This window comes from Rhodococcus sp. NPDC058521 (assembly GCF_042719695.1).
Lineage (GTDB): Bacteria > Actinomycetota > Actinomycetes > Mycobacteriales > Mycobacteriaceae > Rhodococcus_F.
The window spans coordinates 1-227,730 of record NZ_JBHXNL010000002.1; the positions used below are offsets into that span (position 1 = coordinate 1).

Annotated in this window: 224 protein-coding genes and 10 pseudogenes (1 of these 234 only partly in view); 131 read left to right on the forward strand and 103 right to left on the reverse strand. The window is 64.0% G+C overall.

Annotated elements, in window-relative coordinates; translation table 11 throughout:
* Positions 1-95: 95 nt before the first annotated feature.
* Positions 96-293: a hypothetical protein gene (locus ACFWO3_RS04090; protein WP_378574081.1), complete on the reverse strand. Its 198-nt coding sequence runs from the start codon at positions 291-293 to the stop codon at positions 96-98.
* A gap of 276 nt (positions 294-569) precedes the next feature.
* On the opposite strand from ACFWO3_RS04090, the gene ACFWO3_RS04095 reads away from it, so the two are divergent.
* The 3 genes from ACFWO3_RS04095 (at position 570) to ACFWO3_RS04105 (ending at position 3,419) form a co-directional block, all read left to right on the forward strand.
* Positions 570-2,045: an MFS transporter gene (locus ACFWO3_RS04095; protein ID WP_378574084.1), complete on the forward strand. Its 1,476-nt coding sequence runs from the start codon at positions 570-572 to the stop codon at positions 2,043-2,045.
* A gap of 8 nt (positions 2,046-2,053) precedes the next feature.
* A complete protein-coding gene (locus tag ACFWO3_RS04100) occupies positions 2,054-2,680 on the forward strand; it encodes a TetR/AcrR family transcriptional regulator (RefSeq protein ID WP_378574086.1) in 627 nt (208 codons plus the stop codon).
* A gap of 469 nt (positions 2,681-3,149) precedes the next feature.
* A complete protein-coding gene (locus ACFWO3_RS04105; RefSeq protein WP_378574088.1) occupies positions 3,150-3,419 on the forward strand; it encodes a hypothetical protein in 270 nt (89 codons plus the stop codon).
* 174 nt (positions 3,420-3,593) lie between these two features.
* Here ACFWO3_RS04105 and ACFWO3_RS04110 read toward each other — a convergent pair whose 3' ends face one another.
* Positions 3,594-4,523, reverse strand: a complete 930-nt coding sequence (locus tag ACFWO3_RS04110; RefSeq protein ID WP_378574090.1) for an SDR family oxidoreductase — start codon at positions 4,521-4,523, stop codon at positions 3,594-3,596.
* On the reverse strand, positions 4,520-5,197 hold the full coding sequence (locus ACFWO3_RS04115) for a TetR/AcrR family transcriptional regulator (protein ID WP_378574092.1): 678 nt from the start codon (positions 5,195-5,197) through the stop codon (positions 4,520-4,522). Before ACFWO3_RS04115 ends, ACFWO3_RS04110 begins: the two co-directional genes overlap by 4 nt.
* A gap of 71 nt (positions 5,198-5,268) precedes the next feature.
* Between ACFWO3_RS04115 and ACFWO3_RS04120 the strand changes: the two genes are divergently transcribed.
* Both ACFWO3_RS04120 and ACFWO3_RS04125 read left to right on the forward strand, forming a co-directional pair.
* Positions 5,269-6,150, forward strand: a complete 882-nt coding sequence (locus ACFWO3_RS04120; RefSeq protein WP_378574094.1) for an alpha/beta fold hydrolase — start codon at positions 5,269-5,271, stop codon at positions 6,148-6,150.
* A 98-nt stretch (positions 6,151-6,248) separates the two neighbouring features.
* Positions 6,249-6,572, forward strand: a pseudogene (locus ACFWO3_RS04125) (hypothetical protein); the annotation flags it as partial.
* 127 nt (positions 6,573-6,699) lie between these two features.
* On the opposite strand, the gene ACFWO3_RS04130 reads toward ACFWO3_RS04125, so the two are convergent.
* Both ACFWO3_RS04130 and ACFWO3_RS04135 read right to left on the reverse strand, forming a co-directional pair.
* A complete protein-coding gene (locus ACFWO3_RS04130; RefSeq protein ID WP_378575036.1) occupies positions 6,700-6,939 on the reverse strand; it encodes a hypothetical protein in 240 nt (79 codons plus the stop codon).
* A 141-nt stretch (positions 6,940-7,080) separates the two neighbouring features.
* A pseudogene (locus ACFWO3_RS04135) lies at positions 7,081-7,266 on the reverse strand (oxidoreductase); the annotation flags it as partial.
* Positions 7,267-7,430: 164 nt separating this feature from the next.
* On the opposite strand from ACFWO3_RS04135, the gene ACFWO3_RS04140 reads away from it, so the two are divergent.
* Together ACFWO3_RS04140 and ACFWO3_RS04145 are read left to right on the forward strand one after the other, a co-directional pair.
* Positions 7,431-8,210, forward strand: coding sequence for an alpha/beta fold hydrolase (locus ACFWO3_RS04140; RefSeq protein WP_378574096.1), 780 nt, complete (start codon positions 7,431-7,433; stop codon positions 8,208-8,210).
* Between the two features lie 429 nt (positions 8,211-8,639).
* On the forward strand, positions 8,640-9,530 hold the full coding sequence (locus tag ACFWO3_RS04145; RefSeq protein ID WP_378574098.1) for an SGNH/GDSL hydrolase family protein: 891 nt from the start codon (positions 8,640-8,642) through the stop codon (positions 9,528-9,530).
* Between the two features lie 22 nt (positions 9,531-9,552).
* Here ACFWO3_RS04145 and ACFWO3_RS04150 read toward each other — a convergent pair whose 3' ends face one another.
* The 3 genes from ACFWO3_RS04150 to ACFWO3_RS04160 are packed head-to-tail and all read right to left on the reverse strand — an operon-like array spanning position 9,553 to position 14,659.
* Positions 9,553-11,316, reverse strand: coding sequence for an ABC transporter ATP-binding protein (locus tag ACFWO3_RS04150; RefSeq protein WP_378574100.1), 1,764 nt, complete (start codon positions 11,314-11,316; stop codon positions 9,553-9,555).
* On the reverse strand, positions 11,313-13,949 hold the full coding sequence (locus ACFWO3_RS04155; protein WP_378574102.1) for an ABC transporter ATP-binding protein/permease: 2,637 nt from the start codon (positions 13,947-13,949) through the stop codon (positions 11,313-11,315). Before ACFWO3_RS04155 ends, ACFWO3_RS04150 begins: the two co-directional genes overlap by 4 nt.
* Positions 13,949-14,659 carry a TetR/AcrR family transcriptional regulator gene (locus tag ACFWO3_RS04160; protein WP_378574104.1) on the reverse strand — a complete coding sequence of 237 codons (711 nt, stop codon included), beginning with the start codon at positions 14,657-14,659 and terminating at the stop codon, positions 13,949-13,951. Before ACFWO3_RS04160 ends, ACFWO3_RS04155 begins: the two co-directional genes overlap by 1 nt.
* Before the next feature lie 428 nt (positions 14,660-15,087).
* On the opposite strand from ACFWO3_RS04160, the gene ACFWO3_RS04165 reads away from it, so the two are divergent.
* A complete protein-coding gene (locus tag ACFWO3_RS04165; protein ID WP_378574106.1) occupies positions 15,088-16,278 on the forward strand; it encodes an acyl-CoA dehydrogenase family protein in 1,191 nt (396 codons plus the stop codon).
* Here ACFWO3_RS04165 and ACFWO3_RS04170 read toward each other — a convergent pair.
* Positions 16,230-16,595, reverse strand: coding sequence for a hypothetical protein (locus ACFWO3_RS04170; RefSeq protein WP_378574108.1), 366 nt, complete (start codon positions 16,593-16,595; stop codon positions 16,230-16,232). The two genes, ACFWO3_RS04165 and ACFWO3_RS04170, sit on opposite strands and share 49 nt — an antisense overlap.
* Positions 16,596-16,804: 209 nt before the next feature.
* Here ACFWO3_RS04170 and ACFWO3_RS04175 point away from each other — a divergent pair, with 209 nt between their 5' ends.
* Together ACFWO3_RS04175 and ACFWO3_RS04180 are read left to right on the forward strand one after the other, a co-directional pair.
* Positions 16,805-17,416: a hypothetical protein gene (locus ACFWO3_RS04175; protein ID WP_378574110.1), complete on the forward strand. Its 612-nt coding sequence runs from the start codon at positions 16,805-16,807 to the stop codon at positions 17,414-17,416.
* 5 nt (positions 17,417-17,421) lie between these two features.
* Entirely contained in the window at positions 17,422-18,072 is a 651-nt protein-coding gene (locus tag ACFWO3_RS04180; protein WP_378574112.1) for an RES family NAD+ phosphorylase, read from the forward strand.
* A gap of 238 nt (positions 18,073-18,310) precedes the next feature.
* Here ACFWO3_RS04180 and ACFWO3_RS04185 read toward each other — a convergent pair whose 3' ends face one another.
* Positions 18,311-18,901 (reverse strand): TetR/AcrR family transcriptional regulator, encoded by a 591-nt coding sequence (locus ACFWO3_RS04185; RefSeq protein WP_378574114.1) that lies wholly within the window; start codon positions 18,899-18,901, stop codon positions 18,311-18,313.
* 59 nt (positions 18,902-18,960) lie between these two features.
* Between ACFWO3_RS04185 and ACFWO3_RS04190 the strand changes: the two genes are divergently transcribed.
* Entirely contained in the window at positions 18,961-20,514 is a 1,554-nt protein-coding gene (locus ACFWO3_RS04190; RefSeq protein ID WP_378574116.1) for an MFS transporter, read from the forward strand.
* 11 nt (positions 20,515-20,525) lie between these two features.
* On the opposite strand, the gene ACFWO3_RS04195 is transcribed toward ACFWO3_RS04190, so the two are convergent.
* The 3 genes and pseudogenes from ACFWO3_RS04195 to ACFWO3_RS04205 all read right to left on the reverse strand — a co-directional run.
* Entirely contained in the window at positions 20,526-20,744 is a 219-nt protein-coding gene (locus ACFWO3_RS04195) for an alpha/beta hydrolase (protein WP_378574118.1), read from the reverse strand.
* A gap of 48 nt (positions 20,745-20,792) precedes the next feature.
* Entirely contained in the window at positions 20,793-21,086 is a 294-nt protein-coding gene (locus ACFWO3_RS04200) for a hypothetical protein (protein WP_378575039.1), read from the reverse strand.
* Between the two features lie 13 nt (positions 21,087-21,099).
* A pseudogene (locus ACFWO3_RS04205) lies at positions 21,100-21,615 on the reverse strand (alpha/beta fold hydrolase); the annotation flags it as partial.
* 48 nt (positions 21,616-21,663) lie between these two features.
* On the opposite strand from ACFWO3_RS04205, the gene ACFWO3_RS04210 reads away from it, so the two are divergent.
* From ACFWO3_RS04210 to ACFWO3_RS04220, 3 genes are all read left to right on the forward strand, one after another.
* Entirely contained in the window at positions 21,664-22,059 is a 396-nt protein-coding gene (locus tag ACFWO3_RS04210; RefSeq protein ID WP_378574120.1) for a hypothetical protein, read from the forward strand.
* A gap of 427 nt (positions 22,060-22,486) precedes the next feature.
* Complete coding sequence (locus ACFWO3_RS04215) at positions 22,487-22,795, forward strand: RES family NAD+ phosphorylase (protein WP_378574122.1); 309 nt, start codon at positions 22,487-22,489, stop codon at positions 22,793-22,795.
* Positions 22,796-23,097: 302 nt separating this feature from the next.
* Positions 23,098-23,409, forward strand: coding sequence for an MGMT family protein (locus ACFWO3_RS04220; RefSeq protein WP_378574124.1), 312 nt, complete (start codon positions 23,098-23,100; stop codon positions 23,407-23,409).
* A 17-nt stretch (positions 23,410-23,426) separates the two neighbouring features.
* Here ACFWO3_RS04220 and ACFWO3_RS04225 read toward each other — a convergent pair whose 3' ends face one another.
* Positions 23,427-23,648 carry a DUF2945 domain-containing protein gene (locus tag ACFWO3_RS04225; protein WP_378574126.1) on the reverse strand — a complete coding sequence of 74 codons (222 nt, stop codon included), beginning with the start codon at positions 23,646-23,648 and terminating at the stop codon, positions 23,427-23,429.
* 573 nt (positions 23,649-24,221) lie between these two features.
* Here ACFWO3_RS04225 and ACFWO3_RS04230 point away from each other — a divergent pair.
* A pseudogene (locus tag ACFWO3_RS04230) lies at positions 24,222-25,101 on the forward strand (acyl-CoA dehydrogenase family protein).
* Between the two features lie 64 nt (positions 25,102-25,165).
* Here ACFWO3_RS04230 and ACFWO3_RS04235 read toward each other — a convergent pair.
* Both ACFWO3_RS04235 and ACFWO3_RS04240 read right to left on the reverse strand, forming a co-directional pair.
* Complete coding sequence (locus ACFWO3_RS04235) at positions 25,166-27,106, reverse strand: YhgE/Pip family protein (RefSeq protein ID WP_378574128.1); 1,941 nt, start codon at positions 27,104-27,106, stop codon at positions 25,166-25,168.
* On the reverse strand, positions 27,103-27,795 hold the full coding sequence (locus ACFWO3_RS04240) for an ATP-binding cassette domain-containing protein (protein ID WP_378574130.1): 693 nt from the start codon (positions 27,793-27,795) through the stop codon (positions 27,103-27,105). The genes ACFWO3_RS04235 and ACFWO3_RS04240 overlap by 4 nt, the downstream gene beginning before the upstream one ends.
* A gap of 253 nt (positions 27,796-28,048) precedes the next feature.
* On the opposite strand from ACFWO3_RS04240, the gene ACFWO3_RS04245 reads away from it, so the two are divergent.
* Positions 28,049-28,630 (forward strand): TetR/AcrR family transcriptional regulator, encoded by a 582-nt coding sequence (locus tag ACFWO3_RS04245; RefSeq protein ID WP_378574132.1) that lies wholly within the window; start codon positions 28,049-28,051, stop codon positions 28,628-28,630.
* A complete protein-coding gene (locus ACFWO3_RS04250; RefSeq protein ID WP_378574134.1) occupies positions 28,627-29,688 on the forward strand; it encodes an SDR family oxidoreductase in 1,062 nt (353 codons plus the stop codon). Before ACFWO3_RS04245 ends, ACFWO3_RS04250 begins: the two co-directional genes overlap by 4 nt.
* A 91-nt stretch (positions 29,689-29,779) precedes the next feature.
* Here the strand turns inward: ACFWO3_RS04250 and ACFWO3_RS04255 are convergent, their stop codons facing one another.
* A complete protein-coding gene (locus tag ACFWO3_RS04255; protein WP_378574136.1) occupies positions 29,780-30,136 on the reverse strand; it encodes a cupin domain-containing protein in 357 nt (118 codons plus the stop codon).
* A 616-nt stretch (positions 30,137-30,752) separates the two neighbouring features.
* Between ACFWO3_RS04255 and ACFWO3_RS04260 the strand changes: the two genes are divergently transcribed.
* Positions 30,753-30,923, forward strand: coding sequence for a hypothetical protein (locus ACFWO3_RS04260; RefSeq protein ID WP_378574138.1), 171 nt, complete (start codon positions 30,753-30,755; stop codon positions 30,921-30,923).
* A gap of 226 nt (positions 30,924-31,149) precedes the next feature.
* On the opposite strand, the gene ACFWO3_RS04265 is transcribed toward ACFWO3_RS04260, so the two are convergent.
* Entirely contained in the window at positions 31,150-31,806 is a 657-nt protein-coding gene (locus ACFWO3_RS04265) for a response regulator (RefSeq protein WP_378574959.1), read from the reverse strand.
* Between the two features lie 17 nt (positions 31,807-31,823).
* Positions 31,824-33,026 carry a sensor histidine kinase gene (locus tag ACFWO3_RS04270; RefSeq protein ID WP_378574140.1) on the reverse strand — a complete coding sequence of 401 codons (1,203 nt, stop codon included), beginning with the start codon at positions 33,024-33,026 and terminating at the stop codon, positions 31,824-31,826.
* A gap of 163 nt (positions 33,027-33,189) precedes the next feature.
* Here ACFWO3_RS04270 and ACFWO3_RS04275 point away from each other — a divergent pair, with 163 nt between their 5' ends.
* The 8 genes from ACFWO3_RS04275 (at position 33,190) to yidC (ending at position 40,628) form a co-directional block, all read left to right on the forward strand.
* Positions 33,190-33,579 carry a hypothetical protein gene (locus tag ACFWO3_RS04275; RefSeq protein WP_378574142.1) on the forward strand — a complete coding sequence of 130 codons (390 nt, stop codon included), beginning with the start codon at positions 33,190-33,192 and terminating at the stop codon, positions 33,577-33,579.
* The gene (locus ACFWO3_RS04280) at positions 33,576-34,289 is read left to right on the forward strand and encodes an ABC transporter ATP-binding protein (protein WP_378574144.1); all 714 of its coding nucleotides are present in this window, start codon (positions 33,576-33,578) and stop codon (positions 34,287-34,289) included. The genes ACFWO3_RS04275 and ACFWO3_RS04280 overlap by 4 nt, the downstream gene beginning before the upstream one ends.
* Positions 34,286-36,778, forward strand: a complete 2,493-nt coding sequence (locus ACFWO3_RS04285; RefSeq protein WP_378574146.1) for an ABC transporter permease — start codon at positions 34,286-34,288, stop codon at positions 36,776-36,778. Before ACFWO3_RS04280 ends, ACFWO3_RS04285 begins: the two co-directional genes overlap by 4 nt.
* A 173-nt stretch (positions 36,779-36,951) precedes the next feature.
* Entirely contained in the window at positions 36,952-38,193 is a 1,242-nt protein-coding gene (locus tag ACFWO3_RS04290) for a hypothetical protein (protein WP_378574148.1), read from the forward strand.
* 374 nt (positions 38,194-38,567) lie between these two features.
* Positions 38,568-38,726, forward strand: a complete 159-nt coding sequence (locus ACFWO3_RS04295; RefSeq protein WP_378574962.1) for a hypothetical protein — start codon at positions 38,568-38,570, stop codon at positions 38,724-38,726.
* 82 nt (positions 38,727-38,808) lie between these two features.
* Positions 38,809-39,063: a hypothetical protein gene (locus tag ACFWO3_RS04300; protein ID WP_378574150.1), complete on the forward strand. Its 255-nt coding sequence runs from the start codon at positions 38,809-38,811 to the stop codon at positions 39,061-39,063.
* Between the two features lie 171 nt (positions 39,064-39,234).
* Complete coding sequence (locus ACFWO3_RS04305) at positions 39,235-39,558, forward strand: DUF6412 domain-containing protein (protein ID WP_378574152.1); 324 nt, start codon at positions 39,235-39,237, stop codon at positions 39,556-39,558.
* Positions 39,559-39,692: 134 nt separating this feature from the next.
* Positions 39,693-40,628, forward strand: coding sequence for a membrane protein insertase YidC (gene yidC, locus ACFWO3_RS04310; protein WP_378574154.1), 936 nt, complete (start codon positions 39,693-39,695; stop codon positions 40,626-40,628).
* 600 nt (positions 40,629-41,228) lie between these two features.
* On the opposite strand, the gene ACFWO3_RS04315 is transcribed toward yidC, so the two are convergent.
* A complete protein-coding gene (locus tag ACFWO3_RS04315; protein WP_378574156.1) occupies positions 41,229-41,648 on the reverse strand; it encodes a pyridoxamine 5'-phosphate oxidase family protein in 420 nt (139 codons plus the stop codon).
* Positions 41,649-42,373: 725 nt separating this feature from the next.
* Between ACFWO3_RS04315 and ACFWO3_RS04320 the strand changes: the two genes are divergently transcribed.
* The gene (locus tag ACFWO3_RS04320; RefSeq protein WP_378574158.1) at positions 42,374-43,360 is read left to right on the forward strand and encodes an alpha/beta fold hydrolase; all 987 of its coding nucleotides are present in this window, start codon (positions 42,374-42,376) and stop codon (positions 43,358-43,360) included.
* A gap of 83 nt (positions 43,361-43,443) precedes the next feature.
* On the opposite strand, the gene ACFWO3_RS04325 is transcribed toward ACFWO3_RS04320, so the two are convergent.
* Positions 43,444-44,346, reverse strand: a complete 903-nt coding sequence (locus tag ACFWO3_RS04325; protein WP_378574160.1) for a hypothetical protein — start codon at positions 44,344-44,346, stop codon at positions 43,444-43,446.
* Positions 44,347-44,597: 251 nt separating this feature from the next.
* Between ACFWO3_RS04325 and ACFWO3_RS04330 the strand changes: the two genes are divergently transcribed.
* Complete coding sequence (locus tag ACFWO3_RS04330; RefSeq protein ID WP_378574162.1) at positions 44,598-45,638, forward strand: beta-ketoacyl-ACP synthase III; 1,041 nt, start codon at positions 44,598-44,600, stop codon at positions 45,636-45,638.
* Here the strand turns inward: ACFWO3_RS04330 and ppk2 are convergent.
* From ppk2 to ACFWO3_RS04345, 3 genes and pseudogenes are all read right to left on the reverse strand, one after another.
* A complete protein-coding gene (gene ppk2, locus ACFWO3_RS04335) occupies positions 45,635-46,630 on the reverse strand; it encodes a polyphosphate kinase 2 (protein ID WP_378574164.1) in 996 nt (331 codons plus the stop codon). The two genes, ACFWO3_RS04330 and ppk2, sit on opposite strands and share 4 nt — an antisense overlap.
* A gap of 214 nt (positions 46,631-46,844) precedes the next feature.
* Positions 46,845-47,230 (reverse strand): annotated as a pseudogene (locus ACFWO3_RS04340) (VOC family protein).
* On the reverse strand, positions 47,227-47,514 hold the full coding sequence (locus ACFWO3_RS04345) for an ArsR/SmtB family transcription factor (protein ID WP_378574166.1): 288 nt from the start codon (positions 47,512-47,514) through the stop codon (positions 47,227-47,229). The pseudogene ACFWO3_RS04340 and the gene ACFWO3_RS04345 overlap by 4 nt, the downstream one beginning before the upstream one ends.
* 81 nt (positions 47,515-47,595) lie before the next feature.
* On the opposite strand from ACFWO3_RS04345, the gene ACFWO3_RS04350 reads away from it, so the two are divergent.
* The 6 genes from ACFWO3_RS04350 (at position 47,596) to ACFWO3_RS04375 (ending at position 51,957) form a co-directional block, all read left to right on the forward strand.
* Complete coding sequence (locus ACFWO3_RS04350; protein WP_378574168.1) at positions 47,596-48,204, forward strand: TetR/AcrR family transcriptional regulator; 609 nt, start codon at positions 47,596-47,598, stop codon at positions 48,202-48,204.
* On the forward strand, positions 48,201-48,899 hold the full coding sequence (locus ACFWO3_RS04355) for a hypothetical protein (RefSeq protein ID WP_378574170.1): 699 nt from the start codon (positions 48,201-48,203) through the stop codon (positions 48,897-48,899). Before ACFWO3_RS04350 ends, ACFWO3_RS04355 begins: the two co-directional genes overlap by 4 nt.
* 117 nt (positions 48,900-49,016) lie before the next feature.
* Complete coding sequence (locus ACFWO3_RS04360) at positions 49,017-50,204, forward strand: hypothetical protein (RefSeq protein WP_378574172.1); 1,188 nt, start codon at positions 49,017-49,019, stop codon at positions 50,202-50,204.
* Positions 50,201-50,959, forward strand: coding sequence for an ESX secretion-associated protein EspG (locus tag ACFWO3_RS04365; protein WP_378574174.1), 759 nt, complete (start codon positions 50,201-50,203; stop codon positions 50,957-50,959). The genes ACFWO3_RS04360 and ACFWO3_RS04365 overlap by 4 nt, the downstream gene beginning before the upstream one ends.
* 21 nt (positions 50,960-50,980) lie before the next feature.
* On the forward strand, positions 50,981-51,421 hold the full coding sequence (locus ACFWO3_RS04370; protein WP_378574176.1) for a hypothetical protein: 441 nt from the start codon (positions 50,981-50,983) through the stop codon (positions 51,419-51,421).
* A complete protein-coding gene (locus tag ACFWO3_RS04375) occupies positions 51,421-51,957 on the forward strand; it encodes a DUF3558 family protein (RefSeq protein WP_378574178.1) in 537 nt (178 codons plus the stop codon). Before ACFWO3_RS04370 ends, ACFWO3_RS04375 begins: the two co-directional genes overlap by 1 nt.
* 12 nt (positions 51,958-51,969) lie before the next feature.
* On the opposite strand, the gene ACFWO3_RS04380 is transcribed toward ACFWO3_RS04375, so the two are convergent.
* A complete protein-coding gene (locus ACFWO3_RS04380) occupies positions 51,970-52,764 on the reverse strand; it encodes an alpha/beta fold hydrolase (RefSeq protein ID WP_378574180.1) in 795 nt (264 codons plus the stop codon).
* An 11-nt stretch (positions 52,765-52,775) separates the two neighbouring features.
* Positions 52,776-53,234: a hypothetical protein gene (locus ACFWO3_RS04385; RefSeq protein WP_378574182.1), complete on the reverse strand. Its 459-nt coding sequence runs from the start codon at positions 53,232-53,234 to the stop codon at positions 52,776-52,778.
* Positions 53,235-53,365: 131 nt separating this feature from the next.
* On the opposite strand from ACFWO3_RS04385, the gene ACFWO3_RS04390 reads away from it, so the two are divergent.
* The gene (locus ACFWO3_RS04390; RefSeq protein WP_378574184.1) at positions 53,366-55,117 is read left to right on the forward strand and encodes a cytochrome c biogenesis protein DipZ; all 1,752 of its coding nucleotides are present in this window, start codon (positions 53,366-53,368) and stop codon (positions 55,115-55,117) included.
* Between the two features lie 10 nt (positions 55,118-55,127).
* Here the strand turns inward: ACFWO3_RS04390 and ACFWO3_RS04395 are convergent, their stop codons facing one another.
* The 4 genes from ACFWO3_RS04395 to ACFWO3_RS04410 all read right to left on the reverse strand — a co-directional run bounded on the left by ACFWO3_RS04395 (position 55,128) and on the right by ACFWO3_RS04410 (position 58,929).
* Entirely contained in the window at positions 55,128-55,592 is a 465-nt protein-coding gene (locus ACFWO3_RS04395; RefSeq protein WP_378574186.1) for a siderophore-interacting protein, read from the reverse strand.
* A gap of 147 nt (positions 55,593-55,739) precedes the next feature.
* Positions 55,740-56,198: an alternative ribosome rescue aminoacyl-tRNA hydrolase ArfB gene (arfB, locus tag ACFWO3_RS04400; protein ID WP_378574188.1), complete on the reverse strand. Its 459-nt coding sequence runs from the start codon at positions 56,196-56,198 to the stop codon at positions 55,740-55,742.
* Positions 56,195-57,700: an NAD-dependent epimerase/dehydratase family protein gene (locus tag ACFWO3_RS04405; protein ID WP_378574191.1), complete on the reverse strand. Its 1,506-nt coding sequence runs from the start codon at positions 57,698-57,700 to the stop codon at positions 56,195-56,197. Before ACFWO3_RS04405 ends, arfB begins: the two co-directional genes overlap by 4 nt.
* Positions 57,697-58,929: an aminotransferase class I/II-fold pyridoxal phosphate-dependent enzyme gene (locus ACFWO3_RS04410; protein WP_378574193.1), complete on the reverse strand. Its 1,233-nt coding sequence runs from the start codon at positions 58,927-58,929 to the stop codon at positions 57,697-57,699. The genes ACFWO3_RS04405 and ACFWO3_RS04410 overlap by 4 nt, the downstream gene beginning before the upstream one ends.
* 175 nt (positions 58,930-59,104) lie before the next feature.
* Between ACFWO3_RS04410 and ACFWO3_RS04415 the strand changes: the two genes are divergently transcribed.
* On the forward strand, positions 59,105-60,220 hold the full coding sequence (locus ACFWO3_RS04415) for an acyl-CoA dehydrogenase (RefSeq protein ID WP_378574196.1): 1,116 nt from the start codon (positions 59,105-59,107) through the stop codon (positions 60,218-60,220).
* Between the two features lie 19 nt (positions 60,221-60,239).
* Here the strand turns inward: ACFWO3_RS04415 and ACFWO3_RS04420 are convergent, their stop codons facing one another.
* Both ACFWO3_RS04420 and ACFWO3_RS04425 read right to left on the reverse strand, forming a co-directional pair.
* The gene (locus ACFWO3_RS04420) at positions 60,240-61,586 is read right to left on the reverse strand and encodes a TIGR01777 family oxidoreductase (RefSeq protein WP_378574965.1); all 1,347 of its coding nucleotides are present in this window, start codon (positions 61,584-61,586) and stop codon (positions 60,240-60,242) included.
* Between the two features lie 2 nt (positions 61,587-61,588).
* Complete coding sequence (locus ACFWO3_RS04425; RefSeq protein ID WP_378574198.1) at positions 61,589-61,828, reverse strand: hypothetical protein; 240 nt, start codon at positions 61,826-61,828, stop codon at positions 61,589-61,591.
* A gap of 140 nt (positions 61,829-61,968) precedes the next feature.
* Here ACFWO3_RS04425 and ACFWO3_RS04430 point away from each other — a divergent pair, with 140 nt between their 5' ends.
* The 9 genes from ACFWO3_RS04430 to ACFWO3_RS04470 all read left to right on the forward strand — a co-directional run bounded on the left by ACFWO3_RS04430 (position 61,969) and on the right by ACFWO3_RS04470 (position 70,441).
* The gene (locus ACFWO3_RS04430; protein ID WP_378574200.1) at positions 61,969-62,634 is read left to right on the forward strand and encodes a fasciclin domain-containing protein; all 666 of its coding nucleotides are present in this window, start codon (positions 61,969-61,971) and stop codon (positions 62,632-62,634) included.
* Between the two features lie 146 nt (positions 62,635-62,780).
* Positions 62,781-64,127: an NAD(P)/FAD-dependent oxidoreductase gene (locus tag ACFWO3_RS04435; RefSeq protein WP_378574967.1), complete on the forward strand. Its 1,347-nt coding sequence runs from the start codon at positions 62,781-62,783 to the stop codon at positions 64,125-64,127.
* Positions 64,124-64,867 (forward strand): DUF1365 domain-containing protein, encoded by a 744-nt coding sequence (locus tag ACFWO3_RS04440; protein ID WP_378574202.1) that lies wholly within the window; start codon positions 64,124-64,126, stop codon positions 64,865-64,867. Before ACFWO3_RS04435 ends, ACFWO3_RS04440 begins: the two co-directional genes overlap by 4 nt.
* Entirely contained in the window at positions 64,864-66,207 is a 1,344-nt protein-coding gene (locus tag ACFWO3_RS04445; RefSeq protein ID WP_378574204.1) for a class I SAM-dependent methyltransferase, read from the forward strand. Before ACFWO3_RS04440 ends, ACFWO3_RS04445 begins: the two co-directional genes overlap by 4 nt.
* Positions 66,204-67,487, forward strand: a complete 1,284-nt coding sequence (locus tag ACFWO3_RS04450; protein WP_378574206.1) for a class I SAM-dependent methyltransferase — start codon at positions 66,204-66,206, stop codon at positions 67,485-67,487. Before ACFWO3_RS04445 ends, ACFWO3_RS04450 begins: the two co-directional genes overlap by 4 nt.
* Positions 67,484-68,320, forward strand: a complete 837-nt coding sequence (locus ACFWO3_RS04455) for a DUF1295 domain-containing protein (RefSeq protein ID WP_378574208.1) — start codon at positions 67,484-67,486, stop codon at positions 68,318-68,320. The genes ACFWO3_RS04450 and ACFWO3_RS04455 overlap by 4 nt, the downstream gene beginning before the upstream one ends.
* A 92-nt stretch (positions 68,321-68,412) precedes the next feature.
* Positions 68,413-68,991, forward strand: coding sequence for a sigma-70 family RNA polymerase sigma factor (locus ACFWO3_RS04460; RefSeq protein ID WP_378574210.1), 579 nt, complete (start codon positions 68,413-68,415; stop codon positions 68,989-68,991).
* Entirely contained in the window at positions 68,984-69,727 is a 744-nt protein-coding gene (locus ACFWO3_RS04465) for an anti-sigma factor domain-containing protein (RefSeq protein WP_378574212.1), read from the forward strand. The genes ACFWO3_RS04460 and ACFWO3_RS04465 overlap by 8 nt, the downstream gene beginning before the upstream one ends.
* Before the next feature lie 12 nt (positions 69,728-69,739).
* The gene (locus tag ACFWO3_RS04470; RefSeq protein ID WP_378574215.1) at positions 69,740-70,441 is read left to right on the forward strand and encodes a GNAT family N-acetyltransferase; all 702 of its coding nucleotides are present in this window, start codon (positions 69,740-69,742) and stop codon (positions 70,439-70,441) included.
* Here the strand turns inward: ACFWO3_RS04470 and ACFWO3_RS04475 are convergent.
* The gene (locus ACFWO3_RS04475; protein ID WP_378574217.1) at positions 70,431-72,491 is read right to left on the reverse strand and encodes a M13 family metallopeptidase; all 2,061 of its coding nucleotides are present in this window, start codon (positions 72,489-72,491) and stop codon (positions 70,431-70,433) included. The genes ACFWO3_RS04470 and ACFWO3_RS04475 overlap by 11 nt on opposite strands.
* 90 nt (positions 72,492-72,581) lie before the next feature.
* Between ACFWO3_RS04475 and ligD the strand changes: the two genes are divergently transcribed.
* From ligD to ACFWO3_RS04490, 3 genes are all read left to right on the forward strand, one after another.
* Positions 72,582-73,517, forward strand: coding sequence for a non-homologous end-joining DNA ligase (ligD, locus tag ACFWO3_RS04480; RefSeq protein WP_378574219.1), 936 nt, complete (start codon positions 72,582-72,584; stop codon positions 73,515-73,517).
* A gap of 117 nt (positions 73,518-73,634) precedes the next feature.
* Positions 73,635-74,681, forward strand: a complete 1,047-nt coding sequence (locus ACFWO3_RS04485; protein ID WP_378574222.1) for a DUF1524 domain-containing protein — start codon at positions 73,635-73,637, stop codon at positions 74,679-74,681.
* 59 nt (positions 74,682-74,740) lie between these two features.
* Complete coding sequence (locus ACFWO3_RS04490) at positions 74,741-76,930, forward strand: MMPL family transporter (protein WP_378574224.1); 2,190 nt, start codon at positions 74,741-74,743, stop codon at positions 76,928-76,930.
* A gap of 204 nt (positions 76,931-77,134) precedes the next feature.
* Here the strand turns inward: ACFWO3_RS04490 and ACFWO3_RS04495 are convergent, their stop codons facing one another.
* From ACFWO3_RS04495 to ACFWO3_RS04505, 3 genes are all read right to left on the reverse strand, one after another.
* Positions 77,135-77,587, reverse strand: coding sequence for a PaaI family thioesterase (locus tag ACFWO3_RS04495; RefSeq protein WP_378574226.1), 453 nt, complete (start codon positions 77,585-77,587; stop codon positions 77,135-77,137).
* A gap of 171 nt (positions 77,588-77,758) precedes the next feature.
* Positions 77,759-79,036, reverse strand: coding sequence for an alpha-hydroxy-acid oxidizing protein (locus tag ACFWO3_RS04500; RefSeq protein WP_378574229.1), 1,278 nt, complete (start codon positions 79,034-79,036; stop codon positions 77,759-77,761).
* Between the two features lie 7 nt (positions 79,037-79,043).
* Entirely contained in the window at positions 79,044-79,949 is a 906-nt protein-coding gene (locus tag ACFWO3_RS04505) for an alpha/beta fold hydrolase (RefSeq protein WP_378574232.1), read from the reverse strand.
* Between the two features lie 89 nt (positions 79,950-80,038).
* On the opposite strand from ACFWO3_RS04505, the gene ACFWO3_RS04510 reads away from it, so the two are divergent.
* A complete protein-coding gene (locus ACFWO3_RS04510; RefSeq protein ID WP_378574234.1) occupies positions 80,039-81,184 on the forward strand; it encodes an alkaline phosphatase family protein in 1,146 nt (381 codons plus the stop codon).
* Here ACFWO3_RS04510 and ACFWO3_RS04515 read toward each other — a convergent pair.
* A complete protein-coding gene (locus ACFWO3_RS04515) occupies positions 81,181-81,807 on the reverse strand; it encodes a DUF3060 domain-containing protein (protein WP_378574236.1) in 627 nt (208 codons plus the stop codon). The two genes, ACFWO3_RS04510 and ACFWO3_RS04515, sit on opposite strands and share 4 nt — an antisense overlap.
* Before the next feature lie 366 nt (positions 81,808-82,173).
* On the opposite strand from ACFWO3_RS04515, the gene ACFWO3_RS04520 reads away from it, so the two are divergent.
* From ACFWO3_RS04520 to ACFWO3_RS04545, 6 genes and pseudogenes are all read left to right on the forward strand, one after another.
* Complete coding sequence (locus ACFWO3_RS04520; protein WP_378574238.1) at positions 82,174-83,277, forward strand: DUF4185 domain-containing protein; 1,104 nt, start codon at positions 82,174-82,176, stop codon at positions 83,275-83,277.
* 52 nt (positions 83,278-83,329) lie between these two features.
* Positions 83,330-83,953 (forward strand): class I SAM-dependent methyltransferase, encoded by a 624-nt coding sequence (locus ACFWO3_RS04525; protein ID WP_378574240.1) that lies wholly within the window; start codon positions 83,330-83,332, stop codon positions 83,951-83,953.
* A gap of 85 nt (positions 83,954-84,038) precedes the next feature.
* The gene (locus tag ACFWO3_RS04530; protein ID WP_378574242.1) at positions 84,039-85,871 is read left to right on the forward strand and encodes an acyl-CoA dehydrogenase; all 1,833 of its coding nucleotides are present in this window, start codon (positions 84,039-84,041) and stop codon (positions 85,869-85,871) included.
* 309 nt (positions 85,872-86,180) lie between these two features.
* A pseudogene (locus ACFWO3_RS04535) lies at positions 86,181-87,552 on the forward strand (ISL3 family transposase).
* 161 nt (positions 87,553-87,713) lie between these two features.
* A complete protein-coding gene (locus tag ACFWO3_RS04540; RefSeq protein ID WP_378574244.1) occupies positions 87,714-88,568 on the forward strand; it encodes a DNA adenine methylase in 855 nt (284 codons plus the stop codon).
* Positions 88,565-90,862 carry a DGQHR domain-containing protein gene (locus ACFWO3_RS04545; protein WP_378574246.1) on the forward strand — a complete coding sequence of 766 codons (2,298 nt, stop codon included), beginning with the start codon at positions 88,565-88,567 and terminating at the stop codon, positions 90,860-90,862. Before ACFWO3_RS04540 ends, ACFWO3_RS04545 begins: the two co-directional genes overlap by 4 nt.
* A 44-nt stretch (positions 90,863-90,906) precedes the next feature.
* On the opposite strand, the gene ACFWO3_RS04550 is transcribed toward ACFWO3_RS04545, so the two are convergent.
* Complete coding sequence (locus ACFWO3_RS04550; RefSeq protein WP_378574970.1) at positions 90,907-92,613, reverse strand: VanW family protein; 1,707 nt, start codon at positions 92,611-92,613, stop codon at positions 90,907-90,909.
* Positions 92,614-93,405: 792 nt separating this feature from the next.
* A complete protein-coding gene (locus tag ACFWO3_RS04555; RefSeq protein ID WP_378574249.1) occupies positions 93,406-94,740 on the reverse strand; it encodes an acetyl-CoA C-acetyltransferase in 1,335 nt (444 codons plus the stop codon).
* A 129-nt stretch (positions 94,741-94,869) separates the two neighbouring features.
* Between ACFWO3_RS04555 and ACFWO3_RS04560 the strand changes: the two genes are divergently transcribed.
* Both ACFWO3_RS04560 and ACFWO3_RS04565 read left to right on the forward strand, forming a co-directional pair.
* Positions 94,870-96,216 carry a 3-oxoacyl-ACP reductase gene (locus tag ACFWO3_RS04560; RefSeq protein WP_378574252.1) on the forward strand — a complete coding sequence of 449 codons (1,347 nt, stop codon included), beginning with the start codon at positions 94,870-94,872 and terminating at the stop codon, positions 96,214-96,216.
* A complete protein-coding gene (locus ACFWO3_RS04565; protein ID WP_378574254.1) occupies positions 96,213-97,082 on the forward strand; it encodes a MaoC/PaaZ C-terminal domain-containing protein in 870 nt (289 codons plus the stop codon). Before ACFWO3_RS04560 ends, ACFWO3_RS04565 begins: the two co-directional genes overlap by 4 nt.
* A 96-nt stretch (positions 97,083-97,178) precedes the next feature.
* Here the strand turns inward: ACFWO3_RS04565 and ACFWO3_RS04570 are convergent, their stop codons facing one another.
* From ACFWO3_RS04570 to ACFWO3_RS04580, 3 genes are all read right to left on the reverse strand, one after another.
* The gene (locus tag ACFWO3_RS04570) at positions 97,179-97,766 is read right to left on the reverse strand and encodes a TetR/AcrR family transcriptional regulator (protein ID WP_378574256.1); all 588 of its coding nucleotides are present in this window, start codon (positions 97,764-97,766) and stop codon (positions 97,179-97,181) included.
* A gap of 85 nt (positions 97,767-97,851) precedes the next feature.
* Positions 97,852-98,124, reverse strand: coding sequence for a hypothetical protein (locus tag ACFWO3_RS04575; RefSeq protein ID WP_378574258.1), 273 nt, complete (start codon positions 98,122-98,124; stop codon positions 97,852-97,854).
* A 56-nt stretch (positions 98,125-98,180) separates the two neighbouring features.
* Entirely contained in the window at positions 98,181-99,350 is a 1,170-nt protein-coding gene (locus ACFWO3_RS04580) for a glycoside hydrolase family 3 N-terminal domain-containing protein (RefSeq protein ID WP_378574260.1), read from the reverse strand.
* Between the two features lie 107 nt (positions 99,351-99,457).
* Here ACFWO3_RS04580 and ACFWO3_RS04585 point away from each other — a divergent pair, with 107 nt between their 5' ends.
* From ACFWO3_RS04585 to ACFWO3_RS04595, 3 genes are all read left to right on the forward strand, one after another.
* A complete protein-coding gene (locus ACFWO3_RS04585; protein WP_378574262.1) occupies positions 99,458-99,925 on the forward strand; it encodes a universal stress protein in 468 nt (155 codons plus the stop codon).
* 126 nt (positions 99,926-100,051) lie between these two features.
* Complete coding sequence (locus tag ACFWO3_RS04590) at positions 100,052-100,225, forward strand: DUF2613 domain-containing protein (RefSeq protein WP_378574264.1); 174 nt, start codon at positions 100,052-100,054, stop codon at positions 100,223-100,225.
* Positions 100,206-104,522 carry an alpha-(1->3)-arabinofuranosyltransferase gene (locus ACFWO3_RS04595; protein ID WP_378574266.1) on the forward strand — a complete coding sequence of 1,439 codons (4,317 nt, stop codon included), beginning with the start codon at positions 100,206-100,208 and terminating at the stop codon, positions 104,520-104,522. Before ACFWO3_RS04590 ends, ACFWO3_RS04595 begins: the two co-directional genes overlap by 20 nt.
* Before the next feature lie 20 nt (positions 104,523-104,542).
* On the opposite strand, the pseudogene ACFWO3_RS04600 reads toward ACFWO3_RS04595, so the two are convergent.
* Positions 104,543-105,604 (reverse strand): annotated as a pseudogene (locus ACFWO3_RS04600) (acyltransferase family protein); the annotation flags it as partial.
* Between the two features lie 179 nt (positions 105,605-105,783).
* Here ACFWO3_RS04600 and ACFWO3_RS04605 point away from each other — a divergent pair.
* The 3 genes from ACFWO3_RS04605 to ACFWO3_RS04615 all read left to right on the forward strand — a co-directional run bounded on the left by ACFWO3_RS04605 (position 105,784) and on the right by ACFWO3_RS04615 (position 108,102).
* Positions 105,784-106,968 carry a DUF3068 domain-containing protein gene (locus ACFWO3_RS04605; protein ID WP_378574268.1) on the forward strand — a complete coding sequence of 395 codons (1,185 nt, stop codon included), beginning with the start codon at positions 105,784-105,786 and terminating at the stop codon, positions 106,966-106,968.
* Positions 106,969-107,071: 103 nt separating this feature from the next.
* Positions 107,072-107,509: a nuclear transport factor 2 family protein gene (locus ACFWO3_RS04610; protein WP_378574270.1), complete on the forward strand. Its 438-nt coding sequence runs from the start codon at positions 107,072-107,074 to the stop codon at positions 107,507-107,509.
* Positions 107,506-108,102: a TetR/AcrR family transcriptional regulator gene (locus ACFWO3_RS04615; protein ID WP_378574272.1), complete on the forward strand. Its 597-nt coding sequence runs from the start codon at positions 107,506-107,508 to the stop codon at positions 108,100-108,102. Before ACFWO3_RS04610 ends, ACFWO3_RS04615 begins: the two co-directional genes overlap by 4 nt.
* Positions 108,103-108,117: 15 nt before the next feature.
* Here ACFWO3_RS04615 and ACFWO3_RS04620 read toward each other — a convergent pair whose 3' ends face one another.
* Positions 108,118-109,323 (reverse strand): lipopolysaccharide biosynthesis protein, encoded by a 1,206-nt coding sequence (locus ACFWO3_RS04620; RefSeq protein ID WP_378574274.1) that lies wholly within the window; start codon positions 109,321-109,323, stop codon positions 108,118-108,120.
* Positions 109,324-109,356: 33 nt separating this feature from the next.
* Between ACFWO3_RS04620 and ACFWO3_RS04625 the strand changes: the two genes are divergently transcribed.
* Positions 109,357-111,147 carry a hypothetical protein gene (locus ACFWO3_RS04625; RefSeq protein WP_378574276.1) on the forward strand — a complete coding sequence of 597 codons (1,791 nt, stop codon included), beginning with the start codon at positions 109,357-109,359 and terminating at the stop codon, positions 111,145-111,147.
* Here the strand turns inward: ACFWO3_RS04625 and ACFWO3_RS04630 are convergent.
* A complete protein-coding gene (locus ACFWO3_RS04630) occupies positions 111,088-112,308 on the reverse strand; it encodes a glycosyltransferase family 4 protein (protein ID WP_378574278.1) in 1,221 nt (406 codons plus the stop codon). The two genes, ACFWO3_RS04625 and ACFWO3_RS04630, sit on opposite strands and share 60 nt — an antisense overlap.
* A gap of 154 nt (positions 112,309-112,462) precedes the next feature.
* On the opposite strand from ACFWO3_RS04630, the gene ACFWO3_RS04635 reads away from it, so the two are divergent.
* From ACFWO3_RS04635 to ACFWO3_RS04655, 5 genes are all read left to right on the forward strand, one after another.
* Positions 112,463-113,218, forward strand: a complete 756-nt coding sequence (locus ACFWO3_RS04635; RefSeq protein WP_378574973.1) for a class I SAM-dependent methyltransferase — start codon at positions 112,463-112,465, stop codon at positions 113,216-113,218.
* Positions 113,219-113,227: 9 nt separating this feature from the next.
* Positions 113,228-114,142 (forward strand): ROK family protein, encoded by a 915-nt coding sequence (locus ACFWO3_RS04640; protein ID WP_378574280.1) that lies wholly within the window; start codon positions 113,228-113,230, stop codon positions 114,140-114,142.
* Between the two features lie 118 nt (positions 114,143-114,260).
* On the forward strand, positions 114,261-114,605 hold the full coding sequence (locus ACFWO3_RS04645) for a hypothetical protein (RefSeq protein ID WP_378574282.1): 345 nt from the start codon (positions 114,261-114,263) through the stop codon (positions 114,603-114,605).
* Positions 114,606-114,607: 2 nt separating this feature from the next.
* A complete protein-coding gene (locus tag ACFWO3_RS04650; protein ID WP_378574284.1) occupies positions 114,608-115,111 on the forward strand; it encodes a phosphotransferase in 504 nt (167 codons plus the stop codon).
* Positions 115,112-115,144: 33 nt separating this feature from the next.
* On the forward strand, positions 115,145-116,593 hold the full coding sequence (locus tag ACFWO3_RS04655) for an aldehyde dehydrogenase (RefSeq protein ID WP_378574286.1): 1,449 nt from the start codon (positions 115,145-115,147) through the stop codon (positions 116,591-116,593).
* A gap of 73 nt (positions 116,594-116,666) precedes the next feature.
* Here the strand turns inward: ACFWO3_RS04655 and ACFWO3_RS04660 are convergent, their stop codons facing one another.
* Positions 116,667-117,158, reverse strand: a complete 492-nt coding sequence (locus tag ACFWO3_RS04660; protein ID WP_378574288.1) for a hypothetical protein — start codon at positions 117,156-117,158, stop codon at positions 116,667-116,669.
* Positions 117,159-117,408: 250 nt separating this feature from the next.
* Here ACFWO3_RS04660 and ACFWO3_RS04665 point away from each other — a divergent pair, with 250 nt between their 5' ends.
* Entirely contained in the window at positions 117,409-117,744 is a 336-nt protein-coding gene (locus ACFWO3_RS04665) for a hypothetical protein (protein WP_378574290.1), read from the forward strand.
* A gap of 10 nt (positions 117,745-117,754) precedes the next feature.
* On the opposite strand, the gene ACFWO3_RS04670 is transcribed toward ACFWO3_RS04665, so the two are convergent.
* The 3 genes from ACFWO3_RS04670 to ACFWO3_RS04680 form a co-directional block, all read right to left on the reverse strand.
* Positions 117,755-118,690 carry an ABC transporter substrate-binding protein gene (locus ACFWO3_RS04670; protein WP_378574292.1) on the reverse strand — a complete coding sequence of 312 codons (936 nt, stop codon included), beginning with the start codon at positions 118,688-118,690 and terminating at the stop codon, positions 117,755-117,757.
* A 122-nt stretch (positions 118,691-118,812) separates the two neighbouring features.
* Complete coding sequence (locus ACFWO3_RS04675; RefSeq protein ID WP_378574294.1) at positions 118,813-119,202, reverse strand: VOC family protein; 390 nt, start codon at positions 119,200-119,202, stop codon at positions 118,813-118,815.
* A gap of 31 nt (positions 119,203-119,233) precedes the next feature.
* On the reverse strand, positions 119,234-119,380 hold the full coding sequence (locus tag ACFWO3_RS04680) for a hypothetical protein (protein WP_378574296.1): 147 nt from the start codon (positions 119,378-119,380) through the stop codon (positions 119,234-119,236).
* A gap of 108 nt (positions 119,381-119,488) precedes the next feature.
* Here ACFWO3_RS04680 and ACFWO3_RS04685 point away from each other — a divergent pair, with 108 nt between their 5' ends.
* Positions 119,489-120,130: a TetR/AcrR family transcriptional regulator gene (locus tag ACFWO3_RS04685; RefSeq protein WP_378574299.1), complete on the forward strand. Its 642-nt coding sequence runs from the start codon at positions 119,489-119,491 to the stop codon at positions 120,128-120,130.
* Positions 120,131-120,228: 98 nt separating this feature from the next.
* On the opposite strand, the gene ACFWO3_RS04690 is transcribed toward ACFWO3_RS04685, so the two are convergent.
* From ACFWO3_RS04690 to ACFWO3_RS04705, 4 genes are all read right to left on the reverse strand, one after another.
* Entirely contained in the window at positions 120,229-122,061 is a 1,833-nt protein-coding gene (locus ACFWO3_RS04690; RefSeq protein WP_378574302.1) for a phosphoenolpyruvate carboxykinase (GTP), read from the reverse strand.
* A gap of 244 nt (positions 122,062-122,305) precedes the next feature.
* Positions 122,306-122,647 (reverse strand): DUF6802 family protein, encoded by a 342-nt coding sequence (locus tag ACFWO3_RS04695; RefSeq protein WP_378574304.1) that lies wholly within the window; start codon positions 122,645-122,647, stop codon positions 122,306-122,308.
* Positions 122,648-122,741: 94 nt separating this feature from the next.
* A complete protein-coding gene (locus ACFWO3_RS04700) occupies positions 122,742-124,202 on the reverse strand; it encodes a hypothetical protein (RefSeq protein ID WP_378574306.1) in 1,461 nt (486 codons plus the stop codon).
* Positions 124,202-125,053, reverse strand: a complete 852-nt coding sequence (locus tag ACFWO3_RS04705; protein ID WP_378574308.1) for a hypothetical protein — start codon at positions 125,051-125,053, stop codon at positions 124,202-124,204. The genes ACFWO3_RS04700 and ACFWO3_RS04705 overlap by 1 nt, the downstream gene beginning before the upstream one ends.
* Before the next feature lie 208 nt (positions 125,054-125,261).
* On the opposite strand from ACFWO3_RS04705, the gene trmB reads away from it, so the two are divergent.
* The 3 genes from trmB to ACFWO3_RS04720 are packed head-to-tail and all read left to right on the forward strand — an operon-like array spanning position 125,262 to position 129,731.
* Complete coding sequence (gene trmB, locus ACFWO3_RS04710) at positions 125,262-126,038, forward strand: tRNA (guanosine(46)-N7)-methyltransferase TrmB (protein WP_378574310.1); 777 nt, start codon at positions 125,262-125,264, stop codon at positions 126,036-126,038.
* Positions 126,035-126,751 carry an NYN domain-containing protein gene (locus ACFWO3_RS04715; protein WP_378574312.1) on the forward strand — a complete coding sequence of 239 codons (717 nt, stop codon included), beginning with the start codon at positions 126,035-126,037 and terminating at the stop codon, positions 126,749-126,751. The genes trmB and ACFWO3_RS04715 overlap by 4 nt, the downstream gene beginning before the upstream one ends.
* 10 nt (positions 126,752-126,761) lie before the next feature.
* Complete coding sequence (locus ACFWO3_RS04720) at positions 126,762-129,731, forward strand: MMPL family transporter (RefSeq protein WP_378574314.1); 2,970 nt, start codon at positions 126,762-126,764, stop codon at positions 129,729-129,731.
* Here the strand turns inward: ACFWO3_RS04720 and ACFWO3_RS04725 are convergent.
* From ACFWO3_RS04725 to ACFWO3_RS04745, 5 genes are all read right to left on the reverse strand, one after another.
* Complete coding sequence (locus ACFWO3_RS04725) at positions 129,706-131,490, reverse strand: DUF2339 domain-containing protein (protein WP_378574316.1); 1,785 nt, start codon at positions 131,488-131,490, stop codon at positions 129,706-129,708. The genes ACFWO3_RS04720 and ACFWO3_RS04725 overlap by 26 nt on opposite strands.
* 63 nt (positions 131,491-131,553) lie before the next feature.
* Entirely contained in the window at positions 131,554-132,201 is a 648-nt protein-coding gene (locus ACFWO3_RS04730; protein WP_378574318.1) for a DUF1707 domain-containing protein, read from the reverse strand.
* Positions 132,202-132,278: 77 nt separating this feature from the next.
* Positions 132,279-132,932, reverse strand: a complete 654-nt coding sequence (locus ACFWO3_RS04735) for a response regulator (RefSeq protein WP_378574320.1) — start codon at positions 132,930-132,932, stop codon at positions 132,279-132,281.
* On the reverse strand, positions 132,925-134,130 hold the full coding sequence (gene macS / locus ACFWO3_RS04740) for a MacS family sensor histidine kinase (protein ID WP_378574323.1): 1,206 nt from the start codon (positions 134,128-134,130) through the stop codon (positions 132,925-132,927). Before macS ends, ACFWO3_RS04735 begins: the two co-directional genes overlap by 8 nt.
* Positions 134,127-135,326 (reverse strand): AI-2E family transporter, encoded by a 1,200-nt coding sequence (locus ACFWO3_RS04745; RefSeq protein WP_378574325.1) that lies wholly within the window; start codon positions 135,324-135,326, stop codon positions 134,127-134,129. Before ACFWO3_RS04745 ends, macS begins: the two co-directional genes overlap by 4 nt.
* Positions 135,327-135,513: 187 nt before the next feature.
* Here ACFWO3_RS04745 and ACFWO3_RS04750 point away from each other — a divergent pair, with 187 nt between their 5' ends.
* Both ACFWO3_RS04750 and ACFWO3_RS04755 read left to right on the forward strand, forming a co-directional pair.
* The gene (locus ACFWO3_RS04750; protein WP_378574976.1) at positions 135,514-136,971 is read left to right on the forward strand and encodes an adenylate/guanylate cyclase domain-containing protein; all 1,458 of its coding nucleotides are present in this window, start codon (positions 135,514-135,516) and stop codon (positions 136,969-136,971) included.
* 28 nt (positions 136,972-136,999) lie between these two features.
* The gene (locus tag ACFWO3_RS04755) at positions 137,000-138,121 is read left to right on the forward strand and encodes a YbhN family protein (RefSeq protein WP_378574327.1); all 1,122 of its coding nucleotides are present in this window, start codon (positions 137,000-137,002) and stop codon (positions 138,119-138,121) included.
* On the opposite strand, the gene ACFWO3_RS04760 is transcribed toward ACFWO3_RS04755, so the two are convergent.
* Positions 138,118-138,810: a FadR/GntR family transcriptional regulator gene (locus ACFWO3_RS04760; protein ID WP_378574329.1), complete on the reverse strand. Its 693-nt coding sequence runs from the start codon at positions 138,808-138,810 to the stop codon at positions 138,118-138,120. The genes ACFWO3_RS04755 and ACFWO3_RS04760 overlap by 4 nt on opposite strands.
* Here ACFWO3_RS04760 and ACFWO3_RS04765 point away from each other — a divergent pair.
* On the forward strand, positions 138,797-140,209 hold the full coding sequence (locus ACFWO3_RS04765) for a 2-isopropylmalate synthase (protein ID WP_378574330.1): 1,413 nt from the start codon (positions 138,797-138,799) through the stop codon (positions 140,207-140,209). The two genes, ACFWO3_RS04760 and ACFWO3_RS04765, sit on opposite strands and share 14 nt — an antisense overlap.
* Here the strand turns inward: ACFWO3_RS04765 and ACFWO3_RS04770 are convergent.
* On the reverse strand, positions 140,163-141,008 hold the full coding sequence (locus ACFWO3_RS04770) for an alpha/beta fold hydrolase (protein ID WP_378574331.1): 846 nt from the start codon (positions 141,006-141,008) through the stop codon (positions 140,163-140,165). The two genes, ACFWO3_RS04765 and ACFWO3_RS04770, sit on opposite strands and share 47 nt — an antisense overlap.
* A gap of 79 nt (positions 141,009-141,087) precedes the next feature.
* Here ACFWO3_RS04770 and ACFWO3_RS04775 point away from each other — a divergent pair, with 79 nt between their 5' ends.
* From ACFWO3_RS04775 to ACFWO3_RS04800, 6 genes are all read left to right on the forward strand, one after another.
* A complete protein-coding gene (locus tag ACFWO3_RS04775; RefSeq protein ID WP_378574333.1) occupies positions 141,088-141,660 on the forward strand; it encodes a TetR/AcrR family transcriptional regulator in 573 nt (190 codons plus the stop codon).
* Between the two features lie 89 nt (positions 141,661-141,749).
* Entirely contained in the window at positions 141,750-142,304 is a 555-nt protein-coding gene (locus ACFWO3_RS04780; RefSeq protein ID WP_378574335.1) for a YceI family protein, read from the forward strand.
* A gap of 417 nt (positions 142,305-142,721) precedes the next feature.
* On the forward strand, positions 142,722-142,883 hold the full coding sequence (locus ACFWO3_RS04785; protein ID WP_378574338.1) for a hypothetical protein: 162 nt from the start codon (positions 142,722-142,724) through the stop codon (positions 142,881-142,883).
* A 138-nt stretch (positions 142,884-143,021) separates the two neighbouring features.
* Entirely contained in the window at positions 143,022-143,393 is a 372-nt protein-coding gene (locus ACFWO3_RS04790; RefSeq protein WP_378574340.1) for a DUF3054 domain-containing protein, read from the forward strand.
* 40 nt (positions 143,394-143,433) lie between these two features.
* Positions 143,434-144,906 carry a peptide MFS transporter gene (locus ACFWO3_RS04795; RefSeq protein WP_378574342.1) on the forward strand — a complete coding sequence of 491 codons (1,473 nt, stop codon included), beginning with the start codon at positions 143,434-143,436 and terminating at the stop codon, positions 144,904-144,906.
* A 34-nt stretch (positions 144,907-144,940) separates the two neighbouring features.
* Positions 144,941-146,281 carry an NAD(P)/FAD-dependent oxidoreductase gene (locus ACFWO3_RS04800; protein WP_378574344.1) on the forward strand — a complete coding sequence of 447 codons (1,341 nt, stop codon included), beginning with the start codon at positions 144,941-144,943 and terminating at the stop codon, positions 146,279-146,281.
* An 11-nt stretch (positions 146,282-146,292) separates the two neighbouring features.
* On the opposite strand, the gene ACFWO3_RS04805 is transcribed toward ACFWO3_RS04800, so the two are convergent.
* Entirely contained in the window at positions 146,293-147,972 is a 1,680-nt protein-coding gene (locus ACFWO3_RS04805; RefSeq protein ID WP_378574978.1) for an NTF2-like N-terminal transpeptidase domain-containing protein, read from the reverse strand.
* 96 nt (positions 147,973-148,068) lie between these two features.
* Positions 148,069-149,853, reverse strand: coding sequence for a penicillin-binding transpeptidase domain-containing protein (locus ACFWO3_RS04810; RefSeq protein WP_378574347.1), 1,785 nt, complete (start codon positions 149,851-149,853; stop codon positions 148,069-148,071).
* 185 nt (positions 149,854-150,038) lie between these two features.
* On the opposite strand from ACFWO3_RS04810, the gene ACFWO3_RS04815 reads away from it, so the two are divergent.
* Both ACFWO3_RS04815 and ACFWO3_RS04820 read left to right on the forward strand, forming a co-directional pair.
* A complete protein-coding gene (locus ACFWO3_RS04815; protein WP_378574349.1) occupies positions 150,039-151,625 on the forward strand; it encodes an ABC-F family ATP-binding cassette domain-containing protein in 1,587 nt (528 codons plus the stop codon).
* Between the two features lie 14 nt (positions 151,626-151,639).
* A complete protein-coding gene (locus ACFWO3_RS04820) occupies positions 151,640-152,440 on the forward strand; it encodes an alpha/beta fold hydrolase (protein ID WP_378574351.1) in 801 nt (266 codons plus the stop codon).
* A 10-nt stretch (positions 152,441-152,450) separates the two neighbouring features.
* Here ACFWO3_RS04820 and ACFWO3_RS04825 read toward each other — a convergent pair whose 3' ends face one another.
* Positions 152,451-153,677 (reverse strand): acyl-CoA dehydrogenase family protein, encoded by a 1,227-nt coding sequence (locus tag ACFWO3_RS04825; RefSeq protein ID WP_378574353.1) that lies wholly within the window; start codon positions 153,675-153,677, stop codon positions 152,451-152,453.
* Positions 153,678-153,733: 56 nt separating this feature from the next.
* Positions 153,734-154,819: a DUF475 domain-containing protein gene (locus ACFWO3_RS04830; RefSeq protein ID WP_378574355.1), complete on the reverse strand. Its 1,086-nt coding sequence runs from the start codon at positions 154,817-154,819 to the stop codon at positions 153,734-153,736.
* A 200-nt stretch (positions 154,820-155,019) separates the two neighbouring features.
* Here ACFWO3_RS04830 and ACFWO3_RS04835 point away from each other — a divergent pair, with 200 nt between their 5' ends.
* Positions 155,020-155,619 (forward strand): phosphoribosylanthranilate isomerase, encoded by a 600-nt coding sequence (locus ACFWO3_RS04835; RefSeq protein ID WP_378574357.1) that lies wholly within the window; start codon positions 155,020-155,022, stop codon positions 155,617-155,619.
* An 8-nt stretch (positions 155,620-155,627) separates the two neighbouring features.
* On the opposite strand, the gene ACFWO3_RS04840 is transcribed toward ACFWO3_RS04835, so the two are convergent.
* From ACFWO3_RS04840 to map, 5 genes are all read right to left on the reverse strand, one after another.
* Positions 155,628-156,608 (reverse strand): MsnO8 family LLM class oxidoreductase, encoded by a 981-nt coding sequence (locus ACFWO3_RS04840; RefSeq protein ID WP_378574981.1) that lies wholly within the window; start codon positions 156,606-156,608, stop codon positions 155,628-155,630.
* A 6-nt stretch (positions 156,609-156,614) separates the two neighbouring features.
* Positions 156,615-157,529 carry an alpha/beta fold hydrolase gene (locus ACFWO3_RS04845; RefSeq protein ID WP_378574359.1) on the reverse strand — a complete coding sequence of 305 codons (915 nt, stop codon included), beginning with the start codon at positions 157,527-157,529 and terminating at the stop codon, positions 156,615-156,617.
* Positions 157,526-158,164, reverse strand: coding sequence for an alpha/beta fold hydrolase (locus tag ACFWO3_RS04850; protein ID WP_378574361.1), 639 nt, complete (start codon positions 158,162-158,164; stop codon positions 157,526-157,528). The genes ACFWO3_RS04845 and ACFWO3_RS04850 overlap by 4 nt, the downstream gene beginning before the upstream one ends.
* 9 nt (positions 158,165-158,173) lie before the next feature.
* On the reverse strand, positions 158,174-159,820 hold the full coding sequence (locus tag ACFWO3_RS04855; RefSeq protein WP_378574363.1) for an MFS transporter: 1,647 nt from the start codon (positions 159,818-159,820) through the stop codon (positions 158,174-158,176).
* Positions 159,821-159,921: 101 nt separating this feature from the next.
* The gene (map, locus tag ACFWO3_RS04860) at positions 159,922-160,689 is read right to left on the reverse strand and encodes a type I methionyl aminopeptidase (protein ID WP_378574366.1); all 768 of its coding nucleotides are present in this window, start codon (positions 160,687-160,689) and stop codon (positions 159,922-159,924) included.
* 88 nt (positions 160,690-160,777) lie between these two features.
* On the opposite strand from map, the gene ACFWO3_RS04865 reads away from it, so the two are divergent.
* The 6 genes from ACFWO3_RS04865 (at position 160,778) to ACFWO3_RS04890 (ending at position 166,563) form a co-directional block, all read left to right on the forward strand.
* Positions 160,778-161,047: a helix-turn-helix domain-containing protein gene (locus tag ACFWO3_RS04865; protein WP_378574368.1), complete on the forward strand. Its 270-nt coding sequence runs from the start codon at positions 160,778-160,780 to the stop codon at positions 161,045-161,047.
* Positions 161,048-161,125: 78 nt separating this feature from the next.
* A complete protein-coding gene (locus ACFWO3_RS04870; protein WP_378574371.1) occupies positions 161,126-162,088 on the forward strand; it encodes a pirin family protein in 963 nt (320 codons plus the stop codon).
* Positions 162,089-162,279: 191 nt separating this feature from the next.
* On the forward strand, positions 162,280-162,672 hold the full coding sequence (locus ACFWO3_RS04875; protein WP_378574373.1) for a hypothetical protein: 393 nt from the start codon (positions 162,280-162,282) through the stop codon (positions 162,670-162,672).
* 85 nt (positions 162,673-162,757) lie between these two features.
* Complete coding sequence (locus tag ACFWO3_RS04880) at positions 162,758-163,525, forward strand: pirin family protein (protein ID WP_378574375.1); 768 nt, start codon at positions 162,758-162,760, stop codon at positions 163,523-163,525.
* 95 nt (positions 163,526-163,620) lie between these two features.
* Positions 163,621-164,568 carry a protocatechuate dioxygenase gene (locus ACFWO3_RS04885; protein ID WP_378574377.1) on the forward strand — a complete coding sequence of 316 codons (948 nt, stop codon included), beginning with the start codon at positions 163,621-163,623 and terminating at the stop codon, positions 164,566-164,568.
* A 45-nt stretch (positions 164,569-164,613) separates the two neighbouring features.
* Entirely contained in the window at positions 164,614-166,563 is a 1,950-nt protein-coding gene (locus ACFWO3_RS04890) for a M13 family metallopeptidase (RefSeq protein WP_378574379.1), read from the forward strand.
* A 51-nt stretch (positions 166,564-166,614) separates the two neighbouring features.
* Here ACFWO3_RS04890 and ACFWO3_RS04895 read toward each other — a convergent pair whose 3' ends face one another.
* From ACFWO3_RS04895 to ACFWO3_RS04930, 8 genes and pseudogenes are all read right to left on the reverse strand, one after another.
* Positions 166,615-166,941 (reverse strand): YnfA family protein, encoded by a 327-nt coding sequence (locus ACFWO3_RS04895; protein WP_378574381.1) that lies wholly within the window; start codon positions 166,939-166,941, stop codon positions 166,615-166,617.
* 319 nt (positions 166,942-167,260) lie between these two features.
* Positions 167,261-167,368 (reverse strand): annotated as a pseudogene (locus ACFWO3_RS04900) (sugar ABC transporter permease); the annotation flags it as partial.
* Positions 167,369-167,454: 86 nt separating this feature from the next.
* The gene (locus ACFWO3_RS04905) at positions 167,455-168,390 is read right to left on the reverse strand and encodes an Ig-like domain-containing protein (protein WP_378574383.1); all 936 of its coding nucleotides are present in this window, start codon (positions 168,388-168,390) and stop codon (positions 167,455-167,457) included.
* 125 nt (positions 168,391-168,515) lie between these two features.
* Positions 168,516-170,201, reverse strand: a complete 1,686-nt coding sequence (locus tag ACFWO3_RS04910) for an FAD-dependent oxidoreductase (protein ID WP_378574385.1) — start codon at positions 170,199-170,201, stop codon at positions 168,516-168,518.
* An 88-nt stretch (positions 170,202-170,289) separates the two neighbouring features.
* A complete protein-coding gene (locus ACFWO3_RS04915; RefSeq protein WP_378574387.1) occupies positions 170,290-170,511 on the reverse strand; it encodes a dodecin in 222 nt (73 codons plus the stop codon).
* A gap of 75 nt (positions 170,512-170,586) precedes the next feature.
* A complete protein-coding gene (locus ACFWO3_RS04920) occupies positions 170,587-171,102 on the reverse strand; it encodes a DUF6764 family protein (RefSeq protein ID WP_378574389.1) in 516 nt (171 codons plus the stop codon).
* Between the two features lie 99 nt (positions 171,103-171,201).
* A complete protein-coding gene (locus ACFWO3_RS04925) occupies positions 171,202-172,257 on the reverse strand; it encodes a DNA polymerase domain-containing protein (protein WP_378574391.1) in 1,056 nt (351 codons plus the stop codon).
* On the reverse strand, positions 172,257-173,303 hold the full coding sequence (locus ACFWO3_RS04930) for an ATP-dependent DNA ligase (protein ID WP_378574394.1): 1,047 nt from the start codon (positions 173,301-173,303) through the stop codon (positions 172,257-172,259). The genes ACFWO3_RS04925 and ACFWO3_RS04930 overlap by 1 nt, the downstream gene beginning before the upstream one ends.
* A gap of 84 nt (positions 173,304-173,387) precedes the next feature.
* On the opposite strand from ACFWO3_RS04930, the gene ACFWO3_RS04935 reads away from it, so the two are divergent.
* A complete protein-coding gene (locus ACFWO3_RS04935) occupies positions 173,388-173,993 on the forward strand; it encodes a hypothetical protein (RefSeq protein WP_378574396.1) in 606 nt (201 codons plus the stop codon).
* A 9-nt stretch (positions 173,994-174,002) separates the two neighbouring features.
* Here the strand turns inward: ACFWO3_RS04935 and ACFWO3_RS04940 are convergent, their stop codons facing one another.
* From ACFWO3_RS04940 to ACFWO3_RS04955, 4 genes are all read right to left on the reverse strand, one after another.
* On the reverse strand, positions 174,003-174,158 hold the full coding sequence (locus ACFWO3_RS04940; RefSeq protein WP_378574983.1) for a DUF6131 family protein: 156 nt from the start codon (positions 174,156-174,158) through the stop codon (positions 174,003-174,005).
* Positions 174,159-174,205: 47 nt separating this feature from the next.
* Positions 174,206-174,412, reverse strand: a complete 207-nt coding sequence (locus ACFWO3_RS04945) for a hypothetical protein (RefSeq protein WP_378574398.1) — start codon at positions 174,410-174,412, stop codon at positions 174,206-174,208.
* 18 nt (positions 174,413-174,430) lie between these two features.
* On the reverse strand, positions 174,431-174,898 hold the full coding sequence (locus tag ACFWO3_RS04950) for a hypothetical protein (protein ID WP_378574401.1): 468 nt from the start codon (positions 174,896-174,898) through the stop codon (positions 174,431-174,433).
* Between the two features lie 102 nt (positions 174,899-175,000).
* Entirely contained in the window at positions 175,001-176,128 is a 1,128-nt protein-coding gene (locus tag ACFWO3_RS04955) for a magnesium and cobalt transport protein CorA (RefSeq protein WP_378574402.1), read from the reverse strand.
* Between the two features lie 63 nt (positions 176,129-176,191).
* On the opposite strand from ACFWO3_RS04955, the gene ACFWO3_RS04960 reads away from it, so the two are divergent.
* The 6 genes and pseudogenes from ACFWO3_RS04960 to ACFWO3_RS04985 all read left to right on the forward strand — a co-directional run bounded on the left by ACFWO3_RS04960 (position 176,192) and on the right by ACFWO3_RS04985 (position 180,999).
* On the forward strand, positions 176,192-176,875 hold the full coding sequence (locus tag ACFWO3_RS04960) for a 3'-5' exonuclease (RefSeq protein ID WP_378574404.1): 684 nt from the start codon (positions 176,192-176,194) through the stop codon (positions 176,873-176,875).
* A gap of 35 nt (positions 176,876-176,910) precedes the next feature.
* Positions 176,911-177,618, forward strand: coding sequence for a TetR family transcriptional regulator (locus ACFWO3_RS04965; RefSeq protein ID WP_378574407.1), 708 nt, complete (start codon positions 176,911-176,913; stop codon positions 177,616-177,618).
* A 159-nt stretch (positions 177,619-177,777) separates the two neighbouring features.
* Positions 177,778-178,938, forward strand: a complete 1,161-nt coding sequence (locus ACFWO3_RS04970) for an acyl-CoA dehydrogenase (RefSeq protein WP_378574410.1) — start codon at positions 177,778-177,780, stop codon at positions 178,936-178,938.
* 79 nt (positions 178,939-179,017) lie between these two features.
* Positions 179,018-179,866: a 3-hydroxybutyryl-CoA dehydrogenase gene (locus ACFWO3_RS04975; protein ID WP_378574412.1), complete on the forward strand. Its 849-nt coding sequence runs from the start codon at positions 179,018-179,020 to the stop codon at positions 179,864-179,866.
* 463 nt (positions 179,867-180,329) lie between these two features.
* Positions 180,330-180,461: pseudogene (locus ACFWO3_RS04980) on the forward strand (iron-siderophore ABC transporter substrate-binding protein); the annotation flags it as partial.
* A 169-nt stretch (positions 180,462-180,630) separates the two neighbouring features.
* On the forward strand, positions 180,631-180,999 hold the full coding sequence (locus ACFWO3_RS04985) for a hypothetical protein (RefSeq protein ID WP_378575041.1): 369 nt from the start codon (positions 180,631-180,633) through the stop codon (positions 180,997-180,999).
* Here the strand turns inward: ACFWO3_RS04985 and ACFWO3_RS04990 are convergent.
* Positions 180,949-181,386, reverse strand: coding sequence for a DoxX family protein (locus ACFWO3_RS04990; RefSeq protein ID WP_378574414.1), 438 nt, complete (start codon positions 181,384-181,386; stop codon positions 180,949-180,951). The two genes, ACFWO3_RS04985 and ACFWO3_RS04990, sit on opposite strands and share 51 nt — an antisense overlap.
* Before the next feature lie 239 nt (positions 181,387-181,625).
* On the opposite strand from ACFWO3_RS04990, the gene ACFWO3_RS04995 reads away from it, so the two are divergent.
* The 4 genes from ACFWO3_RS04995 to ACFWO3_RS05010 all read left to right on the forward strand — a co-directional run bounded on the left by ACFWO3_RS04995 (position 181,626) and on the right by ACFWO3_RS05010 (position 184,255).
* Complete coding sequence (locus ACFWO3_RS04995) at positions 181,626-182,615, forward strand: LLM class flavin-dependent oxidoreductase (RefSeq protein ID WP_378574416.1); 990 nt, start codon at positions 181,626-181,628, stop codon at positions 182,613-182,615.
* 27 nt (positions 182,616-182,642) lie between these two features.
* Positions 182,643-183,296, forward strand: coding sequence for an SDR family oxidoreductase (locus ACFWO3_RS05000; protein WP_378574418.1), 654 nt, complete (start codon positions 182,643-182,645; stop codon positions 183,294-183,296).
* 65 nt (positions 183,297-183,361) lie between these two features.
* A complete protein-coding gene (locus ACFWO3_RS05005) occupies positions 183,362-183,817 on the forward strand; it encodes a hypothetical protein (protein WP_378574420.1) in 456 nt (151 codons plus the stop codon).
* A 54-nt stretch (positions 183,818-183,871) separates the two neighbouring features.
* On the forward strand, positions 183,872-184,255 hold the full coding sequence (locus ACFWO3_RS05010) for an RNA-binding S4 domain-containing protein (protein ID WP_378574422.1): 384 nt from the start codon (positions 183,872-183,874) through the stop codon (positions 184,253-184,255).
* Here the strand turns inward: ACFWO3_RS05010 and ACFWO3_RS05015 are convergent.
* The 5 genes from ACFWO3_RS05015 to ACFWO3_RS05035 form a co-directional block, all read right to left on the reverse strand.
* Positions 184,252-185,151 (reverse strand): diacylglycerol kinase, encoded by a 900-nt coding sequence (locus ACFWO3_RS05015; RefSeq protein ID WP_378574424.1) that lies wholly within the window; start codon positions 185,149-185,151, stop codon positions 184,252-184,254. The two genes, ACFWO3_RS05010 and ACFWO3_RS05015, sit on opposite strands and share 4 nt — an antisense overlap.
* Entirely contained in the window at positions 185,148-186,728 is a 1,581-nt protein-coding gene (locus tag ACFWO3_RS05020) for an FAD-binding oxidoreductase (RefSeq protein WP_378574985.1), read from the reverse strand. The genes ACFWO3_RS05015 and ACFWO3_RS05020 overlap by 4 nt, the downstream gene beginning before the upstream one ends.
* 81 nt (positions 186,729-186,809) lie before the next feature.
* The gene (locus ACFWO3_RS05025; RefSeq protein WP_378574426.1) at positions 186,810-188,531 is read right to left on the reverse strand and encodes an FAD-dependent oxidoreductase; all 1,722 of its coding nucleotides are present in this window, start codon (positions 188,529-188,531) and stop codon (positions 186,810-186,812) included.
* Positions 188,532-188,546: 15 nt separating this feature from the next.
* Positions 188,547-189,542, reverse strand: coding sequence for a diiron oxygenase (locus tag ACFWO3_RS05030; RefSeq protein WP_378574429.1), 996 nt, complete (start codon positions 189,540-189,542; stop codon positions 188,547-188,549).
* A 230-nt stretch (positions 189,543-189,772) separates the two neighbouring features.
* Positions 189,773-190,768, reverse strand: coding sequence for an aldo/keto reductase (locus tag ACFWO3_RS05035; RefSeq protein ID WP_378574431.1), 996 nt, complete (start codon positions 190,766-190,768; stop codon positions 189,773-189,775).
* A 271-nt stretch (positions 190,769-191,039) separates the two neighbouring features.
* Between ACFWO3_RS05035 and ACFWO3_RS05040 the strand changes: the two genes are divergently transcribed.
* The 8 genes from ACFWO3_RS05040 (at position 191,040) to ilvD (ending at position 197,176) form a co-directional block, all read left to right on the forward strand.
* A complete protein-coding gene (locus tag ACFWO3_RS05040) occupies positions 191,040-191,261 on the forward strand; it encodes a hypothetical protein (RefSeq protein ID WP_378574433.1) in 222 nt (73 codons plus the stop codon).
* A gap of 8 nt (positions 191,262-191,269) precedes the next feature.
* Entirely contained in the window at positions 191,270-191,818 is a 549-nt protein-coding gene (locus ACFWO3_RS05045; protein ID WP_378574435.1) for a DUF3558 domain-containing protein, read from the forward strand.
* Positions 191,819-192,012: 194 nt separating this feature from the next.
* Complete coding sequence (locus tag ACFWO3_RS05050) at positions 192,013-193,182, forward strand: glycosyltransferase 87 family protein (RefSeq protein ID WP_378574988.1); 1,170 nt, start codon at positions 192,013-192,015, stop codon at positions 193,180-193,182.
* Between the two features lie 13 nt (positions 193,183-193,195).
* Positions 193,196-193,636: a helix-turn-helix domain-containing protein gene (locus ACFWO3_RS05055; protein WP_378574438.1), complete on the forward strand. Its 441-nt coding sequence runs from the start codon at positions 193,196-193,198 to the stop codon at positions 193,634-193,636.
* Positions 193,633-194,493 (forward strand): alpha/beta fold hydrolase, encoded by an 861-nt coding sequence (locus ACFWO3_RS05060; RefSeq protein WP_378574441.1) that lies wholly within the window; start codon positions 193,633-193,635, stop codon positions 194,491-194,493. The genes ACFWO3_RS05055 and ACFWO3_RS05060 overlap by 4 nt, the downstream gene beginning before the upstream one ends.
* Entirely contained in the window at positions 194,490-194,852 is a 363-nt protein-coding gene (locus ACFWO3_RS05065; protein ID WP_378574443.1) for a DUF4180 domain-containing protein, read from the forward strand. The genes ACFWO3_RS05060 and ACFWO3_RS05065 overlap by 4 nt, the downstream gene beginning before the upstream one ends.
* Positions 194,853-194,870: 18 nt before the next feature.
* On the forward strand, positions 194,871-195,437 hold the full coding sequence (locus tag ACFWO3_RS05070) for a TIGR03086 family metal-binding protein (protein ID WP_378574446.1): 567 nt from the start codon (positions 194,871-194,873) through the stop codon (positions 195,435-195,437).
* A 38-nt stretch (positions 195,438-195,475) separates the two neighbouring features.
* Entirely contained in the window at positions 195,476-197,176 is a 1,701-nt protein-coding gene (ilvD, locus tag ACFWO3_RS05075; protein WP_378574448.1) for a dihydroxy-acid dehydratase, read from the forward strand.
* Positions 197,177-197,178: 2 nt separating this feature from the next.
* Here the strand turns inward: ilvD and ACFWO3_RS05080 are convergent, their stop codons facing one another.
* The 3 genes from ACFWO3_RS05080 to ACFWO3_RS05090 form a co-directional block, all read right to left on the reverse strand.
* Positions 197,179-198,030 (reverse strand): hydrolase, encoded by an 852-nt coding sequence (locus tag ACFWO3_RS05080; protein WP_378574450.1) that lies wholly within the window; start codon positions 198,028-198,030, stop codon positions 197,179-197,181.
* A gap of 50 nt (positions 198,031-198,080) precedes the next feature.
* Positions 198,081-198,737 carry a S1 family peptidase gene (locus tag ACFWO3_RS05085; protein WP_378574452.1) on the reverse strand — a complete coding sequence of 219 codons (657 nt, stop codon included), beginning with the start codon at positions 198,735-198,737 and terminating at the stop codon, positions 198,081-198,083.
* Between the two features lie 108 nt (positions 198,738-198,845).
* Positions 198,846-199,586: a DUF6319 family protein gene (locus ACFWO3_RS05090; RefSeq protein ID WP_378574454.1), complete on the reverse strand. Its 741-nt coding sequence runs from the start codon at positions 199,584-199,586 to the stop codon at positions 198,846-198,848.
* A gap of 143 nt (positions 199,587-199,729) precedes the next feature.
* Between ACFWO3_RS05090 and ACFWO3_RS05095 the strand changes: the two genes are divergently transcribed.
* Entirely contained in the window at positions 199,730-200,785 is a 1,056-nt protein-coding gene (locus ACFWO3_RS05095; protein WP_378574456.1) for an adenylate/guanylate cyclase domain-containing protein, read from the forward strand.
* 10 nt (positions 200,786-200,795) lie between these two features.
* Here the strand turns inward: ACFWO3_RS05095 and ACFWO3_RS05100 are convergent, their stop codons facing one another.
* Together ACFWO3_RS05100 and ACFWO3_RS05105 are read right to left on the reverse strand one after the other, a co-directional pair.
* Positions 200,796-200,954, reverse strand: coding sequence for a hypothetical protein (locus ACFWO3_RS05100; protein WP_378574458.1), 159 nt, complete (start codon positions 200,952-200,954; stop codon positions 200,796-200,798).
* A gap of 29 nt (positions 200,955-200,983) precedes the next feature.
* Positions 200,984-201,625 (reverse strand): TetR/AcrR family transcriptional regulator, encoded by a 642-nt coding sequence (locus ACFWO3_RS05105; protein ID WP_378574461.1) that lies wholly within the window; start codon positions 201,623-201,625, stop codon positions 200,984-200,986.
* Between the two features lie 149 nt (positions 201,626-201,774).
* Between ACFWO3_RS05105 and ACFWO3_RS05110 the strand changes: the two genes are divergently transcribed.
* From ACFWO3_RS05110 to ACFWO3_RS05150, 9 genes are all read left to right on the forward strand, one after another.
* Positions 201,775-203,250: an MFS transporter gene (locus ACFWO3_RS05110; RefSeq protein ID WP_378574991.1), complete on the forward strand. Its 1,476-nt coding sequence runs from the start codon at positions 201,775-201,777 to the stop codon at positions 203,248-203,250.
* A 297-nt stretch (positions 203,251-203,547) separates the two neighbouring features.
* Entirely contained in the window at positions 203,548-204,852 is a 1,305-nt protein-coding gene (locus tag ACFWO3_RS05115) for a bifunctional o-acetylhomoserine/o-acetylserine sulfhydrylase (protein WP_378574463.1), read from the forward strand.
* Between the two features lie 84 nt (positions 204,853-204,936).
* Positions 204,937-205,503: a putative immunity protein gene (locus tag ACFWO3_RS05120; RefSeq protein WP_378574465.1), complete on the forward strand. Its 567-nt coding sequence runs from the start codon at positions 204,937-204,939 to the stop codon at positions 205,501-205,503.
* A complete protein-coding gene (locus ACFWO3_RS05125; protein ID WP_378574467.1) occupies positions 205,500-206,354 on the forward strand; it encodes an RCC1 domain-containing protein in 855 nt (284 codons plus the stop codon). The genes ACFWO3_RS05120 and ACFWO3_RS05125 overlap by 4 nt, the downstream gene beginning before the upstream one ends.
* A gap of 65 nt (positions 206,355-206,419) precedes the next feature.
* Positions 206,420-207,013: a TetR/AcrR family transcriptional regulator gene (locus ACFWO3_RS05130; protein ID WP_378574469.1), complete on the forward strand. Its 594-nt coding sequence runs from the start codon at positions 206,420-206,422 to the stop codon at positions 207,011-207,013.
* Positions 207,014-207,025: 12 nt separating this feature from the next.
* Positions 207,026-208,375: a flavin monoamine oxidase family protein gene (locus ACFWO3_RS05135; protein ID WP_378574471.1), complete on the forward strand. Its 1,350-nt coding sequence runs from the start codon at positions 207,026-207,028 to the stop codon at positions 208,373-208,375.
* A 133-nt stretch (positions 208,376-208,508) separates the two neighbouring features.
* Entirely contained in the window at positions 208,509-208,913 is a 405-nt protein-coding gene (locus tag ACFWO3_RS05140) for a YciI family protein (RefSeq protein ID WP_378574994.1), read from the forward strand.
* A 6-nt stretch (positions 208,914-208,919) separates the two neighbouring features.
* Complete coding sequence (locus ACFWO3_RS05145) at positions 208,920-210,065, forward strand: RNA polymerase sigma factor (RefSeq protein ID WP_378574997.1); 1,146 nt, start codon at positions 208,920-208,922, stop codon at positions 210,063-210,065.
* A gap of 59 nt (positions 210,066-210,124) precedes the next feature.
* Positions 210,125-211,387 carry an Nramp family divalent metal transporter gene (locus tag ACFWO3_RS05150; protein ID WP_378574473.1) on the forward strand — a complete coding sequence of 421 codons (1,263 nt, stop codon included), beginning with the start codon at positions 210,125-210,127 and terminating at the stop codon, positions 211,385-211,387.
* Here the strand turns inward: ACFWO3_RS05150 and ACFWO3_RS05155 are convergent.
* Complete coding sequence (locus ACFWO3_RS05155) at positions 211,371-212,300, reverse strand: LysR family transcriptional regulator (protein WP_378574475.1); 930 nt, start codon at positions 212,298-212,300, stop codon at positions 211,371-211,373. The two genes, ACFWO3_RS05150 and ACFWO3_RS05155, sit on opposite strands and share 17 nt — an antisense overlap.
* Positions 212,301-212,377: 77 nt before the next feature.
* Between ACFWO3_RS05155 and ACFWO3_RS05160 the strand changes: the two genes are divergently transcribed.
* From ACFWO3_RS05160 to ACFWO3_RS05170, 3 genes are read left to right on the forward strand one after another with little or no spacing between them, the layout of a single operon-like run.
* Complete coding sequence (locus ACFWO3_RS05160; RefSeq protein ID WP_378574477.1) at positions 212,378-213,520, forward strand: NAD(P)/FAD-dependent oxidoreductase; 1,143 nt, start codon at positions 212,378-212,380, stop codon at positions 213,518-213,520.
* A complete protein-coding gene (locus ACFWO3_RS05165; RefSeq protein ID WP_378574479.1) occupies positions 213,517-214,671 on the forward strand; it encodes an FAD-dependent oxidoreductase in 1,155 nt (384 codons plus the stop codon). Before ACFWO3_RS05160 ends, ACFWO3_RS05165 begins: the two co-directional genes overlap by 4 nt.
* A gap of 58 nt (positions 214,672-214,729) precedes the next feature.
* Entirely contained in the window at positions 214,730-214,933 is a 204-nt protein-coding gene (locus ACFWO3_RS05170; protein WP_378574481.1) for a hypothetical protein, read from the forward strand.
* Here ACFWO3_RS05170 and ACFWO3_RS05175 read toward each other — a convergent pair.
* Together ACFWO3_RS05175 and ACFWO3_RS05180 are read right to left on the reverse strand one after the other, a co-directional pair.
* Positions 214,934-215,563, reverse strand: a pseudogene (locus ACFWO3_RS05175) (amidohydrolase family protein).
* Positions 215,564-215,588: 25 nt separating this feature from the next.
* On the reverse strand, positions 215,589-216,131 hold the full coding sequence (locus ACFWO3_RS05180; protein ID WP_378574483.1) for a ribonuclease H: 543 nt from the start codon (positions 216,129-216,131) through the stop codon (positions 215,589-215,591).
* A gap of 146 nt (positions 216,132-216,277) precedes the next feature.
* On the opposite strand from ACFWO3_RS05180, the gene ACFWO3_RS05185 reads away from it, so the two are divergent.
* From ACFWO3_RS05185 to ACFWO3_RS05205, 5 genes are all read left to right on the forward strand, one after another.
* Positions 216,278-216,604, forward strand: coding sequence for an ArsR/SmtB family transcription factor (locus ACFWO3_RS05185; RefSeq protein ID WP_378574485.1), 327 nt, complete (start codon positions 216,278-216,280; stop codon positions 216,602-216,604).
* Positions 216,604-217,050, forward strand: a complete 447-nt coding sequence (locus ACFWO3_RS05190; RefSeq protein ID WP_378574487.1) for an SRPBCC domain-containing protein — start codon at positions 216,604-216,606, stop codon at positions 217,048-217,050. Before ACFWO3_RS05185 ends, ACFWO3_RS05190 begins: the two co-directional genes overlap by 1 nt.
* 17 nt (positions 217,051-217,067) lie before the next feature.
* Complete coding sequence (locus tag ACFWO3_RS05195; protein WP_378574489.1) at positions 217,068-217,994, forward strand: DNA-3-methyladenine glycosylase family protein; 927 nt, start codon at positions 217,068-217,070, stop codon at positions 217,992-217,994.
* A gap of 211 nt (positions 217,995-218,205) precedes the next feature.
* Positions 218,206-218,805, forward strand: a complete 600-nt coding sequence (locus ACFWO3_RS05200; RefSeq protein WP_378574491.1) for a hypothetical protein — start codon at positions 218,206-218,208, stop codon at positions 218,803-218,805.
* A gap of 115 nt (positions 218,806-218,920) precedes the next feature.
* Entirely contained in the window at positions 218,921-219,349 is a 429-nt protein-coding gene (locus ACFWO3_RS05205; RefSeq protein ID WP_378574493.1) for a hypothetical protein, read from the forward strand.
* Between the two features lie 58 nt (positions 219,350-219,407).
* Here the strand turns inward: ACFWO3_RS05205 and fahA are convergent, their stop codons facing one another.
* The 8 genes from fahA to ACFWO3_RS05245 form a co-directional block, all read right to left on the reverse strand.
* On the reverse strand, positions 219,408-220,577 hold the full coding sequence (gene fahA, locus ACFWO3_RS05210; protein ID WP_378574495.1) for a fumarylacetoacetase: 1,170 nt from the start codon (positions 220,575-220,577) through the stop codon (positions 219,408-219,410).
* Complete coding sequence (locus tag ACFWO3_RS05215; RefSeq protein WP_378574497.1) at positions 220,574-221,425, reverse strand: hypothetical protein; 852 nt, start codon at positions 221,423-221,425, stop codon at positions 220,574-220,576. Before ACFWO3_RS05215 ends, fahA begins: the two co-directional genes overlap by 4 nt.
* Positions 221,422-222,621 carry a homogentisate 1,2-dioxygenase gene (locus ACFWO3_RS05220; RefSeq protein WP_378574499.1) on the reverse strand — a complete coding sequence of 400 codons (1,200 nt, stop codon included), beginning with the start codon at positions 222,619-222,621 and terminating at the stop codon, positions 221,422-221,424. The genes ACFWO3_RS05215 and ACFWO3_RS05220 overlap by 4 nt, the downstream gene beginning before the upstream one ends.
* Before the next feature lie 114 nt (positions 222,622-222,735).
* Positions 222,736-224,307, reverse strand: a complete 1,572-nt coding sequence (locus ACFWO3_RS05225; protein ID WP_378574501.1) for a polyamine aminopropyltransferase — start codon at positions 224,305-224,307, stop codon at positions 222,736-222,738.
* A 6-nt stretch (positions 224,308-224,313) separates the two neighbouring features.
* A complete protein-coding gene (locus ACFWO3_RS05230; protein ID WP_378574503.1) occupies positions 224,314-224,784 on the reverse strand; it encodes a DUF350 domain-containing protein in 471 nt (156 codons plus the stop codon).
* A 52-nt stretch (positions 224,785-224,836) separates the two neighbouring features.
* Positions 224,837-225,265 (reverse strand): DUF4247 domain-containing protein, encoded by a 429-nt coding sequence (locus tag ACFWO3_RS05235; RefSeq protein WP_378574505.1) that lies wholly within the window; start codon positions 225,263-225,265, stop codon positions 224,837-224,839.
* Positions 225,253-225,756: a DUF2617 family protein gene (locus ACFWO3_RS05240; protein WP_378574507.1), complete on the reverse strand. Its 504-nt coding sequence runs from the start codon at positions 225,754-225,756 to the stop codon at positions 225,253-225,255. The genes ACFWO3_RS05235 and ACFWO3_RS05240 overlap by 13 nt, the downstream gene beginning before the upstream one ends.
* Positions 225,753-226,352, reverse strand: coding sequence for a DUF4178 domain-containing protein (locus ACFWO3_RS05245; protein ID WP_378574509.1), 600 nt, complete (start codon positions 226,350-226,352; stop codon positions 225,753-225,755). The genes ACFWO3_RS05240 and ACFWO3_RS05245 overlap by 4 nt, the downstream gene beginning before the upstream one ends.
* 166 nt (positions 226,353-226,518) lie before the next feature.
* Between ACFWO3_RS05245 and ACFWO3_RS05250 the strand changes: the two genes are divergently transcribed.
* The gene (locus ACFWO3_RS05250) at positions 226,519-227,583 is read left to right on the forward strand and encodes an iron-siderophore ABC transporter substrate-binding protein (RefSeq protein WP_378574511.1); all 1,065 of its coding nucleotides are present in this window, start codon (positions 226,519-226,521) and stop codon (positions 227,581-227,583) included.
* 110 nt (positions 227,584-227,693) lie between these two features.
* A protein-coding gene (locus ACFWO3_RS05255; protein ID WP_378574513.1) for a YhgE/Pip domain-containing protein crosses the window boundary here: on the forward strand, positions 227,694-227,730 show its 5' portion. Its footprint extends 1,283 nt past the window's final position; only the first 37 of its 1,320 coding nucleotides appear in the window; the start codon lies at positions 227,694-227,696; its stop codon lies off the right edge, out of view.

The window sequence follows — 227,730 nt, forward strand, 5'->3', positions numbered from 1 at the left end:
GAATTGTTTCTGTGAGAAGTTCAATTCTTCCACCACGACAGGGCATTTCGCCGTTACGACCCGCGTCTGACCACTACTGAATCGGTGCATTCAGGCTAAGCCGGCGGGCAGGTGAAGGTGACGTCCAGCTCGTTCGTGCGTGCGGGGTCGTCATCCACGGCCACAACCGAGACCACGTGGTAGCTGTCTCCGTTCACCTCGATCCGGGCGCTACTGCGATCCTCACTCGACGCCTCCCACTCGACTCCGCCTGCTTCGAGCGAAAAGTCGTCCAACCGGGGCGGATCGGACATCACTATCTCGACGTTGACGTCCGTGTGAGGGCACGGTCGGCGATTCCGAATCGGACTGCTGCGCTCGACCGGTAGACGTGGTGGGTGTGACTGCCGGTTCGGCCCCGTCATCCGAGGACGAGCAAGCGACAGCGCTCGCTGCCAGCAGCCCGGACGCAAGCCTGGTGCCAGTCGTTTTCAGCGCAGCCATGTCGTCCGCGGTATGCGTGACAGACGTGGCGAATGGTAGATTCTCCTATGCGGAGCGATCGCTCCGCTTAATCGTGGGGAGTGTTCATGGAAACGGCTGAACGGCGGGCGCATCATCAGGTGACCTTCGCGGTTCTCACCGTCGGAGTGGGTGCCTATGCCCTGTTGCAGTCCTTGGTCATGCCCGTGCTGCCCACCATTCAAGAGGGGCTGGGCACCACACAGACAAACGTCACCTGGGTGTTGACCGCCTACTTGCTGTCGGCCTCGATCGCCACTCCGATCATGGGCCGACTGGGCGACATGTACGGAAAGAAGCGGCTGTTCGTCATCGCCCTCGTCGCCCTGGCGTTGGGCTCGCTCATCGCAGCACTCGCGACATCGCTGGCTGTGATGATCGCCGCGCGAATCATTCAGGGAATCGGTGGCGGCGTGTTGCCGCTGGCATTCGGCATCATCCGCGACGAGTTCCCCGACGACAAGGTGACCGGTGCGGTCGGCACGATCGCCGCACTGACCGCGGTGGGCGCAGGCCTCGGCATCGTCCTCGCCGGCCCCATCGTGAGTTTCCTCGGATTCCACTGGCTCTTCTGGATTCCACTGATCATGGTCGTACTCGCCGGCCTGGCTGCACAGATCATTGTTCCCGAGTCACGAGTCCGCACACCCGGAAAGATCAACTGGCTCACCGCGGTTCTACTCTCCGGCTGGCTCGTGACGCTCCTGCTCGGCATGAGCCAGGCGCCCACCTGGGGATGGGGGTCCCCCGCAGTGGTCGGACTGTTGAGTGCTGCCTTGGTGATCGTCGTGATCTGGGTGATCGCCGAAGCACGATCGTCCAATCCTCTGATCGACATGAAGATGATGCGAATCCGAAGCGTCTGGGCTGCAAACCTGTTGGCCCTCCTGATGGGTGTCGGTATGTACGCAGCCTTCGGTTTCCTGCCCCAGTTCCTGCAAACGCCGCCCTCCGCCGGCTACGGATTCGGGGCCTCGGTCACCGAATCCGGGTTGATGCTGCTCCCCGTGAGCATCGGCATGTTCGTCCTCGGCCTGGTCTCCGGAAATCTGGCCGCACGCATCGGCTCGCGAAACCTGCTGATCTGGGGTTCGATCGTCGGCGCTGCCGGCTACTTCATCGTGGCGTTTCTGCACGGCGCGAAACTCGACATCTACGTCGCCATGGCCCTGGTCGGCATCGGATTCGGACTCGCCTTCTCCGCGATGTCGAACGTTGTCGTCGCAGCAGTGCCTCCGGAACAGACCGGTGTCGCCAGCGGAATGAACGCGAACATCCGCACCATCGGGGGCGCGCTGGGTGCCGCGCTGATGGCGAGTGTCGTCACCAGTGGAGCCTCACCGTCGGGCATTCCCCGCGAGGCCGGTTACACCACCGGCTTCCTCATGCTGGGCGTCGCAGTGGGCCTCGGGGCAATCGCAGCACTGTTCATTCCCAGAATTCATCGGGACGAGAGCACTCACCGCGAGAGCGAGACCGAACTACGCCACCCCGAGCTCGCGATGGTCGCCGGAGGTACCCTCGTCGGCGACGAATCGGAGTGAGGTCGACGATGAGCAGCAGCGAGAAAACCCTGCGACGCGATGCCGCAGAAAACCGGCAACGCCTGCTCGACGCCGCCGCGACGGTCTTCACCGAACGTGGTCTCGACGTGGGCGTCGACGAGATCGCGAGCGCCGCGGGGGTCGGTGTCGGCACTCTGTATCGACGATTTCCCACCAAAGACGCACTGGTCAGTGAACTCGTCAGACAGGTCCTCGAGGACTTCGTCGCGCTCGCAGGCGAAGCGCTTTCGGCGCCCCGTGGCGAAGGACTCGAGCAGGTTCTCTACGGAACGGGTGCAATCCTCGCCTCCCACAGAGGTTTCCTGTCACGTATGTGGAACGACGACGAGACTGCTGCTCTCCGAGACGAATATAGGCGAATCCTGTTCGAACTCCTCGACCGTGCGAAGCAGCACAACCATATTCGCGAGGACGCAACCGAATCCGACCTGGACCTGCTTTTCTGGTCCTTGCGCGGCGTCATCTCGACGACCCGCGGCGTCACCGACAAGGGCTGGCGACGAACCATGGCGGTGATGATCGCCGGACTGCGCCCTGAAGCCGAGGCCCTCGATTCGCCTCCTATGCGGGCCGAAGACAGCGCAAAGATCATGGCTCAGCTGCATCCCCGCTAGGCTGGCCGAAACGAAGCTCGTCGGCGAGGGAAATCCCGATGGACCTGCAGCGCATCAGCGACAAATGGAGATTCAGCAACTGCTGACGACCTACTCGAGTTCCGTCGACGCTCGGGACTGGGAGCTCACCGGCGCCCGAGCGACAATGAGCAGGCGCGGACTCGCGCGGGGTTTCGCCGCGGGGACGATCGCGGCTACGGCCGGCACATTAGCTCTACGATCGCCGAACCCTGTGGGGCACTGGAACTCCAAGTCCAGATACCCGGCGTTGCAGACTACGACGGGGCATGGGAAGACATGCCCGACCCGACCGAAACGCTCTACCTGCGTACGGAGTTCGGATTCGTACGTGTCTACCACTTCGCGACCACCGCCTCGAGGAAGACCAAGTACCCATTCGTACTGCTGCCCGGCCGATCGTCATCCAAGAACATGCCCTCGCTACGCCGAGACCGCCGGAGGAGCACCGGTGGAGGACGAACCCGTTGCACGCATGATCGAGACCGCAATGAGCGCCTACACGATCAAGTTGCCGCAGCCGACCGCGATCCCAGAGGCAGACTTGGAACGGTTGGACCTTCCGGTTCTCGCGATCCTGGCCGGCAACTCTGTCATGCACGACACCAGTAAAGCTGCGAAGGTCGCCGAACGCGTTTCGAAGAACGGGGCCGTGGTCGTCTACCCCGAGGCCTCCCATGCTGTGGGTCCGAGGAGGCGGACCGGATCGCCGAGGAAATAGCCAGATTCCTCACAATCCACGAATACCCCTTACTGACCAATGTCACACAGGTTTCGCTCACGCGCACCGGTGTGACATTGGTCGGGGGGGGGAATCGCAACTGGTGAAGGACAGGCGATTGGTTATCCGGTTGGAGGTCGACAGGCTGTACGGAACGGCGCGCGACGTGAACGGCTAGCAATCGGCGCTACCCCAACTGTCGGGCTGAGTCCCGTCGATATCTGTGATGCCGAACTCACGCGCCAACTCGGCGGCAGTGACCGAACGTTGATTCCACTGTGCCCGTTCAGGATCTGCCGCGAGTGCGGCGATTCCTCGGCCCACGTAGCGGGGCGATTCCGAGCCTGCGAAGCCCGCCGGTGCCGCCGGGTAACCGGTGACGCCGTCGAGCGCTTCACGCCAATTACTCTCGGTGACACCGAAGTTCTCCAACATCATCTCGGACCGCAGCCATCCAGGGGTGACTGCAACGGCCGTCGCCCCGTACCGCGCCAACTCATGACCTTGAGAGAACGCCAACCGGTTGACCGCCACTTTTGCGAGGTCGTAGTAGACCGAGATCCGGTAGTTCTCGGAGTTGAATTTCGCAGTGCCATCGGTGACTTCGACAAGAAGTCCGGACTTCTCGATGAGCAGTGGCAACAGATGGTGGGACGTGATCAGATGAGTGTCGACAGCCAAACGCAGGATGCGCAGCCCGACCTCCAGATCGTGTTTCCACACCGGAGTGTTCCACGTCGACGGTGGGCCCTTGAGTAGTTCCGCACCCCAAATGTCGTTCACGAGTATGTCGATCCGGCCGTAGTCGGATCGGATGCGGTCGGCAAGTCGCCGAACCTGCTCCGAGTCGAGGTGATCGACCTGGACGGCAACACCCGTTCCGCCCAGTTCGTCGACCAGTTCGGCCGCTTCTTCGATGCACTCTCCCCGCACGTAATCCGACGTGATCGAGGCGTCGCCGTCGCGACTGCTGCGCCCCGTACACACGACGGTGGCACCCAGTTCGCCCAACCCTGCCGCTATTCCGCGGCCTGCTCCGCGAGTTGCTCCCGCGACGACCGCCACCCGACCGCACAGGGGTCTGTTCGTCGATGACGATGTCATGTGTCCACGCTACGCACGGGTTGGCAGGTACCGCACACGCGATCGAGAAGGTGGTCGACCAGTTCGACGGCGGAGTCCGCAGTGCCGTACCCCTGAACAATCCCCTGAGCGAGTCCGCCGATCGCCATGGCGATCAAGGCAGCGTCGAGGTCAACCTTGTCCAGCCCCGCCCGATCGCCCTGCCGGTGATTCCGAAGCTGGTCCGCGACCAGCGCGACCAGAGCGTCAGGGGCAGCGAAGGTCTCCTCGGCGGCAATCCCCTGACCGGTGACGGCACCGAAACCGAATGCGCCGAGCACGATCGTCTCTTGGCGGCGCTGGTCGTCGAGAGGCAGCACCTCCATCAGGACAGCACGAATCGCGTCACGTGGCGGGGTGGGCTCGGCCCCGAGTTCGGACCACCTGCGCAGAAACCGCGCCCCGGCGTCTTCCATCACCGAACGGTGCGTGGCCAGTAGAAAGTCTCTCTTGGTGCCGAAGTAGTACTGCACCAATCTCACAGAGAAGCCTGCCTCCGCGGCGACCGATTGAAAGGTCACGGATTCCAGGCCGCCGGCGACGATGACACGTCGAGCAGCGTCCGTGATCTGACGCTTCCGCAGGTCGTGATCGACCAATCGTGGCACGAGTACGCCAACCCCTTCCTCTTCGGTGAAGTTTGATGGTACGCCCATACCGCAACCGTGATATGTTCGTATCAACAAAAACTGTCGAGCCCCCGCACTCTCCACGAGAAGGAGTGAACATGCCGAAGATCGGGCGATTCACCAACGAGGAAGCCAAGACCGAGTTCTTCCGTCTCTACGACACCGCGGAAGCGTCATGGCCGGTGCCGTCGACTGCCGTCGACGTGAACACGTCCTTCGGGACAACCCGCGTGCGCAAGTCCGGCCGCGGCGAAGGCGCACCCGTGGTGTTGCTGCCAGGCATCGGGGGCAACGGATTGGCCTGGCGACGGTTCATCGAAGCGCTGGCGCGTGACCACGTGGTGTACACGCCGGACGTCATCGGCTGGGCGGGGCGCTGCGTTCAGACCGCACCCCTGCACAATGCCGAGGACGTCGCGAGGTGGATGGACGAAACGATCACCGGCCTCGGCGAGGATCGCGTACACCTCGCGGGCAACTCGTTGGGCGCATGGCTATCCGGCGCAACCGCCGTGTACAGGCCCGCGCGCATCGCGAGCCTGACCCTGATCGAACCGAGCGCAGCCACCTTCGCCAAACCTTCGTGGGGATTGCTCCTGAAATTCCTCCGCGCCGGAATCAGGCCTACCCCGGACCGGATGCGGGAGTTCAACACCTGGCTGATGCCGCGCGCAGAACTGGACGACGAAGAATTCGCGGTAGCCATGGCGGCCGTGAAGTTCCGGATGGGGATGCCGTGGGACAGAAAGTTCACCGACGAACAACTCTCGTCCATCGCAGCGCCGAGTCTGGTTCTGTTCGGCGCCGAAACCGTCGTAGGTGACCCCGAACTCGCAGCGGATCGAGCGCGCGCGTTCATCCCGAATGTGGAGACCGAAATCTATCCAGGCATCGGACACGACCTTCTGTGGGCGAATCCCGAAGTGGTGATCCCCCGCTTCCTGAGGTTCGCGGACAGCCACGACCCCGTCCGCTCCTGAATCCCCAGTGAGACCGGATCGTGATCGAAGGCTATCGATTGCGCACCGGCGGAGACGAAGGTCTGGTCAATCGAGCCCGGTGACCGCGTACTCATGCCGTGACCGAAGTTGCTGTCACTGCGAGTACGACGAAGGCTCGGACCGCGGGCGGCGGCGCAGCGCCATCGATCAAGTGGTCGGCATGTCGGTCGCCGCCGACCTCGTGACAGTAGGACTGTTGTGGGTCGCGTACCTACACCGCACCGGCCGCGGTCGCGACGAGGGGCCGTTGGCGATGGTCCTCCCACGAGGCGTCAAACCCGGCGCAGCCACACTACGCATCACCCGAACCTGGTACGTGCCCGGTCGGCGGAGTGCTCATCGCCGGTTGTGGACTGTCACTCGTCGGTCTGCTGCTGCTCGATTACGAAGGCCGACGTGCATGGGTGGCTGTGGAGGCCTTCGCCGGTCCCGACGTAACCGCCGAGAATGCGTTTCCCGGAGTCGTTTACGTCCTCTTGTGGGTGGGACTCGTCGCGCTCTCACCCCTCTTCGGCCCGGTGTGGAAGCTCATCTCACCCGTTCGTCCTGGGCTACGTGTTCGCGCACTATCTGACGTACCTGGTGGGGAAAGACCAGCACACGGTCTTTCTCCTGTTCGGGAACGACCGGGCGCAGGTTTCCTACGTGCTGTCCGAGTACCCGACCCTCGTCTCGAGCAGCAACGTGATCTTCGCGGTAGCCGGCCACGTCCTCGGTGTTCTGGCTGCCCACGACAGCGCGGGTACTACCGCTCAGGCACAGACTCACCGGTCGGCTGACGATGCTGCTCTACACACTTCGGCGGGCTGTACCTTCTCTTCGGCGGCTGAATACCCGAACGGAATCTGATCAGTCCTGGGCCGATCCATTCGTCGAAACACCCGCCGACATACTCGCCTCCTCGCTTCAGACCTTGTCCTCGACTGCGGAGCGCGGCTGTTCGGGTCGCTGGCCCGGAATCCATCCGCCCTGTTCGTCGCGGAAGGTGCCGACCTTGGAGACGAGCACGAGATCGTCCGGATACGGATGGAGGGCTTCACGAACCAGATCGTTGGCAACGTCAGGTCCGTAGAACTGGGCGGTGTCGATGTGATCGGGCTAGCGCCAAAGGGGTCTCGCTGCAGCGGTCCACGTGAAAGCAGTTGTGCGAGTCTGTGGCCTCTCGTTTCGTCGGCGCTCGTTTCGTCGTCCGGTGTTCGGGTACGCGGAATGTCACAGTCGCGGCAGGAGGACCAGTGCACGCTTCCGAACCTGGATGGATGAACTTTGTGCGAACCGGCAACGGCAAACCGTTGCTGCTCGTCCACGGACTCGGCTCCAGCATCGGCAACTGGAGGCCGGTGGTCCCGGGATTGAGCGCACACCGGGAGGTGATTGCCGTGGATCTACCTGGATTCGGAGAGAGTCCGCCACTCCGCGGCGAAGTCGGAATCGGGACGCTGACCGACGCCGTGGAACGCTTCATCGCCGAGCGGAACCTCGGAGACGTCGACGTCGTGGGGAGTTCCATGGGTGCACGCATGGTCCTGGAAATGGTGCGGCGCGGTCACGCCGGAACGGCGGTGGCGTTGGATCCCGGCGGTTTCTGGACCGATCTGCAGAAGCGGGCCTTCGCCGTCTCCATCGGTACTTCCATTCGGCTTGTCCGCGGCATCCAGCCGGCGCTGCCCACGTTGACGTCGTCCGCCGCGGGGCGGACCGCCCTGTTGCTGCAGTTCTCGGCGGCGCCCTGGTCACTGGACGCCGACCTGGTCCTCCACGAGCTCCGCGGCTTCAAGACGGCGCCGAGCATCTGGCCGGCCTTCGACGCGCTCGCACACGGCCCGAGTCAGGAGGGCATCACCCGCGGAGCCCAGCGCGGAAAGGTCGTCATCGGATGGGGACGTCAGGATCGCGTCACGCTTCCCGGTCAAGCAACCCCCGCGCTACACCGCTTTCCGGACGCAGAACTGCACTGGTTCGACAGGTGCGGGCATTTTCCGCACTGGGACCAGCCCGAACAGACCGTCGACCTCATACTGCGCTCGACGGGCGCCTGAAATTTGTCACGGGCCGGTGATGTTGTCTCCAGGGCGATATCGTCGGGATCACGAAACTCGAGAATCCTGGTTCCGCCGGCGTCCTTGATCGGTTCGTGGGGTATGGCGAGGCCGGCGGGGTCAGAGACGGCGCCGTAGATGTTTTGCGACCTCTCGATGTCCCGCACAGTCAGTCGCACGTGATGGAAACCGGTTGCAGCGATGGGCATGGAACGCTCCTCCCGGATCACGGACTTTGCCGTGGCACCGCGCTAAAAATTCTCGACTTCGGCGACGGCTCCTCGACCGCGCGTGCACGGTGGTAGCCGATTGTGTGCCACCCGCCCTCCAACGCTCCGGGGCCCAATGTCTTCGTCGGCAATGATCCACCCATTCGGCATTTGCCAGAAGTTCACTTGGAGCCCATCGAGGGCGCGTAACGTTCGTCCCATGAATCGAAAGGACATCAGCGGTCAGCGAGTTCGCTTCCGAGTTATGATCCTTACGCTCCTACTTTCGTTCTCGACATTCGTGGCGCCGACGTCCAGCTTCGCGGCGTCGCATTCGGCACCGAAAACCGCTCTACCGATTCAGGTCTCGACTCCCGGCGCCAAGTACGTGGCATTGGGGAGCTCCTACGCGTCGGGTCCCGGTATCGCACCGGTGACCGATGCAGGCTGCGGACGTTCGGGAGAAAACTATGCGAGCCGGGTCGCACGATTCCTCGGGTACGCACTCGTCGATCGAACCTGCTCCGGCGCCCGTACCGACCACATTCTTCACACGTCCCAGAGCGTTCGAGGAGGCGCACAGGTACCGCCTCAGATCGAGGCAGTGACTGCGGATACCAAGTTGGTGACCGTGACGGTCGGCGGCAACGACGTCAGGTACATGACCCGAATCCTCGCCGACAGCAAGAACGGGGCGCCGGTACCGGAACCCACGATGCTCGATTACGCGAAGGTCGAAGGCTCACTCGTCGCGATCGTCGGCGCGATACGCCTCCGCGCCCCCGGGGCCAGAGTTGTTCTCGTCGACTACCTTCCGCTGGTGTCGAGGATTGCCGGAGGCTGCGCTGCGGCGCCGTTGAACGCACCCCAGACCGAGTCGGCCATCCGCGTTCATCAGGCGGTCGCCGATGCCACTGCGCGCGCCGCGGGCTTCGCCGGAGCAGACCTGGTTCAGGCGTCGCGTATCGGAGCCGGCCACGCGGTGTGCACGGCGGACCCCTGGGTTTCCGGGTTTCAGCCACGCCCCGGCGACGACGGCGCGGTCCGGTATCACGTGACGGCGCGCGGCATGCGGGCTGTCGCCCAACAGATAGTCCGACAGATCGGGTAGTCCCGAATCGGTCGTCTACACGTCACCGCGCGACTGTGTCCCCTGCAATTCGCCAGCCGACAGCCTCGTTCTGATGACGCCAGAACGCAGCGAAACGTCCGTCTGCGGCAAGCAACTCTTCCACCGTGCCGTCTTCGAGGATGCGCCCGTTCTCGAGGAAGACCACGCGATCGGCCCCGGCGATGGTCGAGAGTCGGTGAGTGACGACGATGCGAGTACGTCGCCTGGGGTCGTCGGTGATCGCATCGACCACAGCGGCCTCGTTCTCGGCGTCGAGTGCGCTGGTGCCCTCGTCCACCAAGAGCACCGAAGACGGTTTGAGCAGTGCACGGGCGATCGAAACCCGCTGACGCTCACCGCCGGACAGCGCGGTACCTGCCTCGCCGACCACGGTTTCGAGGCCGTCGGGGAAGCGGCTCGCGAACTCGTCCACCCGAGCGAGGCGCAAGACGGAGTCGAGCTGGTCGGCGTCGGCGCCGGGGTGGCCGGCCAGCACGTTGTCCCGAATCGTTCCGGCGAACAGATACGGCTGCTGGAACACGACGCTGCTGTCCGCGGGGCGTTCGGCCGGGTCGAGCGCCGCCCGGTCGACTCCCCCGATCAGGATGCTCCCGCCACCCGCGTCCTCGAGTCCCGCAATCAGGTTGAGCAGTGTGCTCTTGCCCGAACCGGACGGCCCGACCACGGCGGTGGTCCTCCCCGCCTCGAACACGAGGTCGAGGCCGTCGAAAACCGGGACTCCTTCCGCGCCACACGCGCCGTAGCGATAGTGCACGCCACGAAGTTCCACCGAGGCCGGCTGTGCACTGTCGGTCCGCGAAGCCCCTTCCCAGGACCCCGATCCCGGCGCGTCCAGGACGGCACGGATGTCACGCAGTGCCGCACGCGTCGGCGCGGTGGCCGGTACCAGATCGCCGAGGGCCGCGAACGGTTCGAGGTAGCGGACGATGACGACGATGAGCGCGATGGCCCCAGGAACGTCGATAGTTCCCCGGACGGCCAGCCACGTTGTCGTGCCCGCGAGTACCAGCAACGCGACCTGGCTGACGAGGCCGAACACAACCTGGCCGGGGACATGCAGTGTCAGCAGACGGAGGGTGGCTCCGTGCTGTGCGTCCAATGCAGCACCGACCTGACTGCGTGCCGGCTCCGCACGCTTGGCTGCGCGGAGAGCTTCCTGGGTACGCGCGAATTCCAGAACGCGTTCCGTGAGCACACTGTTCGTCTCGGCCGCAACCTCGTTGGCACGGCGGGTGATTCGTTCAGCCGCCACGAGTGTCCCGAGCAGAAGCGGCACGACCAGGAGCGCTACGACGCCCAGTTGCCAGGCGAACGGAACCAACGCGAGACCGATCGCGATCGGGAGCAGAACTCCCTGGATCAGGGGTGTCACCAGGTATCCGACGAGCCCGACCAGATCCGGTCCTGTCGTGGCGATGGCACGTCGCGCAGCTGCCGAATTGTCATCGGTGAACCACCGCAAGGGCGTACGTGCCACCTGTGCGGACACATCGTGCTGCGCGTGGTCGAGGACCGTGAATCCGAGATCGAACCCGACACGTGAGGCGATGGAATCCACCACCCACCCCACCACCACGACACCGGTCAGAGCGCCCACCCAGGGCCAGGCATCCGCAGGTTCTTCGGAGAACAGTGCCGCAACGAGCGGAACGACCAGAACGACAGCGATCGCGCGCAGCAACGTCGAGCCGACGACCAGGGCGAGGTAGCCGCGCACCCGTCCACGGTGCGCGTCCGGCAGCAGGCTCAGCAGGGTGCGGATCATCGGGCGGACTCCTTCGTGGCTGCGGTGCTGACGGCGCCGGCGTCCCACATCTTCCGGTAGCGCCCCTCGGTGGCAAGTAGTTCGTCATGGGTGCCGGATTGTGCGACCCGGCCGTCCTCGAGGACGACGATTCGGTCGGCACCGGTGACGGTGCGCAGACGATGAGCGATGACGAGGACCGTTCGCCCTGCCGCCAGTCGGTCGATCGCCTGCTGCACGAGATACTCCGACTCGGGGTCCGCGAAGGCGGTGGCCTCGTCGAGAATCAGCACGGGGGTGTCGGCGAGCAGCGCCCGGGCGATGGTGAGGCGCTGCCGCTCACCACCGGACAGTGCCGTGCCCGCACCGAGCACGGTGTCGTATCCCTGTGGCAACTGCAAAATGCGTTCGTGAATCTGCGCATCCCTTGCTGCTTGCTCGACGGCGGACTCGGACGCCCCGGGTACGGCGAGGGCGATGTTCTCCCGCACGGTTCCGTGCACGAGTTGCGCATCCTGGAACACGAATCCGACCTGTGCATAGAGCCCGTCCGGCCCGAGTGAGGTGATGTCCTGCCCGCCGATGCGAATGGATCCCGAGTCGAGATCGTGGAAACGGGCCAACAGAGCGGCCAACGTCGACTTCCCTGCCCCGGACGGACCGACGAGCGCGGTCACCGTCCCAGGTTCGAGCGCGAGCGACACGTTGTCGATCACCGGGACTCCGGGACGGTATCCGAAAGTCACCTCGTCGAAAACGACCTGCCCCGGCTTCCCCGCCGAGGACGAACTCGCGGCCCCCTGTGCCGCGAGTTCGCTCTCGTCGAGCACCACCTGGATATTGCGGGCGGCGATCCGGCCCTCACGAAGCCCGGAAAGCCCGTACCCGATACCGAGGAGTCGAGCACCGAAAGTGGTGCCCAGGAACAGGAACGGCAGCACATCGACCGCCGCCATGGACCCCGTGGCCACGAGCGCGGTACCGACCACCGCGATGAGCCACAGGAACGTGACCGGACGGGTGACCAGATCCATCGCAGACTTCTTGCCCACGAACGGACGCTGCCACTCGTCGAGGAAGCCGACATAACCGTCCAGACTGCGCCGGAACGACGACGCCGTGGAACCACCGAAGACACGGATGACGGGCTGGCCGTCGAGGTACGAGGCCGCCTCCGCGTTCATCCGTTCGGCCCATCGCTGTGAGTGCGCGATCTTGGGTCCTGATTGCGCCATCATCGTCGCCATCGTGAACACGTAGCCGAGTACGGGAACGAGGAGCACCAGAGCCAGCCGCCAATCGACCCAGAACAGGTAGCCGAGTACCGCGATCGGGGCAACCGCCGCACCGACGGCATCGGTGACCGCATGCGTCACCAAGTAGTGCAACGACAAGGTGTCGCCGGACACCAGCTTGTTGATCTGTCCCGAGCTGCGTGCCGTGAACCAGCCCAGTGGCAGACGGGACAGCTTGCTCAGCAGGCGTCGTCGAAGTGCACGACCGAATCGTGCGTCCATGGCGTGGAGCCACAGCTGGAGAAGCGCCTCCAGAACGGTGCCCAGAGCAAGCAGTCCGATGGCCCACAGACCGAGCGACCACAACGTCGACGTCGGACTGCCTGCCAACAGGTTCCGGGCCAACTCGACCAACAGAACGTACGGCGCAAGCTGGACCAGAGTGACGAGAAGCTGCAGTACCCCGGCTACCCAGAACGTCGAGCGCAGCGGGGACAGCAGGCGGCTGCCGGCCTGTGAACGCCAACTGCCCCGCGGTGGGGTCACCGCCGCCCGCGTCCCGGCTTCCTGCGTCTCGGCTTCCGGTGCCACAGCGGAGGCGCCTTCGGCAGCGGTAGCTTCGGTGACGATCGGGGCCTGGGCGAGCTCGGCCGCCTCGCGTTCGGCGGCGCCGTCACGCTCTTTGCCCATGGCCCGCCCGTGCACCCAGTAGGCTTGGGCGTACGTCTCGCTCTTGGGGAACCCGAACTCGTCTTTCAACCTTGCGCGAACATGCTTGAGCGACTTCGATTCCGGCCCCGCCCACCCGTACCAGTCGGACCAATCCCTGCCCTCGATCGCATCGGCCAACGCGGTTTCCGAGGTGCGAGGCACCCAGTGCACCCGAGCACGAGGATGCGCATTCAGCGGTATGAGCAGATCGTCGTCATGATGCTGTTCGAGATACAGCTCGATATCGACGGTGTGCGGCACGGCGGCGAGAATCGTGTTGATGGCGGGGATCGACGCAGAATCGCCCAGAATCAGGTATCCAGCAGGCAGTTCATCGGCGACAGCGAACCCCTTGGAGCCGAACGACGTCACCTCGACCGTCTCGCCGCCCGTGACCTGCCGCGCCCACGTCGACGCCGGACCACTGGGCTCGTGAACCACGAAATCGACTGCAAATTTACCGGATTCGGTGTCGGCCTCCGCGATGGTGTATCCGCGCTGAAACTCCTTTTCGGTCCCTTCGGGATCGGGAAACCAGAAGCGCAACCAGGCGGTGGGTTCGACGGAAACCTCGTCGAACAGTGTCGGTGCAGACAGCCACACCCGGTGCATCCGCGGGGTGGTCTGCTCGGTTCCGATCACCGTGGCCGTGTGGTACTTGACGCCGAACCCGCGAAGGACCGCCCCCTGAAATCCCCTACCTGCCATTACTGCTCCTTCTTCGTTCGGTGTTCGGCAAGCAATCCGTCGACGACCGCACCGATCTCACGACCGGGTGGCGCGGCGGCGACGAGTCCACTGATCGCGGCCGTCATCAGCGCCTTCGTGTACTCCTCCGGGGTGACCACGGGCAGTCCGACGTGGGCGGGTCCCAGAACCGGGTCCTCGAAGATCGCACTCGTCACTGCGACGAGCTCGCGCTCGTAGCCCGCGGGATCTGCCGCGGCGGCGGGGCGTTCCTCCGCAACGATCAGGCCGATCGTCAGGGAAGCCACGGCGCTCGCGAGTGTGATCGCCGCCTGCGGGGCGTACCCCCGCGCGGTGAGCATGTTCATCTCGGTAGTGAGTAGCGCCCGCCCGGATGCACCGCGAGGAAACAGAACCTGCATGTAGGTCGCCAGACCGGGCCGGGCCAGCACAAAATCGCGCAGCTGCATCGCGAACGAGAACAGATGCCGCTGCGGACCGTCCGCCGGATCGTCCTGGAGTTCGAGATCTGCGAGCAGGCTCTCGCCGACCAGTCGCTCGAGTTCCCAACGCCCGTCGATGTGTCGGTAGAGGGCAGGCGTCGAGACGCCGAGCTCCGCAGCGACGGCCGCGAGGCTCAGCCGCGCCATCCCCACCTGACGGCCCACTCGCACGATGTCGTCGACGCGCACGGCAACAGGCCGACCACCGGCTTGCGTTCGTCTCGCCATCATGCCTCCGAACTGGGGATCCTACGTTCGACTTCGCGGAGCCTACACTTAGTTAATGGGCTTAACCAGAGGGTGCACAAAGGGCATGGACCACATACCCGCCTGACCGCTGTCACACCGGTCCGCCTCGGCTGAACCCGTGTCACATCGGTCGGGAGCCGGGCGGTTTCGGTTTCGGCGACTTCTGAACGAGGAATTGACACCCCACCGCGCTGCGTGGGATCGCAACGAGTCCGTCGACACCACCATCGTGAAGAAACTGGGCGAGATCGGATCTTTCGACTCGACCGGGATTGTCGCAGTCACGCGATACTCTCGACCTTCAAGCGTCCGCGCAGGTCGTGGAGTCGGTGCCGGTTTCCGTCACAGGTAAGTAGCTCCACTACAAGGCGTCGACAAGCGCCGACCGGATCACGGAGGATCGACTCATGAGCACCCACACCAGGCCCGCGAAGTTCAACCCCTCCGACCCACTGGACCTCGACACGATGTACTCCGACGACGAGATCGCCGTCCGTGACACCGTTCGTAAGTTCTGCGCCGACAACATCACACCGCACATCGCGGAGTGGTTCGAGGCCGGCGACCTGCCCGGCGCTCGCGATCTCGCCCGTGAATTCGGAAAGCTCGGGCTCCTCGGCATGCACCTCGAAGGCTACGGGTGTGGTGGATCCTCGGCTGTCCACTACGGCCTTGCCTGTCTCGAACTCGAGGCGTGCGACTCCGGCATCCGCTCGCTGGTGTCCGTGCAGGGCTCGCTGGCGATGTTCTCCATCTGGAACAACGGCTCGGAAGACCAGAAGAACGAGTGGTTGCCCCGAATGGCCGCAGGCGAGCTGATCGGGTGTTTCGGACTCACCGAACCGGATGCAGGCTCCGACCCTTCGTCCATGACGACCGCCGCCCGCAGGGACGGTGACGACTGGATCCTCAACGGCCGAAAGATGTGGATCACCAACGGTTCTATCGCCGACGTTGCCGTCGTGTGGGCACGCACGGAGGAGGGTGTCCGTGGCTTCATCGTCCCCACGGAGACCCCAGGTTTCAGCGCTCCTCTCATCAAACACAAGATGTCGCTGCGAGCCTCCGTCACCAGCGAATTGGTCCTCGACGACGTCCGATTGCCGTCCACCGCGATGCTGCCGAAGAACCACGGGCTCAAGGCACCGCTGAACAGCCTGTCCGAGGCCCGGTACGGAATCGTGTGGGGGTCGATGGGTGCGGCTCGTTCCGCATGGCAGTCAGCACTGGACTATTCGAAGCAGCGCAACCAGTTCGGCAAGCCGCTCGCCGGATTCCAGCTGACCCAGGCGAAGCTCTCGGACATGGCGCTCGAGCTGCACAAGGGCCAGCTCCTCTCCCTGCATCTCGGGCGTCTCAAAGACAGTGTGGGACTGCGACCGGACCAGGTCAGTTTCGGCAAGCTCAACAACACTCGCGAGGCCATCGACATCTGCCGCACCGCACGAACCATTTTGGGCGGCAACGGGATCTCTCTCGAGTTCCCGGTGATCCGGCACATGGTGAACCTCGAATCCGTGCTGACCTACGAGGGCACACCCGAGATGCATCAGCTGATCCTCGGGCAGAAGTTCACCGGCGAAGACGCCTTCCGATGACAGGAGCACCACCATGAGTTCACGATCGCGAGCATCGCCAGTTCACGCCGGGTGAGCTCCCATCCCGACATGGCCGATCGAGAGGGCGTGGCGAGGGTCAGCAGCCCGATTTCTTCGAGTGTCAGTTCGCTGCGAACGCAGTCGTGCTCGTAGGTGCGGGGAACTTGGACGAAGCCGGGGCCGGAGGTGGTGCGGCGGGGGCTTCTCAGCTTGGCTTGGGCGACCATGGCGCTGACTGTGCGTCCGGTGCCGCGTCGTAGGTCGGCGAGTGTCTCGGCGGTGCGCCTGTCCCAGCGAGCGGGGACGATCTCCGTCATGCGGCGGCCTCCCTTCTGGTGGAGGTTAGTGGTGGTAGGCGACATATGAGCATGTCGCTTCTCCACTCCCCCGCTTTGCATCCTCACCTGGTGTTATCTGATGTCGCGGGTGGCAGCCGTTGGGTTTACGACCCCACAGATTCGGCGCTGTCGGGTCTGGCGGACAACATCATGGCCGACACGATCGGTACGCGGTACACTGTTGGCACATGGAGGTGATGGGCATGCTTGCCGACCAAGAGAACACACAGAAGGCGCTGCACACGCTGTCAGATGAGGCGTTCACGGAACTGCTCGCGGTGGAGATCGATCGCCGCCCCAGTCTGCGTCCGGTCCGCGACGACCTCGTGGCACTGCTGTCGATGGGGCCGGCACTGGCATTGCGGCAGGAACGTGCCGTATCCAACCCCGCCGCCAGCGCCGCCGCACGCGACCGAGTGGTCACGTCCGCGAAGCGGTCCATCGTCGACGAGCACGACATGCTCGACTCGAAGGGCGTCAGTCGGGCATTGGGCCTGTCCCCCAACAGCCGAAACACAGCAAGCCGACTAGCAGCAGCAGGGAAGGTGATCGCCATCCCCGCTGGCGGCCAAAACTGGTACCCGAGCTTCCAGTTCGACCATGACCGCCAGCAAGTGCGGCCCATCGTCGAAGCGGTCAACCAGTTGCTCTCTGCGAAGGACGACCCGTGGGGCACCGCATCCTGGTGGCTCAACTCCACCGCGTTCGCCGACGACCCACGCTCCCCCGCCGAGCTCGCTGTCGACGGCAGCTGCGACGAGGAGATTCGGGCTATGGCACACGATCTGCTCGGGGACTGACGCCGGTGACCGACTATGTCGACCCGCCGGTCGGCCGAATTCCCGCCGCCCGAATCATCGAGATCACCCCAGATGTGACCGTGTGGCGTATCCACAGCAGTGCTGCGGACCGGGACGCCAACGTACTCAACCCCACACCCCAGCCCAGGGCCCGAAGAGGGGGGCGCTTCGACAGCATCGACGGAAGCTTCTCGTACCTGTATCTGGGTGACAGCCCAGCTGCGACCGTTGCTGAGACCTTGTGCCGGAACCTACCGGTCGACCAGTCCCCCCGGCTGATTCCCCGCGCCCAGATCAGAGGCCGCGTCCTCAGCGAAGTTCGACTCACCCGCACGATTCGGGTCGCAGACCTGACAGGCGCAGCCGCCGCCCGGATCAATGCCGGTGTCTGGCTGACCAAGTGCTCCCCCGACGGATACCTCCACACCCGCAGATGGGCACACGCGATCCTCGACACCAACGAAGGAATCGACGGACTGCAATACCGCCCGAGGCACGACGAGAACAACCTGGCGTGGATGCTCACCGGATTACCGTCCGCCACAACACACGACGCCATCGAACCCGCGGGACGACGGATCGAACTCGACTCAGCCGATGGTCATTACCTGCTCGGCGATATTCTGGTCGAGCACAACGCCGCTCTCGCGCCATGACATAGCCGAGAGCCTGACAAGATCTGGAACCACCCAAATTCAGTGTGATATTGACGTTCTCTCACCTGTGACTACCGATTGGTCGCGTTTCGTCGCGACTCAGTGGGACGCCAAGTCTTGGCATAGGTGAACACCTCTCTTCTGCCTGCCCATCCACCCACTCCACCACATTCATCCGTCCGTCCATCTGTTCGGTGGGGTGTTCAGAGCACGCGCCTGAGTCCGTATCGACACGGGATTACGGGCGATCGCGCAGGCCGAGTACGAGGACGTCGACGACGTTCTCGAGTTCCGTGTCGTCGATCGCCTCGTCGATTACGAAGACCGTGAAGAAGAGCGCCCCGCCGAGCAGGCGATGCACTGTGGTGAGGTTCGGCATCCGCGACAACTCGCCACGGCCCACTGCGCGGGAGAGAAGAGCTTCTATCTCTTCACGCTCGCTCGCCACGAACAGAGTCCGCAGTCGCTGCGACACCTCCGGGAATCGGCTGATTTCGACAATGACTCGAGGGACGACCTCGCGTGCCGTGGGTGACGACATGTCCGAGCGAATTCGTTGGCCAAGAGCGAGTAAGTCACCGCTCAGCGATCCGGTATCGGCAGGCAGCACCACTTGCGCGGTGTGCAGCACGGCCGCGAAGAGCATTTCAGCTTTGGAGTGGAACCTGCGGTAGATGGCGGCTTTCGATGTGCCTGCTTTCGCCGCTGTAGCGTCCATCGTCACGTGGGCATACCCGACCGCTGCGAGCAGTTCTCGTGCGGCGACGAGTATCGCCGCATCGATCTCGTGGTCGCGTGGTCGCCCGAGGCCTTGACCTGTCGTTGTCACAGTGCAAACATACAACACTAGAGTATCGCAACTCGAGTATCGTATGTAGGAGGTCCATCATGACCACTCAATCGACTCTTTCGGAGGGGCATCCGCGACGGTGGATCATCCTCACCGTGCTGTGCGCGAGCCTGCTGCTCATTGCGCTCGACACGTTGGTCCTCAACCTCGCGATACCAAACATCCAGGCGGATCTTGCGTCGTCGAGCACCGAACTGCAATGGATCATCGACGGCTACGCCCTCGCCTTCGGCGCCCTCTTGCTGCCGGCCGGCAGTCTCGCAGATCGATTCGGGCGTAAGCGACTGCTGCTGGTCGGAATGCTCGTGTTCCTCGTATTCTCGGTGGCCTCAGCGTATTCGTCGGACCCGTCGACGCTCATCGCGATGCGGGGCGGCATGGGGGTGGGCGCGGCGATGATCATGCCGTCCACTCTTGCGATCATCAAGGAAGTGTTCGCGCCTGCCGAACAGGCCAAGGCAATCGGAATGTGGGCAGGTACCGCCGCACTCGGAATTTCACTCGGCCCGATCGTCGGCGGGATCCTGCTCGAGCACTTCTGGTGGGGTTCGGTATTCCTGATCAACGTGCCGATCGTCGCGGTAGTGGTGGTGGCCGGCGTCATCTTCATACCGGAGTCTCGCAGCGCCACCCCGATTTCGTTGGACGTTGTCGGAGCCGTGTTGGCAGCTGCCGGTTTCGGTGCCGTCGTCTACGGCCTTGTCGAGGCGTCCCGACATGGGTGGGGCCACCCGCTTACCCTCGGGTCGGTGGGGGCGGGTCTTGCGGTGCTCGCGATGTTCGTCTGGTGGGAGCGACGTGCACCCGCCCCGATGTTGCCCCCAGGACTGTTGCGCGACAGAGAGTTCGGCGGCTGCGCCGCCATCGTGATCTGCATCGCGTTCGCTCTGTACGGCGCATTGTTCGTGCTGACACAGTATCTGCAGTTCGTGCGGGGTCACGAACCGATGGCCGCGGGATTACGGCTTCTGCCGATCGGAGCGTTGGTCGTCGGCGCCCCGCTGGGCGCGAAGCTCGTGAACCGGCTCGGCCTGCGCTATGCCGTGGCCATCGGCCTCGCAGTGCTCACCACCGCACTCGTCGCAACCTCCGGTGCTACGACGGGGTCCGAGCTGCGAACCCTCGTCGGTATTGCACTGCTCGGGCTGGGGATGGGTCTGGCGATGCCTACGTGCGCCAACGCGATGCTCGCAGTAGCACCGCCGGACCGCTCGGGCGCCGGATCAGCCGTCACCGACACGGCGCTGCAGATCGGCGGATCGTTGGGCATCGCCGTAGTCGGCAGCGTCCTCACGACCTCCTACCGTGACCTGCTCACCGACAAAGTGCCTTCAGCCGCTGGCGATTCCATCGGAGCCGCCCACGCCATCGCGGCGCAACTCGGCAGCGACGCGGGATTGATACAGGCAACGAACCAGGCGTTCATACAGGCGCTTCCGAGCGCAACACTGACCGGCGCGGCCGTGGCTGCACTAGGCGCCACCGTGGCGCTAGCCGTCCTACCGACACGCGCGAACACTACCTGGGGCAGCGCAACGGACCGAACACTGTCCGTCGGCCCGTCGCGCCGAGTTGGTCCATCAGCCGTCTGACAAACGTCCGGTCAGAGTCGGCAGGTGAGTTCGCCGGTAGGTATCGACACTTCGGTCAAATAGGCTTCCACGATGTCATTGACGCATGGGCTGATGCCTTCTTGTGCGACGGTGTGCCGCTCGCCCTCGACGGTCAACACCGTGCCGCCGAGCGCATCGGCGAGGCTTTCTCCGCCCTTGTAAGGGGTGACAGGGTTACCGGTTACCGAAATCACGAGCGTGTCAGGCAAACCCGTCACATCCTCGGCGTAAGGGAATCCGAGAGTCGGTTCCGCGGGCTAGAATTCGCAGGTGTCGCGCCTGACGCCGTCGTGGTCGCTTCCCGTCGCGACGAACGGGCCGACCTGTTCGATGTCTTTGCGAAGCTGCGCTTCCTGCTCCGGGGTTCGACGGTCCTCGTCCATGCAGTTGATCGCCATGTTGGCTTCTGTCTGGTTGCTCCACTCCCCGCCCGGCGTACGACCTCCGAACAGGTCGTTGATCTCGAGAAGTTTGTCGCCGCGGCCATTCTTCAGCTCGGTGAGGCCTTCGATGATGACCGTGGAACACCCCGGTTGCCGACCGTGGATCACTTCCCAGTGGGCACTCGGGCTGCTGCACGCACGAGGCGGCCATCAGGTCGAAGGAGCGTTGGAATCCGGCCTGGAGATCGAGCCGACGCTCGGCAGTGCCCAGGCGGGGGTCGATGATTCCGTCGAGCACCATGGCGCGAACGTTCTCGGGGAACATTTCGGCGTAGACCGCCCCGAGTCTGGTTCCATAGCTTTGGCCGGCGAAGCTGAGTTGTTCATCTCCGAGGGCCGCACGGAGGACGTCGAGGTCTCGGGCGACGTCACGAGTACCGACGGCGGCGAGGACGTCCTCGCCGCCGGAGCCTTCGGCGCATTGCTGCGTCAGCCTTTTCGTCTCGTCTTCGGTCCATTCTCCGGATGTGCTGAGCAGTGTTGTCTGGTTGTCACCGGCATCTTGCTGCTCGTCGGTGAAGCACTTGATCGTCGGCTCCGAGGCGCCCACCCCACGGGGATCGAAACCCACGATGTCGAAGCGCTGCGGAATGGCTGTCTCCTGCCAGCCGGCTGCGGCAACCCCCACCTGGACCATCCCCGAGCCGCCGGGGTTGAGCACCAGCGAACCGATCCGGTCGGTCGTATGAGCACACCGCTACGCAAAGTCGTCGAGGATCAGCTTGCCGCCAGCGGAATGGCCGGTGAGCCGCTCGACGATGCGACAGCCCGATATGTGGCAAAGGGAGTCCAGAGTGTGTTGTCGAGCCTGCGCGCTCGGCGTGCCTGGGAGCGCCATGCTGGACAGCTACTTACGCACAAACAGGTACTCGAGGCCACCGGTTGGACGAAACAGAACCTCAGCCAGGCGGTACGTGAGGGCCGGGTATTGCGGCTTCAGGCTACGGACGGCACGTCCGGGTACTGGGGCTACGGCCTGACCGAGAGTGAGCCGCATCGCCCGCTGCCAGGACTGCAAGAGGTCCTTCGATCGTGGGCGGAGACAGGCACATCGGGTTGGACGGTGGCGACGTGGCTGTAGACCCCGCAACCCGAACTGTCCGGCCGAACCCCCCGCCAGGCATTGATCGATGGTGATTCCCGTGACGTGGCGACGCTTGCTCGTCAGGCCGCTGGACGACTCGCTTCGTGACTTCACAGAGAGCGTCACAACATTTGCCCATCCCGCCGACCCCGAAAGAGCTCCGGGGTCGGTTTCCTGCGCAGAATCTACCGGCAGGAATTCGCCTGCACCGCAACCATCCCCAAGGGTTGTGCGCATGGTGGTTCGGCAGTTCACTCGCCGGGCGCTTCGACCTCTCAGAACCCAACGGCACGTGCTATACCGCCGAAAGCGAGATCGTTACCCTGCTCGAAACCTGGCCGGGATCGCACTGATTCCGCGACCGGATCTCGACCAGAGGTCGCTCTCAACGGTGGGGTCGGTTCGGGGCCTGAGGGTGGCGTATATGACCTCGAATGCTGCCATCGGGTTCGGGGTTACCGCAGAGATCTTCACGACCATCGACTACAACCTGACTCAGAGCTGGGCGACCGCGTTGTGCGAGGCGGGCTACGACGGGATCCGATACTGGGCCCGGCACGAGGTGGCCCGCACCGCCGCGTGTGTAGCGCTATTCGATCTCGGTGGCGAACCTGGTGATGACGCCGGCCACCTCGTACACAAAACGGAAAACCTCATTGAATGCGCGCAGCTGTGGGAGAACCTTCGAGACCAGACAGGGGTCGAAGTGGTCGATATTCCGGGCTCGTTGTGACTGGGCACTTCACGACTCGCACACCCGCGGCGGCGGCGATAGCGCCAGTAGCAGCTCCGAAGCGCGCGGTCACTGTTGGCAACGCCAACCACAGCGAAAGCGGAAGTCGAGGCTCCGACACCGGGACCAAGTCGGTGAAACCGGCGCCGGTGTACTGCTGATCCGGCGGCGCTTCGAACGACGAGAAGCCGTCGCGCCTTCTCGTTCATCACGTTCACATAGTCACACGGGGTAAGCGGCACGTCCGCAGCTTCTACACGCTGACCCGACGACGTGCAGATATCCGCATCTATGATGCGTACATGGCGAAGAGCACCCACTCGGTTTCGTCGTTCGCCCGCAGCGTTCTCGACGTGGTCGACCGGATTCCGCAGGGCAGGGTGATGTCGTACGGCGCGATCGCCGACCAGGTCGGCGGAAGCGCCCGTTCAGTCGGCGGGGTCCTATCTGCCTGGTCCGAGGAAACGAACTGGCACAGAGTTGTCTACGCCGACGGAACCCCCGCATCGTGCCACGGGAACAGCGCGTCGGGCCTGCTCATCGACGAGGAAGTCCCCCTGCTCAACGGACGGGTCGACCTGACTCGCGCCCGTTGGCCAGACAATGGCCGCTAGCACACACCGGCCCGCTCCTACAGCTTGGTCAAAGCGGTACCTTTGTGCATGGCCACATGATCGGTCTTGTCGCTTTTGATCTCATATTGCGGATCATCTCCAGTGCAACGACGGATGTGGCCCTTGTACTCGGTGTCTTTCGTGTGCTTTCTGACAATCACGCCGCGAACACGTCCGGCCTCGGAGTTCCATTCGACATGGTCGCCAACCGAAAAGCTACCCACTGCGTGCACCTCCATTCAGGACGTTCACCCTCATCCAGTAGTCCAAGGCTATATCTTTCAGCACGGCCTCGACGAAGTCCCGGCCTCGTAGTCGGGCAGGTCGATACCGTCAGCTTTCGCGAACTGTGCTGCCATGAGGTTCCGGACTAACCAATGGTTCATCGACCAGTACGAGAATCGGCTCAGTGCTATCGCCGCCCGAGTGTTGGGTGCGTAACCGGCCACGCGCCCCGGCGGCAACTGCGGCGTCCGCGCGATGTACGCCGCATCACGCGCTCGTACTCGGCGAGCGCTGGAGAAACCTCCCCTGAAGAGCGTCCCAACTCACCCGCCAGCACGTACGCGCCGACCAACGCGAGTGTGGTCAGTGGTGTGGGGCAAGAGCCCGCCTCCCCCACCAAAAGCGACCTGCTGAATCAGGCGTCCGCTGCCTCTGTCAGACGAATAGTTCTCGCGAGCCGCACGCTCGCACCTATATTTCGACTACGCCTGACTTACCACAACCGATCGACGACAGAGGATCACTTCACGAGTAGCCGGACAGCACCCGCCACGTTCAGCCCGATCGACCCGCTGGACATCGATTCGATGTACTCCGACGACGAGCTGGCCGTCCGAGACACCGTCCGCAAGTTCTGCACCGAGAACATCACTACGCACATCGCGGAGTGGTTCGAATCAGGCGACCTTCCCAGTGCTCGCGAGCTGTCTCGCGAGTTCGGAAAGCTCGGATTGCTCGGTATGCATCTCGAGGGCTATGGGTGCGGCGGCTCCTCCTCCGTCCACTACGGCCTGGCCTGCCTCGACCTCGAAGCCTGTGACTCGGGGATCCGTTCGCTGGTCTCGGTGCAGGGTTCGCTTGCCATGTTCTCGATCTGGAACAACGGTTCCGAGGACCAGAAGAAGCAATGGCTGCCCGGAATGGCCGCCGGCGAGCTCATCGGTTGCTTCGGTGCTCGATGACGTTCGCCTGCCGTCCACCGCGATCCTGCCGAAGAACCCCGGACTCAAGGGACCTCTGAGCAGCCTCTCCGAAGCCCGCTACGGCATCGTGTGGGGTGCAATGGGCGCAGCCCGCTCCACATGGCAGTGCGCACTGGACTATTCGATCCAGCGAGTCCAGTTCGGTGAGCCACTCGCCGGATTCCAGTTGACACAGGCCAAGCTCAGCGACATGGCGCTCGAGCTCCACAAGGGGCAGCTTCTGTCGCTACACCTGGGTCGCCTCAAGGACAGCATCGGTCTGCGCCCCGACCAAGTGAGCTTCGGCAAGCTCAATAACACTCGTGAAGCCATCGAGATCTGCCGGACCGCTCGAACCATCTTGGGTGGCAACGGTATTTCTCTCGAGTATCCGGTAATACGCCACATGGTGAATCTCGAATCCGTGCTCACATACGAGGGCAAACCGGAAATGCATCAGCTGATTCTCGGGCAGAAGTTCACCGGTGAAGACGCCTTCCGCTGACCCACAAGAAGGGACCTACCGGATTCGGCGTATCCGTCCGCGGCGCAACCAACATTCCTCTCGATCACACCGCAATCTGCGGATGAAGTCTGGTCATGGTCCAAGCTCGCTGCAACCGGATCGCCAATGTTGCAAACAGCAATGAGCCGACGAGGAAAGCGGTGAGCACCAGAACATCCCGTATCACGTTACTGGTGAGACCGCCGGATATGCCCACGCGCAAACCGTCGACCAGATACGTCATCGGAATGAACGGGTGAACCGCCTGGAACGGCGCGGGCGTCGTCTCGATCGGATACAGCCCCCCGCAAGCGGTGAGCTGCACGATCAACAGTACGAGTGACAATGCCGAGCCGATCATGCCGAACGCGATCTTGAGGAGGTGATCGATCGCCATGAACGCGGCTCCGCCGAGGACGAGCAAACCCGCCACGACGAGCGGTTGCAGTGGGTCCAGACCCAGCCCGACCCACACCACGCCATACAGGATTAGCGCACCGACCGCAGAGACCGCCGCAACCGGAAGCCAACCGCCCACAGCAATGCTGAACGAATTCGCGTGCCCGGAGAGAGCGCGCAAGTTGACCGGTTGAAAGAAGAGGTAGCCGAGCACGCCGAGAACCCAGATGGCTACCGGAAAGAAGAACGGCGCAAAGCCGCGACCATAGACGTCAGCCGGGTTGAGGTTCTCTTGTTGCACTTCGACCGGAGACCCGAGGACATCCGACGCGCGGGCCGTCTCCTCCGGTGTCGTCTCCGGGATCTTCTGCACGCCTTCGTCGACGGTCTGCGACACGTCGGAGAGGCCGCCGTGTAATTGGTCCGCACCGGTCTGCAGATTCTCGGCACCGGAATGCAGCGAATCCAACCCCGTGGTAATGCCGGTGGCTCCACCGGCGATGAGCTGTGTACTGCCGGTCAGTGCCCGTAGCGGCTGGTCCAGCGATCGGACTGCCTGCTGCACGCCGACGAGACTGGACTGGAATTCGCCGGCCTGCTCCGATGCAAGACGGGCGGAGTTCAAGGCCCCGCTCGCCGACTCGTCGGCGTTCACAGCGGATTGTTCGAGCCCGTGTGCGCCGGACATCACCCGCGCGAACAGCGGGTCCTGGGCGATCTGGGGGTACGTTGCTGCCAGCTGTTGCAGATCGCCGGCCGCCGTGCTGGCCTGGCCACGCACCAATCCCGTACCGTTGGCGACCAGGCCGAGTGACTGCTCCACGGCGGCAATCGTGTTCGTAAGCGCCCCCGCCGCCGACGGCAGCGCCGCAGTTCCTTCGTTCGACAACTCGTCCAGAATCTGTTGGGTCTGCTCACCTGCACTCGCCAATTGTCGGACGCCATCGGAGATTTGGGCCGATCCGGCACGGGCTCCGTCGAGGCCGGTCACCAGTGACGACGTCCCCATTTGGGCGAGCGATGCTGAATCCACCAATCGGTGGAGCCCTTCGGTCGCCACATTCAGTTGTTGTTTCACCTGGGAGAGATTGCTGTAGATGGCATTCGCGTAGGCGGCATGGGCGGCACTGTTGACCTGCGACTGCAGCTCGGTCTGCGTCACGCTGGCCACTGTGCCGACGACAAAGTTGTTGGCGTCGTTGAGCATGATGCTCATACTCGCCTGCTCGGGTGGAGGATTCGCCGCACTGACGAGCTTGGCGCTGAAATCCTTCGGCACGGTGATCGTGAAGTAGTAATCACCGTGCTCGAGGCCATGGCGGGCCTCGGCGGCGTCGGTGAACGTCCAGTCGAATAGACCCGTTGCACGCAGCTGCTGAGCGAATTGCTCACCCGCGGCGAGGTACTCTCCAGCCACCGTCACCGGCTCGTCCTCGATCACCACCGCGACTGGAATTTCGCCGGTACGCCCGAACGGATCCCAATTCGACCAGAGGTACAGCGAGCCGTACAGGAGCGGAACCAACGCCATTGCCACCGGAATCAGCCATTTACTCGGCCCTCGAAAGCGTTTGACCTCGAGTATCGCGAGGCGAATGCCCTTCATCGCGTGCCCCCTGTTGTGAGTGGATTGCGAAGTTCGGGGTGTGGCAATTCGATCGCCGTGATGGGCGCATCGACCAGGATGTCGCTCGGCGGCGCGGTCGTCGACGCGACCACTGTGAGTCCCCGGGCGGTGAGGGTCGCGAGTGCACGCCAAACCCGAGCCACCTCGTCGGGTGTGCATCCCACGGCTACGTCGTCGACAACGATGGCAGATGGCTGTTCGGCGCAGGACAACGCAACCGCGAAGAGCAGCGCATCGGCCGGTGAAAGTTGGTGTACGAATTGGTGCTCGGCGGCCAGAACTCCGAGGTTGTCGAGTTCGTCCCGCAACGAAGCGTTGGTGAACAGTGGACCACCGATCATCTTTCGTTCGTCGATCAGCTCACGTACGCGCAGATCGGGATCGAGATATGTCGCCGGGTTCGCCCGCGCCACGGCGACGAGCTCACGGACCCTGCCCGCACCCTTGGGCAGCACATGTCCGGCCACTGCGAGCCGTCCCGTGGTCAATCGCATCCGCCCAGCGAGCGCCAGCAGCAGAGACGTTCGACCGCTTCCCGATTGCCCGACAACAATGCCGAGGTCACCGGCATCGATCGTCAGCGACACGTTCTCGAATGCGCCACCGAGTGGACCCGTCACGGAGATCCCTGCGGCGACGAAATCTACTCCGTACACCGGATTCGTCATCCATCGGACGATACCGAGGGCCGTGGTGGGACGTTCCGTTATCGACAGGAAACGAACCCACCCATGGCTTCGGGGCGATTGTCTGATCCCGGCCCTATGACACGACCACTGGGAGCGGTTCGGACCGGGCCTGAATTACCCGCAGTTCTGGACGACATCATCGACAAGACGGAGCATTGGGGTCGCGGCTATCGCGTCGCACACAGAATGATCTCCCTCGACAGTTACTAGACCGGTCTCTATAGTTTTAGGCATGGCGGCACGAGGCGAAACGCGAGCGCGGGTACTGGAGACAGCAGGCAACCTGTTCAGTAGGCAGGGCTTTCACGCGACCGGCGTGAACCAGGTCCTGGCAGAGTCCGGTGCCCCCAAGGGGTCGTTGTATTTTCACTTTCCCGGCGGCAAAGAACAGTTGGCCGTCGAAGCGGTCGCTGCGGAGGCCGGTGAGCTGGGGCAGATACTCGACACCATCTTGGACACCGCCGCCGATCCTGCCAGCGCCATCATCGCCATGGCGGATCTGCTGGCCGCTCGGCTCGAGGATTCCCACTTCGTTGACGGCTGCCCGATTGCCACGGTCGCACTCGATGTCGGCGCAGACAGCGACCCGATTCGCACGGCATGCAGCGCCGGCTACGACCAATGGGTCACCTCGATCGCCGACTACCTCACCGGGTTCGGCATCAACACGGACACGGCATCCGAGCTTGCGTTATTGAGCATCTCATCGATAGAAGGGGCCTTACTGCTCGCCAAGACCCAACACAGCACTGCACCGCTACATCGGGTTGCCGGGCGAGTCGCGGCGCTGGTCACCCAGGAGGTTTCGTCATGAGCAGCATCGACGCGTTCGTCACCGGCGGTACCGGCTTCATCGGTCGCTGGCTGTTGCCCGAGCTGACCAACGAAGGCCAACGCGTGGCCGTGCTATTGCGCGGAGACGCCCGCCGGCTTGCCGAGTTGCGCGCCTGGGTCGATGCCCACGGTGGACGCGGCGAACTCGTCGACGGCCTGACCGGTGACCTCGCGTCTCCCGACCTCGGACTCGGTGCGGGTGACCTCGCGGTGGCCCGCACCGCTCGCAAGGTGTTTCACCTCGGTGCGGCAATGTCCTTCGGTCTCGCTCCCGAGGTTGCCGAGGAGGTCAACGTCAAGGGTTCGGAACGGGTCACCGAACTCGCAGCGTCGGCGCCTCGCTTGGAGCGGTTGGTGTTGGTCAGCGGGTTTCAGCACCGCCGCTCCGGACGGTTGACGGCCAATCGGTACCACGATTCGAAGTTGGATGCCGATGCTCGCGTCCGCGACCTCGCGCAGACGCGGGGCGTGCCACTGACGACGGTGCACCCCGGCCCGGTCGTCGGCGATTCCAGCACTGGGGAGACCACCCAATTCTGGGGTTGGCCGAACCTCGTGCGTGCCCTGCACCGGGGACGACTGCCCATCCTCCCTGGGGGAGCCGACCATTGGTTCCCCCTCTTGGCAGTCGACTACCTCGCCCGCTTCCTCTCCCGTGCAACACAACTCGACAGCACCGTGGGAGGACAGTACTGGCTTCTCCACGAGGCGACGCCGCCGCTACCCGAACTTCTCAACGTCGTCGCCGACGAGCTTGGTGTGCGCGCCCCGCGACTGCACGTCCCCGTTTCACTGGCGGCACTCGGTCTGCGTTCGGGTCTGAGTCGCTGGACCGGCTTGCCCGCCGAAGCACTCGCCTTCGTCAGCCGCGACCGCTTCCCCGTCACAGACGCACAACACGTTGCCGCGGCGCTCGATCTGATCGAACCCGACCCGATCGATCTGGCCCGTATCACTGCGCGATTCCTCGTTGCGCACGAGTTTCAATATCCTGACGGACACGGCCGCCCGGTCGGTGGCGTGCTGAGTCCCGGGTAGAAGAAGAGCGGCATCGGGTGTTGTCCATTCCGGTGTGACTTCCTACTCACCATGCGGACACCATCCCGCCCAGTGCGGCCCGCGGCCCGGCTTATGTGGCTTTCGAGACGAGGAGAACTTCAGCCGGAGCTTCGCCGACGTTTCGCACGGAGTGTGAGGTGTGTGACGGGAAGTGAACGGCATCACCGGACTGCAGGACGAGCACTTCACTTCCGATCACAACCTCGAGTGGTCCGCACAATACGTAGAGCCATTCTTCGCCCGAATGCTGTGCCCGTGGAGCCGTTGTCGAAGCAGGCACCGTCAGATGCACCGCATCGAGGCCGGGATAGCTACCCGAGAGCGGAGCGAGCACGCCGTTGGCGGACTCGCGCGCTGTCCGGTCGCCTTCGCGGACCAGATGGAACGCCGTTGTGGGCTCGTCGGCGACGAGCTCACTCAATGTCACGCCGAATGCGCGCAAGCTCGATCAGTGGGGTTGCTTCCGGACTCACGATCGCGGCCAACCCGCGCTCTTCCACAACTGGCGAACGACCCTGTCGGTGTGGGCGGCGCCAGCAGCCTTGGCGGCCGCCGCGTTAGCGCTCGCCGCCGTCCGCCACCACCGCTTCCAGAACACGGCCACGGCGACAACTTATCCGACGCCGCAGTGGCGACCCGAGGTGTTGCGCTCGCCGACAGCGTGGGCAATCACCGGATTCATGGGCATTCAGTCATTGTTGGCGTATTCCATGATTGCGTGGCTGCCCACGATCTATCGAGAGCGCGGACTGACTGCCGAGCACGCGGGCCGGCCTTCTCTTGACGGCATTGTCGATCTCGAGCATTCTCACGGCCCTGACGGTCTCGATTTTCGCTGCACGGCTGCGAAGTCAGAGCCTGCTCGCTGGTGCGATCGTGGCCTTGTCCGTCGCCGGGCTGGTCGGGGTCTGCGCCGGTGGCGTTGGCGCCGCGCTCGTGTGGGCTATTCTGCTCGGTCTCGTCAGGGAGGACAGCTCTCACTCGCGCTGACGCTCGTCAACCTACGCGCATCGAACGCCTCCATCACGACCAGCCTCTCGACGATGGCCCAATCGATCGGCTATCTCGTCGCTGCGATCGGCCCTGTCGCTGCCGGAGCACTACGCGGCGGCACCGGGTCCTGGACCTTCACGCTGGTCGTCTTGCTGCTGCTGATGGCCCCGTTGAGCCTGTGCGGCTGGTTGGCCGGACGAGGCGTTCCTGACCAACAGTGACGTTGACGACGCGAAACATCGAACTCGAGATCGCCCGGTCGGAATCGATGGTGCATCTTGTAAGACGGGACGGAGAAGGTACTGATCGCGTTCCATCATCGACTCGTGAACTTCCTTCGGCGCAGCGTTCGATTGCGATGACGAGTATCGGTTGTGTAACACCGGCGTTGACGCGAACACCGAATTCCCCGAACCCTGAACGGCAAAGGTCCTCTCCCGTAACGGATCATGAACCGAGCGACCCCGGTGTGACGATTGCGTGATCGAAGGCGTAGACGATTGCTGCGGCTCGATCGCGTAGGTCGAGCTTCACGAATATGTGTCCGATGTGACTTTTGACCGTGACCTCCGAAATTCCTAGATCCGTGGCGATCTCGGCGTTTGTTCGGCCCCGCCCGATCAGGGCCAGGACATCTCGCTCTCGAGCTGTGAGCAGGTCGGGTGTCCCCGTCCCGCCACCACTGGGAAAGGCAGCTTTCCGATAGGTGGACAGGACCCGTCCCGTGACGGCCGGATCGAGGCAGGCTCCCCCTTCGGCTACAGTCCGCACCGCCCGCATAAGGTTCTCGGCGGGAGAGTCTTTGAGTACGAACCCCGCTGCGCCCGCCCTGAGTGAGCCGGAGAGCAGTTCGTCGTCGTCGAATGTGGTGAGGACCAGCACTGGCGGTGTCTGATCGCGCGCCTGTAGGGCGCGCGTTGCCTCGATGCCGTCGACGCGCTTCATCCGCAGGTCCATCACCACCACATCCGGCGAGTGGTCGGCCACAGCAATCGGAACCTCGTCACCGTCGGCACATTCCGCAACGACGTGAAACCCGTCCTTACGCCGAAGAATTCGGCGTAGACCCGAGCGTACAAGCTCCTGATCGTCGACGAGCAACACGGAGATTTCTGGGCCGGTCACGTTTGTCTCCCGAAGCGACGAAAGAAGGCACCGGCACAGGGGCCGGATTCCAGAGGCACGATGACGCGCACAGACCAACCATTCGGGGTCGGCCCCGCACGGAGATCGCCGCCCAGGAGGGCCGCACGCTCGCGCATCCCGCGAAGCCCCGAGCCTTCGGTGCAGGTCGGATCTGCGGCCGGTCGTGGGGTGGGATTGCAGACTTCGAGCGTGATGGCGGACGCTGCGATCTTCAATGCGACGTGAGCGTCGGTCCCTGGCGCATGCTTGACGACATTCGCCAAGGATTCCTGTGAAATGCGGTAGATGCCGAGACCTGTTGCACCGGTGACAGAATCCAGGTCACCATGCATTTCGAAAGTCGTGGGAAGCCCGGCCCGCCGGACGGCGTCGACGAGATCGGGAACGTCGGCGATGCCGGGTTCGGGATGGGTGCTTGGCGACCGTGCATCGAGGAGACCAACGGTCCGTCGAATATCGGCCATGGCGTGCCGGCCCAGGCGTTCGGCGTCGGCGAGTGCATCGACCGCTTCGTCGATGTCTCGGTCCTCTTCCAGCGCTCGGCGGGCGCCCGTCAGGTGGAGCAGAGTGACGCTCAGCGAATGAGCCACGACATCGTGAATCTCTCGGGCGATCCGCTGGCGTTCACGCGTGGCCGCCTGTTCCGCCTGAGTAGCGTGCGATGCCTTTTCTTGATGCAGCAGCCGAAGTTGCGTCAACATCAAATATCCGATGGTCCATCCCAGCACCACCCCGAACAGGCTGTATAGAGCATTGTCGAGCATGCCTACCAATGCGAACACGGACAAAGTTGCGAGCGCGCCGAGCGCAGCAGGCACGCTGACGAGAAGTCGCGACGTCGCGGCGACCTCGGCGGTAGATGTGGCAAGAATGAGCGGCGCAAAGTCGAACAATGTGTCCGCGGGTTCGAGCAGCAAAAACGCAGTCGCCGCGGTCATGATGACCGCCAGCAGCGGCCTCGGCACGAGGACCCCAGGTTTGATTACGCTCGCGAGCGGTGTGAGCGCAGCGATCAGTCCGAACAGCAGAGGCCATCCAGGCGGGACGAGCGCGTCGCGTTGGACAACGGCAATCGTTGCCATCGCGGCCCCGAGGACGTGCGAGACCGTTGCGACGGGGAGAGGGTAGTCGTACTCGCTCGCGTCTGCCCTACGGCGACAAAACTCGACGATCTGCACCAGACAAGCGTAGGCGACTACGCGGCCTCCGAACATCGTTCCCGGAACGGAGAAGGTTCTCCGACCACGGTAGGAGAAGGATTCCCTCCTCTGGCACGGCGAAATCGACCCTTGGCGTCCGTAGCGTTTTCGACACAACCGGATATGTACGGAGGTAGCGGAGATGTCCTGGGACGATTTTCATGCACGGCGGGCCGTTCTCTATGACGTTCTCGATCGTGCTCGCGTAGATCCAGAGGTCGTGGTGCGACTGAGCCACGTGGACGGCGTGATTCGGCATTTCGGTTCACCCGACAATGTTCTTCTCGCATTGCAACAACGGTGGAACAACCACCTCGCTGCCAAACTCGACCAATCGCTCGAGGACGGCACTGCGCTGGTCGACGCACGGAGCGCCCTCGCCGCCGAGCAGCCGACGCTGCGTGCGGTACTCGATGCCGGCGCACTCTCATACGAATCTCTGCGCGGTGCGCTGCGGTCCGAGCAGCGGATGATTTCTGCTCACGCGACCGGATCGTTTCCCCTGGCCCGACAGCGGGTGGTGGTGGCATGACCATCGAGTTGCGTGATGTACGCCGCGAGTACCTTGTCGGTGGGCAGCTGGTGCGGGCTCTGGATGGGGTCGATCTCGTGCTCGAAGGTGGCGGATTCGTGTCGATCGTCGGCCCCTCCGGCGCCGGAAAGAGCACGTTACTGCACCTACTCGGCGCGTTGGATTCTCCGGATTCGGGGGAGATCCTGTTTCAAGGCAAAGAAATTGGTTCCTTGAACGACGAGGCGCAATCCCGCTTTCGTCGGAAGCAGGTCGGGTTCGTGTTCCAGTTCTTCAACCTGCTGCCCACCATGTCGGCCTGGGAGAACGTTGCGATACCCAAGCTTCTCGATGGAGTCCGCATGAGCAAGGTCAAATCGGATGCCATTGCCCTACTGGAGCGGGTGGAGCTCGGCAATCGTGCGGAGCACCGGCCCGCCGAGTTGTCGGGTGGCCAGATGCAGCGGGTTGCGGTCGCTAGAGCGTTGATGATGGACCCACCGTTGATTCTCGCCGACGAGCCGACGGGCAACCTCGACTCGAGGACAGGGGCGGCCGTCCTGGAGCTACTTGCCGACATCGCTCACGACGAAGGCAGAGATCGCATGGTGGTCATGGTGACTCACGACGTAAATGCCGCAGAGTCGACGGACAGGACGATCACCCTGCGCGACGGCCGCGTGCAATCCGACGCAAAGGTCGAGGTTCTTCCGACCGGGACACCAGGATGATGGGCGCGGCGCTGTCGTGGATGCGAGTGTTCACCCTGCGAGCGTTCGCAGTGCACCCCGCTCGGACCGCCACATCGATCACGGTTGTCGCTGTTTCGGCAGTACTCCTGGTCGCCGTCTTCGGTATCTCCGGCTCGATCACAGGTTCGGCCGACCGGTTGACCCGCAGCGTTGCAGGCAATGCGGATCTGGAGGTATCCGGAATCACGGACAGCGGATTCGACCAGAAGCTGCAGGCTCGGGTCGCCGCGGTGCCCGGTGTCCAGACTGCGGTGCCGATGCTTCGTATGTCGTCGGGGCCGCCGTCCGAGCGTGTTCTCCTCCTGGGTGCTGACGCGAGGATTGCCGGTCTGCACAGTGAACTGCAACGTACGGTGCAGCCACATCTCGGCCGACTTCTGGCGAACCCGGGAGGGGTGGCGGTCGGCGCGGGGATGGGTCTCTCGGAAGGAGATGCAGCCCCCGTTGGATCTGGCACCGCTCCGGTGGCGGTGGTTCTCCACGGCTCCGACGCCATGCGCGTCAACGGCGGGCGGTTCGTGATGGCGCCGTTGCCGTTGCTACAAGAGCTCACCGGACGCGGTGAGCAGTTGGACTCGATCATGGTCGACGTTGCACCCGACGCGGATGCGAGCCAGGTTCGCGCCGCAGTGGCCGACACCGTGGAGGGTCGGGCTACCGTCGCCGAGCCCAGTGCGCGTTCAGCGAATGCCGCCGGCAGCGTTTCGGTCCTGCGTTCGTTGACGTTGTCTTCCGCGTCCGCAGCCCTGGTCGTTGCGGCGTTCCTCGTATACAACGTGATGAGTATGGCGATCTCCGGTCGGCGTCCGGAGTTGTCGATGCTCCGTGCCATAGGAGGATCCCGCCGAGCCATGGTGGGAGACTTGCTCGCAGAAGCGGCGCTGGTAGGTGCAATTGGAGGAATCGTCGGTTCCGTCATCGGGGTATTCGTCGGTCGTCAGGCGATCGATGCGCTGCCGACCGCCATCGTGCAGTCCGTCGAAGCACGGACCGAGTACATGCTGCCCGGATACGCCGTACCCGTAACGGTGGCAGCCTGCGTGCTCGCCAGCGTTGCAGCGGCGGCTTTCGCGGCACGCCAGATCTACAGTGTGGCTCCGGTGGAGGCGTTGGCGCCGGTAGGTGCGTCTTCCGCCGATGCGGTCCGAAGGTCCGTTCGGGTGGTAGCGGGAACGATAGGTGTCGGATTCCTTGCGGCAGCGGTGACGGTGGCCGTGGCCGACGTGGGGCGGCTGAGTGTCGGCGCGATCGGCTTGATCTCCGCCGCCGAGATCGCCTTGTGTTTCGCGTTCAGCACTGTGATCGTTCGGGGATCGGCGTCGATTGCGAGAGTGTTCGGTGCTCCGGGAGCGCTGGCTGCGGCGACGGTGGAGCGCGCGCCGCGTCGGGTGTGGGCGACGTTGATGACCGTGATGATCGGCGTTTCGGTGACGATGTCCAGCACAGGCTCCAACTCGAACGTCGTAGACTCCACGGCGGACAGTTTCTCTACCCTGGCAAATGTCGACCTGTTTGTCAGTTCAACCGATCCGGGCGTGTTCCCCACTGCGCCTTTGCTTCCCGCAGGGCTTCGGCAAGAGGTCGAGGCTATTCCAGGGGTCGAAGAGGTTGTTCAGGGTCAGATGGCATACGCCAGTCTCGGGGGTGCTCGGGTCATGATTTCGGGAATGGCACCGGGATCGGGTGTACCTCCGACCTCGGCGATGGACGAGCAGGTTCGCGAGCGTGTGTGGGCGGGTGACGGTGTCGTGATCTCCCGAGACATCGGAAGGTCTTTGGGAGTCGTTGCCGGCGACACTCTGGACATACCGACACCGCGCGGGGTGCACACAGTAGAGGTGCTGCAGGTGGTGCCGTTCTTCTCCGCGCTCGGAGGGGTCGTGGCCATGAACATCGAGCATATGCAGGAATGGTTCGAACGCCCTGGGGAGACGATTCTCGGCATCGGTGCGGCGCCCGGTGCAGACCTGCATGATGTGGAAACTGCTCTGCGCGAGAAGGTTCCGGATGAAATATATGTGTACACCGGTGGCGAGGGGCTGACCGCGATCACCCGATCGATCGAGGGTGCAACGGTGTTGATCGGGATCATGGCGTGGATCGTCGTGGTCGTTGCCTCTGTGGCATTGCTCAATACGCTGATGTTGTCGGTCCTGGAACGTCGGCGTGAACTGGGCGTCCTGCGTGCCATCGGCTCGAGCCGCCGGTTCGCGTTACGGACAGTTCTGGCCGAGGCAGCGGCAATCGGGTTGGTTGGCGGTGCGATCGGCGTCGCCTTCGGTGCCGCGAATCAGTATCTGAATTCCATGGCCATGTCGAACGTTCTCAGCATCGATGTCGAGTATCAGCCGATGGTGACAGCCCTGCTCTTCGCCGCCGTCGCAGTCGTTCTGAGTCTGCTCGGTTCGATACCACCTGCCCTACGGGCGGCGCGACTGAACATCGTCGCGGCAGTCGGCGTGGAGTGATTCTGCTGACCGACCAGTGCGATTCGCTTCGCTCAGATTCGGAATCGGAGCCTCGTCGGCAATGTGGTTGTCGCCCGCGGGCTTGCGGTTTCGCCGAGCGCTCGAGACGCACGCGCTCAACGCTCGGATTCTTCAACGCCCACGGCTTGCCATGACGTGTCATCCTCGAAGGCATGGCACGAACATGGTTGTCGGTGACGGTGGAGTTGCTCGGTGGGCGTGGCGTGGAGCTGTGGCCGTGGCCCGGGCGGATATTCGCGGTGGGGCCGGCGCACACCTTCCTCGACCTGGCAAGCTCCGTCAATGATGCGTTCGCCCGATGGGACAAGTCCCACCTGTCGATGTTCATTCTCGCCGATGGCCGGATAGTCACAGACGCGGAGACCGGAGCCGAAATGACCGGAGGGATCGGTGGGCCGATCATCGCGCCCATCGACATAGGCGCTGCCAAGGTCGCAAGAACGCTGAAGCCGGGCGCCGAATTCCAGTTCACGTTCGATCTCGGTGACGACTGGACGCACCGGTGCATCATCGGCGAAAAGAAGATCGACCCGCTGGAGGTGCTGGGCATCCACCCCCAGACCCCTTTGCCCTACTGGGGCTGGGGCAGCATCCCGGACCAGTACGGTCGCCGGTGGTCCGACGACGACGAGGAGAGTCGACCGCCGAGAAGACCGGGCCGGTCGCACCCGATGCTGTTGCACGCGTGGCCCGATCAGCAGCCGGTGCCTGCGCTCGACGTGACCGACCTACGTGCAGCCATAGTGTCAAAAGATGCGGTCCGCTTCCTGTCGGTGGTGTCGGGGTGCGATATCGACGACGCTCTACAACAGGTAGGCGCAGGCCTTCCGATGGCATTGCAGCAGCGGCGCCAAGAAGCCGAGGCGGTCACTCTCTCGATCGTCAACCGGTTGACGTGGCGCGGCGCGGCAGGCGACCAGACGCTTGCCGAAGATCTGCTCGCCTGTCTGCGCCGCGAGCCGCTGCCGGGGCAAGTAGTTCCGGTGGACCTCGACATGCTGAGCGCCGAGCTGGAAGGGGATCTCGACATGTCGTCCGGCGGGTATGTCGACCTGCGCACCGGGGAGGTGTACGACGACAACCTCACCGACCCGATGATGGTCGGGGAGGATGCCGCCATCGACGTGGAGACCGAGCCGGACCGTTGGCTCCGGTTCGAGCCCACCGGGTCACGAGACGGCTGGCGGGACATGGCCGCGTTCGCCGAGCGGCAACAGGATGTGGCACTGCGGCAGCGGCTCGAGCGGGCGATCGAGGGCAAGGGCGCCTTCCGCCGGTTCCGTGACCTCGTCCACGACGAGCGCCTCGCCGACCAATGGCAAGTCTTCTCGACCGACCGACTGATGGGCCGAGTCCGCGAGTTCCTCGCCGGCGCGGGGATCCGCGTGGGGTGACTGTGCGGCAGTTCACCACCATGCGGCTGTCTTCTGCTTGCGTTCGAGTGCGCTCGAACTTCTAACTTCTTAGTTCATGACCGCAAAGAAAACATCTCCGCTGACCTGGATCATCACCGGCGCCTCGCGGTTTCGGTCGTGCCATTGCCGAACACGCCCTCGACCGGCTCCTCACCGCCAGTTTCGACGCCTACGACACCGGGCAAGTCTACGAGGTGGTCGCCACCGCCTTGGACGGGTTCGGCAGCGTCGATGTGCTGGTCAACAGTCCGGACGCGGAGTGATCGGCGCGGCCGAGGAGATCAGCGACGCCGAGCTGCGTGAGGCCATGGACCTACACCTGTGCCGCACTGGTGCGCGCGGTCCTGGCGACAATGCGGAAGCACCGTTCCGGCACCATTGTGCAGATGAGCAGCCAGGGCGGACGGATAGCCTTCCCCGGCATTGGCGCCTACTCGTCGGCAAGTTCGCTCTCGAGTGCTGGTCGGAGGCACTGGCCGGTGAGGTGGCGCCCTTCGGTATCCGGGTGCTGATCGTCGAATCCAGCCGCTTCCGTACCTCGTTCAACCAACCCGATGCCTTGACCGGGCCGATGCACAGGATGCGCTGGACGCCGTGCGCACCGACATGGCTGCCGCCGACGGCATCCAGGAGGGAAACCCGGTCCAGGCCGCGAAGGTGATCGTCGATCTCGCCCACAGCGACCAGATCCCACTGCGGCTGCCGCTGGGCGCCGAGGCAGTCGAGCGGATCGGCACCTCTTACCGCGCTAACCTGGAGAGCCTGCAGGAGTGGGCCGAAATCGCTCGTGGCACCGACTTCACCGATGGTTCCGAGTCATCGCGGACGGTACGAGCCCCACGGCAATAGTGGAAACGATGACCGCGAATGCTTTGATTCAGGCTCACCGACACTGGCAGTCGTAGGCAGCCGAGAGACGTCACAGGTGACATTCATGCATGAACGCCTCTTCACAAGACTGAATCCGCTGTTCAGGTTCGGCATTCGTACCTGTATGGAGCCACCGGTATGCTTCGTCGCATGGCACGGATGTGGTTGACGCTGACTCGCGGACTGAGCTTTGTTCAGTTCGCTTGGGTGGCCGTGCTGACGTTGGTGGTGGTCGCGACGACGGCGATCGACGCGCCCACCGCTGTTGTCGGTGCCGCCGTGGCGATCTTTCTTCTGCTCGCCGTGGCCGGGCACAGCGCCCTGTCTCACCTTCACCCCGTGACCGGACCGAGAACTGGTCCACCACGCGACGAACAGCGCCTACGCGGCGCATTCCGCCGGCAGAGTGCCCCTGATACTCCTGGCCGCCCCCGCCTGCCTCGAGCACCCGGACAGTTCCAGGCCGCGGCATAGCGCAAACGCTGTGACGTCCGCCTAGCGAACCGTCCCACCACCACGCCGCCTTCGTCTGCGAAGGATCCGGCGTGAACTCCTACCTGCACGATGCCTTGTGACGTGCATCGTGTCCCAAAGAAGGTGCTCGAAAAATGCTCGATTTCATTTACTACCCCGTCTCCGCAATCTTATGGTTTTGGCACAAAGCGTTCGGCGCAGTCTTGGGCCCGGACAACGGATTCGCCTGGGCGTTGGCGGTGGTGTTCCTGGTCTTCACCGTGCGCTTGCTGCTACTGGCTCCCGCGATCAAACAGATCCGCGCATCCCGCCAAATGCAGGAGCTACAACCACAGATCAAAGCGCTGCAGAAGAAGTATGCGGGCGACCGGCAGCGTCAGGCCACAGAGATGCAGAAACTGCAGCAAGAGCACGGGTTCAACCCTCTGATGGGGTGTCTGCCCGCGCTCGTGCAGGCACCGGTATTCCTGGGGCTCTACCACGTACTGCGTTCGTTCAACCGCACCGGAACCATCATGGGCGGCCTAGGTATGACTCCGGAAGCGAACGCGAACACCGCGAACTACGTCTTCAGCGCCACGGAGGTGCAGTCGTTCCTGAGAGCTCGATTGTTCGGTGCTCCGATCTCCGCGGCCATCACGAGTCCGCAGAGCACTCTGGAGTCTTTCGCGTCATATGGCGGGATCCCGACCGTGGCCACAATCGCGGCCGTCGCGATCCCCCTGATGGTGCTCGCAAGCATTGCCACGCACTTCAACGCCCGGGCATCGGTAGCGCGGCAGAATCCCGACGCGGCGGCCAACCCACAGTCGGCGATCATGAACAAATTGATGCTGTGGATCTTCCCGCTCGGCGTCCTCATCGGCGGACCCTTCCTGATGATCGCGATCTTGCTGTACTGGGTCAGCAACAACGTCTGGACCTATTGCCAGCAGCACCTCGTGTTCAGGCGCATCGACCACGAACACGCTACGAAACAACAAGAAGCCGCCGAACGGACCATGGCCACCACACCGGCACCAGGTGCCCGACCGAATTCCGCGCAACGCGGGGCAAAGCGGCGAGAGTAGGTTTCGGCAGGTCAGCTTTGTTCGACCCAGCGCCGATCCGGACTGTCGTCGAGCACCCAGGTGACGGAATCGACGTCCGAGTCGGCGGCGTCGGTGAGCCAATAGGTTTGCTCATCCTCGGTGGAACCGCATCGTGCGATCACGACGGCCGCGCTGAATCGTGGCGCTCAGGTCACGTGCGTGGCTCGTGGAGACGGACCGACCTCTGCGGGCGCAAAGCTGGTTCGCGCCGACCGAGACCGATTCGCACGGTGCCAAGGCAGGCGGGCCTCACCGACGACGAAGAGTGCGCCCTGCGTGATCGTCTCGCCTGATGAATCTCAGCCACACCCGAAGAGGGTTGAGTCGCGCCATCGGCTAACACTCTTCCCGATTCCGTCGACGTGATTCGCCCAACCCTGAACGACGCCCGCTACCAGTGCCGGTGTGCTGCCGTCGGCATCCGTCACATCAGAACCTACGTACTAAAGCTCCTGAACTGCCCAACGACGCGAATACTCGGCCGGTCTGGGAAGCCAGTATGTCCGTCGAAACTCCCGACAGACGTATGCGGAAGACATGTGCGCTCGGACGCCATACGTAGCATCCTTTCACGATTACCTAACCCAAGTCGGCAGACAGCCAGTGGTCCGGCCGCAGGAAAATGGCGACGTGCTCGCCGAGGTTCTCTTTCTCGAACTCGACGAAGCCGGCCACCTTGTCCTGCGGGATGTAGCGCGCGGCCATTTCCCACGCTTGGTCGTCGGTGGAGGCTTCCCACCTGGTCACCGGACCTTCCACGGATACGTAACGAACGGTCGGCTCGGTGTGCTCCACCATGAGACTGAACCGTCCCGCAGCTCTAATGGCTCGCGCCTTGCGCGAGTCGGGGCCTGTCCGCACCCACAATTCACCTCCCGGCGTGTACTGGTACCAGATCGGGACCGTCAGTGGCGCACGGTCCGGCCGTTCGACAACCGACAGCGCCCCGATGTGCGCCTCGGACAGAAACTGCTCTCGTTCTTGTTTCGAAAGTGCCATGTCTCCGACCGTAGGTGTGACCACCGACACTCATTCACGTTTCGCAACCTCTGCTTCGACTGATGTCACGCACGTTCGTCTCGGCAAACCGGTGTGACATCGGTCGGTAGTTGTGGTCACCCCCACGGCGCACGTCGATGCCACCAGGGCACCGACCGTCGATGGTCGTACTCGGTTGTCACTTCGCGATAGCGCCCGTCGAGTCGCGTCACAGCAACCCTGAGCTGGTGGGCCCGACGGCCGCCGTTACGCATCAAACCTTCGAGCCTGGTACGGGCGTCGGCACCCATCTCCCCGTCGCACATAGGACAACCCGTCGGGCCTTCCCAGACCGTGCTGATCACGGGGATCGGTCGACTGTGGCCGCACAAAACCTGCTTCTCCAAGTACTCGACGTGTCTGCGCCACTCGAAGAGATACTGAATACCCGCGCCATCCTGCCGAGGTCTGCGCGGTCGGTGCCGGTTCACCGGCGGAGGACGGGCACTGCCCTTTCGAAAGTATTCATCGTCATACGCCGTAACGGGGCGGGACCGGTGCGTGTGTCGGCCGTATCGCCGACCACGACATCATACCGTCGAATACCCCCATGCACTCACGAATGTCACACACGTTCGGCTCGGGCGAACCGGTGTGACATCGGTGAGGGGCAGGTCGGGTGAAGGCGTGTGGGATACGGTGGCGGCGTGGACTCGAGCCGAACGCGACCGCGTCGTGTGCTTCGGATGCTAGTGCGTGTTCTTGCTGCAATCGTGGCAATCGTCGTCGTCCTGATCGTCGCCTCCACGGCATACCATCACTGGCAGACTCCACGCGACAAGCAGGCGATCGAACAGGAAAACGGGCCCGTTCACCGGTACGTGGATGTCGACGGCCATCGCATGAGTGTCGCAATTCAAGGAACCGGACCGCGAACCATCGTCCTCATGCCCGGCCTCGGGACGCCGGAGCCGATCCTCGATTTCGCACCCCTCGCCCGGCGCCTCGCCGAGAAGAACACCGTGGTCACCATCGAGAACTTCGGCCTCGGGCTCAGCGACGAAACCGACTCCTCACGAACAAGCGAAAACATCGTCAGCGAAATCCGTACTGCGCTCGAAGAACTGGACCGCAGCGGTCCTTACGTTCTCATGCCGCACTCGATTTCGGGGTTGTACGCAACGTGGTGGGCCACAAATCGTCCGGACGAAGTTTCGGCAGTGGTGGGTATCGACGACGAGCGGTTCATCGCACAGGACGGCGAATCCGAACCTGCGTGGCCGAAGTGGATGTCCACCGTGACCTCCGTCGGAGGGATTCGCGACCTGATCACCCTCGACAAGCGCACCGACTACCTTGGGCTTGTCGCCGACTACAACGACAGTCTCGGTGAGTCGCAGGAGTACACGCAGGAACAGCAGGACCTGTATCTGCGCGGGTACGCGTGGGTCCTCAACCCGACGATGCTCGACGAGGCGGCGCGTGAGCCGGAAAACCTTCGCGCCATCAAAGGTGCGAAGTTTCCAGCAACGATGCCGACCTTGTCGATCCTCGCCTCTTCTTCACTCGAGGTCGAACCCGAGTGGGAATCCGCCCATCACGCAACTGTCACCAACCCGGATATCCAACAGGTGATAGTGCTCGACGGCCATCACTACCTGTTCCACGACAACGCCGCCGAGATCGCGGAACAGACGCAAACCTTCCTCGATCGACACCTCCCAGCGGCCTGAAACGCCGAAAGGACGTGACTAGCGCTGACCAATGTCACAGCGGTTCGCGTGAGGCGAACCGGTGTGACATTGGTCGGGGCAGGTCAGCCGATGCCGGACGCCTTCAGTGACTGTGCGACGAGGTTGACGAGCCGCGTGCGCTCGCCGGCATCGCGACGGACGTCCTGATCCACCTCGATGTGAATGAATTCCGCCCCGTGAGCATGTGCGGCGTCAGCCTCCACATTGACGGTGCCGGCCAGCGCTCCGCAGTTCTCGCCGTCGTACATACAGGTCTCGAAGCCGCCGCCGCGCAGGTCGTCGGCCAGTTTCCGCACCGCAGGGGACGGCTCGTCCACCGAGCTGGAAACCACGATGTCCCCGAAGTCCGTCTGATGGTTCGCCTGCGAGAACCCATGGAGCTGCACGACCGTGGCCCCGGGTTCGACAACGGCCTCGTTGACCGCAGCAAAGGCCGTATCCGCACGGTGCGCGACGTCCGCACTCCCGCCACCTGCCGTGCGATGGGCCCCGGCCATCATGAACAGCTCCGACTCGGTGGTCGCGAACAGCTGCGTCCCCATCTTTTCGACCTCGAACTCCGCGATCGGATGGGGCACCTGCACGATCAGAGGTACCTGAGCGGCCGAGTCGCTACGCACGGCATACAGACCGTTTCCGGCATGCGGGTTGCCCTCCTCGACGAGCGCGGACGCCTCACCATTACCCACGCCCACTGTCACCAGGTCGTATGCATCCACAGTGGGCTTTTCGTCCCGCACGAGGTCGGACACTCCCGCGACGATGCCGTCGACGGTCTCCGCACTCGGCGGGGAGTACGCAGACGAGTCACGGCCCGGTGCAGCAGCTATCGCGGCAGACACGACGGATTCGATGGGATCGACAGTCTGCGCGACTGCTGGTCGAATAGCGGCCGGCGAGAGCACTGTCGAACCCGCCATGACGAGGGTGATTCCGTAGGGGGCAATGTGGTTGGTACGTCCCATTCGATCTCCGTTCGAGGCGAGGTGGTCGACCATCTCCGACTCCTCCCCTCGGTCCGGACGGTCGTCGTACTGGCGCCGCGAACGTATCGAACATCGAGCTACCTGCGGGCAACTTTCGCCGTATCGATGTTGGAGGGCAACACGATTCACTGCACGGGCCCGTCCTCGCATACTTACTGGCCAGTAGGTTCGTGCACCCGAAATCAGGGGGTATGTTGACAGACGATCTGCCAAAAGCGAGGGAGCACGACATGTCCGGTTCAATCACCACCCAACGAGGTGCGGAGCACACCCGAATTCTCGGGCTCGGCGTCTACCGGCCGAAACGTGTGGTCCCCAACTCCGAGATCATCGGCCCGATCGACTCCAGCGACGAGTGGATTCAGACCCGCTCGGGCATCAAGGAACGGCGATTCGCCGGCGACGACGAAACGATCGTCAATATGAGTGTGGAGGCGAGCAAGGACGCCCTCGCAGCGGCAGGCGTGACAGCCGATCAGGTGGACTGCGTCGTCCTCGCCACGTCGTCGATGATGGTGCTCGGCCCCTCGGCAGGTGCAGTTGTCGCCACGGAACTGGGCATGACGGACTGTCCGGCCTTCGACGTCTCGGCTGGATGTGCGGGGTTCTGCCACGCCCTCGCAACCGCATCCGACATGGTCCGCGCAGGTACCGCACAGCACGTGCTGGTGGTCGGCGTGGAACGATTGACCGACCTCCTCGATCGGACCGACCGCTCGACTGCGTTCATCTTCGCGGACGGAGCAGGCGCTGCAATCGTCGGACCTTCGGACGTCGAGGGAATCGGGGCGGTTGCATGGGGATCGGATGGTAGCCAGACGGCGGCTATCCAGCAGGACAAGGATTTTCAGGAATACTTCGCCGAGGTCGCCGCCGCAGAAGCCTCCGGCGGAACGTCCGTCCGGCCGTACATCCGCATGCAGGGAACGGCGGTCTTTCGTTGGGCGGCAACGTTCATCGAGAAGGCATGTCGCGCCGCCGTGGAGAAGTCGGGTGTGGCGATGGAGGATCTCGACGTGTTCGTCCCGCACCAGGCGAACATCCGTATCACCCAGGCACTGACCCGCGCCCTGCACATGCCGGAGCGAATCGTTGTGGCCGAGGACATCATCGAGGCCGGAAACACTTCCGCTGCATCGATCCCGATGGCCATGGAGCAGGTACTGAAGTCAGGAGCAGCGAAGCCGGGCGACACCGCCCTGCTGATGGGCTTCGGCGCTGGCCTGGCCTACGCCGGCCAGGTAGTCACGCTGCCGAAGATCGCTTCCTAGGTCTCGCTCTGTTCGTACACCTGATCCGCTGGACCGACGATCAGCGGATCGGGTGGACCGACCACGTCCTCGTCCTTCGTCGGGTAGTCGAGGCTGGACAGCACCCATTGCATGGCCGCGATTCGGCCGCGCTCCTTGTCGTTGCTTCGCACGACCGTCCACGGAGCGTGCTCGGTATCCGTCGTCTCGAACATCGCCTCCTTGGCTCTCGTGTAGTCGTCCCATTTGTCCAGCGACGCCAGATCGGTCGGACTCAGCTTCCACTGCCGGACCGGATCGATCACACGCGTGAGAAACCTCGTCCGCTGTTCGGCTCTCGACACCGAGAACCACAACTTCACCAGGTGAATACCCGAATCGGTAAGGAGCTTCTCGAGGGGCGGCGTCTGCTCGATGAACTCCTCGTACTGTTCGTCTGTGCAGAAACCCATCACGCGTTCCACCACGGCGCGGTTGTACCAGGAGCGGTCGAACAACACGATCTCGCCACCCGCCGGCAACTGGCTGACGTAGCGCTGGAAATACCACTCGGTGCTCTCCCGCTCCGTCGGCTTCGACAACGCCACGACGCGGGCTCCTCGCGGATCGAGATGCTGGGTGAAACGCTTGATGGTGCCACCCTTACCTGCCGCATCGCGGCCCTCGAACAACACCACGACCCGCTGGCCGGTGTCCTTCACCCATGACTGCATCTTGAGCATCTCGATCTGCAACGACCGCACGGTGTACTCGTACTCTTCCCGGCCGAGAAGCTCGTCGTACGGGTAGTCCTGTCGCCAGGTATCCACTTCACGCCCGTCCGGGCCGAGCAGAACGACATCGTCGTTCAACTCGCGGACGCTGAGACCCCCGAGGTCGTCGAGCAGATCCGCCTCGGCAAGCGCCTTCCGAAGGGCAGCACGGGTTGCGCGCGACCGCCCGGCTCCGTGCGGAGCCCGGTGGAATGCTTTGATCGCATCTTCCGCTGACACGGTCTTCGGCTTGTTCTTCACCCCTGCATCTTCTCTACCCACAGGATGCGCGGCAACCGATCCAGAGCCGGATTCCCTCGTGGGTCCTCTACTGTCTTCGCCTGGCCGAGAATCCTGACGTCGTCACCGTTGCACGAATCGAGAGTCACGAAATCACTGGTTCGCCGCAGCGCAGCCGCCACACGACGAAACTGACGGCCACTCTCGCTCGCATCGACGAACTGCTGACCTGACCTCAGTGCTCGGCGGCGATCTGGATGAGGTTGCCGCAAGTGTCGTCGAGGACGGCGGTGATGACCTGGCCCATGTCCACCGGTTCTTGTGTGAACGTCACACCGAGTCCCTGCAACCGCTCGAACTCGGCCGCGACATCGTTCACGGCGAAGGAAGTGGCCGGAATGCCGTCCGCGACAAGCGCTTCCTTGTAGGGCCGCACTGCGGGGTGCACGTCCGGCTCGAGGAGCAGTTCCGTGCCGTTCGGCTCGTCTGGAGAGACCACCGTGAGCCACTTGAACTCACCGACGGGACTTCCGTCTTCTTCTGGAATCCGAGGACGTCGGTGTAGAACCGGAGCGCCTTGTCCTGGTCGTCCACGAAAACGCTGGTGACGTTGATTCTCATGATTCTCCTTGCTTGGCGGGTGTCGGCCACCGCTCGGTGATGACCCCGAGCGGGGTGGTGTCCAGTCGATGAAACTTGTAGCGACCTTCACGGCGGGCGATCACCAGTCCGACTTCTTCGAGCACGTCGAGATGCTGCGACACAGCCTGCCTGGACGACCCGAGTCCGTGATTCATCGTCAAACGCCCGCACAGCTCGAAGAGCGTTTGATCGTCACGTTTCTGCAGCTCGTCGAGGATCGCACGACGAGTCGGGTCGGCTAACGCCTTGAACACATCGGCCACCTCGTCACCATAGGCAAGTCTGAACTTGCATGTCAACCAATCCAGTTTACAAAATTTGGTTGGCCATTTAATATTCTGGTTGTGCAACCAAACAAGGAGCCCAAGCGGTCGTTCATCGAAGAATCCCGCCGTGCGCAGATCGTGGAGGCGACGATTGCGGCCATCGCGGAGCACGGTTACACCGCAACGACCTTCACTCGGATCGCACGCCACGCGGCCATCAGCGCAGGGCTCATCAGCTACCACTTCGAATCGAAGGAGGACCTGATGAACGTCACACTCGGCACCATCGAGCGCCGCCTCGACACAGCCATGGGGGACGGTCCCGAACCGGACAGTTACCCGCAGGCACTGAAGAGCATGCTCACTCGCTACGTCGCGTATTGCACCGAACACAAGCAAGAGATGTCGGCGCTCGCCCAGATTCGACAGCAGGCGCCGCACCCCTCGAGGGCCGGCAGGGACGGTGCCGATGCCGACGAACTCGTCCAATTCATCAGTGAGGGCCAGTCGTACGGCCAGTTCCGCGACGCCGATCCCGCCGTGTTCGCGTCGGTACTCACCAACGCGATGGGGCACGTCCCACGAGAACTCGAACGTCGACCGGAAGCCGAGCACGAAGAGTTCGCGAGCCAGTGGTCGGCGTTGTTCGTCAACGCCATATCAGCAAGCGAAGGAGACGGGTCATGACCATCAACTCGCCCGCAACGCCGAGCGTCGTCCGCCACTCGGTATGGACGCACATCCTGCTGTGGACGACTCTGCCCGTGCTGGGAGGCGGCGTCGGATTTCTCGCGGCGAAGCTGCCCGGGTGGATCGCCGGCCTCGCATGGTTCCCGAATCAGGCGAAGATCGCCGAGCTGTCCGAAGTGATCGGCACGAAGACGACTGTCGGGGCGATCGTTGTCGGGATCGCGGCAGGTGCCGTTCTCGCACTGATCGCGTGCGGCGAGTTCATCACCATCACCGTCGCTGACGACCGAGTGGCGATCATCCGGTCCGGTGAGAAGCCGCTCGAGGTCGACCGACGCGACATAGCCGGTGTGTTCACGGACAACGGCAATCTCGTAGTGCTGGGGAGGGACGGTTCCGAACTGGTACGTGAAGCCTCCGACCTGGACGGTGAACGGACCGAGGCGGCCTTCCGGTCGCATGGCTACACCTGGCACGAGCACGACCCTCATGCACACGAATTCACCCGCTGGGTGGACGGCGCGACGGCACTTTCTCCGGACGCACACGCGCTGATGCGTGCCCGGAAAGAGTCTTTGGAGGACGGCGGCGACGCGGACGACCTGCGAGCGCTCCGTCGTGAACTCACCGCCATCGGCGTCGTGGTCAAGGACGAGCGCAAGCGTCAGTACTGGCGAACAACCAGCGCATAGCACACCTACTGCGCCCTGGATCCGGCATTCTGCGCGCACCGGGAACCGGATAAGGTGTCCGCGCGTCGAATATTGACGAGGGTGGCGCGCGGGGCCGTATTACTACGAGGGGGATTCATGACCGAACCGATCTACGTTCACGACCCGGAGTATTTCCAGACCGACGACTGGAGTCCGGAAGAACTTCGCGACGCAGCCCAGTCCATGACCCCCGCCACCATCGATCAAGTTCAGCGCGCATGGACAGCTCTCGGAACCGAGGGCTTCACCAAGATAAGCGAGTTCACGGACTCCATCAGGCGCGAGATCGGGCTGAGCTGGCAAGGCGCCGCGGCCTCGAATGCGCTGGACAAGGTATCCACCTACGAGGGAACTGCCGAGGGCGTGCAGACCAAGCTCAACGAAGTTGCCGGCTCCTTTCAGCCCATCTACGACGCAGCCTCGCGTCTCAAGGGTGGCGCCGTCCCCGAAGTCCAGAAGCAGAGTTGGTGGGACGACATCACACCGTGGAAGACGGACACCGACGACGAGCACTATCGTCGGCACGCCGAGGCGGTCGCTGCAATGAACAACATCTACCGCCCCGGTGTCGTGGGCACGGACGGCAATGTTCCGGTCATTCCACGCCTCTCCGAAACGGTGGATCCGCCCAATCCTGTGGTTCCCGACGGCCCGAACAACGGTGGCCCCACCGCCGGCCCTGCTGGACCCACTTCCGCACCGGGCGGCCCCACCGGGAGCCCCACTTCCGGCGATCCGACGACCGGAAATCCGGACGGCGCAACCCCTGGGGCTCCGTCCGACGGAACCGGAGCAAGCCCCTTGTCGCCGACCGGTGACCAGACTCCTGCAACCACGGGCGCAGCATCCTCGGTGCCCGGCAATCCCTCGATGACCGGAATGCCCGGAACCGGGGCGTCGCTCGGCGACTCGGGCCGCGTCGGTGGCGGCGGACTCGGCGGAGGGAGCCACGGTGGTGGCGGCAGCCCTGGCGGCGGTGCCGGTGGCCTCGGCGGCGGGCTCGTGAGCGGAGCGCCTGCCGCAGGCCTCGGTAGCCCGAAGGGCCTCGGCGCGCCCAACGGTGCGGGCGGGCTCGGTACCGTTGGCCGACCGGGAGCCGGTGGAGTTGGAGCAGGTGCCCGTGGCGCGGGTATGGGCGGCGGCATGATGGGCGGCGGCGGACGCGGAGCCGGCGGCAACGACGACAAAGAGCACAAGACGCCCGGCTATCTCGTGACACTCGACAACGGCAACGAACTGATCGGCAAGATGCCGTCCGTGGCGCCTCCGGTGATCGGCGCATGAGAATTCGCAACTGGCGACTGCGTGGTGAGCAGTTCGGGGCGCTCTGGCACGACACGGGTCAAGACAGGCAGCCGTACCCGTTTGCCCTCATCAGCTCTGCCCGCACGTACAACGCGTTCGAGTACCAGCAGCGCGAGATCCGTGAGGCATTCGTCGGCGATGATCGTCAGGACGTACGTATGGCTGTTCGGATCCTCGCCGAACCGGAGGTGTTTGTCGAAATCTCCGGGGAGACATACGAGAAGAAGCCCATCAGGATCATCGGTGCACAGTTGCAGCGTTGGTGTGCCATCGCCGTTCAGGAACCCGGACCGAAGCCTGCCGGTGGTGGAGATGTCGTTCTCGGGTCCGGCATCAGACAGGATCTGGCTGCCCTGCTTATCGGTCAGGTTCCCCAGAATGCCGCCGGCAAGCGCACATTCGCCCGAAACGACGAGCCCGAAGAGGACTTCTATTCACAGGACATCCTGCGCAGTGCAGGTGCGGGCCCTGCACTACCACGTCTCGAAGACGTCCTTCGTGCCGGTTACGCCGGACGCGGAACCATTCGAGTCTTCCGAGGTCCCCGGCACATGCGCGGTGAGCTGGGGTCGGCCCGGTGGGTCGACATCGCCGGCGACGGACGTTATGTGGTCGGTCCACGCGACAAGAATGCTGCAGTCCCCGCAGACCCCGGGTTTCTGGCGTCGGCAGTCGATTCGTTGATCACCCGCGGGTTGCGCGAACAGCGCGAGCTCGCCGAACAGCGTTGGTAGAGAAGGGTTTGGACAACTGACATGAGCAACCCGGAAACACCGAACACCGGCGACCCGGCAACACCTGTCGGCGGTGTCTGGAAACAGGTCACCGAATCCGCTGTCAATGGCGGCCCACTCAGCATCGACCGCGAAGGCATTAAGCGTTGCATCAAGCTGTGCGACGAGCATGCCGATGCGATGAGTGCCCTCGCAGAACGGGCCCGCAACGAGCTTCGTGTCGACGCACTCGGCATCGGCGAAGAGTACTTCGAATCAGCCAAGCGTCTCAACGAGAAGTTTCAAGACAAGGCCGTGGGCGGTGGTCAGATCGACAAGTCAAGTTCTGCCCTTGGATTGTTTCGCGCCCATCAGAGCTATGCCAGGGACATGAAATCCACGTTCGAAGCTGTCCTTCGTGCCTACGACGAACAAGAGGGCATCAACACCGAAAACCTCAACGCCACGGGAGAAGACATCTGATGCGCCGCTCGACTCGAATCAACGGGGCCACGGTGGCCACACTTGCTCTCGCCGTCTCACTGGCCGCCTGCGGTACGTCCGACGACGATGCCGCAGAAGCACAACCTCAACCCCGGCTCACAGCCCACCCTTGCGACGTCTTCGGACCTGACGCCCGTGCCAGTGCGGGTATCGATAAGAGAGAACCGGAACGCTACCAGGATCGAGAGGAGCCTTACCAGCGCCGGTCTTGCTCTTATATGTCGAGCGATCCTTACTCCTCGGTTCTTGTCTCGTTCAACGGGTTCCCTATCTCCGATGTAGATGACGACGACCGCTTCACCCGCACCCAGGAAGCCGAGATCGTCGGCCGCCGCACTGTCGTCGACGACTTCCCCGGCGGGCTTCAATGCCTCGCATCCGTGGACTTCGATCCCGGCGTCCTCGAAGTCATGGTCGGCTACGAACAGAGTGACATCGACACTTCGGAACAAGCCTGCCCGCTCGCCCTCAAAGTGGCACAGGACCTCGCGCCCTACTTCCCCGAACACCTGTAGGGGACTGGGCGATCACCCAACCGGAATGTCCGCCAAGAACTCCCGAAGGGCGGCATTCACCGGTTCCGGGTGCGTCCAGTTCGCCGCATGCCCGGCACCCGGCACCGTCACAACCGGTCGGGCATTCGGCAGCCCCGCCACCAACTCTTCGGCGCGCTCCTCCACAGCAGACCCATCCAACTCACCGCGCACACCAAGCGCCGGAACCTCGATCTCAGGAAGACGGTCGGTCACGGCGTCCCGCTCGATCAAACACTCGGCTGCCGGCGCAATCGCAGGGCGGTCACTTGCCCGCCACTTCTTCAACCACGGCTCCCAATCCTGCGGACCACCACCGATCAGTTGCGGAGCCAACATCGCCGCAAGCGGCTCGAGGGGTGCATCACTGCACCAGTTCGCGAACAGCTCGCGATACATCTGCTTCTGCTCCGGCGTGGACGATGCCGCCTCGGTATCGAGCAGCAACAACGCTCTGACACGCGAGGGATCCAGAAGGGCCATCCGCAACGCGATATAGCCGCCCTGAGACATCCCGCCGATCACTGCCGAGTCGATACCGAGATGATCGAGAACCGCGACCACATCCCGAGCAAGATCCCAGTAGGTGAAGGCCGAGCCGTCGTCCTCGGTACGACCGTGACGCCGCGCATCGACCGTGATGATTCGGTACTCGTCCGCGAACTCGTCGACCTGCGGCGTGAACATCTCACCGTCCATGAAGAAGCCGTGCGACAGAACGATCGGCGACTGGTCACCGCCGGTGTCGGTGAAGTGAATCGTGGCATGCGACGTTTTCAGAAGGGGCATGTAGACAACTCCTACCCCATCGTGCCGGGGCACAGTTCCTGACGGGACTTGTTCCAGAACACCAACAACTCCCCCGTCGGCGCGTTCGGATGGTCGACCCTCGCAGTATCCAGGAAGTCCAGCGACGTTCGGCCCATCGTGTTGGATATGTCGCACGCCTGCAGGCTCAATTTGGCCGACGCCGGAAAGCCGATCTCCCTGGCGAACGAACCGTATGCGCCCGAGTTCACGAACTGCTCGAGACTTCCACCCCAGCGGTTGTATCCGGTCTGCAGCGTGTAGTCACACGGTGCACCGAAGAGCTCTGTGCAGGTGGTGGGCCGACCACCGATCGAGTACTGCGCGTCGGCCAACGTCCGGTCCTTCGTGTCTTCCTTCTCCGCATTGAAGTACGCAAATACCGCAACGACGATCGCGAGAACCACGACCACAGCGAGTAATCCGAACAACCACTTCCCAAACTGCTTCACGACACACCATTCCGTTCGTCTGCGAGAACATCGGGACCGGCATCACCATCCTGCCTGATCGCACCGGTCGAGTCAGGGGTTTCCGGTGCACACGCACCGATCCGTGGCGGCAGCAGCACCGAATACCCGGCATGGGAACACTCGCGTTGATCGGATTCGTCGGTGGCTTGATCACCGGCATCTCCCCTTGCATCCTCCCCGTCCTTCCGGTCATCTTCCTTTCCGGAGGCGTCCAGAGTGCACGTGGCGACAACTCCGGCAGCGCGAGCGACGGGGATACGGGAGGCGCCGTTGCGGTCGCCACTCGCCCGTCGAAGCTCCGTCCCTACCTCGTGATCGCGGGACTGGTCCTCAGCTTCGCCACCTTCACCCTGCTCGGGTCGGCCCTGCTGTCGGCACTGGGCCTACCCCAGGATCTGCTGCGCTGGGCGGGCCTGATCGTGCTGGTCCTGATCGGCGTCGGGCTCATCGTCCCGAGGTTCGAACAAGTCCTGGAGAAGCCGTTCTCCTGGATTCCGCAACGCAGCGTCGGCACCGAGCGCGGCGGCTTCGTACTCGGCCTGACGTTGGGGGCGGTGTACGTACCGTGCGCGGGCCCGGTGCTCGCGGCGATAGCCGTCGCGGGGTCCACGGGTGAAATCGGTGTCGACACCGTCGTATTGACCGTGTCGTTCTCGATCGGCGCGGCCATTCCGCTGCTGTTCTTCGCCCTGGCCGGGCGGCGGGTGGCGGAGCGCGTCACAGCCTTTCGTCGTCACCAGCGTCGTGTCCGCGTGATCGGTGGTGTCGTGATGATCGCTCTCGCAATCGGTCTCGTGTTCGATGTGCCTCAACTGCTTCAACGCGCGATCCCGGACTACACGACAGCCCTGCAAGACAAGGTGGGCGACTCCGAAAACGTTCAGAACAAGTTGAGTCTCGGAGGCATCGTCAACGATCAGAATCGAGATCTCGACAAATGCACAAATGGCGCCGAGGAGCTGGAAAGCTGCGGCACGGCACCGGATCTGACCGGAATCACCCAGTGGCTGAACACCCCGGACGGTCAGGCGATCGACCTGAAGGCGGAACGCGGCAAGGTCGTACTCGTCGATTTCTGGGCGTACTCGTGCATCAACTGTCAGCGTTCGATCCCCCACGTCCAGAAGTGGTACGAGAACTACAAGGACGAGGGCTTCGAGGTGATCGGTGTACACGCACCCGAGTACGCGTTCGAGAAGGAGACCCGCAATGTGGTTTCGGGCGCACGGGATCTGGGAATCACCTACCCCATCGCACAGGACAACAGCCTCTCCACCTGGACCAACTACCGCAACCGCTACTGGCCCGCGCACTACCTGATCGACTCGAAAGGTACCGTGCGGCACGTCAAGTTCGGTGAAGGCGATTACGACGTCACCGAGAATCTGATCCGCGAACTGCTACAGGACGTTCAGGGCGATGCAGCGCTGCCGGCGCGCACCGAGAGTGCGGATCGGACCCCACAGGAAGCGACGACGCCCGAGACGTACCTGAGCATCGGCAAAAGAGTCAACTTCGGTGGTGGCGGCGAATACCGTAGCGGAGAAGGAACATTCACGTATCCGGAGAATCAGCCGGACAACACGTTCGCACTACGCGGCACCTGGAAGCTCGACTATCAAGGTGCCACTGCGGTCGGCGACGGAGCCACCATCAACCTCCGATACCAAGCGCGAGAGGTGTACCTCGTCGTCGGCGGTGAGGGAACGGTGACAGTTCGGGAGAACGGCGAAGAACGGGTCATCGACATCTCCGGCCCGCCGACACTGCATCCCGTGCACGAAGGCGACACCAACGCGCCCGGCGAGCTGGAGGTCGAACTCGGTGACGGCCTGCAGGCCTTCTCCTTCACCTACGGATGACAGTCCAGGCTCATGCCACCTGGGCACGCAGGGTTTGCATGGCCTCGTGCTGCACCACCAGCACCCGGCCCACGGGTAGTTCGAGCAAGCCTGCGGTGTCGTACGCGGACAGTCCGTCGATGATGCGGAGGAGAACCACCTCACGGGCGGTCGGGTCGAGGTCCTGAAGCAGCCCCGCGTCGGGGCCACCGAACTCGACCCGCGCCGTCGCGGCTACCCGGCGGAGGATTCGGTAGACCTCGCGGTGTGGATGCTTCGCGCGTGCCACTGCCGGAAGCTGTCGCACCACCGCCAGACAGGCTCTCCGTGCGAGTTCCTCGGAATCGGACTCCGCGTCCGGGCCGTCCGGGATGCGGGCACGGCAATAGCGCACCATCGGCGGCCACAGCACGGCGAGAGCACGTTCCACCGCCGCACGGTCGCCCGAATCCGCGTCGGCCGCGGCCGCACGCAGTTCGTCGTCGAGAACACTCATCGCCCGAACCCCCGATCACCTGCACGAATCCCACCTGCATGTTCAATCGTGCTGGATCAGGGGGTATCACCACATCAGGCTCAGTACCCAATTCGCGCTGGGGGTTTTCACCCTGTAGGGGATGGGTGGTCATACCTACGGCCCATCTCACAGGTCGGGGCGTCTACGCAGGTCCTTCACCTGCCCGCGCCTCTTCTTCGACTCCAGCCTGCGACGATGGGAACCCTTGGTCGCCTTCGTGGGACGCCGAGTACGCGTCTCGGTCAGCATCGCCGACCGCAGCAGTGCGGCCAGCCGCAGCCGAGCCGCCTTTCTGTTCCGCAACTGCGATCTGGTCTCGGACGAGACGACGGTGACGGCTCCGTTCACCAGCCTCGAACGCAACCTCGCCTCGAGACGTTCGCGTTGCGTGGCCGTCAGCGTAGACAAAGTGCGCAGGTCGACGGCCAGTTCGACCCGGGAATCCGTCGTGTTCACGCCTTGACCACCGGGTCCTCCCGAGCGCGAGAACCGCCACACGAGTTCGGACCCCGGCACCGTCAACGAACGGGTGATCTCGAGATCCGAGCTCACCTCGCCGTCGGCGCCCCGAGGTCCCTCAGTCATGCCTCCAGTCTTGCACCGGCGACGATGTCGACGGCCTCCCGCACCGAACCCACGGCAGTCAGTTCAGCGAGACCGCCATCGTGACGAACCCGGCGAGGCAGCAATCCGTCATCCGGGTTGACTGGCCTGATCCGCCTCGACACCGCCGGCAAAAAGCTCGTATGGGCGGGCTCGGGTGGACCGAATCGGACGGTCCGCGGCACACCACCGAATCGGCGACGTGCGAAGTCCTCGGCTGCGATCAAGGCAAGCGACACGGGACCAGCCAATGCATGTCCACGTCTTCCGGTACTGAGCCCGTGCCCGGGAAGATCGACCAGTACGACGTTCACACCGTGGGTGACGAGTTCGGTCGCCACGGACGTGAGGTAGCGCGCGTGCAGACCGATCGGGGCCGGAATCACGACGGTGCCGCCGGCGGTCACACCGTCGTGTACCTCGAGATGGACGGAACCGCCCTCGACGGGAAGCTGTACGTGCTCGACATCACGACCGTCGATGCCGACGAATGCCGAAGCGGGTTCGATTGCCAACTCGCACGCCACATGCCTCGATGGCACAGCGTCCGCACGCAGCAATGCTTTGCCCTGCAACAAGATCATGACGGCCGCCGCTTCTCGTGCCGTGAGGGTCGGCGCCCAGCCCGTTGCTTCCGACAACCGGGTCGAATCGACGACGACTTCTCCTGCCGTCACCCACTGTCCCGAGAAGGGTGTGAGGCGGAGTTTGAAGGCCAGGTTCGCGATGGCGATCGCCGGCTTCTCCGGTACGGAGAACATCTTCTGCCCCTGCATGGCGGCGAGTTCCCGGACCGGCACCCATTCGCGTGGGCCGAGGTTGAACGGGCCGACGAGGTCCTGCTTCGTCGCACGATGGAATGCGTCGGCCATGTCGCGTTGATGCAGAAATTGATACGCCGCGACGTCCGCCTGCGGAAAGGCACCGACCGATCCGGTCAACTGGTCGATTCCATCGTTCGAGAAGTCCGGGCCGACGATGTACGTGGGCCTGAGCATCGAGATGAACATCTCGCCGGGGTGGCGCTGCATCCACCATTCGGCGTAGTGCTCGACCTCCGCCTTGTCGTGGAAGTAGTACCTGACCGGATCGCCTGCCGGGTAGACACTTTCGTCCACCGGCTCGGGATGAAGGTCGGGTCCGTAGGCGTTGATACTCGAGGCGATCACCACCCGCCGCACCCCTGCCCGTGCCGCGGAGTCGATGACGTTGCGAGAACCACGAAGATTGATGTCATGGGTGATGCTCTTGTCCCGTATCTCCTCCACCACGAAGGCAAGGTGCACGACAGCATCACAACCGCGGAAGACCTCCTCGATCTTCGGGTCGCGGATGTCCATACGCACCGACTCGAGCTTCGGGTGGCTCGATCGGAGCGGACGCCGCCCGAGCCCCAGGACACCGTCGATCTCCGGATCATCCAGCAGTACAGGCAGAATTGCAGTTCCGAAGTCGCTTGTCGCTCCCGTGACGGCAACCCTCATGCGGACGCCTCGGTCACCGTCTCCGCGATGATCTCGACGGCTCGACGAATCTGCGCTTCGGTGTGCGTCGCCATGACGCACAGTCGCAGCATCGCACCCGACCGTGGCACGGCCGGATACAGTGCGGCGCTGGTGAACACACCTCGCGCGAACAGGGTCCGCCACAGGTTCATCGCCTCGAGATCGTCTCCGACGTGAAGTGCCACGATGGGTGTCACCGTGCTGTCGCCGCCGGGAAGTGTCGACAACTCGCTGATGTCGAGCCCGCTCTCGACCAAACCGGAACGCAGCAGTGCAGCGTTGTCCAGGGCTCGCCTGGCCCGCTGCGCTCCTTCCTCGCTCCGGATCAACCGAACTGCCGCGAGCGAACCACCGATCGCTGCAGGCACACCCGAGGTGGTGAACAGGAACGCCTTCGCATTCACTCGTAGCGAGTCGAGGAGATCGCTGGACCCCGCGATGAACCCCCCGGTGGATCCCGGACTCTTGGACATCGATGCCATCCGAATATCGGTGACTCCATCGATCCCGAACAACTCGGCGGCGCCTGTCCGATCAGCACCGAACAGGCCTAGGCTGTGTGCCTCGTCGACCATGAGAGCCGCCCCGAATCGATCACACACCGCCCTGATGGCACGCAGGGGAGCCAGGTCGCCCTCCATCGAGTACAGACCGTCGACGATAACCAGCACCGCTTCGAATCGGCCCCCGGCGTCGGAGAGCACGCGCTCGAGATCCAGAACGTCGTTGTGACGGAACTTGATGGTTTCGGCGCCCGACAACGCACAACCGTCTCGAATCGACGCGTGGGCAGACGAGTCGACGACCACCGCATCGCCCGGACCCATGAGGGCGCTGATCGTCCCCAGGTTCGTTTGGTAGCCGGTGGTGAAGACCATGGCGTCCTCGGTCCCGTGCCATGTCGCGATCTCCGACTCCAGTTCCAAATGCAGATCCATGGTGCCGTTCAGGAGCCGACTGCCGGTCACGGCGCCACCGAACCGATCGAGAGCATCCTGGGCGCCCTTGTGAATGTCGGGGTGATCGGCGAGGCCTAGATAGTTGTTCGATCCGAGCATGATCCGGTCTTCACCTTCGACCCGAACGACGGGAGCCGTGGCGGATTCCATGACACGGAAGTAGGGGTTTCCCTCCTGACCACGCCCCGCTCGGAGCAATTCCACTCGGTCATCGCCTTCGAGTCGCTTGATCAACTTGTTGACAGCCATCGATATCGATCTCCTCGCTGTGTAGGGATGTTCGATCGGACTTCCCCTGTGGTTCGGCACGCGCACAGATGCGGATTGGTGGGCATCCGGACCAAACCGGATCTGCGGGCGCTCCGAACCACTTGGTGAGTCCCCCGGGCACCCGGGGCGCAATCGCACCATTCGAGGAGCGCGCATGACCGCACTGATGACCCGTGAACGCCAAGCCCTGCAGTCCTACCTGCCCGAGCTGGCCACATATCTCGACGAGACCCCACTGCTCATCCTCGAGGCCAAAGGCAGTGGTGCCATTGCGAGGTTCAGCGAAACCGGTGGAACAGCCCTGACGATCCCGAGGGACGCCGGGGGCCTCGGCGCAAGCGCACTCGACGCGGTCCGTGTCCAGCGTGCCATCGGCAGTCGTTCTCCCGCGCTCGGTGCCGCAACCACCATGCACCATCTTTCGCTGGCAACCTTGAACGAGTTCGCCCGCGGCTCGTCCGCCGAGGATCAAGCGCTCGTCAAAGGCCTGGTGGAACAGCGGGCGATCATCGCCTCGGGATTCTCCGAGGGTGTGAGCGGTGGCAGCGTCTTCATTCCCACCATGACCGCGAAGAAGAAGGGGGCGACCTACGTCATCGACGGCAGCAAGAAACCGTGCAGTCTGTCGAGTTCGATGAACCTGCTCACCGCCAGTGTCGAACTTGACAACGGTGAGCGAGCGATCGCACTGATCCCCGCCGATACCCCGGGCGTCACCGTCCGACCGTTCTGGGACTCGTGGTTCCTCGCTGGTGCCGAGAGCGACGAGGTTCTTCTCGAGAACGTAGAAATCCCCGAGGACCTGGTTCTGGTGATGGGCGACGACGACCCGGGCGGCGAACACGAGATGACCGGCTACCTGTGGTTCGGCATGCTGATCACCGCGAACTACCTGGGTGCCGCGAGTTCTCTCCTCGAGCGACTGCTGGCGGCCGAGAAGAACGACTACGAAGGGTACGTCCGCGCGGCGGCGGACATCGAGAACGCGATGTCCGCCGTGGAGAACATCGCCCGTGCTGTCGACGAGGGCGAACGCGGACAGGACATCTCGGTGCGGCTTCTGCTATGCCGAATCGCGATTCGTGACGCCCTCGTGAGGGCATCTTCCGCAGCAATCGAGTCACTGGGCGGAATCGCCTTCATCAAATCGACCGACATCGGGTACCTGGCCGGCGCCATCCATGCGTTCGCCTTCCATCCGCCGTCACGGCGGTCGGTGTCCGAGACGTTGGCGAAGTATCACGCCGGCGACGAATTCGCCTTCGTCTGAACCTCACCCGAACGACACGTCATTCGTTCCGGAAGCGTCCCAACTGGTGTCGAAGACAAGATTCCAGTTCGGGGCGCCGGAAGGTATGACCGCGTGCGATCAACTTCGCGGGTGACACTCGTTGGTTCGCGAGCGCCAGCTCACGTGCACCCTGTTCTCCCAGAAGAACCTCAGGCCCGAATTTCGGCACCGGGAGCAGCGCAGGCCGACGCAATACCGAGGCGAGCACGGCGGTGTATTCCGAATTGCGCTCCGGTTCGGGCGACACCGCGTTGACCGGCCCCGACAGCCCGTCGTCCAGTAGGGCGCGGTGATACACGTCGATCAGATCGTCGACGTCCACCCAGGACAACCATTGCGTCCCGCTACCGAGCCTGCCGCCGAGACCCGCCTCGAACAGCGGCCACTGCAGACGGAGCACACCGCCGCGGGGTGTCTGAACGATTCCGGTTCGCACCTGCACCGTGCGGAGTCCTGCGTCTGCGGCCGGGGCGGACGCCGCCTCCCAAGCCGCCACCACGTCGGCCAGGAAACCATCTCCCGTTTCGTCGTCCTCGACCAGAGGACGGTCACCTCGATCGGGACCGTAGTAGCCGATGGCAGAGGCGCTCACGAACACTCTCGGTCCCTTCGAGGCGTCCGCCGCAACCTCGGCCAGGCGCCGTGTCGGTCCCACCCGACTTTCCCGAACGGCACGGCGATGCCCGTCCGTGAATCGTCCCGCAATCGACGCTCCCGCCAGGTGCACCACCGCGTCCACCGAATCCAGCAGGTCCGAAGCAGGTGCGTCCGGATTCCATCGCCGTTCGTCGTCGCCACGAGGGTCACGACGGACGAGCCGAATCACCCGGTGCCCACCGGTAGTGAGGAACGCACAGAGTGCGGAGCCCACGAGTCCCGAGCTTCCCGTGACGGCAACGACGAGGCGATCGTGCCCCTCTTCCTGCCAAAAGCTGTGCCGCGCCAGGTCGTCCGCAAGTTGCCGATGCCGATAGACGAACGTCGGCCGCAGCAGAGCAGCCGGAATCCGCGTCTCGACATAATCGGTGACCATTGCGGACGCAGCCGCCACCTCGTCGAAGGTGTGGGTGTGCCGCCACGGCACCAGCAGCCTCACGGGCCAGGCCACCGAGCGATCGACGAACCGGCGAGGCGGATCGTAGGCATCGGCTTCGTGTTGGGCGATCCACGGCACACCGCCCGGCAGCCGGAGTTCCGCGCGCCCGGATTCAAGTGACTCTGCTTCCTTCACCAATCGCATCGGCTGCCAGGGCGGGGACAAACGGGTGAAAGCGCCGGGTTTCGTGTGCCACGCGAAGACTTCTTCCCGCGGGGCCTCGACGATGCTGGAGTATTCGATTCCCATGGTCACACCGTGCAGAGTGGGTGGATCGTGTCGCGCCCGCCCTTGGTCGAGGACTGGGCATCCGATACCGCCGCCATGCGGGACAGGACGAATCCGGGTATGCGTGCAGAATCATCGACACTCGAGCACCCCGGCCATGTGGTGCCCGTGTTGCTTTCCGTGTTTTCCGCACGGGTGTCACGCGCACAGTCGAGGTTGAACCACTGCGGGAGTGTCCGCGAAAACTGCTGTGCCTTCATCATTCCTCCTTGCTCGTTTCACGATATTCAGATCGAACCGAACGGTCGGATGGAAATTTCGGCAACCCCCATCCGGTTTACCCACCGCTCCGAATTGCAATCGACGGTGCGCTGAAGCACCCACATCGGAGAGAGGCATTCCCATGAACATCACCACCCGTGTTCTCGCGGTCGCAGCAAGCTCGTCCCTCGTGTTGCTCGGGGCCGCCTGTTCGTCGGACGACGACACATCCACAGAAGGCAACGGATCCGAGGCGACGACTACCGAAGGTATGGCCGGCGGGATGACGTCAGAATCGGACGCAGCCGCAGACCCCGCAGCAGAGCTCGTCGGTCCGGGTTGCGCCGGGTATGCAGAGACGAATCCCGAAGGGCCGGGGTCGGTGACGGGCATGGCACAGGACCCGGTCGCGGTCGCTGCATCCAACAACCCCTTGCTCACGACGCTCACGTCCGCGGTGTCGGGTCAGCTCAATCCCGGCGTGAATCTCGTCGACACCCTGAACGGTGGGGAGTTCACCGTGTTCGCACCCGTCGACGAGGCGTTCGCGAAGATCGATCCGGCCACGATCGAGACCTTGAAGACCGACTCCGCGATGCTCGAGCAGATTCTGACCTACCACGTGGTTCCGGGCCAGATCGCCCCGAGCGACATCGAAGGCGAGCACGCAACCGTCGAGGGTGCAGCGGTGAACGTCACCGGTTCCGGTGACGCCCTGAAGGTCAACGACGCGAACGTCGTATGTGGCGGAGTGCAGACCGCCAACGCCACTGTGTACCTGGTCGATTCGGTGCTGATGCCGCAGTAGGCGTCGCCATGTCTCGCCCCGGCACGCCCGTGCGCATCGGACGGATGCGCGCGGGCGTGTCCTGCGTCACGGAGACGGTGTGACGTAACGCCATCGGCCGGTCGGTACACCGTCGATCTGCCCATCCGATACCCCTCCGACTCCGAATACCCGACATGGAGAAGACAGAACGCAGGAACATCGCCGTGATCGGCAGCGGAGTCGCCGGTTTGACTGCGGCACACGTTCTGTCGCGGGGCGATCGTGTGACTCTGTACGAGGCCGACGATCGGCTCGGTGGACACGCTCACACTCACCGGGTCGAGCTCGACACCGGGACGGTTGTCGATGTGGACACGGGTTTCATCGTCCACAACGACCGCACGTACCCGACCCTCCTTCGCCTCTTCGACGAGCTCGGCGTTCGCACCCAGGAATCGGACATGTCGATGTCGGTCCGCAACGAACGGAGCGGTCTCGAATACGCCGGCGCGAAGGGAGTCCGCGGACTGTTTCCCACCGCACGAAACTTCACTAGACCACGTTATGTGCGCATGCTCGGCGAGGTCCTTCGTTTTCACCGGCGCGCCCGCGCCCTCCTCGACGGGCCGGACACAGGCGAGGCCTTGGCCGAGTTTCTCGCACGCCACGATTTCAGCGAGTACTTCATGGAGAACTTCATGACACCCCTGGTTGCGGCGGTGTGGTCGTGCGATCCGGAAAACGCCGGCCGGTACCCCGCCCGCTATCTGTTCACCTTTCTGGACCACCACGGGATGCTGTCGGTGTTCGGCTCCCCCACCTGGCGAACCGTCACGGGTGGTTCGGCTCGATATGTCGAGCTCGTCGCCGACGGGCTCGACGAGGTGCTGCTGAGCACTCGGGTCCAAGAGGTTCGCCGTGGTCCCGACGGAGTTCTGGTCGTCGACGACAGTGGCAACGACCGCCACTTCGACGCAGCCGTGATCGCCGTGCACCCACATCAGGCCCTCGCGATGCTCGCACCTCCCACGAGAGCGGAAGCCGACATTCTCGGAGCGATGCCCTACTCCGTCAATCACGCTCAACTGCACACGGACACCGCGCTCCTCCCACACACCACCGGGGCACGAGCATCCTGGAACTACCTGACACCGGCGCCCATCGGAGACGAAGACATCGCCGAGAAAGTGATCGTCACGTACGACATGACCCGACTGATGCGCATAGACGCCGTCCGGGACCGCCGATTTCTGGTGACGCTGGGAGGGGCTCATCTGGTCGACCCATCGACGGTGATCGCGGAGATGACGTACGAACACCCCCTGTACACCCCGGATTCCGTGGCAGCTCGGGAACGTCTGGACGAAGTGGGGTCGTCCACACTCGCCTTCGCCGGCGCCTACCACGGCTGGGGATTTCACGAGGACGGTGCGCTCTCCGGACTGCACGCAGCCGAGAAGATCGGCGGGTCCTGGAATGGAACCCGGTCCGGAGACGGATCCGAAACAGCGGATCGCGGTGTGTCGGTATGAATCCCACCCCTGCCATCTACGAAACTGTCATCCGCCATACCCGTACCGACCCTGTTCGCAACAGCTTCGCGTATCGCAGCAACAACTGGTACATCGACCTCGACGACGTTCCGGTTCAACCATTGTGGCTACGCCCCTTCGCGTCGTTTCGTGCAGAAGACCACCTCGCACCACCACCGGCCGGGACACCGGACACGCTGCGGGCGCGCGTGGACTCCTTCCTGGCATCGAACGGTGTCACCCTGGGAGGTGGGCGTGTCACTGCGCTGCTCAACGCGCGTGTACTCGGGTACGTGTTCGATCCTCTGAGTCTGTACTGGTGTCACGACGCCGAGGGCCGCATTCGTTGCGTCGTCGCCGAAGTGCACAACACCTACGGAGGAAGGCACAACTACCTCGTCGAACTCGACGAACACGGTCGGGCAGAGACCGACAAACAGTTCTATGTCTCACCGTTCAACGATGTGAGCGGTCGTTACGACATGAAGCTGCCCGAGCCTGACGATGCACTCGAAGCCACTGTCGTACTCCACCGAAACCACCTGGCTCCCTTCACCGCCACGGTGCGAGGGCGCCGTCGGCCGGTCACCCGGAGCGCAGTTCTCACAACCCAACTTCGCACGCCGATCGCTCCACTACTCGTCTCGGCGCGCATACGCATACAAGGAATCCGGTTGTGGGCACGCGGTTTACCTGTCGTTCCCCGTACCGACAATCTCCGGAAGGACCCCGTCCGATGACCGACACCACACAGCACGAGTCACACGAAACCGCCGTCGACTCGAAAACCTGGCCCGGACTGGCCGAGATTCCCACCGGATTCCGTGCAGCTCTGGCGGCGCGCGCGGCCAACCGACTGTTTCGCCGGGCCGCAGGCAACCTGGACGTTCGTATCGAATACCCAGACGGTTCCCTGGTGGGTGCGGAGAGCGATCGAGAGATTCTGCCGCGCATGATCATCCGCGACCCGCATGCATTCGCCAGACGAGTGGGAACGAACGGCCTCATCGGGTTCGGCGAGTCCTACATGGCGGGTGAGTGGACTTCTCCCGACCTCGCAAGCGTCCTGGGTGTGTTCGCGGCTCGAACGGCCACTCTCGTTCCCAGGCCGCTGCAATCACTTCGCGCCTTGTACGTCGCTCGACATCCGGCGCACGAGTTGGGAACCGAGCAGAACACTCGATCCAACATCTCGCGGCACTACGACCTGTCCAACGAACTGTTCGCCGTGTTTCTCGACGAAACCATGACCTACTCGAGTGCCCTGTTCTCCTCGACACCCGCCGCAGTGGAACCTACGAGAGACGTCTCGGTACTGTGTGCGCCGACTCCTCGGATCGCGCCAACTGTCGATGATCTCGCCGACGCACAACGCCGCAAGATCGATCGCCTGCTCGACGCCGCCGGTGTCGGCGCCGGGACACGCCTCCTCGAGGTGGGAACCGGATGGGGCGAGCTGTGCATCCGCGCAGCAGAACGCGGTGCCCACGTACGGTCGATCACTCTCTCGGAAGAACAACAGCGGCTGGCACGTGAACGGGTTGCGGCAGCAGGCTTTGCGGACCGTGTCGACATCGACCTACTCGACTATCGGAAAGTCGACGGCGAGTACGACGCCATCGTGTCCGTCGAGATGATCGAGGCCGTCGGTCACCGCTACTGGAGAACCTACTTTCGCGCGCTCGATACGCTTCTTGCTCCCGGTGGAAAGGTCGCACTGCAAGCGATCACCATGCCGCACGACCGAATGCTCCGGACCCGTAACACCTATACCTGGGTGCACAAATACATCTTCCCGGGCGGATTCCTGCCATCCATCGAGGCCATCGAGGCCGTGACCGCCGACCACACTGCGCTGCGCGTCCGAGAACGGCTCGGCATGGGCCGGCATTACGCCGAAACCCTCCGGCTGTGGAAGGAACGGTTCGCTGCACACAGCACGCAGGTGAGCGATCTCGGCTTCGACGAGATATTTCGCCGAATGTGGCACTTTTACCTGAGCTATTCCGAAGCCGGGTTCCGTTCCGGGTATCTCGATGTTCAGCAGATCGTGTTCGAGAAGGAGGAGGTGAACCGATGAACGTGGCACTCGAGATCGAGAAGGCATTGAAGCCGCTCGTTCGCGGTGAGCTCCCCGTGCATCTGACGGCCTGGGACGGTAGTACCGTGGGCCCGGATTCTGCACCGAAGGTGCTCGTGCGCAACGTGAATGCGCTGCGCCGCATGCTGTGGAGTCCAGGGGAACTTGGAGCAGCCCAGGCCTACGTGACAGGTGAGATCGACGTCGAGGGCGATCTGGCCGAAGCCCTCACGTACGTATGGAACGTCGCTCGCGAACGCGACCTGGCAGGCGTGAATCCCAAGCCTGCCTTGATCGCTCGCGCCCTCCGAACCGCATCGAAGATCGGTGCGGTCGGCCGGAGGCCGAGTCCACCCGCCTCGCAGTCGAACGTTCGAGGGCGACTCCACAGCGTGCTTCGTGACCGTGCGGCGATCAGCCATCATTACGACCTGTCCAACGATTTCTATGCACTGATCCTCGACCCGCACATGGCGTACTCGTGTGCCTACTTCACGAAGAACGTGCCCGGCACCGAGAACTCGCCTGCATACGGCCTCGAGAATGCTCAGACCGACAAACTCGACCTCGTCTGCCGCAAACTCGGACTCCGTCCCGGCATGCGCCTACTCGACGTCGGCTGTGGTTGGGGCTCCCTGAGCCTGCACGCCGCGGCCGAGTACGGAGCCACAGTCGTGGGAGTCACGATCTCACGTGAGCAGAAGGACTTCGTCGACAAGCGAATCGCCGAACGCGGTCTCCAAGACCGTGTGGAGATCAGGCTGCAGGACTACCGGGAGATTCCCGACGGCGCGTTCGACGCCGTTGCGTCCATCGAGATGGGCGAACACGTCGGCGAGAAGAATTACGCCCGCTACGCCGAAGCCCTTCACGACAACGCGAAGCCCGGTGCGCGCGTACTGATTCAACAAATGTCGCGTACCGGTCGACACCCCGGCGGTGGACCGTTCATCGAGGCGTTCATCGCTCCGGACATGACGATGCGTCCGGTCGGTGACACGATCTCGTACCTCGAGCGCGCCGGCCTCGAAGTGCGAGACGTTCACAGCCTGCGCGAACACTACGTGTGGACGGTCGACGCCTGGACAGCCGCATTCGAAGCACACTGGAACGACGTGGTCGACCTCGTCGGCATGGAGACCGCGCGAGTGTGGCGCCTCTACCTCGTAGGCGGTCGCGCCGCTTTCGCGGAAGGGCGAATGGGTGTGGACCAGATCCTCTCGGTACGAAAGACCGACACCGGCGAATCGGATATGCCCGCGGTACGGGTGACGTCATGAACAGTTTCTCGTGGCCACAACTCGCGGCAGTGTCGGCGAGCGGACTCTTGGCCGTCGCGGCACTGCAACTGTGCACGTTCCTCGTCGGCAGACGGATCGGCCGATACAACGTCGTGGACGTCTCCTGGGGACTCGGCTTCGTGCTCGTCGCTCTGGTAGCCGCAACGGTGGGAGACGGGTACGGACCGAGACGCTGGTTGGTTCTCGTCCTCGTTGCCATCTGGGGTCTGCGACTCTCGTGGCACATGCACCGGAAGTCGGCGGGCGAGGGCGAGGATCCACGCTATGTCGACATGCTCGAAAGGTCCGGGGGCAATTCGACGCCTGTCGTCCTTCGAAAGATCTTTGCGACGCAAGGCCTCGCCCAATGGTTCGTGTCACTGCCTTTGCAGGTATCGGCCGTCAGCGGGCCGACTACGGGCATCGGCACAGCGATACTCACCCTGGGCGTGCTCGTATGGGCTGTGGGCGTGGTCTTCGAAAGTGTCGGCGACCGCCAACTCGAACGATTCAAAGCGGATCCCGACGCCAGGAGCCGGGTGAGCGGCCACCGAATCATGGATTCCGGACTGTGGGCGTGGACCCGTCATCCGAACTACTTCGGTGACGCTTGCGTCTGGTGGGGATTGTGGCTCGTGGCCGCCAGCGTGTGGCCGGGAGCCGTCACAGTCCTTTCACCAGCAGTGATGACCTGGTTCCTCGTGTACGCAACCGGCGCTCGACTGCTCGAGAAGTCGATGGTCGATCGACCCGGCTACCGCGAGTACCAGGAGCGCACCAGCTTCTTCGTACCTCGACCGCCACGCACCCCGGAATCGAGGGGACACTCATGACCACCCTGATGGCTCCACCGCCCGTCATGCGCCCCTCACCACCTGAATCGTCGTCGACCAGTATGATGTCGATCGATGAATGGACACGGTTGATGACGGGCGTCGGCAGAGAAACCGGCAACGCGGCACTCACGGCGCTCCTGGCGCGAATTGCCGACGGCGACCGCAGCGCCTTCAGTGATTTCTATTCCGAAACCAGCCCCCGGGTATACGGCATGGTTCTGCGTGTTCTGCGCGATCCCGGCTACAGCGAGGAAACGACCCAAGAGGTCTACCTCCAGGTGTGGAACACCGCCGAGAAGTTCGACCCACTTCAGGGCTCCCCGTTGTCCTGGGTCATCACGTTGGCACACCGCCGCGCCGTCGACCGGGTCCGCTCGGAGCAATCCGGCAACGATCGCGAGGCCGCCTACGGCGCCGCTACCTGGTACAGCCCGTTCGACTCCGTGTCCGAGGAAGTGGATCGGCGCGACGACAGCAGTCAGGTCACCGACTGCTTGGGCACGCTGTCCGAGGTTCAACAGAAATCGGTCGTGCTCGCCTACTACGGCGGGCTCACCTACCGAGAAGTCGCAGACCGCCTCTCCGTGGCTCTGCCCACCGTGAAGTCCCGGATCAGGGACGGATTGATCCGATTGAAGACATGTTTGGGGGTGCAATTCCGTGGATGAGCGAAACGAAGACCTCATCGAGCTCGCCCCCGCCTACGGACTCGACGCCGTGGACGAAGAGCATCGGCGCGAGATCGACCGCGCGGTAGCGGACGCACACCCCGACGTGCGGACCGAGTTCGCGGACACGGTGCGCGACACCCGGGAAACCATGGCCGCGCAATCGGCCACGACCGCTGCGCAACCGCCGGAGGACCTGCTCGAGCGAATCCTGGATCTGCTTCCGGCAGCAGCAGACTCGGCAGCAGTCGCCGCCCCGACCTCACTCGGTGACGCTCGGGCGCGTAGGCGAAACCGGATGCTTGCCGTCGTGGGCTCCGCCGCGGCCGCGGTCGTCATCGCCATCGGCACAGTGACCGTCATCCAGTCGCGGTCGACTCCTTCCGATCCGGTCACCGCCCAGATCATGGCGGCCGACGATGTTCGCACCGCAGTCACGCCGATCGAGACCGGCGGCAACGCGACGCTGGTCTACTCGAAGGAAACGAACGCCGCCATGCTGGTGATGAACGACGTCACCCCGCCCGAATCCGGGTCGGTTTACCAGATGTGGCTCATCGGCGATTCGGAGAACCCCGAGTCGGTCGGCATCATGGACCAGCAGGCTGTGGGCTCCTCGACCACTGCCGTCATCGAGAATCTGGACCAAGCACAGAAGCTCGGCTTCACAGTCGAACCCACCGGCGGTTCCCCCCAGCCGACGAGCGACCCGTTCGCAGCAATCGATCTCACCTGACCGAAAGACTCGATGCACTCCCCCGAACCCCATGTGCTGGACGACCCGGTCGGCGAATCACTGCGTGGCAGTCACGCACACCTGGCTCGCCGTGTGGGCCGTTCGGTCACGTACCTGACGGACGTGGCAACGTTCTCCGCGGTCGACGGCACCGACGAAGGCTGGGAGGATCTCACTCGCCTGCTGGGTCCGGGCGGTTTCGCGGACATGTTCAGCAGTTCGGCTACACCGCCATCGGATTGGGACTCGGTGTTCACCTTGGTCGGCCGACAGATGATCTGGTCGGGGGACGGTGCACTCTCGGTGCGCCCGGGTACCGAAGTGGTCGAGCTCGACGCGGACGATGCTCCCGAGATGCTGCGACTGGTCGAGCTGACCCGTCCGGGACCCTTCTGGCGACGTACCCACGAACTGGGAAGCTATCTCGGTGTTCGTGACAACGGCCGATTGGTGGCAATGGCCGGCGAACGACTCCGGCCGCCGGGATGGACCGAGATCAGTGCGGTCTGCACCGCGCCGGAGGTTCGCGGACGCGGCCATGCAGCTCGCCTGATCACGGCTCTCGTCGAGAGGATCACCGCTCGCGGCGAATCTCCGTTTCTCCATTCCGCAGAGAGCAACACTTCGGCGATCGCGCTGTACGAGCGGCTCGGGTTCACCACCCGCACACACGTGACATTCAGAGGATTTCGCACTCCTCACGTCACCAGATGACAACCCGATCTTCTTCGGTATGCGCGCCCGGTGACCCCGGTTCACATCCGAACGCCTCGGCGAATCCTGGCACATTCGGCACCACACCGTTGACCCGCAGACTCGAAGGCGAATGCGGATCGCTGCTGAGCTGAGTCACCATCGCTTCGGGGCGAGTCTTGTTGCGCCACACCCGCGCATAATTGAGGAAGAATCTCTCGTCCGGCGTGTATCCGCCGATCCGCTCCTCCGCGGCTGCCGGGTCCGACTCCTGCAGAGTGCGCAATGCATCGAACGACGCATTGACACCACCGAGGTCGGCGATGTTCTCGCCGAGTGTCAGCTCACCGTTGACGTGCAGGTCCGGCTTGTCCGGGACGGGCGTGTACGCATCGAATTGCTCGACGAGCTTACGAGTTCGCTCCTCGAACTGCTGGGCATCGGTGGGCGTCCACCAATCGACGTTGTTTCCCTTGCCGTCGAATTGGCTTCCCTGGTCGTCGAATCCGTGAGTGGCCTCATGGCCGATCACCGCGCCGATGCCGCCGTAGTTCAAGGCGTCATCGGCGTTCGCGTCGAAGAACGGGGCCTGCAGAATCGCGGCGGGAAAGTTGATCGTGTTGTCGCTGGGGTTGTAATAGGCGTTGACGGTCTGCGGCGTCATTGCCCACTCTGCACGGTCGGACGGCTTGCCGATCTTCGCGAGATCGTATTCATGGTTGAACCTGTCTGCAGCAGAGAGGTTTCCGAAGTAGTCCTCACTGTCGATCTGCAGTCCGGACCAATCCCGCCATTCGTCCGGGTAGCCGATCTTCGGCAGCAGCTGCGACCACTTGTCCAGCGCCTTCTGCTTGGTCTCCGGACTCATCCAGTCGACGTTCTCGATCCGCACCTTCACCGCGTCGAGCACGTGGTCCACCAACTCCTGGGCGCGTTCCTTCGACCTCGGATCGAACGCTTCCTCGACGTACAGTTCGCCCATCGCCTCACCCATCGCGGAGTTGACGGCGCCGATCGCCGTCTTCCAACGCGGCTTCTGCGCCGTGCTGCCGGATATATGTTTGGTGAACTCGAACTGATTGTCCCGGAACGGCTTCGAGAGACGGTCTGCCGAACGGATTACCACCTGCGCCCGTAGGTAAGCCTTCCACTGTTCGACAGGCGCCGTGCGCAGCAGGTCGCCCACAGCGGTGAAGTAGGTGGTGTCCGCCAACGAGAATCCCTCTTCGGGGGAAACGTTCTGGGCTTCGAAATACGCACGCCAGTCGAAACCCGGGGTAGTGGCATCGGCCTCGTCGACGGTAACCAGCTTGTACTGCGTCGCCGGATCACGTGCCTCCTCCGGCGACAACGAAGCCGCAGCCAGAGCCTTCTCGAAGTCGAGAGCCTGCACGGTTTGGTCGGCGGCAGCATCCGGTTCCAGACCGATCAGCTCCAGCGAGGAACGCAGGTAGCTCTGATACGCCTCGAGGACCTCGGCATACTGCGGGTCGGTGTAATAGTCCTTGGACGGCAACGAGATTCCGGTGGGGCTCACGAACCCGATCTGCTTGGTCGCGTCCTGAAAATCCGCTCCGGCGCCCAAACCGAACAAGATGGCGCCGCCTTCCACGGCATCGTCTCGCAGGAAGGTGGCCACCTCCTCAGGTGTCGTGATGGCATCGACACGATCGAGTTGCGGATCGAGCGGCGCGGAGCCGGCCTCCTCGATCGCGTCCTCGTCCATGGCCGACCGGTAGAGACCGCCGATCTTGGATCGGTCCGAGACCTCGTCCGAACTGTCGAGGTCGTCGGCTGCACTCTCGGCGATGTCACGCTGCGTGTCCAGGCTCTTGTCACGCAACTCGTTGAAGATTCCGTATCCGGCCTCGTCGTCGGGAATCGTGGTCTCTGCATCCCACTTTCCGTTGACGAACCGATCGAAGTTGTCACACGGAGCGATTCCGGTGTCGAGTTCCTCGACGTCGAAGGCGGGCGTCTGCTCCGTCGACGAGCAACCCGCGAGCGTCATTGTCACCGTCGCTCCCACAGCCACTACCGCGAGCCACCGTCGACGTTCGATTCGCACCATCTTCTCCCCGTCCGCACACTTTCGGCCTACCCGTACAAAGTACGCGCGTACCGACCCCGTACGAAGCATCCGGCGGTACGGTCGAAATCGATGGCAGGAAAGGGCGCGTCTCCCGCGACCGACGTGCAGGTCGGTGATCGGACCGTGCGGATTTCCAATCCCGACCGCATCTACTTTCCAGCCCTCGGCACGACCAAACTCGACCTCGTTCGCTACTACACGAGCGTCGGCGACGGCATCGTGAACGCGCTCCGTGAGCGTCCGTGCATGTTGCACCGATTTCCCAGCGGCCTCGCCGGCGAGAAGGTGCACCAGAAGCGACTTCCGCACGGTGCCCCCGACTGGGTACAGACAGCGCACGTCGAGTTCGCGCGGTACGGACGCCATGCGGACGAACTTTGCGTCACCCACCTCGCAGACGTCGTATGGGCCGTTCAGATGTCCACTGTCGAGTTCCACCCGTGGAACTCCCGCCGGGCGGACGTGGAACGCCCCGACGAATGGCGCATCGACCTCGATCCGATGCCCGAGAGCAGTTTCGAGGCCGTGGCCAGGGTCGCGGGCGTGGCGCGCGAGGTTCTCACCGAAATCGGTGCGACGGGGTGGCCTAAGACGTCCGGCGGACACGGCCTCCACATATACGTACGTATTGCGCCCGATCACGAGTTCGCGGACGTTCGCCGCGCGGCGCTCGCATTCGCACAGGAGGTCGAGCGTCGTATCCCGCAGGACGCCACGACCACCTGGTGGCGCAAGGATCGCGATCCCCACATGGTCTTCGTCGACTTCAACCAGAACGCCCGCGATCACACCCTCGCGGCCGCCTACTCGGTGCGCGGAGTTCCCGACGCCACCGTGTCCACGCCCGTCACATGGGACGAGATCGGCGACATCGACCCCCACGACTTCACGATCGACACAGTTCCCGACCGATACGCGAGGCTGGGAGATCTGCACGCCGGTATCGACGATGCGGTCTTCTCCATCGACCCACTACTCGAATGGCCTACCCCTGTGAGTGGTTGACGAGTCTCTGGACTCGTCAACCACTCACAGGGGTAACGGCGGCGAGGGTCGAATCGATCAGTCATTAGCCGCGTCGCATTCGATTCGGCGCGTGACTTCGATCGACAGGAACAGAGCATGACCCGCAAGAAGTGGCCGTGGGTGGCCGGTGGAATCGCCGTGGTGATCGCATTCGCAACCGTCACCGACGCAGAGGAAGACGTGTCGGTGGCGGACAACGCGAGCATTCTCGCCGCCGTCGCCACCACGCCGACCGCCACCACTCCCACGGTGACCACGCCCGCCGACGTGTCCGAGCCTTCACTTCAGCTCTTCGTGGCACCGGAGTCGGACGGCGGATCGCGAGTCGAGGGCGCCCTGGCCCAGCTGAACTCCCTCGAAGTCAAGGGACGTGCTCCCAAGACCGGGTACGACAGGGACCTGTTCGGGCAGTCGTGGACGGACGACGTCGACGTGGAGGGTGGACACAACGGGTGCGACACCCGCAACGACATCCTGAAACGCGACCTCGTGGACATCGTCTACAAGCCGGGATCGAACAACTGCGCGGTCCAGTCCGGCACGCTGCACGATCCGTACACCGGTTCCACCATCGCGTTCACCCGCGGCAAGAGCACGTCCAGCGCCGTGCAGATCGATCACGTCGTCGCACTGTCCGACGCCTGGCAGAAGGGTGCGCAACAGCTGGACACTCGCACACGCTGGAACTTCGCCAACGATCCTCGGAACCTGCGGGCTGTCGACGGGTCCGCCAACCAGCAGAAGTCCGACGGCGACGCGGCAACGTGGCTACCTCCGAACAAGGCCTTCCGCTGCGACTACGTGTCCGCGCAGGTCGAGGTGAAGGCCGCCTACCACCTCTGGGTGACTCGAGCCGAGCGCGATGCGATCGAGCGCGTACTCACCAACTGCGACGGCGCGCCCGCACCGGCACCGGCACCGGCACCGGCACCGGCCGCAACCACACAGGCGGTCCCGCCTCCCGCACCCGTCGTCGAGCAGGCACCGGTGATGCAGGGTGCACCAGTCCAGGATGCCGTAACGGGTCCGTTCGCGAACTGCGCCGCAGCGCGTGCAGCGGGCGCCGCGCCCGTCTACGCCGGGTCACCCGGTTACTCACCGAAGCTCGACCGTGACGGCGATGGAGTGGGCTGCGAAGGCTGAGGGTTGATTCGGCACACTCCGGGGTATCTCCGCTGAGGATCCCGGAGTGAAGGACGGCCATGTCGCGATATCTGTACCGCCTCGCCCGATGGTCGTTTCACAGACGCGGATATGTCGTTGCCTTCTGGGCCGTAGTACTCGTCGGCATGATCGCACTGGGCACTTTCGCCGGTGGAAAGACCGTGAACGACTTCAGCATTCCCGGTACACCGTCTGCGCACGGCACCGATCTGCTGGAACAGCGGATCCCGGCTGCGGCGGGCGCCCAGACACAAGTGGTGTTCGCGACCAACGGCGGTGCGCAGATCTCCGACCCGAACATTCGCGCGGCAATCGAGCAGACCGTGCAGATCATCGCCACCGGCCCCCAGGTCGCTTCCGCTGTCGACCCGTACCAAGCAGAGACGATCGCACCGAACGATCAGGTGGCGTACTCGCCGGTCCAGTTCGACACCGATATGACCGGCCTCGAAGACTCGTCGCTGGACGCGGTCGACGCAGCCGCGGGCCCGGCTCGTGCTGCGGGCCTCGAAGTGGAGTTCGGCGGTCAGGTCTACCCCGGCTACGAAACGGAGATCTCCGAACTGCCCGAGCTCGTCGGCATGGCCATTGCGTTCGTCATCCTCATGGTGATGTTCGGCGCGCTGATCGCGGCCGGGCTTCCCATCCTCACTGCGGTCGTCGGCGTCGTCATATCCCTCATGGGTGTGACAGCCTTGGCCTCGATCATCAACGTGCAGTCCGCCACCACCTCGCTCGCGATCATGCTGAGCCTCGCGTGTGGAATCGACTATGCCCTGTTCGTTCTCACACGGCACCGTGCAAGTGTCCTCGAAGGCAAGCCGGTAGCGGACTCCGCCGCCCACGCGGTGGGAACTGCCGGAGGTGCGGTGGTGTTCGCCGGCCTGACGGTCATCGTCGCGCTGTGCGGGCTGAGCGTGGTGGGAATCCCCTTTCTGACGATCATGGGGATCACCGCCGCGGGCGCAGTGCTGATCGCGGTCCTTCTGGCTCTGACACTGTTGCCTGCGCTCCTCGGGTTCGCGGGACATCGGGTCGCCAAGTTCGTTCACTCGCCCGTGCCCGGGCGCAAGCCCGAAGCTATCGCGCGGAGAGCCGTCGAACACCCTCAACGCACGTTGGGTGCTCGCTGGGCACGGTTCGTCGTGCGGTTCCGATACCCGTTGCTCGTCGTCGGGGTCGCGGGGCTTCTGGTCATGGCCGTTCCCGCTCTGAGCATGCAACTCGGGCTGCCGACCGGAGACAGCAAACCCACGTCGGACACGTCCTACAAGGCGTACCAACTCATCGGCGACAACTTCGGGCCGGGCGCCAACGGCCCGCTCACGATCATCGTGGACACGGCGTCGGCCACCGACCCGCAAGCTGTACCGGAGGCGCTCGCCATGGTTGCGCAGCAATCGGATGTGGCGACCGCGAACATTGCTGTCCCGCCGCAGAACGACACGACGATCATCTCGGCGATTCCGCGAACCGCACCGACCGACCCGCAGACCACCGATCTCGTGAAGAACATCAGAGACCAAGCCGAGACCCTTGGACAACAGAATGGCTCGACCATCTATGTCGCAGGGCCCACCGCCACCAACATCGACGCCACGGACACGCTCGCAGCCGCCTTGCCAGTCTTCCTACTGGTGGTCGTGGGTCTGGCGATGGTGCTGCTGACGATCGCGTTCCGCACGGTTCTCGTACCGATCAAGTCCGTGCTCGGATTCCTGCTGTCCGTTGCTGCGGCCTTCGGCGCCCAAGTTGCCGTCTTCCAATGGGGTTGGCTACATCAACTCTTCGGGGTAACTCCCGCCGACACCCTGAGCTTCCTGCCGATCATTCTGTTGGCCATCATCTTCGGCCTCTCCAACGACTACGAACTCTTCCTGGTATCTCGCATCAAGGCGCACCATGCGAAGACCGCCGACGGAGTTCTTGCGGTCGAGCGCGGGCTGGGCGCCAGCGCCCGGGTGGTGTCTGCCGCCGCACTCATCATGGTCGGCGTCTTCTCGTCCTTCGTCTTCACGTCGGACCCGATCATCAAGGCACTCGGATTCAGCCTCGCGGTCGGTGTGCTCGTCGACGCATTCGTCGTGCGCCTGACGATCGTGCCTGCCGTCATGGCTATCGCGAGGGGCCGAATCTGGTACCACCCCAAGTGGTTCGGTCGCGTCGTACCCGACTTCGACATCGAGGGCGAGCGTTTGGAACATGAACTCCAACGGAGCGACGACTAATCACCTCGGTATGGCCGGAGACCCGGACTTGTCGGAAACCGAAGCCGCTTTTCGACGTCGAAGCACTGCGCAAGCGCGGCCGCCATCATTGGAGGCGGCCCGGGGGCGGTGGTCTCTGTGCGGATGGACGCGGAACCACTGGCAGCGCTGAACGCGCGCAGAGCGAGAACATGTGTCCCGGTCCGAGGCCAGCCGCAGCCTGATCTATCCGCCGAGAGGAAGCACCATGCAGGTCGTTGTTGCATGTGCCACCAACTTGCCGTCCGCATTGTTGATCCGCCCCTCCGCCGTCGCGGAACGTCGGCCAAGGTGCACCACGGTTCCGACTCCGATAAGACGCCCGCCATTGATCGGCACCGACCGGATGTAGTTGACCTTCAACTCCATCGTCGTATACGACGTTGCTGCAGGCAACGCCGAGTGCACGGCGCATCCCATCACCGAGTCCAGCAGTGTGGCTGAGACCCCGCCGTGCATCGTGCCCAGTTGATTCGCGAACAGTTCCTGCGGCTCCAACGACATCACGACGCGGCCTTCTTCAAGGCTGTCGATCGATAACCCAAGCAGCTGCCCGATGTGTGGTTTCCCTTCCTGGGCCGACTCGAGGTGCTGTAGTACCTGCAATCCTGTCGCCGTGGTGAGGTCCAAACCGGTCAATTTCTACCCCTCGATTCACGCATCGGCCACACGAACCGACGGATACGTCCCCCCGCGAGCTAGGAAACAGCGGCGGTTTCGGGAGCGTAACAGGAAGATGGGGACAACCCACCAACGACAGCGTCTCGCACTCGTTGTCGACGGACGCGAACACCCAGCTGCTGACAAGCTCTAGGCCCTCCGCAGAGCGTCCCTCGTGATCTCGGCGACGGACGCCAGCCCACTGAGGCCCATCGTGAGGTCGAACTCGGCGATGACATTTGCGGTGACGTCGCGGACGCCTTCCCCACCAGCGAGCGCAAGCCCGTACAGATGGGGACGTCCCAGCGTCACTGCATCCGCACCGAGCGCTAGCGCCTTGAACACGTCTGCACCACCACGGATTCCGCTGTCGAGGACGATCGGCACCGCACCCTTCACAGCGGGCGCGATGTCGTTGAGTGCGTCGAGAGAGGACACACCGCCGTCCACCTGACGGCCACCATGGTTGGACACCACGATTCCGTTCATCCCGATATCGACGGCACGGCGGGCATCATCGGGATGCAGTACACCCTTCAGCAGCACCGGCAATGAAGTACGTTCACGCACCGACTCGAGGTCTGCCCAGCCCAGCGACGGCCGCGAGTAGATATCCAGAAACGTCTCGACCGCGGCCCGCGGTTCCGGCGACCGAAGGTTGTCGAGGAATCGACCGGGAAAGCGGCTGGTCATGGAGATCAACGCGCGCACCGCGCCAAGCGTCACCTCGGTGTCGGGCTTCGGCAGGGCCGCAGCGATCCGCTCCCTGACGATTCGCATGAACACCGGGTCGGACGTGTACTGCGCTATCCCCTTGCCCTGCGCGAACGGCAACGATCCCAGGTTCAGATCCTCGGGGCGCCACCCGAGCATCGTCGTGTCGAGAGTGACGACGACGGCGTCGGCGCCCATGTTCTCTGCACGCTCCAGCAGACTGTCCACGAGGTCGTCCTCGGTGCTCCAATACAGCTGGAACCATCGCGGCGAATCCCCCATCGCGGCCGCACTCTCCTCCATCGGGGCACTGCCCTGATTCGAGAAGATGTACGGCACACCGAGTTCCGCGGCCGCCGAGGCGATCGCCACATCCGCGCCCGGACCGGCCAGTTCGGCTGCTCCGACAGGCGCCAACAACAGAGGCGACGGCAGACGCTTTCCGAAGAGCTCCACCCCGAGGTCACGCTTCGACACGTCCCGAAGCACACGGGGAACGATCTGCCAACGGTCGAAAGCATCCCGATTGGCCTGCACGGTCCGCCCAGAACCCGCACCGCCGTGCACGTACGCCCACGCGGCAGCACTCATCTTCTTCTTCGCCGCCCGCTCGAGGCTCTCGAAATCGGTGGGCACTTTAGGCCTACGCCCGAACACTCCGTCTCGATAGATGACGTTCTGACGTTGCCGACCGGCAGATTCCTCGGTGGTCATCGGCACCTCACCCTGCCGCGTCCCAGATCTCCTGAATACCCGTCAGAATCTCCTCTGCTTTGCCCAGCCCACCGAGGTGGCTCTCACCCGGCATCGGGTAGAACCTCGCATCCGGCAACAGTGACACCATGTGCTCGCCGTGCCGGTACGGAATGATGTGGTCGCAGTCGCCGTGCCACCATCGCACGGGTGTCTTCACGTCACCGACGCGGAATCCCCAGTCCTGCGCGAAGAGCACGATGTCCGCGAAAGGTGCGCCCATCTGCTTGCGACCACCGTTGAGCAGGTCGTCGAGAAACATGGCCTTGAACTCGGGACGGGCAAGCAGTCGGCGATCCCCAGCAGGCGAGGCCAGTCCGTACAGGTCGATGATCGGTGATGCGAACGGGCGGGCCAGGCGGATCACGCTACTGGCGAGAGCGCCGACCGGCGCACCTCCCACCGCAAGCAACGGAGCGACCAGTACGCCCAGATCCACCGTCCCACCCTTGATGGCATCGGGCCCCTGAGACGGAGCGACCCCTCCGAGAATACCGAGGGCGACGACGCGGTCGGGCATCGCGTACGCGCAGGCCAGCGAGTACGGCCCACCGCCGGACAGCCCGACGATGGCCATCTTGTCCACACCCAGGGTGTCCGCCACCGTTTCCATATCGGCGGCGAAGTCGAGAACCGAGCCGTAACGATGCGCCGTCGACGAACCCACACCCGGGCGATCGATTCCGATCAACCGAATGTTCTCGCGCTCAGCGAAAGCACGCGCCTCCATCGGAATCTGCCGACGCGCACCAGGCGTTCCGTGCAACCAGAAAACCGCTCTGCCCTGCGCCGATCCGAACTCGGCGAAGCCGAGTCGACGACCCTCTCCAACCGCGACCGTGCCCTCCAACTGAGGACGAGCGATGTCAACCATGAGAACAGCATTACACGTGACCGCGCTCACCAACTCGGGAGGTTGTCGGTAGCACCACAGTGCGGGTCCTCGTATCGCATCATGGAGGCATGTCCGGCACGGCGCAGACCCACGACGTCTACTCGCAGGCAACCCTGTCCACCGTGATGCCGTCGGTCCTCTCCGCCCTGGGCGTCGATGGCGAGTCGAATCGACTGGACCTGCCCGCCACGAATCGAGCGGTCGTCCTGCTCGTCGACGGGATGGGCTGGAACGTGCTGAGAAAGCACGGCGCAGACGCCCCGTTCCTTGCCGAACTCGGTGGACGCCCGATCCGCGCAGGCTTCCCGACGACGACGGCCACCAGTATCGCGTCGTTGGCTACGGGTTTGCCATCCGGTACCCACGGGATCACCGGATACCAGTCCTACGTGCGGGAGAGTCGTGGCGTGGTGAACTGGCTGTCGTGGCGACGCGCCGGCGATCGGCGCGACGAACTCGAGCGACTGGTTCCAGAGCAGATCCAACCGCACGCCACCGTCTTCGAACGTGCGGCCGGCGCCGAGGTGACCACCACGCTCGTCGTACCCGGGAAGTTAGCGGGAACCGGCCTCACACGGGCGGTCCTGCGCGGCGGTACATTCACCGGCGCGTTGACCCACGGCGACCTGGTCGCACACACGGTGGCGGCCGCCCGCTCCGCTGACCGCACACTCACCTACTGCTACGTGAGCGAGCTGGACACGATCGGTCACGTCTACGGTCCCGGCACCGCACCCTGGCGCGCGCAACTGCGGCTGGTCGATCTGCTGGTTCGGGAACTCGTTTCGGCTCTCGGGCCGACGGTCAGTCTGTACGTGACCGCCGATCACGGAATGGTGACCGTCGACGACGATCACAAGATAGATGCGGATACCGTGCCCGATCTGACGAAAGGCGTGCGCTCGCTGGCCGGTGAACCGCGATGCCGACATGTCCACACACGGCCGGGCGAGACCGATGCGGTCGCAGCGAGATGGAAGGGAGTTCTCGGTGAGGATATGTGGATCGGCACTCGCGCGGAAGCCGTGACAGCTGGCCTGTTCGGTCCCCGCGTCACCCCCGAGGCGTCGGCAAGAATCGGCGACGTGCTGGCAGTCTCCTGCGGGCCGACGGCCGCCGTACGCCGCAAAGCCGAATCGCGGCTGTCGGCACTGCTGGGACACCACGGCGGCCTGACCGACGACGAGCTACTGATTCCCGTACTTCACACCTAGGCGCCGTCGACCGGGCCCGTGATCTTGTTGTCCGAACCGGTGTTACGTCCAGGCCGTGCCACACCGGAACTCCAGTCCACCGAATTGTTCGACCCCGTCAACTCGAGCGCGGCGAAAGCCGAACCGATCACGTGATTGTCGTTGCCTTCCACGCCGATCGAGGCCACCTCGTCCACGGCTACGAGGTTTCCGCTTCCGGTCACCTTCAGTTGTTCGGCTCGCTTACCCGTCACCGAGACCACGTTTCCTCGAATCTCCACCGAGCCGGCGGAATCGACTGTGGTGGAGTTGCTTCGACCGGAGACAGTCAGTGCACCTGTCTCGCGGCCGGTCACGCTGATGTCTTGTCCCGCAACTATCACTGCATCCGAACGCTCGACGTCGACGCGCACACCGTTCGCCTCGATGGTTACCGTTCCGCACTCGCCTGCCAGCACCACACCGACGCCGTCACGGTTGATCAACACGTCACGACCCTCGCAGTCGCCACCTTCGTTGAGCTCGACGACATCTCCCGCTGCGGCCGATCCGTTGGCCTCGGCATTTCCGGCTCCGGCGCACCCCGCAAGTACGCCTGCGAGCACCGCGGTCAGCACTCCGACCATCGGTGGAGCACACCGCATGAATCCGCCTCCTTCTGCTCGAGCTTCCCAGCGGAAGCCGATTCCCGGAGAGCAAGCTAGCAGCGCTCCGGCCGAAATCTACGGGCGGCACACCGTATAACTCCGCCCCGATTCCCCGTGAGTGGTTGGCGAGTCCCCACACTCGCCAACCACTCACAGGGGAATGCTTGTACCGCGACCTTCCAGTTACCGCTACTGGTGGGTAGTATCGAATCGATAACGAAACCCTGATACCGTCGATACGCCGGGTATCCAATGAGCACGCTGGACAACCGGAGCACCATCACCAACAAGCACACCAGCAGTGGATGCGCGTCTCGGGAGTAACTGTGCGCCCACGGCCCACAGCATGGGGGTAGTCATATCGTGAAGCGGACCAGATCACTTGCCGTTGCATCTCTGGCGGGGGCAGCACTGCTCGTCCTGACAGCTCCGGCGTCGGCCAATCCCAATGCCATCAATCCCATCCCAGGTCTCAACGGCACGACGGGGTTGCCCCAGCTCCACGGCCGAACTCAGGTCGTCGCGCAGCAAACCGGACTGCTCAGTGCCAACAACACCCAGAACACCAACGTTTTCGGCACCGACCTCGGCGTCATGTGGGACAACGGCAAGGGCGAGATCCTGACCGCTTTCGGTGACTCCGCGGGCCTGGGTGTCCCCAATCTGCTTTCCGGAAGCTTGTGGCAGTGGCACAGCAGCGTTCTGTTCCGCAGTCGCGACAACAACCTCTCCGACGGCATGAACTTCGACAACACGCCGCGCGACCTCCTCGGCCAGTCCAAGGAACTCATCCCCAGCCCCAAGGTGCCGTTCGTCGAGATCAGCCGCATCCCCACTGCGGGCGTCGCGGTCGGCGACACGCAGGTCATGAGCATGATGTCCGTCAACCACTGGGGCCCGGCCGGCACCTGGGAGACCAACTATTCGGGGCTCGTCTACTCCCACGACAACGGGGAGAACTGGACGGAAGCGCCCGAGACCAACCGCCCCAACGAAGGCGGCAACCGAAACTTCCAGATGAGTTCCTTCGTGAAGTCCGGCGGATTCGTCTACCAGTACGGCACGCCTCCCGGACGCGGCGGGCTCGTTCACGTCGCCCGGGTCCCCGAAGCTCAGATCATGGACCTGAAGGCCTACGAGTACTTCGACGGCGGCAAGTGGGTCAAGGGCAATCCGGATGCCGCCAAGCCGATCGTCGCCGGCGGCGTCGGCGAGATTTCGGTCGCCTGGAACGACTACCTCGGCCAGTTCGTCATGCTCACCACCGACGAGTTCAACTCCGTCGTGATGCGCAAGTCGTCCTCCATCACCGGGCCCTGGAGCCCGCCGGAGGTCCTGGTCGACACCCGCGAGTTGCCGTCGGCATACGGCGCATACATCCACCCGTGGTCGTCGGGACCGGACCTCTACTTCCTCACCACGGTGCACTCGAACTACAACGTGCTCCTCATGCGGGCGAAGATCTGACGGATCTCGCCTGAACAGCGGCGCGGCAACTGGGCGGCGCTAGCCTCCAGTCATGGACGCACGCGCATGGGATGATCGCTATTCGCAGGACGAGTTCGTCTGGGGTGCCCCACCCAACGATGTCGTCGTCGAGCAACTGACTGCGCTCCCGCACGGGCGAGCCTTGGATCTGGCCTGCGGGGAGGGCAGAAACTCGCTGTGGCTCGCCACCCGCGGGTGGCAGGTGACCGGCATCGATTACTCGGGCGTCGCCGTGGAGAAGGCCCGCGCCGTCGCGTCTCGATCACCCAGATCGGTGCGCGAACGCCTCGACTACCGAGTCGCGGACATCACCGACTGCGAATTGGGCGAAGGCTATGACGTGGCCCTCCTGATTTACGTTCATTTACCACGATCTCAGCGGCAGCACATTGTGAAGCGCGCCATAAATTCCCTGAAACCTGACGGAATCCTCATGATTTTGGGGCACGACTCGAGCAATATCGAGAACGGCGTGGGCGGTCCGCAGGATCTCGAAATCCTCTACACCCCAGATGAATTGAGATCGGAATTGCCGTCCGACTTTCTCGTGGACGTCACGGAACGACGCTTGCGAGAAACAGAGGCCGGAATTGCGATCGACGCGCTTGTCGTCGGGCGCCGTCCGAGTCTTGGCACACAGATGAATCGGGCGTAATATCTGCAATGTTACCGACGAGTAATAACAACTTGGGCGGTACTCGAAGACAGACCGCACCATCTCACTGGGAGAGACAGAAGACATGGGCCATTACAAGAGCAACGTACGGGACCTGGAGTTCAACCTCTTTGAGGTTCTCGGACTCGACGAGGTTCTGAAGACCGGCGCGTACGGCGACCTGGACTCCGATACCGTCCGCGAGATGCTGAGCGAAGCCAGTCGCCTCGCGGAGGGACCGGTGGCCGATTCGTTCGCCGACTCCGACCGGAACCCGCCGACGTTCGACCCCGAGACGCACACTGTCACGCTCCCGGAGGCCTTCAAGAAGTCCTACAAGACATTCGAGGACGCCGGCTGGGCCAAGGTCGCCCAGCCTGAGGAGCTCGGTGGCCTCGCTGTTCCGAACGCAATCGGCTGGGCCGTCAACGAGTTCTTCCTCGGCGCCAACCCGGCGATCTCGATGTACGCCGCATGCGCACCCTTCAGCCAGGTTCTCTGGGAGAACGGCACGGACGAGCAGAAGAAGTGGGCCGAGACCATCGCGGAGCGCAACTGGGGCGCCACCATGGTCCTGACCGAGCCCGATGCCGGTTCCGACGTCGGCGCAGGCCGCACGAAGGCCGTCAAGCAGGACGACGGCTCCTGGCACATCGAGGGCGTCAAGCGCTTCATCACCTCTGGTGACTCCGACGACCTGTTCGAGAACATCATGCACCTGGTGCTCGCTCGCCCCGAAGGCGCAGGACCGGGCACCAAGGGCCTCTCGCTCTTCTTCGTCCCGAAGTTCCACTTCGACTTCGAGAACAACACCGTCGGCGACCGCAACGGCGTCTTCGTCACCGGTGTCGAGCACAAGATGGGCCTGAAGGTTTCGGCCACCTGTGAGGTCACTTTCGGCGGCCATGGCGTTCCCGCCAAGGGCTGGCTCGTCGGCGAGATCCACAACGGCATCGCCCAGATGTTCGACGTCATCGAGAACGCTCGCATGATGGTCGGAACCAAGGCCATCGCGACGCTGTCGACGGGCTACCTCAACGCTCTCGAGTACGCCAAGGAGCGTGTGCAGGGCGCCGATCTCACCCAGATGACCGACAAGACTGCGCCACGTGTGACCATCACGCACCACCCCGACGTGCGCCGCAGCCTCGCCATGCAGAAGGCGTACGCCGAGGGCCTGCGTGCCGTCTACCTCTACACGGCTTCACACCAGAACGAGGACATCGCCGCGCACGTCTCCGGCGCTGACAAGGACCTGGCGTTCCGCGTCAACGACCTGCTCCTCCCGATCGTCAAGGGTGTCGGTTCCGAGCGTGCGTACCAGTACCTGACCGATTCCCTGCAGACCTTCGGTGGCTCCGGCTTCCTGCAGGACTACCCGATCGAGCAGTACATCCGCGACGCGAAGATCGACTCGCTGTACGAAGGCACGACCGCCATCCAGGCGCAGGACTTCTTCTTCCGCAAGATCGCCCGTGACCGCGGCGTCGCTCTGGCGCACGTTGCCGGCGAGATCAAGAAGTTCATCGACAGCGAGGCCGGCAACGGTCGACTCAAGGCCGAGCGCGCACTCCTGAACACGGCCCTCGAGGACGTGCAGGCAATGGCCGCAACCCTCACCGGACACCTCATGGGTGCCCAGGAGCAGCCGTCCGAGCTGTACAAGGTCGGACTCGGCTCGGTGCGATTCCTGCTGGCCGTCGGTGACCTGCTCATCGGTTGGCAGCTGCTCCGCCAGTCGGAGATCGCCATCAAGGCACTCGACGAGGGTGCAGACAAGGACAAGGCGTTCTACGAGGGCAAGGTCGCCATCGCGTCCTTCTTCGCGAAGAACGTTCTGCCCGAACTCACCGCAACGCGCGGCATCCTGTCGAACCTCGACAACGACATCATGGAGCTCGACGAAGCCGCATTCTGATACGGCTTCTGCTCCATACGGCGCTGCCCCTCCCCGCACTCCTTCTGTGAGTGGTTGACGAGTCCAGAGACTCGTCAACCACTCACAGGGGAAGGGGAGGGGCAGCGCCGTTTCCTGCACCAAGAATAGTATGTTGCCGATAAAGTCGGCCCGGACCGAGTCCGATAACCGCCCGGCACCGGGCAAGCACTGCATACCGAGCATCCCCGCAACGGTTCGCATTGGCGATACCCGGCTCTTCCGACTTGTTGGGGGTCTGGTGTGACCGATCGGGATCGTGTCGGTGATTGATTGAGGGCTCGCGCCCTTGTGAACTGGGTGTTCTTCACGCATCCAGCAACAACAAAGGCGCGAGCATGTCCAAGAGTAGTTCAGTGCTGTTCGGTCTCGACGGTGTCGTCGTCGAGACCGTGCAGATCGGTCCCGACGGTATTCGCACCGTCCACATCGAGACCGCCCCGCAGTGGGTGGCGTCTGCCCGACGTGCGCAATGCGCTCGACACGGTCGAAGGGGTGGGTGATCACCCGACCACGCGATATCAAGATCGGCCCCGGCCGCCCGCTGATGCAATGGAGAAAACGGAAGTGGTTGTGCACCAATGGTTCCTGCGACCGAAAGAGCTTCACAGAATCCGTACCGGAGATACCGTCCCGGACGCGGGTGACGGTGCGGGCGAAGACGGAGATGGCGTCGGAGGTCCTCGACGACGACCGCTCCGTGAAGGCGGTCGCTGCTGCGTACGGCTGCACCTGGAACACCTGTCACCGTGCCGTGGTCGTCACCGCCGACCCGGTACTGGCCGCCGAACCCGAGCCCGTGCTCGTGTTGGGTATCGACGAGACCCGGCGGGGGAAAGCGAAATGGGAAACCTGCCCGGAGACCGGCACCCGATCGTGGGTGGATCGGTGGGACACCGGCCTGGTCGACATCACAGGGCATCAGGGTTTGTTGGCGCAGGTCAACGGCCGCACCTCGGGTGTGGTCACCGACTGGTTCGGTGAGCGCGACGACCGGTGGAAGGCCGCCATCACACACGTCGCGATCGACATGTCCGCGGTCTACGCGAAGGCGGTGCGCGACGCGCTGCCGCACGCACAGCTGGTCGTCGACCGGTTCCACCTGGTCAAAAAAGCCAACGAGATGGTCGACACCGTCCGCCGACGGGTCACCCAGGCACAACGTGGCCGCCGTGGCCGAAAGAGCGACGTCGAATGGATCAACCGCCGCCGGCTGCTGCGGGCCGCCGAGCGGCTGACCGATGAGCAACGGGCGAAGTTGTTTCAGAAGTTGACCGCCGCGGACCCGAACGGGGACATCGCTGCCGCCTGGATCACGAAAGAACTACTGCGGGATGTGCTGTCCTGCACCGATCGCGGCGGTCTCAGTTATGAGGTTCGGGAGGCGCTGCACCGGTTTTACACCTTCTGCGCGGCCTGCACGGTCCGGGAAATCAAGAAGCTGGCTATGACGATCTCCACGTGGCAGGAACCGATGATCCTCGCCATCGAAACGGGCCTGTCCAACGCCCGCAGCGAAGGCTACAACCGGATCGTCAAACACGTCGGCCGGATCGCGTTCGGATTCAGAACACCGGAGAACCAACGCCGCCGAGTACGGTGGGCCTGCACCCGCCAATCACGGCGGGCGTCATCCAGGGCCAGACAGCTCCGCCCCTGCTAACTCGGAAGAGCCCGATACCCACACCCCTGCCATCCGCGACTGGTTACATCCGGACCGCCGATCTCTTCTCGCGTTCGCAGGCGGCGTGCCGCTCATCCACCGCCGAAGAGGTGACGGTATTCTCACAAAACACACGACTAGTTAGAGAAGCGGAGCTCATCGTGGTCGAATCGCAGAGTGCAGACACTCTTGAGACCAATCAAGGCCCAGTTGGGCCGTTTCTTCGTTGGGCCGGAGGTAAACGCTGGCTTGCATCTGAACTTATAGATCTCATTGGAGACACGCCCGTACGCAGCTATCATGAGCCCTTCGTTGGCGGCGGATCGATATTCTTTGCTTTGAATCCGAATGGGCCCGCCCATCTCTCCGACCTAAACAGTGACCTGATTACAGCATACATACAAGTGCGCGACAACCCATCTGCAGTCGCAGAGTTCCTTGCCGGGTACGAAAATACATCGGAATGCTATTATTCCACCCGGGCTGCAATTCCCAAAAATGATAGCCAGCTCGCAGCTAGATTCATATTTTTGAACCACACCTCCTTTAACGGAATATTCCGAGTAAATCTAAAAGGTGAATACAACGTACCATTCGGGAACCGCCGTTACCTAAACATCCCGGACGAGCCGGCGCTAAACCGCGCTAGCCAACGGCTCCAGAATGTCGAACTGCGTTCTCTTAGCTTCGCAAAGGCGCTCGACGACGTAAGCGAAGGCGATTTAGCTTTTCTTGATCCGCCATACACTGTCGCGCACAACAACAATGGATTCGTCAAGTATAACCAACAGTTATTCTCCTTTGAAGATCAGCGGCGGCTCGCAGAGTCAATTGAAGAAATAAAAGCCCGAGGCGGAAAGTATATCTTGACAAATGCAGCACACAAATCTATTGATGACCTCTTCTCGCCTCTCGGGCGAAAGATCTTGGTTTCCCGAAAGAGCGTCATCGGTGGCGTAAAAGCAAATCGCGGTCGAGTGGACGAGTACATCTTCACGAACATAGGTACCGAATGAGCGAGCACATCGAACTTCTTCCAGAATCCAAGATCCGACGAGAACTCACCCACCGGCGAAATACCTACGCCCGAGAGAAGATCCCCAACGCACGCCAGCCGGAGTACGAGAATAGCGGACACGGTTGGGTAGTTGATAAGAAGCTTACAAATGATGTATGGATGCGGCGACCCAAGAAGCACGATGTGGCCTTCGAAGATCACGTGTGGGCAATGTGCGCGCGTCTCGGATTTCATCAACTGAGCAAGGATAGGCATCTCCGCATCCCATACGGGAAGGGGAAAAACGAAAGTAAGCAAATAGACGTCCTAGCAGCAGACGACGAGACCGTACTTGTAATCGAATGCAAGTCGTCGGACAGTTCGCGACCTCGAACTGAAACTTTTAAAACTGAAATTGAAGCTATACAGGGGTATCGCCCAGGAATGATGAGGTACCTACGCGAACATTTTCCTGAGCAAAAGGTGAAATTCATCTTTGCTACCAATAACATTTATGCCAGCGACGACACGATTGGTCGTATAGAGAGCGCGGGAATCGCGCATCTCGATGAAGAGGCCGTGAGCTACTACCACGAGTTGGCTGATCACCTGGGTTCAGCGGCAAAATTTCAGCTTCTTGGAAACCTCTTTCACGGGCAAAAAATCTCGGCTATGGACACCACAGTCGCGGCCATCCGCGGCAAGATGGGTGGTTACACATACTACTCATTTGCGATCGAACCCGAGCGACTGCTTAAGCTTGCCTACGTTCTGCACCGAAATAATGCAAATACGCGCTGGATGCCCACCTATCAGCGCATAATCAAGAAATCTCGCCTCAGAAAGATTTCATCGTTCGTCGACAATGGCGGATTTTTTCCAAATTCACTGATCGTTAATATTGATCACGGCGGCAGAGCTCTCCGTTTCGATAGATCAGAAAAACAATCCGGCTCTACCGCAATCGGACTACTGCATCTGCCGTCAAAGTATCGATCCGCATATATTATTGATGGTCAGCACCGACTCTATGGTTATGCCCACTCTAGCCGTTCATCGACAGAACTTGTACCGGTCGTAGCGTTCGTTGATCTTCCGGGCTCAAAGCAGCTCGAAATGTTCATGGATATCAACGAGAACCAACAGTCAGTACCAAAGAACCTGCGACTAACACTTAAAGCGGATCTTGAGTGGGAGAGCTCAGATATGAAGCGGCAGGCCCAGGCACTTAAACTCAAGGTTTCTCAACTGCTCGGTGAGCAGAAGTCATCGCCCCTTCGTGGACGGGTGATCATCGGCGAGGAGAAGTCGAATGATCGTCTCTGCGTCAGCTTGGATGCCGTGAGTCGTGGGGTAGATCGTGGGAGATTCATTGGTGAATTCACCAGTACGGAGATGCGTACACCTGGATCCTTCTACCGGGGATCTATTGATAAGACTGTAGGACCGCTCACAGATTTCCTTGAACTCAGTTTCGGATACCTGCGTGACGAACTACCGTCGCAATGGAACACCGGCCGCGGCGACGGCGGGTTTGTCTTCACCAACGCTGGTGTAGAGGCGATCCTTCGCCTTCTTGGAGATTTGGTGGATTACCTCGTTGCGGACGGGCGAATCGATCCACGCAGTCAGAAGCCGAAGGATGTCTTCCTTCAGCTCATTCCGATTCTGGAACATTTGGTTAGATTCCTCAACAACCTCGACAATGAAGAGATCGCTAAATATCGGACTTGGCTTGGTAGCGGCGGCCCTACAAAGTACCTGCGGCAATTTCAACAGGAGATATCATCTATCCTCCCGGATTTCAGCCCTCACGGACTTTCCGAGTGGAAGCAAAATCAAGAGAAACAGTTCAATGTCGAATCTTACACAATGGTGAGTGATATTGAGTCATTCCTGAAAACAGATATAAGGCGCCGATTGGAGGATAAATTCGGACCCGATTGGTATCGATCAGGCGTGCCCCGCGCAATCTATCGAGATCGATCAGCCCAAGCCGCCGAGAAGCAGTACACGGCCGAGGCCGGGGTCACGGTGGAGTGGTGGGACTGCTTGTACATCGTCGACTACCAAAAGATAATGCAACATGGCGGCCACACGTTGTGGTATGAGCTATTTGACGAAGTATATACCTTACCGAGTGATAGAAAATCGTCGTGGCGAGAGAGAGCTGACTGGATAAATCGACTGAATCGAATACGCAACAAGGTGGCCCATAGCGCCAACAGCGAGGCCGTGACCGAAGACGAGTACGGGTGGCTTCAAACGCTGCATTCACACTTCGACCTCGGCGGAACCGGAAGAAATGATTGACTGTCCGGCGCCTCCGCCACCCGTCGTTGCTTCGCCTACAGCGGCTACTCGTCTTCGTCGTCTCTCGGAGCCGGTGCGGACGTGGTGGGCTCGTCGTTCTTCGGAGCATCCCCCCGCGGCCTATCCGCTGCCCCGGGTTCGTCGGCCTCCGGCTTCGAGGCTGCAGTCGGTGATTCGTCCCCACCGATGCACTTCACCGTCGGTACCGGGTCGTACTTCACGGTGCGGGTGTTTCGGGAGATCTCCGACCCCGAATTGTGATCGGTGATCACCCGGGTATCACTCGCTGTGAATCCCGGCGAACCCGTCGATGCGACACAGTGGTCTCCCGCCGGGAGCGTGACCGTGTCCGGCTGTGTCGGGTTGGTGCGATCGCCTGTTATCGAGTCGACGTCGACCGTCTTGGTACCCCAGATTCTGATCGTCAGCTCGGAGCTTCCACCGATCGCCTGGATCATCACGCCCGTCTTGGCGGGGTTCTTGAACTTCAGGTCGATGGCGCCTTCGAACACCGTCGCTTCACGTGCCTCCGGGTACCGGGAGATGTAATAGCTGTGCTCGGTGTGGTCCACGTCGTCCATACCCGCGAAGTACGCCGCGTTGTACAGAGTGGTCGCCACCTGGCTCACGCCGCCGCCGACGGCCTTGTCCGGCCTACCGTTGTTGATGATGCCCGACTCGACGTATCCCTGAGCGGTACCGCGGGTTCCGGTGTAACCGTTCAACGAGAACGTATCGCCCGGTTTGACGAGCGCACCGTTGATCTCGCTTGCAGCAAGCCTGATGTTGTGTCCCGAGGCATCGGAGAAGTCGCCGGTCGAGAACTCGCCGATCACCTCCTCGATACCGAGGCCGTGCGCGGCCTCCGTTGTGAGGGCAGGCGGAACAGGCCCGTATGCCGCATCGGTGTGATGCGTCCTGGTGAGGAGGTCCGGCAGGTTTTCCAGGGTCTTCGGCCAATCGACCAGATCTCCGACGACAGCCGGCACGACGGACGGAGAACCACCGTCCAACGTGACGGATGCGTCCTTCGGCTGCACTTCGGTGCCCACCAACTGCGGGGCCAGGATGCCGATGGCCGCATCGTTCGCGAACCGAGGTTCGAGACCTCCTTCGCCGTCCGGCGCGAAGCTCAGTACAGCACCCACCTGATCGCGCTGGAGGACCGCCTTGCTGTTGTCCCGGCCGTTCACGACCAGATCCGCGGACGCTGCCGGAACGGCGACCTCGGCCATTGCCTTGTCCACGGCCTCCTGCGTCACCGTCACGGGGGCTTGCTCCACGGGCAACTCGACCGTCTCCGCCACCACCCAGTTCTCGGCGAGAGCGTCTGCCGCCCCTTCGCCGTCCAGGTTCTGACCGGGACTCGGCGACACCGCTACCGGATCCACGCCTTCGAAGACGATGTTCCCCTCGCGAGTGGCGCGGTCGGTTTGAGGCCGAAGTTCGTCGATCGCGGCGCGCAGCGTCTGGTCGTCACGGGTGGATGCCACGCCCACCTCGTCCGTGGTGAAGAACGAAGCCACCCGCTTGAACGGGTTCAGTGGCTGCCCCTCCGCACGGTCGAGCGTCGCGGTCCAGTCGACGGCGAGTCCGGCGTCCGCCGGAACGATCTGCGCTTTCACATCACCGGCCTGCACCTGCACCGGATGCTCCGCTCGCGGATCCAGTTCCGAGTGCAGAGCTGTCTCGGCGTCGCCGCGGGATTCTCCGCCGATGTCGACGCCGGCCACCGTGACACCACGGGCCATGTTTCCCGAGGACACGGCCAGATCGGCGACGTATCCGACCGCCAGAACCGCGAAGACGCCACCCGCAATCAGCCCGACCTTCTTCCACGGCCGCCCCGATGCGGACGACTCTTCGCCGCCGGAGGTGGGTGGAACCGGTCGAACGGGGGGTTCGGCGCCGGTGTAACCCGGATTCGGGCCGCCTTCCTGGTTCTGGGCGAACACCGCAGTGGCCTCGTCCGGAGCACCGTGCGGCGGGTTCGGGGCCGCGGCGTAGGGCGCTTGCGGGCGCGTGTCCTGCGGCACCACGGGGATGAACTCGGTGGGCGTCTCGTCGGTAGCACTGTGCCGTCCGGCCGGTGGTGTCGTGGGCACTGCTTCCGTCGGCGCATCAGCATCGGCAGGATTGTGGAGATTCGGTGACAGTCGATCGCTATCCCGATCGTCTCTGCCGCCTTCGTGGTCGTTCACCGTTGGCCTCTCGCTGATTCGTGGTCATGCTGGGCCTTCGGACCGACGTCCACTCGTGTCGTCCACAGGTTGCACAAAGTTGCACGAACCCGGCCGCGTCGCGAGCCATTCTACTTAGAGAAACAGGAGCCCCGCGCTGCTGCCAGGTCGGGGGTCAGGCAGCAACACGGGGCTGACATGGATATCGCCAGCAAACCCTCAGCGTTACAACCACGAAAAAAAGATCTCGAAAATGATTCGGGGATCCGACCACCCCTCGTCGTCGGATCCCCGATCACGCTGCTTTCCGGCGTCTGCTTCGGTCACGGTGAAGACCGAGCAAACGCCGGGAAGAAGAGTTTTCTACCGCTCGATGATGGCGGTGACGCCCTGCCCACCTGCGGCGCAGATGGAGATCAGGCCGCGGCCCGAACCCTTCTCTGCCAGCATCTTCGCGAGCGAAGCGACGATGCGGCCACCGGTCGCGGCGAACGGGTGACCCGCTGCGAGCGAGGAACCGTTGACGTTGAGCTTGCTGCGGTCGATCGACCCGAGCGCTCCGTCGAGGCCCAGACGTTCCTTGCAGTACTCGTCCGACTCGAACGCCTGCAGTGTGGCGAGAACCACAGAAGCGAAGGCCTCGTGGATCTCGTAGTAGTCGAAGTCCTGAAGGGTGAGTCCGTTGCGCTTCAGCAGACGCGGGATGGCGTAGGTCGGGGCCATCAACAACCCGTCCTTGCCGTGCACGTAATCGACCGCAGCGGTCTCGGAGTCCACGAAGTGGGCGAGAACCGGGAGGTTGCGCTCGGCGGCCCATTCGTCGCTCGACAGCAGAACCGCGGAAGCGCCATCGGTGAGCGGGGTGGAGTTGCCGGCCGTCATGGTTGCGTCGCCGAGCTTGGTGCCGAACACCGGCTTGAGGGTCGACAGCTTCTCTACGGTCGAACCCGGACGCAGGTTGTCGTCGCGGGTCAGGCCCAGGAACGGGGTGATCAGGTCGTCGAAGAAGCCACGGTCGTAGGCGGCAGCCATGTTCTTGTGGCTCGCAGCGGCCAGTTCGTCCTGCGCCTCGCGCGCGATTCCGAATTCCTTGGCCGTGATCGCAGCGTGGTCACCCATCGACTTGCCGGTACGCGGCTCGCCGTTTCGCGGGATCTCGAGACCGAGCATCGAAGCGCGGACGTTGCCGAGCAGCTTGATGCGGTCGCCGGTGGACTTCGCCCGGTTGAGGGAGAGCAGGAACTCACGGAGATCGTCGTTGACACCGATCGGCGCATCGGACGTGGTGTCCACGCCGCCACCGATCGCGGCGTCGTAGCGACCTGCGGCGATGCCGTCTGCCACCGCGGTGATCGCCTGAAGGCCGGTTCCACATGCCTGCTGGATGTCGAAGGCAGGGGTGTACGGGCTCAGTGCGCTGCCGAGGACCGTCTCACGAACGAGATTGAAATCGCGGCTGTGCTTGAGGACCGCACCGGCCGCAACCATGCCGAGCTGCGCACCCTGCAGGTTGAAACGGCTGACCAGACCGTCGACGGTGGCCGTCAACATGTCCTGGTTGGAAGCCTGCGCGTACGCCTTGTCGGAGCGTGCGAACGGGATGCGGTTGCCGCCGACGATAGCGACGGGGCGCTGCTGCTTTCCGCCGGCCTTCGGTGCCGAAGCGGAGTTCGAGGTGGTACGAGCTTTGCTGGTCACTGACGTCTCCAAGGTCTGGTGCGATTACCTGTTGGCTACTATTCTTACTCAGGAGTAAGTTACTTGTCGACACCGCATTGGAAACAGTGCTCGGTGACTGACCGCCAAACGACGACAGAAGGTAGGACCGTGGCAGCCAGCAAGGGAGCTCCCGACCTCTATTCCCAGTTCCTCTCGTCCGGCCCGGGTGCGTTCATCGCATCCAAGGCCGGACTCCCCCGACCGGAGACGCTGCGCCGCTACAAGGCAGGTGAACCCGCACTCGCCGGCCCCGTGCTCATCGGCGGCGAAGGGCGCCTCGTCGAGCCGCTGCGCGCGATGCTCTCCGACTACCCCGCGGCACAGGCGCACGACGACAAGTTCGGTGCGCTCGTCTTCGATGCGACGGGAATCACCAAGGTCGAGGAACTCGACCAGCTGTACAAGTTCTTCCAGCCCGTCATCCGCAACCTGGCGCCCAGCGCCCGCGTCGTGGTCATCGGTACCACCCCGGACGAGACCTCGAGCGTCGACGAGCACATCGCTCAGCGCGCCCTCGAAGGCTTCACCCGCAGTGTAGGCAAGGAGGTCAAGCGCGGCGCCACGGCTCAGCTCGTGTACGTCTCGCCGAAGGCTTCTGCCGGCGTTTCCGGCCTCGAGTCGACCCTGCGCTTCCTGTTGTCGGCCAAGTCCGCTTTCGTGAGTGGCCAGGTCATCAATGTCGGCGCCGAGGATTCGACCGCACCCGAGAGCTGGGACAAGCCGCTCGACGGCAAGGTCGCCATCGTCACCGGCGCTGCCCGCGGCATCGGTGCCACCATCGCCGAGGTGCTCTCGCGTGACGGTGCGCATGTGATCTGCGCCGACATCCCGCAGGCCGGCGAGGCTCTGTCGGAGACCGCCAACAAGGTGGGCGGCACGTCCCTCGCACTCGATGTCACGGCAGACGACGCCGGGAAGGTTCTGTCCGACCACGTGCTCGAGCGTCACGGCGGCGCAGACATCATCGTGCACAACGCCGGCATCACCCGCGACAAGACTCTCGCCAACATGGACGAGTCGCGTTGGGACATGGTCATCGGCGTGAACCTCCTCGCCCCGCAGAAGATCACGGAGCACCTCGTCTCGACCGGCGCCCTCAAAGAGGGTGGCCGTGTCATCGACGTGTCCTCCATCGCGGGCATTGCGGGCAACCGCGGCCAGACCAACTACGGCACTTCCAAGGCCGGTGTCATCGGCGTCGTCCACGCGGAGGCTCCGGTTCTGGCGAAGAAGGCCATCACCATCAACGCGGTGGCACCGGGCTTCATCGAGACCGCGATGACGGCCGCGATTCCGTTCGCCACCCGTGAGGCTGGACGCCGCATGAGCTCGCTGCTTCAGGGCGGCGAGACCGTCGACGTCGCCGAGACCGTCGCGTACTTCGCGAGCCCCGCCTCGAACGCCGTCACCGGCCAGGTCGTCCGCGTCTGCGGCCAGAGCCTGCTGGGTGCATGATCGTGGGCAAGGTCGTCAAGCTCACGGAGAAGCCGAGCACACTCGACGTCTACACCGGCGCGGTTCGTAGCGCGTTGCCGGTCGTCGGCGCCAGCGGCGGGCGCAACCTGCCGTCGCAAACCCTGGAACTCGAAGGGGTTCGCGTCGATCCGGACAATCTGGCTGCATACGCCCGAGCCACCGGGCTGCGGTTCGGCGACACGCTGCCGCTCACGTACCCGTTCACCTTGGTGTTCCCCATCGTGATGAAGCTTATGGTGTCGAAGGACTTCCCCTTCGCCGCAATGGGTTCCGTGCACGCGGAGAACGTGATCGAGCAGTTCCGTCCGATCTCGGTGAGCGAGCCACTCGACATCGCCGTCCACGCTGAGAATCTGCGTGAGCACCGGAAGGGACTCCTGGTCGATCTGATCAGCGAGATTCGTGTCGGCCGGGAACTGGTGTGGCGACAGACGTCCACCTTCCTGAACCAGCAGAAGACGTCGCTTTCCGGTCAGCCCGGTCCCGAGCCCAAGCAGGACGAGGTTCCGCCTCCTCCGCTGCGCACCCAGCGGGTCGATCGGTCGATCATCGGCAAGTACGCGGCGGTCTCGGGCGATCGCAACCCGATCCACGTGTCGACCTTGGGCGCTAAGGCATTCGGGTTCCCGCGCACCATCGCTCACGGCATGTGGAGTGCGGCCACCGTGCTGGGTGCCGTGGAGGGGCGCATCCCGGATGCCGTCACCTACAGCGTGCGCTTCGGCAAGCCGATTCTGTTGCCGGCCACTCTGAACGTGTACGCGGATCGGTCCGACGAAGGGTGGGATCTCTCGATCAAGCACCCGAAGAAGGGCTACCCGCACCTCACGGCAACGTTGCAGTAGCTTCCGACACCGAAAAGGGGCCTGTCCTTCGCATTCGCGAACAGCAGGCCCCTTTTTCGCACATCTGCGAGGAGAGCCCTCTCAGACGGATTCGGACTACTTCTTGCCGGACAGGCCGCGCCAGGCGAGGGATTCGAGGAGGTCCACCGCGGTATCGACTTCGACGTCTCCACCGGCCACCCGGTCGGCAACCGCCTCACCGGCACCGACGAGAGCCGTTGCCATCAGACCGAAATCCTTCTGCCCCGGGTCTTTCGTACTCGACGACAGCAGTTGGGCGGTCAACTCCACCAAGCGGTCACGGCTCGACTGGACCTGCCCCATGAAGGCCTGCTGCCCGATGGCCTGTCGATACAGCACCATCCACGATTTACGGTGAGCCCCCACGAACCCGAGGAAGCTACTCAGTGCGACCCGCAGCTGTTCACGCGGCGACAGCGTGGGATCGCCCGCAGGGCCGAGGGCTTCGACGAATCGCAGCGCCTCACGTTGAATGCAGGCAGCGAACAGTTCGTCTTTCGACCCGTAGTACAGGTAGAGCATCGGTTTGGAGATCTCGGCCCTGGCCGCGATCACGTCCATCGAGGTCTCGTGGAAACCCCTGTCGGAGAACACGTCGACGGCAGCGTCGAGCATCTGCTGCTCACGTACCGCGCGCGGCAGTCTCTTGGTGCCGCCAGCCATATGTCCTCCAGACCTGATCGAAACGCCTATCTTACTCTACGGTAAGTAACGAAGGATCAGGACCGAAGCACCAAACCGGTTCGCGCTACACGTCCGCGTAGCCGCGATCGCGCTGCGCCTGCCGTTCGGGGGTCACAACAGCCCGGGGATCGAGGCAGTAAGCCTCCTGTTTCCACTCGAACGAGAACGTGCCCCAGTTCAGGCCCCACCCGTAGGGGCACTCGATCGGCTCGGCCGGGCACGAATGCCCTTCCTGGCACACTGCGGTGGTCGCCGACGCGGGCGTCGCGAAAGCAACGCTCCCCAGCGTCGACATGCCGAGCAGGCAGAGCGCAAGCATCGACCGACGTACGTTCATCGTGAAATTCCCCGAATGCTCGACATGGCCGACTTGTCTGTGTCGGCGCGTTCACACTAACAGGTGACGACACCCTTGGCGCGAGCCACGGCGACGACCGCCTCGTCGACACGTTCTTGCGGCAAACTTCCTGACGCAACAGCGCTTTCGAGATGGTCGAGTACACGGGGAACATCCTCGGCCGTCAACCACAACGCGACGTCCACGCCTGCCGCGAGTGCTGTCTCGACCGCCTGCGGGATGTCGTAGCGGTCCGTGATGGCCTTCATGCCACTGAGGTCGTCCGTGTAGATCGGACCCGTGAAGGGCTCGCCGCCGTACCCACCGCTACGCAACAGTTCGACCGCTTCGGGACTGATGCTGGCCGGAATTCCGGGCTGAGTAAGCCCGGGAACGTCGAGGTGGCCGAGCATCACGGCACCGCCGGCAGGAATCAGAGTGCGATAGGGAACGAGATCCTTCGTCTGCAGTTGATCGAGCGGGGGCGTCGTCACGGCGCCGGTGTGCGAATCACCGGAGCCCGAACCGTGGCCGGGGAAGTGCTTGAACACGGGTGTCACTCCCGCGTCGCGCATGCCTCTGGCATAGGCGGCCGCGTAGCGCGTCACGACCTCCGGATCGTCGGAGTACGAACGATCGCCGATGACCGAATCGTCCGGCTGACTGCTCACATCCACATCCGGCGCGAAGTTCACCGTGATGCCCAGGTCCTTCAATCCGCGCCCGCGCTCGAGCGCCATCTGGTAGGTCTGTTCCTCCGTCATGGTCTGCGCGGTCTCACGGGCAGAAGGGTCGGCGCCGAGCAGATCCTCGACTCGCGACACGCGCCCGCCCTCCTCGTCGATACTTACGGTCAACGGAAGGTCCGAGGCCGCAGCCACCTGCTGAACCTCACGGTTGGCGAGCATGGAGTCGTCTGTCCAACTGCCGACGAAGATCCCACCGACCTGCTCGTTCTGCACGACCCGCAACGCATCGGCCGTTCCGGTCACACCGACGTCGAGCAACTGGGCAAGTTTGCGCCGCAGCGGTAGCGAATCGACGGCCTCCTGGCCACACGCGGGCGCCGCCGCCTCTGCCGTGGATGCAGAGCTACCGGTAGCCGCGTCCGACGAGGACGCCGGCGAAGGGGAACTCGAGGGCGACGCCGTGCTCCCGTCGTCCGATGAGCAGCCGGCGACGAGGCCGGCGCAGGCCGCGAGAGCGAACGCAAACTTGAATCGCATGAAGACGACGGTAGTCGAGTCTTCCGAAGAGGACTTCGATCCAGTCTCGATCGCCCTGCCTCTTGGTAATCTGGGGGTGAACCGAAGCCCCTGACGAGGAGGTAGTGGTGGCCGCAGGTCTCATGCTCATCGCATACGACGGGTCCGACAATTCCAAGCGTGCCATCGAGTACGCGGGGCGCTTTCTCGCGTCGACCCGAGCCGTTGTCGTCACTGCATGGGAGCCGATGGTGCGCCAGGCAGCTCGGATGTCCGGACTGTCCGGCGTCATGCAACCCGAGTGGGCCCCGGACGACGAAGGTGAGGACGTCGCGTACACCGACGCGAAGGTCACGAACGACGAGGGCCTCGAGTTGGCCCGCAAGACCGGCATCGACGCGGAAGGTCGATGCGCCGAGTGCACGACGACCATCTGGACCGCAATCGTCGAAACCGCGGACGAACTCGACGTGGACATCATCGTGACGGGCACGCGTGGCACAACCGGGCTTCGCTCCCTGCTCCAGAGCAGCGTCGCCGACCACGTCCTGCGACACAGTCACCGACCCGTACTGATCGTTCCGCCGGGCAGGTGAAGGCCGGACAGTCCGGTCCTGACAACCGCGCGGGGCCGAACAAGTGATACCTTGGCCCGAGCAACTCGACTCGAGACCATGCGCGCAGCTCGCGCATGTCGACGGCATGACGGTGGGAGATCAGAGATGGCGAAGTTCCTTGTCCCCGGTGCAGCGAGCGCCGCGATCGGTGCCGTTGTCGGCGTGGTGGCCGTCGTCGGCGTCACTTTCGCCGCCCAGGACAACACTCGCCCGGAGATCGACCGCAGCGGCAACGCTGATTCGTCGGTCCTGAACCAGGTTGAATACGGCACCCGCTGAGGACGCCGGCTTCCCGAGTTCCCGTTCACTGTCACGGCGGTGGCTGTTCGGCGCTTCCGTCGTTGCGCTTCTTCTAGCTTTTCTCCAATCGCCCGGCCGTCTGGCCGCCGACACGAAGTACGACCTTTCCGAGAACCCACTCGGATTTCTGGCGCGCGCATCACATCAGTGGAGCACCCAGGCCCCCATGGGGCAGGTGCAGAATCAGGCCTACGGCTACTTCTTTCCGCACGGTCCGTTCTTCGCACTCGGTGATGTTCTCGGCCTGCCTGCCTGGATCACCCAGCGCCTGTGGTGGGCCCTGCTACTGGTCGCCGGTTTCTGGGGCGTGGTGCGACTGGCCGAGGCATTGGGCGTGGGCAGCCGGAGTTCCCGGATCATTGCGGCGGCCGCGTTCGCACTCTCGCCCCGAGTTCTGACCACACTCGGCTCGATCTCGTCGGAAACGCTTCCGATGATGTTGGCGCCGTGGGTGCTGCTTCCCGTCGTGATCGCACTCGATCACGACGGACGTGAATCTCTCCGCCGGTTGGCGGCACAGTCTGCGACGGCAGTGGCTCTGATGGGCGCCGTCAATGCGGTGGCGACCGGAGCCGCATGCCTCGTGGCGGGTCTGTGGTGGGTCGCGCACCGGCCCAATCGGCGATGGCTCGTGTTCAGCGCGTGGTGGTTTCCGTTCATCGGACTCGCCACGCTGTGGTGGATCGTCCCGTTGCTCCTGTTGGGCCGGGTGAGCCCACCGTTCCTCGACTACATCGAATCCGCCGGTGTAACCACCCAGTGGACCTCGCTGGCCGAGATCCTTCGTGGAACCGACAGCTGGACTCCGTTCGTCTCCCCCGAACGCATCGCCGGCGCAGTACTCGTCACCCAGCCGGCGGCCGTGGTCGCAACCGGTCTCATCGCCGCGGCCGGCATCGCCGGACTCTGCATGCGCGCAATGCCGGCACGAGGACGCCTCGCCCTGATTCTGCTGGTCGGTGTGGTCGGCCTTTCGGCAGGATACGTCGGCGAACTCGGATCGCCTTTCGCAGAACAGGTTCGACACTTCCTCGATTCCAGCGGTGCGCCACTGCGCAACGTGCACAAGCTCGAACCGCTGGTGCGGATACCTCTGGTCCTCGGACTCGCGCACCTGCTCGCCAAGGTGCCGCTGCCCGGCTCTGTTCCGTTCGCGCGTTGGCGCGGTGCCCTCGCCCATCCCGAACGCGAACCGATGGTCGCCGTCACCAGTCTTCTGATGGTCGCCCTGACACTTGCCACCTCGCTGGCCTGGACCGGCAAGCTCGCACCACGCGGAACGTACCCCGAGGTCCCGGAGTACTGGCACCAAGCCGCGCAGTGGCTCGACGAGAACGCCTCCGGTGACAGCCCGGACGGTTCGGATGCGCAACGGGCACTGGTGATCCCGGGTGCGCCCTTCGGCAGCCAGGTGTGGGGCCTGACCCGCGACGAACCTCTCCAGGCATTGGCGAGCACTCCATGGGCGGTCCGCGACGCGGTGCCGTTGACACCGCCGGGAACCATTCGCGCGATGGACTCGATTCAACGCCTCGTCACGGACGGCCGGCCCTCGGACGGTCTCGCTGCAACTCTCCTCGGGCAGGGCATCCACTACCTCGTGATGCGCAACGACCTCGATCCCGAGACGTCACGGTCCACCCGCCCGATGATGGCCCATCAGGCGATCGAGCGTTCGCCGGGAATAGAGCGGGTGGCCGAGTTCGGCGAGGACATCGGTCCGCGAAAGGTCGAGGGTCTGGTGTCGGACGGCGACCTCCGCCCACGGTATCCCGCAGTGCAGATCTACGAGGTCTCGATGCCCGACCGGTCGACGACCCCCAGCGGCCCCTACACCGTGAATCTCGCGGACACCCCTCGTGTTCAGGGTGGCCCCGAAACGATTCAACGGTTGAACGAGCGTGGATCACGTCCTGGCGCGGGGCCCGTTCTTCTGGCATCCGATGCCGAGCGTGCGGGCATTCCGGTGGACGCGGTGCGAGTCACCGACACACCGAGAAACCGTGAAACCGATTTCGGGCAGGTGGACAACCACAGCTCCGCACTCCGCACGCCCGAACAGTCACGCAGCACGCACAACCTCGTCCCCGACTATCCCGTCGAGGGCGCGCCGCTCGTGCAGGGCGAGTGGGAAGGCGGCGAGATCACCGTCTCGAGTTCCGCCTCCGATGCGACCCAACTCGGCGGCACCTCCCCCGCGAGCCGTCCGGCAGCAACGGTGGACGAGGACCCGGCGACCGGTTGGTTCAGCAACGGAATCGAACGGGCCCTCGGACAGTGGCTGCAGATCGACCTCGACAAACCGATCACCAGCGGATTGCTGCGCGTCACCACCAGCCCTGCCGCCATCGGCGCCCCGGTGCGTTGGCTCGAGATCAGTACCCCGAACGGCAGCACATCCGTGAAGGTCGACGAACCGGGTGAACCGACCGTCGTGTCCATCCCCGGTGGCGAGACGCCGTGGGTGCGCGTCACGGCGACACACACCGAAGACGGCTCGCCCGGAACACAATTCGGGATCAGCGAGGTGTCGGTCGAGGACTTCTCCGACAGCAACGACCCGCAAACCGTGCCCATTCGGTTCCGAACCGTCCTACCCGAGACTCCACCGGACGCCACCGTCACGGGTTGGGACCTCGCTCAGGAGTTGCCCGGCCGACCCAGCTGCGTGGAATCACCGAACCGGGTGCGCTGTTCGAACTCCTTCACACTCGCACCGGAAGAGGCCGGGATGTTCGACCGGACTCTCTCGGTACCCGAGCCCACCACGGTCACCCCCGAGCTGTGGGTTCGGGCCCGCTACGGCGAAGCGCTCGAAGAACTGCTCGCCGGGGCCGACCGGCCGTCTGCCCACGGCCGCAGCGACGTCGGCGATCTTCGAGGTTCCGCGTTCGCGGCAACCGACGGCGATCCCCGCACCACCTGGACCGCCCCGCAAGCCACGACTCGCGGCGGCGGAGCGAAACCCACGCTCACCATCGACCTTCCCGAACCGACGCGCGTCACGGGCCTCGACCTCACTCTCGGCAAAGGTCAGTTGCCCGCAGCACCGACCGGGGTCGCCGTCGATCTCGGAACCGGCCCCCAGGTCCGCAAAGTGGACGGCAGCGGTCCGATCGACCTGGATCCGGCCGTCACCGACAAGATCGTTCTGAGCATCGCCTCGTGGGAGGACCAGCTCGATCTCACAGCCCTCGGGTTCCCCCAGCTCCAACCCACCGGGATCGCAGAAGTGGGTGTCCTCGGGACCAACGGCGTGCCGCTGCCAGGATCGGGCGTGCTCCCGAAGGAAGAGGCGAACGGGCGAACCGTCACCATTCCGTGCTCGGACGGTCCCGTCGTGTCGGTGTCCGGGAAGCAGATTCGTACCAGCATCACCGCCACGGTCGGCGAGATCGCCGCCGGTGACCCGATTCCGGCCACCCCGTGCGGCAGCGACGAATCGGTGGCACTCGCCGGGGGACGACAAGACGTCGTGGTGTCCCCCTCCTCCGCCTTCTTCGTCGACCATCTGCGTCTGAACACCCCGGCAGCAATGCTCGAACCCGGTGGCGGCACCAACACCGAAGTGCCGACCACGGCCTGGAGCGAGAACCACCGGGAAGCCACCGTGGAGGCACGGGACGAAGACCAGTTGCTCGTCGTTCCCGAGAGCACCAACGTCGGCTGGGTGGCGACGGCCCCGGACGGCACGGAACTGACCCCTGTCGTCGTGGACGGGTGGCAGCAGGCCTGGGTCGTTCCGGCCGGCACCTCGGGGACGGTCACACTCGACTACCCGACGGACCGTTGGTACCGCCTCGGCATCTTCGGTGGTCTCGCACTACTCGTTCCACTGCTGCTCGCGGCCCTGATTCCCGGACGGCGCACCCGTGACAACGGTGCACCGGCGCGTGCCCTGCGCAGTGCGGTCGCCGGCTGGCTCGGGGTCTTCGCGGCATCGATCGTGGTGGCGGGCCCGGTGGGCGGCGCCAGCACCCTGGCGATCTCCGGGTTGGCCCTTGCCGTGGCACGATTCAAGGGTTCCGCGGTCGCTGCTCGGATGCTGGTCCTGCTTGCCGGGTCTGCGTCGGTGGCGGGAATCGCGATGCTGTCCACCGGACCGTGGCGCTCACGCAGTGGTTATGTGGGCCATTCGTTCCTGGTTCAGTTCCCGATGCTCGTTGCATTGGTCGCCGCCGGACTCGCCGTGATCCCTCTGTCGCGTTCGAGTTGGGTCGGCCGACTCTGCCAGCGTTTCACCGCACGTCGCGCGGGCTCTTCCACCAAGGCGTAGCTCGCCGATGCCACGGCGATGCTGAGTACGACGGTCAGCAGAAGCACGTAGCGGAAGTTCCCCGAGAACGGGGCGACGCCGAAGACCGGGAAGATGATCGCCAGGATCGGCAGGTGCCAGATGAAGATGCCGTAGGACCATCGTCCGATCGCGAGTGCAGGCCCACTGGCCAGCAAACGGTGGCCCGCCGATGATCCGGAGTCCGCGAGGATCAGCGGAGCCATCAACAGAAAGCTCATGACAGCCCCGAGAGCGATCTTGATTCCGAACTGCCAGGGCTCCGGGCGGACGAGCCCCTCGGGGCCGGCAAGGTCGGTCGCGGTCAGCGCGAACACCAGCAGAGCCCCGGCCAGCATCCACCACCGGTGCGCGGCCAGCCGATGCACGATTCCAGGCGGGCTCACCGCCAACTCCGCCAACAGCATCCCCGCAGCAAACCACGGCAGGTATCCGGGCAGCCAGTTGTCGTGGTGTGTGCCCTCCAATGCCGGAACCGGAACGAATGCCCAGGACAGGCACACGAGCGCCGCGCCCAGAATCATCGGGACCCGAAGGTGCGCCCGCTCGCCGCGCACCCGCATCAGGACCCAGGCCAGTAACGGAAGCACGAGATAGAAGGCCACCTCCACCGAGAGGCTCCACATCTGGGTCAATCCGGAGGTGAGGGTGAGGGGCACGAAAACCTGCACCAGCGCGAGGTTCGCCCACCAACTCCGGAAGCTCGCATTCGCCTCGGGGAGAAACGTGAGGACGATGGCCACCGCCGCCCAGTAGGCGGGCAGGATTCGGGTCGCCCGCGAAACCCAATACCGCATCATCGGCGTAGTTGTGCCCAATCCGCGCGCAACCGCAGCGTGTGACCGCCACAACAGAAATCCGGACAAGGCGAAGAAGAGAGCAACCGCGAGATCGAAGCGTCCGACGACCCTCCCCAGGATCGTGATGTTGGTCGCGCCGGTCTGAAATGCAACGTGGGTGACCAGAACACCCAGCGCCGCCACGCCACGCAATCCCTCGAGTGCGGGAACGAACCCTCGAACGACTGGCGCCGATCGAGGGGACGGGGCGGCAATACTGGTCATTCTCGATAGTGTGCCTTGCGTCGCTATGTGGACGAAAGCGACGGGGGATGGGGAAAATGTCGGCGCGAGACTGTTAGTGTTCTGCCTCACGTGGTGTCGATGTGGGCTCCATGCGATCGGCGCAGGCCTGTTGCCGGTGGGAAACCCCGATATCGACGAACTGAGTTAGGAGAGACAGCATGGCGGAGCGCTCAGGGCCGAGCCGGATTCTTGCTTGCATTCTGGTGGGCCTCGGTGCCTTCCTCTTGGTCGTCGCCATCCTCATTCCCACCTTCACGGTGGGGAAGCTGGCGAAGACGCCGTTGGACCTCGAAGTCACCACGGTGGCCGAGGGGACGGGAAGCGTGCTCAACTCTCAGGCTCTTCTCGCCGGTAAGGCAGAGGTCGACACCAACGTGCCGATCGTTGCACAACGGTATGTGACCACCGAAGAGCCGTCGGATTCGGACGTCATCACCGTCCAGGCAGGCCAGACTGTTCGACGCACCGACAAACAGGGCGACACCGGCCTGTTGTCTGCGACCGTCGACAAGGTCACAGCGGACCGTAAGACGTCGATGCCGGTCGACGATCCGGTCGGCACCATCCAGACCGAGCCGAACAAGCCTGCCGAGGAGTTGCCCCGCGACGGCCTGCAGTACAAGTTCCCGTTCGACGTAGAGCAGAAGTCCTACCCCTACTTCGATCTGAACGCACGTGCCACGCAGGACATCAACTTCGTCGAAGAGACGGAGATCAACGGCATGAAGGTGTATCACTTCAACCAAACGGTCGAGCCCGTCGATCTGTCCAAGGTCACGAAGTCGCCGAGCAACAAGCTTCAGCTTCCTGCCGAGACTTGGGGCGTTCCGGGTGGCACGCTGCCCATCACGATGACCCGCTACTACACCAACGTGCGCGACGTGTGGGTCGAGCCCGAGACGGGCGTGATCGTCAAGGGCCAGGAGCAGATCCACCAGTACTACGCACGCAACAAGGCGAAGCCCGAGGTCGACGTGCTGAAGGTCGATCTTCCGTTCAACGAGGAGACCATCGAGTTCCAGATCCAGCAGGCCCGCGACGGCATGGACAAGCTGTCCACGTTCGGACGGACCCTGCCGATCGTCGCCGGAATCTTGGGCGTCATCGCGTTGATCGCCGGCCTCGTGCTGGGACTTCGTGCTCGTGGAAGCGGAAATGGAAACGAGAACGAGCCCGCACCCGTCGACGGTGACTACCCCGACGATTCGGGCAGCGGATACGCAGCGGCCCCCGCCTCGGATCGTGACTGGACCACGGACCAGACCGAAGAGATTCGGGATTGGAACAGTGACCAGACGGAGGAGATCCCGATTCAGGATCCCCGTCGCGGCTACGACCAGTAGCAGCAAGAACCACACGAGGAAGGCCCCCGGATTTCGATCCGGGGGCCTTCCTCGTTGTCGGAGCCGGTCGCTTTTCATTACAACTTGTAACATAATCCGGAGCATGGATTCCTACACTTCGACAAACACCGATCAGGCAGAACCAGCCGAGGTCGTCGACAGCTTCTTCGCGGCCATCGAAGCGGGTCGGATCGAGGACGTTATCGCGCTGTTGGACCCGCAGGTTTCCTGGGAAGTTCCTGGGGATCCGAGCGCCGTTCCGTGGGTCGGCCACCGGGTCGGTCCAGAAGCGGTACGCGACTTCTATACCTGTCTCCTGGAAGAGACCGAACGCGAAGCATTCTCCTTCGGCCCTGTACTGACCGAGAACGAGCTCGTGCTTGTCCCCGGTAACTTCGCATACCGCTTCCCGCGTACATGCGGTTATTACTCCGGCGAGTTCGTGATTGCGTTCACGGTGCGAGAAGGCAGAATCCTTCGCTACCAAATGCACGAGGACAGCTTCGGGCTCGGCGTCGCATACGAAGGGCGCGGACATTGAACACCGGAAGCAAGCGTGGATCCGGACGACCCCGAAAACCGGAGGTCGACGCCCGCATCCACGACGCGACCATTTCGGTGCTGACCGATGTTGGATACGGTCGCCTCAGCTACGAGCTGGTGGCCGACGCCGCAGATGTCTCGCGACCGACGCTCTATCGACGAGCCGCCGGTAAGGCCGCGTTGGTGGTGGCCGCGCTGATCGACCGATACGGGGTCTCTCCGGTACCCGACACCGGCACTGTGCACGGCGATCTGCTCGCACTTCAGGAGCATCAGATTCGCTTCTACAACGACCCGGTCATCGGTGCGGCTCTACCCGGGCTGCTGGCGGACATACGACAGGATCAGTCGGCGGCGCAGACCTGGGTAGAAGGGTTCGTGTCTCCACGTCGCGCCGGGACCGTCGCGGCGCTACGCCGAGCAAAAGCACGAGGTGAGATCGAGCCCGACACGGACGAAGACTGGGTGTGCGAGGTCATCACGGGCCCGTTGATCAGTTCCGCCTTCCTCACCGGCCCGAGGCCGCTGCCGGAGGAACGGGCCGCGGATACCGTCGAGTTGGTCATGAAGGCGTTCGGTCGGACGTCGTAACTCGTACGTGCACGGTCATTGCACCGGCACGCCCGGCTGGGGCTTCGATGCGGCGCGCAGAGACAACGCGCTGACCACCAATGCCGTCACCGAGGCCACAGTCACGGCGATCCCGACCAGTTGGGTCAGCGTGGAAGCAACGGTCACCACCAGGACCATTTCCAGGAGCAGCCCGATCCAGGCGACACCGGCCAGGTGGGTCCGGTCCCCCGCGATGACGGAGAGCAACGCACCCTGCAGCACCGCCAGGCAGGCACCGTGCAACGCGAAAAGCCACAGCAGCGACTGCACGGGGGCGTAATCGGAACCGACGAGCATCGGGACGAGCGGGGACGCGATCGCGACACCCAGGACGAGCACGGCGCCGAGTCCGACCAGGACTGCGAGTGCGGACCGTACCGCCCCCGCAGAGTGATCGGGACTCGCCATCTTGGGGTACAGAACCACCCCGACCGCCTGCGGCAGCCAGAAGGCGACCTTCGTCGCAACGGCGCCGAGCGCATACAGCCCGGCGTCGTCGTTGGCGAGGACCATCCTGGCGATCACCAGATCCATCGACGACAACGCAATGAGTGCAAGTTGGACCTGTGAAGCGGCCAGGACCGCGCCCACACCGATCCGACTCGGAGCACTCTCGCCGTTGCTGTGTCCCGCGAGAATGCGTGCGGTGAGAGCAACCACTGCGGTACCCGCAGCGCTGGCGGCCAACGCGAAGCCGGGGCCGCCACCGAGGCAGAGAACGACGACCGCGGGGAGCACCTTGCCGATTCCGGCGCCTGCCAGAACCACGCTGAGTTCCCCGAACCGTCCGGCGCCCTGCAGAAGACCTTGCTCGGTGGCGAGGAGGACCAGCATCGGGGCGGTGACCAGGGCTGCGAAGGTCGACCACATTCCGGTGTCGAGTCCCCAGGACACGGCCGGCGCGAGCGTGAGCGCCAATGCGGCGACGATCGCGGTGCATCGGTTTCCGAGTACCCGTACGGCTCGGATACTGCGTCCGTGGACGACCTCGCGCGCGGCAACGGTCTGTAGCGCGAGCGCAGGTACCGCCAGCACCAATTGCGCGGCCAACAGGCTGGCGAACTCGCCGTAGCCGGCGGGTCCGAGCCAGCGGCTGGCCGGGAGGTGAAGCAGGTAGGACGCTACGTTCGCGATCATCGAGCCCGCCGTCACCATGGTCACGCCGGCGACGGCGGAGGTGGTCGACGGTCGCTGAGGCATGAGCCCAATGATGCACCACGTATCGTGCCGCACATGAAGTCGCGGCCCCCAGTACTCCCCGGCACCGCGTCTCGAAACGGATCGGCGGCGCGCCGGACGACACTCGTGGTCTGCGGCTACAGCCTCGCACTGAGTGCGTTGATTCTCGGCCCACTTCTGGGGCCCGGATACCTGCTTCTGCGTGACGCCGTGAGCACGCCTCGGTCGTATCTCACCGATGCGGCTCTCGGCCTGTCCGACGCGGCAGCGCGCGCGGTGCCACAGGATGCGGTTCTGGCAGTTCTGAGCACCGTCGTCGACGGCGGCCTACTGGTGAAGGCCATCCTTCTCGCCTGCCTGTGGCTCACCGGGACGGGTACCGCCCGCATGGTGCGCACACTGTTGCCGACCGCAACGCTCGGTCCGCAGTTGGTCGCGGTAACCGTCGCCCTGTGGAACCCCTACGTGGCCGAGCGGCTGCTGCAGGGGCACTGGAGCCTCCTGGCCGGTTACGCGGCCCTCCCCTGGACCGTGAGCGCCGCCGTGGCGATTCGGCGGGGCCGAAGGTGGGGCTGGTTCGCTCTGGCCGCATCTGCTGCCGCTGCGGGCCTCACCCCGACGGGTGCGATGCTGGCGACAGTGACCGCTTTGGTCGTCCTCGCGGCCCCGGGTGGCGTCACCCGAACCGCGACGCGGCTGGCAGGTGCCCTGGCGTTGTCGCTGGCTGCGAGCGCGCCGTGGCTGGTGGCCACGGCGGTGTCGAGTGGTGCGGCGGGCGAGGGGTCCGACCCGGCCGGTGTCGCCGCATTCGCGGCCCGCGCCGAGCCCGGCCTCGCGACGATCGGGAGCCTGCTCGGTCTGGGTGGTATCTGGAACTCGACTGCCGTACCGAACACTCGGACGAGTCTGTTCGCCGTGGCCGGGACGGTGCTGTTGATCGCCGTGGTGGTGATGGGCTTGCCTGCACTGTGGCGTCGTCGCCGGAATCCGGTGATCGGTGGTCTCGCAGTCCTCGCCGTGGTCGCGGCGGTCGGTCCTGCCCTCGGCGCGACCGCGTGGGGGCTGAGCCTCGGAGAGTGGGCGGTACAGGCGATACCCGGGTCGGGACTGCTTCGCGATGCACAGAAGTGGGTGGCGCTTGCGTTCCCCCTGTACGCACTCGCCGGCGCAGCAGCGGTGATGCGAAAGCAATTCACTCCCGCCTGGTCCGCCGCAGCAGCCCTTGCGATTCTGCTCGCCCTCCCCGATCTCGCATGGGGAGTGGGCGGCGCCCTGAAGCCCGTCCGGTATCCGGACTCCTGGAATCAGGTCGCGGCCGAGTTGTCGGCGGACGCCGACACTGGTGACGTTGCCGTACTGCCTGCCGGAATGTTCCGGAAGTTCGACTACAGCGGGAGCGCCCCCGTATTGGATCCGGCACCCCGCATGCTTCCCGAAGACGTCCTCCAGACCGGCGAACTACCAGTTGCAGGGGGCAAGGTCGCGGGCGAGGGAACACGCGCGGAGGCTGTGGAAACTCACCTGCTGTCCGGGGGATCGACGGAGGACCTGGCGGCGCTCGGCGTTCGCTGGGTGCTGGTGGAGCAGCGCACCCCCGGCGAGATGGGCAATTCCGAGCAAACCCTCGCACAACTCGAAAAGACTTACGACGACGGTGATCTCGCGCTCTACCGAGTGGAAGGCGACGTGCCCGCCGACTCCACTTCCGCCTCGGCGAGAGTTACCGTGCTGATCGCGCACGGCCTGTGGGTTGTGCTTCTGGTCGGCGGTATCGGTGGCGCGGGTCTAGCCGTCCGCGTGAACGAAAAGATCTCGCTTGGGAAAGATCGGCGCAACCAGACCTGAGGTGTGCCGACCGGCTGCGGTCTCGACGAGTACGTCGTGGACCCCCTTGCCCGTGTGCTTCCACGAGAACTCGCCGGCACGCACACGCGCCTTCTCACCGAGAAGCGTGCGAGCGTCCGCGTCGAGGAGCAGCCCACTGATCGCCGCGGTGAGTTCGGCGACATCACCCGGTCCCGCTTCGGAACCACCGACGAGAATGCCGGTCACCCCGTCGACGATGGAATCGGTGAGGCCTTTCGAGCTTCGGTAACCGACCGTGGGCACGGCATGCTGCGCGGCCTCGATGACGGCGAGACCCCACCCTTCCTTCCGCGACGGCATCACGTGCACCCAGGCCCGGCCGAGGAGTTCGTGCTTGCGCTGCTCGTCGACGTGCCCGTGGAAGGTCACGGCGTCGCCGATGCCGAGTTCGTGGGCGCGCTCACGGAGATTCTGTTCCCACCATCCGCCGCCGACCACATCCAGGTGCAGCTTCGGGACGGTCGCCCGCAGAGCCGCGACGGATTCCAAGGCGTCCTCGATCTGCTTGTGCGGAACCAGACGGGACAGGACGCACACGCTCGGGTACTCGGTGCGACTGTGCGCTCCACCGGCATCGATGCCGACGGGGAGGTCGTCGGCGCCGTTGCGGACGACGGCGATCCGCTCACGATCGACACCGAGGTCGACGAGTTCGTCGGCGGACGGCAGCGACACCGTCAGATACTGGTTGGCACGGTGCGCGCGAGGGGACAGCCAGGATTCGACCCACCACCCGATCTTGCCGACGAGCTTGCCTGCGACCGGCCACTGCTCGCGGTGGCAGTGATGCACCAGCAGCGTCACCGGGGCACCCGAGACGGCGCGCGAGAAGAAGGGGATGCCGTTCTGAGTGTCGATCACGGCGTCCGGACGGATGCCCTTGAGCGGACCGAACCCCATCCGGCCTGCGGCGATGGCGGCCAATGCGCGCGGATAGACGCTGTACCGACCGCCTGCGCGACTGATCTCGATTCCATCGACGGTCTCACTACGGGAAGCACCCGAGTACTTGGCGGTCCGCAGCGTCACCTTGATTCCGCGGGCCGCGAGCTGTGCACCGACCTGCTCCAGGTACCGCTCGCTGCCGCCACCCTGTGGGTGACCCGTGTCGCGCCAGCAGAGCAGCAATACCTCTCGCACTGTCGTGAACTCCTGTAGTCGACGTCGAACCTGCCTGGACCGAATTCGGCCGGGATCACTCCCCGTACCAGGCGGTAATCCTCCCGAACACCCTAACGGCTCGTCGGCCCCATGAAGAGACTCAGTAAGGTTCACTCCCGTGAGATCCGGCTCCGTGACACGTCGATTCGGCCGACGAGCAACCTTGAAACGCTCGTTCGGCCTGCTCAGCGACTTTCGGCACGAGCAGAGTGCGCCGGAATTGTTCTACGGCGCCCTGGCCCGAGATTCTCTCGAACTGATCTCCGACCTGTACTACGGACTCACCGAGTCCGACCTGCGCGGCACCACCGTCCTGGACGTCGGCGGCGGTCCCGGCTACTTCGCCGAGGTGTTCACGAACGCCGGTGCGCGATACGTGCCGGTCGAGCCCGACCCCTCGGAGATGCATGCCGCCGGTCTGACAGTGGGAGGTGCGGTGCGCGGCTCCGGGCTGGCGCTGCCGTTCCTCGACTCGTCCGTCGACATCTGCTTCTCCTCCAACGTCGCCGAACACGTGGCCGAGCCGTGGTCGATGGCGGACGAGATGTTGCGGGTTGTGAAACCCGGCGGGCTGATGGTGCTTTCCTACACCCTGTGGTGGGGTCCGTTCGGAGGCCACGAAACCGGGCCCTGGCACGCGCTGGGCGGGGAGTACGCCGCGCGGAGGTACGCACGCAAGAACGGCCACGAGCCGAAGAACCGCTACGGCATCTCGTTGTTCAAGGTCGGTGCCACGGAAGGACTACGTTGGGGCCGCAGCGTGGAGGGCGCAGAGTTGCTGGCCGCCTTCCCCCGCTATCACCCGAGGTGGGCGTGGTGGATGGTCCACGTGCCAGGTCTTCGTGAGTTCCTGGTCAGCAACCTCGTGCTCGTGATGCGAAAGGCCTAGGAAGCTCTCATGCGGCTTGCGTTGGACATCGGCGGAACCAAACTGGTCGCCGGCCGTGTCGACGCGCAGCTTTCGGTGCCGCACCCGATGACGGTTCCGACCCCCACCTCCGATGTGTGGGGTGCATGCGACCAACTCTTGCGCGCCGTTGCGGACGGCGAAGACGTCACCGACGTGGGCATCGCCTGCGCGGGGCCGGTCGACCTGGTCGGGGGTGCCGTCTCCCCCATCAACATCCCGGAGTGGGCCGCGGGCTTCCCGCTTGCCGCGAATGTCCGCGACATCTGGCCGCGCGCACGCATCGAACTTGCGATGGACGGTGCTGCGGCGGCCCTCGGCGAGCATCGTCTCGGAGCCGGACGCGGGACCGAGAATCTCCTGAGCCTCGTCGTGTCCACGGGCATCGGTGGCGGTCTGGTGGTGGGCGGACGCCTCGTCGCCGGTAGGACCGGCAACGCCGGCCACGTCGGACACATCGCCGTGTCCGCCGGATCCGAACCGTGTTCCTGCGGCGGCGTGGGATGCCTCGAGACCGTCGCGAGCGGCCCGTCGTCCGTTCGGTGGGCCCGCGCACAGGGGTGGACGGGTACCGATGGGCGCACCCTCGCCCGCGCGGCGCAGGCGGGCGACCCGACCGCCGTTGCAGCACTGCACCGGGCCGGAACTGCGCTGGGAGAGGCGTTCGCATCCGTCGCCGCACTGCTTGACCTGGAAACGGTCGTGGTCGGCGGAGGCTTCGCTCGAGCCGGGCCGCCACTGTGGGACGCCATCCACAGCGAAGTGGCACGGCGCGGCCGGTTGTCGTTTCTCTCCGGACTGCGGGTGGTGCCCGCGGAACTCGGCCCGTCCGGCACTCTCGCCGGCGCCGCCCTCCTCACGGACGGACCGCACTGGTCGTCTGCCGACTGTTCCAATCTTCTGTAACGTGTTCTAGTGTTCAGGGTCACACCATGTTCGCGACGTTCAGGAGAGGAGGCGGCCGTGAGCACCATCCCAGCCGCCGACGATTCCGAACACCTCTCCCAGGTAGCGAGGCCGACTCGTGGCAAGGGTTGCGCCCTCGGATGCGGCTGTACCCGTACTTCCGACCTACGACTTCGACTCCCAGTTCCGGGTCGTGCAACTCGTTCGGGAGCACACGTCGGTGCCCGTTCCCGCCGTCCACTGGTTCGAGCCGGACCCGACTCCACTGGGCGCGCCGTTCTTCGTCATGGAACGAGCCGACGGCCTCGTCCCCCCGGCCGTCTTGCCAGACAACGTCGATTCGTGGATCACCCGGGACACCGAGACCGAGCGACGAGAACTTCAGCGCAGCACGATCGACATGCTCCGCGAGACGGTCACACGATCCCTGACTGCCCATCTCCGGCACGAGCGGGACTACTAGGAGTGGACGACCCGACCAGGCCCGTGTTCACCGCTCATCGAGCGTGCCTTCGACCGGCTGGACGGCACCTGCCCGAAGACGACACTCCCGCTGTCTTCTACTGGGGTGAATCACGCATCGGAAACGTGATGTACCAGAACTTCCGGCCGGCAGCCGTGCTGGATTGGGAAATGGCGACACTCGGCCCACGCGAGCTCGATCTCGGCTGCATCGTGTTCCGCCTCGATGACGTTGCCGAAGAGTACGAGGCCGCAACCGGGCACACCCCACACGACCTGAAGTACCACTTCACCTATGCCGCCCTCCGCCAGGCGACCATCATTCTTCGCATACAAACGCGTGCAATCCATTTCGGTCAGACATCGATGCCGGAAGACCCCGACGGCCTGATCATGCACCGCACCTCCCTCGAAGCCATGCTCGAAGGCTCCTGTTGGAGGACTTGCCGTGAGTACCGACCACACGAGAAGTACGGATTCACCGAGTTCACGGACACCGCCTCCTGAACAGGGAGGACAACCGGGAGGAATGACACCGCAATGACCGACTACGACAAGATCTACATCGGCGGGCAATGGGTCGCGCCGAAAACCGACCAGGTGCTCGAGGTGTTCTCCCCCGCCACGGAGGAACGAGTTGGGGTCGTCCCCGTCGCCACACCTGCCGACATCGACGGGGCCGTCGCGGTGGCACGCAAAGCCTTCGACGAAGGAGTCTGGCCTCGAACCACTCCCGCGGAGCGCGGTGAGATTCTCGCCAAGGCGGCCAAGCTGATCGAGGAACGCAGCACAGAACTCACCTCGCTGCTCTCGGCCGAAATGGGGCAACCCCCCGCCACAGTCGGGATGATGCAGCAGACACCCGCGCTCGCCACCCTCAACTTCTATTCAGGTCTTGCGGACGAGTTCGAGTGGGAGCAGGTACGCACCGGCGTTTTCGGGCAGACCCGTGTTCTTCGCGAACCGGTCGGCGTTGTCGCCGCTGTACTTGCCTGGAATGTTCCGCTCTTCCTTGCCGTCAACAAGTTGGCCCCCGCCCTTCTGGCGGGCTGTACGGTTTTGCTGAAGCCTGCACCCGAATCGCCACTGGCCACCAACATGATCGCCGAAATCTTCACCGAGGCAGGCGTCCCCGAGGGTGTCATCTCCGTCCTTCCCGGCGGCGCGGAGACCGGCGAATACCTCGTGTCGCACAGTGACATCGACAAGATCACCTTCACCGGATCGAGTCCAGTCGGTCGGAAGATCGGCGCAATCGCCGCCCAGAACCTCAAGCGATGCTCACTCGAGCTCGGCGGCAAATCCGCGGCGATCATTCTCGACGATGCCGACCTTGCTTCGACGATGCCGATGCTCGTCATGTCCGGGCTGATGAACACCGGGCAGGCCTGCGTCGCGCAGACTCGAATCCTGGCTCCGCGTGCACGTTACGACGAAGTGATCGAGGCGATGGTGTCCGGTGCGGGCATGATGGCGGTCGGCGCCCCCGACGATCCCGCGGCCCAGCTCGGTCCGCTGATCTCGGAGCGTCAGCGTGAACGCGTCGAGGGATACATCGCCAAGGGCAAGGCGGAGGGTGCGCGCGTCGTCCTGGGCGGCGGACGTCCTGACGGGTTCGACAAGGGCTGGTACGTCGAGCCGACGATCTTCGCGGACGTCGACAATTCCATGACGATCGCCCGTGAAGAGATCTTCGGCCCCGTCCTGTCGGTCATCCCGTACGACTCCGAGGACGAGGCGATCAAGATCGCCAACGATTCCGACTACGGGCTCGCCGGCTCCGTCTACACCACCGACGCCGAGCGAGGTCTCGGGGTTGCCAAGAAGATCCGTACCGGCACCTATGCGATCAACTGGTATGCCTTCGACCCGGGGTCACCGTTCGGCGGTTACAAGAACTCCGGCATCGGCCGCGAGAACGGTCCCGAGGGGCTCGAGGCATTCTGCGAGACCAAGTCGGTCCTCATGCCGCCCGGATACACCGGATAACCCCCTTGAACGACGAATGTCACACACGTTCAGCTCACGCGAACGTGTGTGACATTCGTACAGGTGGGGTCGGTCAGCCGGCGCTGCCGGTGCCGATGCCGCCCAGCGGTCCGCCCACGAAGATGATCTGCGGGGGGAAGGTGGTTGCAGGATCGAGGGGCGCAAGCACGCTGGTGCATTCGCCGACCACGGCGTAGACGCCGTCGGCCAGTTCAGGTGTCGTGTACTCCCTGCTGGAGGTGCCCTCGGGGTTCGCCGGGACGCGGTCGAGCGGATTGATGGTGCCCCAAGCCGCGAAGCCCGGCTCCAGAATCGCCGTCGGATTCTGAAGAACAGCCGGAATCTCGAGCGCATCGAATACGTATGCGCCACACGACGGGTTCAGTATCCCGGAGTTCGGGTTCGTCACGGTCAGGTTCAGAACGTTGCCGTCAGCCTTGACGACCACGCCCGGGGCCTGCGTTGCTTCTGCAGCCGACGCCGTGGCCGGAGCGGCCATCGCAATACCTGCCGTCGCGAGCGCAGCAACCGCCGCGCCTGCCATGCCGCGTGTCAATGTCCGCATACTTTGTGCCTTTCGAGGATCCCCGACGACGAGTGATGCAAGTTACTGAGAAAATAGTAAGTGACGCATGTGGCTGGTGGGACTGCCCGGGCAAAATGGTCACCGAACAGTTACCTCCCCCGCGTTCTTCGGCGAATGTCACACACGTTCAGCTCACACGAACCGGTGTGACATTGGTCAGGGGTGGGAAGGCCCCCGCGCGGATACAGTGGGCGTCGACAAACCTCCACCAGCTCGGAAGGTGTCCCACGTGAACAGATTTCAGCAAGGCGCCGCCGCATTCAACGTGGTGATGCGCCGCCTCATCGACGCGCCCGTCGTCGGCAAGTTCCTGTCCCGCTCCATGGCCGAGGTCTCCTACGTCGGACGCAAATCCGGACGACGATTCACACTGGTCGTGGCCTACAAACGGCGCGGAGACGAACTCACCATCGGCGTCGCGATGCCCGAGAAGAAGGGCTGGTGGAGAAACTTCCATCCCACCGGCGGGCCGATCGTCGTGCATCTCGACGGGGTCGAACGGACCGGCACCGCAGTGGCACATCGCGACGGGAGCAACGTTCACGTGAAAGTTGCGCTCGACTGAGGAGGTGAAGTCAGGACAGCGCTGATTCCAAGTCGTCCAGGATGAGATTCGCACCGACGACACCGATTCCGACCATCCATGTCTCGTCCTCGACCTCGTAGGTTTGGCCGCTCTCGACGGCCGGCAACGCACCCCACAAGCCGGTGACTGCGCCCATCGTCGTGGCCTGCGGGTCGCCGCCGGGGTTCGTGTAGAACACGATGTCACCGTCAATCTGCGTGTAGAACTCGGGGCTCAGCTCCATCATCGAGTACTCGTTCCAGTCACGTTCGCCCAGGTCGAAGCCCACCTCGGTCAGAATCGATCCCGAGAACGTATTCGGTCCGTACAGACGGAAGTTCTCCGGCCGAAAGCGCACCATCGACAGGGTCCGGCCTTCCGCGCCAACCTGCTCGCCAACCTGAACCGCTCGCTCGTCGAGTGTGGTGAGCAGCGATTCCATCTCGTCGCTCTGGCCGACCGCGGCGGCGGTGATGAGCGCCTGCTCCTGCCAGTCGGTACCGGAATTGACCGAAAGGACAGTGGGAGCAACAGCGGAGAGTCGGTCGTAGATCGGCTCGTGCCGAACCTTCGAGCCGATGATCAGGTCGGGCGCGAGCGCGGCGATCGCTTCGATGTCGGGCTCCTGCGTGAGGCCCACACTCTCGGTGTCTTCGAGATCACCGGCCAGATAGCCGGGGAAGCCCGCACCTGCACCCGATTCCGTGGCCCCGACCGGGGTGATACCGAGGGCGACGAGCGCATCGAGGTGGGGAGAGTCGATGACGACGATCCGCTCGGGCACGGCGTCGAGCACGGTCGAACCCATTGCGTGCTCGACGGTGTAGGAGGATTCGCTCGACGCGGTGTTGTCATCTTCGACAGCGGACGAACCGCAGCCGGCCGACAGGGCAACTACTGCTGCAACCGCGAACAGCGCACGGATGGGGTTTCTGGACCTCGGCATTCGAACATCATAGACCGACTACTTAGGTGTGCCATACCTTTCCTTTACCTGACCCCGAAACGACGAATGTCACACCGGTTCGCGCGAGATGAACCGGTGTGACATTCGTCGGTGGGCGGGGGTCAGGACTCGGGCGGTGTTGCCCATTCAACGATCTGAATGACCACGCCGTTGGGATCGGTGACCTGAAACAGGCGCTCCCCCCAAGGTTCTTCACGCAACGGCATCGTGATCTCGACGCCTGCGTCGCGCAACCGCTTCTCATGCTCCGCGATGCCTTCCGCCACCGTGAAGGCCAGAATCAGGCCGTCTGCGTGGCGGTCCCGAAACTCCGGCGGGAGAACGTCGGTGCCCCGCGTCAGCAGTACGATGTCCGCCGCATCCTCCCTGGTCAGTGAGGCAAACCCGTCCGCTGCCATTTGAACGGAAAAGCCGAGATGGTCGACCAGGAACGACCGCGAGGCAGCAACGTCGTCGACGGTGAGCGAAACAGTGGATGCAACAAATTTCACGGGAGACTCCTTACGAGCTGGGCGAGCGATGTCAGTAGCCGCGGCGACGCGGCAGGTTTCGCGGAGTGGGATTGCGCTGACCGCCATGCCCCACTGCAACGACCTGACTGCGATGCAGGTACCGATTGTTCGATCGACTGCGCTTACTTCCCGAGCGGGTGGTACCGAGTTCGAACATGAAGCCCTCCTCGCTGGTTTGTCGTCGTAACTTTACGACGATGGTAATTATAGCCTGATGCACTCTAATGCTGTCAACATAAACTTCGTATCAATGTAAGATTTCCCTATGACGACAGACACCGCACCCGCCGGCCTGCGTAAATCCAAGAAGCGTGAAACTCGGCAATCGATCTCGGACCACGCAACGCGCCTGTTCATCGCGAAGGGTTTCGAACAGACCACCATCGCGGAGATCGCCGCTGCCGCGCGCATCGCGAAGAAGACCGTCACCAACTACTTCGCGCACAAGGAAGACCTGGCCCTCGACCACCAAGACGAGTTCACCGGCGCACTCGCCGCAACTGTCGACGCGCGACAAACGGGCGAATCGGCGCTACATGCCTTGCGGCGTGCATTTCAGGATGCGGTCACTACCCACGACCCGGTATCCGGCTTCTCCGGCGCCGACTTCGCCCGCATGGTCGCCGACAGCCCGACCTTGACCGCCTGTTTACGCGAGCTCCACGACACCCGCGAGATCCAGCTTGCGCGCGCGCTCGCCGACGCCACCGACGCAGCACCGGACGACATCGTCGTCCGCGCATCCGCCGGCGTACTGGGCACGGTCCATCGGGTGTTGTTTCAACGGATCCAAGAACTCACCATCGCGGGAAGGCCCGACAACGAGATTGCCGACCTCGTCGGAGCGGAAGCCACCCAGGCGTTCGACCTACTCGAACCAGCGCTCGGCACCTTCGCCGTCGCCTGACCCCGAAACGACGAATGTCACACAGGTTCGCGTGAGCTGAACCGGTGTGACATTCGTCGAAAAAAGGGGTGGAGAAGAAAAGGGTGGAGAAGGGAGGACTAGCCGAGGCGCTGCTTGAGAGCCTCGAACTCGTCACGCACGCTGGACGGCACCTTCTCGCCGAGGAACTCGAACCACTCCTCGATGAGCGGGATCTCCTGCTTCCACTCCTCGACGTCGACCCTCAGCGACTCGTCGACGTCTGCGGGTGCGACGTCGAGGCCTTCGAGGTTGATCTGCGCAGCAGTCGGGACGTTTCCGACCGGTGTCGATTCCGCAGCGGCGTTGCCGTCGATCCGATTGACGATCCACTCGAGCACGCGCGAGTTCTCGCCGAAGCCTGGCCACAGGAAGCGGCCGTCTTCACCGCGACGGAACCAGTTGACGTAGAAGATCTTGGGGAGCTTGTCCGCGTCGGCGTTCTTGCCGATGTTTCCCCAGTGCGCGATGTAGTCGCCCACGTTGTAGCCGATGAACGGGAGCATGGCCATCGGGTCGCGGCGCACGGAGCCGACCTTGCCCTCTGCGGCGGCGGTCTGCTCGGAGCTCATGGTTGCACCCATGAACACGCCGTGCTGCCAGCTGAGCGACTCGGTGACCAGCGGGATGGTCGACTTGCGGCGGCCACCGAACAGGATCGCCGAAATCGGCACACCCTGCGGGTCGTCCCACTCGGGAGCGAGGATCGGGCACTGCGACATCGGGGTGCAGTATCGCGAGTTCGGGTGCGCGGCCTTCTCCTCGGACTCGCGCAGAACCCAGTCGCGCCCCTTCCAGTCCGTGAGGTGATCGGGCTCGCCTTCGAGGCCCTCCCACCACACGTCGCCATCGTCGGTCTTGGCGACGTTGGTGAACAGGGTGTTGCCGGCCTCGATGGTCTTCATCGCGTTCGGGTTCGAGGACCAGTTGGTGCCCGGTGCGACGCCGAAGAAGCCGTACTCCGGGTTGACGGCGTACAGGCGGCCGTCCTCACCGAAACGCATCCAGGCGATGTCGTCACCGAGGGTCTCGGCACGCCATCCGGGGATGGTCGGCTGAATCATCGCGAGGTTGGTCTTGCCACAGGCACTCGGGAACGCGGCGGCGACGTAGTACGCCTTGTCCTCGGGCGAGATCAGCTTGAGGATGAGCATGTGCTCGGCGAGCCAGCCCTCGTCGTGGGCCATCGCCGAAGCGATACGCAGCGAGTAGCACTTCTTGCCGAGCAGTGCGTTTCCGCCGTAACCCGAGCCGTAGCTCCAGATCTCACGGTCTTCCGGGAAGTGGGTGATGTACTTGGTGTCGTTGCACGGCCACGGCACGTCGGCCTGATCCTCTTCGAGAGGCGCGCCCACCGAGTGCAGCGCCTTCACGAACGGCTTGTCCGTGCCCATCTTCTCGAGAGCGGCCGAACCCATACGGGTCATGATGCGCATCGACACGACGACGTACTCGGAGTCGGTGATCTCGACACCGAGCTTCGGGTCGTCGGCGCCGAGCGGACCCATGCAGAACGGCACCACGTACATGGTGCGACCGCGCATGCTGCCGCGGTACAGCTCCGTCATGATGGACCGCATCTCGGTCGGGTCCATCCAGTTATTGGTCGGACCGGCGTCGATCTCTTCACGCGAGCAGATGTAGGTGCGCGATTCGACACGTGCGACGTCCGACGGATCGGAGTTGCCGAGGAACGAGTTGGGCTTCTTCTCTTCGTTGAGCTTCGTGAAGGTGCCCGCATCGACGAGTTGAGAGGTCAGTCGATCCCATTCTGCGTCCGAACCGTCCGCGAATACGACACGGTCGGGCTGAGTGAGTTCGGCAACTTCCTTCACCCAAGCCAGCAGCTCGCTGTGCTCGGTGGGGGGCGTGCCGTCAGTTCCGTTCAGACCGGGAATGGTCGCTGAGGTCATCAAACTCTCCTGGGGTGAGCCGGAACCAGGTTCGGGTAATCGCCGTTGCAAGAGCCGTGCAGCAGTCGAGCGCCGAACCCGATTTTCCCCCTCTCGGCCGGGGACCAGCCGCGCCTCCCACGCAAATGGAAGACACGGGCGCCGGGTGTCCTATACCTAGAGGTTAACGCCGGGAGTCCTCACATTGGCAATCGGGTGCGGTCGGATCTGTCACAGGAACGATTCAGTACACCGCCCGCGTGCCTCAGTCCTGACCGAGTGCACCCTGATCGGTCTGCTCCCAGTGCGGCTGACCGTCCTCGCCGCGGTGAAATTCCCACGCCTCGTACTCGCCGTCCTCGTGCACCATCGTCACGTTGTCGGCCGTTCCGTCGCCGTCCATGTCGGTGGCGACGATCATTGCGTCCCCGGACTGGAAGCTGACGGAGTCCAGGATTCCGTCGCCGTCGATGTCGAGGGTCGGATCGGTGAGCGCGACGGCGTCGGAATCGTGCCCGAAATGCTCAGGGTCGATATCGGGGAGGTCGTTCATCATGAAGCTGTCGGCCGTCGCCATCGACATTCCCTCGCCTTCGGAGTCGTGCATGGCGTCACCCGTGCTGGATGCCGCATGCAGTTCGTGACAAACACAAGAAGATACGGACATTACGCCTGCCTCCGTCGCCGCTCGTTCAGTGCACTCACGTGATCAGACGCGCCGGACCGCCGTTCGGTTCCGCATTTGCAGGATCAGTATGGACGAGACCCGCGGTGAGGGCAGCGAGATCCCGGTCGCATGCGGAGAGTTGACCCGACCGCCGACGGCTCGTGCGGCGGATCTCGGCGTCCAGTGCCGCCACTTTCTCGTCCACGTCGAGTGCGTGAGTCCGACTCTGGGCCATGATCGCCTCGCCGGCCCTCGCTTCCGCGTCGACCAGCCTGGCCAGCACGAATTGATCCAGTTGCGCCCGGACGTGAACCAACGCATCGGCGACCCACTGCCGGGTGTGCGCACGTTCGGCGACGTGTCCGCGGGCACGCGTCAACCACCACGCGGCAAGGGCACCCAGAAGCAGGGTGATCGGGATGGTCGCGATGTCGAGCGCCGGAACCATCGCGAGAGGCGACACCACCAGTCGTCCGAGACCAAGGCCTGCGGACGCACCGATGAGAATCGTCATTCTGTCTTCCAGCCCGCGGTGTCTGGGCTCCGGATCGTCCGGCATCTCCACGAGCGGGCCCGCCTTCGAGCCCGCATCGCCTGGTTCGACACCCAACCGCGACTGCATGACGTCGAGCCTGGCGTCGGTGATGCCACCGATACCCCGGCCTGCGTCCGCGACGATGTCGGCCAGTCGTCGTGGGTAGGCCACGAGCTCCTTGGCGTCGGCGCGGGCGATCTCCGTGCGAGTCGTCGCACCCACTGCTCGACTCCATGAAGCGACCTCGTGCAGCAGCTCGACCTTCGCCAACTGCGATTCACTGCGCATTCGAGCTACGCGTTCGGCGCGGCGTCCGTCGCGGTGGGCCAGCAATTCGGTGCGTTCGGCACGCAGCACGGTGGCGGGGTCGTTCTCACGCACCGATTCGGCGGTGGTCACGATCATCTGCCGGGTCTGCTCGATGATGTCGACGGCGGCGTACGAGCGTCGCGGCACCGATTTCGCCTCGGACAGAATCGCGCGCAGCAGCTCCTCCACGCCTGAGGTTTCCACGGACGCCGACACCGGGTGGATCGGCGAAGCAGCGAAACCGGGGGCGTGCTCGGCAAGCAATCGGCGGTCGCGGTCGAGCACCGAAGACCAGTCCCGATGCAGATCGATCTTGGTCAGTGCGAGGACCACCCGGTCGGCGCTCGCGTCCGCCCGCTCGAGGATGGAAAGTTCCTCGCGACCTATCGCCGCGGCCGCATCGAAGACGACGAGCGCTACACCGATCTCCCGTGGTGCCCCGGAAATGCCCTCGGAGAACTCGACCGCCTCGGCGGGCGCCCGGTGCTGCAACGCCGAGATCAGGGTCGTCTTGCCGGAGCGGGGTGGTCCGAGTACCTGCACGGGGTCGGGCACTACTTCGTCGGCCGTTCGGTGCAGGTGCCGGGCCCCCACCGGGTTCCAGCGAGCTACCACCGACGTTGCCTCTTCTGTCAGGTCTGAAACGGCCATCACGCCCCACGCGCTCTGGCCCGGCCGGACAGGCGGGCCCACTGACGGACGTAGTCGCGATGCACCGTGAGGATCTGGCGCCGCTGGCGAGCGGGGAGTCCCGCAGTTGCCTGCCCCTTCCACCACTGCGCATTCCGCAGGGCCTCCTCGGCGGTGCGGGGAGCCCCGGGGGCACGACCGGAAAGTTCGGACAGTTCAGCCCTGGCAGCGCCGGCTTCGAGAGCGACGGCCGCATCGCTGGTGACGCACTGCTCGATGACGTCGCGTGCAGCGAAGCTTCGGGCAGCCTGCCTGCGCAGTTCACATATCAAAACGCCGCCTCGTGCGATCTCGGCCGATCGGACCCCGGCGGTCACCGCGTCCACGACGGCTTCGGCACCCTCTGCGGTGGTGGCGACCAGCGGGTACACCTTCGTTCCGCACTCCCGCGTGCACTCGTCGATCCGCGCGCCGATCTCGGAAGTGTCCGAACCAAGGGTGTCCGCCTTGTTCAGCACGAGGACCACCGACGCGGCGGTGGTGGTCTCCAATGCTCGCCGGTCTGCCGACCGCAATGCGTCCACCAGTAGGTAGACCAGGACGTCCGCGTCGAGCACGGGGTCGGCCGTCGCCGGCGAGTCGAAGGCGGAGGTCTCGACGAAATCGATTCGCGATGGTTCCGGTGTGGCATTTCTCAGCATCGTGGTCACAGTGGTCCGGCCAACACCCGCGCGTCCCGCTATCTGCACCCGAACGGGCGCCGAATGGGCTTCGAATGCGGCGGCGAGTGCGTCGGCCGCAACCCGATCGAGTTGTGCCACCCGAGGCACGACATCGCCGAGAGCTGCTGCCGGAGAAACACTCGAGGTCATGGTCAAGCCGACGTGCGATCCTGACGACGGGGCGTAGCCACTCGTATCTCTCGTAATCTCCACGTGTCGTCCCCCTGTGCAATCGATGGTGCCGTCCCACCCCTGTTTCTGCGCCGATTCTGTCAGATACGAGCACTGACAGCGCGCCCAGCCGTGCTTGTCATACTGCAGTTTTCCGCCCAAGTCTCAACCAAAACTTCAGACCCGTGTGCCGGAAACGCCGATCATGCGTGACAATGGTCCGGTGAACGACGCCGATCAGGAAGCACCCGTGACACCTAACGACGGGCAGACGAACGCTCCCAGGGGGTCCCGTCTGTATCCGCGAGTCACCAGCTTCCGCTCACGTAGAGGGTCCCTGACCGAGGCTCAACAGGCAGCCTGGGACCGTCAGTGGCCGCTGATCGGCGCGGACGTGTCCGACGATCCGCTCGACGACGAGGCCTGGTTCGGGCGCACCGCGCCGCTCATCCTCGAAATCGGCTCCGGGACCGGGACCGCGACGTCGACCATGGCGAAGGCGGAGCCGGAGAACAATTTGCTCGCCGTCGAGGTGTACCGCCCCGGTCTGGCGCAGTTGTTGCAGCAGGTGGAACGAGAATCGATCCCCAACATCCGCGTACTGCGCGGAGACGCGATGGACGTCCTCGAGAACATGATCGCCCCACAGTCCCTCACCGGTGTGCGGGTGTTCTTTCCGGACCCGTGGCCGAAAGCCCGCCACCACAAACGCAGGCTCCTGCAGGCGCCGACGTTCGCGCTCATCGCGAACAGACTGAAGCCGGGCGGAGTGCTGCACGTGGCAACCGATCACGCCGAGTACGCCGAGTTCATCGCCGAGGTCGGTAACGCGGAACCCTTGCTGACCGCCCTCGACTGGGAATCACCGATGACACACGAACGCCCCGTCACCAAGTTCGAAGACAAAGCCCATCAGGTCGGAAGACCTGTCACCGAGCTGATTTGGGGGAAGATCAGGTCATGAGTCTCAGCGAACAGCTCCCCGACGTGGACAGCGCTTACTCGGATTCCGCGAATGCCGTCGGCTCCGGCCGCGACGCGCACGGACCCAAGAGGGTCCTTCTCGTCTGGGACGCCCCCAATCTCGACATGGGGCTCGGCGCCATTCTCGGTGGCCGCCCGACCGCTGCCTACCGTCCTCGATTCGATGCTCTGGGTCGCTGGCTGCTGGCCCGCACCGCCACCCTTTCGTCCACCACGAAAGGCACTCTCGAGCCCGAGGCGACGGTCTTCACCAACATCGCCGCAGGTAGCGCCGATGTGGTCCGTCCCTGGGTCGAAGCGTTGCGTAACGTGGGTTTCGCGGTGTTCGCCAAGCCGAAGGTCGATGAGGACAGCGATGTCGATTCCGACATGCTCGAACACATCGCTCTTCGGCGCGGCGAGGGGTTGGCCGGCGTCATGGTCGCCTCCGCCGACGGTCAAGCGTTTCGTGAACCGTTGGAGGACATCGCTGCAACCGGTATCCCGGTCCAGGTACTCGGATTCCGCGAGCACGCCAGTTGGGCGGTGTCGTCCGAAGTCCTCGACTTCGTCGACCTCGAAGACATTGCGGGCGTGTTCCGGGAGCCGTTGCCGCGGGTGAGCCTGGAGACCTTGCCCGACGAAGGTGCCTGGTTGCAGCCGTTCCGACCGCTTTCCGCCCTGCTCGTCGGGCGAAAAAGTGCTGCCGAGTAGGAGTTGATCAGTGTTCGCCAGCTGGGGAAGCATTGTCTACCGAGCCCGCTTCACCGTCATCGCCGTCATGGTGGCCGGACTGTTGGGTCTTGCCGGCTACGGCCTCAGCCTTCAAGACCATCTGAGTCAGAGCGGCTGGGACGATCCTGGGTCCGAATCGGTCGAGGCTTCCAAGCTCGCTGACCAGACGTTCGGACGCGACACGATGGCGGACGTCGTGGCGCTGTACACGGCGCCCGAGGGCAAGACTGTCGACGACCCCGAGTTCCAGTCGAAGATCAGCGCGAATTTGAACGCACTGCAGACCGAACACAAAGATCAAATCCTCAAGATCAACGCCAGCTACTTCGAGGCCGACGGCGTCATCGGTGCAGGCCAGCCCATTCTCGCGGACGCGGACAAAAAGCACGCGATCGCCAGTATCGGCATCGTGGGCGCCAACGACACCGAGATCACCAACAACTTCCGCGATGTGAAGGACGCCTTCTACATCGACGGGGTCGACGTCCAGTTGGCGGGCCTACAACCCGTCGCCGGTGCCCTGAACGACACGATGGCGCAGGACATCCATCGCATGGAGATCCTGGCCATACCGGCTGTCGGTGTGCTGCTGTTCTTCGTGTTCGGTGGCGTGGTCGCGGCTGCCCTACCGCTGATCATCGGTGGTCTCACCGTCATCAGCGCCAACGGCATCGTCCGTCTCATCACCAATTTCACGGAGGTCAACGCCTTCGTCGTACCCGTGGTGTCGCTCGTGGGCCTCGGACTCGCCATCGACTACGGGTTGTTCATCGTCAGTAGATTCCGTGAGGAGATGGCCGAGGGCTACGAGACCGGTGCCGCCGTCCGCAGAACCGTGATGACCGCAGGCCGCACCGTCGTGTTCTCGGCAACCATGATCGTGGCCAGCCTCGGCGGTCTGTTGCTGTTCCCCCAGGGCTTCCTCAAATCGGTGGCTTACGGCGCCATCGCGACGGTCATGCTCGCGGCCCTCACCTCCATCACGATCCTGCCCGGCATCCTCGGCATCCTCGGCAAGCGCATCGACATGCTGAGCTGGAAGCGCTTCCGACAGACCAAGAACGCCGAGGAGATCGAAGGCAGCATCTGGGGCCGGCTCACCCGTTGGGTGATGCAGAACCCGCTCAAGGTGACCATCCCGATCGTGATCGGACTGCTCCTCCTCATCGTTCCTCTCACCGGCATCAAGTTCGGTGGCATCAACGAGACCTACCTGCCACCCGGCAGCGATACCCGCGCAGCCCAGGAACAGTTCGACGAACTGTTCCCGGATCGGCGCACCGAGCCGGTCAAACTGGTCATCAGGGGCGACGACGCCGCGGCGGTCAACAAGGCGGTGAGCCCCCTCATCAAGGAGGCCAGCGACGCTCCGGGCCTGGTCAGCAATTTTGCACCGTCGACGGCGACCAAGGACGGCGTGGTCGTTCTCCAGGCCGGTCTGGAGAACCGCAACGAATCGACGGCCACCATGGACTATCTGCGGTCCATGGAGACCCCGGACGGTGTGGACGTCCTGATCGGCGGGACACCAGCACTCGAGTACGACAGCATCAATGCTCTGCTCGACAACCTGCCGCTGATGGTGCTCCTCGTTCTCGTGGCCACCACTCTGCTCATGTTCCTGACATTCGGATCACTCGTGCTTCCGATCAAGGCGGCATTGATGAGCGCGTTGGGTCTCGGCTCGACGCTCGGCATCCTGACCTGGATCTTCATCGACGGCAACGGTGCCGGGCTACTCAACTTCACACCCGGGCCGATCATGTCGCCGGTGCTGGTGTTGATCATCGCGATCGTCTACGGCCTGTCCACCGACTACGAGGTGTTCCTGCTTTCACGCATGGTGGAAGCCAGAGCGCAGGGCGCGAGCACCACGGAGTCGATTCGAGTCGGCACCGCCCATACCGGCCGCATCATCACCGCAGCGGCACTGATCCTCATCGTCGTCACCGGGGCCTTCGGCTTCTCCGAACTCGTGATGATGAAGTACATCTCGTACGGCATGATCGCCGCATTGATCATCGATGCCACGCTCATCCGAATGTTCCTCGTTCCGGCAACGATGAAGCTGCTGGGCGACGACTGCTGGTGGGCTCCCGCCTGGATGAAGCGAATCCAGGAAAAGGTCGGGCTCGGCGAACCGATCCTCGACAACGAACTGATGCCGCAGGACGTCCCGGAGCTCACGCCGGTCGGTGTCGCCTCGGCGCCTGCACCTTCGCGGCGGCCTGCGCGCGGCGACTACGTTCCGCTCCTGAACGAACCGCTCACCGAACCGATCCCCATCGTGTCGGCCGCGACCAAGAAGCTGAACTCGGCTCAGCGCAAGGCTCGACGCGCCGAGCAGGAGGCTCGGCGTTCGGCTACGGGTCGCCCGGCGCGCGCACCGCACGACGCCGACGATCTGGAGCAGCAGGCGCCCCAGCAGCAGGCCCCGAGCGCCGCACCACCACTGCCGACCCGTCAGCGGACCACCCCACCGCAGCAGGATTCCCCGAGCAATCAGGGTGCCACCGATCTTGGCGGGTCTTCGCCTGCCAACCCGTTGCAGCAGCCCTCGCGCGGACCTGCCGTCGAATCTCGCCCGATCGAGAGCTGGCTGGCCGACCTGAGATCGACATCCGCGTCCGAACCGCGCCGTTCGGGGCCCACGGCAGGCGCACCGTCGCTCCCGACGCGCTCCCGTCAGCCCGTCCCGGCGCCGTACACGCAGGAGACGCCCTCCGCCCCGCGGATGCGGCCCACACCGGTACTGCCTACCCGTCGGCGCCGACTCATCGAGACCTCGGACTCCGATTACACGAACGGCAGCTACTCGAACGGATCCGGTGTCGGCAGCTCCGACACCAATGGTTCGACCGCTCATGACGAGGCCGTCGACAACAGCGGTCGGCACCGAGGCGACGAGGGCAACGCGGTGAGCGTCAGCGAGCTCATTGCTCGTCAGAAACGTCAGTGACCGGTCCCCGCTCCGCGAACTCACGGGCGTAGCGAGTTCCTGCCCCGAGGAGGAGCAGGCCGACCGCGATGAAGGCGAACACGCGGGCAATTCCGTTCAGAGTCGCGAGATCGAACAGGAAGAGCTTCGCGACCGCGGCCGCTGTGAGGGCGAGGCCGAAGCCCAGTGCCGGCCGGGCGTGGTCGCGGTGTGCCAACCCGAACAGTAGAGCCGCAGTGGCTGCCAGCATCCACACGATGGTGGCAGTGCAATGACCGGCAACGAATCCGGCGTCGGTATGCGTGATCGTTGTTCCTGCCGCGACGACGGCACTGGTGATCACATAGAGAATGCCCGCACCCGAGGCCAGCCACAGAAGCCGAGCGTTGGCAAAGCCTACGAGTTCGAGTCTGTGGGCCTGCTTGACCGTCAACGCGAACCCTGCAGCAAGCATGATTCCCGAGAACACGACGGACACACCGAGTTCGGCGACCGCGATTCCACCGTCGGCGAGCGCGGGCAGCGGTGCCTGATCCATGTGGACCAGCCCCGCGACAATCGTGTAGGCCACGCCGATTCCGTAGCACACTCGGGACTCGGCCTTCCCCGCCGCGACGAGGAACAGAACTCCGAGGCCGGCAACGACGACCGGCGTCACGACGGTCGTGGACCACAGCATGCAGAACACCAAGAGCTCGAGTGCGCCGATCCCGGCGATCGTGTACCGGGCATGTGCTGGCAACCGTCGTGTTGCAACGCTGGTTCCGAGCATTACGGCGGCGATGGCGCCGGCGAACACGATGGATGTGGGGCGGGCGAACAACTCGCCCGCGAACATTGCAGGCAGGGCCGTCACCACCACGACGACCGTGGCGGTGATGTCGCGAGAGTTCTTGTACAGCATCACGATCGAGGAGCCGAGTCCGAATGCACACACCGAGACCGCGGCAACTGCAACCCAGATCGCAGTCTCCACATCGGAAGCGCGTGTGGTGACAATGGCTGCCAGCACCACGATCACGACCGGAACGGTCCTGGCGAGCGACAGATACGGCCAGTCACGGCGGAGCTGGGCGGCAAACGTTGCCACCTGGACGACGAAGAGGAATCCGATCAACGTCACGGTCAACCCGTCGGTGGCGAAGGGTGCGAGAAGCGCACCCCCGAGAACCACCATGACTGCGAACGGCTGTGAGTTCCACGTGACAGCGAGACCGACGCCGGCGGCGGCGATTCCGAGCGCAACAGCCATACCCAGAATCGGGTGCAGCCATCCGTACACTGCCGTCACCGCCACGGTGTCCAGGTAAGCGCCTGCGATACCCGTTGCTGCCAAGGCTATTCCACCGATTCGACCTCCGGGCCGGGCGTGGACCCGCAGACCCACGAAGACGAGACATGCCGAGAAGGCCGCTCCCGCGACGACCCGTGGAACCGGACCGAAGAAACCGGCCTGCGCCGCCAGAACCAGCAGCATCACCACTCCGACGAGGGTGACACCCACTCCGGCGACAGCGAGAACGCGGCTGACCACACCGTCCCGTTGCCACCAGGGTGCGCGCGGAGGCTGGGGAGGTGTGGGCTGGGCATAGGCGGGACGTGGCTGGGTATATGCGGGCAGTACGGGAACCGGCGCCGGACGCTGGGTCGCGGTCAGTTGCGCCTGCAGAAGCGCGAAGTTGCGGGTGACGTCGCTCATCTGGCGACCGAGCGAATCGAGTTGTCCCGCCAGGTGCGCGACCAGGCGTGGATCCACCGGAAAGGTATGGGGAACGGTCATGCCTCGATGTTCGTGCGAAAACGGCGCGCGAACATGAGTAGTGCTACTCGAGGGGCATGGGGACTACTGCCCGAACATCTTCCGGATCGACGAACCGAAAGGGTACTTGGCGGTGACGTTGCCGAATCGCACCTTGCCCCGCACCACCAGATGCAACGGGCCGTACGGCGGACCGGATTTCACTCGGGTGGTCGCATTCGAGTCGATCGTCTCGACGCCGTTGAGATCGACCGTCGCCTCCGCCGGAACCACCAGGGAGATCGAACTTGCGTAGTCGTCGATGTCGATACGCACGACCTGCGTGGACATGATCGCCTTGGTGAAATCGAGCGTCACCGAACACATGCGGGTGTCGACGGCGACGACCGGGGGAACATGCCAGGCACCGGACCTCGTGATGCCCGACATACGGCCCCGAACCACGTTGTCCGTGCCGCCGTAGGAGTGCACCTGGTGCATCTGGTGGGCAGCCTGGGCCACAGCGGGTTGTTGCATCACGTTGGCCTGCGCCACCAGGTTCCCGTCGAGAGTGATGCCGGGCAGGTCCACGATCACGGAATTGAGATCGCCGCGCGTCTTCGACGCCAGCACCGTATCCATCCGCTCGGTGAACTCACCGAGCGAGAGCATCCCCTGCCCTACCGCTTTCTGCAGCAGTTCCCCGACATGTTCGCGTTCGGCATCGGATACGCGTAGGTCCCGGTCCTCCATGCGCACCAGGATAGGCGCTCTACCGCCCGGTGCCCACAGGGATTTCCCCTACGGGACCACACCCATTCGCGGCGCGTCTACTCGAGGCCCTGCTCGATCGCGTACCGAGTGAGCTCGACACGGTTCGCGAGCTGCAGCTTGCGGAGCGTCGCCTGCACGTGATTCTCGACCGTACGGTGACTGAGGGACAGCTTTGTGGCGATCTGCTTCGCACTCAACCCCTTCGCGACGAAACGCAGCACCTCGGTTTCCCGCTCGGTGAGCTTGGGGAGTTCCGGTCCGTCGTCCTTCGGTGTATTGGACATGCGGCGGTACTCCCCGAGGACGAGGCCGGCGAGGCCCGGGGTGAAGACCGCCTGACCGTCCGCGGTGGCCCGCACGGCGTCGACCAGTTCTTCGACCGACGCGCTCTTCACCAGATACCCGGATGCTCCTGCCTTCACCGCGTCCAGGACGTCGTCACGCTCGGAGGACGCAGAAAGGACGAGCACTCGAGTCTCCGGTGAGGCCGCGAGCACTGCGGCGGTGGCGTCGGCGCCGTTTCCGTCTGGGAGCTGCATGTCCATGAGTACGACCTGCGGTTGCACCGCCGCTGCTCGTCTCCGCGCGGTTTCGACCCCCTCGGCCGTGGCGGCGACGACGAATCCGGCACTCTCGAGGTCTCGTGCCACCGCGTCGCGCCACATCGGGTGATCGTCGACAACCATGATCGTGAACTGGCTTTCAGCCATGCTTCCTCGCCTTCGGAACTCGTATCTCCCACTCCGTACCCAGCCCAGGGTCGGTGTCGATGTCCGCGCTGCCGCCGAGTGCACGCGCCCGGCCGACGATGGACTTCGACACCCCCATACGGCCTTCGGCCTCGGCTTCCTCGAGGCGGCCGGTTCGTATTCCGACCCCATCGTCGCGAATACTGACGACGATCTCCTCACCCAGATCTTCCAGCAGCACATACGCTTTGGCGTCGGCACCGGCGTGCAGGTCCACGTTGGACAGCGCCGTGTCCACGATGGATGCGACCTCGGTGGCCACACCACGCTCGACCGAGACAGCGTCGGCGGGGGTGGAGACGGATATCGTGGTGCTCGAGCGGGTCCGCAGCAGCATACGAATGTCCACCTCGGAGCCACCCGAGTCGACTTCGGCTCCCGTGCCCTGCTCCGAGATCAGGGTGCGTAGCGCCACTTCCTGTTCGGCCGCCAGGCTGGCGAGTTCCTTTGCCGGTCCCCCGATTTCGTTGCCTCGTCGACCGACCAGAGCGAGGACCTGCAACACCCCGTCGTGCACTTCACGTGCGAGCCTCTCGCGCTCTTCGGTCGCGGCGGCGAGACGCACGGCACGTTCGAGTTGCGCCTGAGCACGGCGGGCCGTGACGGTTGCGAGACCGAGGGCCAGACCGACCGAGATCAGCACCGGAGCCGTCGCGTCCTGCCACAGATCCAGGTTCACCTGATCCCGAACCACGGCACTCACCATGGAAATCCCCACGCCCGAGGCCATTCCGAGCCACGGCCCACCGAAGACAGCAGCAGAAATCACCGCGTTCGTGGCCCACAACGTGGTGGGCAGAGTCTGGTGATGGCTGTACCAATCATGATCGGACACAAGCCTTGTCGATGCCATGAGCGCAACGACGACGACCTGGTCCGCGATCACAATCTGGTAGCGCGGCACCCTGCCATGAGACAGCAAGATCGCGGAGAGCCCGGACCACACCGCCATCAACGCGACGAACACCCAGCTTAGACGCTGATTGCTGTAGTACTGGACGGACGCGACCTGGTAGCTGATCGCGTACAGCAGCGTGACGAGCCGAAACGCCTGGGCCGCCCGCCACAGCGGCGCGTCGGGTTGGGTGTCCAACCCTGCAGCAGAACGGAGACCGGGCCGATAGTGGAGGCGGGTCCGATGATCACGAGCGTCGGTCATTCCTTGCCGCCGTCGCCTTCGTTCTCGGTCTCCTTCGGAGGGTCCTCCGGTACCGAAACATCGTTGGGCGTCGCAGGATAGAGCGGCACCAACGGATTGTTGATCTCCACTTGCTCGGGTGTCTTCTCGGGGTCCTCGGCCAACAGCGATCGCACTGCGGTGTTGAGCACCGCCACGATCGGCACCGCAACGAGTCCACCCACTATTCCGGCGAGCACGATGCCCGTGGTGATCGCGAGGACCACTGCCAGTGGGTGCAATCGCACGGCCCGCCCCAGCAGCAGTGGCTGCAGCACGTGTCCTTCCAACTGCATGATCGCGATGATGATGGCCAACACGATCAGTGCCGTGAGCAGACCCTTCGTCACCCAGGCCACCAGGACAGCGAGGAATCCGGCGATGAACGCGCCCACGATCGGGATGAATGCACCGACGAACACGATCGATGCCAACGGCAGAGCAAGGGGTACCCCCAGGATGGCGAGCCCGGCACCGATACCCACCGCATCTGCCGCGGCAACCGCCACCGTCGCACGTACGTACCCGACAAGCGACTGGTAGCCCTGTTCGCCTGCCAGGCGCACCCGGGCCCGCGCACCGCCCGGCACGAGTCGGGTCACGAACTGCCAGATCTCGCGCCCACCGTAGAGAAAGAAGATCAGCGTGAACAGCGTCAGGAACGCGCCGGCGAAGATCTCGGCGATCACGGTCGCGGTCGTCAACGCACCACTGGTGAGTACTTCGCGGTTGGACTGCACCGCGCGCACGACGGAGTCGCCGGCCTGCCGGATCTGGTCTTCACTGACGTGGAAGGGGCCGTCGATCAACCAGGCCTGAACCTGCGTCACACTCGTCGTGAACTGATCCGCCAGGCCCGGGAATCCTCTGACGAACTGCTCGATGACGAACGCCAGGATCGCGGCGAGAACGCCCACGGCAGCGAGAAGCACCATTATCACCGCAACCGACCGCGGCACGCCCCGAACGTTGAACCAATTGACGAACGGGACGAGCAGCGCCGAGGACAACAGTGCGATCGCCACCGGAATGACCACGGTGTCGAGCTTCGCGACGAGGTAACCGAGGGTGAGTAGGCCGACGAATATCAGCAGCAGGCGCCATGTCCATTCGGCGGTCACCCGCACGAACGGATGAACGGATGCGGCGTAATCGCGGCGCGGCTCGGTGTCGCTCACTCCGGGAGCTTATCGAGATTCGGTGTTCCAATCGTCATGATTGTGAGTTCACTGCTGTCACCGCCGAGGAAAACGCCTGCTGACAGGCGGCTGACCGACACACCCGGGCCCAGCCGCTAAATTGAACATCGTGCGCAGATCATATAGAGCGATTGCGGTGACCATCCGCAGCAGATGGCCGCTCTATATGTTCTCCATGTTGATGGCCAACATGATCGGCGCCGTTCTCGTATTCGCCTTCGTTCGGTACGGAATGCCGATCCCCGAATCGGCCGCGATCATCGAAGACCGCGTGCGAAACGTGCTGATCTTCGGCGGCTACCTGCTGTTCGCGGGCGTCGTGAGCCTGACGGCGGCAGCGATGATGTTGAGGGCGGTGATCCGGTGGCAACTGCGCGGAGGACCGCCGCGGCGCAGTGAGCAGATGTCGGCGCTGCACGCACCGCTCCGGCAGGCCATCGTCCACCTGGTTCTGTGGATTCTCGGCGGCATCATCTTCGTCGTTCTCACCGCATCCGAGATGCCGGAGCTCGCAGTCGCCGTCATCATCACGGTGTGCATGGCCGCGACGACGACCTTCGGATTCACCTACATGCTCGGCGAACGCATCCTTCGTCCCGTGGCCGCCCAGGCATTGAGCGAGGGGCAGTTCGATCGCACGCTGGCTCCCGGCGTCGGCACCCGCCTGGCGATGACGTGGGGGCTCGGCACGCTCATGCCGGTGATCGGCATCATCCTGCTGTGCGTCACGCAACTCACCACCGACCTGGTGTTCTCCCCGGACGCTCTGGCCTGGGCCATCACTCTGATCGCGGTCATCGCGATCGTTCAGGCCTTCGCGCTCTCGATGCTGACCGCCAGCCAGATCTCGGACCCCGTGAAGCAATTGCGAAGGGCCATCGAGCGCGTTCAGCGCGGCGCAACCGACGTCCGCGTGGAGGTGTTCGACGGCTCCGAAATCGGGCGGCTGCAGGTCGGCTTCAACAGGATGATGGCAGAGGCGGACGAGCGTCGGCTTCTGCGCGAGCTGTTCGGCCAGCATGTCGGCGAGGACGTGGCGCGGCGTGCCCTGCAGTTCGGAACCGAGCTCGGCGGAGAGACCCGGTTCGTGGCGGTGCTGTTCGTGGACATGGTCGGGTCCACAGGAGCGGCGGCCGAACGACCTCCCGGCGAGGTCGTCAACCTGCTCAACGAGTTCTTCCGAGTGGTGGTCGACGTGGTCGATCGACATCACGGCTTCGTCAACAAATTCATGGGTGATGCCGCGCTCGCCATCTTCGGTGCACCCCTCGACAGGCCCGACGCCCCGACCGCTGCACTCGCCGCCGCACGGGAGTTGCGATTCGCATTGGACGAGATCACCGGGTTGGACATCGGGATCGGTGTTTCGGCCGGATTGGCCGTCGCCGGCAACATCGGCGCGTCGGAGAGATTCGAGTACACGGTGATCGGCGATCCGGTCAACGAGGCGTCCCGTCTCACCGAACTCGCAAAGCTCGAACCGAGCCGAGTTCTTGCCTCGACCAGCGCACTTTACTTCGCCACCGACGAAGAACAGGGCGAGTGGGTACTCGGTGAACAGGTCAAGCTTCGGGGGCGCCGCCGCAAGACCCACCTGGCGTGGCCCGAGCACTATCCCGAGTGATCGCAGGGCCGTTCGTTAGTCTGACTTGGTGGTACCACCTAGCTCCGCCCCCGGACCGACCGACTCCGGTCGGTCCCGAAGCCGATTCTGGTGGGTCAAATGGGTGCTCGGAGTGGCCCTCGTCGCGCTCCTCGTCGTCGAGGGCATCTACCTGTGGCCGACGCTCAGCGACTCCTGGCGGGCACTGACCGAGATTCACTGGGGCTGGGTCGCGCTGTGTGTACTCGCGCAGGCGGCGTCGTTGAGCGGCTTCGGTGCCGTCCAACAGCGACTATTGCGGGCCGGCGGCGTCGTGGTCAGTCAGCTCAAATCCGTGTCCGTGATCTACGCGAGCACAGCGATGGCAGTCAGCCTCCCCGCGGGCCAGGTCTTCTCCACCGCATTCACCTACAAACAGACCCGCAAATGGGGTGCAACACCTGTCGTCGCGTCGTGGCAGTTGGCCATCTCCGGCGTCATCGCGGCGGGCAGTCTCGCACTCATCGGTGCGGCAGGTGCCTTCGCCGTCGGCACCAAGGTCAGTCCGGTCACCCTCGTCCTGTCGGTGTTGGGCGCAGGCGCACTCTTCTACCTGCTGCGCTACATCGCGAAGAACCCCGACTCGATCGAGAGCATCGGCCGCTGGGTGCTCGTCAGATTCAACCGACTCCGCAAGAAGCCTGACGACACCGGCCTGGATCGGTGGCAGGAGATCCTCGGGCAGCTCGATTCCGTGGAGCTCAAGCGCACCGACATGCTCGCCACCTTCGGATGGTCCGCAGTGCACCGCGCCTTCGACGTGGTCTGCCTCGGACTCGCCTGCTGGGCGATCGGCGCCGCCCCCTCACTTCCCGGTCTCCTCATCGCGTTCGCCGCCGCCAAGGCCGTAGGAAGCATCCCGCTGGCCCCGGGCGGGCTGGGCTTCGTGGACGGCACGCTGATCGCCACCCTCACCGCAGCGGGCGCCACCGCACCCCAGGCGCTGGCAGCCGTATTCGTCTACCGCGTGGTCAGCTACATCATGGTGGCCCTCGTCGGTTGGGTCACCTTCTTCTTCCTGTTCCGCAGCAATCAACACGAGAACCCAGAACTCGAGCGCGGGTACGACGAGAAGGCGCAGAACACATGGACGTCGGCACCACGAATAGCCGAACCGGAAGGCGAGTCCTAGCTCCGTTCGAGGGCATTCAGCGCGGTCGTCATCTCGCCGAGGTGGCGGATGCTGATTCGCACCGCATCCTCGGGATCACCCTTCTCGATCGCCTCGACCAACGACAGGTGCAGATCGACGTCGGGCTCGTCTCGAGGCGACACGCCGAGCACGGTCATGAGATCGATCATGGCTGTACGCAGTCGGGGTACGAACGTTTCGAAAAGGTTCGCCAGGACGGGATTGTGGGCGGCCTCGACCACGGCGCGGTGGAACCCTAGATCTGCGTCGACGAATGCTCCGGCATCACCGTCCACTGCTGCGGATCGTCCGTCCAACGCGCTGCGCAGAGCGACGACATCGCCCGGGGTGCGGCGCAGCGATGCGAGACGGGCAGCGTCGGTCTCGACCGCGTTCCGCACCTCGACGACGTGGAGAATCTCCTGCGTTCGAACGGTTCTGTCCCAGTCCGTCGGTGGCCGCACCGCGCGGAGGTAGACGCCCGAACCCTGGCGCGACTCCAACATGCCGGCGCTTGCGAGCGTGCGGACCGCCTCCCGCACCGTCGAGCGGCCGACGCCCAGTTCCTCGGCCAACGCCGTCTCGCCGGGGATCTTCTCGCCGATCTGCCATTCCATTGCCGAAATTCGCGCCACGAGCAATTCTGCTGCCTGGTCTGCGAGTAATTGTCGACGAATGGGTGCCACCATGATGTCCGTGTTCACCGCCGCGCGTACCGACCTGATCGAGCGGACGTACCGCTCCATCGACGGCATCCGTAACGCGGTGGTGCACATGTACACCGCGACCGCACCGACCTGGCGGTCCGTGGTACTCGGTCTCGATCGAAACAGTCTCCGCCAGTTGATATTCGATGCTGCCGACACAGTGGCGAAGGAAGCAGGGGGCACTCCGGGCCGGCGTTTCGAATTCTCGCCGGAAGTCTTCAACCTCACCGAACCCGACTTCGTCCTGGAAGTGTGCAACGGCCTCACCGAACTGTGGGATGCCGACGCGGACCGCCCGGTGATTCACAATCTGCCCGCCACGGTCGAGGTCGCGACCCCCAACGTCTACGCGGACCAGATCGAGTACATGGACCGCCATCTGAGCCGACGCGATGCGGTCATCCTGTCGGTGCACCCGCACAACGACCGAGGAACAGGCATCGCCTGCGCGGAGTTGGCTGTACTGGCGGGGGCACAACGGGTGGAAGGTTGCCTTTTCGGCAACGGTGAACGCACCGGGAACGTGGATCTCGCGACGCTGGCCCTCAATCTCCACGCCCAGGGCGTTGACCCGATGATCGACTTCACCGATATCGACGACGTACGACGAACTGTGGAGTACTGCAACGGTATCCCCGTTCACCCCAGGCACCCCTACGCGGGCGATCTGGTGTTCACAGCCTTCTCCGGCACCCACCAGGACGCGATCAAGAAGGGGTTTGCCGACCACCGTCGGTCTGCCTCTGCGGCAAGAATCTCGCCGGAGTCCGCGCCGTGGTCCGTTCCTTACCTGCCGATCGACCCAACTGACGTGGGACGTGATTACGAGGCCGTCATTCGAATCAACAGCCAGTCGGGAAAGGGCGGTGTCGCTCATGTTCTCTCGAGTACCTACGGACTGGACATTCCGCGGGAGCTCCAGATCGACTTCGCGAAACACGTTCAGCACCAGGCCGATACAAGTGGACTGGAGCTCACGGCCGACGAACTCTGGACACTGTTCAGCTCGATCTACGGATACGACGGCGGCATTCGTCGATGGTCACTCGAACACGTGCAGAGTGGCGATCGCCTCGCCGTGGTCTTCGATGTCAACGGGCGCGAAGTACACGGCGAGGAAGTCGCATCCGGCCCGGTGGACGCCTTCGTGCGCATCCTCGAGTCCGTCGGCATCGAACTGGAAGTGCAATCGTTCACGCAACATTCGCACGCGATCCACGACGAGCAAACGGCAATCACCCTGCTGGAGTGCCGGACCGAGGGGCGCACGGTCTGGGGGATGGCCGAACACCGCTCGGTCACGGCGTCGGCCATACGCGCGGTGTATGCCGCTGCTACGTCGGCGTACCGGTGTCGACCAACTCGCGAACTGCAGCGATGATGGCGTCCGGGCGATCTTCCGGCATGAGGGTGTAGCTGTCGTCGATCTCCTTCAGCCGGGAGTTCGGATACACCTCGTTGAGACGGCGGCCGTGCTCGCGGGGCATCAGCTTGTCCTCCGGCGCCCACAGGATCGTGACGGGTTTGCCGAAACTACTGTTGCGATTCGCCCAATTCAGGAGGGTTTCCTTCGGCGGCGCCGAGCGGCCGTACTTTCGAAGGTCGCGACGAATCCGTTTGTCGGTGGTGGCCGGCCCGAACCAGCCGTCCATCACCGACTTCGGGACGGGGCGTTTGCTCATCCACCCCCACGAACCGGGCGCTCGCCTGAGCGCCGTGAAGCGGAGGCCCTGCATGAGTAGAGCAAGACCACCTGGAATCGCGGCGGCCGCCGTCAATCCAGCTCCGGAGAGCCCTGGCGGGTAGTTGTCGAAAGCTTCACACGGGGTGAGAACCAGGCTGCCTATGCGGCCGCTGTCACCGTTGGCGATCAACACCTGCACACCACCCCAATCATTCTGCACGACAGTCACATCGGTCAGATCCAACTTTTCGAGAAACTCACCGATCAGCAGGCCCATGCTGCGAAGTGACAGGTCCGCGTCGGGGCGCATCGGGATCCGGTGCGCCCCCAACGGCAGGAGCGGCGTGATGCAGCGATATTCGGGGACCAGGTCTTTCACGACGTGTCGCCAGACGGTGTGGTCGATGGTCACCCCGTGCACGAACACGACGACGGGCCCGGGTCCGCCCGCGTCCTCGTACTCGACGGTGCCGGCGGTCAGTTCGATCTTCTTCATGGTCAACTCCATTTGATAGATCGTTCTAGTTATTCGAGACTACGATGAGTTCCACACGTTGCACAAGAGCGGAGAGTTCATGAACGACACGAAGGTGCGCATTCTTGCCGCCGGGGCAGAACTTTTCAGGCGGAACGGCTACACGGGGACCGGTCTGAAGCAGATCGCGTCGACGGCTCGTGCCCCTTTCGGCTCGATCTACCACTTCTTCCCTGGTGGAAAGCAGGAGCTCGGTGATGCGGTGATCCGTTCGTCCGGCGAGAGCTACGCAGATCTGGTGTTCTCGATCGTCGACGGACACCCGGACATCATCGAAGCGATCGAAGTAGCGTTCACTATGGCCGCAGACTCCCTGGTCGCCACCGATTACGCCGATGCCTGCCCGATCGCGACGATCGCCCTCGAGGTTGCGAGCACCAACGAGGTGCTCCGAGTTGCCACGGCAGACGTCTTCACCGACTGGATCGAGCGTGGCACCCGAAATTTCCAGACGAAGGGGCTCCACGAGGCCGAAGCCCGCCAGCTGACACTGACCTTGATAACCAGCCTGGAAGGCGCGTTCGTTCTGGCCCGGGCCATGCGCTCGACCGAGCCTCTGCTTGCAGCGGGCCGAGCGGTTCGAACAGCAGCCCGATCGATGCTTGAATGGTGACCGGGATCACACATGGGTTGCGGAAGCAATCCCGAGGCCCCATAGTTGAGAACAGAAGAACTTGAAGTTTCAACTAATTAGGAGCTGTGATGACTTCCGCGACCACCACCTTCCCGAACCTGACGGCCGGCACCTGGGCCATCGACCCCACTCACTCGACCGTCGGATTCTCCGTTCGTCACCTCATGGTGAGCAAGGTTCGCGGCACCTTCAACGACTTCTCCGGCGCCATCGAGGTCGGCGAGGACGGATCCACCTCGGTGAAGGCCGAGATCCAGGTTTCGTCCATCGACACCAAGAACGCCGATCGTGATGCTCACGTGAAGTCCGCCGACTTCTTCGATGCCGAGCAGTTCCCCACCGCAACCTTCACGTCCACCGGCGTCCGCGCCAAGGGTGACGACTACGTCGTCGACGGTGAGTTCACTCTGCACGGTGTCACCAAGTCGGTCGAGCTGAACCTCGAGTTCAACGGCGTGAGCGAAGGCATGGGCGCAGGTCCGGTCGCCGGATTCGAGGCCACAACGGTGCTGAACCGCAAGGACTTCGGCATCTCCATCGACATGCCCATGGAGAGCGGCGGAGCTGTCGTCGGTGACAAGATCACCATCACCCTCGAGATCGAAGCTGGACTGCGGGCATAACTCCAGCCTCCCGAGCGCACGGCCACTCACCGAGTGGCCGTGCGCTTTTCGTGTTGTAGACGAGCTCCATGTCGAGATGGATGCATTCAGTGGAGATCCGGTACCCGGCAATGCCGGCACCGTTGTCCGTCTGGCAACCGAACTACGCCAGATCGCCGATAGGATCCGTGGCGCACACGACCCCATGCTGAGAGTTGGCCACTCGGACGACATCTGGCGAGGCGAGGCCGCGGAAACTTCCGCCTGCAGGTCGGGGAGCTTCCCGGGCACCTCGACAACGCCGGCTCCGGACGCGAACCCAATAGACGTCGCACCCCTCACATTGAGCGTGATCCCGCTAGCGTCAGAGCCTGTCGACGTGTCGAGTACGGCGGCAAAGGTCGATTCCGCCCTAGCGCTCGCATACCTGTCGGACGTATGAACGCCATCGCCAACAGCTTCGGCGACTACTACATAGGCGAGAAGGGAACGATTTACGGGAGCACCGAAGTCGCTTTCCAGCGTTTGCCGTTCCCACCGCCCCTGCCCGTTCCCCGTAAATCGGCGAGTTGGGCGCCGTACATGCTGCCGACGAACTGAGCCGACACGACAACGAGCCTAACTGCACACAAATCGACTTCGCAGGCGGGATTCCGCCGGTCGGGGCAATTTGTGTGCACTGAGGCTCGCTGGCTACAGAAAATCGCCCAGGCACCGACAGCAGTAGAGTCGGCCACTGTGAAAAAGTACGCTCCTGCTCTCCTCGTCGACTTCGTCCTGGTGGTCGTTTTCTGCGCGATCGGTCGCCGCAGTCATGACGAAGCGAATGCCATCGCCGGTCTGCTCACCACCGCCTGGCCGTTCCTCGTCGGCTTGGTCGTGGGCTGGGGTGCAACGGTCGCGCTGTACCGCGACAAGTTCGATCCGGGCCTGGTGATCCCGACCGGTGTGCTCGTGTGGCTCTTTACCGTGGTGGTCGGAATGGTGTTGCGGGTGGTCAGCGGACAGGGGACCGCTTTCAGCTTCATTCTGGTGGCGAGTACCGTGCTGGCGGTATTTCTGATCGGGTGGCGTGCCATCGCAGGGGCGATCCGGAAACGACGTCCCTAAGACCGCACGAACTTCTCGACCAGATGGAAAAGTCTCCCGCATGAGCGACACGATCGATCAGTCCAAGGATCCGAAGAGCGAAGATCACCGCTTTTTCGGGCAGCCGTTAGCACTCGCCAACCTGTTCGGCGTGGAGATGTGGGAGAGATTCTCCTTCTACGGGATGCAGGGCATCCTCATCTACTACCTGTACTACTCGGTGAGCGACGGCGGTCTCGGCATTGCCGAATCCTCTGCGACCAGCATCGTCGGCGCCTACGGCGGCACCGTGTACCTCTCGACCGTCCTCGCCGCCTGGATCGCCGACCGCCTGCTCGGCTCCGAACGCACCCTGTTCTACAGCGCGATCCTCGTGATGTTGGGGCATATCGCGCTGGCGGTTCTTCCGGGTCTGTGGGGCGTGGGTGTCGGTCTGGTCCTCGTGGCGTTCGGTAGCGGTGGTCTGAAAGCAAACGCCACCTCCCTCGTCGGTGACCTGTACTCGGAGAAGGACGAACGCCGCGACGCCGGTTTCTCGCTCTTCTACATGGGCATCAACCTGGGTGCGTTCATCGGACCGCTCCTCACCGGCTGGGCACAGGACCACATCGGTTTCCACGCAGGGTTCGCCCTGGCTGCGATCGGTATGGCACTCGGCCTCATCCAGTACACGCTGGGCCGCAAGCAGTTGGGGAAGATCGGCGCTTCCGCTCCGAACCCGCTCCCGAAGGGCGACCGGAACAAGTGGATCGCCATCGGTGCTGCGGCGGTACTCGCTGTCGCAGTCCTGTCCGTGACCGGCGTGATCACGGCAGCGAACATGTCCGACATCGTCGTCACGCTCACCGTCATTGCCGCTGTCGTGTACTTCGGCGTCATTCTGTCGAGCAAACAGATCACCGCCGTCGAACGCAGTCGCGTGCTGTCGTTCATTCCGCTGTTCATTGCCAGCGCCGTGTTCTGGTCCCTGTTTCAACAGCAGTTCACGATGGTTGCCGTATTCGCAGACAAGCGTCTCGATCGCAACCTGTTCGGCTGGGAATTCCCCGCCGCGTGGGTTCAGTCGATCAATCCCGTGTTCATCATCCTCTTCGCCGGCGTCTTCGCGGCCGCGTGGACCAAACTCGGCCCCCGCCAGCCCAGCACCCCGTTGAAGTTCGCGGCGGGCACCACCCTCATGGGTGTTGCCTTCCTCGCTTTCATCCCCATGGCCGGCGGTGGGCCCAACAGCGCACCGATTCTCGGCCTGGTGGGCATCCTGCTCCTCTTCACCTTTGCCGAGTTGTTCCTCTCCCCCGTCGGCCTGTCCATTTCGACCAAGCTCGCACCCAAGGTGTTCCACACCCAGATGGTTGCGTTGTTCTTCCTGTCGATCGCCCTCGGCACAGCCATGGCCGGCACCCTCGCCGGCTACTACGACGAAACCAACGAGGTTCCTTACTACCTCTCGATCGGACTAGGGTCCGTGGCGGTTGGCGTGTTGCTAGCTATCGCCTCGCCGGGTATCAAGAAGTTGATGAAGGGCGTGCACTAGTCGCGAGGACCCGACCGGGAAGGGCTCCAGTTCGATGACTTCAGAAACCGATTCCAGCTCCCGAACGCACGTGGTGGTGGTCGGAGGCGGTTTCGCCGGCTTCGAAAGCGCCAGGAGGATCGTCAAGCAGGCCCGGAAGGCGGGCGCGGCCGTCGCCGTCACTCTCATTTCGGCGAGCGACTTCATGCTCTACACGCCACTGCTTCCGGACGTGGCCGGCGGACTGCTCGACCCGCGATTCGTTGCGGTGCCGCTGAGCCAGTCCCTGCCCGGTGTCCGAGTGATCACCGGGCGCGTGAACTCGGTCGACTTCACCGCCAAATCCCTCGAGTTCACCGACCAGACGGGCTCCTCGGAGAGCGTGGACTGGGCCCGACTGGTACTCACACCGGGATCGGTCACGCGACTGTTCGACATTCCCGGCCTTTCCGAGAATGCGCGTGGCCTCAAGACCACCACCGAGGCCCTCTATCTTCGCGACCAACTCCTAATCCAACTGGAGTTGGCCTCACGCACCGATGACCCGGAGGTACTCGAGCAGCGGCGCACGTTCGTGATCGTGGGCGCCTCGTATGCAGGCGCGGAACTGGTGTCTCAGATGCGTGCACTAGCAGACGAGGCGGCGAAACAGCGGGGGTTCGACCCCGAGAAGGTGCGATTCGTTCTGCTCGACGTGGCTCCGAAGGTCATGCCGGAGGTTGGCGACAAGCTGAGCGCGAAGGTCCTGGAAGTGCTCCGCCAGCGCAACATCGACGTCCGGTTGGAGACGAGCCTCGAATCGGTCGCCGACGATCACGTCGTCCTCACCGATGGCACGAGAGTTCCCACACGAACGGTCGTCTGGGCGGCTGGCGTCACCGCGAGTCCACTGATCGACAGTCTCGGCCTGCCCACCGAGAAGGGCCGATTGAAAGTGCGGCCGGACCTGTCGGTCGAGGGGCATCCGGATGTTTTCGCCGCCGGCGACGCCGCGGCCGTTCCCGACCTCACGAAGGACGGCGAGAACACGCCTCCCACCGCGCAGCATGCGATTCGACAGGGAAAAGCGTTGGCACGAAACCTGCTCGCCACGTTGGGTGCCGGCACACCGAAGCCGTACAAGCACTCGGATCTGGGGCTCGTTGTGGATCTGGGCCCACGGTTCGCCGTGGCCAATCCGCTGGGCGCGCGCCTGTCCGGATTCCCCGCGAAGGTGGTCACGCGTGGTTATCACCTGCTCTCGCTGCCTCGCGGGGTGAACCGCTGGGCTGTGGGGCTGGCCTATCTCACGGACCTGTTCGCACCACGCTCACTGGTGTCGTTCGGCAATGTCAGCGGCGACGAAGCCAAATTCTCGGCGAGCCAGGGCATCCCGGACCCGGAACAGCCAACCTGACTCGGCTGTTCCTACTTCTCCGGTGGTTTGCCCATCTCGACGAGCAGGCGGTCGGCCATCTTCACCGCACGGTCGCCGCCGTCCGCATCCGCCACCAGCACGGCGAAGGCGAAGTCGCCACGCGACCCGAAGAACCACCGGTCGTCACCGCTCTCCGCGGTCATGCCCATCAGGTCCGGGTGTCCCTTGAGGAATGAACCGCCACCACGCGCGATGTTGTCGCGCATCATGTTCCGAAGCTGTTCGTTGACATCGGGGGGCAGCGCGGACGTTTCGACGTCGCTGACACCGGGCTGCCCGTGCACGATCATCGGGGCCGGGGCGCTTCCGCGAGCAATCGACGAAGCCAACATCGCCATGCCGAAGGGAGTGACGGCCGGGTACTCCCCCTCGGTGTGCATCGCCTGGTCCATACCGGAACCGCTCGACGTGAACACGGCAGTCTGCTGATCGAGGCCCGGAACCCGGAAGTCCATTCCGAGGCCCAGCTGATTGCCGGTCTTCTCGAGATCCTCGGCAGACAAGGAGTTGGGGTCGACACCCTTCTGAAGTCCGGCTGCCTTCTTCACCAGATCGAGGGTGTTGCCCGCGGGGTAGAGGTGCTCGAACGCCACGGGCCCGTCTTCCATGGCCTGGTTGTTCTGAGCGGCAGCCAACACGGCCCCGGTCGACGGCTGCATCGCGACGATCGCCGCGGGAGTTCCGGCGAAGACGACGGCTTCCTCGGCGGCCAGTTGGATGTTGGAATCGAGAGTCGCGGGAATGTTCGGACCGGGAGGACCTTGGTATCCGGCCTGGCGGATGAGTGTCCCGTCGGCGTCGACAACGTGCACGGCCCAGCCGGCCGTCTCGTCGCGGTTGGCCTGCCAGACGTTCCGCAGGGGCTCGAGCAGGGGCGTGGTGATCCGCCGGTCCGCAGTTATGAGGGTCGGTCGTTTGTCCACGACCACGCCGGGAATCGCGAATTCGTTTTCGAGGTAAGCGAAGTCCTGGTCACGTAGCTTCACCGCGACAACCCGCTCGCCCGGCTTCTTCGCCATGTCGGCGAGCATGGATTCGGACGTGACCAGCGGGGCAACGGGCTCGATGACCTTGGCGAGACGACGCGTGGTGTCCACCGGGTCCGGCATCACGGCCGGGTCGAGGGTGATCACGTTGATGGTCTGCTCGTTCATGAGGAGCTGGTTGGTGTTGTCGAAGATCAGCGGGGGTGCGGCATCGGTCCGGTCGTATCGAACCGTGCGCCCGTTGCCCAGATCGGGAGCCATGACCGACGGGTCCCACTGGATACGCCAGCCGACCGACAGAGCCCGGATGCCGCCCTGCACCTGGTAGTTCCAGTCCTTGCCCTCACCGAAATTCCAGTTGGCACCCATGGTGAAAAAGCCGGATTCCTGGTTGAGGTCCATGAACTGGGTGACGTCGAAAGTGGCGTCCTCGGGGTGCAGGCCTTCGAACATCTGCGAAATGACGTCCTCGGCCGCGTTCGGGTACGAAGTGAGTGCAGCAGCTGCGGCGGCATCACGATCGTTGAGCGCGGCGGCGAAATCGTCGACCACCGAACTCGCGGTCGGCTCCGGACGGGTATAGACGTACAACGCGACAACCATTGCGATCGCTACAGCAGCAGCCAGGGCGATCACATAGCGTCGGCGGTTGTTCAGCGATCGTCCAATCCCCATGTCCACCATCTTGCTTTCAGTCACATCCGTAACAAGCACCGTTTGCCTACGAAGACGTTACGGTTGAGCTACAACTTACCCTCGGTGTGAAATATACCGGTCGGTTCATCTCAAAAAACGCCCGGCAGCCTGCACAGCTGGTACCGAACTGTCACCTCCCGCCACGAAGACGGCGAACGCCAGATCATCCTGAATGCCCACGAACCAGCCGTGCGCCGGACCCCCGTCGGACTCGGCGGTTCCAGTCTTCCCGATAAGTCCCGGAATGTCCTGCAATTCGGTCGCCGTGCCGCCCGTAACGGTCTCGCGCATCATCGTCCGCAACTGTTCGGTTACCTCTGCGGGAACAGATGCCGGAGTCTGGTCGGAGGTAGCCGGTTGCCCCTGGACGAGCATCGGTGCCGGCGTCGAGCCGTTCGCAATCGACGCCGCGACCAATGCCATACCGAACGGAGATGCCGTCACCTGTCCCTGCCCGATCGCGGATTCGACCCGGGCTGCGGGCGTGTCGGCGATGGGAACGTTGCCGGTGACCGTGGTCAATCCGGGCGTCAGGTAGTCGACCCCGAGCCCGAACTGCAACGCTGCCTGCTGGAGCGCGTCCGGGGGCAGCCCCACCGCGAGCCGGCCCATCGTCGTGTTGCACGACTTCGCGAACGCCGTGTGGAAAGGAACTTCACCCAGATCGAACTCGTCGTCGTTCGGAATTTGCCTGCCCTCGATGTTCTCCGTCCCTGGGCAGGGAAGGACGGTATCCGGCGTGACCGCGCCCGCCTGGAGTGCCGCCGAGCTCGTGACGGTCTTGAACGTCGAGCCGGGCGGATACAGGCCCGTCAGCGCAATCGGGCCTTCGGCATCTGCGGAGGCGTTCTGAGCCGCAGCCACGACGGCCCCCGTCGACGGCCGGATCGCCACGATCGCCGATTGGCCCGGAAGGCTTTCGAGCGCGCTCTCCGCGGCAAGTTGACGCGGCATCTCGATGGTGGTCGGAATGTCGGGTGCATCAGTGCCGGGCTCACCGGCGACCGTGTCGACGGTGCCGTCTGCGCTCGTGGCCTGCACCGCCCAGCCTGCGGACTCGTCCTGCCCCTGCTGCCAGAGCTCCGTCAGCCCACCCAGCACGGGCGATGCCAGGTCCTTGTTCACGGTGAGAAGGCGCGTCTGCGGCGCGAGCGTCACGCCGGGAGTCTGCTCGAGTTGCGCCTGAATCGGCGCAACGTCCTCGCCGCGGAGCGTGATCGCGGTGACCGGCTTGCCCTGGGCCTCGGCGATGTCCGCACCCAACGATTCGGCGGTGATCGTGGGTGCGACCGGCGACAGGAGCGAGGCGACGGCCGCAGTGTCGGCCGTGGCGTCGACGTTCACCACGGTCACCACCTGCTGCTCCAGGATCGGCGCACCGGACGCGTCCTGCACCTGCGGCGGTTTTCCCGTGGTAGGGGTGTACTGCAAGGTGGCGCCGTCCGCGAGCCCCGGTGCGAGCAGGTCGGGCTTCCAATCGATCTTCCAGTCGTCGCCCTGCTCGGACGCCGTACCTGTGGTGGAGTACTTCCACTGCTGCCCTTCCGCGAACGGCCAGGTCGCGTCGAGGGTGAACGAGTCGGATTTGTCGTTCGCCTCGGCTGACGCGAATGTGAACGTGCCATCCTTGCCCAGCCCCTCGTACATCGAGGTGATGGCGGCGGCAGCAGCCTCCGCGTCGGTGGTCATCGCCGCTGCTGCCGCGACGTCGTCGTTGTTGAGAGCATCGGCGAATTGCTGTGCAACCGTGTCCGGCTGGTCGGGGCCGAACAGTCCGCAGCCGGTCAGCATCAATGCCGACGCCGCGACGACCGCCGTCAGATTGCGGGCTGTGTGGCGAAAGTTTCGAGTACGCACCTGCTCGATCATGCCCCAGAGTGTGACTCATGGCCCGGTTGCCGAAAATCGCTTGCCGCATTTCGGATGTGCTCGTACTGTGGTGTGGTCTTGATGTCGACGAACGGAGAAGGGCACTTGCTCCTGTAGAGGTTTCTCCCGCGCCCCGCGCACACCAGTGATCGGTGTGCAGACTGCCGCAAACCTCTGGAGTGCCCATGTCCAATACTTTTCTGTCTCTGTCCGACGTCGCCTTTTCCTGGCCCGACGGCGAACCGTTGTTCGACGGACTCGATGCCGTCATAGCCGACGGACGCACCGGCCTGGTGGGTCTGAACGGCTCCGGCAAGTCCACGCTGCTGCGCCTGATCGCGGGCGAGATGACACCTGAACGTGGATCCGTCACTGCTGCAGGAACACTCGCCTATCTTCCGCAGGACATCACGCTCGACACCGGTGTGCAGATCGACCGCATTCTCGGTATCGACGAGATGCGGAAGTCGCTGCACCGCATCGAATCCGGCGACGGAAGCCCGCAGGACTTCGAGGTGGTCCAGGACAACTGGGACATCGAGGAAGTCGCACTCTCGCTGCTGCACCGACTCGGCCTCGAGTCCATCGTGGCGGGCGTGGAGGATCTGGATCGCCCGGTCGGCGCACTGTCCGGTGGCGAGACGATTCTACTCGGCCTCACATCACTGTTGCTTCGAGAACCGACGGTACTTCTGCTGGACGAACCGACGAACAACCTGGACGACGAGGCGCGTGAGCGTCTGTACGGCATCGTCGAACAGTTCTCGGGAACCGTGGTCGTGGTCAGCCACGACAGGGCTCTCCTCGATCGAATGGACTCGATCGCAGAGCTTCGTGCTGGTGGGCTGCGCATATTCGGTGGCAACTATTCCGTCTACGAGGCGATCATCGCCGCCGAACAGGCCAACGCCGAAGCCGCGGTACGTGATGCCCGCGCAGATATGCAGAAGCAGAAACGCGAACTGGTGGAGGCAAGGATCAAGCTCGACCGGCGTAAAAGGTACGGGCAGAAGATGTTCGACACCAAGCGTGAGCCCAAGATCGTGATGAACATGCGTAAACGGCAGGCCGAGGAGTCGGCGGGCAAACTACGCAACAACCACATAGCCAAGGTGGACGATGCGAAGCAATCCCTCGCCGACGCGGAAGCCTCGCTGCGAGACGACCGCGAGGTACGAGTGGACCTGCCGGATACCGAGGTACACCCCGGCCAGGTCGTCGTCCACCTGGACGAGACCCGTCTACGGTCCGGGCAGCAAGTGTCGCTCGACGTCGTCGGCCCTGAACGGATCGCTCTGACCGGGCGGAACGGCATCGGGAAGACCACACTCCTCGATGCCGTGATCGCCAGTGGGCCCAAGGTCCCGTTCAAGGCGCTTCCACAGCGACTCGACGTCTTCGACGAGTCGGCTTCGGTGGCCGAGAACGTGGCAGCCGCCGCACCGCATGCAAACCCGGAACAGATACGGGCGCAGCTTGCTCGATTCCTGTTCCGTGGCAACGACTCCGACAAGGCCGTGGCCACGTTGTCCGGCGGTGAGCGACTCCGGGCGGCCCTTGCCACGATCCTGTTGGCCGAGCCTGCACCGAAATTGCTTCTTCTCGACGAGCCCACCAACAACCTCGACCTGCCCAGCCTCGCCCACCTCACTCAGGCGGTGAACAGTTACCGGGGTGCGCTGCTGGTCGTCAGTCACGACAAGCAGTTCCTCCGCGACATCGGGGTCACCCGGAGCCTGGCCCTCACCGACGAGGATCTGGTTACGGAGTAGTGCAGACTGGGCGTGTGGAGTATGTCGAGAACCCGAGCGACGGGACGACCATCGCCTACGAGACGATCGGCGCGGGAACACCATTGGTCCTGCTTCATGGATCTGCGCTGTCGCACAGCATTTGGCGTGGGTTCGGATACGTCAAGGCGCTGCGCGATCAGTACCGATTGATCCTGATCGACATGCGAGGTCACGGACGGAGCGGTAAGCCACACGACGTGGACGCGTATGCGATGGACCTCGTGACCGAGGATGTTCTGGCCGTCCTGGACGAACTCCGTGTCGAGACCGCGATGGTTCTCGGATACTCGTTCGGTGGACGAATTGCGCTGTCGCTGGCCGAGCGCGCCCCGGACCGGGTCGGCGGGCTGGTCGTCGGCGGTGGCAGCAGCCGACCTCAGGAAGGTTCCTTCGACCGGTTGTTCTTCCCCGGCTGCGTCGATGTCCTCGCCGAACAGGGGATCGACGCATTCCTCGAACAGTGGGGTGCGGTCCGGGCGTGGCCCATCGATCCGGGAACCCGAGCCGCGTTCAGGGCGAACGACCCCGTCGCGCTCGCCGCCTACATGCGCCGTTGCGACGTGGAACCGGGTATCTCCGCCGACTCGCTCCGTCAGTTCCGCGTACCCACCTTGGCATTCGTCGGGTCCGACGATTCCGACCGCCTCGCCGACACGGAGGAGCTCGCCGCGCTGATACCCGGCGCCCGGGCCGTCGTCATCGACGGGTTCGATCACTCGACCACCGTCGCGGCAACCGACGAGGTACTGCGAGTCGTCGAGCCGTTCCTCGATTTCGCCAGGCAGTTCGCCTGAGGGTGTCCGCTCAGGCGCCCAGGAGCCCCTTGGCTATGTGGGTGACCTGGATTTCGTTGCTGCCGGCGTAGATCATCAGCGACTTGGCGTCACGGGCGAGCTGTTCCACCTTGTACTCGGCCATGTAGCCGTTACCGCCGAACAACTGCACGGCCTCCATGGCGACTTCGGTGGCGGCGCGTGAGGAGTACAGCTTCATGGCGGACGCCTCGGCCAACGTGACTTTGTCTCCGGCCGCAGTGCGTTCGATCGCGTTGAACACCATGTTCTGCACGTTGATGCGGGCGATCTCCATCTCGGCGAGCTTGAGCTGAATGAGCTGGAACTGTCCGATCTCCTTGCCCCACAATGTTCTCGACTTCGCATACTCGACGCTCAGACGATGGCACTCGTTGATGATGCCGAGAGCAAGCGAGGCGATACCGATCCGCTCTGCCGCGAAACTTTCCTTGGCGCTGGACTTTCCGTCCGATTTGCCGCCGTCCTCGGTCTCGCCGAGGAGCCGATCTCTGGAAATGCGGACGTTGTCGAAAAACAGTTCTCCGGTGGGCGAGCTGTTCATGCCCATCTTCTTGAAGGGTGGGCTCAGCGTGAGACCTTCCATGCCCGCGTCGAGAACGAAAGTCAGAACCTTGCGGTCACGACGGTCTATCGACGCATCACCTTCGTCGACCTTGGCATACACCACGATGACGTCCGCGTACGGGCCGTTGGTGATGAACGTCTTGTGCCCGTTGAGGATGTAGTCGTCGCCGTCACGACGGACGTACGACTTCATGCCGCCGAAAGCGTCCGATCCGGAGTCCGGCTCCGTGATCGCCCATGCGCCGACCTTCTCGAAGGTGACGAGTTCGGGCAGCCAGCGTTCCTTCTGCGCAAGAGTCCCTCGACTGCGAATCGTGCCGACGGTCAGCCCGAGGCTCACGCCCATCGACGCGACCAGACCGAGGCTCACACCGGCCAGCTCCGAATTGAGGATGACACCCATGCTGCCCGAGCCGCTGAACGCCGACTTCTCTCCCGACGAAACGGTCTCGCCGCGTTCCTTCGCCAGCGACTTCTGCAAGGAGTCGCGTGCCATCTCGTCGAGGCCGAAAGTCGCGTAGAGCTTGCGGATGATGTCGAAGGGCGGCAGTTCGCCGCTCTCGAGCTTGTCGACGTGCGGTCGGATCTCCTTGTCGATGAACCCGCGCACTGCGTCGCGAAGCATCAGATCGGTATCGGACCACTCGTACATGCCATGAGCTCCAAGTCGGTGAGAGGATTCGGTCACCGTAAATATAGAACACGTTCTCATTTTTCGACAGGTGGGGCTTCCCCTGGGATCCGCGGAAGGTAGGACGTGAGAAGCGCCGCGGAGATCACCGCGGTACCGAACCATGCGGTCAGCACGGGCGGTATCGGAGTGAGCAGACTCGCCCACAACAGCAGCGCGAGTACTCCCAGAACATATGCGGCACCGGCCGGCAGGAAGCGGAGCGCAGCCATTGCACCTGCATCGTCGAGTGCACTCGTCAGTCGCGAGAGGAAGATCGCACCGATCCCGATTCCTGCGAAGGCCACCGCGAGCTTCGCCCAGAACGACAGACCATCGGTCGGACCCGTGAACGTATACGCCCCGTCGAGAATCTCGAACATCATGAACACCACCAGTGCGCGTTCGAAGATCACCGTCAACGCGTGGGCCAACGCCCTGGCCCGCCCCTCGTTCGGTGGGGCACAGTGATGCGCGGTCCATTTCACCAGGCAGAACACCCCCATGCCCGCAACCCCGGCGACCGCGACCGCGTAGTGCGTCCCGTCCGGCGCAACGGCAACCGCCCAGACTCCACCGAGCAGCGCGGAAGCGAACTGTAGAAGTCGCGGCCTACGCAACCGGTACAGCGACCGTTCGAGCGGGGCTATCCACAGCGGACGGTTCTTGCGCTCGACGTTCATCAAATAGTCGGCGAACACCAGCCAGACGAATACGGCGCCGAACCCTGCGAGGGCCGGACGCGCATAGTCCAGGTGCTCGGCGAAGCCAGGTGCCGACGCATAGATCTCGGTGACCGAGTCGCTCGCACGCTCTCCCGTCACCGTCGCGACGGCCACCGGCGTCACACCGAGACGCATCACCACCACCCCCAGCGTCAAACCGACGGCGAGGAACAGGCGTCTGCTCACGTCGTGCAATCGTCCGGCGAGGCCGGCCATCGGAACCGCGCTGTCCGCTGACAGTGCAATCTCGAGCATCGCGAGCGTCACAAGAGCAGCTGCTGCCGGCCACCCGCCGAACCACCAGGCCGCTGTCGACCCCAACGTCAACAGGACCGCGGGGACCGAGGCGACGGAGGCGACGGAGGCGACGGAGGCGACGGACTTGAATCGAGTACCCACGGGGCCTCCTGACCGACGAACAGGACGGAAATAGTTGAACGGCACACGAATTCCAACGTCCGTCGATGGAACGCGAAACCTTGTGCACAAGCCTGACGGAACATCCGATGCCCCGCGACCGCTGGCGCCGTGGGTCTACACACACCACCCGCAAGGTGTGAGCCACGTCGCGCAGAATCGTCTCCCGTACCCTCGATGCGGTGACATTCATCAAGGTCTGCGGTCTGCGTGACGAAGCGACCGTCGAGTTGGCCGTCTGCCTGCGGGTGGACGCAGTCGGGTTCGTCTTCGCCGAGAGCGCACGCAAGGTGCTGCCCGAAGAGGCCGCCGCGCTCGTAGCGCTCGTGCCCGCCTCCACACTCGCCGTCGGCGTGTTCAAGGGCATGGATGTCGCCGATGTCATCGCAGCTGCCGAAACCGCGAAACTCGGCATCGTGCAGGTCCACGACCTGGCATCGGCCGAGGACGTGGATCGGCTGCACTCGGCCGGACTCGACGTGATCCGGGCCGAGGTCGCGGGCAACCTGCGTGACGGATACGAACTCGACTTCGGTGAAGAACACCTCCTCCTCGACGGCGCCACCGCCGGCGCCGGCGTCACCTGGGACTGGTCCGCACGCACGGCAAAGCCCGCCGGCCCCTGGATACTGGCGGGCGGTCTGACACCGGACAACGTGACGGACGCACTGAAAGCCACCGGCGCGACCGGCGTCGACGTCTCCAGCGGGATCGAATCCTCACGCGGGGTGAAGGACCACCGATTGATGGAACGGTTCGTTGCGGCGGTACGGGCGAACTGAAACAGGCCTCAAGACATGGTGCCGACGAGTTCGGCAAGCAGCGCGTCCGACCGGAAGAGCGCGGCCCGATCGAAAGTGGATGTAGAAGCGAGAATTTCGTTCGCGCCGGTACGGTCGACCAGGTTCTCGAGCTGCGGGCGCACGGTGTCCGAGTCACCCGCGATCGCACGGTCCAGCGAAGTCTCCACACGTTCACGCACCTGAGTCCGCCAGGTCTGCGAACGAATGTCGGTCGGCGATTCCAGTGGCGGAAACTCACCCGTTCTGCGCGCCACGGCCATCGCCCAGGCCTCGGAGAGCGCCAATTCTCTTGCTTCTTCGACACTTTCGGCAAGCGTAGCGTCGAGCGAGATGATCACGTGCGGTTCGGGGGATCGTTCACTCGGACGATACTTCCGCCGATAGTCCGTCAGCAGTTCGTTCAACCCGTCTCCATGCAGAATCGGGCCACCGATCACGACCGGAAGACCGAGATTCGCCGCCGTCGACATCCCAGCGCCCGTGGCCAACACGAACATCGGTATCGACCCCGGCGACTCGGGGCGAGCCGTGACCGGCCCACGGCCGTCCAGATAATCGCGCAGCTCCGCGATGTCCCGCGCGAAGTCCGCCGGACCGTGTTCGTACTCTCGTAACGCTTCACGCACGGGAGTAGTGAAACCGCGGGACCGTCCGAGGCCGAGATCGATACGCCCCGGCTGCAGCGCTTCGAGCATCAGGAACTGTTCGGCGACCACGAACGGCTGGTGATTGGGGAGCATCACGCCGCCGGAACCGATTCGGATGTTCTCGGTGCGTTGACCGACTGCAGCAAGCAGGACCGGTGGAGCTCCACTGGCGATCCCCGGAACGGCATGGTGTTCGGCGACCCAGAAGCGTTGGTATCCCAAAGCTTCCGCGTTCACCGCTCGTTCGATGGAACCGGTGAGGGCTTCCGAGTCGGGATGGCCGACACGGGTACGCGAGCGATCGAGCAGCGACAACGCGATGGACATTCAGGCCAATCCCGCAACCCGGTCTTCGGACTCCCATGCGGCAAGAACGGTACGAATCCCGGTCACGAGAGCCAGCGGCTGATCGATCATCGCATGATGACCGGCGGCCGGGATCTCCGCGAACAGAGCAGATGGACCGAACCGTCGACGCATGTCGTCGACCATCTCCTCGGAGACGATGCCGTGCTCGGCTCTCAAATACGCTATGCGGCAACGTGGATCGTCGGCACCGAGGTGTTCGCTACCACCCCTGTAAAAGAAGGCCGGGTCGAACTTCCACGTCCAGGCACCCTCCTGTTCACGCATGGAGGTCCTTGCGATGTGGTCGAGCACGTACGGCAGTGCCGTCTCCTGCGGTGGGACCAGACGGAAGTGCGCGAGCGCACGGTCGGCGCTCGAATACGGTTTGCTCGGCGCGAACTGCCGCTTCGCGCGAGCATCTTCTTCCTCGGGTGTCCGGGCACGAACCGGTGAATCGACGAGCTGGACACCGGCGAGATCTTCACCGAACAGCCTGGCCGCTGCGAACGACACCAATCCACCCATACTGTGCCCAACGAACATCGGGGCTCCGGTAATCCCGGCAGGGCCCGCCACCGCGAGGGACTCCTCCGCCCACTGCTCGAGCCCGTACTTCTCGCGTCGCCCACTGTCGCCGTGACCGCTGAGGTCGAGCGCCACCACTCGCCGATCCTGCGCAAGCATGGGAGCGACGTGGTCCCACCACCTGCTGTGCGCGGCGCCGCCGTGGATCAACACGATCCCGGGTGACCCGCTCGGACCCCATGCCCGAAAGTGCACTTCGGCGCCGGCGACGTCGACGGCACCTCGGTCGACGTCGGCGTTCAGCGCGGACGTGAACCATGTCGGTTCGGAGTCGGCAGTCCTGCGCTCGGGCTCGTACGCGTAGCTCATCGCCCGAACATATCCGACATCGTTGTCGTCACCGCGCGCTCGACCACCGGATACCTGGCAATGTCCAGATCGTGCCGAGCTCCGTCGAGTTCCACGAGTGTGGTGGGCGCCGGAATCATCGCGACCGCCGCGCGCATTTCGTCGGGAGTCGCGAACGTGTCCTTCGAACCGTGCACCACAACCGTCGGAACTCGCAGGTCGGGCAGGTGTTCGGTCCTCAGCTTCTCGGGCTTTTTCGGCGGGTGCAACGGATACGACAGGAGCAGCAGCCCGTCGATCGAACCGGAAGACTCCGCCGCGAGCATGCTGGTCTGTCGCCCACCGTACGAATGCCCACCGGCCACCACCGGCCCGTTGGTCACCTCCCGTAGATACGCCACCGCTGCGGCCACGCCCGCGCGGTCTTCTGCAGCGCACGACGGATGAGGTGGACCCTTCGCCTTCCGCACCCGAAACGGCAGGTCGAACCGCAACACCAGGACACCACGTTCGGCGAATTCGTCTGCCAGCGCCCTCAAGAGCATCGTGTCGTGATCGCTGCCTGCGCCGTGCGTCAGTGCGAGCCCTCCGATCACGTCGGCTTCGGGGCGATGAAGGGCGCCGCGGACATCACCGCTGTTCAGAACTTCTGCCATACCCACACGCTAGACAGGTGGGGTTTGCGGTGACGGCGCCTCGGCATCCGATTTCGCTGCCGGCGCACGCGGAACCTTTCCGGTGAAGAACAGAGCGACAATTGCCAGAAGGGCGGCCACCGAGAACGCCACCCTGAGTGCCTCGAGGCGAGCATCCGAGTTGATGTCGAGAACCTGCTGCGCGGTGACGTCCGGAACCGAGGCGTCCGACAGGGCCGACTCGAGTTGCGTATCCGAGAGGAAGGGCACGCCACTCGCCAGTTCGGTGGTCGCCTGCTCTTGCACCGACTGCGGAACGTTCGGGTCGGACTGAATACCCGCGACGATCGAGGTGCTCAGGGTCGCGATGAGCACCGAGCCGATCAGTGCTGTCCCGAGGGACGCACCGAGGTTGGTAGCCGTGTTCTGCAACCCACCGACTTCGCCGCTCTGCGAATCCGGCACGGCCGACACCGTAACGGCACCGAGCTGGGAAGCCAAGGCACCCAAACCGGCTCCCATCAGCACCATCGGGATTGCGACGACACCGGCGTTGGCTCCGGGATCCATACCGGCGACGAGGAACAATATCCCGACCACCATGCTCGCGAGTCCGAGTCGTACGACACGTCGCGGATTGGCCCGTGGACGGAGCTTCGGGATGCCGACTGCTGCCAACAGCAAGGCAAGAGACAGCGGGACCAGACGTACGCCGGTCTGAAGCGAATCGAGCTCGAGCACCACGGACAGGAAGAGCGGGACCGCGAAGAACACACCCGCCTGAACCGCGAACTGCGCGAAGAACATGCTGAGACCACCCGCCAATTGGCGATTTCGGAGCATCGACGGATCGATCAGGGGTTCGCCACCAAGGTGCACCAGACGGGACTCCCAGCGCAGGAAGCCGTAGAGCACAAGGAGCCCGCCCAGAACCAGCCACACGACAGGCGAGATGTCGAGGATCGACGGTCCCCCCGGTTTCGGCTGGACCCAGCCCCATTCGCTCGATCGCAGAACGCCGAACACGATCATGCCCAGACTCACGACCGACAGCGCCGATCCGACCACGTCGAGACGCGACTTGGCAGGCGGGACGTCCGCAATGCGCCGCAGCACCATGAGGATCATCAGAACGAGCACGACTTCACCCGCGAACACGTACCGCCAGGACGCGAGTGTGGTGACGGCACCGCCGATGAGCGGTCCGGCCGCAACGGCCATCGCTCCTGCCGCTGCGACCAGCCCGTAGGCGGCGGGCCGTCGCTCGGGTGAGAAGTTCGCGGCGACGAGCGCAACGATCGCCGGCATGATCAGCGCCGCTCCCATCCCTTCGAGCAGCGACCACCCGATCAACAGCACCGTCAGGTTGGGAGCCACGGAGGTGGTGAACGAGCCCACGCCGTACACGACGAGCCCCAGTCCGAACGCCCTCCGCCTTCCCAGGATGGTGCCGATCTTGCCGCCCGTGATCATCAGCGTGGCCATGACCAGGGTGTACAGGGTTATGGCGGTCTGGATTCCGGTGATCGTCGTACCGAGATCCGACGCCACGGTCGCCATGGACACGTTCATCACCGAACTGTCCAGGGTCATCAGGAACTGACCCGAGGCCAATACACCGAGTACCAAGCCGGAGCCCGCTACTCCCACACCGCCCGATTCCACGGGTTTCGACATGGCGTCTTCTTTCGCGACCCCCAGTGCACAGCGCAATTCTTTGCGGCAACTTCAGCATTGCACTTCGGAATGCGGCGAAGGAGCAGTTTGCGTGCAGCCAGTCAGCCGAGTGTCGTGAGAATTCTCGGTCCGTCCTCGGTGACTGCGATGGTGTGTTCGCTGTGCGCCGTGCGTGAACCGTCTGCGGACCGGATGGTCCACCCGTCCTCGTCGTAGACGATCTCGTCGGTGGACCGCGCGAACCAGGGTTCGATCGCCAGCGTCAACCCTGGTCGCAGCGTGAGTCCGCGGTCGGCGCGACCGACGTTGGGCACGTGCGGGTCCTCGTGCATGGTGCGGCCGAGCCCGTGTCCACCGAACTCGGTGTTGACTGGATAGCCGTAGTCGGCAGCAACCCTTCCGATGGCAGCCGAGATGTCGCCCAACTTGTTGCCGGGCTGTGCTGCGGCGATCCCGGCGTCCAGGGCACGACGGGTCGACTCGATGAGCCGCTCGTCCTCTGCGCGGGGCGTCCCGACGATGATGCTTCGGGCCGAATCGGCGACCCAGCCGTCGATCGATACGGCGATGTCCATGGTGAGCAGGTCGCCGTCGGCGAGGCTGTAGTCGAACGGCAGGCCGTGCAGAACGGCGTCGTTCACGGACAGGCAGATGACGTTGCGAAACGGGCCGCTCCCGAAGGACGGCGCGTAGTCCCAGTAGCAGGAGATCGCGCCACGTTCGCGAATCAGCTCGCGTGCACGGTTCTCGAGGTCGAGAAGGTTGACCCCGACGGCGGCGAGACCACTCAGGTCGTCGAGCAGCCGGGCGATGAACGTGCCGGTGGCGTTCATCTTGTCGATCTCGTCGGGGGTTTTCAGTTCGAGCATGCGCACATCCCCTCGCAATAGCGGTATATAAATACCACCCTAGCGCACAACTGGGTATTAAAATACCGACACGGGTAAGCTCGGCGACATGGTGCGACTCCCCCTGACCCCCCGGCAACGCGAAGGCGGACGACGCCTCGGTGCACTCCTACGCGAAGCACGGGGCGAGCGAACCCTCAACGAGGTGGCGGTCGCGGCCTCCATATCTCCCGAGACCCTCCGCAAGATCGAGACCGGCCGCATGGCGACTCCGGCTTTCGCGACGGTAGCCGCGCTGTCTTCGGTTCTGCCGGTACCGCTACAGGAACTCGCAGACGCCTGCACCCTTCGAGACGTCGATCTCGAAGACGTCGGATAGCGGCGGGAATAGTTCCCCACACAGCGCGTTGAGCTTTAATGCACTAGTTGAATTATTGACTACTTTCGGGAGGCTCTCATGCCTGCAGTGACCGTCGACAACATCCTCACACTCCCCCGCATCGAGACCCCGGCCCTGACTGCCGTCGATCGGCCCGTCCGCACGGTGACGACCGCACCGACCGGCTACGAAGGCGAGGGCTTCCCCGTCCACCGCGCATTCGCGGGCATCGACATGGGCGCACTCGACCCGTTCATCCACATGGACCAGATGGGCGAGATCAACTACGCCCCCGGAGAGCCCAAGGGCACCCCGTGGCACCCCCACCGCGGGTTCGAAACCGTCACCTACATGATCGACGGGATCATGGAACACCAGGACTCCAACGGTGGCGGCGGCACCATCGGCGGTGGTGACACCCAGTGGATGACCGCAGGTGGCGGCATCCTGCACATCGAAACGCCGCCCGAGCACCTCGTCATGAGCGGCGGCCTCTTCCACGGCGTTCAACTCTGGGTCAACCTGCCACGAAGCGACAAGATGGCCGCCCCGCGGTACCAGGACATCACCGGCAACAAGGTCGCACTGCTGTCGTCTCAGGACGGTGGTGCGCTGGTTCGCGTCATCGCCGGCGAAGTCGCCGCGCACCAGGGTCCCGGTTCCACGTACACACCCATCGCGCTGTCGCACACGACCATCGCCCCGGGTGCGTCACTTACCCTGCCCTGGAACCCCGAGTACAACGCCCTGGTCTACGTGCTGGCAGGTCAGGGAACCGTCGGCGTGGAACGACGGCCGATCCGCAGCGGCCAAACCGTCGTGTTCGGCAAGGGTGACACGTTGACGGTCGCCGCGGCCGACACTCAGGACTCCCGGTCCCAATCCCTCGAGGTGTTCGTCATGGGCGGCAAGCCGTTACGCGAACCCGTCGCCATGGCCGGACCGTTCGTCATGAACACCCGCGCCGAGGTCATCGAAGCGTTCGAGGATTTCCAGGCCGGGCGACTCGGTTCCATCCCCGCAGCTCACGAGTCCTTGTAACCCCTGTGAGTGGTTGACGAGTCTCTGGACTCGTCAACCACTCACAGGAATGTGATGGAGGTTCACCTTGAAGACGCCCGACAGCACGGTCGAGATCCACCGCAGTCACGACCGACGTCACCTCAGGTACGGCTGGCTCGACGCCTGGCACAACGAGGACACCGTCTTCGCAGGCGAGGGATTCGGCACCGGTGCACCTCGTTCAGATGTGGGTGCCACCCAACGAGCCCGGCCTGCCACCGGAGTACCAGGAACTGGATGTCGAGAGCGAATTGGCGATCGGCGGGCTGGTCCCGGTCGCGTCCGGACTGAAGCGCCATGCGGGCGATGCCGCAATCGGTATCCGCAACCGCCACACCGCGTTCTACGCCGCCCGCCTCGGGCCGGGGCAGTCCGTGACGGTGTCGGAAGCACCGTACGTCCACATCTTCGTTGCCGAAGGGACCGTCGACATGGAGGGCGTGGGGCCTCTCGGTCAGGGTGATGCTGTCAGGTTGGCATCAACTGGTGGACAACGCATCTCGACGATCGATAGTGCCGAGGTACTGGTGTGGGAGATGCACGCCGGCTTCGCACGCAATTGACCGATACGAAATCGGTACCGGCACCTCGAAATCATCCCGACCGAACTCGTATCCTGGGACAGGTACCGCCCGAAGGAGGACCGACATGCCTGCAGTCACCACCCCGCACGTTTACGTTCATCGCGCCGGCGATCGGTTGAAGACTCGGGTCTCCTGGTTGGATTCGAAACATTCTTTCTCGTTCGGGCACCACTACGACCCGGACAACACGCACCACGGTCTGCTGTTGGTGAACAACGACGACACCGTCCTTCCGGATGCCGGCTTCGAGACCCACCCGCACAAGGACATGGAAATCGTCACCTGGGTGCTCCGAGGGTCACTCGTGCACCAGGACTCGATCGGGCACTCCGGCATCATCTACCCCGGACTCGCACAGCGCATGAGTGCCGGCAAAGGCATCATGCACTCCGAGAAGAACGACAGCTGGCGGATCCGCGACGACGACCAGAAACACGAACCTGTGCACTTCGTGCAGATGTGGGTCGTTCCGGACGAAGGGGGTCTCACGCCCGGCTACGAGCAGCTCGAGGTCGACAACGAACTGCTCACCGGGGGTCTGGTCCCCATCGCGTCGGGTATGAGCGCCTACAAGGACCACGCTGCAATCCGCATCAACAACAAGAACGCGGCCATGCACGTCGCACGAGTGGTCCCGAATCAACCCATCAGCCTCCCCGAAGCCCCCTACCTGCACGTATTCGTCGCCCAGGGAACAGCAGAGATGGAAGGCGTCGGCGAACTGTACGAAGGCGACGCGGTCCGCCTCACCAGTTCGGGCGGCCAGGAGATCACCTCCCGAGAGGGCGCCGAGCTGATCGTGTGGGAGATGCACTCACGCATCGGCGGCTGAATCTCGGCTCACAGGAACTTCACAGCCGGCATCCAGTCGTGCTGGAGCCTCACCGACCACGATCGAGCCATCACTCACGATCATGGAGGTACAAGGTGAACAGGGACGTGCAAGCCAGCCGTCTGCGGGTCAGCCGAAGACGCGCACTCGCGCTCGGTGGAACGGTCGGACTCGGCGGTTTGATCGCCGCATGCGGCGGCAACGGTCCGACCGGGGCGGCAGTCACCGAGTCCACCGCAGCCAGTGCAACGACCGGAGCAGACGGCGCCACCGTCGCCGAGTTGTTGGCTCAGGCCCCGAACTGCGTCATGAGCGTCGAAGAAACCCAGGGGCCGTACTGGTTCGACGTCGACTCGATTCGGACCGACATTCGTGAAGACCGACCCGGCACCAAGCTGCAGCTGGCTTTGCGCGTCCAGGACGTCACCGGGTGCCCTGCGGACGGGTCGGGCGCCTCGGTCGTGTCGGGTGCCGTCGTCGAGATCTGGCACTGCGACGCGGGCGGCGTGTACTCCGGATTCGAGTCGGGATCGAACGGAGGCGGTGGCGGCCGGCCGCCCGAAGGGGCACCGGACGGCGGCATCGGCGGCCCCCCACCCGGCGACGGCAACGGCCCACCCGAAGGCGGCGGAGCACCCGGCGGCATGGGCAGTTCGGGCGAGACGTCGAACGGTTCGTACAGCGTCGGCGACTCCGAATCGGCCACCACCGACGACGGCACCTACCTGCGCGGTGCGCAGCCCACCGACGCCGACGGCATCGCCCAGTTCACGACAATCTTCCCCGGCTGGTATCGCGGCCGCACCACGCACATCCACGTGAAGGTGCACGTCGACAAGAAGACCGTGCTCACCACGCAGCTGTTCTTCGACGAAGCTCTCATCGACGAGATCAACGCGACATCGCCGTACAACGAGCACACCGGGCGTGAGAGCAACACCGACAACTCCAACGACAACATCTACGACGACACCGGCCTCATGACCGTTGGGAAGCAGGGCGACGGCTACCTCGCAGTGATCAACCTGGGCGTGGACGTCTGACCGTCCCCTGTGGAGCGGACCGCGACGGTCGGGTAGACAGGAGACATGACCACGGCTGAGCACTCCGGCATCGACCTGACCTACCTCGACCAACAGACTCGCGCACAGGACGATCTCTTCGTCCACGTGAACGGCGCGTGGCTCGAGGAGTACACGATTCCCGCCGATCGCGCCGTCGACGGCGCCTTCCGAACGCTGTACGACAAGGCCGAGGTCGATGTCCAGACCATCATCACCGAGGCAGCTTCGTCGGGGGACGAGCCCGGCACGGACGCCCAGCGCATCGGCGACCTCTACACGAGCTTCATGAACGAGGAGGCCGTCGAGGCGGCCGGCCTCGCACCGATCGCCGACGAGCTGTCCTCCGTGTCTTCCGCGGAGGACAGTTGGTCCTTGGCGGCCGCGATCGGGCGGCTGCAGCGCACGGGCGTGGGCGGCGGAATCGGCCACTACGTGGACACCGACGCGAAGAATTCCTCGCGCTACGTGGTGCACCTGAGCCAGTCCGGTATCGGTTTGCCGGACGAGTCGTACTACCGCGAGGACGGGTACGCCGACATCCGCACCGCGTACGTCGCGCACATCGGGAAGATGTTCGACCTCGCGGGTGTGTCCTACGACGCGAACACCGTGTTCGATTTGGAGACGAAGATCGCGGCTGGACACTGGGACGTGGTCATGCGTCGGGATGCGGATCTCACGTACAACCTTCGCACCCTGGCCGAACTTCCTATCGAATTCGGTTGGCAGTCCTGGATTTCCGCGCTGGGCGCGAGCGAAGAACAGTTCGCCGAGGTCGTCGTGGGGCAACCGGACTTCCTCTCGACGTTCGCGTCGCTGTGGGAGTCGGAGCCGTTGGAATCGTGGAAGGCATGGGCAACCTGGCGCATCGTCCATTCCCGCGCGCCATACCTGACTGCCGCACTCGTGGACGAGAATTTCGCCTTCTACGGCACCACCCTCACCGGCACGGAAGAGAACCGCGAGCGTTGGAAGCGCGGCGTCTCGCTGGTCCAGGATCTGCTCGGTGAAGCGGTCGGCAAGCTCTACGTCGAGCGTCACTTCCCCGCGGATTCCAAGGCGCTCATGCAGGAACTCGTCGCGAACCTCCGAGAGGCCTACCGGCGCAACATCTCCGAACTCGAGTGGATGAGCCCCGCGACCCGGGAAGCCGCATTACGCAAGCTGGAGAAGTTCACACCCAAGATCGGCTACCCCGACAAGTGGCGTGACTACTCGGACATCGTGATCTCGCCGGACGACCTGGTCGGCAACTATCGCAACGGATACGCATCCGACTACGACCGAGACATGAACAAGTTGGGTGGGCCCGTCGACCGCGACGAATGGTTCATGACACCGCAGACGGTGAACGCCTACTACAACCCGGGTATGAACGAGATCGTCTTCCCTGCAGCGATTCTGCAGCCGCCCTTCTTCGACCCGAACGCCGACGACGCCGCCAACTACGGTGGGATCGGAGCCGTGATCGGGCACGAGATCGGCCACGGGTTCGACGACCAGGGTGCCAAGTACGACGGCGACGGAAACATGGTCGACTGGTGGACGGACGACGATCGCACCGAATTCGGCAAGCGCACCAAGGCACTGATCGAGCAGTACAACGAGTTCGAGCCGAACGGCCTCCCCGGCCACAAGGTCAACGGCGAGTTCACGATCGGCGAGAACATCGGTGACCTGGGCGGCCTGTCCATCGCGATCGCCGCGTACCGGATCGCCACGGAAGGTCAGGAGCCGCCTGTCATCGACGGACTCACAGGTATTCAGCGGGTGTTCTTCGGTTGGGCGCAGGTGTGGCGCACCAAGGCCCGCGAGGCGGAGGCAATTCGTCGTCTGGCGATCGACCCGCATTCGCCGCCGGAGTTCCGGTGCAACGGTGTGGTCCGCAATCTCGACACCTTCCACGAGGCGTTCGACGTGAAACCAGGCGACGACCTGTACTTGGAGCCCGAACAGCGCGTCAACATCTGGTGAACCCCTGTGAGTGGTTGACGAGTCCAGAGACTCGTCAACCACTCACAGGGGTTAGCGGGCGTACATGATCACACCGACGCCGATGAGGCACAACACCGCTCCCGTGACATCCCAGCGGTCGGGCCGGAACCCGTCCATCACGACACCCCACAACAGCGAACCCGCGACGAAGATGCCGCCGTACGCAGCGAGAATGCGACCGAAATTGGCGTCCGGCTGCAGCGTGGCCACGAACCCGTAGATCCCCAGCGAGATCACGCCGAGGCCTACCCACAACCAGCCGCGATTCTCACGCAGGCCCTGCCAGACGAGCCAGGCACCGCCGATCTCGAACAGCGCGGCCACGGCGAAGAGAATGATCGAACGAGTCACCGTCATGACGGCAGTATGTCAGCGAATGCGCACACCGTTCGACGCGGAGAAGAACACCACCTCGGAACGCTTGGGTAGAAGCCGCAACGAATCACCCGCCACCATCTTGCGGTGCCGTTCCATCCGCGCCACTATGCGACCGGACCAGCTGATCGGTCGGTCGCCGTCGCCCACGCCGTACACGAACGATTCCGATCCGAGCTCCTCCACCAACCCCCACCACGATCTTGTCGACATCCTCGGCGACGTTCGGAACAGGCAGCTTCAATCCGCCGACGACGGCAACCCGATCCACCACCTCGGCATCGATCCGGTTCATCCCCGGAGATCCGATGAACTCGGCGGCCTCCGAAAGGTCTTTCCTGAGACCTTGCAGCGCAGCGAGATAGATGACGAAGGTGTATCCCAAGTTCTTCCACATGTAGGTCACCGTCAAAGATGAAACCCGTGAGGGGCCGTCCGATCCGAAGATCGTGCGGCCCCTCACGGGTGAATGTTCAGTTTTCGGCAGGCCCGAGGTCAGCGATTCCAGTCGCCCAGACCGTCTGCGCCGTCGAGCACGCCACCCGCAGTGTTCTGAACGACCACGGGATCACCCTTCTGCGAGGTGTCGAAGAACCACTGGGCATCTTCCGTGCTCACGTTCAAGCAACCGTGGCTGACGTTGTTGTAGCCCTGATCGCCGACCGACCACGGAGCCGCGTGCACGAAGATGCCGCTGTAGGACAGGCGCGTCGCGTACTCGACGAAGGTGCGGTAGCCCTCGGGCGAGTCGACGGGCACACCGTAAGTCGAGGAGTCCATGTACATGTCGCGGAACTTCTCACCGACGATGTAGGTGCCGTTGGGCGTCTCGTGATCCTGTTTGCCCATGGAGGTCGGCATGGTGCGCACGACCTCACCGTTACGGGTGACCGTGATCGTCTTCGTCGCGTCGTCCGCCGTGGTGACGACGGAGTCACCGATGGAGAAGCTCGAGGTGGTATCGCCTGCCTTCACCGTCACCTGAGTGTGGGCCGGCCAGAACTCGGTGGGCTTCCACCGAACCTGGCTATCGCTCGTCCAGTAGAAGGAGCCCTCCACGTCCGGTTCCGTGGAGACCTTGATGGCGCGCTCTGCGGCGGCGCGGTCGTCGATCGACTCGTTGAACGAGATGATGATCGGCTGTGCGACACCCACGACCTCGCCGTTTCCGGGATTGAGCGAAGGTGCCGAGAAGTTCGCGGGTGCTTCTTCCGGGGCTGCAGGCAGACCCGGAAGATCCGTAAGCCCCGGGACGGCGGGCATCTCCGGCAACGACGGCAGGCTCGGAATCTCGGGCCCACCGGGGAAGAGAGGGGCGGCTTGTGCGGGGGCGGTGAATGCCAGTCCCGAACCGACCAACCCGACGGCGGCGATTGCCACGCGGGACTTCCAGCGTCCACGCGTCGTTCCGCCGTTGTGCAGCTTGCGCATTTTCCACCCTTGTTCGACGACGTCTGTCTTTCGCGGCGCCCCCGACGAGATCGTTACCGCCTCGTGTCATTAACACACACGATCCCGGTTCCTAGCAATTCTCTCGTTACCTGCCGTGCGGTAGATCACGCGTCGCCGCGTGCCGCTGCGAGCATGCTTTCGATGCTGATCATCTTCAGCCGCGGCCGTCCGGTCGCTTTGCCTTCGGCACGTTCCGCCTTGTCGATCCGCTGCCAGCCCTGGAAATCGACGGCATCCGGGGCACGCTGCAACAGGAGTTCGTCCAGCGCATCCCTGTTGTCGGGCGCCTCGAGACGTCCGGCGACGAAGTCGTCCACCAGCATCGTGACGGTTTCGGCGGAACAGTATTTGTTCGTGCCGATCACCCCCGTCGGCCCACGCTTGATCCATCCGGCCACGTACACGCCCGGCACCGGTGCGCCCGTGTCCGGATCGACGACGCGCCCGTTCTCGTTGGGAATCACGCCGCGCTGATCGTCGAACGGGACATCGGCCACCGGTGTGCCGCGATAGCCGATCGACCGGAGCACGAGCCCGGTCTCGAGTTCTTCGACCTTGTCGGTCCGCTGCGCTGTGAGCTTGCCCGATTCGTCGCGCTTCATTTCATTGGCCGCGATCCGGATCTTCTCGACCCGACCTTCGCCGTCACCCACATATTCGACCGGTGAGGCGAGAAAGCGCAGCACGATCCGCTTCTTCGCCGGGTCCGGTGTGCGGTTGGCGAAGCCCTCGACCTGGGAGACCTTGAGGGCGACCGAGGGCTCGGAGTCTTCGCTGTCCACGAACGAGCGGCTCTCCGGATCGAGGACTGCCTCTTCGGTGTCCACAACGATATCGACGTCCGGCATCCGGCCGAGAGCGAGTAGCTCGGGGTTCGTGTACGCAGCCTGGGCGGGCCCCCGCCTTCCGAGAATCACTACTTCCTCGATGTTGCTCTTACGCAGGGCGGCGAGGGCATGTTCGGCGAGGTCCGTCTCGGCCAGCGCGTCCGGGTCGGTGACGAGGATGCGGGCAACGTCGAGGGCGACGTTGCCGTTGCCGACGATGACCGCACGTTTACCGCTCAGATCGAACTCGCGGTCCGCGTAGTCGGGGTGGCCGTTGTACCAAGCGACGAACTCGGTCGCCGCGAAGCTCCCGTCCAGCTCTTCGCCCGGAATCCCCAGCTTGCGATCACCGGCCGCTCCGACCGCGTAGATCACCGCGTGATGGTTCTGCAGGAGTTCGTCGTGCGAGATTCGGTCCCCGACCTCGACGTTGAAGTGGCATCGAACCGTGCGGCGCCCGACTGCCGACCGGAACTGGTCCGTCACGCCCTTGGTTCCCGGATGGTCCGGCGCGACACCGGCACGAACCAACCCGTACGGCGTGGGCAGCCGGTCGAAGATGTCGACCTCGATCCGCGGTTTGGCCGTCAGTTCCATCGCCGCGTAGCAGGCTGCGGGTCCCGATCCGACGATCGCGACGTGCAGCGTGCCCAGGTCGGACGGGATCGAGACCGGTTTGACGACATCCGGCCAGTCCGGACCGATTGGATGTTTGCTGAAATATTCCGCGTTGATGTCGAGGTAGGGCTCGTCGCCTTCGGGCAACTCGTGGTCGGCGTAGATCGCCTCCACCGGGCACTCTTCGACGCAGGCTCCACAGTCGATGCAGGTGTCCGGGTCGATGTAGAGCATCTCCGTGGTAGCGAACGGTTTTTCGTCCGGCGTGGGGTGAATGCAATTGACCGGACACACGTCCACACACGACGCATCGTTGCAGCACGGCTGCGTGATCACATAAGCCACTGTTCCGTTCCCCTACCTGTGCACTACGTCACTCGACACGCCCAGACTATAACGTGTTGCAGTTTTGGGCGAGAACGTTCGGGCTCGACTACACCTGATCACCCGGTTCCACACGGAAGCCCACCTTCACCGCGACCTGAAAATGCGCGACAGAGCCGTTCTCGATGTGGCCGCGAGTGCCGATCACCTCGAACCACTCGAGGTTGCGAACGGTCTCGTTGGCACGTGAAACCGCGTTACGAATCGCGGCATCCGTACCCTCCGTCGACGACCCGACGATCTCGACGACCCGATAGACGTGATCGGCCATGATCACTCCCTTCGTTGCAGAACCCGTACCTCACGAGTCAACCAGACGAAAGGAGGAAACGTGACTTGTATCACTTCATGGTGTGTGCCAGGTCTGCACGCCGTTGCTCAAGCACGCCTGACCGGTCCCGAAATTGGCCACTGCGGACAGCCCGCCGCCACAGACGACACCCTTGTCTGCCGCACCGACGAACGACTGTCCCCGCGGACCGCTGACCGCAACCGACAGTCCGGGCTGGTCCACGGCGCCGATGGCGACACTCTGCGGGCCGAGTGCGAACGCCGCCACCAGCCCACGGTTGGCCTCCGCGGCACCCGTGCCGCCGGCATGACCGACACCGAGCGCCGCGCCGGACGCCGCTGCCTGGGCGAATCCGACACCGGCATTACCGAGTGCGGCAGCATTGCTCGACAGGTCGGCACGCGCACCACATCCGGCGACTCCGGCGATGAGCACGGTTTCGCCACCGGGTGGCTGCACGCAGGTGAGCGGCCGCGCAGTGGCGGTACCGGGCGCAAACAGGATGCTTCCGAAAGTTGCTGCTGCGATGCCGAACGCAACTCCTGCACCACGCGTTGTCGAACGGTTCATGGGCCCGAGGCTACGTCATGCAGGTAACCTCCTGGAAGCCAACAAATGTCACGATTCATGAAACACATCAACCGATATCACCTCAGATTTGCTGAAAGATCAGCTCGAGCCCTTCGCCTCTCGCTCGGCTTTCCGGTCTCGATCCTTGCTCGGCTGAACCCGCTTGGGCTCCCCCGGCATCTTCGGATAGTTGGGCGGATAAGGGAGGTCACCGAGTCCGTCAGCGGCGTCTCGGTCCGCCATCTCCAACAATCCGTCGAGCGAGTGTGCGACGTCGTCGAGTGCCGCCATCGGGTCACCACGACGCTCGAGCAGGGCCGGAACAGTGGCAATGGTGAAGTCGTCCGGCGCCGCATCCACCAGCTCTTCCCACGTGAGCGGGGCAGATACCGTCGCTATCGGCGTCTTTCGTGCCGAATATGCGGAAGCGATCGTCTTGTCGCGCGCGTTCTGATTGAAGTCGAGGAAGATGCGTTCGCCCCGCTCCTCCTTCCACCACGACGTGGTGGCCCGCCCTTCACTTCGGCGTTCGATTTCACGTGCCAGCGCGATACCCGCACGCCGCACCTGAATGAAGTCCCAACGAGGTTCGATGTGCACGTAAATGTGCAACCCGCGCCCACCGGAAGTCTTCGGGAAGCCGATCAGGCCGAGCTCGTCGAGCAACGGTCGCATCACCTCCAACGCGATCGCCCTCGCGTCGTCGAATCCGGTTCCCGGCTGCGGGTCGAGGTCGATGCGTAGCTCGTCCGGATGATCGACGTCGGGGCAGCGCACCGCCCAGGGGTGAAAGGTGATGTTGCCCAGATTGGCTGCCCACACGATGTCTGCCGCGCTGCGTACCCGCAGGACGTCGGCGGTACGACCCGACGGAAACGTCACCCCACACGAGGCCACGTGTTCGGGCCGCTTCGCCGGCACTCGCTTCTGGTAGACCTCCTCGCCCTCCACACCGTCCGGAAACCTCTGGAGATGCGTCGGCCGGTCACGGAGAGCGTTCAACAGCGCACCGTGCGTCGCCACAGTCCGGTAGTACTCGACGAGATGCCGTTTGGTGCCCCCGTCCGAGCCCAGTTGCGGATAGTAGATCTTGTCAGGACTCGACATCCGGACGGAGACACCGTCGACATCGAGTTGCTCTGCGACACTTGCCATCACGAACCTCCACTCAGAACGTCGGCGAGGTCGTACCGCACCGGAACCTCCAACTGGTCGTAGGTGCATTCTTCGGGGACCCGATCCGGGCGCCAGCGCAGGAACTTCACCGCGTGCCGAAAGCGGGCCCCTTCCATCTGGTCGTAGGCCACTTCGAGCACTCGTTCGGGCCGCAGCGGCACCCAGCTACGGTCGGTCCCCGACCGCCACCGGGTGGCCTCACCCTCGGCCACCACGTCCTCGCCCACACGCAACGGTTGCAGTTCCTCGAGCAGTTCCTTACGGCGCTTCTCCGTGAACGCCGACGCGCCCCCGACCATCGCAAGCTGACCGCCGTCGTACAAACCGAGCAGCAAGGACCCCACCCCGTCGACACTCTTGTGCGGCCGGTAACCGATGAGCACGCAATCCGCTGTTCGGGCGTGCTTGACCTTCACCATCTCCCGCTTGTTCGGCAGGTAGACACCGTCGAGCCGCTTCGCGACGACACCATCGAGACCTGCGCCCTCGAACATTTCGAACCATTCGGAAGCCAGTTCGCTGTCTTGCGTCGCGGCTGTGACATGGCAGCTCGGCCCACGTCCACCCACGGAATCGAGCAACATCGAACGGCGCTCGCGAAACGGTGCCGATGTGAGATCGCGTTCGCTCAACGCAAGCAGATCGAACCCGATGAACTGCGAGGGCGTTTCCGCCGACAACTTCGCTACCCGGCTGGCCGCAGGATGGATGCGCTCGGACAGCGCCTCCCAGCTAAGCCGCACTCGCCCGTCGATCGATTGCGGTACGACGAGTTCGCCGTCGACCACGCACTTGTCCGGAAGTTCGGTGCGCACGGCCTCGACCATCTCCGGGAAATAGCGGGCGAGATCCTTGCCGCCTCTCGATCCCAGAACCACCTCGCCACCGTCCCGGAACACGAGTGCGCGGAACCCATCCCATTTGGGCTCGTACGACCACGTCATCGGATCGTCGGTTTGCTTCGGCACCGACGGCGCCGCCTTGGCGAGCATCGGCTGGACCGGGGGCTCCACGGGAAGGTGCACCAGTACATAGTGTCACCGCGGTACGACGGTGTCTTCGAAGTCGAATAGGATTCGCCGCAACAAGCAACAGGGAGGGAATCCATCATGTCCGGTCTGCGCAGACGCATCGGGACGTCGATCGCCGCACTGTCCGCCGTCACCCTGTTGGCGGCCGGGTGCGGTTCGTCCACCACCGAAGGCACTGCCGTTGCCGCAGACAATGCGGGGCCGACCAGCACGTCGTCGTCCTCGACCACCACGAGCGAAACTGCGATCGAGGGCGCCGACGAGGGTGGTGACGTCGACCTCGATGTCGAGATCGGCGAATGTGTCCAGCTGGGTGGGTCGATGGACGACGCGACGATCGACAACGCGACGTGCGGCGGTCCCGAGTCCAACTACAAGGTGATCGGCAAGGCGCCGACGAGCGACCAGTGTGTCGCGGACGCCGACCAGAGTTACTACGAGACCCTGCGCGGTGTCGAGCAGGGCGCGCTGTGCCTCGACATCGACTGGGTGATCGACGGATGCATGGACATGCCGTCGGGCGGCGATCCCATTCGGATCGAATGCAACGACCCTTCCGCGAAGGAAGGCGTGCGGGTCACCGAGATAGTGCAGGGACGCGGCGTAGTGGACGACTGCACCAAGTCCGAGACCGGATTCGAGTACACCGAACGCAAGTTCGTGGTGTGCGTCGACGATCTCTGAGGGATGTCGTCAGTACCAGTGTCGACGGCCGCCGACCGCCCGTCCGATCGAACCGAGGACCAGAAGGATCAGCCCGATGACGAGAAGGATGATGCCGATCGTCGTGAGGATCGGAACCCCCACGAGAAGACCGATGACGATAAGGATGATGCCGAGAATGATCACGGTCCGACCTTTCGGTTTCGGGGTGGAACTGTTCACGAGAGCAATGTCTATCGACTGGGTTCCGGCACCTCACATTCGATCTGCGGGTTGACACCCGTGTAGTTCAGAGGGCCGGCCACCACCGTGACTGCTATCGTCCCCACGCTTGCGCAATCCGCGGACACATCCTTGTAGTAGCCCCGTTGAAACACCGCGATCGCCCCGATGACGAGCCAGACCACTACGAGCAGCGTGACGAGACGTCCGATACGCATCTTTCCGCCCTCCGGTCGCTACACCGAGTCACTCGGCTTCGCGTGAGCACCCGGGCCGGCGGTCGTCCCAGGGTCGGGCGACCTCGTCGGCCGCATGCCTGTCGACGGAGGACCGGACGCGTGGTGACCGCCGGAATCTCCGACGTCGGGGTCGAGCGCATCGGCGCGCTTCCACTCTTTCGCCAGTTCGTCCCGGGACGCGGACGCCTCGTTCTGATGGGTTGCAGCATCGGCGCGCAGTCGCTTCGCTTCGGCCGCGCGGATATCCGCATCTGCCTGAGCTTTACGTGCCAGTGCTGCCGTCTCGTCGGCTCGCGCCTGCTGCTGCTCGACAGCCGGCGAATGCTCGTGCACATCGGCACGGACGTCCTGGGCTTTGCGCCGTCGGTGCTGGGTGCGTTTGCGCAACGCGACGGCGATCAAGACGGCGACGAGCACAACCGCGGCGATTGCGATGATGATCCAGATGATGGTCCTGGTGTCCATGACTACTCCCAACGACCCCCTTGTGGAAGTACCCATGCGAGGGCCCGGGCAAACAGAGTCGATGGAACATGCTCCCAAGAGAAGCACCGACGGGGGAAGTGCTCACAACCACCCGCGCCGTTTGAACACCGTGTAGAGGCCCGCGCAGGTGAGGACCATCAGACCGATCGCGAACGGGTATCCGAACTCCCAGTGTGTTTCGGGCATGACGTCGAAGTTCATACCGTACACCGTGCCGATCAGCGTAGGCGCGAAAAGGATTGCCGCCCAGGACGATACCTTCTTCACTTCCTCGTTCTGCACGTAGCTCGCCTGCGTGAGATGCCGCATCTCCTCGTTCTGGGCCTGCGACACGAGGGTCGCGTTCACGGTCAGGATGTTGCCGAGCAACTGCCTGAATCCGTCGGCCCGCTCGACCACGACGGTGGCGTGATCCGTGACGTCCCGGAGGTAGCGGCGAAGTTCCTCGTCCGTGTTGTACTTCTCGAAACCCACCGCGAGACTGCGCAGCATCCCGAGAAGTGGCTTGGTGGCACGCTGGAACTCGATGACCTCACGAGTCAGTTCGTAGATGCGCCGCGACACCCCGGGGTCACCGCTGAACACCTCTGTCTCGATCTCGTCGATGTCGTTCTGCAGACCTGCGACGACCGGAGCGTAACCATCCACGACGGCGTCGAGGATGGCATACAGAACGGCCTCGGGACCCAGCCGCAACAGGTCGGGATCTGACTCCATTCGGGCACGAACCGCAGAAAGATCCGGGGACTCGCTGTGCCGCACGGTGAGAACGAAGGTCTTGCCGCAGAAGACGTGTAGTTCACCGAATTCGACACGTTCGGTGTCGTCGCAGTATCGCGCCGCCCGTAGAACGACGAAAAGCGTGTCGCCGTACCGCTCGAGTTTCGGACGCTGATGCGCAAGAATCGCATCTTCCACAGCCAGCTCGTGAAGATCGAATTGTTCTGCGGCAGCGTACAACTGGTTGTTCTCGGGCCGGTACATCCCGATCCACGCCATCGACGACTCGTCGGGAAGTGCGGTGAGCGCCTCCGCAAGTGTTGCCGGCGTTGCGATCTTGGCACCGTCGCGGTAGACGGCACTGTTGACGACGGTGCGCTCGACCGATGCCGGCGGGCCCGGCTTCGGCGCGCTGTGCGCGGCCTCGGTGTCCGATACGCCGGCGGCGCGGCGAGGGATGAGGGAACGGCGCGGCGGCTGGTGCGCCAACCTGTCGGTGGCACGGTGTTAGCTGTTGCAGTACACACGGACGACCGAAGAGAGGGCGCACTCATGCACAGTTGGTCCGATCGCCCCATCTGTGCTTTCGACCTCGAGACCACGGGCCGTGATCCGCATACCGCCCGCATCGTGTCCGCTTCGGTGGTCGTCGTCGACGGCGCGCACACGGAACCTCGGAACTGGATTCTCGACCCCGGCGTCCCCATCCCCGACGGCGCGTCACAGGTCCACGGAATCTCCTCCGAGTACGCCCGTGAGCACGGCGTTCCTTACAGGGAGGGATACCTCGCCATCAGACAGGCCCTGGACGAGGCGTGGGCCCGCGACCATGTGGTGGTCGCCTTCAACGCCTCCTACGACCTCACCCTCATGCACCACGAAGGCTTGCGGCTCGGGTACCCCGATCTCGTCACCGGCATCGTCGTCGATCCCTACGTCATCGACCGCCAGATGGACAAGCGCAGGAAAGGCAAACGAACCCTCGGCGCGATGTGCGAGCACTACGGGATCGCACTGGACTGCGCACACGAGGCCCAGTCCGATGCTCTCGCCGCGGCGGAACTGGCGCGCAGCCTCGCCGTCACCTTCCCGCACATCTGCGGACTCGACATCATGACGCAGCAGACCAGCTGGCACGCCGAACGCCAAGCCGACTTCGCCGCGTATCTCGTTCGGCAGGGCCGCGATGCTTCGGACGTCAACGGTGAGTGGCCGATCCGAAGAACCGCGGGATAGCGCACGAATTTGCACTCGGTGTGATACTTGCCGACATGACCGAACGCGTCGACACCGCGGGCGACCCTGCGGAATTCCGAGTCCACGTCGTCGCCCAAGCCATTCGCCTGTTCTCGGAGAACGGGTACGAGGCGACCACTGTCGACCAGATCGCCGCGGCCACCGGGGTGTCACGCCGGACCTTCTTCCGTCAGTTTCGGTCCAAGGAGGACGTGATCTTCGCCGATCACGAGTCACTGATCGAGCAGGCAGGAGAGCACCTCTCCACCGATGCCGCAGACCCGTGGGCCGCGGTCTGCGATACCGCGAACCTCGTCTTCGACCACTTTCGTGAAAACCGGGAGCTCTCGGCGCGACGGTTCTTGCTCGTGCAGCAGGTTCCTGCTCTGCGCGACCGCGAGATCGTGACGGGGTTTCGCTACGAGCGGCTGTTCGTCGACTATCTACGGGCCGCACTGCCCCACGAGCCGGTTCTGAAAGTCATCGGATTCGCGGCAGCTGTCACTGCGTGCCACAACTATCTCCTCCGCAACATGACCCGCGGGGACGAGTCCGCGACGGTCGAGGCTCTCGAAGATGCACTGCTGGAGGTGCGGCGCACCTTCGGTGTCGCGCCGGCAGAATCCACGGAAACCAGCGAATCGATACTGGTAGTTGCCTATCCGCCGGGCACCCCAGTCGAAGATGTCACCGCCCTGATCCGCTCCCGTTTGACGTCGCCCGCGTCGGACGGAACGGACTGACGCCCACTGTTCAGGCCACCGCTCTTGACTGGCACTCAGTGCCGTGGTTGACTGCGCTCAGAGTGGCCGACGTGTGCCCCCACCTCGGCGGCCAACTACCCGCTCGAAGGCACCGAGTGCCCCGGTGTCCAACGAACAACCCATCAGAGGAGCAATCACATGGCCGGAAACCCGGACTTCGATCTTTTCAAGCTCGGTGAGGAGCACGACGAACTGCGTTCCGCGATCCGTGCACTCTCCGAGAAGGAGATCGCACCGCACGCCAAGGAGGTCGACGAGAAGGCTCGCTTCCCGGAAGAGGCACTCACCGCGCTCGTGAACTCCGGGTTCAACGCGATCCACGTCCCCGACACCTACAACGGCCAGGGCGCCGATTCCGTCGCCACCTGCATCGTCATCGAGGAAGTTGCCCGCGTCTGCGGTTCGTCCTCGCTGATTCCCGCAGTCAACAAGCTCGGCACCATGGGTCTGATCCTCAACGGCTCCGAGGAACTCAAGCAGCAGGTTCTGCCGCAACTCGCGTCCGGCGAGGCGATGGCTTCCTACGCGCTGTCCGAGCGTGAGGCGGGCTCCGACGCCGCCTCGATGCGTACCCGCGCAAAGGCCGACGGCGACGACTGGATCCTCAACGGATCGAAGTGCTGGATCACCAACGGCGGCAAGTCCTCCTGGTACACGGTGATGGCGGTCACCGATGCCGACAAGGGCGCCAACGGGATCAGCGCATTCATGGTGCACAAGGACGACGAGGGCTTCACCGTCGGGCCGCTCGAGCACAAGCTCGGCATCAAGGGTTCGCCCACCGCTGAGCTGTACTTCGAGAACTGCAAGATCCCCGGCGACCGCATCATCGGCGAGCCCGGCACCGGCTTCAAGACGGCGCTGAAGACGCTCGATCACACGCGTCCGACCATCGGCGCGCAGGCTGTCGGCCTGGCGCAGGGTGCGCTGGACGCCGCGATCGAATACACCAAGGATCGCAAGCAGTTCGGCCGTTCGATCGCCGACAACCAGGCTGTGCAGTTCATGCTCGCCGACATGGCTATGAAGGTCGAGGCCGCTCGGCTCATGGTGTACACCTCGGCTGCTCGCGCGGAGCGTGGCGAGAAGAACCTCGGGTTCATCTCCGCTGCGGCCAAGTGCTTCGCATCCGACACCGCCATGGAGGTCACCACCGACGCCGTGCAGCTGTTCGGTGGCGCCGGCTACACCACCGACTTCCCGGTCGAGCGCATGATGCGCGACGCCAAGATCACCCAGATCTACGAGGGCACCAACCAGATTCAGCGCGTGGTCATGTCCCGCGCCCTGCTCAAGTAACAAGCGACTTCGTCGCCTGTGAGTGGTTGACGAGTCCCTGGACTCGTCAACCACTCACAGAGGCTTTTAAAGGAGAAATGTGGAACTCGTAGGAGTAATCGGCGGCGGCACCATGGGCGCCGGCATCGCCGAAGTATGCATCAAGGCCGGCAGTTCGGTCCTCATTCTGGAAACCAAGCAGGAGTTCGCGGACGCCGCGCTCGGCCGCATCGACAAGTCTCTCGCCCGTGGCGTGAAGTCGGGCAAGCTCACCCAGGAGGACGCCGACGCCGCACGTAAGCGCGTGGACATAACCCTCGACATCGAGGACTTCGCGGATCGCGACCTCGTCATCGAGGCTGCACCCGAGATCGAGTCGCTCAAGCTCGAACTGTTCGGCAAACTCGACAAGATCGTGAAGCCGTCCGGCATCCTGGCGACCAACACCTCGTCCATCCCCGTCATCAAGATGGCCGGCGCCACCGAGCGTCCCGGCCAGGTCGTGGGCGTGCACTTCTTCAACCCCGTACCTGTCATGCCGCTGGTGGAGATCGTCGTCGCGCTCACCACATCGGAGGAGACCGTGAAGGCGGTCACGGATTTCGCCGCGAAGACGTTGGGCAAGAAGGCCGTTCGTGCGGGAGACCGGGCCGGGTTCATCGTCAACGCCCTGCTCATCCCGTATCTGACGTCGGCGGTCCGCATGCTCGAGTCGGGCTATGCAACTGCCGAGGACATCGACGCGGCAATGAAGGGTGGCTGTGGCTACCCGATGGGTCCCTTGACGCTGATCGACACGGTCGGCCTGGACATCACCCTCGCCGCTGCGCAGTCGCTGTACGACGAGTTCGGTGAGCCGCATCTGATCCCGCCGCCGCTGCTTCGCCGCAAGGTCGAGGCCGGTCACCTGGGCAAGAAGTCCGGCCAGGGCTTCTACAGCTACAGCTAGAAACTCACCCGATTCTGCGCTTCACCCCGACAACGAGGGTGAAGCGCAGAGTCGTGTTCGGGGTATATCGTGCTGCAATGTGAACCCTCGATCGTCGTGCGTTCCTCGCCGGAAGCGCCGGCACGGACCTGTTGCTGGCGACCGCTGCGTGCTCGTCCGACAACGGGAGCGGCGCGTCGGGTGACACCCATACGTCACCCACAAGCAGGGCACGACCGAAGTTCCCGCCGATCCGAAGCGGATCGTCACCCTCGGACATTCCGGTCAGGGCACTCTCCGCGCGCTCGCCGTCACCGATTGGTATGGCGATTACCCCGATGCCACCTGGCCTTGAGTCAAGGAGGATCTCGGCGACCACCATCCTTAGTCTCTCGGCTGCGGTCAGTTCACCGGAAGCGCGAACTTCGCGTTCGAGCAGATCGCGGAACTCGCACCCGACCTGATTTTTGCGTTGTACGTCGACGTGAACGACGAGAACTACGCGCGTTTGAGCACCATCGCCCCAACGATCACCACGTCACCCGACTACCCGGACTTCGGGATGCTCCAGCAGGACTCGGTGAGTTTGGTCGGAGCCACCCTCGACGAGCGGGCACGGGCCGACGAGCTGATCACGGAGGTCGATGGCCTCCTGTCCGGACAGCAGGCAGCCCACCCACGGTTCGAGGGTAAGACCGTCGCCGAGTCCGGAGACCCCGGGCTCGTTCTATGTTCGCTCACCGAACGATCCACGATCTCGCCTGAGGACGTCATTGGGTTTCGTCGTGCCGGACCGAATCGTCGAGATGGCAGGCGACAAAGATGCTTTCGACATCAGGTCGGAACAGCTCGACGTGCTGGACGTGGAAGTGTTGGTCTGGATCGTCGGTGGCAATCCCGGCGCTGCGGAGCGGATCGCCGCTGACCCGCTGTACCGCTTACTGGCAGTTGCCCGGGACGGACGCGACGTGTTCGTCACCGACCCTGTGGTGTCAGGTGCGCTGACCTGGGGAACTGTCCTGAGTCTGCCTCACGCCGTGGAGAGTCTCGTTCCCCTGCTGTCGGTGGCTGCAGACAGGTCGGCTCGAGCTCGCGACCCGAGCCTATGCAGATTTCGACGAGGTCCCGATGAGGGGCAGTTTTCCGCCGAGTAGTCCGTCGACGCTGAATCGTCCCGCTCCGACCACCGCGAGGATCAGCGACGCGGCACCGAGAGCGCGCACCAGTTCGTAGCCGCCGTCGGAGACCCAGATACCGGAATCCGCGTGCGCGGCGAAGTACGCGCCGATCATGTCGAGGACGAAGAGGGCCCCGACGATCGGAACGAGCACGCCCGCGATCAGTGCGATCCCGCCGAGCACTTCAAGCCAGGTGGCGAGGAATGCGGAGACGCCGGGGACGGGTACACCCATGCTGTCGAAGCCGGTTTTCGTCGCTTCGTGGCCGTTGCGCACCTTCTGGAGGCCGTGTGCAAGGAAGATGACGCCGATGCCGATCCGTCCTACGAGGAGTCCGACATTTCGGGCTATGGGGCTGTTCATGTGTGACGCCTTTCGGTGGATGTGCGGCTCAGGTGTCGTACGCCGAGCCGGAATGCGAATGAGCAGACTGCGGGTACCGACAGACAGTACCACCAGAAGTTGAACCTTCAACCTGCCGACGAATGTCACACCGGTTCGCCCGAGTCGAACCGGTGTGACATTGGTCGGGGGTGGGGAATCAAAAGCGAGGCTCACGTGTTGTGCGTGTCGTCCGTTCACAACGAAAGGCTGGCGTCACCGTGGCTGTTCCGCTCTCGATTCTCGACCTCGCACTCATCGGCCCCGGTGAAACCGCCCGCGAAAGCGTCGACGCTTCGGTGGAAACCGCCCAGCACGCGGAGAAGTGGGGATACCGGCGAATCTGGTACGCCGAGCATCACAACATGTCGTCCATCGCCTCGTCCGCGACGAGCGTCCTGATCGCCCACGTCGCCGCTCACACAGAGAAGATCCGACTCGGCGCCGGCGGCATCATGCTCCCCAACCATGCCCCGCTGACGATCGCCGAGCAGTTCGGCACTCTCGAAACCCTGCACCCCGGTCGCATCGACCTCGGCCTGGGTCGAGCACCGGGCAGCGACCAGAAGACCATGCGGGCACTGCGGCGCGATCCGTCTTCGGCCGATAGCTTTCCTCAGGATGTCCTGGAACTGCAGGCGTACCTCGCCGGTAAGTCACGCATCCCGGGTATCGACGCCATCCCGGGCAAGGGCACGAACGTGCCGCTGTACATACTCGGGTCCTCCCTTTTCGGCGCGAAGCTCGCCGGAATGCTGGGCCTGCCTTACGCATTCGCGTCGCACTTCGCGCCCAATGCGCTCGAAGATGCCGTGGCCCTGTACCGGCGCGAGTTCAAGCCTTCCGAACAGTTGGCCGAACCGCACGTGATCGCCGGGCTCAACGTGATCGCAGCCGACACCACGGAAGAAGCACTCGAAGAGTTTCAACAGGCCAAGCGCCAGCGCGTGAACCTGCTGCTTGCGCGTGACCGGAAATTCACCGACGACGAAGCCGATATGGTGCTCGAAAGCCCTGCCGGACAGCAGGTTCTGCAGATGGCGAAGTACACGGCAGTCGGAACCCCGTCTGCGGTGGCAGACTACGTCGACGAGTTCACGAAGCACGCGGATGCGGACGAATTGATCGTCGCATCGTCTGCGCCACGCCGAGCCGGTCGCTTACGATCACTGCAATTGCTCGCCGAGGCAACCGATCTCGTACCTGCCTGACGAATCACCAACGGAAAGGACAGCCCCATGTCGAAGATTGTCATCATCGGAGGACACGGCAAGATTGCGCTACGCCTCGCGCGCATCCTCACCGCCGAGGGAAACGAGGTGAGTTCGCTCATCCGCAATCCCGATCACGAGGCCGACGTGCGTGAGACCGGCGCCGCGCCAGTACTCGCCGATGTCGAGAATCTCTCCACCGAGGACATCGCCGACAAGCTCCGCGGACACGACGCAGTCGTATTCTCTGCAGGAGCAGGCGGCGGCAATCCGGCTCGCACCTACGCGGTCGACCGGGACGCCGCGATTCGTTCCATCGACGCGGCCCAGTCGGCCGGTGTGAAGCGATACGTGATCGTCTCCTACTTCGGGGCGGGCCCCGACCACGGCGTGCCTAGCGACAACAGCTTCTTCCCCTACGCGGAGGCGAAAGCAGCAGCCGACGAGCGCCTGCGTGCCTCCGACCTCGACTGGACCATCCTCGGACCGAGCACGCTGACCGAGGACGAACCCACCGGCAAGATCGAACTCGGCCCGAATGCGGAGAAGAGCACGGTCTCACGGTCCGATGTCGCCCAGGTTGCTGCCATAGTTCTCGACACACCGGACACCTCCGGAAAGACGATCGAGTTCAACAACGGCGAAACGCCGATCTCAGAAGCCGTGGCCTCCCTGCGATAGGACTTGTCCCCTCGGCCTCGACTTGTACCCTGGGCCTTGGAGAACCGTCGACTCGAGAGGAAGCCATGATCGTCAAGACTATGCTCCGCCGCGCCGGTTTCACGATCGGAATCTGTGGTGCCGGTGCCATCGTCGCCGCAGGTACGGCACACGCCGAGACGACTTTCGACAACCCACCACCGACTGCCCATCTCTGCCCGGCCGGGCTTGCCGACAGCACCGTCGTCGCTCAGACGAGCGGCGACGAAAACGATGTGCAGCCGGGGCAGGTGTCGTTCGAGATAGACGAAGGCACAGGGACAGGCGCCAACGTCGCCTGGATCAACACCAACACGATGCGCCTGGGGTCGATGGCCATGACACCGGGTGACGACGGCGAACCCGAGGCCCTCGCCACCACAGGCCCAGGCCCGGTGATGGCGGCCGTCTACGGCATCTACACCAACGACGTCGGAGAGAACTGCCTGCTCGTTCCGGGTGTCAACACCGACATCCCGGTGCCCGGCGAAGTGACCCCGTAGACGATCGAACTGCGCACTCGTCACGACGCCCGCAGGACTTCGTATCCTGAGAAGATGCCCGTCTCCAGTACAGACCCCGCCAGCGCCCGAGTGGACAGCTGGACCTGGGCAGTACGTCTCTTCAAGACACGTTCGCAGGCCGCATCATCGTGTCGGTCGGGCCACGTTCGCGTGAACGGCACCCCGGCCAAGGCGTCGCAGCCGGTTCGGATGGGCGACGAGGTGCGGGTTCGGGGTGGCGGAACCGAGCGCATCGTCGTGGTGGTTCGTACGATCACCAAGCGGGTGGGGGCGCCGATCGCAGCCGAGTGCTACCGAGACGAGACACCACCGCCACCGCCCCGCGAACTGCTCGCCGCAGTACCCAAACGAGACCGTGGAGCCGGCCGACCCACCAAGCGCGAACGCAGGGAGATCGACCGGCTACGGGGTCTCTAGGCCGGTGCGTGGCTGAGAATGCGGAGCGCGCTCGGCACGGCCTCGATCGTGACGGGCAGCGGGCCCACCTTGTCGCCGTCCGCATAAGCGGTGATGTCCTCGGATCGCAGGACTACCTTCTTGCTTCGGTAGGTTTGCACCTCTTCCAGCTCGACGTGCGTTCCCTTGAACACACGCGGGAAGAAGCGGATCAGGCGCCACCTGTTGCCGTAGCCGACCACCGTGACGTCCAGCAGTCCGTCCGTCTTGTCGGCCTTCGGGCAAATCTGCATGCCGCCGCCGTACGTCCGACCATTGCCGACAGCCACGAGCGTGACCTGGGTACGCACGGTCTCGTCGTCCAACTCGATCGTGTAATCCAGCGGTCGGAGCTGCGCGAACTCGGCCAGAATGGCCAGGTTGTAGCGCATCTTGCCCTTCGGCCATTTCATGCGATTGGCGCGTTCGGTGACGAGCGAGTCGAATCCACTGGCAACAATCGTTCCCGCCCACACCACGCTTCCGTCGGACAGGGTGATCTTTGCGAGGTCGGATTGCTGAACCTCACCGTCGACGATCACGTCCGCCGCTGCGACTGGATCGCCGACGGGAATGCCGAACTCGCGCGCGTGGTCGTTGCCGGTGCCCGCCGGAATGAGGCCGATGGGCGTATCCGAGAGTGCAGCCGCCTGGAGTGCGAGGCTGATGGCACCGTCACCACCGACGACAACGAGCGCGTCGGCCCCCTCCTCGATCGCCCGCGCTGCGGCAGCCTTCGCATCGTCCGCGTCGGTACCGATGATCTCGGTGACACCGATTCCGCGTTCACGAAGGCGAGCGACCGCCTTGCGACCGGCACCCGGTCCGTTGCCGTGGCCCGACAGGGGGTTGATGAGTACAGTCACCTTCTCGATCATGGAATCAACTTGCCCGGGTTGAGAATCCCTGCCGGATCGACAGCGGCCTTGACTGCGCGCAGCACCCGCACACCGAGGTCACCGATCTCGTCCTCCATCCATGGCCGGTGATCGACACCGACTGCGTGATGGTGCGTGATGGTTCCGCCTGCGGCAATGATCGCGTCGCCGGCCGCAGTTTTTGCCTTGCGCCACTGCGAGATCGGGTGTTCGGTCTGCCCGCAGACCACGGTGAAGTACAGCGATGCGCCGGTTTGGTAGGTGTGCGAAATATGGCACATCACCAAGGGAGGCGTTCCTTGCTCGGAGAGCGCCGAGGTCAGCGCTGTCGTCACGGCCGTCTTCAGGTTGTCGACGTTGCCCCAGTTGGTCGCGGTCTCGAGCGTTTCGCACAGCGCGCCCGCATCGAGAAGCGAGTCCCTCAGATACGGCGCGTCGAAGCGACCGTGCTCCCAGTCGTTGCCGGGCTCTTCGCCGAGGGACGTCCCGCCGTGCGCCTTCAGGATTGCCCGCGCCTCGTCGGCTCGCTCCGCAGTGTGCTCCGCCGTCCCTTCGAAGGTCGTGATCGAGAGGCATCCACCCGTCACGGAATCTTCGCCGATCTTGTCGGTGGTGGCGAGGTTGACGCCGGTCTCGGCTTCGTCGGACAGCCTCATCACCGTCGGCATCGTCCCGGCTTGGACGACGGCACGGAGTGCAGCCGCACCGGTAGCGAAATCGGGGAAGTTCCAGCCTTCGCACACAGTGGTTTCCGGCACTGGATGCACCCGTACGCGCACCTGGGTGATCACTCCGAGGGTGCCTTCCGAGCCGACGAACAATTCACCGAGGTCGGGACCTGCTGCCGATGCCGGGGCCCGCCCTGTGTCGATGGATCCGGTTGGTGTGACGACACGAAGACCCTGAACCATGTCTTCGAAACGCCCGTAACCGGCGGAAGCCTGTCCGGATGAGCGTGTAGCTGCGAATCCACCGATCGTCGCGAAAAGGAAACTCTGCGGAAAGTGCCCGAGCGAGTAGCCCTGTTCACCCAGCAGTTCCTCGGCGCGGGGGCCGGTGAGACCACTGCCGAGGACAGCGATCCCCGATGCAGTGTCCAGGTCGACGAGAGTGTCGAAGCGTCGCAGGTCGAGCGAGATGACGGCATCGAAACGATCGCGCACGGGGTCGAGACCACCGACGACGCTGGTGCCACCACCGAACGGGACGACGGCGATCGAGTTTTCGCTCGCGTAGGACAGAACCCGAGCGATCTCGTCGTCGTTGCCAGGAGTCACGACGGCGTCGGGGGCATCCTGAGGTTCGGCGCTGCGGCGACGGAGAAGGTCGAGGGTGCTCTTGCCGCCTGCGCGCAGGAGCCGATCCCGATGCGAGGTGCCGACATGGTCTTCACCGACGATGTCGGCGAGCGCAGCCAGGCCCCGTTCACTAAGCACGCTCGGGGTCAGAACCACCGAATCTGCGTCGAGATTCCGGCTATCGTCGACCTTCACGCCCAGCGCCTGCTCCAGCAGCGATTTGACCCCGTCCGAGAGGACTTTGCGCTTGTCCGGATCCCCCCATCGATCCCATTGCATGGGAGGGAAATTTTCCTTCGCATCACGTGCCATGCGTTATAGTGTTACACAATTTGTAATAGTGTAAAAGCATCGAAACCGTCAGGCCCTACGCAGGACGGACAGCTTCAGCCGTTTACGCACGCTTGTCGCCGCCACGTCCGCCATTTCGCCGCGACTGACGATCTTGTCGCGAGCACGATGCTGCGCGGCGCCCCGCTGCAACTCCACCCGATCGATCGCCTGCCAACCCGCACGGTCGACCATGGCCGGTACCCGTTCACGGACGAAACTCTTCAACGCCGTCGCCGGTACTGCGGGCGCGGTGAGCGCACCTCGATTGAAATCGTCGACCAGCGCGTTCACCGTCTCCTGCGCACAGGACTTGTTGGTACCGATATATCCCGACGGTCCACGCTTGATCCAGCCGACAACGTACGCACCCGGAACCGAATCCCCATCCACACCGTCCGATACCCGACCGTCCGCGTTGGAGACGATTCCGGCCGCGTCGTCGAAGGGCAGTCCAGCGACCGGAACTCCGCGGTACCCGATCGAAGTGAGAACGAGGCCGGCATCGATCGCCTCGGTCCGATCGGTGGCGTTCGCCCGCACCACACCGTCACCGTCCGCCACGAGTTCGTTCATGGCGAGTTCGATCCCGGAAACTCGGTCGTCCCCGAGAATCCGAGTGGGTGTGGCCAGATAGCGCAGAGTTATCCGACGGGCATCGTCGACCGACTCGTCACCCACGCTCAGCCCTCGAAGCAATTCGAGTTTCTGTGCGACCGAATGCTGCAGCGTGCCACGCTTCTCGTGTGCTCGCGTCACCTCGTCGAGCTCGGAGCCCTCCGGGTCGATCACCACTCGCAGGTTCGGGTCCGACAACAACCCGGCGAACTCCGGGACGGTGAAGGCGGACTGCGCGATTCCTCGCCGCCCGAGGATCACTACTTCTTCGACCCGACTGTTACGCAACGCTTCCAAAGCCGGCGCAGCGATATCGGTGGCGGCGAGATCCTCCGGATCAGCGGTGAGAATTCTGGCGACATCGAGTGCGACGTTGCCGTTTCCCACGATGACGGCACGGCGGTGCGACAGGTCGTATGTGCGGTGCGCATGATCTGGATGGCCGTTGTACCAGGCCACGAAGCCCGTCGCCGAAGTACATCCCGGAAGGTCCGCGCCCGGAACGCGCAGCGGTCGATCCGTCGAGGCACCGACTGCATAAATGACAGCGTGATGATGCTCGAGCAATTCCCGGTGAGAGATGTCCGTCCCGATCTCCACGTCGAGGTAGTACTCGAATCCCGGCTGGTCGGCGATGGTGTCGAAGAGGTTCGTGACCTGTTTGGTGCGCTGATGATCCGGTGCCACCCCGGCGCGGACCAGTCCGTGCGGTGTGGGGAGCCGGTCGAAGACGTTCACGTGAACGTCTGGCTGAGTGAGCAATTCGTCGGCCGCGTACATCGCGGCGGGGCCGGAACCGACGATCGCGACTCGCAGCGGCGCAGCATCCTTGCGCGCGGCGGGTGGCGGCGTCACGGGAGCCATCAGTGGACGCTCACGCGGGGTGTCGTAGAAGGCGGCGTTGATGCCGATGTACCGCTGCTGGCTATCCGTCAGCTTCGCTTGCGGCACAATCGCATCGACAGGACAAGCGGACACACAGGCGCCGCAGTCGACGCACGACGCCGGGTCGATGTGCAGCATCTCGGCCGTCAGGAAATCAGGCTCGTCCGGGGTCGGATGAATGCAGTTGACGGGGCAAGCATAGACGCACGAGGCGTCGCTGCAACATGATTGGGTCACTACGTGAGGCATGGGACTCGTCTCCGGTTACGCCGCTGTGGGAATCCGGCTGGGTTCGCTACGGAACCGTGACGTCTTGCCGTCGATTTTCAGCGCCTTCCACAGTCGACGGGAGACCGGGTTCATCAGACCGGCTTCGGCGGCCAGCATGCGGACATCTGCGAAGTAGTCGCGCAGCGTCTGGCGCGATTCCGGTGCACGCCAGAAGAGTTCCTTCTTCACCGACTTCGGGATGTCGAACTCGGACCAGAACGCGCGCGGCGGAATCACGATGACGTCACACAGCGCCCGCATCACGATGGGAAAGATCAGGGATATGGCGAATCGGCCGGCCTTGCTCATCTCCGGGATGTGCTGGCGCAGGAACTCGTGTGCAAACGAGATGTGGCGAGCCTCTTCGGCAACGTGGATCGACATGACGTTCGCCATGATCGGATGGATGTCCGCCTGTGAACGGAGTATCTGCTTCTGAATGTGGTCGATGGGCTCCTCACCGGCCAGGATCCCGATGAAGAAGATGATCGGAAAGGCTGTGCCCGCGAGCGGCAGAAGCGGAGCGACAGCACGGAACAACTTCGGGCCGCCGGGTACGTCGACTCCGATCCTGTTCACCATCTCCTGGAACATCAAGGTGTGGTTGCACTCTTCGACCATCTCGTGCGTGCAGTACCGGAACTCGGGTGACCCGTTCGGCGCCCGGAAGACGTATTGCAGCACCCCACCGATCAGCACCGTCTCGAACTGCAGGCCGACCTTGGCGATGTTCGCCTGCCGCCACATCCCGACAGCGATCTTCTTCTCATCGGAAAGCGCCTGATACCAGGGATGACCGCCCAGCGGATCGACTGCCGGAAGGATCCAGCGACGATCGTTCTCGGTGACCTCGAGCTCCGTCGAGTCCCACGCAATATCCACGTAAGGGTCGAAGTGCTTGTGCACCGAGCCTTCGGACAACAACGTGAGTGTCTCCACGTAGTCGGTCTTGTGCTTCGATCCCCGTGGTTGTGCGTTCGACAGCATCATCGTGCTCCCTGTGGTTGGAGTTCGGGCCGCGCAGTCAGCCGCGGACACATTTTTACCGTAACTCGAGGTTACGCATAAAACTAGCCCTGGGGCTGGAAAACGCGGCGTCGACCTACCTACACACCCCTCTCTCGCGCCACAGCGCACGCACCAGGCAACTAACCCCTGTGAGTGGTTGACGAGTCTCTGGACTCGTCAACCACTCACAGGGGGAGTTCGCGCGCCGCGGCCTATTCGCGGCCTTGCGACACCCAATGCTGGTCGGCGGAACGGGCACCGACCGTGATGTCGGCTAGTTCGTCCAGGCGTGCGACCTGCTCGCCGGTGAGGGTGATGTCCAGTGCACCTGCGTTTTCGGTGACTCGTGAGGCGTATCGGGTGCCCGGAATCGACACCGAGGGAAGACCGAACACGCGAGCCTTCGCATCGAGCCACGCCAGGGACACCTGTGCCGGAGTCGCTCCCGCCCCCTGGGCGACCTCACGGATCACATCGATCACCTTCTGGTTGGCGCGCAAAGCATCGTCCGAGAAACGAGGGAATCGACGGCGCAAATCCTTGTCGCCCAACACTTCCGGGTCGTAGGTACCCGTGAGGAATCCACGGCCCACCGGCGAATACGGCACGAAGCCGATACCCAGTTCGGCAGCTGCCGGCACGACTTTCCCTTCCACATCCCGCGACCAGACGCTCCACTCACTCTGAATCGCGGCAATGGGATGCACCTTGTACGCGCGGCGCAGCTCGTCACCGGTTGCCTCGGACAACCCGATGTGGCGGACCTTGCCAGCCTTCACCTGCTCGGCGATCGCGCCCACAGTGTCCTCGATCGGAACCTCGGGGTCGACGCGATGCAGGTAGTAGAGGTCGACCTCGTCGACACCCAAGCGAGCCAACGACTCGTCGAGCGCCTGCGCCACGTATTCCGGTTTGCCGTTGATGGAGCGCTGCCCACTTGCGAGGTTGCCGACCAGCCCGAACTTGGTCGCCAGCTGCACCTCGTCGCGACGATCCTTGAGAACCTGCCCCACCGCAAGCTCACTGGCGCCTTCGCCGTAGACGTTGGCGGTGTCGATGAACGTCACTCCGATGTCGATGGCGTGATTGAGCGTGGACAACGCCTCTTTCGCATCCACCGGGCCGTACACAGGTGCAACGGACATGGCGCCATAGCCCTGAGCGCTGACAGTCAGCCCTGATGCAAGTTCGACAGTGGGGATGCTCATGCGTTCTCCAATACTTCCGTGGATCTGTCGACACCCATCCTGTCCTTCAAGGGCGCTCGACGCACCTGTTGGGATCGGGACGACCGTAAAGATGCAGCGCTAGGTGCTGGGATAGCATCGCTCCGCAACCGCCGAACACCGATCAGGGGGGATCATGGCTCCGGAACCGCTATACCTCGATGATGACGCCGCCGCACAGTGCGTCGAAATCTGTGATCGCATTATCGGCAAGTTTGAGGATGCTATCGACGTCGCGAGTCAGATGGGAAGGGTGACGGGGTTCGGTGGATTCGATTCGGCACAGCAGCTGCAGGCCGGGGTCCAGCGCAAACTCACCGACGCCCCGGACTCGATACTGAATCGGCTTACGCAGCACCGTGACGCGATGGTGGTCATGCGAGACACGTTCGCAGCGAATGGGCGTGGCTTCGACGACACCGAAGGCGAATTCGCACAGGCAATCGCCGCGATCACCGCAGCGGAGGCACTGTGAGGCGGGCAATGATCTACGCGACAACTCTCCTCGCCCTCGCAACACTCACAGGTTGCGGAGAGGGGGAAGCCGACAGTCAATCCGAGTCGGCCGCCACAACCACCACTCGTACGCCTCGGATCACAGACAACTCGGGACGTCCACAAGTGACTTTCGACCCATGCCTGGACCTCCCCGACAGCGTTCTCACCCAAGCCGGGTACGACCCCGCGACAAAGAAAACCGCGGACTACCCGATGGAATACACATTTCTCGGCTGCTCGTATCGGACTCAAGTGCGCCAGTACAGCCTGAGCATGCTTTCTGGGAACGTCACCTTTGCAGAAGAGGTCGAGAAGACTGCCGAGTACGCCCAACCGATCGATATCAACGGGCGTAATGGCCTTCTCGAATTCAATCCTTCAATGAAGTACGCCTGCGCTGTCAGCCTAGAAACCGATTATGGCGTCCTGATCCTCTCGCGGAACCTCTTCAAAGCGGGCGCTCCCGAATCCGAGTGGTGTGCGGGCCTCGAAGACACTGCACGCCTCATCGAGCCTCTGATCGACCGGCCTTAGGCGCACCGGTACGTCCCGCTGATCGCCAGCGTCGACGAAGTCGCCACTGTCCGGGCGATATCGACGCAGCCATGGTCATCTCGCCCCACTAGGGTGACCAAGTGCGACATTCAGGGCAAAACCGAACCCGCCCGACTTCATCCGAACCGTTCTTCGACAGCCGTGCAGGTGCCGTCGTTGCCGTATCCGCCTTGGTGTTGTCCGTTGGCCTGACGACGGTTTTGATCGTCGGCACCGATTTCATCGATCTACTCGTATACCGCCTGGGCGCGACGGTGCTGCTCGACGACGGGGGCATCTACGGAGCCCTACCCGCGGTGGTCGACGACTTCGGCTTGCCGTTCACGTACCCGCCGCTCGCGGCGATTCTCTTCGTCCCCCTGGCACTGATTCCCATCGGGCTCGGCAAATTTGCCTTCACACTGGTATCCGTCGTAGCGCTGGCGGTGACGTTGCGGATGGTCCTCGGTCGGGTGCGCCCGCAGTGGAGCACTCGGGCAGCGTGGACGGCGACTGCCGCCGCAGTGGCCGTGGCCCTGCTGCTCGAGCCAGTTCGCGAAACCATCAGCTTCGGGCAGATCAACATCGTGCTCATGGCGTTGGTGGCCGTCGATGTACTGGCACGCAAGCCGAAATGGCCACGCGGAGTGCTGATCGGACTCGCCGCAGCAGTGAAGCTCACCCCCATCGGTTTTCTGCTGCTGTTCCTACTCAGGCGAGACTGGCGGACCAGTGGACACATCGTCGGTGGGGCGCTCGGCCTGACCGCACTGGCCTACGTCTTCATGCCGGGAACCTCCACAAAGTACTGGTCGGAAGTCCTTCCGAATACCGACAGAATCGGCGCCGCGTACTTCGCCAACAATCTGTCTCTGAAGGCCGTCATCTCACGATTCGACGTACCCGAGCACCTCGGATCGGTGTTCTGGCTGGTCGCCGCCGCATTGGCCCTGGCCGTTGCGGTGCTCGCCATTCGGCGTGCGCTTTCTCATGGCGACCTCGTGCTCGCGTTGACGGCGAACGCGACGGCAATCCTGTTGGCCTCACCGGTGTCGTGGTCGCATCACTGGGTGTGGGTAGCGCCGACGCTACTGGCGCTGGTGCTCGGCCTGGCGCGCCCGCTTGGTCGCGCCACCGCTTTCACTGCCACCGGTATCGGCGCAATCTTCGTGATCGGCCCGCATCACCTCCTGCCGAGCAGGGATGACCACGAACTCGACTGGATGCTGTGGCAGCACCTTCTCGGCACGTTGTACGTAAGCGTCGGAGTTGGTTTCCTCGTGTGGCTCGCATGCAAGTACCGAAAGCCCAGCATCGGCAAAACCTTCCTTAACACTCCCTATAATTCCCTAACAAGGGAATGATAGAGTAGTTTTCATGCCTCAGGATTGGTTCACCGCCGACGAAGTTGCCGAGAAGCTCGGACTGCACGTGCGCACCGTGCGCGGCTACTTGCGCGACGGCCGCCTCACCGCCGTGCGCATCGGCAAGCAGTACCGCATCGCACGCGCCGACCTCGAGACGTTCATGGGCAGGCCGACGCCCGATTCGGTGACGGAATCGACCACGCGACACCGACACGTGGAGGTGTCGAGCGCTGTGGAGATCAGTGCGGTCGACCGACGCACTGTCGACCGCATCAGCACGTTGTTGACCTCCGCGAATGCACACCAACGGGAAGGCGACGACCGTCTCCGCATCCAGGCGATCTACGACGAGGAACGCGCGCATCTGAAGGTCCTCGTGTTCGGCAGCCTCATCACGAGCGCCAACATATTCGAGATGATCGACGCCATCGTCGCGGACGGTGAACTGTGAACGCATTCCGCTCCGACGAGGGCGCACAGCTGATCCGCGAGGCGAGCACGAAGGCGCACGAGCAGTGGCCCGTCGACAACGAGCAGCATTATGTACCCACCCCGGAAGGCGACACATTCGTCGTGGTCGCGGGCAGAGCCGACGCACCTCCGTTGGTGCTGATCCACGGTTCGGGGAGCAACTCGGCGCAATGGATTGATCTGATGCCGTTCTTGGCGAAGCATTTTCGGGTGTATGCCGTCGACGTGATCGGCGAGCCCGGCCTCAGCGCTCCTTCCCGTCCGCCCCTCGGCGGCAATGCGCACGCGGTATGGCTCGACGCGGTTCTGGATCACTTCGAGATAGACGACGCACGCTTCGTCGGGATGTCGTTCGGGGCGTGGATCATCCTGGACTACGCCATCCGACGCCCGGCCCGAGTGAACCGGATGTCGTTGTACTGCCCGATGGGAATCGGGAAGCAGAAGAAGGGCTTTCTGGTGGTGGCGATCGTGCTGGCCCCGTTCGGCAAGTGGGGTCAGCGGAAAACCCTGTCCGCCATGCTCGGATCGGAGCTGTCGAGGATGCCCGAGGGTCGGTACAACGAACTGCACGACCAGCTACGCCTGGTCAACAAGCATTTCCGCTACCGGCTCGAGTTTCCGATCTTCACCGACGCCGACCTTCGCACGTTGACCATGCCGGTTCAGGTGTCGGTCGGCGACAAGGATGCGGCCGTGGACTCGGCCGAGACCGTGAGGCGCCTGGCTTCGGCGACACCACACGCAGACCTTCAGGTTCTCTCCGACGTCGGTCACCTGATACCCACCCCACCGCACCGCGAACTCGACTTTCACACCCACGAGGAAACGACATGATCGACCACATCCACGGCACGAAGGTGTTCCACTTCCCGGCCGACGGCTATTCGATCGACTCCGAGCGGGCGGCGACCGACGTGATCGGTGAGGTGTGGCTGGACTGGCCCGATATCGCTGTCATTCCGGTGGAACGGTTCTCGGACGACTTCTTCATGCTGGACACCCGCGTCGCCGGCGACATCACGCAGAAGTTCGTGACATACGGTCTCCGGGTGGCGCTGGTCGGAGACATCTCGGAACACCTCGAGCGCAGTTCCGCACTGACGAGTTACGTCCGCGAATCGAATCAGGGCAAGCATGTGTGGTTCGTGAGGGACCGCGACGAACTGACAGAACGCCTCCGCACCGCGCGCTGAGGCCCCTACCCTGGGCATATGGCATTCGACTGGATCGAACTCCAACGCACCGCCCACCACGAGTTCGGCGCACGGGTCGACGTGGTCACCGATTGGTCGGCGCCCACCCCGGACACGGAGTGGGACGTCACCGATCTGATCCGGCACGTCGTCGTGGAACAGCAATGGATTCCATCACTGCTGGCCGGCAAGTCGCTGAAGGAGGCGGAAGCCGCCGTCGTGCCCCTACACGGCGACATGCGGGAGGAATGGCGGCGCTACTCGGAATCCGCCTCGAAGGCGTGGGCCTTCGCGGATCCCAAGGCACCGGTTCACCTGTCCTTCGGGACCGTCGAGACGGAGTACTACCTGCGGCAGCAGACGGCAGACGTCACCATCCACACGTGGGACCTGGCCCGGGCCTCGGATACGGACGAGGCCCTCGACGCCACCCTCGTCGAAGCAGTGTGGGCAGACATGAACGAGCAACGCGACATGCTCGCCCAGAGTGGGCTGTTCGCGCCGCCCGTCGAGCTACCCGAGGACGCTTCACTCCAGGAAAAGCTGATCGCACTCACCGGCAGAGATCCTCGCCCACCCCGATAGCCCGGTGCCGGTTTGCCTTCGGGCCTACTCTGGGAAGCATGAGTCCAGACGCACCTGACATCAAGCCACGCAGTCGTGACGTCACCGACGGCCTCGAGAAGACAGCTGCGCGCGGGATGTTGCGCGCGGTGGGCCTCGGTGACGAAGACTGGGGAAAATCCCAGATCGGCGTCGGCTCTTCGTGGAACGAGATCACGCCCTGCAACTTGTCTTTGGACCGACTCGCCAAGGCCGTCAAGGAAGGCGTTCATGCCGCCGGGGGATATCCCCTCGAGTTCGGCACGATCTCGGTGTCGGACGGCATCTCGATGGGTCACGAGGGAATGCACTTCTCGTTGGTCTCCCGTGAAGTCATCGCGGACAGCGTCGAGACCGTCATGCAGGCCGAGAGGCTCGACGGCTCCGTGTTGCTCGCAGGCTGCGACAAATCGCTACCGGGCATGCTCATGGCAGCTGCTCGACTCGACCTCGCCAGCGTGTTCCTCTACGCGGGCTCGACTCTTCCGGGTGTCGCGAAACTCTCCGACGGCAGTGAACGTCAGGTCACGATCATCGACGCGTTCGAAGCTGTCGGCGCCTGCTCGCGTGGCCTGATGAGTCGCGACGACGTCGACACCATCGAACGAAACATCTGCCCTGGCGAGGGCGCGTGCGGCGGGATGTACACCGCGAACACCATGGCCAGCGCCGCCGAAGCCCTGGGAATGTCGCTGCCGGGCAGCGCGTCTCCCCCTGCACCGGATCGCCGTCGCGACGGATTTGCACGTGCCAGCGGCGAAGCTGTCGTCGAGTTGCTGCGCCGCGGAATCCGGACAAGCGACATTCTGGTGAAAGAGGCGTTCGAGAACGCCATCGCCGTCGTCATGGCGTTCGGCGGTTCGACGAATGCCGTTCTGCATCTCCTCGCCATCGCCAACGAGGCCGGCGTGAACCTGGACCTCGACGACTTCGCACGAGTCGGCTCCCGGGTGCCGCACCTCGCGGACGTGAAGCCCTTCGGCAGCTTCGTGATGACGGACGTCGACCGCATCGGCGGTGTCCCCGTCGTGATGCGTGCGCTGCTCGATGCCGGTCTGCTGCACGGTGACTGCCTGACGGTCACCGGAAAGACACTGGCCGAAAACCTCGCCGATATCGCGCCTCCCGATCCCGACGGCAAAGTCCTGCGGGCACTGCAAGAGCCGATCCATCCCACCGGCGGAATCACCATCTTGAAGGGCTCGTTGGCACCTGGTGGCGCAGTGGTCAAGTCGGCGGGATTCGACTCGGACGTCTTCGTCGGCACCGCACGGGTCTTCGATCGCGAACGGGCCGCCATGGACGCCCTGGCCGACGGCACCATCACCGCAGGCGACGTCGTCGTCATCCGGTACGAAGGACCCAAAGGGGGACCGGGCATGCGCGAGATGCTGGCCATCACCGCGGCCATCAAGGGTGCAGGCCTCGGCAAGGACGTTCTCCTGCTGACCGACGGTCGCTTCTCGGGCGGCACCACCGGCCTGTGCGTCGGACATGTCGCGCCCGAGGCCGTGGACGGCGGACCCATCGCCTACGTTCACGACGGCGACCAGATCAGGCTCGACGTCGGAAACGGAACCCTCGATCTGCTGGTCGACGAAACCGAGCTGGCTCCACGTCGCGAAGGCTGGGAACCGTTGCCACCGCGCTACACCCGCGGTGTGCTGGCCAAGTACTCGAAGCTGGTGGGTTCCGCATCGAGCGGGGCGGTGTGCGGCTGAACTCAGTCGTCGTCAGGATCGTCGGGATCGCGGATCGTGTCGGTGATCCAACCGATGTAGCGGTCGGCGGAGTAGCGGACGACGTGCGCACCGCTCGCCATCACGTCCTGGCCGGGAAATCCGCCGTGGATGCTTTCGAACGGGAGGGATTCGAGGGTGTCGGCGATGCCGCGCACGAGCCTCGGTGACAGCGGGATCAGATTCGGGTAGCTCCGCATGAACGACACGCTTCGCCGATCGGCACCGACCATCACCGTGTCACCGGTGAGGATTGCTCCGGGTCTGTCGCCGGGGGCAACGAGGAGAACCGAGCTGCCCGGAAAGTGGCCACCACACTGGACGAGCTCGACCCCTTCGACCACGCCGTGGCGGTCGGACCACAACTCGACCACCGGATCCGGTCGGGTTATCCACCGGTAGTCGGCACCGTTGAACAGAACGGGAACGTTGCCCATCAGGTGGCTGAGCGACACGCTTGCGCCGACCAGGTGCGGGTGGCTCGAGGCGATTGCGCGAATCCCGCCGTTCGCCTCGAGCCACCGCACCAGAGATTCACCCACGAACCCCGGCGGCTCCCACAGCACGTTTCCGTCCCGGGTCCGGACGAACAACGCACGCTGGCCGATTCCGAGAGTGGGAGTGAGCTGGAGCGAATACAGATCGGGCGCAACCTCGTCCACGGTCAGCCTGCGATCGTTCAATGCGGGATCGTCGAGACGCATCCACCGCTGCCCAGACGCGGGTACGAACTGACGCTGGTCGACGCAGATCACACACTCACGAGGGGGATATTCCAAGGGCGGGTACTCGTTGCCGCAGGCAACGCATACCCATGCCCAATTTCCCTTGGTCACACTCTCGTATTACCACGCTGCGCCGAGCCTGTGCAGCGGTATCACTCGCTTCAGATGGGCCTGAAGCCTGCTCCCGGACCACCGCTGGCGTTCATGTCGTTCATGATCGAGGAGATGTTGGTTCCGATCTCCGGGCCGATGCAGGCGAATCCCAGGTAGGCGTTGACCATCGCGACGAGAGTGTCGCCGACCACCAGCGGCGCACCGGAGTCACCTTCCACGACGCATGCCTGAGTCCAGGTTTCCTGCGATTGCAGGATGTCGCCGTAGACGATGCCGCAGGTGTTGCCAGTGGTGCGTCCTTCCTTGCAGGCGATCTGCGGGAACCACGCCGGGTCGCCGACCGAGGCGATGGAAACATTTCCGACCCGATTGACGGGAGTGACCTTTGCCGGGTCGAAGGCGATGACCGCGTAGTCGTAATCGGGGTTCGATTTGACGATGCGCCCCACCACGCCGCTGTCCGGTTGGTACTCGGGAACCACCGTGGCGCCCGCGTCACCGCAGTGCCCGGCGGTGAGACCGACGAGAGCACCGGAGTTGTCATGACCGATCGTCGTGATCGAGCACAGCAGTTCGTCGTTGACGATGATGCCGGAGCCGCCCCCCAGAACCGCAGGACCAGGGGCTGCCGAGCCCGTTCCGACAGCGAACGTACACATGATCGCTGCTGTTGCCGCGAATACTGCCGCGAACCTCTTCAACATTCTTCTAGCCTCCCGGAAGTACCCCGCTGACGTATTCTCTCTATCAGACTTCCACCTCGGCGTGGCAGTTCGTGGGGAAATGCCCATGTAGATGCCCGACCGAAACGTTCACTCGGACTCGCCGAGCGCCTCGAGCAGTTTGCGGGCCTCCTCGAGTTGTTTGCTCAACTCGTCCACCCGAGCGGCGGCTTTGTCTCTGGCGGCGACGATGATGGACTCGACCGCGTCGATTGCCGTCTCCTCACCGAGTTCGCGGACCGCACGCTCCACCGCATCCGGTGCGACCGGAACGGCCTTACCGGGACGTTTCGCTCCGTGCGCGACAGTGACGCTCCAGTCGTTGTCCGCCCCGGCGTGAATGGTGACACTGACTCCGGCGGGAGCCTTCTTCGACGTGGGTCGCCGGGCAGGTGCCGGCTTCGGTGCGTCGGTGCGGGCCACCACGGCCGTGTCTGCCGACTTCTCGGCGCGGGCAGGTGCCTTCTTCGGCGCCGGCGAAGGGCCCGGCTCGATTCCCTGGTGCACCGCCGGTGCGGACGAGGCGGTCGACTTCGGCGCTGCAGTTTTCGACGCCGAGGCCTTCGGTGTCGAAGGTCGCGACATCTGAAGCTCCTCGGCCTCGTAAGGAAGCTCGTCGTTCACACCCTTGGGAGAAACAATCACCGTGTTTCCCTGCACCGAAACAACTTTCGCTGAGCTACCGGCAGGCAGGCCCAACCCCGGGACGGCCTCGCGCAGGTAGACGGTGGCTCGTTTACCGGCCGCAACGGCAGCGGAGAGTGTCTCGAGGTTCTCGGGCGTGAGAGGGTGGGAGGTGGTCGTTTCGCCAGTACGGCGACGGGGCGGCATGATGCGGTCCTTCCTGAATACGACTGAACTGCCCGGGTGGGCACCGCAACTCTTGCACAGCCCACCGACTTCTCACATTCGTCGGCGCGAAAGCATCCGATGCGGAGAAACTGGGGGACAGCTGCTCGCGCCAAAGGAGGCACGTGAACGACTTCGACACCGATCCGCAGGAGCCGGTGGTGGACCGAGATACCGAATCCGCCGTGGATTCGCTGGCACTCACCGAGATCCAGAAAGACCTCGAGGGATTCCTCCTCGGCGGGCCGCGCAGGTACACCCAAGGGCAGGTTGCGGCAGCGGTGGGCGTCGACGTCGAACGTGCCGACCGACTGTGGATCGCGATGGGTTTCGCGTTGGATCCCGATCCGGATGCCTTGATGTTCACCGATGCCGATGTGGCAGCGCTGCGTTCGATCATTCGGTTGGTGGACCAGGGCGCGATCGACCCGACGAACGAGGTTTCCTCAGCACGCGCCCTCGGGCAGACGATGGCACGCCTCGCCGAATGGCAGGTGTCGATGATCAGCTCTCATATCGTCGAACAGCTGACCGACTCCGAGGGCAAGAGTGTCGAGGAGATTCGCGATCAGGTGGCGTCGATATTCACCGAGATCATCCCCACCGTCGAATCGCTGCAGAGCTACGTGTGGAAACGCCACATCGCGTCGACGACCGGCCGCAACGTCGGCAATCCAGGGAACGAAACGTCGAGCCGAGACCTGGTCGTCGGGTTCGCCGACATCGTCGGCTACACCTCGCTCACCCGCCGGATCGGTGCCCGTGAACTGAGCGACCTACTCGAGCGATTCGAATACACCTCGACCGAGGTGATCGCACGCAATCATGGCTGGGTGGTCAAGACCGTCGGCGACGAGGTGATGTTCGCCGCCGAAAGCGTCGCCGATGCTGCCGAGATCGGCACGAGCCTGCACGAGTCGGTCCTTCCCGACCACGACGATCCACAGTTGCGGGTGGGACTCGCATTCGGTCCTGCGCTCGTACGGTTCGGGGACCTGTACGGATCGGTCGTCAACACCGCCGCCAGACTGACCAGCACCGCACGCCCGGGAACGGTGCTGGTCGGCGACAACTTCGCTGCTCAACTCGAGGGAACGCCCGGCTGGCGACTACGTCAGCTGCGGCCCCGGCGAGTACGCGGCATCCGAAAGCTCGAACCCTACGTACTTCGCCGTGAGTGACCCGCTGGGATCAGCTCCCGAACGGCAGGGTTCCGGGCGCAATCTCATAACCGCTGCTGCCCGCGGCAACGCTGCCGACGACGTCCAGAATCCAGTTCAGCGCAATGGTGATCATCAGTAGCCTTTCGCGAAACCCGAAATTCGGACCGATCGCCGAATTTCCCGCCACGGTAGCGGGGTAGACGAAGACTGTCGAGGTCAGCCCGCGTCGAGTGCCCCGTCTTCGCTGTTCTTACCAGCGCGAAGCGCGACCTTCCGAGCAGCGACGAAGTCGTCCACCAGCTGTTCGCACGCGGCGCGGCCCAGCGGCGTGAGTGTGGCCAGCCGGGTGAAGACGATCGGACCGATCAGCTGGGCCACGACGAGGTCGTAATCGAAGTCACCCCATTCGGCACGCGCCTCCGGAGTGCGGAGCACCTTGTCGAAGGCCACCCGGTACTGCTCGGCGATGGTCTCGCGCAGGGTTCCGTACTCGGGCGGAGGTGAATCCAGGGAAAAGCCGTCCAGACTCGGACCCATACCCACCCAGCACATGGCCGTCACCTTGATGGGCGCGTTCTCGATCAGGGCCGCCTGGCTCACCAGGAGCTCGAGGAGCCTGGTCCGCACATTCCCCTCCTCCGGGACCTCCGGCGCAGGCGGAAGAAGCCGACCGAAGGCCGCGGCGAGGAGCTCGTTTCCACTGCCGAAGTGTCTGTAGAGGGTGGCTCGCGCAACGCTCGCGGCCTTGGTGACCGCGTCGATCGTGACGGCATCGGTACCGCCCTTCGCGAGTAGAGCTGTCGCCGCGTCGAGCAGCCGAGTCCTCGAACGGGCCTTGCGCGGATCCTGTTCGGACATCGCACCCTCTCTTGCCTACTCTCTTGTGAACTGACAGTCTACCAACGATACTGACAGTCTCATTTCTTCCCGGAAGGCTAGCCGTGAACCAAGAAGTGCTGGAGAAGCCGGAGGAAGCCACGGCCGGGTGGACCGCGCGGCAGATCTGGATGCTCACCGTGTCCTGCTGCGCAGTCGCCCTCGTCGTGGCCGCGATGGCGGCCCTCAACACAGCACTGCCCGATCTCGCCCGCGACACGGGCGCCACGCAGAGCCAACTCACCTGGATCGTCGACGGCTACACGCTGAGCCTCGCCTGCCTACTCCTGCCCGCAGGCGCCCTGGGCGACCGGTACGGCCGAAGAGAACTGCTGATGGTCGGCCTGCTCGTCTTCGCGATCGGTTCGGGATTGCCGGCAATTCTCGATTCGCCGACCTGGATCATCGTGGGCCGCACCATCGCCGGTGTGGGTGCCGCGTTCGTGATGCCCGCAACCCTGTCCCTCCTCACGGCAGGCTTTCCACCCGAGCGACGATCCCGCGCAGTCGGAATCTGGGCCGGCGTCGCCGGCAGCGGCGGGATCGCCGGGCTGCTCGTCTCCGGTGCTCTACTCGAAGTATGGTCATGGCATTCGATTCTCATCGCTCTCGCGGCTGTCGCCACCCTGATCCTGATCGCGAGCCTCACGATCACGTCATCACGTGACAACAACACGGCACCACTGGATTTGCCCGGTGCCGCACTGATCACGGTGTCGATCGGGCTGTTCGTACTCGGTGTGATCGAGGCGCCGCTACGCGGATGGCTCGACCCGATGGTTCTGCTGCTCGTCGTCGGTGGCTTGGCCGCTGCTGCCGTGTTCGCCGTCGTGGAACTACGCACCGAGTACCCGCTCCTGGACGTGCGCCTGTTCCGCAACCGCGCCTTCGGATCCGGATCGCTGTCACTGACCCTTCAGTTCCTCGCGACGCTAGGCCTCTTCTTCATCGCCGTTCAGTACATGCAACTCGTGCTCGGCTACACCCCGCTACAGTCTGCGCTCGCGTTGACGCCGATCGCGATCCCCGTGGTCTTGATGTCCGTGATCGTGCCTCTGCTGATTCCACGATTCGGGCTCCGGTTCCTCAATGCGGCCGGAATGGCAATTCTGGGCGCGGGAATTCTCGCCATGGTCACCCTCGACGCACATTCGAGTTACCTCGCGGTGGCGCTCACCTTCCTCGTCGCCGCATTCGGTCTCGGACTGTGCACCGCACCTGCCACCACGGCCATCGTCCAGAACACGCCGGTCGAGAAGCAGGGCGTCGCTTCCGCAGTCAACGACGCTGCACGCGAACTCGGCTCGGCGATCGGCATCGCAGTGGCCGGCAGCATCCTGGCCGCCGGCTACTCGCACCACGTCCAACCCGCAGTGAATGCTCTCCCGCCGGCGGCACAGGAGCCGGTGTCCGGCTCTCTCGCAGCAGCACTCGAGGTTGCGAAGATTGCCGGCCCACGGGGCCCCGAACTTGCGGAGTTCGCGAAAGCCGCCTTCCTCGACGGCATGAATCAGGCGTGTATTGCGTTGGCCTGCATCCTGTTCGTCTCGGCAGCGGTCCTGGCCGTGTGGGCGCCCGGCCGAAAGGGCTCGACAATCGAATCGTAGGTATGGGTAGTCGCCAGACGCGTTCCCCGCTACAGTCGCCCCATGATCGCCGACCGGAGACTCGACAAGAGCGTGCCGCTGACGCGGCGTCGTCATGTCGATTTCGCGTTGGTGTGTACCTCGGGTTGTCCGACTTCCTGATCGGACCGAACCGACGTGAGTCCGACTCACGTCTCATTTCTGTACCGCCACCTGCGTAAAAGCACGGGAATCCTGAGGACGAACCATGACCGCAACCTCCGTCTCCTGACTAGGGCGGGAAACAACAGCAGTCCACATCGAATCGGAGCAGAAATCATGAGCGAGAACACCACCGAAGATCCCACGGCGACCTGGTCGTTCGAGACCAAGCAGATCCACGCCGGGCACATCTCGGATGCCACCACCAAAGCCCGTGCCCTGCCGATCTACCAGACCACCAGTTACACCTTCGACAGCACCGACCACGCCGCCGCCCTGTTCGGTCTCGCCGAGCCGGGCAACATCTACACCCGCATCATGAACCCCACCCAGGACGCGGTCGAACAACGCATCGCCGCCCTCGAAGGTGGCGTCGCCGCACTGCTCGTCGCCTCCGGACAGGCCGCAGAATCCCTTGCGATCCTCAACCTCGCCGAAGCCGGCGACCACATCGTCTCGAGCCCCTACCTCTACGGCGGCACGTACAACCTGTTCCATTACACCTTGCCCAAGCTCGGTATCGAGGTCTCCTTCGTCGACGACCCCGACGACCTCGAACAGTGGCGCAGCGCGATCCGCGACAACACCAAAGCACTCTTCGCCGAAACCATCTCCAACCCCAAGAACCACGTCCTGGACATTGCCGGCGTCTCGAAGACAGGTCACGACAACGGAATTCCGCTGATCGTCGACAACACCGTGGCCACGCCATATCTGATCCGGCCGTTCGAGCACGGTGCCGACATCGTCGTCCATTCGGCCACCAAGTACCTCGGCGGCCACGGCACCGCTATCGCCGGTGTCATCGTCGACGGCGGCACCTTCGACTGGACCCAGGGACGCCACACCGGCTTCACCACCCCCGACCCCAGCTACCACGGCGTCGTCTTCGCCGACCTCGGCGCACCCGCCTACGCCCTCAAAGCCCGCGTCCAACTGCTCCGCGACCTCGGTCCCGCCGTGTCACCGTTCAACGCATTCCTCATCTCCCAAGGCATCGAAACCCTGAGCCTTCGCCTCGAACGGCATGTGACCAACACGCAGAAGGTGGCCGAATACCTCGAAGCCCGAAGCGAAGTCACCTCTGTCTCGTACGCCGGCCTGAAGTCGTCTCCCTGGTACGAGCGGGCGCAGCAGCTCACACCGAAGGGTGCCGGTGCGATCGTGACGTTCGAACTGGCGGGCGGAGTGGACGCGGGGAAGAGATTCGTCAATGCCCTCACCCTGCACAGCCACGTCGCCAACATCGGCGACGTCCGCTCGCTCGTGATCCACCCGGCGTCCACGACGCACTCCCAACTCACCCCCGAAGAACAGCTCGCTGCAGGCGTCACCCCCGGACTCGTCCGCCTCGCCGTGGGAATCGAAGGCATCGACGACATCCTCGCCGATCTGGACCAGGGATTCGCCGCCGTCGGCTGATTCAGGACGACGTTCCGATTCGAGGGTGGAAGATACGTGCGCGCCGCTTCCACCCTCTGTCGGTCGAAGATACGATGACAAAATATGTCGCCGAGTGCAGCCGAGAATCCTCGTACCCCAGATTTCGTGTTGACGTCGGACGAACTCCGAGCGGTCAGCGCCTTCAACGTGGCGTGTGTCGAGCAGGTCATCGAGCTGTTCGATGAAGCAAACCCTGACGATCGCCGCCCCCGAGCCGCACTGAACGCTGCCGAGGCGTTTGTTCGCGGAGGGCCGCGGACCAAGGAACAGCGCGACACTGCGCTTGCTGCCCACCGAGCGGCGAAGCAGGTCCACCCGCCCGCGTCACACGTGGCGATGGCCGCAGGCGATGCGGCTGCCTCCGCGTACCTGCATCCACTGGCCGACGCCGAGCAGGTGGGCCACATCCTGCGAGGGCCTGCGTATTGCGTTCTTGCACTGCAACTTCGACCGGTAGAACCGCTGAATCCTTCGGATGCGATGGTGAGTGTGATCCAACACGCCAACTCTCGGGTGGTCGAAGTGCTGCTGCGCTACCCGCGGGTCAGCCACCGCCGCCGCGAAGTTGCGCAGGTCATCGCCGAACTCGATGCACGTCTTCGATCGGACTCCATCTCGGGACCGAAGTGACTGCGTCACGTGCGCGGTCGCCGATCGCTGCTGGTCGTCGGCACTCGGTTGGCGTGCGTCCGGACGGCTCGGTGGTGACGGCGGGCATCCCACGGGCACCGGAGTGCCGCGTGGACGACTGGCACGACATCGTGGCTGTCGCTGCAGGAAACGTGCACACCTTTTCGAACACGGGCCGGTCGCACACGGTGGGCCTACGCGCCGACGGCACCGTTGTGGCCGCCGGGTGGAACGGCGACGGCCAGTGCGAGGTGGCCGGATGGTCGGGTGTCGTAGGCATCGCCGCGGGGTGGCGGCGGACGCTGGCGGTTCTCGAGAACGGCACCGTCCACGCAGCGGGACGTGGGCGCGAAGGAGCATGCGGCGTCGGAGCCTGGCGCGAGATCGTTGCCGCTACCGCCGGTGATTGGCATTCGGTCGGTCTTCGCGCGGACGGGAGCGTCGCGGCTGCGGGAGTCAACCGCAAGGGACAGTGCGAGGTCGCAGAGTGGCGCGATGTCAGATCGATCGCTGCCGGCTACCTGCACACCGCGGCCGTCACCGCGAGCGGACGGGTGCTGGCGGCAGGCGATCCGTCATCCGGAGTCACTCGAGTATCGGACTGGCGTGACGTCGTAGATGTTTCGGCGGGGAGCTATCACACGGTCGCCGTCGACAAGCACGGCCGAGTCCTGGCGACCGGAGACAACAGCCAAGGGCAGTGCGACGTCACCTCATGGCGCGACGTGGTGTCCGTTGCCGCCGGATCCACTCACACTCTCGGGTTGCGCAGCGACGGAGTCGTCCTGTCCACCGGCAACAACGACGACGGTCAACGCGATACCGCGCAGTGGAAAGTCCGCCTCCGATAACCGGATGACGTAACAACCGTTTCGTGTAACGTCTGTTACATGCCGGGTACGAAACGAACCATCTGATGGGCACCCGCCCCGATCCCGAACGTCGAGCCGAACTGCTCGACGGCGCCGTCGATTACGTACACGAGCAGGGCCTGGCCGATCTGTCACTTCGTCCACTTGCTCAATCCCTGGGCACGAGTGCGCGGATGCTGCTGTATCACTTCGGTTCCAAAGAACAGCTGATCGCAGAGGCACTCGACGGCGTTCGGAGACGTCAGCACGTACGCATCGAGAAGTGGTTGTCCGACTCGAACCCCCGCGATTTCGTCGGATTGCTACGGCGCTTCTGGGAGTGGAGTACTGCCGCGGAAACCGACTCGTACGGACGACTGTTCTTCGAGGCGTACGGAATGACGCTCATCGACAGTGACCGGTTGCCCGGCTTCCTCGATTCCGCCGTGTCCGAATGGTTGTCGGTGATGTGCACGGCATTGACGGACGCAGGTATCCCGCAGGAAACGGCCGAGGATTTCGCAACCGGGGCTCTGGCCCTGCACCGAGGACTCCTGATGGATCTGCTGGCCACCGGCGACAGACCTCGAGTCGAACGAGCGCACGCGCACATGCTTGCCGCCCTGGAACGCGACCTTGCCGAGCTGACCGAATCGTAGGAGGCACAACAGATGCAGAACGTGGATGTGGTGGTAGTCGGCGCCGGACTCTCGGGATTGGTGGCCGCGCGAGAACTTACCCGAGGCGGCCTCGACGTACGGGTTCTCGAAGCACGCGACCGGATCGGCGGGCGAATCCACACGGTCACAGACTCACATGGAGCGCCTGTCGAACTCGGGGCGGCCTTCGTCGGACCCGAACAGCACGCGATCCGCAGCCTTGCCGGCGAACTCGGCCTCGCCCTGTCGCCCACCCGGGATTCGGGTACACACCTCGGTGAATTCTCCGGTCGCCATCGACGCTGGCAAGGTAAAGCTCCACGCCTGGCGCCTGCAGCAATGCTGCAGGCGGCCATCACCGTTGCGCGCCTGAACCACATGGCACGCGCCGTCCCCGTAGCGACACCTTGGACTGCTCGACATGGAAAGTGGTGGGATGCGATCTCGATCGGCGATTGGCTCGAGAGGCAGAGGATCGGCGACGAGGCGCGTGGATTGCTCACCGCCGGCTTGCGGTCCATATTCGCCGCCGACACACAAGAACTCTCACTTCTGCACGCGCTGATGTGCATCAATTCCGCAGGAGGATTTCGCAAGTACATGCGAAGCAGCGGCGCACAGCAAGCTCGATTCGTCGACGGGGCGGGCGCCTTGTGCGCACGGATTGCGGCGAATCTCGACAGTGCCCCCATCCTGAATGCGGCGGTGCGCAGCATCGAGCAGAGGACGGGAGGCGTCGATGTGCGTGCCGAATCCGTCTCTTTCCACGCGCGTTTCGTGGTCGCCGCAGTTCCACCTGCCCTGTCGAAGCAGATTCGGTTCGAACCCGAACTCCCGCAGAGGCAACGACGTGTTCGCGATTCCGCCAGTTCTGGCACCGTCCTCAAGTACCACCTGTACTACTCGAGACCATTCTGGCGTGCACACGGGCTGAGCGGTAAGTGCCTGTCCTCGAACGAGCTGGTCAATGCCACTTTCGATCACAGCCCCGAGAACGGCCACGGCGTACTCGTCGCGTTCGTCGTCGGACACCATGCCCGCACCTTGCTCGGCTTTGCACCGGACGAGCGTACGAAGCAAGTTGTGGACTGCCTCGCGCAACGATTCGGGAACGACGTCAGACATCCCGTCGAGACCCGAGTGCATTCCTGGAACGAGGACGTTTGGGCAAGCGGATGTTTCGCCGCCTACCAACCCCCACGAAGTTGGTCCGAACACCTCAGTTCTCTGGGAGCCCGTCACAAGCTCGTGCATTTCGCAGGCACAGAATCCGCCGACCGGTACTACGGGGCAATGGAAGGCGCGGTCACTGCCGGCCGCCGAGCTGCCGCAGAGATACTCGGCGCCGACCGACAATCTTGACTCGTTTCGCCCGCACCGAAGATTTTCGAAGAAAGTTGGGTGAGGATGTCGAGAAGTGGCAGTCAGCTCCGTCCCTGGGACAGATGCCGCCATCGTGGAGGCACCGCATTTGAACCCGAACAAGGAGATCGACATGAAGTACCTGCTCCTCAAGCACTATCGCGGCGCTCCCGAGTCCGTGAACAGCGCACCCATGGATCAGTGGACCCCGGACGAGATTTCGGCGCACATGCAGTTCATGCACGGCTTCGCCAGACGTCTCGAGGGGACCGGCGAGTTCGTGGACGGCCAGGCGCTCGCCCCCGAGGGCACCTTCGTCAGGTACGACGGTGAGGGTCGGCCCCCGGTCACCGATGGACCTTTCGCGGAGACGAAGGACCTCATCGCCGGGTGGATGGTGATCGATGTCGATTCTTACGATCGGGCGATCGAGCTGGCGGGTGAGTTGTCCGCCGCCCCGGGTGCGGGAGGGAAGCCGATTCACGAGTGGCTCGAGGTCCGTCCTTTCCTGACTGCCCCGCCGAACGCCGCGGAGTGACCGGTGGTGGACGAGGCGCTGTTACGGTCCCTCACTCCCACCGTGATCGGGATCCTCGGCCGTCGCGGAGCGGACTTCGCGACGGCCGAGGATGCCGTGCAGGAAGCGCTGATCGAAGCGCTGCGGGTGTGGCCGAACGATCCTCCTCGTGACCCGAAGGGTTGGCTGGTTGCCGTTGCGTGGCGCAAGTTCCTCGACGTCGTACGTGCGGACAGCTCACGGAGGAGGCGGGAGGTTCTCGTCGACTCCGAACCGGCGACGGAACCGGCCGGGGCGGTGGACGACACTCTCCAGCTCTACTTCCTGTGCGCGCACCCGTCCCTGACCTCGTCATCGGCCGTGGCGCTCACGCTCCGTGCCGTCGGCGGACTCACGACGCGGCAGATCGCGCAGGCGTACCTCGTGCCCGAGGCGACGATGGCCCAACGCATCAGTCGGGCCAAACGCACGGTGTCGGACGTCCGCCTCGATCAGCCCGGTGACGCCGGGACGGTGCTTCGCGTCCTGTACCTCATTTTCAACGAGGGGTACTCCGGTGATGTGGATCTTTCCGCGGAGGCAATCCGTCTGACCCGCCAACTTGCGGCGAGCACCCCACACGAGGAGGTGCGGGGGTTGCTTGCGCTCATGCTGCTTCACCATGCGCGGCGACCCGCACGGACCCGTGCCGACGGCAGTCTCGTCACGTTGAGCGACCAGGACCGGAGCTTGTGGGATACCCGATTGATCAGTGAGGGGGTGGACGTACTGCAGGGCGCATTGGCCAGGGGTCGACTCGGTGAGTATCAAGCTCAGGCGGCCATTGCCGCATTGCATGCCGACGCGCAGACGGTCCAGGAAACCGACTGGGTGCAGATCGTCGAGTGGTACGACGAGCTTCTCGCGATCAACGACAACCCGATCACCAGGCTGAATCGGGCGGTCGCCGTGGGTGAGGCCGACGGCCCGCGCGCGGGTTTGGCAGCACTCGCCGGTCTCGATCCTTCGCTTCCCCGCTACCCGGCCGCTGCTGCTTACCTGCACGAGAAGGATGGCGACCGGGTGGCCGCTGCTCGTCTCTACGCCGAAGCCGCGGATGCGGCCACGAGCCTTTCCGAACGTGACCACCTCACTCGCCAGGCCGCCCGGCTGAATCAAGCACGTCACTCTTGAAAGTTTGGTGCCCCGAACTCTATAGTGTGGAAAAGCCAAATCCACCTGACAGGCGAGTGATGAGCATTGCAACCCGGGGGCGCGTCCGCCCTGCCCGTAAGCCCCGGTCGGGCAGCGGACGATCACTCGCTCTTCTGGGCCCGGCCTTCGTTGCCGCAATCGCCTACGTCGACCCCGGCAATGTCGCCGCCAATCTCACTGCCGGCGCCAAGTACGGGTATCTGCTCATCTGGGTACTCGTCCTCGCCAACGCGATGGCGGTGCTCGTGCAGTTCCTCTCCGCGAAGCTCGGACTCGTCACCGGCCGCTCGCTACCCGAGATGCTCGGAGACCGGCTTCGGCCCGGCAATCGTCGTGTCTTCTGGCTACAAGCAGAAACCATGGCAATTGCCACCGACGTCGCCGAAGTGATCGGCGGCGCGATCGCGCTCAATCTCCTGTTCGGCATCCCACTGTTCGTCGGCGGGCTCATCACGGGCATCATCTCGATGGCGATACTCTCCATCCAGAATCGGCGTGGACAGCGAACATTCGAGTTCGTGGTGATCGGCATGCTGGCCATCATCACGGTCGGGTTCCTCACCGGCCTCGCCTTCACCGACGTCTCCGGCACCGATGCGCTCGGTGGCATGGTCCCCCGTTTCGACGGCTCCGAAACCGTACTTCTCGCAGCGAGCATGCTCGGCGCCACCGTGATGCCGCATGCCATCTATCTCCATTCCGCCCTCGCCCGCGACCGGCACGGCTACGCCGAGCCCGGACCGAAACTCGACCGACTGCTGCGCGCCACCCGCTGGGACGTCGTCGGCGCCCTCGTCGTGGCCGGCGGCGTCAACATCGGAATGCTCCTGCTCGCCGCGTCCGCACTGCGCGGCACGCCCGGCACCGACACCATCGAGGGTGCCCACGCCGCCATCGAAGGCTCGCTCGGTCCCGTAGTCGCCATCGTCTTCGCGGTCGGCCTGCTCGCATCCGGACTGGCCTCCACGTCCATCGGATGTGCAGCCGGGTCCGAGATCATGCACGGTTTACTGCACAAACGCATTCCACTCCTGGTACGGCGCATCGTGACACTGATCCCAGCACTGATCGTTCTCGGCGTCGGTGTCGATCCCACCCTGGCACTGGTTCTCAGTCAGGTGGTGCTCAGCCTGTGCATTCCGTTCGCGATCATTCCCCTGGTCCGCATGACGTCCGATGCGAACCTGATGGGCGCGCAGGTGAACTCCACGACGATCACCGCCGCAGCCTGGATCACCTCCGGATTGATCGTCACGCTCAACGTCGCGCTCCTGTGGCTCACCTTCACCGGCTCCGCGTAACGCCCTGATACTCGCCCGCGGTCAGGTCTCCGACGACCTCCTCGAGCAGCGTTTCGAGCATGATCGTCGCCCGGGTCGGCTGCACGTCACTGCGGTGAGCAAGACACACGGTGCGGCGCAGCACCGGATCCTTCAGACGTACGGCACGCAAACCGGGACGAGTGAACACCGTCGTCGACGGCACCACCGCCGCCCCGATTCCCCTCTCCACAAAACGAAGAACCGCGTCGAGTTCACCGCCTTCGACGGCAACGGTCTGTTCCAGACCCGCCGACTTGAACGCTGCGTCCGTGGTGGTCCGTAGGTCGTAGTTCCCGTCGAAGACGACCATCGGGTGCTTCGCCAGTTGCTCCAGCCGCAGGGCCGGGCTCCTGGTGAGGGGCGGACGATGCGATGCCGAAACCACCACCAGCTCTTCGTGATACAGCTGCTGCAGGCGCAGCCCGGATGCCGTTCGTCCGTTGTTGCCGTCGATCACCAAGGCAGTGTCCAGCTCGCCACGTGCGAGTTTGTCGACCAACGCCCTCGAGCCGTTCTCGGTCACGTGCAGTTCGATACCCGGGTACGACGAGTGATAACGCTCGAGCAAATCGGCCACGACACTGATGCAGAGACTCGGAGTGGCACCCAACCTCAGTCGGCCTGTGCGCAGACCGGTGATGTCCGCGACGGCGCGCCTGGCTCTGTCTGCATCGTCGAGCATGCGGGTGGCTACCGGAAACAGCGCCTCACCCGCCGGGGACAACGTGATGTTGCCGCGTGCCCGGTCGAACAGCTGGGCACCCAGATCATGCTCGAGTGCGGCGATCTGTCTACTGAGACTGGGCTGCGCAAGATGAACTTCACTGGCGGCACGGGTGAAGTGACCGGTACGCGCCACCGCCAGAAAGCACTCGAGCTGGTCCAACGTCATGCCGATAGCCTAAATGCATCAAGATGACTCGAACTATGCATTGGAGTTATCGAACGAGCAGGCATAGCGTCCACAACATGGATGCACACACGAACAGCTTCCCCAGGATCGTCGTCGTCGGAGCAGGCTATGCCGGTGTCGCGGCGACCAAACGCCTCCTGACTCTGATCCCGGACGCGCACGTGACGGTGGTGAACCCACGAGACGTATTCGTCGAGCGTGTCCGTCTTCACCAACTGGTCGCAGGCACCGCCGAAGCCATCCACCCCCTACGCGAACTGCTCCACCCTGCAGCACATCTGAAGCTCGGCACCGTCGAACGAATCGACGCAGCCCTCCAACGGGTGATAATGCGCGACGGCACCGAACTGCCGTACGACAAGCTGATCTACGCCGCAGGCTCACAGCTGCGGCGGGGCGTCATCGACGGCGGCGACATCCACGGTGCGTCCGTCGCCGAATTCGAGGACGCGGAGCGATTGCGCGACCGAATCTTCGCCCTTCCGTCCCGCGCCACCGTGACGGTGATCGGTGGTGGACCGACCGGACTCGAGACCGCAACGGAGATTGCCGAGCAGCGACGAGATCTCGATGTGGTGTTGGTGTCCCGCGACTCGGTCGCCAGCACGTTGTCCGACAACGCACGAGCGAAGATTCTGAAAGTTCTCGCCGACCTCGGAATCACCACCATCCCGAACTCCGCGGTGACGACCGTCGACGACGGCAAGATCGTCCTCGCGGACGGCAGGCATCTCCAGACCGATTGCCCGATCCTCACCGCATCGTTCGTCGCATCCGACCTCGCACGCCGAAGCGGGTTGAACACCGATGCCGACGACCGGCTCGTCGTCGACTCCGGCCTCGTCAGCGACACCTCCCCGAACATCGTCGGCGCTGGCGACGCGATGGTCGTGGCCGGATCCCCGCTGCGCATGAGTTGCCAAGCAGCTATCCCGTTGGGCACCCACGCCGCCGAATCCACAGTGGCTCTCTTACGGGGCAAGCAGCCGAAACCGGTGGGGCCGAAGTTCGTGGGCCGCGCCCTGAGTCTCGGCCGCGGCGCCGCCATCGTGCAACGCACCGACCGCAACGATCGAGTGCGCTCCTGGTCGGTCGGAGGACGAGCCGGCGTCTTCGTCAAGGAACAGATCGTCGCGTCGACCGTCGGTTTCGCACTGCACCCCAAGCGCAAGTTCTTCTACAGTTGGAGCGGGAGATGACCACACCCATAACTGTGGTCGGTGGCGGGATCGCCGGTCTCACCGCAGCCATCGAGTGCGCTCAGGCTGGGGCGAAAGTGGAGTTGCACGAAGCTCATTCCACTCTCGGCGGGCGTGGGCGGGCCACCCCGGCGCCGTACATCGCTCACGAAGGTCCGCACGTCTTCTACGCAGACGGCCCCCACTATCGATGGTTGAAGCGCCAAGGGTTCGTGGGCGGGCTCGGGTGGCCCGCACCGACCGCATTCGCCCGGGCCGGGTTCCTCGTCGATGGCAGGATTCGCCGCGTCCCTCCCTTCGGCATGCTGAAGGCTCAGGCTCGCCCCGGAGCGAGCGCTCCGGTGGATGCGGACTTCCACAGTTGGGCATCCGAAAAGTTCGGAGCGCAGAGCGCACACCGCATCGCGAATGCGATCGGCGTCGCAACCTACGACTCGGACACCGGGCGGCTTTCCGCCGCCTTCGTCTGGAATCTGTTCCATCGCATCTACGCCCCCAGAGTTCCCGGCGTCCGCTGGGTTCGTGGCGGTTGGCAGACCGTGATCGACCGAATGTGTACCCGCGCCGCCGAACTCGGAGTCGAGATCCGCACCGAGTCCCGTGTGGGCGATCTGCCCACCACACCCACGATCGTCGCCACCGAATTGAGCTCTGCGCGTGCGTTGTTGAAGGACGAATCGCTGGTCTGGACGAGTGGCGCCTGCGTGATGTTGGACGTCGCACTACCCACGTCGCGACGCGACTGTCGAATAGTGGCCGACCTCGACGGCGGTGGATTCCACGAGAGTTATTCGATGCAGGACCGATCGACGGCGCCCCGCGGGGAATCGCTGTATCAACTGGACATGCCGATACGGCCGAACGAATCGATCGCCCAGGCCAGAGCCCGTTTGAACCGGTTCGCCGACACCGTCCTACCGGAGTGGCGCGATCGTGCGACCTGGCAGCGAACCGCCACCGCCAGGAACCGAACCGGGGCGATCGACCTACCCGGCCACACCTGGCGGGATCGCCCCGCCATCGACCGTGGATCGGACGTCTACCTGGCCGGGGACATGGTCGCCGCGCCCGGGATGCGGGGTGAGATCTCCGTGAACAGCGCGGTGGACGCAGCACATCGGGCACTGCAATCGGTTCACGTTCGCACCTGAAGTAGCTATATTCGGGCGAAGTCTTCGACCATCACGTCATCTGGGGAGTGAGGTTTCAGTGACCGACTCGAAATCAGGGCACGACTCGAAGAAGGACCTGGAGTCGATCGTCGACGAGGACGCCGATTCCACACTCGCGGCCGACCAGATTCACAGAGCTCAGCGCGTTGTCGCAGCCCAAGCGAACGACGTGGAGGAGGCTCGGATGTTCCTGGCGATGCTCGGCATCGCCGACGCTCCCGACCTGGGCGGTCCGGGATAGTCAGTCGATGCGGAACAGTCTCGCCGCGTTGTCGTGGCACACAGCCCGCAACCACGCGTCCCCAGATCGAACCGCGTGAGACTCTCGAGCGCGCTCGAATAGCTGTAGGGAATGCTCGGATAATCGCTCGCTTCCGAACAGAATTCGGTCTCCCAGTGCAGCGAGCCGTGGCACCTCTGCAGGCGGAAACGGCGCGGTCTCTCCGTGAAGTCCGTGGACGCCATGGTCGTGTCCAGATGGACGTTGGGGAACGCCTCGGCGAGGTCGAGAAATTCCGAGTATTCGGGCAGCCCCAGGTTCGCGACGACCGGGTACAAGTTCGGAAACCTGCGGAGCAAATCGGCGATCGGAGCGGGACCGGTGTGCGTTCCCGGCGCAGGCCCCGATCCACGGTGGATCTCCACCGGAACTCCGGCGTCCTCGATGACCTGCCACACCGGATCGAGCAACGGATCGTTGGGCGAATAGTCACCGACCTGGATGTGCGACTTGAATCGGGCCGACCGCGTCGAAGTATTCCCACACCTTCCGCATGACGTTGTCGGGCATGAAGTGGGTGTGCACGTCGATGATTCCCGGCAGGTCCAACTGTTGCCAGAATCGCCGCACCTCGGGTGTGTCGTCGTACATCGTTTCCGCGTCGGTGCTCGTCAGGTCAGAAGAGTGTCATGGACGCAGGATCGGATGCCGACAGCGGCGCTGCCACACCAGACGGGACCCCTGCAGGAGCGGGCGCCGGACTCGATACAGGCTGCGGTTTCAGGTCACCGGACGCAACCGCACGTGCTGCTTCACCGGCAAGCGTATCGGCCATCTCGTTGTAGTGATTGCCGACGTGCCCGCGAACCCATCTGAATCGGACGGGGCCGCTTCGCCCGGTGATGGCCTCGTCGATCGCCTGCACCAGCTCGAGGTTCTTGACCGCCCCTCCGCTCGCCGTCTTCCAACCCTTCCGTTTCCAGCCCGGAAGCCATTCGGAGGCGCATTTGATGGCGTATTGGGAATCGGACTCGATCAGTAGCGGCTCCTCCCCCGAGTGAGCGAGGACGGCTTCGAGCAGTGCGCGAAGTTCCGCGATCTGGTTGGTGCCCGATGCTTCACCGCCGGAACGAGTGGGGCCTTCGTGATTCACCCACGCCCAACCGATGGCTCCGCCGGGATTGCGAAGACAGGATCCGTCGGTGCTCACGATGATCATGCTGGCACCATACGTGCAGCTTCCGACACCTTGCGGTAGCGACGCAGCAGTGTGGCGAGTGCCATTCGACGACACACCCTTGCCTTCGCCCCCAACGTATGTAACCATTTACTTACGTAAGGCATTACTTAAACGATCGAGGGGTCATGCGTACACCGGACGATCCGCTGAGCCGCATCTTCGCGGCACTCGCCGACCCGACCCGTCGAGACATACTGGCGCGCCTCGAGAGCGGACCGATCACCGTCGGCGACCTCGCGGACGACTACCCCATCAGCAGGCCGGCCGTGTCTCAGCATCTTCGCGTCCTCGAAGACGCCGGCCTCATCGAGCGCACGGTCAATGCCCAATGGCGTGTCTGTGCACTTCAACCCGGTGGCATGTCCGACGCCGCGGCCTGGATCGCCGAACACCGAGGTGCTTGGAACGAGCGCTTCGACCTTCTCGAACAGCTACTACGAAAGGAAACGTGATGACCGACAAGCAATTCACCATCGTCCGTAACCTCGACGCCACACCCCAGCAGGTGTGGGATGCCTGGACCAGACCGGCACTGATGGCCGAGTGGATGCATCCCAAGGGTGTCCGAACAGCGCGGGAATCGGTGAGCTCCGATGTCCGCGTCGACGGGCGCTACGCCTACACAATGGTCCACGAAACCACCGGCACGGAGTACCCGGTCGGAGGCCGGTACCTCGAACTCGATCCGCCGAAACTGCTCGTGTGCACCTGGGGAGCACCCGAGGACCCGGAGGACACTGCAGCGCGCGTGACGGTTCGCCTGGACCCCTCCGACACGGGAACCCGCATGACGTTCACCTGTGCGGGCATCGATGCACACCCCGGCGACGACAACGTGTACGACGGATGGTCGGAGGCTCTCGAGAATCTCGGCCTGGCGGTGGCCGCCACGACCTGACGGATACGCTGGTCACGATGACCAGCGCACTCGACTCCGTCGAGGCCACGGTGAAGTCACAGCGTCCTCTGGACATCGGGTTGACGCTTGCTCCGCTTCGCCGTGGCCGCGGCGATCCGTGTCACCGCCGGACCGCCGATGGCGCCATCTGGCGCACGTCGCTCATGCCGAGCGGACCGGTCACCTGGCGGGTCTCACAATCCGACCGATTCACGGCCACCGGACGCGCCTGGGGGCCCGGCGCATCGGAATGGTCGGCGCAGTTGCCGCGTCTGATCGGCGATCACGACGACGCCTCCGACTTCACACCCATCCATCCCGTTCTCGTGGAGGCACACAGACGTTTTCCACAACTGCGAATCGGAAGAACGGATCGAGTGTTCGAAGCACTGGTCCCCGCAGTCCTCGAACAACGCGTCCACGGCATCGCGGCGTTCGCTTCGTGGCGCCGACTGGTTCTGAAGTACGGCGAGCCTGCTCCCGGCCCCGCCCCGGACGGTATGCGGGTGCCGCCGCCCGCCGAGGTGTGGCGGAAGATTCCTTCGTGGGAGTACCACCGGGCAGGCGTCGATCCCAGCAGATCGCGCACGATCGTCCGATGCGCCCAGGTCGCAGACCGCCTGGAAAAGGCTGTCGACCTTTCCCCGGACGCGGCGATCCGCCGACTCATGGCAGTCCCCGGAGTCGGTGTGTGGACGGCAGCAGAAGTCGCACAGCGCGCACTGGGCGACGCCGACGCACTGTCGGTCGGCGACTATCACCTTGCCGGAATGGTCGGGTGGACCCTGTTCGGTCGGCCCATCGACGACGAAGAGATGGTCGCCCGTCTCGAACCCATGCGCCCGCACCGCTACCGCGCTGTCCAACTACTCATGGTCAGCGGCGCGGCCGTCAAACCTCGATTCGGGCCGCGGACGGCCATCGCAGATCACAGGAATCACTGAGACAACACCAGGGCTCTCCCGTAACGAGGCCAATCGATCATTGTCGCGCAGATTTCACACATTCTCGAGTAAACGGCGAAATTGCCGATGCGCGGGGGAGGATGATCGAGAGAAGTAGGCAGGTTACGGACGCTTTTCGGTACGGGGGTCACGTGGGGCGCCAAGGTCGAACCATTTGATCGTTGTCCAGCTTCTACGCACAGGAATCACAATGAAATTCAACAGAGTGACAGCGCTGGCCGCGCTGCTGATTGCAACACTGTGCGTCGGATTCGGCACCGCGTACGCCGCCCCGACGCAGACCGCGAGCCAAGCGGTCGTATCGACGACCTCGGTGGGTGCCGACGGACGATCGGTGAACACCGTCCTCGATTCCGGCACGTTCGCCGTCAACGGCGCAGCCGTGGACATTCTCGACGACGCAGGAGCATGGGTCGGGTCCGTCCCGCTTCGCTACTCACTCGCAGGCGCGGAGTTCGCGATCGATCCGATGATCACCGACAACGGTCGGTACCTCACGCTCACACCCACCACGACCCCGGTGGCAGGGGCTCTGAACTTGCAGAACGTCGATCGAAATTCCGCCTACACCAACATGATCAATCAGATCGAGATCGGCTGGGTGAACGGTGGAGCGACATCGGCCGGAGTCGGTGCAGGAATCGGTGCGGTGGTCGGCTGCATCTTCTTCCTGTTCGTGGGCTGCATCCCAGGTGCGGGCATCGGCGGAGCGATCGGCGCCGTGACCGGAATCAACAACGCCAACCCGGCAGTCACACCGGCAATCTTCGAATTCATCGGCACGCCTTGACCTTCTCCCGTGGCTAGCGTTTACGTCCACTCTCGCCCGGGTAGCCCACGGGTACCGAACGGGCCCCGCCGGCGAAAACGGGGCCCGTTCCCCCAACTACACGGCGGGAAGTCCCATGAAGGTGATCAAAGCGTTGACACTGTCGTTGCTCGTCGTCACTGCGATGGCCGTCACATCCGGCACCGCATACGCCGACCCCGGACCACAACCCGTGGACCTCACGGTTCCATTGTTCACGCCACTGCCGGACGGCAGCAGTAGTCAGGTGGCGCAGAACATGTTTCCCGACAACAATCCCAAGCAAGTCGCGTTCGACACGATGACCAACGAGATCAACACCGGCTGGAACAACGCGGGCATGCAGGGCATCATGATCGGTTCCAACGTGGGCATGGCCATCGGCTGTGTGTCGATCTTCCCCAACTTCATCGCCGGCTGCATTCTCGGAACGGTCATCGGCGCGGGTGTGGGTGCGGTTGCCGGAATCGGCTACGGCAATCCGAACGCACAGCCCGCCGTCGAACAGTTCTTCGCCACACCCTGATCGCGCTCCGGCCGATCCTTCGACCCTATTCACCAGGCCGTCCCGGCTCGTTCCACGGTCAGAGTCGGGGCGGCGCTATGCGTCCCCGAACCTCACCGAACGAGATGCGGCTTCCGTTCGGTCCCGGCGCCGAAGCCGAGATCGTCACCTCGTCGGCATCCTCGAGGAATGTCCGTGACTGCCCGCCGATCCCCAGTGTTCGCGTTCCGCCGTCGCTGAGCTCGACGAACGCACCCCAGGTGTCGCGGTTCGGACCCGACACCGTCCCCGAACCGAACAGGTCTCCCACGCTGAGTAGGGCCCCATTAGCCGTGAGATGCGCAAGCATCTGCGCCGGCGACCAGTACATGTGCGCATAGTTCGGCCTCGACACCTCCTGTCCATTCCACGAGATTGCCATGTCCACTCGCAGACCCCAGTCCTGTGATCCACGCAGATACGGCAGCGGATCGGGATCCTGGACCGGCGTCGCTGTGCGGGCAGTGTCGAGAGCCGCCAAGGGCACTACCCACGGCGATATCGACGTGGCGAACGACTTTCCGAGAAAGGGACCGAGCGGCACATACTCCCACGCCTGAACATCGCGTGCCGACCAGTCGTTGAGGATCACGGCGCCGAAGACGTGGTCTGCGAATTCGTCCGGTGCGACGCGTTGTCCGAGCTCGGTGGCCGCGCCTACGACGAAGCCCAGTTCCGCCTCGATGTCGAGTCGGCGAGTGGGGCCGAACGACGGAGCGGACTCGTCCGGCTGCTTTCGCTGGCCGCACGGGCGGACGATGTCGGTTCCGGACACGACCACCGTGCTGGACCTGCCGTGATACCCGACGGGCAGGTGCTTCCAATTGGGCATGAGCGGTGGGGCGTCCGGTCGAAATATTCGGCCCAGGTTGGTGGCGTGGTGCTCGGATGCATAGAAATCCACGAAATCGGCAACCTCGAAAGGGAGATGCATCCGCACCGAATCCACGGGGTGGAACGCACCTTCGGAACGATCGCCGTTCTCGAGCTCGGTGACGATCGCCCTGCGAACCTCGTCCCACCTCGTCCGCCCCTGCGCCATGAACGCATTGAGTGACGGTTCGGCAAAAACTTCTTCACGCAGAACGGTATACAGATCCAGTACCCGATCACCGAATCGCACACCGACCCTCGGCGTGGTGCCGACTGTGGAGAAGATCCCGTACGGCAGGTTCTCGATGCCGAATCCCTCGCCGGGCTCACCTCTCACGAGGGCCGCACCACGCTCGGAACGAGACCCAGTTCGAGAAGATCTTCGAGCGGCTCGTCGAGGCTGCACGTGCCGAAGGAGTGGAAGATATTCCGTAGGCGCGCAATCTGATCGGCGCTCGAGTCGTTCAGTTCGGCAACCGTACTGTCTGAGTCGCGGTTCGCCAGTGCATCTGCGATCGGCTTCGCGGTGGCACCCTCGAGCGCTCGACGAGTTGCCACGAGAACATTGAGGAAGCCGTGCTGTTCGAAACCCGTCTTCGAGTCCGTGTGCCGTATGGCACGGTGTAAACCGCCGGTCGCCTTGAAGGAGACGCCCGACGCGACAAGGGCGAGAATCGACTCCGCCAATTCGGATTCGGAAGGATACGAATCCGCCGACGAACCGCCCGTGCGCAACTTCGCCCGATAACTCGTCCCGGTTACCGACGCAAGGAACTCCACGTGCCGATGTGCTCGGGGAATCTCCACGTAGACGTCTCGGTCGCCGAGGTCCAGTTTCTCGATAGTCGCGAAGAACTCGGGGGCAGGAACGTCTTCCGGATCGGCGAACTCCACGGCCACTACCGTGATGTGTGTCGACTTCGCGAACTGCTTCGACACCTCGACGCCGGCACCAGGGCCGTCCGGAAACGTGACGGCGACCTGCACGGACCCTTTCGACGGCGCCTCCCGGGCGAGTTCGCTCCATTTGGCGGCCGGCACGACGAGGGGACCGACGAGTGCCGCCCCTGCCGTGTCTCTACGGGCGAGGTGCTCCGCGAGCGCCACCTTCGTCTGGGCTGCGCGTGGCGGAAACATCGAGGCGTCGTCGCACAGTGCACGAAACAATAGCGGAACTGCAGTCATTTTCGGGGTCCTCTCCCTGACCAACTCCACGCATAATCCGGGTCTTGCACGGACAGTCCGCTTTCTCCCAAGCCGAGCGGACGGAACGTGTCGACCATTACCGCCAATTCGTCGAACCGCTCCACACCAACTCCCGCCTCGTAGGCGTGTGGTTGCGGACCGTGGGCGTAGCCTCCGGGATGCACCGACACCGACCCGAGCCCGATACCGGATCCCTTGCGCGCCTCGTAGTCTCCGCCGCAATAGAACATGACTTCGTCCGAGTCGACATTGGAGTGGTAGTACGGCACCGGTATCGCCAACGGGTGATAGTCCACCTTGCGCGGGACGAAGTTGCACACCACGAACTTGTCGCCTTCGAATACCTGATGGACCGGTGGCGGCTGATGGACCCGACCGGTGATCGGCTCGAAGTCGGCGATGTTCAACACGTACGGATACACGCAACCGTCCCAGCCGACGACGTCGAATGGATGCTCCGCATAGACGAGCCGGGTCCCCACCAGATCGTCGGATGCCCTGTGCTTCACCAGAACCGGAACATCGACCTCGGTGCGATCCAGCGGGGAGTCCGGGCCACGGATGTCTCGCTCGCAGTACGGAGCCGACTCCAGGAACTGCCCGAACTGCGACAGATACCGTCGCGGCGTACGAATGTGCCCTTCCGCCTCGATCACGTACGCCTGCAACGGCCCATCACCGGTCGGCAACCAACGATGCGTGGTCGACGTCGGTAGGTACACGTAATCACCGGTATCGACCTCGAGCGATCCGAACACCGTCTCGACCGTCGCCGAGCCGGACTCGACGTAGACGACCTCGTCCCCGGTCGAATTGCGGTACAGCGGAGAAGGAATCGACGCGGTCACGTAGGAGATCCGCACATCGCGGTTCCCCAGGAGGAGTCGTCGGCCGGTCACCACATCGGCGTGCGCCGCATCGTCGGCGGAGAACAGATCGTGCAGACGCAGGTGCCGTGGCCGGAGTGGATGATTGGGCGCGCACTGCTGATCGGGAAGGGTCCAGACCGTCGAATCGACGATCGCGGAAGGGACGTTGCGGTGATAGAGCAGTGAGGAATCGGAGGAGAACCCCTCTTCTCCCATCAACTCCTCGAAGTACAGCCGCCCGGCATCGTCACGATGCTGGGTGTGCCGCTTGGGCGGCACCGATCCGCAACGCCGGTAATAGGCCACGACCGGCCTCCTCGAAGGTGGACGATCCGGCGCCGGACTCGGGCGCCGACTGCACGACGCCGGACCAGGGCGCCGACTGCACTGTTCAGCCTAGTCACCGAAGGTCGGGTGAGGTCAGCGTTCGTAGCCTTTTCGCATGTCGTCGACTATGTGAGGGCGGTCGAGCGTGGACGGTTCCAGCCACAATCGGGGTCGGTCCAGGGGAAAGTGACTTGCCGCGGCGAGGGTCGGCTCGTCCAGGAATCGCAGTGGTGGCGCGTCCCGCGGGAGGCGCAGTTCGGGAGGCGTGTCCCCCCTCTGACCGAGAACGTAGCCCCAGTCGCCGAAGCTCGGCACCAGCACGTGGTACGGCGTCACGCTCAGGCCGGAGGCGTCGACTGTCGACACGGTGCGCCAGAAGGCGTCCGGTGTGGAATAGGGACTCCCAGCTTGGACGACCATCTTCCCGTCGGGTCCGAGTAGGGACCGTGCGAGTCCGTAGAACTCGCTGGAATAGAGGCGCCCCAACGCCGGAGTATCCGGGTCCGGCAGGTCGACGATCACCGAATCGAAGGCTTCGCCACGGTGTTCGCGCATCCACTTGAATGCGTCGTCGAGCACGACGTGCACCCGTGGGTCCATCAGGGCGCCCTCGTTGAGATCGACCAACCTTGTATTCGCGAGATCGATTACCGCCGGGTCCAGCTCGACCTGGACCACGTCGCGGACGCTGGGCAGCCGAAGAACCTCCCTGGCAGCCAATCCGTCTCCGCCACCGAGAATCAGGACACGTTCAGGGTCGTCGGCGACCGCCGGGTAGACCAGCGATTCGGTGTATCGATGCTCGTCGATGCTGGAGAACTGCAGATCGCCGTCGAGGAAGAGTCGAGTATCACCCTTTCGCTCGGTGACCACGATTTCCTGGTACTGCGAGCGCTCCGCGGCCACCACCGGGTCGGTGTAGAGGCGCTGCCGCGCCGTCGTCTCGATGTCGGATGCCCGTACCAGCAAGACCCCGATCAGTGCCGCTGCGAGAAGCAGCGCCACCACCGCAACGAGCCGGACCCGCAGCGTCAATTGGAATCTCAACAACACGAGTGCCACGATCGCGGCCGCTACGAGGTTGATCATGCCGGTGATTGCGGCGCCGCGAATCATCCCGACCGTGGGGAGCAGAACGAAAGGCCACAGAAGACCGCCGACGAGAGCTCCCGCGTAGTCGGCGGCGTTGAGGTTGGCCAACACCTTGCCGGCGTGCTCGGCGTCGTTGTCGGCTCTGCCGGATTGCAGCAGTGTCATCAGGAGCGGCACTTCGGCGCCCACGAGGATGCCGATGAGCGCCGTTGCAGCGACCAGGATCGCGCCACTCGAGCCGAGGAAGGTGAACGAGACGTACAGCGTCACCGCGCTGAACCCGCCGATCAGTCCGAGCAGGATCTCCACGACGACGAACGACACCGCGGCGTGGGAAAGCAACGGTTTCGCGGCGAGTGCGCCCACACCGAGGGCAGCAACGAATCCCGCGACGATCAGCGAGGTCTGAGTGATTCCGCCGCCGGTCAGGCTCACCGACAACGTGAGCAACGCGAGTTCGTAGATCAGTCCGCACGCTGCGCACGCCGCCACCGCAGCCAGAAGTAGTGCGCGGGCGCGGCTCCCCAGCGGCGGCACCGAAACCGAGGGCACCTCTTCGACGGCAGTAGTCACGAAACGTCAGGAAAGCGCTGCGGCATTGACGAGACCGACCGCGAACAGGCTGGCTCCGAGGGCCCAGCCGGCACCACACATCTTCGGCTCCTTCACGAGCGCGACGAGGTGACCCGGCAGAACGAGATTCATCAGGCTCAGGGCAGCCGCCTGGATCAGAACGCCGAACAACCCGTGGACCGCAGAATCCGCGAGGCCCTGGGCGATTCCGTCCGAGCTGGTGAGAATGGCGGTGACGACGATGATCGCAAGCGAAAGGTGGTTCGCACCGGCCAGGATCGCGGCGTTCGGGTTCTTGTCCACGTACACCTGGTGACGCAGATTTCCGGGTGTGAGGGCGTCGAGCGCGACGAACCCGATCCCGAGCACCGCGGCGCCCACGACGAAGTACGCGAGAGTGCCGAGGACTCCGCCGACGAGAAGAGTCGGATCGATGGTCCCGATCTCGGTGTCTGCTGCCGAAACGATGGTGCTCACGAATCATTCTCCGTTCGAGGTCGGCCGCCGGCCGTGGGCGTGATGTGGGTTGTCATTTGGCGCTCCCGGATCCGCCGCTTCCGCCGGCGCCGCCGGCGGGTGAGCCCGGGTTGAATCCCGGTCCGAGGAAGATGAAAGCGCCACCGCGGTAACCACCGTCGATATCCTCGACTCGGACCGTGCTACCGCCGCCCGATGCGGGCGAGACGATCACGATGTCGTCGTCGTAACGCAGGTATTCGTTGCCGCCGTCGGCTTGCCGGGCGGCAGGTGACTTTGCTGCTGCGATGTCCGTCGTCGTCGTGCCGACAGGGTCTTTCGAGGTGTAGATCTTGGTGTCGCCCTCGGTGCGTTGAAGTTGGTAGTTTTCACCGATGTAGTCGCGCACCGCATTTCCGCACGCGGCCGAGAACCCGAGAACGAGTGCGGCGAGCACTCCCACTACCGAAACTCGAACGATTCGACGGATCACGGCTCCCACCTGCTTCGTGTCGTCACGATCTCCCCACCCTTGTCGTTCGGATACAGATGCCAGGTCCGCCACGACCATCCTCGTGACGCCCTTTCGGCGGTCAGCGCGGTCAGTGCCGTTCGAGCGCCGGGAAATTCGGCGCAGATCCAGGAGGTGTCGTCGGACGCATTCGAACGCACCCATCGTGCGCACTCGTCGAACTCGATTCGACCGGCGCGCACCGTTTCGGACTCGAACCGGTAGTTTCCGAAGCTTTCTTCGGCGGGCAGGGCCCGCCCTCCGAAACCGATTGCATCACAGGACACTTGCTCGGACACCGCAGCGCCATCGACATAGGCGCTCACGACGTGGGACGCGCCGAGCACACCGAGACGCACGCCGGCACTGCCGTCTTCGATACACAGCTCGACGAGAGTCGGTGGAACTTCGGCGTCGACGACGAGTCCGAGCGATGCGGCCTCGACGTCCCGCGGGGCCACATCCAGTACGTGGACAGTCATTCGGGCGGCCCGGAATGGATGACCGACAATTCACCTCGAGTCACCGCTCGCCCGGTCGACACTTCCCACGACTGCGTGCGGGCCCAGCGCTCGAACGCCAGCAGGCCTGTCTTGTCCGCTGTTGCGTAGTCCGCGTAGTCGACGGTCCCAGACGGCGCCGTGCCCGTCGTGCCCTCGGCAGTGAACTTAGCCGTGCCCCGCTCGATCTGACGGTGAACCTTGTCGTCGAGAATCACGTCGCCGTTCGGCTCGAGGCCGGTGCCCTCGCGACGCATCCACAGCGTCATCTCGAGTTCGCCTTCGTCGTCTTCGACGGTGAGCCAGCGACGACCCGTGGAGCCGTCCAGCAGGTGCTCGTGCCAGATGTAGCCCTCTTCGTCGAGCTTGATCGTGCCGCGCACGACGTGATCGATTCCGGCGTAAGTGATGATGTCGCCCACCCCGATCTTGTGCGGGTCGTATACCTCGGGGTAGTCGGCCAGTGGGTCGACCCGGGCAGGCCTCTTGCCCTTGTTCGTGGAGCGCCCCCGCAGGGCGTACACCACGATTCCCGCGACTACGACGATGATCAACAGCACCAACAACAGCTCGGTCAAGAGTCACTCCTGGTCGATGGGTTCGCGGGGTGCACCGCACCCCGTACCCTACTGGCCGACCTCGACCTTTTCATCGGCCGACCTGCCTTCCCAGCCCGACTGCAGTTAGGCTACCCTGACCCACAATGTCCGATTCGTCACGAAGAATTTCAGCACAGGAGCACGCATGAAAGTGTCCAAGACGGCCTATTTGCGAACTGCGGGATTGGCGCTGATCACAGCTACCGCGCTGGTCGCCGGCGCGTGCAGCAGCGACAGCGGGTCGGAGAACGCGGAGGGGTCCTCCGGCACCGCGTCCGAGAGCGGCGCGTTTCCGGTAAGCATTCCGTCAGCTCTGGGTACCGCGGAGATTCCCGAGGAGCCGCAGCGCGTGGTGACCCTCGGTTGGGGCGCCGAGGATGCTGCCCTCGCTCTCGGTGTGGTTCCCATCGCGGTTCAGGACATGTCCTCGGACTCCGGGAGCGACGACGGTCTGCTGCCGTGGAGTCGCGAGACCCTCGAAGAGCTCGATCCCGACGCGGAGCCGACGCTGCTGAAGGCGTCGAGCAAGGAAATCCCGTTCGAGCAGATCGCCGAGTTGGCGCCCGACCTGGTGTTGGCAACGCACTCGGGACTGACTCAGGAGCAGTACGACAAGCTGGCGGAGATCGCCCCGACCGTGGCATACCCGGAACGCCGCTGGGCAACCAGCTGGGAAGACCAGATCACGATCGCCGGCGAAGCCCTCGGGCGTTCGGACCAGGCCGAAGAACTCATCTCCTCGACCAACGAATCCATCGCGAAGGTGAAGTCCGAGCACCCCGAGTTCGAGGGGAAGAACGTGGCGTTCGGTAGTGCCACCGAAGCAGGGTCGTTCAACTTCTACTTCGACACCGACCCCCGCATGAAGCTGCTGGCCAGCCTCGGTTTCACGATCGATCCACTCGCGCAGCAGTTGCGTGAGGGCGGCGACCCGACCAAGTTCGCAGGGCCGGTCAGCATGGAGCTCCTACCCACCTACCAGCCCGACGTGCTTCTGGCCTGGTACCTCGCCCCCGACATGCAGCGGGACGTGGAGAACCATCCGTTGTTCAAGGAGCTGAAGGCCGTAAAGACCAATTCCTACATCGGACTCACGGATCCGCCGCTGGTCTTCGCATCGAGCTCGCCCAACGTTCTCAACATCCCCTGGATGCTCGCCGAACTCACCCCGAAGCTGTCCGAGGCGGCGAACAACGTCCCACAGGACTGATGCTTCTCGCATGACGGGCACCACTACCGGGCCCGGTTGCCCAATCCGATCCGCGGCGACCGCCTACGCTGTCCTTACTCGACATCTGGACGGAAAGGCGGTCGCCGCGAATGGCCGACGAAACGAACTCACGGCGGTATTCACTGC

Excerpts from the sequence above, each read along its gene's own strand:
- ACFWO3_RS04090 (WP_378574081.1), bottom strand. The coding sequence starts at position 293 with ATGTCCGATCCGCCCCGGTTGGACGACTTTTCGCTCGAAGCAGGCGGA.
- ACFWO3_RS04095 (WP_378574084.1), top strand. The coding sequence starts at position 570 with ATGGAAACGGCTGAACGGCGGGCGCATCATCAGGTGACCTTCGCGGTT.
- ACFWO3_RS04100 (WP_378574086.1), top strand. The coding sequence starts at position 2,054 with ATGAGCAGCAGCGAGAAAACCCTGCGACGCGATGCCGCAGAAAACCGG.
- ACFWO3_RS04110 (WP_378574090.1), bottom strand. The coding sequence starts at position 4,523 with ATGACATCGTCATCGACGAACAGACCCCTGTGCGGTCGGGTGGCGGTC.
- ACFWO3_RS04115 (WP_378574092.1), bottom strand. The coding sequence starts at position 5,197 with ATGGGCGTACCATCAAACTTCACCGAAGAGGAAGGGGTTGGCGTACTC.
- ACFWO3_RS04120 (WP_378574094.1), top strand. The coding sequence starts at position 5,269 with ATGCCGAAGATCGGGCGATTCACCAACGAGGAAGCCAAGACCGAGTTC.
- ACFWO3_RS04140 (WP_378574096.1), top strand. The coding sequence starts at position 7,431 with ATGAACTTTGTGCGAACCGGCAACGGCAAACCGTTGCTGCTCGTCCAC.
- ACFWO3_RS04145 (WP_378574098.1), top strand. The coding sequence starts at position 8,640 with ATGAATCGAAAGGACATCAGCGGTCAGCGAGTTCGCTTCCGAGTTATG.
- ACFWO3_RS04150 (WP_378574100.1), bottom strand. The coding sequence starts at position 11,316 with ATGATCCGCACCCTGCTGAGCCTGCTGCCGGACGCGCACCGTGGACGG.
- ACFWO3_RS04155 (WP_378574102.1), bottom strand. The coding sequence starts at position 13,949 with ATGGCAGGTAGGGGATTTCAGGGGGCGGTCCTTCGCGGGTTCGGCGTC.
- ACFWO3_RS04160 (WP_378574104.1), bottom strand. The coding sequence starts at position 14,659 with ATGGCGAGACGAACGCAAGCCGGTGGTCGGCCTGTTGCCGTGCGCGTC.
- ACFWO3_RS04165 (WP_378574106.1), top strand. The coding sequence starts at position 15,088 with ATGAGCACCCACACCAGGCCCGCGAAGTTCAACCCCTCCGACCCACTG.
- ACFWO3_RS04170 (WP_378574108.1), bottom strand. The coding sequence starts at position 16,595 with ATGACGGAGATCGTCCCCGCTCGCTGGGACAGGCGCACCGCCGAGACA.
- ACFWO3_RS04175 (WP_378574110.1), top strand. The coding sequence starts at position 16,805 with ATGGAGGTGATGGGCATGCTTGCCGACCAAGAGAACACACAGAAGGCG.
- ACFWO3_RS04190 (WP_378574116.1), top strand. The coding sequence starts at position 18,961 with ATGACCACTCAATCGACTCTTTCGGAGGGGCATCCGCGACGGTGGATC.
- ACFWO3_RS04210 (WP_378574120.1), top strand. The coding sequence starts at position 21,664 with ATGAGCACACCGCTACGCAAAGTCGTCGAGGATCAGCTTGCCGCCAGC.
- ACFWO3_RS04215 (WP_378574122.1), top strand. The coding sequence starts at position 22,487 with ATGACCTCGAATGCTGCCATCGGGTTCGGGGTTACCGCAGAGATCTTC.
- ACFWO3_RS04220 (WP_378574124.1), top strand. The coding sequence starts at position 23,098 with ATGGCGAAGAGCACCCACTCGGTTTCGTCGTTCGCCCGCAGCGTTCTC.
- ACFWO3_RS04225 (WP_378574126.1), bottom strand. The coding sequence starts at position 23,648 with ATGGAGGTGCACGCAGTGGGTAGCTTTTCGGTTGGCGACCATGTCGAA.
- ACFWO3_RS04235 (WP_378574128.1), bottom strand. The coding sequence starts at position 27,106 with ATGAAGGGCATTCGCCTCGCGATACTCGAGGTCAAACGCTTTCGAGGG.
- ACFWO3_RS04240 (WP_378574130.1), bottom strand. The coding sequence starts at position 27,795 with ATGACGAATCCGGTGTACGGAGTAGATTTCGTCGCCGCAGGGATCTCC.
- ACFWO3_RS04245 (WP_378574132.1), top strand. The coding sequence starts at position 28,049 with ATGGCGGCACGAGGCGAAACGCGAGCGCGGGTACTGGAGACAGCAGGC.
- ACFWO3_RS04250 (WP_378574134.1), top strand. The coding sequence starts at position 28,627 with ATGAGCAGCATCGACGCGTTCGTCACCGGCGGTACCGGCTTCATCGGT.
- ACFWO3_RS04260 (WP_378574138.1), top strand. The coding sequence starts at position 30,753 with ATGGCCCAATCGATCGGCTATCTCGTCGCTGCGATCGGCCCTGTCGCT.
- ACFWO3_RS04275 (WP_378574142.1), top strand. The coding sequence starts at position 33,190 with ATGTCCTGGGACGATTTTCATGCACGGCGGGCCGTTCTCTATGACGTT.
- ACFWO3_RS04280 (WP_378574144.1), top strand. The coding sequence starts at position 33,576 with ATGACCATCGAGTTGCGTGATGTACGCCGCGAGTACCTTGTCGGTGGG.
- ACFWO3_RS04285 (WP_378574146.1), top strand. The coding sequence starts at position 34,286 with ATGATGGGCGCGGCGCTGTCGTGGATGCGAGTGTTCACCCTGCGAGCG.
- ACFWO3_RS04290 (WP_378574148.1), top strand. The coding sequence starts at position 36,952 with ATGGCACGAACATGGTTGTCGGTGACGGTGGAGTTGCTCGGTGGGCGT.
- ACFWO3_RS04295 (WP_378574962.1), top strand. The coding sequence starts at position 38,568 with ATGCGGAAGCACCGTTCCGGCACCATTGTGCAGATGAGCAGCCAGGGC.
- ACFWO3_RS04305 (WP_378574152.1), top strand. The coding sequence starts at position 39,235 with ATGGCACGGATGTGGTTGACGCTGACTCGCGGACTGAGCTTTGTTCAG.
- yidC (WP_378574154.1), top strand. The coding sequence starts at position 39,693 with ATGCTCGATTTCATTTACTACCCCGTCTCCGCAATCTTATGGTTTTGG.
- ACFWO3_RS04315 (WP_378574156.1), bottom strand. The coding sequence starts at position 41,648 with ATGGCACTTTCGAAACAAGAACGAGAGCAGTTTCTGTCCGAGGCGCAC.
- ACFWO3_RS04320 (WP_378574158.1), top strand. The coding sequence starts at position 42,374 with ATGCTAGTGCGTGTTCTTGCTGCAATCGTGGCAATCGTCGTCGTCCTG.
- ACFWO3_RS04325 (WP_378574160.1), bottom strand. The coding sequence starts at position 44,346 with ATGGGACGTACCAACCACATTGCCCCCTACGGAATCACCCTCGTCATG.
- ACFWO3_RS04330 (WP_378574162.1), top strand. The coding sequence starts at position 44,598 with ATGTCCGGTTCAATCACCACCCAACGAGGTGCGGAGCACACCCGAATT.
- ACFWO3_RS04355 (WP_378574170.1), top strand. The coding sequence starts at position 48,201 with ATGACCATCAACTCGCCCGCAACGCCGAGCGTCGTCCGCCACTCGGTA.
- ACFWO3_RS04360 (WP_378574172.1), top strand. The coding sequence starts at position 49,017 with ATGACCGAACCGATCTACGTTCACGACCCGGAGTATTTCCAGACCGAC.
- ACFWO3_RS04365 (WP_378574174.1), top strand. The coding sequence starts at position 50,201 with ATGAGAATTCGCAACTGGCGACTGCGTGGTGAGCAGTTCGGGGCGCTC.
- ACFWO3_RS04370 (WP_378574176.1), top strand. The coding sequence starts at position 50,981 with ATGAGCAACCCGGAAACACCGAACACCGGCGACCCGGCAACACCTGTC.
- ACFWO3_RS04375 (WP_378574178.1), top strand. The coding sequence starts at position 51,421 with ATGCGCCGCTCGACTCGAATCAACGGGGCCACGGTGGCCACACTTGCT.
- ACFWO3_RS04380 (WP_378574180.1), bottom strand. The coding sequence starts at position 52,764 with ATGCCCCTTCTGAAAACGTCGCATGCCACGATTCACTTCACCGACACC.
- ACFWO3_RS04390 (WP_378574184.1), top strand. The coding sequence starts at position 53,366 with ATGGGAACACTCGCGTTGATCGGATTCGTCGGTGGCTTGATCACCGGC.
- ACFWO3_RS04395 (WP_378574186.1), bottom strand. The coding sequence starts at position 55,592 with ATGAGTGTTCTCGACGACGAACTGCGTGCGGCCGCGGCCGACGCGGAT.
- arfB (WP_378574188.1), bottom strand. The coding sequence starts at position 56,198 with ATGACTGAGGGACCTCGGGGCGCCGACGGCGAGGTGAGCTCGGATCTC.
- ACFWO3_RS04405 (WP_378574191.1), bottom strand. The coding sequence starts at position 57,700 with ATGAGGGTTGCCGTCACGGGAGCGACAAGCGACTTCGGAACTGCAATT.
- ACFWO3_RS04410 (WP_378574193.1), bottom strand. The coding sequence starts at position 58,929 with ATGGCTGTCAACAAGTTGATCAAGCGACTCGAAGGCGATGACCGAGTG.
- ACFWO3_RS04415 (WP_378574196.1), top strand. The coding sequence starts at position 59,105 with ATGACCGCACTGATGACCCGTGAACGCCAAGCCCTGCAGTCCTACCTG.
- ACFWO3_RS04420 (WP_378574965.1), bottom strand. The coding sequence starts at position 61,586 with ATGGGAATCGAATACTCCAGCATCGTCGAGGCCCCGCGGGAAGAAGTC.
- ACFWO3_RS04425 (WP_378574198.1), bottom strand. The coding sequence starts at position 61,828 with ATGATGAAGGCACAGCAGTTTTCGCGGACACTCCCGCAGTGGTTCAAC.
- ACFWO3_RS04430 (WP_378574200.1), top strand. The coding sequence starts at position 61,969 with ATGAACATCACCACCCGTGTTCTCGCGGTCGCAGCAAGCTCGTCCCTC.
- ACFWO3_RS04440 (WP_378574202.1), top strand. The coding sequence starts at position 64,124 with ATGAATCCCACCCCTGCCATCTACGAAACTGTCATCCGCCATACCCGT.
- ACFWO3_RS04445 (WP_378574204.1), top strand. The coding sequence starts at position 64,864 with ATGACCGACACCACACAGCACGAGTCACACGAAACCGCCGTCGACTCG.
- ACFWO3_RS04450 (WP_378574206.1), top strand. The coding sequence starts at position 66,204 with ATGAACGTGGCACTCGAGATCGAGAAGGCATTGAAGCCGCTCGTTCGC.
- ACFWO3_RS04455 (WP_378574208.1), top strand. The coding sequence starts at position 67,484 with ATGAACAGTTTCTCGTGGCCACAACTCGCGGCAGTGTCGGCGAGCGGA.
- ACFWO3_RS04460 (WP_378574210.1), top strand. The coding sequence starts at position 68,413 with ATGACGGGCGTCGGCAGAGAAACCGGCAACGCGGCACTCACGGCGCTC.
- ACFWO3_RS04470 (WP_378574215.1), top strand. The coding sequence starts at position 69,740 with ATGCACTCCCCCGAACCCCATGTGCTGGACGACCCGGTCGGCGAATCA.
- ACFWO3_RS04475 (WP_378574217.1), bottom strand. The coding sequence starts at position 72,491 with ATGGTGCGAATCGAACGTCGACGGTGGCTCGCGGTAGTGGCTGTGGGA.
- ligD (WP_378574219.1), top strand. The coding sequence starts at position 72,582 with ATGGCAGGAAAGGGCGCGTCTCCCGCGACCGACGTGCAGGTCGGTGAT.
- ACFWO3_RS04485 (WP_378574222.1), top strand. The coding sequence starts at position 73,635 with ATGACCCGCAAGAAGTGGCCGTGGGTGGCCGGTGGAATCGCCGTGGTG.
- ACFWO3_RS04490 (WP_378574224.1), top strand. The coding sequence starts at position 74,741 with ATGTCGCGATATCTGTACCGCCTCGCCCGATGGTCGTTTCACAGACGC.
- ACFWO3_RS04500 (WP_378574229.1), bottom strand. The coding sequence starts at position 79,036 with ATGACCACCGAGGAATCTGCCGGTCGGCAACGTCAGAACGTCATCTAT.
- ACFWO3_RS04505 (WP_378574232.1), bottom strand. The coding sequence starts at position 79,949 with ATGGTTGACATCGCTCGTCCTCAGTTGGAGGGCACGGTCGCGGTTGGA.
- ACFWO3_RS04510 (WP_378574234.1), top strand. The coding sequence starts at position 80,039 with ATGTCCGGCACGGCGCAGACCCACGACGTCTACTCGCAGGCAACCCTG.
- ACFWO3_RS04515 (WP_378574236.1), bottom strand. The coding sequence starts at position 81,807 with ATGCGGTGTGCTCCACCGATGGTCGGAGTGCTGACCGCGGTGCTCGCA.
- ACFWO3_RS04525 (WP_378574240.1), top strand. The coding sequence starts at position 83,330 with ATGGACGCACGCGCATGGGATGATCGCTATTCGCAGGACGAGTTCGTC.
- ACFWO3_RS04530 (WP_378574242.1), top strand. The coding sequence starts at position 84,039 with ATGGGCCATTACAAGAGCAACGTACGGGACCTGGAGTTCAACCTCTTT.
- ACFWO3_RS04545 (WP_378574246.1), top strand. The coding sequence starts at position 88,565 with ATGAGCGAGCACATCGAACTTCTTCCAGAATCCAAGATCCGACGAGAA.
- ACFWO3_RS04550 (WP_378574970.1), bottom strand. The coding sequence starts at position 92,613 with ATGGCCCGTGGTGTCACGGTGGCCGGCGTCGACATCGGCGGAGAATCC.
- ACFWO3_RS04565 (WP_378574254.1), top strand. The coding sequence starts at position 96,213 with ATGATCGTGGGCAAGGTCGTCAAGCTCACGGAGAAGCCGAGCACACTC.
- ACFWO3_RS04570 (WP_378574256.1), bottom strand. The coding sequence starts at position 97,766 with ATGGCTGGCGGCACCAAGAGACTGCCGCGCGCGGTACGTGAGCAGCAG.
- ACFWO3_RS04575 (WP_378574258.1), bottom strand. The coding sequence starts at position 98,124 with ATGAACGTACGTCGGTCGATGCTTGCGCTCTGCCTGCTCGGCATGTCG.
- ACFWO3_RS04580 (WP_378574260.1), bottom strand. The coding sequence starts at position 99,350 with ATGCGATTCAAGTTTGCGTTCGCTCTCGCGGCCTGCGCCGGCCTCGTC.
- ACFWO3_RS04590 (WP_378574264.1), top strand. The coding sequence starts at position 100,052 with ATGGCGAAGTTCCTTGTCCCCGGTGCAGCGAGCGCCGCGATCGGTGCC.
- ACFWO3_RS04605 (WP_378574268.1), top strand. The coding sequence starts at position 105,784 with ATGGCGGAGCGCTCAGGGCCGAGCCGGATTCTTGCTTGCATTCTGGTG.
- ACFWO3_RS04610 (WP_378574270.1), top strand. The coding sequence starts at position 107,072 with ATGGATTCCTACACTTCGACAAACACCGATCAGGCAGAACCAGCCGAG.
- ACFWO3_RS04620 (WP_378574274.1), bottom strand. The coding sequence starts at position 109,323 with ATGCCTCAGCGACCGTCGACCACCTCCGCCGTCGCCGGCGTGACCATG.
- ACFWO3_RS04625 (WP_378574276.1), top strand. The coding sequence starts at position 109,357 with ATGAAGTCGCGGCCCCCAGTACTCCCCGGCACCGCGTCTCGAAACGGA.
- ACFWO3_RS04640 (WP_378574280.1), top strand. The coding sequence starts at position 113,228 with ATGCGGCTTGCGTTGGACATCGGCGGAACCAAACTGGTCGCCGGCCGT.
- ACFWO3_RS04655 (WP_378574286.1), top strand. The coding sequence starts at position 115,145 with ATGACCGACTACGACAAGATCTACATCGGCGGGCAATGGGTCGCGCCG.
- ACFWO3_RS04660 (WP_378574288.1), bottom strand. The coding sequence starts at position 117,158 with ATGCGGACATTGACACGCGGCATGGCAGGCGCGGCGGTTGCTGCGCTC.
- ACFWO3_RS04670 (WP_378574292.1), bottom strand. The coding sequence starts at position 118,690 with ATGCCGAGGTCCAGAAACCCCATCCGTGCGCTGTTCGCGGTTGCAGCA.
- ACFWO3_RS04680 (WP_378574296.1), bottom strand. The coding sequence starts at position 119,380 with ATGTTCGAACTCGGTACCACCCGCTCGGGAAGTAAGCGCAGTCGATCG.
- ACFWO3_RS04685 (WP_378574299.1), top strand. The coding sequence starts at position 119,489 with ATGACGACAGACACCGCACCCGCCGGCCTGCGTAAATCCAAGAAGCGT.
- ACFWO3_RS04690 (WP_378574302.1), bottom strand. The coding sequence starts at position 122,061 with ATGACCTCAGCGACCATTCCCGGTCTGAACGGAACTGACGGCACGCCC.
- ACFWO3_RS04695 (WP_378574304.1), bottom strand. The coding sequence starts at position 122,647 with ATGCACGACTCCGAAGGCGAGGGAATGTCGATGGCGACGGCCGACAGC.
- ACFWO3_RS04700 (WP_378574306.1), bottom strand. The coding sequence starts at position 124,202 with ATGGCCGTTTCAGACCTGACAGAAGAGGCAACGTCGGTGGTAGCTCGC.
- ACFWO3_RS04705 (WP_378574308.1), bottom strand. The coding sequence starts at position 125,053 with ATGACCTCGAGTGTTTCTCCGGCAGCAGCTCTCGGCGATGTCGTGCCT.
- ACFWO3_RS04715 (WP_378574312.1), top strand. The coding sequence starts at position 126,035 with ATGAGTCTCAGCGAACAGCTCCCCGACGTGGACAGCGCTTACTCGGAT.
- ACFWO3_RS04725 (WP_378574316.1), bottom strand. The coding sequence starts at position 131,490 with ATGACCGTTCCCCATACCTTTCCGGTGGATCCACGCCTGGTCGCGCAC.
- ACFWO3_RS04730 (WP_378574318.1), bottom strand. The coding sequence starts at position 132,201 with ATGGAGGACCGGGACCTACGCGTATCCGATGCCGAACGCGAACATGTC.
- ACFWO3_RS04735 (WP_378574320.1), bottom strand. The coding sequence starts at position 132,932 with ATGGCTGAAAGCCAGTTCACGATCATGGTTGTCGACGATCACCCGATG.
- macS (WP_378574323.1), bottom strand. The coding sequence starts at position 134,130 with ATGACCGACGCTCGTGATCATCGGACCCGCCTCCACTATCGGCCCGGT.
- ACFWO3_RS04750 (WP_378574976.1), top strand. The coding sequence starts at position 135,514 with ATGTTCTCCATGTTGATGGCCAACATGATCGGCGCCGTTCTCGTATTC.
- ACFWO3_RS04765 (WP_378574330.1), top strand. The coding sequence starts at position 138,797 with ATGGGTGCCACCATGATGTCCGTGTTCACCGCCGCGCGTACCGACCTG.
- ACFWO3_RS04760 (WP_378574329.1), bottom strand. The coding sequence starts at position 138,810 with ATGGTGGCACCCATTCGTCGACAATTACTCGCAGACCAGGCAGCAGAA.
- ACFWO3_RS04770 (WP_378574331.1), bottom strand. The coding sequence starts at position 141,008 with ATGAAGAAGATCGAACTGACCGCCGGCACCGTCGAGTACGAGGACGCG.
- ACFWO3_RS04775 (WP_378574333.1), top strand. The coding sequence starts at position 141,088 with ATGAACGACACGAAGGTGCGCATTCTTGCCGCCGGGGCAGAACTTTTC.
- ACFWO3_RS04780 (WP_378574335.1), top strand. The coding sequence starts at position 141,750 with ATGACTTCCGCGACCACCACCTTCCCGAACCTGACGGCCGGCACCTGG.
- ACFWO3_RS04785 (WP_378574338.1), top strand. The coding sequence starts at position 142,722 with ATGAACGCCATCGCCAACAGCTTCGGCGACTACTACATAGGCGAGAAG.
- ACFWO3_RS04795 (WP_378574342.1), top strand. The coding sequence starts at position 143,434 with ATGAGCGACACGATCGATCAGTCCAAGGATCCGAAGAGCGAAGATCAC.
- ACFWO3_RS04800 (WP_378574344.1), top strand. The coding sequence starts at position 144,941 with ATGACTTCAGAAACCGATTCCAGCTCCCGAACGCACGTGGTGGTGGTC.
- ACFWO3_RS04805 (WP_378574978.1), bottom strand. The coding sequence starts at position 147,972 with ATGGTGGACATGGGGATTGGACGATCGCTGAACAACCGCCGACGCTAT.
- ACFWO3_RS04810 (WP_378574347.1), bottom strand. The coding sequence starts at position 149,853 with ATGATCGAGCAGGTGCGTACTCGAAACTTTCGCCACACAGCCCGCAAT.
- ACFWO3_RS04815 (WP_378574349.1), top strand. The coding sequence starts at position 150,039 with ATGTCCAATACTTTTCTGTCTCTGTCCGACGTCGCCTTTTCCTGGCCC.
- ACFWO3_RS04825 (WP_378574353.1), bottom strand. The coding sequence starts at position 153,677 with ATGTACGAGTGGTCCGATACCGATCTGATGCTTCGCGACGCAGTGCGC.
- ACFWO3_RS04845 (WP_378574359.1), bottom strand. The coding sequence starts at position 157,529 with ATGAGCTACGCGTACGAGCCCGAGCGCAGGACTGCCGACTCCGAACCG.
- ACFWO3_RS04850 (WP_378574361.1), bottom strand. The coding sequence starts at position 158,164 with ATGGCAGAAGTTCTGAACAGCGGTGATGTCCGCGGCGCCCTTCATCGC.
- ACFWO3_RS04855 (WP_378574363.1), bottom strand. The coding sequence starts at position 159,820 with ATGTCGAAACCCGTGGAATCGGGCGGTGTGGGAGTAGCGGGCTCCGGC.
- map (WP_378574366.1), bottom strand. The coding sequence starts at position 160,689 with ATGCTCGAACTGAAAACCCCCGACGAGATCGACAAGATGAACGCCACC.
- ACFWO3_RS04865 (WP_378574368.1), top strand. The coding sequence starts at position 160,778 with ATGGTGCGACTCCCCCTGACCCCCCGGCAACGCGAAGGCGGACGACGC.
- ACFWO3_RS04870 (WP_378574371.1), top strand. The coding sequence starts at position 161,126 with ATGCCTGCAGTGACCGTCGACAACATCCTCACACTCCCCCGCATCGAG.
- ACFWO3_RS04880 (WP_378574375.1), top strand. The coding sequence starts at position 162,758 with ATGCCTGCAGTCACCACCCCGCACGTTTACGTTCATCGCGCCGGCGAT.
- ACFWO3_RS04890 (WP_378574379.1), top strand. The coding sequence starts at position 164,614 with ATGACCACGGCTGAGCACTCCGGCATCGACCTGACCTACCTCGACCAA.
- ACFWO3_RS04895 (WP_378574381.1), bottom strand. The coding sequence starts at position 166,941 with ATGACGGTGACTCGTTCGATCATTCTCTTCGCCGTGGCCGCGCTGTTC.
- ACFWO3_RS04905 (WP_378574383.1), bottom strand. The coding sequence starts at position 168,390 with ATGCGCAAGCTGCACAACGGCGGAACGACGCGTGGACGCTGGAAGTCC.
- ACFWO3_RS04915 (WP_378574387.1), bottom strand. The coding sequence starts at position 170,511 with ATGGCCGATCACGTCTATCGGGTCGTCGAGATCGTCGGGTCGTCGACG.
- ACFWO3_RS04920 (WP_378574389.1), bottom strand. The coding sequence starts at position 171,102 with ATGAACCGTTCGACAACGCGTGGTGCAGGAGTTGCGTTCGGCATCGCA.
- ACFWO3_RS04925 (WP_378574391.1), bottom strand. The coding sequence starts at position 172,257 with ATGGCAAGTGTCGCAGAGCAACTCGATGTCGACGGTGTCTCCGTCCGG.
- ACFWO3_RS04935 (WP_378574396.1), top strand. The coding sequence starts at position 173,388 with ATGTCCGGTCTGCGCAGACGCATCGGGACGTCGATCGCCGCACTGTCC.
- ACFWO3_RS04945 (WP_378574398.1), bottom strand. The coding sequence starts at position 174,412 with ATGCGTATCGGACGTCTCGTCACGCTGCTCGTAGTGGTCTGGCTCGTC.
- ACFWO3_RS04950 (WP_378574401.1), bottom strand. The coding sequence starts at position 174,898 with ATGGACACCAGGACCATCATCTGGATCATCATCGCAATCGCCGCGGTT.
- ACFWO3_RS04960 (WP_378574404.1), top strand. The coding sequence starts at position 176,192 with ATGCACAGTTGGTCCGATCGCCCCATCTGTGCTTTCGACCTCGAGACC.
- ACFWO3_RS04965 (WP_378574407.1), top strand. The coding sequence starts at position 176,911 with ATGACCGAACGCGTCGACACCGCGGGCGACCCTGCGGAATTCCGAGTC.
- ACFWO3_RS04970 (WP_378574410.1), top strand. The coding sequence starts at position 177,778 with ATGGCCGGAAACCCGGACTTCGATCTTTTCAAGCTCGGTGAGGAGCAC.
- ACFWO3_RS04990 (WP_378574414.1), bottom strand. The coding sequence starts at position 181,386 with ATGAACAGCCCCATAGCCCGAAATGTCGGACTCCTCGTAGGACGGATC.
- ACFWO3_RS05000 (WP_378574418.1), top strand. The coding sequence starts at position 182,643 with ATGTCGAAGATTGTCATCATCGGAGGACACGGCAAGATTGCGCTACGC.
- ACFWO3_RS05005 (WP_378574420.1), top strand. The coding sequence starts at position 183,362 with ATGATCGTCAAGACTATGCTCCGCCGCGCCGGTTTCACGATCGGAATC.
- ACFWO3_RS05010 (WP_378574422.1), top strand. The coding sequence starts at position 183,872 with ATGCCCGTCTCCAGTACAGACCCCGCCAGCGCCCGAGTGGACAGCTGG.
- ACFWO3_RS05015 (WP_378574424.1), bottom strand. The coding sequence starts at position 185,151 with ATGATCGAGAAGGTGACTGTACTCATCAACCCCCTGTCGGGCCACGGC.
- ACFWO3_RS05020 (WP_378574985.1), bottom strand. The coding sequence starts at position 186,728 with ATGCAATGGGATCGATGGGGGGATCCGGACAAGCGCAAAGTCCTCTCG.
- ACFWO3_RS05025 (WP_378574426.1), bottom strand. The coding sequence starts at position 188,531 with ATGCCTCACGTAGTGACCCAATCATGTTGCAGCGACGCCTCGTGCGTC.
- ACFWO3_RS05030 (WP_378574429.1), bottom strand. The coding sequence starts at position 189,542 with ATGATGCTGTCGAACGCACAACCACGGGGATCGAAGCACAAGACCGAC.
- ACFWO3_RS05035 (WP_378574431.1), bottom strand. The coding sequence starts at position 190,768 with ATGAGCATCCCCACTGTCGAACTTGCATCAGGGCTGACTGTCAGCGCT.
- ACFWO3_RS05045 (WP_378574435.1), top strand. The coding sequence starts at position 191,270 with ATGATCTACGCGACAACTCTCCTCGCCCTCGCAACACTCACAGGTTGC.
- ACFWO3_RS05055 (WP_378574438.1), top strand. The coding sequence starts at position 193,196 with ATGCCTCAGGATTGGTTCACCGCCGACGAAGTTGCCGAGAAGCTCGGA.
- ACFWO3_RS05065 (WP_378574443.1), top strand. The coding sequence starts at position 194,490 with ATGATCGACCACATCCACGGCACGAAGGTGTTCCACTTCCCGGCCGAC.
- ACFWO3_RS05070 (WP_378574446.1), top strand. The coding sequence starts at position 194,871 with ATGGCATTCGACTGGATCGAACTCCAACGCACCGCCCACCACGAGTTC.
- ilvD (WP_378574448.1), top strand. The coding sequence starts at position 195,476 with ATGAGTCCAGACGCACCTGACATCAAGCCACGCAGTCGTGACGTCACC.
- ACFWO3_RS05085 (WP_378574452.1), bottom strand. The coding sequence starts at position 198,737 with ATGTTGAAGAGGTTCGCGGCAGTATTCGCGGCAACAGCAGCGATCATG.
- ACFWO3_RS05090 (WP_378574454.1), bottom strand. The coding sequence starts at position 199,586 with ATGCCGCCCCGTCGCCGTACTGGCGAAACGACCACCTCCCACCCTCTC.
- ACFWO3_RS05105 (WP_378574461.1), bottom strand. The coding sequence starts at position 201,625 with ATGTCCGAACAGGATCCGCGCAAGGCCCGTTCGAGGACTCGGCTGCTC.
- ACFWO3_RS05110 (WP_378574991.1), top strand. The coding sequence starts at position 201,775 with ATGCTCACCGTGTCCTGCTGCGCAGTCGCCCTCGTCGTGGCCGCGATG.
- ACFWO3_RS05115 (WP_378574463.1), top strand. The coding sequence starts at position 203,548 with ATGAGCGAGAACACCACCGAAGATCCCACGGCGACCTGGTCGTTCGAG.
- ACFWO3_RS05120 (WP_378574465.1), top strand. The coding sequence starts at position 204,937 with ATGTCGCCGAGTGCAGCCGAGAATCCTCGTACCCCAGATTTCGTGTTG.
- ACFWO3_RS05130 (WP_378574469.1), top strand. The coding sequence starts at position 206,420 with ATGGGCACCCGCCCCGATCCCGAACGTCGAGCCGAACTGCTCGACGGC.
- ACFWO3_RS05135 (WP_378574471.1), top strand. The coding sequence starts at position 207,026 with ATGCAGAACGTGGATGTGGTGGTAGTCGGCGCCGGACTCTCGGGATTG.
- ACFWO3_RS05140 (WP_378574994.1), top strand. The coding sequence starts at position 208,509 with ATGAAGTACCTGCTCCTCAAGCACTATCGCGGCGCTCCCGAGTCCGTG.
- ACFWO3_RS05150 (WP_378574473.1), top strand. The coding sequence starts at position 210,125 with ATGAGCATTGCAACCCGGGGGCGCGTCCGCCCTGCCCGTAAGCCCCGG.
- ACFWO3_RS05155 (WP_378574475.1), bottom strand. The coding sequence starts at position 212,300 with ATGACGTTGGACCAGCTCGAGTGCTTTCTGGCGGTGGCGCGTACCGGT.
- ACFWO3_RS05160 (WP_378574477.1), top strand. The coding sequence starts at position 212,378 with ATGGATGCACACACGAACAGCTTCCCCAGGATCGTCGTCGTCGGAGCA.
- ACFWO3_RS05165 (WP_378574479.1), top strand. The coding sequence starts at position 213,517 with ATGACCACACCCATAACTGTGGTCGGTGGCGGGATCGCCGGTCTCACC.
- ACFWO3_RS05180 (WP_378574483.1), bottom strand. The coding sequence starts at position 216,131 with ATGATCATCGTGAGCACCGACGGATCCTGTCTTCGCAATCCCGGCGGA.
- ACFWO3_RS05185 (WP_378574485.1), top strand. The coding sequence starts at position 216,278 with ATGCGTACACCGGACGATCCGCTGAGCCGCATCTTCGCGGCACTCGCC.
- ACFWO3_RS05190 (WP_378574487.1), top strand. The coding sequence starts at position 216,604 with ATGACCGACAAGCAATTCACCATCGTCCGTAACCTCGACGCCACACCC.
- ACFWO3_RS05195 (WP_378574489.1), top strand. The coding sequence starts at position 217,068 with ATGACCAGCGCACTCGACTCCGTCGAGGCCACGGTGAAGTCACAGCGT.
- ACFWO3_RS05200 (WP_378574491.1), top strand. The coding sequence starts at position 218,206 with ATGAAATTCAACAGAGTGACAGCGCTGGCCGCGCTGCTGATTGCAACA.
- ACFWO3_RS05205 (WP_378574493.1), top strand. The coding sequence starts at position 218,921 with ATGAAGGTGATCAAAGCGTTGACACTGTCGTTGCTCGTCGTCACTGCG.
- ACFWO3_RS05215 (WP_378574497.1), bottom strand. The coding sequence starts at position 221,425 with ATGACTGCAGTTCCGCTATTGTTTCGTGCACTGTGCGACGACGCCTCG.
- ACFWO3_RS05240 (WP_378574507.1), bottom strand. The coding sequence starts at position 225,756 with ATGACTGTCCACGTACTGGATGTGGCCCCGCGGGACGTCGAGGCCGCA.
- ACFWO3_RS05250 (WP_378574511.1), top strand. The coding sequence starts at position 226,519 with ATGAAAGTGTCCAAGACGGCCTATTTGCGAACTGCGGGATTGGCGCTG.